The sequence below is a fragment of the Micromonospora cynarisoli genome (assembly GCF_030518815.1).
Taxonomy (GTDB): Bacteria; Actinomycetota; Actinomycetes; order Mycobacteriales; family Micromonosporaceae; genus Micromonospora; species Micromonospora wenchangensis.
Genome location: NZ_CP130426.1, coordinates 518,597 through 743,892, shown reverse-complemented (window position 1 = coordinate 743,892; position 225,296 = coordinate 518,597). Strand labels below are relative to the sequence as shown.

The following is a 225,296-nucleotide window of genomic DNA, read 5'->3' as shown; positions in this document are numbered from 1 at the left end:
CCAGCGCGGCAGGCGAGAGCACCAGGTGCACGGCGACGTCGAACGGCAGTCCCCCGCCGAGCAGCAGCGCCCCGCTGACCAGCAGCACCGTGCCGGGTGACAGTTCCTGGTAGGCCGCCCGGCTGGCCCGGTCGGTCCGGGCGTCCCAGAGTGAGGGCAGCACCCGGCCGGTGCCGCCGGGGCCGGCCGGGTCGAGCACCTCCCGGCGCAGGCCGGCCTCGTCGATCCAGCCCTCGTAGTAGGCGTCGGGGTTGGTCCGGCCGAACTCGAAGCGGACGGAGGCGGGGCGTAGGAAGTCCCCGGCGCGCAGGTGCAGCGCCGGACGGCCTCCGGCACGCAGCGGGTCGATCAGCGCGTCGGCGAGTTGCTCCGGGGCGGCGGCGGGGGGACCGTCCACCGCGACCCGGAGGTGGGCCGGCGGCGTGGACCCGTCGACGGTCGGCCCGGACGCCGCCGTGAGGAGCCGTTCGGTCAGCTCGGCGACGAGCCGGTCGGGTGAGATCGGACGGACACGCATCGGACCATCGTGCCCCGTGGACCGGCGACCGGTCCGGCGGCCCGCGCACCGGCAGCGGTGTCCGGCCCCGGACACGCCTGTCGGGTCACGGCGCCGGGCCCGCCGTCGGCCCGACCACGGGGCCGCCGTCGGCCTGTCCACCAGTCCGGTCGACGGGACTTGGGGCGACGAAATTTTGCCGCCGGCGTCGCCGGGATCGGGAGGGCCGGGACGTTCGCCGGGCGCGGCCGACGGCACGCGACGGTGGAAGCGGTCCGGTGGGGCTGCGCGCGACGGTGGCCGCCGGGCGGTGGCGGTGGTCCGGGGGGACGGTTCAGCCGGTGCGGTCGACGGTGACCCGGGCGTCGTCGGCGAGCCGGTAGCCCACCCCGTAGACCGTGGTGACGAGCGGGACGTCGACGCCGACCTTGCCGCGCAGCCGACGTACGTGCACGTCCACGGTGCGCACACCGGCGTGCTCGTAGCCCCAGACGGCGTTGAGAAGTTGCAGCCGGGTGAACACCCGGCGGGGGTGGGCGACCAGGTGCAGCAGCAGGTCGAACTCCAGCCGGGTCAGCGGCAGCGGCTCACCGTCGCGCAGCACCGACCGGGAGGAGGCCAGGATGTGCAGCATCGGGATGGTGGCGGCGACAGAACGTCCCGCCGACCGGCCGGCCGGGACCTGGTCGGGTCGCCGTTCGGCGGGAACGCCTGTGGTGGCGATGGTGCCCTCGCCGCGTTCCAGCATCTCGCGGGCCGCCTCCAGCAGCCGGCGGGCCGGCGCGGTGAGCGACTCCTCGCTGGCCAGCGGAATGGACAGGGTCACGGTGAGCACGGGGGTGGCGGCGTTGGCCGGACGTCGCTGGCCGCCGGGAGGCCGACCGGGGACCGCGGGCTGGGACGTATGCCATCCGGCGCGCGACGATGCAGGGCTGACCGACATGGTCCTCCTTGGGCTGGTCCGGGTATCTCCCCACGGCCCGGGACGCCGCTGCATCGATGCTTCCCGGCCCCTGGACGAGGGTCAAGGGGCGACCGCGTTGCATGAATGTGACAATTGACGAACAGTTCGCAGCCGATCCCTCGCTCTGCGTACGAGCCAGATGATTACAGCAGAAGCGTCGACGTGCCCGGGTACGGGGGTGCCCGCCGGTCGGGGCACGGCCGGCACGCCGCGACGCACCCGGCTCGGGGGCGGGCCGGGTGCGTCGGGGAATGGTCGGAAGGTCAGCGGAACCTGTCGATCTGTACCCTCGCCTCGTCGGCGAGCCGGTAACCCACCCCGTACACGGTGGTGACCAGGGGGGTGTCCGCGCCGAGCTTGGCGCGCAGCCGCCGGATGTGCACGTCCACGGTGCGGGCGACGGCGTGCTCGTAGCCCCAGACGTTGGCGAGCAGTTGCAGCCGGGTGAAGACCTGGTGCGGGTGCTCGGCCAGGAACAGCAGCAGATCGAACTCGATGCGGGTGAGCGGGATCTCCCGGCCACCCTGACGCACCACCCGGGTGCCGGCGAAGATCCGCAGGGTCTCCGGGTGGTCGTCGGTCGGCGCGGGCTCCCCGGCCACCGGCATCGGGCGTGGGGCCGGCAGCGACGACAGCAGGCGCGGCACGGTCGGCTCGCTCAGCCGGACCGCCCCCTCCCCCGCCTCGACCAACTCGCCGAGCAGGTCGACCAGGCGGGCCAGCCGGGGCGTCAACGGCCCGGCGGTCAGGTCGAGGGTGATGGTCAGCGAGGGCGTGGAGCGGGGCCGGCCCGGAATCACCCGGTCGGGACGGCCCGGCGGGTGCGGACGCGCGGTGAGGGTGACGAGGGACATGGGAGCCTCCTGTGTGGCGGTGCGTCCGCCACGCCCGGTGGGGCGCGACGGTCAGTGCGGCGTCCGGCCGGCGGTCACCGGCGGCGCGAAGGACGGGGTACGGTGCGACGGCGTCGGACCCAGGGTCGGCAGCCCGGCGATCCGCCAGGCGACGAAGCCGCCCACCACGTCGGTGGCCCGGTGCAGGCCGAGGTCCTGCAACGCGGCGGCGGCCAGCGACGAGGTGTAGCCCTCCTGGCAGATCACCAGCACCGGCAGGTCGTAGTCGACCGCCTCGGGCAGCCGGGCCGGGCAACGCGGGTCGAGCCGCCACTCCAGGACGTTGCGCTCGATCACCAGCGCCCCCGGCACGGTGCCGTGGGCGGCCCGCTGGGCGGCCGGCCGGATGTCGACCATGATCGCCCCGCCCCGGCAGGCCAGGTGCGCCTGCTCGGGGTCGAGCCGACGCAGTCGGGTGCGGGCCTCGGCGAGGATCTCGTCGATGCCGCGCGAACCCGGTGGTGGGGCCGGACAGCTCTCGGTGAGGGTGGCGTGTTGCGGCATCGTCGCGGTCCTTCCATGGGCGAGCCGACGGGTGGGGGAAACGGGGACGGGCGGCGTCACCAGGAGACGCCGGCCCGGGCGATCTCGGCGACCTGGAGTCGCCCGTCGACGAGGTGGTACCGGGTCATGTGACGCAGCGCGGGCAGGTAGACGTGCACGCTCACCGCCGGTTGGTCGCCGCGGTTGGTCACCACGTGCACGTGCCGGGGGCCGAACCGGCGGCCGGACCCGGCGGCGAGGCGGTGCGGGCGCAACCGCCCACCGGAGACCGTCTGCTCGGTCAGTTCGCCGGCGACGACCAGGAAGGCGCCCGAGGAGCCCCCGTGGTCGTGCAGGTCGGTGCCCTGGCCGGGCAGCCAGCTCAACGCCCAGACCTCGTGGTCGTCGGCCGAGGCGAGCCGGGCGTACCACCGCTCGGTGCGGTCGAAACGCAGCGGCACCGCCCAGGTGGTCGGGTCGGCGTACCGGCCGGCGACGGTGAGCAGATCGGTGGCGTGGATGCTGGTCATGGCTTCTCCCGTGTGATGCGTCCCCCGACACTCTAGACTGTAAAGCCTATAGGTTTAGTAGGTAATACCGGATGCTGGGACACGGAAGGCGGGCACGCCCCCGGCACCGGCGGTCACCCGGGCGCGGACCTCTAGGCTGAGCGGATGACCGAGGAGTTCGACGCCGAGACGCTGGCCTTCGCCCACCGGATGTTCGACCTGGCCCGCGCGGGCGAGGCCACGGAACTCGGTGGCCACGTCGACGCCGGGCTGCCGGTGAACATGACCAACGACAAGGGCGACACGCTGCTGATCCTGGCCGCCTACCACGCCCGCCCGGAGACCGTGGCGGCCCTGCTGGCCCGGGGCGCCGACCACTCGCGGGTCAACGACCGGGGGCAGACCGCACTCGCCGCGGCGGTGTTCCGGCGCACCGCCGAGACGGTACGCGCCCTGCTCGACGCCGGGGCCGACCCGGACCACGGGACCCCCTCGGCGGTGGAGACGGCCCGCTTCTTCGACCTGCCGGAGATGCTCACCCTGCTCACCACCCACCGGGCGTGATCAACCCGCCGCAGCCGGTGTCGCGCTGTCCCCGCACCGGAAGGCGCACCGTCGCCCCTCGCGATCGGTCCTTCAGACGGGCCCGTCGGCCGGCTTGACGGCCTCGATCAGGAAGCGTCGGGAGTGGGCCACGAAACCGCCCTCGGCACGGATGCGCGCGTGCAGCCGTTCGAGCTGCGGGCGGTACCTGTCGACGTCGAAGTCCGGCACGGTCCACACCACCTTGCGCAGAAACCAGACCACCGCGCCGATGTCGTGGAACACCGCCCGCAGGGTGGCCCGCTCCAGCCGCAGCACGTCCAGGCCGGCGGCCCGGGCGGCGGCCACCGCCTGGGCGGTGTGCCGGGTGGCCGGCGGCGGCAACGAGCCCAGCACCGCCTCGCTCAGCTCCCGCATGGTGCCGGCCCCGATCTGCTGGGACAGGTAGCGCCCGCCGGGGCGCAGCACCCGGGCGATCTCCGCCCACGGGGTGTCCACCGGGTGCCGGCTGGTCACCAGGTCGAAGGCGGCCACCCGGAACGGCAGCCGGGACGCGGGAGCAACCTGCACCACCCGGGCGTCGACCCGTCGCAACGTACGCCGGGCGACCGCCACGTTGGGTGGCCACGCCTCGGTGGCGACCAGCAGCGGCGGCGGTTGGGGCAGCCCGGCGAGCACCTCGCCCCCACCGGTGTCGATGTCCAGCGCGGCCGTGACCGTCGCCATCCGCGCGGCCACCTGGCGGGCGTAGCCCCACGGTGGACGCTCCTCGGTGGCCCGCCCGTCCAGCCAGTCGAAACCCCAGCCGTCGACGGGGGCGGCAGCGGCCTCGGCGATCAACTCCGCACAGCTCGGCTCGACCATCCGCCCACCCTGCGGCAGGCACACCCGGCCGGCAACCCGATTACCGCAGGCAGCACGGACCGGCCGGGCGCCACGACGGGGGTCAGGGGGCGGGACGGAGGATCTCCACGGTGGAGCCGGCGGGGACACCGTCGAGGGTGTCGAAGCCGGTGGGCTCGCGGCGGCCGGACTCGAACTGGCGCATCAGCCGGGCACCCAGCCCGACGCCCACCGCACCGACGAGCAGCGCGACCAACTCGGTCGCCAGCAGCACCCCGGTCGCACCGCGCTGCGGGGCGTCCGCCCGGACCAGGCAGGACAGCAGGAAGAGCGCGGCCATGCCCGCGTTGACCAGGTTGAAGGTGACCATGGTGCGGCGGTGCGGCCCCGGCCGTACGTCCCACAGGTCGATCATGCCGGCCACCCCGGCGAGCCCGGCGGCCACCAGCGCGGCGACCGCCGTCCAGTAGCCGACCTCGCCGAGGAACGCCGGGCCGCCCGCCACGTCGGCGAGGTCGAAGACGGTGGCACTGACGAAGAGCCCGAACGGGAACGTCACCAGCATCGGTTGGATGGGATGCCCCTGCACCCTCAGGCGGCTCTCCATCGCTTCCTCCCCAGGATCGGCTCGGCTCACCGGTCCAGGGTGCTACCCGGGGGTCGCTGCCACGAAACGGTCGGGCCGGGATTCGCGGGTCCGGAGAGAAACGACACCACCGGCCACCCGGGCCGTCCCCGTGGACGGTCCGTGTCGGGGCGGTCGCGGCGGGTCAGGACTCGCGGGGGCGGGTGACGGTGGTGACCAACCGTTCGGCCACCTCGCGCAGCGGGATGTCCAGCGAGGAGGCGGCGCTGCGCAGCACGTCGAGGGCCTCCGGGGCCGGGCAGCCCCGCTGGGTCATGATCACCCCGACGGCCTGACCGACGACGTTCTCCCCGAGCAGCGCGCCGTCGCGTTCGCTGTCCCGCTCGGCCCGCCTGGCCCGGTCCCGGACGGCGGCCAGCAGCAGTCCCGCGTGTTCGGCGAGCAGCATCGCGGTGAGCTGGTGCCTCGTGCCCAGCGTGCCGGTCGGGCCGGCGTACAGATTGATGGAGCCGATCGCCCGTTCGTCGACGTCCACCGGGGCGGAGATCACCCCGCGCACGCCGAGCCGGCGGGCGCGGTCGGTCCAGGCCGGCCACCGGCCCTCGACGGTGAGGTCCGCCGCGATGATCATCTCGCGGCGGCGGATGGCGTCCATCGCGGGTGACTCCGCGCCGTGCCCCAGGTCGTCCAGCTCGGCCAGCCGGGGGTCCGAGGCGGCCACCCCGGCGGGCTCACCGGCCCGTAGCGCGGTGAAACCGCACCAGAGCACCCCCGGGACGGCGTCCGCGGCGATCCGGACCAGCTCGGTCAGCGCCTCGTCGAAGTCGTCGACCGCGATCAGTCCCGCGGTCAGCTCCCGCAGCAGGGCGGCCGTCTCCAGTACCCCGAGCGTGTCGATGGTCAGCTCCCGCATGTCCAGGTTCACCGGTCCGCGCGCTCCGTCGTACACCTGCCGCCCGGCACGGGCGTCGTTGCCTGTGTCATCGTGGTGATCTCTCTTCCGAGTCGTGGGCCCCGGGCTACTACCCTCGCAAAACAGGATCGAAACCGCGTAAGGAACCCCTCCGACGCGGGATGCGCCGGAGGGGTTCCCGGGCCGCTCAGCGGGCGGCGGCGAGCCGACGGCCGACGGAGGCGATCAGCCGGTCCAGTTCCGAGCCGAACGGGTTGTCGTGCACCAGGTACGTCCAGGTGGCGCTGGGCCGCACCAGCTTGGCGGCGTCCGGCTCCCAGTCCTCGGCGAACTCGGTCTCCTCGAAGGTCGCCAGGGTCCGCGTCTCGATCTCGGGGATGAGGTTGGTGAACGCCGGCACCGCCGCCCGGTGGAACTCGTCGAGCGGGTCGAGCCGGCCCAGCGCCCGCAGGTGCACGCCCTCGCGGACCTCGGACAACTCGGCCAGATGCTCCGCCCAGAGCCGGTCGGTGTGGTAGAGCGCGATGGAGCGGGCCACCCGGGCCAGCAGGTCCTCGTCCATCTCGCCGGCCTTCTCCGGCATCCGGTCGAGCAGCATCAACGCGGCCACGTCGGAGGTGAGCAGCCGCTCCCGGCGCTCGGCCAGGGCGATCCGCTGCTGCTCGATGACCACGCTGTAGCGCCAGGTGTTGCGGTGGATCTCGTGGTTGACGCCCTCGGCGACCCGCTGGGCGTGCTCCACCGCGTAGTCGACCTGCTCGTCGGTGACGAGGCCGTCGGCGTTCATCCGGGGCGAGGCCGGGACGGTGTCGCCGGCGTGCCGCACGACCAGGTCGTCCTCCAGGCTGACGAAGAAGACCGAGCCGCCCGGGTCGCCCTGTCGGCCGGCCCGGCCACGCAACTGGTCGTCGACCCGGCGGCTGTCGTGCCGGCCGCTGCCGATGACGTAGAGCCCGCCGAGCTCGGCCACCCGTTCCTGGTCGACCTGCTCGCTGCCGCCGAGCCGGATGTCCACGCCCCGGCCGGCCATCTGGGTGGAGACGGTCACCGCGCCGTACGCGCCGGCCTCGGCGATGATCGCCGCCTCCTCGTCGTCGTTCTTGGCGTTGAGCACCACGCAGGGCACCCCGGCGGCGTGCAGGCCGGCGGCGAGCCCCTCGGACTCCCGCACGTCGAGCGTGCCGACGAGCACCGGGCGGCCCGCCTCGTGGCAGCGCCGGATCTCGTCGATCAGCGCCTCCTCCTTCTCGGCCCGGGTCGCGTAGATCCGGTCCGGCTCGTCCTCACGGACGCAGGGGGTGTTCGGCGGGATCACCGCCACCTCCAGGCCGAAGAACTCGCGGAGCTGGTCACCGACCAGCACCGCGGTCGCCGTCATGCCGCACAGCTTGGGGTAGAGGGCGATGTACGCCTGCACGGCGATGGTGCCCAGCACCTCCCCCTCGGCGGTGGCGTCCAGCCCCTCCTTCGCCTCCACGGCGGCCTGGAGGCCGTCGGGCCAGCGGCGGCGCTGGGCGACCCGGCCACGCATCTCGTCGATCAGCTCCACCGAGCCGTCGCGGACGATGTAGTCGACGTCGCGGTGCAGCAGGGCGTGCGCGTGCAGCGCCACGTTCACCGCGGAGAGCTGGCCGACGTGCTCGGTGTCGTACAGGTCGATGCCGCCCAGCTTGGCCTCGACGGCGGCCAGGCCCTCGGTGGTGAAGGCGACGCTGCGCCCGTCCTCGGCCACCGTGTAGTGCCGGCCCTTGCGCAGACCGCGCACCAGCGCGGCGGCGGCGTGCACCGGGTCCTGCTCGCCGGTGGTCGAGCCGGCCAGCACCATCGGCACCCGGGCCTCGTCGATCAGGATCGAGTCGGCCTCGTCGACGATGGCGGTGGCCAGCGGCGGCTGGACCCGGTCGGCGATGTCGGTGACGAGCTGGTCGCGCAGGAAGTCGAAGCCGGCCTCGCTGACCGAGACGTAGGTGACGTCGCAGCCGTACGCGGCCCGCCGCTCGGCCGGGGTGGACGCCTCGTTGACCCAGCCCACGGTCAGCCCGAGCAGCCGGTAGACCGGCGTCATCCACTCGGCGTCCCGGCGGGCCAGGTAGTCGTTGACGGTGAGCACGTGCACCGGCCCGTTGCCCAGCCGGACGTGCCCGTAGGCGGCGACGGTGGCGGTGAGCGTCTTGCCCTCACCGGTGGCCATCTCGGCGACCTTGCCCGACAGCAGCGCCATCGCGCCCAGCAGCTGCACGTCGTACGGCCGCTGGTCGAGGCCCCGGCGGGCGGCCTCGCGGCCGACGGCGCAGATGTCCACGTACTCCGTGGCGGCACCGGCGGCCTCGGTCAGCGCCTCGTCGTCGAGCGCCGACAGCTCGTCCTCGCGCGCGGCGATCCGCGGCAGCAGCTTCTCCAGCGGAGCCAGGTCGACAGTCGTCCCCGGGCGTTGGAGGAACCGGCGGAACCTGCTCTTCAACCGTTGCGACACACCCATGAGCGGCAACGGTACGCGAATCCGGCCGGAAACGGCTGCCCGGTCTGTCCGACACGGCCCCGGTGTCCGGTAGCCGGCCCGTCCGGGCAGTTCAGCGCGGGGGTGCCGGTTCGCCCGGCGGACGACGGCGGGCGAACCGCCGGCCGGGGCGGCGGCTGACCGCCGTCGATGACCACCGGGTCGTCAGGGGGTGAGGACGACCTGGAGTTCGTGGCGGCGGCGGTGCGCCAGGTCGGTGAAGAGCGCCGGGGCGTCCGCGAACGGGACCACGGCCGAGATCAGGTGCGCGCGGACCAGGTCGCCGTGGCGGCGTAGCAGGTCGATCGTCTCGGCGGAGAGGCGTTCCCGGTCCCAGGTGGGGGCGAGACCGCGCGGCACCCGGCCGATCTGGGCGCAGCGCACCGTCAGCCCGTTGTGGTGGAACTCCTCGCCGAGCCGGACGGCGTCCGCGCCGCCCGGGTAGAAGGCCAGGTCGATCACGGTGCCCTGGGGACGCAGCAGGCGCAGCGCCAGGTGCAGCGCGTGGTCCTGCCCCCGGCACTGGAAGACCACGTCGGCCCCCCGGTCCCCGACGCCGTGGTTCCACCGGGTCTTGAGCACCACCGCCGGGTCGTCGGCGGTCGGGTCCAGGGTCTCCAGCCCGAGGGCCTCGGCGACCTGCCGGCGCTGCGGCGTCGGGTCGACCACCACCACCGAGGCGGCGTCGTGCCGGCGGGCGAACAGGGCGGTGAGCAGGGCGACCACGCCGCCACCGACGACCGCCACCCGTCGCCCGCGCACCCCGTCGCCGAGGGTGCGCACGCCGCCGCCGTACAGGTCGGCGGCGGCGTGCAGGAGACCGTTGGCGCAGATCGGGCCCATGTGGGCCACGTAGACGCCGAGCAGCGGGTCGAGGTCGTCGGCGGGCAGCGGCACGAACCGTTCGGTGAGCGGGTCGGCGACGTGTCCGGTGCGGTGGCCGTACGTCATCGCCCCGAGCGTGCCGACGGCGATCGCCGGGGTGCGGCTCTGCACCACCTCGGCGACCTGCATGTAGCCGAGCCGGGTGACCGGGTACGGGGTGCCGGCCGCGCCGGGCCGGAACAGGCCGAGGCCGGGGTCGAAGGTGACGGTGAGGTGGGGGTTGGTGCCCTTGACGAAGCTCAGCTCCGTCCCGGCGGAGACCCCGCTGTAGCGGGTCCGCACCCGGACCATGCCCTCGCGCAGCTCACCGGCGTCCTGCTCGACCAGCGCGACGCGCCCCGGGCCGTCGACCACCAGCACCGTGTCACGCATCGACGGTCGCTCCCGTGACCGGGCCGGGCCGGGCGTCGGTGGTCGGCGCGAGCGCGGCCGGGCCGGTGGGCAGGCTGACGCCGCGGCCGGTCCGGGCGCTCTGGGCGAGCGCGACCGCCAGTCGTTGGGTGCGCAGCGCCTCCGCGTACGGCACCCGGATGTCGTCGCCGGCCCCGGTGACCGCGTCGACGAAGGCCCGGTCGACGGCGACCCGGGCGGCGTCGGGGTCGGCCGGGAGGTGACGTTCCCCGTCGGCGTCGCGGACGGTCAGTCCGTCCTCGGCCAGCGACAGGGCCAGCCCGTCGGCGAGGATCTCCAGCCCGGCCCGGTGCTTCCAGCCGAGCACGCAGGCGGCGGCGAGGGTGCCCACCGCGCCGGAGGCGAAGCGCAGCGTGGCGGCGGTCACCGAGTCGATGTCGGCGTCGTCGACGGGGGGTGGGCTGCCGTCGCCGTAGGCGGTCACCTCGACGGCCTCGCCGACCAGCACCCGGGTCAGGTCCAGGAGGTGGGCGGCCTGCTCGACGACCGGCCCGCCGGAGCGGTCCCGCACCGGCCACCAGGCCACCGGGGGCACCCGGTCCAGCCAGGCCCCGTTGACCATCCGCACCGGACGGTCGGCGAGCAGTTCGCGCGCCTGCGCCACCACGTGCAGGTAGCGCCAGTGGTGCCCCACGGCGGTGAGCAGTCGCCGCTGCTCGACCAGGGCGGCGATCCGTTCGGCGGTGTCCAGGTCGACCGCGACCGGCTTCTCCACGAACATCGGCACCCCGGCCGCGATGACGGCCTCCTCCACCGGCCCGTGGGCGAACGGCGGCACGCAGACGTAGACCGCGTCGGGGCCGGCGGCCAGCAGGTCGTCGACGTCGGCGAAGGCCCGGGTCGAGTGCGTGTCGGCCAGCCGGGCGGCGGCGGACCGGGTCACGTCGGTGACCCCTACCAGTTCGACGTCGGCGAAACTCCCCAGCACACGGGCGTGGCGTTGCGCCACCCCGCCGGCCCCGACCAGCCCCACCCGGCACGTACGCATACCCTCGGCCCTCTCGACGCGGTCACGACCACCGCGGACAGCACTGCCCCGGCAGGGCGTGGCGAAACCCCGGCGGGGCCCGCAACACAGCGTTCATCTGCCGGGAACCGGCCGGTGGAGCAGCCGTGATCAAGCTGTTAGGGAATATCCAGTTAACGAATGTGCCGAGATGGGAAAACCAAGTCTGCGTTTTCCGCCACGGATCTGGGGGTTTGCCAGTGCGGGACACAGAACCGATCGTCTCCCCTGTCGTGGAGGCATGGGCCACCTACCGGACGACGTCGGCGCAGGACTGGCCCACGCGACGGCTGGTCAGGGCCAAGGGAGAGAACCGGGTCAGCGTGGTGCTGCCCGCCCGCAACGAGGAAGCCACCGTCGGGGCGATCGTCTCGACGATCCGGGAACACCTGATGGACCGGGTACCCCTGGTCGACGAGCTGATCGTGGTCGACTCGCGGTCGACCGACCGGACCGCGCAGGTGGCCCGGGCCGCCGGCGCGGAGGTGGTCGGCCAGGACGAGATGACCCGGGGCCTGCCCCGGCTGACCGGCAAGGGCGACGCGCTCTGGGCCGGCCTGGCCGCCGCCGAGGGCGATGTCGTCGCGTTCGTCGACGCCGACCTGCGGGAGTTCCGGCCACACTTCGTGACCGGCCTGATCGGCCCGCTGCTGGTCGACCCGTCGGTGGAGTTCGTGAAGGGCTTCTACCACCGGCCGCTGGTCGGCACGGCCAGCGTGGAGACCGACGGCGGCGGGCGGGTGACGGAGCTGATGGCCCGGCCGCTGCTGAACCTGTTCTGGCCGGAGCTGGCCGGTTTCGTGCAGCCCCTCGCGGGCGAGTACGCCGGTCGGCGCGAGGTGCTGGAGCGGGTGCCGTTCGTCACCGGTTACGGGGTCGAGACGGCCATGCTGATCGACCTGCTGGAACTGGTCGGCCTGGACGCGTTGGCCCAGGTCGACCTGGGTGAGCGCAAGCACCGGCACCAGGACACCGCGGCCCTGGGCCGGATGTCCGCGCAGATCATGCACACCGCCTGGACACGGTTGCAGCGGCGGGGCTGGGCCGCCCCGGGCACCAACCCGGGCGCCCTGCTGACCCAGTTCCGTCGGGGCGGCTCGGAGGCGCTGCCGAATCTCGACCGGGAGGTCGTCGTCAACGACGTCTCAGTGCAGGAACGCCCGCCCCTGGCCGAACTGCGGCCCCGGCTGCCGCGTCGACGGGTCGCCGCGTGACGAGGCGTCGCGCCTGCGGTCGCGACCCCGGCGGTGCCACCCGACGCGCGGGGTCGAGACCCGCCCGGGACCCCGTCCGTCCCGAGAGGAAGTCCCGCCCATGAGCCTCACCGTGCTGATGAACGCCGGCCCGTGGCTGTCCGTGCCGCCACCCGGCTACGGCGGCATCGAGAACGTCGTCGCCACCCTGGTGCCGGAGCTGCGCCGGCTCGGCGTGAAGGTCGTGCTGGCCTCGGTGGGGTCGAGCACCCTGCCGGTGGACGAGAAGTTCTCGGTCTACGCCGACGGGCAGTTCGCGGCGCTGCAACGGCCGTACAACCAGGTGTGCGGGGTGTCCCAGGCGCACCTGGCCGGGGTGGTCCGGCAGCTGCACGGCCGGGACGACGTCGACCTGGTGCACGACCACGTGGAGGCGGTCGGGCTGGCCACCCTGGCGGCGATGGGACCGGCCGCCCCACCGGTGCTGCACACCCTGCACTGGGACCTGGCCAAGCACCCCGAGCTGTACGGCACCCTCGACGGCGGGGCGCGGGTACGGGTCAACGGCGTCTCCGCCGCCCAGTTGGCCCGCGCGCCCCGGGCGCTGCGGGAGCACGCCGTCGGGCACGTGCACCTGGCCACCCCGCTGGCCGTGCACGCCGACCGGGCCCCCCGGCCGGTGAAGGGCGACCACGCAGTCATCCTGGGCCGGATCAACCCGGGCAAGGGGCAGGACGTCGGCGCCCGGCTGGCCCGGCGCACCGGGGTGCCGCTGGTGCTCGCCGGCCCGGTCGGGCCGTACCACCGTCCGGCCGACCTGGCGGCGGCGGGCGACGAGGCCCGGCAGAACCCGGACGTACGGTTCTTCTACGACCAGGTCGCCCCGCACGTCGACGGCGACCTGGTCCGCTGGGTCGGCACGGTGGCCGGTCGGGAGCGCGACGACCTGCTGGCCGGGGCGCGGGCGGCGCTGTTCCCGCTGCGCTGGGAGGAGCCCGGTGGGACGGCCGTGGTGGAGTCGCTGGCGTTGGGCACGCCGGTGGTGGCGACCGCCCGGGGCTGCCTGCCCGAGCTGGTCGCGCACGGGCGTACCGGGCTGCTCACCGACGACGAGGACGAGCTGGGTGAGCTGCTGCTGGCGGCGCGGCGGCTCGACCCGGACGAGTGCCGCCGGGAGGCCGCCGAGCGGTTCACCCCGGCGGTGATGGCGCAGCGGTACGTCACCCTCTACGAGACGGTCCGCGCCGCCGCCCGGGTGCCCGAGCTGCGGGCCGCCTGAGCCGGCCGTACCGGTGGCGGGCACGGCACCGGGCCTGCGGGCGTCGACGCCCGCAGGCCCGGTTTCGTCCCGCCGGGCCCCGGGTACCTGGCGGTTCTCCCCAGCACCACGAGCGGAATCGAGGGGCCGATGGTCAGCCGGATCACCTGCGAGGTCAGCGACGAGTCGCCGGTGACCGTCGTACGCCTCGCCGGCGCGCTCGACCTGGGCACCATGCGCGCCGTGCACACCGCGTTGGACCGTTGCCTGACCACGCTGCCGGACGCGCTGGTGGTCGACCTGGGCGGGGTGACCGTCGCCGACCGGCTGGCGCTGTCGGTGTTCGCCGCCACCGCCCGGCAGGCCGCCGACTGGCCGGCCGTGCCGATGGTGCTCTGCTCTCCCCCGCCGGACGCCGCGGCCTGGCTGGCGACCTCCACCACCTGCCGGGTGGTGGAGGTGCGGCAGGACTGCGCGGAGGCGACCCGGTGGGCCGGGGCGACCGTCAGACCCCGGCTGCGGGCCCGGTTGGAGCCGGTGGCGGGGGCCTGCCGGCGGGCCCGGGAGCTGGTCGGCGACGCGTGTTCCCGGTGGAACGTGCCGCACCTGGTGGAGCCGGCGTCGCTGGTGCTCAGCGAGCTGGTCGGCAACGTGGTGCGGCACGCCCACACCCCGATGCGGATCACGTTGACCCTGCACCAGCCGTACCTGCGGGTGGCCGTGGCCGACGGCAGCCGGACGGCGGCCCGGGCGGTCAGCCCGGACCTGTCCGCCGAGGGCGGTCGGGGGCTGCTGCTGATCCGGGAGATGGCGCAGCGCTGGGGTAGTTCCCCGCTGGTCGACGGCAAGGTGGTGTGGGCACTCCTGCCGGCGAATTGACCGAAATTCCCCCTGTCGCCTGGTTACATGGGCGGAGGGCGGGTAGTCGCGCCCGTCCTTTCTGTCGTCACGACGGGGTGAGAGAGCCATGCCCAGACGGGTAACCACGGAGCCCGCACGAGACCGGGGGCCGGCCATCCTCGCCCCGGCCCGGTTCGGCGGTTTTCCCGGCCCGGTCCGCCCGGCGCTGCCCGGCAACAAGCTGCTGCGGCTGCTCGGCACCACCGACGCCAAGCAGATCGGCCTGCTCTACCTGGCCACGTCGTTCGTGTTCTTCCTGATCGGCGGGGTGCTGGCCCTGCTCATCCGGGCCGAGCTGGCCCGGCCGGGAATGCAGTTCCTCTCCCCCGAGCAGTACAACCAGGCGTTCACCATGCACGGCACGATCATGCTGCTGCTCTTCGCCACCCCGCTGGTGTTCGCCTTCGGCAACTACATCGTCCCGTTGCAGATCGGCGCACCGGACGTGGCGTTCCCCCGGCTCAACGCGTTCGCGTACTGGCTGTACCTGTTCGGCGGGACGATGGTCGTCGGCGGCTACCTCACCCCCGGCGGCGCCGCCGACTTCGGCTGGACGGCGTACAACCCGCTCAGCGACGCGACGCACTCCCCAGGCATCGGGGCGAACCTGTGGGTGGTCGGCCTGGTCGTCTCCGGGCTGGGCACCATCCTGGGCGCGGTCAACCTGATCACCACCACGCTGACCCTGCGCGCACCCGGCATGACCATGTTCCGGATGCCGATCTTCACGTGGAACATGCTGCTCACCGCCGTCCTGGTGATCCTGGTCTTCCCGCTGCTGGCGGCGGCGCTGCTGGCGCTGGGGGCGGACCGGCTGCTCGACGCGCACGTCTACGACGCGGGCACCGGCGGGCCGATGCTGTGGCAGCACCTGTTCTGGTTCTTCGGCCATCCCGAGGTCTACATCGTGGCGCTGCCGTTCTTCGGCATCATCACCGAGATCATCCCGGTGTTCAGCCGCAAACCGATCTTCGGATACACCGGGCTGGTGCTGGCCACGGTCGCGATCACCGTGCTGTCGATGACCGTCTGGGCGCACCACATGTTCGCCACCGGCCAGGTGCTGCTGCCGTTCTTCAGCTTCCTCAGCTACCTGATCGCGGTGCCCACCGGGGTGAAGTTCTTCAACTGGATCGGCACCATGTGGAAGGGGCAGCTCACCTTCGAGACGCCGATGCTGTTCGCCATCGGCTTCCTGGTGACCTTCCTGCTCGGCGGCCTCACCGGGGTGCTGCTGGCCAGCCCGCCGGTGGACTTCCACGTCACCGACTCGTACTTCGTGGTGGCGCACTTCCACTACGTGCTGTTCGGCACGATCGTGTTCGCCGCGTTCGGCGGGGTCTACTTCTGGTTTCCCAAGATGACCGGCCGGCTGCTCGACGAACGCCTCGGCAAGCTGCACTTCTGGACCATGTTCGTCGGCTTCCACGCCACCTTCCTCGTCCAGCACTGGCTGGGCGACGAGGGCATGCCCCGGCGGTACGCCGACTACCTGCCCAGCGACGGCTTCACCACGCTCAACATGATCTCCACGGTCGGCTCGTTCGTGCTCGGCGCGTCCACCCTGTTCTTCCTCTACAACGTCTGGAAGTCCTGGCGGTACGGCGCGCTGGTGACAGTCGACGACCCGTGGGGGTTCGGCAACTCCCTCGAGTGGGCCACCACCTGCCCGCCACCGCTGCGCAACTTCGACCGGATGCCCCGGATCCGCTCCGAACGTCCCGCCTTCGACGCCAAGTACGGCCCGCTCGTCGCCGACCTCGGCCGGGACCTGCCGCAACGCACCACCCGCCCGCCGCAGGAACTGCACGACGAGCTGCGCCACGAACGGCACGTCCCCGAGTCACCGGCGGCCGAGGGCGCGCACGGGGCCCGGGAGGCGGTCGAGTACCAGCCCGCGCCGCAGTCCGGCGCCCGCCCGGTGGTGGTGCCCGAACCGGAGCAGGTCCGCCGCCCCGGCTTCGCGCACTCCGACGCCCCGCAGGACGACGGCCCCGGCGGCGGGAACCCCGACACCCCCGAGCGGTGGCGTCACCCGCACGGCACGGACGACGACCCCGAACGGCGCTGAGCGACGGACGTCTTCGGGCCGGCGCCCCGTACGGGGTGCCGGCCCGAGGTTCGTCCTCCCGCCGACCGAGCCGGGAACTGTCAGGCGTCCACGGTGGCGGGCAGGCCGGCGGCGGCCAGCGAGCGGCGCACCGCCGGCTGGACCCGGGTCAGCCGCAACGGCACCCCGGTACGGACGGCGGCGTCCCGGCCGGCCACCAGCGCGGCGATGCCACCGGCGTCCACCCCGCCCGCGCCGTCCAGGTCCACCACCAGCTCGCGGGGCTGCCCGGCGACCGCCTCCAGCATCATCCGGCGCAACTGGTCCGCGCCGTCGCGGTCGATCTCACCGGCGACCTCGACCACCGTCCGCTCCGGGGTGCGTCTGACCGCGATCCGGTTCCGGCCGGTGTCCGCCTCGGCGGTGCCGTTCTGCCACGGCGGCGGGGTGTCGGCGAGCATCGCCTGACGCAGCCAGGTCAACGCCCGCGACAGCAGCCGGGACACGTGCATCTGGGAGATGCCGAACCGGGCGGCGATCTCCGCCTGGGTCTGGTTGCCGTAGAAGCGCATCGCCAGGATGCGCCGCTCCCGCCAGGGCAGCCGGTGCAGCAGCCCGCTGACCGTCACCCGGTCGTCCACCGACTCCAACGCGTTGTCCGACTCACCGACCAGGTCACCGAACTCGGCGGAACTCTCCCCGCCGACCGGCGCGTTGAGCGAGGCGGGACTGTAGCCGGCCGCCGACTCCAGGGCGGCGAGGATCTCCTCCTCGGGCGTCTCCAGCCGGGCCGCCAGCTCGGCCACGCTCGGCGCGCGGGACAGCTCACTGGTCAACGCCGAGGTGGCCTGCCCGACCTCCAGGATCAGGTCCCGCAGCCGGCGGGGCACGTGCACCCCCCAGGTGCGGTCCCGGAAGTGCCGCTTGATCTCCCCGACGATGGTGATCGCCGCGTACGCGGTGAACGAACCCCGCTCGGGGTCGTACCTGTCGACGGCGTTGACCAGGCCGAGGCGGGCCACCTGCTCCAGGTCCTCCAACGGTTCGCCCCGCCCCCGGTAGCGGCGGGCCAGCCGGCCGGCGAACGGCAGGGCGAACCGGACCAGGTCCTCGCGGGCCTCCCCCCGGCGCTCCGGTGGCAGGCCGGCGATCCGCGCGGCGTACGCCAGCGCGGCGGCGTCCAGGTCCTCCAGCCCCCGGTCGGTCGGAGGTGGTGTGGTCGTGGTGGTCTGTCCGAACATCCGCGCCTCCCTCAGGAAGGTCCCCCGCCCGGATCGGGCCGGTTCGGCGCGTGGCGGCACCACGCACCGGGTCGGAAGTGGGGTTTCACGTGCCGCGCCGGGATCACCGGACGCGCGGGCGACGACCGGCCGCCACGCGGCGGACCGTCGCGGCGAGCGGTCTTCCCGCTCCCCAGGTACTCAATCACGCGTCCCCGGGTTCGCGAGGATGTTTCGGCGTGCCGGGTCCGGCCGGGCGGCACGGACACCCCCGGCGTCCCCTTTCCGGGCGACCCGCGGGTGCCGGAGCCGGTGTCGGCTCCGTCACGCGGGGGCGGTCAGGACACGGCCAGCCCCAACGGCGCGCCCGCCTCGCGGAGCCCGGCCAGCGCGTCACCGACGCTCAGCGGCGGCGGCGTCGGCAGGTCGTACGGCTGCCCGCGCAACACCTCGGTGGCCCGCCGGGTGGCCACCGACGCCACCGGGTACCCCCGGGCGGCGGTACGGTCCAGGGCCCGACGACGACTGCCGAACGCCGCCACCGCGAGCCACTGCGGCAGCCCCGCCACGGCCGGTGAGCGCAGCCCCGGCGACTCGGGCAGCACGTCCACCGAACTGAACGGCTCGCTGCCGGCGAGCCACCACTCCACCTCCTCGACGCTGCGCCGTGTCGCGTTCTCGCACCAGTACGGCACCAGCCCCGCCCGCACCACCTGCCACGGATCGAACACCCGGCCGCACTCGACCACCAGCCGGTCGCCCGTCTTGCCGGCCCGGCGCAGCCACCGCCGGTACAGGTCGGCGGTGGCCGCGCTGAGCGCCCCCGGGTGCGGCACCCGCACCTGCCGCAGTTCGTGGCCCCGACCGTCGGCCCAGCGCCCCAGCGCGCGGACGAACCCCGGCTCCACCCCGTGTTCGGCGGACTCCCCGGCGGCGGTGACCGCCGGCGGCTCCCACCCGTCCCCGGTCGCGCCGGCGGCCCGCAGGACCTGACGCAGGGCGGGCGAGTCCGGGTGGAAGTCCACAGGTCGCAGGCCGCTGGCCGGGCAGCCGAGCTGGAAGCTGTGCCCCTGCCCGGAGTCCGACACCGGCCACCGGCGGGCGTCGTCGACCAGCACCACCGCCGCCCGGTGGGTCAACCGGTCGGCCAGGAACCGGGCGTACGCCACCGGCAGCGCCCGCCAGCGGGCCACCAGGCTGATCGTGGCGCCGGACAGCGCGCCCCGGCTCGCCGGGCAGTGCACCTGACGCAGGTGCAGGCCGGCGTTGCCGGCGAGGACCCGGGCGGCGAACGCGGCCCCCTGGTCGAGCGCGGCGGCGGGGCGGTCCACCGCGCCGCGCGTCCAGTGAGCGGTCATCTCGAAGCCGGTGGGCAGCCAGGGCACCCCGAGCGCCACGGCGAGGTGCACGGCGGCGGCGTGCGGCGCGCCCAGCACCACCGCCGGGTACCGCTTCCGGGGGTACTGGTCGACGATCCAGCCGGCCACCTGTTCCCCGTCCACCTCGCCGGCCTGGGCGGCGGTGAGCGCCACCCGGCCGGCGTTGCGCGCGACGGCGAACCGGGACGGGGCCGTCGGGTGTCCCAGGTCGGCGCAGTCCACCCCGCGCAGCGCGCGGGCGGCGGCGGCCACCAGCACCCGTGCGGTGCTGCCGGCCGTGACGACCCGGTCGCCGGCCAGTCCGGCGCCCTGGGCCGTCGGCCCGGCCGGTGCCGTCCGCACCGGCTCCACCCCGCCTCGTTCGCTCACCACGCGGCCCGGCTTCCCGCCCCTTCGGGGTCTAAACGGGGCATCGCGTCCCGACGGGCGCAATCCCCGACCCACCCGCCGGGACGCCCTACCGGTGCGCCCCGGTCGGCGACCGCCCAGCCCGGTCCGGGCAGGCCGGGGTGGGTTTCGGGGTGACCGGGCGGGGCACATCCCGACGATGAGCGCCCAGCCTGAGCGGACCGCCGACGCGGCGGCCACCATCACCTGCTACCCGGACGGCCCGCTGCTGGTGAGGGGTGACTTCGCGGTGCTGACCCCCGAGGGGCGGGTCGTCGAGACCCGGCACGGCACGGTGGCGCTATGCCGCTGCGGGCGTTCGGGTCGTCCGCCGTTCTGCGACGGCACCCACCGGGCCGTCGGCTTCCGCTGCGGGCCGTAGCGAGGACGTGCCGGCGGCCCAGCTGTCCAGCAGGTGGGCGGCGAAGAGCCGGTCGGTGGCCAGCGCCGCGGCGGCACCGAGGAGCACGTCACCGGCGAGCGCCGGTTCGGTGCGGACCAGACCGCCGCACAGGTCGTGCGCGGCGATCTGCTCGTGCACCGCGTCGGCCTCCACGTGCTCGTCGTAGAAGCGGGCCGCCGTCTCGTCCAGGCCCAGCCGGCGCAGCCCGTTGCCGTAGCGGCGGTTGGGCAGCGACGAGGTCATCTCGTACGCGGCCAGGTGGCCCAGCAGCGCGCCGCGCAGCCGGCGGTGCAGGCCGAACAGCGAGATCAGGTTGTTGACGGCCAGGGTGACGGCCGGCACCCGGTCCAGGTGGGCGGCGTAGTCGGTGTCCAGGCCGAGCCGGCCCATGGTCACCCGGAACAGTTCGGCGTGCATCAGGTCGCACCGGCCGTTGCCGTACTCGTCCATCTGGATCTCGACCAGGGCGGCCTTGGCCGGGCCGCCGAGGCGGGGCAGCGCCCAGCTGTGCGGGTCGGCCTCGCGCAGGTGGTAGATCGAACGGTGGGTGACGAACTCGCGGAACTGGGCCAGGGTGGCCCGCCGGTGCAGGGCCTCGGCCAGCGCCGGTCCGTCGTCTGCGACGACCAGGGCGGCCAGCGCGGCGGGCACGCCGGCCGGCAGCACCGCAGGCAGCGGGCCGACCAGTCGGCGCACCGCCGCCTCGAACGGCCGCTCGGCCGCCCCGCGCAGCGCCAGCAGCGACGGCTGCCACTCCCAGTCCTCGTCGACCCCGGCCCACCCACGGTAGTGCAGTTCATAGCAGAGGAAGAGGGTGAGCTGCCGGTCCTCGTCGGTCAGCGGGTCCGGGTGGCCCGGCCCGTCACCGACGTCACCGGCCAGCGCCCCGGCGAGCCCGGACGGCAGGTCGTGCGGCGGCCGGCGCAGCGCGGCCAGCACCGCGCCGGAGACCGGCCCGCGTGGCGTCGGCAACGCCGCCGGACCGTAACGGCGGTCGGTGGGTACGGACATCGCGCCTCCCCCGGTGGCTGGTGGGGTCAGGGATGCCCGGGGGCCGGGCGGCTAAACGAGATCCTCCGCCTCGACGACCTGCCGCTCGGCCGCCATCATCCGGTCCCGGATGCGTCGGGTGGCGTCGCCGTCGGCGAAGAGACCCCGCAGGTCGGCCAGGGACGGCTCCGGGGCGCCGGGCGACACCGTCGGGTCCACCACCGCCTCCAGCACGCACGGCCGGTCGGCGGCGAGCGCCTCGTCCCAGGCGGCGCCGACCAGTTCCGGCCGGTCCACCCGGACGCCGTGCAGGCCCAACAGCCGGGCCCAGCCGGCGTACGGCACGTCGGCCCGGCGGCCGGGCACGCCCGGCTGCCAGCGGCCGTCGCCGAGGCCGGAGTGGTCCCGGTTGTTGAGCACCAGCACCACCAGCCGGGGGTCGGCCCAGTCCTGCCACCGGTGGGCCACGGTGATCAGCTCGGCGAGGCCGTTGAGCTGCATCGCCGCGTCGCCGAGCAGGGCGAGCACCGGGACGTCCGGGCGGGCGAGCTTCGCGGCGAGCGCGTAGGGCAGGGCGCAGCCGAGCGAGCCGAGGGCACCGCAGAGCTGCGCGTCGACCCCGGGCGGCAGTTGCAGGTGGCGGGCGTACCAGGAGAGCACCGAACCGACGTCGACGGCGACCGAACCGACGTGCGGCAGCCGGGCGGACAGTTCCCGCAGGACCAGTTGCGGGTTGACCGGTTCGGCCGGCGCGGCGGCGTGCGCGGCGGCCTCCGTGCGCCACCTGTCGACGGCACCCTCGACGGTGGCCCGCCACTGCCGGTCGGGGCGGTCGGCGACCTGGCCCAGCAGCGCGCGCAGGGTCTCGGTGGCGTCGCCGACCAGGGGCACGTCCACCGGGTACCGGGTGCCGATGCGCCGCCCGTCGATGTCGATCTGGATGGTGCGGGTCTGGCCGGGCATCGGGAAGTAGTCGGTCCACGGATCGTTGGTGCCCACCAGCAGCAGGGTGTCCGCGCCGCCCATGAGCTGCGCGGCGGCCGTGGTGCCGACCTCGCCGAGCACCCCGGTGTGGAACGGCAGCCGTTCGTCGAGCACCGGCTTGCCCAGCAGCGAGGCGGCCACCCCGGCACCCAGCCGGTCGGCCAGCGCCACGATCTGTTCCGCCGCGCCCCGGCCGCCCTGCCCGACCAGGATCGCCACCCGGTGACCGACGGTGAGCAGGGCCGCGGCGGCGTCCAGGTCCGCCTGGTGCGGCAGCACCCGGGCCAGCGGTTCACCGGGGGTCGCGGTGAGCACCCCGGCCGTGTGCGGTTGCAGCTGCGGCACGGCGGTCTCCTGCAACGCCCGGGGCAGCACCACGCAGGTGGGGCTGCGGGTCGCCGCGGCGGTCCGGAACGCCTGGTCGAGCAGTGCCGGCACCTGCTGCGGGGTACGCCCGTAGCGGACGAACTGGTGGCACACGTCGCCGAAGAGCCGGCTCAGCCCGATCTCCTCGTGCACCTCGCCGAGCGGCCCGGTGACGTCCTCGCCGACGATCGCCACCACCGGTTTGCTGTCCAGCTTCGCGTCGTACAGGCCGTTGAGCAGGTGCACCGCACTGGGGCCCTGGGTGGCCAGGCAGACCCCGATGCCGCCGGTGAACTTGGCGTGCCCGGTCGCCATGAAGGCGGCGCTCTCCTCGTGCCGGGCGGGGACGAACTCCGGGTCCCCGCCCGCGGCGTCCAGCGCCCCGACCACCGGGGCGATCGCCTCCCCCGGGCAGCCGAAGGCGCGGGGCACCCGCCAGGCCCGCAACCGGTCCACCACCAGGTGCGCGACGGTGCGGTCAGCCATGGTCGCGTCCCGGGGTGGCCGGGTCGACGTAGCGCAGCACCGCGCCGACGCCGTCGGCCAGCTCGGGGGCCTCGTCCGGCCCGAGGACGGTCAGGTCGGCGTCGGTGCCGACCAGCGCCCGGACCAGGGCCGCGTCGGCCCGGACCCGTTGCGGGTCGGCCACGGCGGCGAGTTGGTCGGGCGCGGTGGCGATGTCGGTGGCCCGGGGGCCGATCCACAGTTCGCCGACGGCCGACGGGTCGTCGACCAGCAGCATGGTGTCGACCTGGTTGCGTTGCAGGGCGGCCACCACGGCGTCCAGCCCGGCGCCCACGTCCTCCTGGGTGCCGAACCGGTCCAGTGCGGCGGTGACGTGCTGGTCGGCGGCCTCGGCGATGGTCTGCACGGTGATGTCGTCCATCGCCGCCGGGTCGGCGCCGCCGGCCCGGGAGCCGGCGTCGGTGCGGACCACCACGTCCTGCCAGCGGCGCGGCAGTTGGGCGGCGATCATCCCGGTGGCCCGGACGTCCCCGGCGACCACCACCACGTCGGCGCCGACCCGGTCGGCCAGTTCGGCGGTGGCCGCGGCGGCGTCCCCGGCGTTGTGGTGCCAGGCCTCCATCGCGGCCCGCTGGTAGCGGGACTGGGACCAGCCGCCGGGCTGCACCCGGCGCAGCGGGTAGCTCTGCCGGCCGGTGACGTGCGCCCGTCGGGGCACCCCACCGGCGCTGACCGCGACGGCGTCCGCGCCGGTCCGGTCGGCGAGCACCCGGACCCAGGCGACCTGTTCCCCGCGCTGCGCGAGCAACGGCATGACGTGCGGCAGCGGGGCGTACGCGGCCAGGTCACGCAGGGGCGGCGCGGCGAGGTACTCGGAGAGCACCACCCGGCCCCGGTTGGCGAACGCGGCGAGTCCGTAGTCGCCAGGCAGCGGGTCGTGGCCGCGGACCACCCGGTCCAGCGCCGCGATGGTCGGCTCGTCCGCGCCGTCGGCGGCGAGCTGCCCGGCCAGGGCCCGCCAGCGCAGGTCCAGCGCCGGGCGCGCGTCCTGGGTGTCCCGGGAGGCGTCCAGGTAGACCGAGCACCACGGCCCGGGACGGTCGTAGAGCGGGTGCAGGAAGGACAGCTGCATGCTCGACCCCTTTCCGGCTCGGCCGCCCGCTTACCCGCGCCGCCCGGGATGTCACCTCGACCGGGCCGGGTGACGTGACCCCCGTTCATTCATGTCATTCGACCCGCAAGACGGATACCATCAGTGAACGGAACCGGACTCTCGGTGGTGAACATGGACAGCGATCTCCGTAACCGGGTGATACGCCCGACGCAGCGGATATTCACCGGACGGGTGGTCCGGTTCATGGACGGCTACACCCGCGAGCTCAGGATCGGCCAGCCGGTGCTGGTGGCGGTGCTGACCGCGGCGAGCGTGGCGGGCCTGCTGGTGATGCTGGTGCGCACGGCGCTCTCGCAGGCCGGCGGCGGCAGCCGCCGTAAGTGGAAGGACCTCAAGAAGGGGCCGGAGTTCCTGGTCACCCCGGTCCGGCTGCGCGACGACAAGGGCCAGCTCTACGAGGTGGAGCTGCACGGGCACCTGGCACAGAGCGCGGTGCACCCGTCCGACTGGGTGCAGCTCACGCTGAGCCCGCAGGACGTCGACCTGCCGCCGCGCATCGAGCGGATCGTCAACCTGACCACCGGGCAGTTGCTCACCCCGCGTACCGCCACGGTGTGGAGCCACCTCGGTCCGCCGCTGCTGATCCAGGCGGTGCTGGGCGCGGTGCTGGTGCTGCTGGTCGCCGCCGCCGTGGTCCTCATCTGACGCCACCCGGCCGGCCCCCGCCCGACCGACGGTCCGGGGCCGGGCCGGCGGTCGGCCGCAGGTCGCCCGGGGCGGTCAGCCGACCGGGGTCAGCGGGCGCTGCGGCGCGGTGGTCCGCAGCAGACCCCGGCGGGCGGCCCAGCGTTCGAAGAGCAGGGTGGCGAACGGCGGCACCGCGCAGACCAGCGCCACGAAGGTGACCCCGAGCGACCACCGGTGCAGCCGGGCCACGGCGAGCACCAGCAGGCCGTACGCGACGAAGAGCGCCCCGTGGACCGGCCCGAAGATCTGCACGCCGATCTCGTTGCCCGGCGGGCCGTACTTGACCGCCATGCCGACCAGCAGGGCAAGCCATGAGCAGGCCTCGGCGATCGCCGCCGCCACGAACAGCCGGGTCGTCTTCTCGCGCATCGCGCCATGCTATCCAGCCGCCTTCCTCTTCCGGCCCGCGACGGGCGGCGGGCGACGGGGATCACCCGGGTCGCCTGTGGGTACGTAAGGGGTCCTTCGGGTCTTCCCGGTTCGCCCGGGACGTGCGAGGTTTGTCGGGACCAACGGTGACAGGACGGTGACCATGGGCGAGGAAGTCGGAGCGCGCACGTTCAGTCGGGAGGACCGGGCCCGCTACCGGGAGAAGGTCCGCCGGTGTCTGGACGTCTTCGCCGAGATGCTGCGGGAGTCCCGGTTCGACGTGGAGCGGCCGATGACCGGCCTGGAGATCGAGTTGAACCTGGTCGACGACGACTCCCGGCCGACGATGCGCAACGCCGACGTGCTCGCCGCCGTCGCCGATCCCAGTTTCCAGACCGAGCTGGGCCAGTTCAACGTGGAGATCAACGTCGCGCCCCGGCGGCTGGTCGGCACCGGCACGGCCGAGTTCGAGTCTCACGTACGGGCCAGCCTGAACGCCGCGGAGGACAAGGCCCGCACGGTCGACGCCCACATGGTGATGATCGGCATCCTGCCCACCCTGGAGCCGGGGCACCTGACCGCCGGGGCGCTGTCGTCGAATCCGCGCTACGCGCCGCTCAACGAGCAGATCTTCGCCGCCCGGGGCGAGGATCTGCGGATCGCGATCAGCGGGGTGGAGCGGCTGGCGACCACGGCCGACACGATCACCCCGGAGGCGGCCTGCACCAGCACCCAGTTCCACCTCCAGGTCAGCCCGGCCGACTTCGCCGGCTACTGGAACGCCGCCCAGGCCATCGCCGGGGTCCAGGTGGCACTGGGCGCGAACTCGCCGCTGTTCTTCGGTCGGGAGCTGTGGCGCGAGACCCGGGTGCCGCTGTTCCAGCAGGCCACCGACACCCGCTCCGAGGAGATCAAGGCCCAGGGGGTACGCCCGCGGGTCTGGTTCGGGGAGCGTTGGATCACCAGCGTGTTCGACCTGTTCGAGGAGAACGTTCGCTACTTTCCGGCGCTGCTGCCGGTGTGCGACCCGGAGGACCCGGCCGAGACGCTGGCCGCAGGTGGCGTGCCGAGGCTGGCCGAGCTGCGGTTGCACAACGGCACCATCTACCGCTGGAACCGGCCGGTGTACGACGTGTGGAAGGGCCGCCCGCACCTGCGGGTGGAGAACCGGGTGCTGCCGGCCGGGCCGACGGTGGTGGACACGATCGCCAACGGCGCGTTCTATTTCGGGCTGGTCCGGGCGCTTGCCGAGGCGGACCGGCCACTGTGGTCGCAGATGTCGTTCAGCGCGGCGGAGGAGAACTTCACCAGCGGTGCCCGGCACGGCATCGACGCGCAGGTGTACTGGCCGGGGCTGGGTTACCTGCCGGCGACGGAGCTGGTGCTGCGCCGGTTGCTGCCGTTGGCCCACCAGGGGTTGGACCGCTGGGGGGTGGACCCGGCCGAACGTGACCGGCTGCTGGGCATCATCGAGCGGCGCTGCCTGACCGGGCGCAACGGCGCGAGCTGGCAGGTGGCGACGTTGCACCGGCTGGAGTCGGCCGACCACCTCGACCGGCCGGAGGCGTTGCGCGAGGTGGTCCGCCAGTACGTCGAGCTGATGCACAGCAACCTACCGGTCCACGAGTGGCCGATGACCGATTGACTTTCGATAGGTTACGAGTGATAGTCGATACATGACGACGGCACGTTGGGCGGTCACCGCCCTCAGAGTCTTTCTCGTGGTCCTGTTCGCGGTGCTGGTGCTGTTCCAGACCATGTCGCTGCCCGGCCAGTTCGCCCACCTGGCCCGCGAGTCGCCCGAGCAGGCGTACCTGCGCTGGCCGGCCACCGCCGTGACGGTGTTCTGGGTGCTCTGCGTCCAGGTGGTGATCGTCGCCACCTGGCGGCTGCTCACCCTGGTCCGCAACGACCGGATCTTCAGCGAGCCCGCGCTGGTCTGGGTGGACGCCATCGTCTGGGCGATCGCCGCCGGGTGGCTGACGCTGGTGGGCGTCTTCCTCTACGTCGGGTTCCACGCCGACGACCCCGGCCTGCCGATGCTGCTGTTCCTGCTGTCCGTCGGGGCCACCGTGCTCGGGCTGCTGATGGTGGTGATGCGGGCGCTGCTGCGCCAGGCCACCACGCTGCGCTCCGACATGGAAGCGGTGATCTGATGCCCATCGTCGTACGCATCGACGTCGAGCTGGCCAAACGCAAGATGAGTGTCGGCGAGTTCGCCGAGCGGGTCGGGCTGACCCCGGCGAACGTGGCCGTGCTGAAGAACGGCCGGGCCAAGGCGGTGCGGTTCAGCACCCTGGAGGCGATCTGCCGGGTGCTCGACTGCCAGCCGGGCGACCTGCTCGAATTCGTCGACGACGGGGAGCCGACGCCGTGAGGTACCTGCTCACCCTCGCCGCCGCCGTGCTCCTGGCCGCCGGGGTGGTCGGCGTCGTGCTCGGCGAGTCCGACGACTCCCCCGGGCTCCAACTGCTGGGCGGCCTGCTGGTCATCGGCGCGATCGGCATCGGCGTACGGGTCTTCCGGGTGCTGCGGTAGCGCCCGTCGGGGCCGTTCAGGGTGCCGGCCAGTGGCGCAGCAGGGCGTCGAGGGCGTCGAGGACCCGGGTCCAGGTCTGCCCGGTGTCGGGGGCGCTGTGGTCGAAGCTGCCGCCCAGTTCGAGGTTGACGTAGCCGTTGAAGACGCCGCCGAGCAGCCGGACCGCGTGGGTCTGGTCGGGTTCGCGCAGGTCGTAGCCGCGCAGGATGGCCCGGGTCAGCTCGGCGTGCCGCCTGCCGGCGCTGGCGGCGGCCGTGGCCGGGTCGAGCCTGAGCTGGGCGGCGGCCCACCGGCCCGGGTGCTCGCGGGCATAGTCGCGGTAGACGCCGCCGAGGGCGGCCAGCGCGTCCCGGCCGGCCCGACCGGCGAGGGCGTCGGCGGCCCGGACGGCCAGCTCGTCGAGGGCGAGCAGGGCGATCCGGGTGCGCAGGTCCCCGGAGTTGCGCACGTGCGCGTAGAGGCTCGCGACCTGCACGTCGAAGCGCCGGGCGAGCGCGGAGAGGGTCACCTGGTCGAATCCGACCTCGTCGGCCAGCTCAGCGCCGGCCCGGGTGAGACGGTCGGTGGTCAAGCCCGCACGTGCCATAACTTATTATGCGTTTGCCTAAAGATTTTAGGCAAATTACCGTGGCCGTCATGGAGCCACTGACCGAGCAGGAGATCCGTTCCGCCTTCGTCAACTGCACCAAGGGCGAGAGCAAGCGGCTGTACGTCCCCCGTGACCTGGCCGCCCGCCCCTGGCCCGACCTGGACTACCTCGGCTGGCGGGACCCCCGCGCCCCCGACCGCGCCTACCTCGTCACCGAGGTGGACGGCCGGCGGACCGCCCTGGTGCTGCGCTGCCCCACCCCGACCACCAGGCAGCCACCGCGCGGCATGTGCGCCATCTGCCTGACCACCCCCGCCGCCGGCGTCAGCCTGATGGTCGCGCCGAGGGCCGGCAAGGCCGGGCAGCAGGGCAACACGGTGGGCACCTACCTCTGCACCGACCTCGCCTGCCCGCTCTACGTACGCGGACGCAAGGACGCCGGCCCCGGCACCCGGATGCAGGAATCGCTCACCACGGAGGAGAAGGTCCAGCGGATGACGGCGAACGTCGCCGCGTTCGTCGCCCGGGTGACCGGCTGACCGTGCCCGGCCGGGACGACGCGGCCGGTGGCGGGACCGCGCGACACCCGCCCCAAGCGCACCGGGCCGCGCGGCGGCGCTCACCCCGGGGGTGACGCCGCCTCGTCGATCACCACCCCGGCGTGACCCGCCACCTCGCCGAGGACCTCGCGCACACCGCGTCGACGGTCGAGCCGTGCCCCGGCGAAACTGACCGGACCGTGGAACGACGCCCGCCCGTCGCCGCCGCCGAGCCGGAAGGTCGCCCCGGTGAAGACGCTCCCCGCGAACCCGGTGTCGCCGTGGAACTGGGCTCCGGTGAAATCGGCGTGGCCGACGTGGCAACCGCCGAGGTCGAGGTCGACCAGGGTGGCCCCGCAGAGCATGAGGTCCGTTCCCGGCCAGTGCGGCGGCCCGCCCGGGGTGTGCGTCGCCGGACGCAGCCGCGCCGCGAGCATCCGTTGCGCGGTGCGCCGCAGCTCCAGCTCGGCGGCCTGCCCGTCGGTGCGGGGCCCGGCCAGGTCGAACGACAGCGGCGTACGCAGGTAGCCGCAGACCGCGTCCACCACCCGCTGCCGCAGCTCCGGGCGGGCGTCGCCGAGGTCGGCGAGGACGGCCAGCCCGGCCCGGCGCACGTCCGGGTCGGCGTCGGCGAGCTGACCCGCGTACGGGCGGACGGCATCGTCGGGCACCAGTTGCGCCCCGTCCGGCCCGGCCGGTGCCGGCGTCCAGCCGAGCGGCCAGCACACCGGCCCGTCGTCGGCCGTACCGCCCCAGGTCGCGCCGGTGAGGTCCACGGTGGGCTGGTCGAGATGGACCGGCCCGGCGAACCGGGCCTGTCGGAACGTCGCGGCGGCGGCGAACCGCGCCTTGAAGAACCAGGCCGGACCGGCGAAGCGGGCCTGCCGGAACGACACCGGCCCGACGAACCGGGCACCGTCGCCGCCCTCGCTCCACTCCTGGTAGTCACCCATCAGCACCGCGACGGGCCAGTGCGGATCGTCCTCGTTCGGCTCGTCCCAGGGGGCCGGGGAGATCTCCTCGATGGTCTCCCAGGCCGGGTCGTCCTCCCACAGCTCGTCCTCGCCCCGGCCGAACCAGGCGAACGCGGTGAAGCGGGCCCCGGTGAAGTCGGCGTCGGCGCGGAACCGGGCCCGACCGAACGCGGCATGGCCGAGGAACCGGGCCCCGGCGAACCGGGCCGGCCCGTGCCAGACGGTGCGGGCGAAGTCGGCGTCGCCGGTGAACCGGACGTCGTCGAACGAGGTGGTCCCGAGGAACCGGGCGTCGGCGAACCGGGCCGCGCCCAGCACCGCGCAGGAGAGGTCGAGGTCCACCAGGGTGGCCGCCCGCAGGTCGAGGTCGACGGCGGGTCGCGGTTCCGGATCGCCGGTCGGGTCCGCCGGCCCGGCCGGGGCCTCCGCCGCCGGGCGCAGCAGCGTGGCCAGCACCAGGCCCGCCTCTCGCCGGGCGTCGGCGTCCCACCCGTCGGCCCCCACCGGGGCCCGCAGCCCGTCGGCGAGCGCCGCGACCGCCCGGGGCCGCAGCCCGGGGCGGCCGGCCACCAGCTCACCGAGGCCACGCAGGGCGGCGATCCGGCCCGCGCCCGTCTCCTGCGCCACCGCGCGGACGGCTACCTGAAACGCCACCGGGTCCGACTCCCCGACCATCACCCGACCTCCCACCCGTACCCCGCCGGGCACGCCCCGGCGTCGCGCAGGATAGCCGGGCCGACCGACACCGCCCCGGGCGGGCGGCGCGGTCGGCCCTCGCGGGTACGCGGTCAGCCGCCCCTGGCGAACAGCGCCAGGCGTACCCGGTTCGGGCTGTCCGTCTTGGTCATCAGGCTGGTGATGTGGGTCTTGACCGTGGTGACACCGATGTGCAGCCGGTCGGCGATCTCGGTGTTCGACAGCCCCTCGGCCACCAGGGCCAGCACGTCCTGCTCGCGGGCGGTCAGCCCGGCCACCGGCCGGGGCGGCTCGGCGCGGGCGTGCACCGCCCGCCGGACCAGCCGTTGCAACACCTCCTCGCTGAACGGGCTGCCGCCGGCGGCGGCCCGACGTACGCCGTCGACCAGGTCGCCGGGTGGGGCGTCCTTGAGCAGGAATCCGCAGGCCCCGGCGGTGAGCGCGGGATAGAGGTGGTCGTCGTCGCCGAACGTGGTCAGCACCAGCACCCGCGTCGCCGGCCGGTCGGCGAGGATGCGGCCGGTCGCGGTGATCCCGTCGACGCCGGGCATCCGCAGGTCCATCACCACCACGTCGGGGACGAGCCGGGCGGCCAGGGTGACCGCGTCGCGGCCGTTGTCGGCCTCCCCGACCACCGCGATGTCCGGCTGCGCGTCACAGAGCATGCGCAGGCCCGCGCGGATGAGGTGCTGGTCGTCGACCAGCAGCACCCGGATCACGACCGCTGCGCCGGGTACGGGCCGGCGGCGGCGGACGCCACGGCGGGCAGCACCGTGCGGACCCGCCACCCGGTGCCGGCGGGGCCGGCGTCCAGCCGCCCGCCGAGCACCTCGACCCGTTCCCGCATACCGGTGAGGCCGTGCCCGCCGCCGGGTGGCACCGCTGCCGGCGCCCAGCCCCGCCCGTCGTCGACCACCTCCCAGTGGACCGCGTCGTCGACCACCGACACGGTCAGCCGCGCCCGCGCGGACGTTCCGGCGTGCTTCACCACGTTGGTCAGCGCCTCCTGGGTCAACCGCAGCACCGCCAGCCCGCGTACCGCGTCGAGGGTGCCCACCGCCGGGGCGACGTCCGCCTCCACCGTCACCCCGGCCTGCCGGGCCCGGTCGACGGCCGCCCCGAGCGCGGCCGGCAGCGCGGACGGCTCGATCGCGGTCGACGTCGCGTCGCCGTGCGCCACGTCGGGGTCGCGCAGCACCGCGACCAGCCCGCGCAGGTCCGCCAGCGCCGCCGTCCCGGTGGCGTGCACGTCGTCGAAGACGGCACCCACCCGGGGGTCGAGGTCGGTGAGGACGTGCCGGGCGACGCCGACGCGCAGCACCATCGAGGCCACGTGGTGGGCGACCACGTCGTGCAGCTCGCGGGCGATGGCGCTGCGTTCGTCGGCGCGCGCCGCCCGCTGCTCCGACTCGCGGTGCAGGTGCTCGGCCCGGGACCGTTCGTCGGCCTGCCTGCCGAGTTCGCGGTTGGTCCGCACCACCGTGCCGATCAGCAGCGGCAGGCCGACGTCCACCAGCAGCCCGAACACCGTGCCGGTGACCCCCCGGCCGGTGTGCCCGGACGGGTCGAACGCCGCGACCACGGTCAACCCCACGGCCGCCCACCACCCGGTGCGGGGACGCCGCGACCGCATGGTCAGTTCGAGCAGCGCCCAGCTCGCCCCGACCTGGTTGATCGTCGTGTCGTCGAGGACGACGATCGCGGCGACCAGCAGCGCGGTCTGCGCCGTCAGGTTGAGCAGCGGCCGGCGGTGGGCCAGCAACGCGACGGCGAAGGCGGCCACCGCGAGCGCCCACTGCCGGCCCGTCGGCGGCTGCCCGGTCCTGGTGCCGAACAGGAGGTAGCACAGGCCGCTGAGATCGAGCAGGACCATCCGCACCAGCGTGTCCCGCGTGTCGAACAGCCGTCCCAGCCAACCCACGTCGGTCAGCCTACGGACCGCAGGGCCGGCGCAGGACCCGCCGGGTGGGTGGTGGTCACGCGGCCAGCGCCAGTTCCGGGCGACGCCGCCGGGACACCACCACCGCCGTCCCGGCGAGCGCGGTCGCGGCCACCAGGGCGGCCAGCGCGACGAGCGTGGTCAGGTCCGGCCGCAGCAGCGGCTGCCCGCGCAGCGCCTGCCAGGTCAACAGCAGCGTGAGTACGCCGTACCCGGTGCCCGCGACGGCCAGCAGCCGGACCCGGTCCCGCTCGTCGAGCCAGCGGCCCAGGTAGCGGCGCAGCAGGAAGGCGAGGATCGGCAGCGCCTGCATGGCGTGCAGCCCGACGAAGTGCCCGATCCGCAGGTCGCCCCCGGTGGTGCTCCAGCCGAGGATCGGCAGCCCCGGCCCGCCGTCGGGCACCCCCACGCTGTGCGCCCCGGTGATCCCCTCGGATTCGGCCGGCGCCTGCCCGGGCTGGGTCATCGGCACCGCCACCAGCATGCCCAGGGCGGACCCGCCGAGCCCGAACCCCATCGCCCACCGGGTGGCCCGGTCCCCGGCCCGCCGCACCAGCAGGGTGACCGCGACGACGACGTGCGCGACGAACAGCGCCATGACGGCCGCGCCCATCACCTGCCAGAGCGCGGCGTTGAGCGGGCTGGTCTCGTTGTAGTGGCTGGTCGTGCCGCGCACCACCTGCCCGACGATCACCACCATCTCGACCAGGGCCGTGGCCACCACCACGCTGGCCGCCCACTCCCCGACCCGGCTGCGGCGGGGCAGCTGGGCCAGCATCCAGGCGAGGGTGGCCGCGTAGAGCACGAAGGACACCGAGAACTTGAACGGCTTGAGCCAGATCGGCACGCCGGTGAGCACCCGTGGATCGGCGAGCGTGCCGACGGCCGCGACCACGGCGAGCACCGCCATCGCGGCGGTGAGCAGAACCAGGGGGCGGTGCCGTCCGGCCGCCCGGGACATCAGGTCAGTCATGCCTGTAGACGTTCGCCGGCCGGCGGCCCGACCGCGTCCGACCGGAAGCCCCGGTCGCGGCCACCGGTCGGAGGTCGTCTCCTCCCCAGGGTGGAGGCGGGCCGCCGCCCGCGAGCGCCCGCAGGAAGCTGTTCGCCTACTGCCTCGTGGGGGTACTGCACGGGAGATACGAGGTCGGGCCCGGGGAGTACCTGTGTGCACTCAGGCTCATGACACACGGGCATGAACATGACGGACAGGCATACCGCTGCCGCCCGCATCACGGTCCGCCGCACCCGCGACACAGCGTGACGACCGGTCGCGGGACAGGTACGGTCGCGATCCCCGACGCCGCCGCAGCCGGCACCGACCACCGCCGGGCCGCGAAACGCCGTCGCGTTCAGAGCGCCACGATCGCCGCCGTCTCCGCCGGCAACTCCACCCGGTCGCGCATCACGGTGACGCCCTCGCCGGTGGTGAGCAGCACCCGGCGGGCCACCCCGGGCAGGGTGACCCGCTGCGGCCGGCCGGCGAGGTTCGCCACCACCAGACACCCGCCCCGGCGGACCACCAGGAACTGGTCGCCGTGGCGTACCTCCACCCGGTGCAGCCGGGGGTCGGACAGGTCGGCCCGGTTCTTACGCAGCGCGATCAGCCGCCGGTAGAACTCGTACATCTCGCGGTGTTCGGGCTTGTCCAGCTCGGCCCAGTCGAGCCGGGAGCGTCGGAAGGTCTGCGGGTCCTGCGGGTCGGGCACGTCGCCGGGCGGCCAGCCGTGCGCGGCGAACTCGCGCCGTCGGCCGGTGGCCACCGCCGCCGCCAGCTCCGGCTCCGGATGGCTGGTGAAGAACTGCCACGGGGTGCTGGCCGCCCACTCCTCCCCCATGAACAGCATCGGGGTGAACGGCGCGGTCAGCAGCAGCATCGCCCCGACCCGCAGCAGCGCGGGCGACAGCCCGGCGGAGATCCGGTCGCCGGTGGCGCGGTTGCCGACCTGGTCGTGGTTCTGCAGGTACGCCACGAACCGGTGCCCGGGGACGGTGTGCCGGTCCACCGGGCGGCCGTGGGTGCGGTTGCGGAAGCTGGACCAGGTGCCGGCGTGGAAGAACGCCCCGGTCAGCACGTCGGTCAGGCACTCCAGCGAGCCGAAGTCGCCGTAGTAGCCCTGCCGTTCCCCGGTGAGCAGGGTGTGCAGGGCGTGGTGGGCGTCGTCGTTCCACTGCGCGTGCAGGCCGTAGCCGCCGGCCTCCCGGGCGGTGATCAGCCGGGGGTCGTTGAGGTCGGACTCGGCGATCAGCGACAGCGGGCGGCCCAGATGGGTGGCGAGCGACTCCACCTCGACCGCCACCTGCTCCAACACGTGGGTGGCCCGGGTGTCGGGCATCGCGTGCACGGCGTCGAGCCGCAGGCCGTCGACGTGGTAGTCGCGCAGCCACATCAGCACCGAGTCGATGATGTAGCGGCGCACCCCGTCGGAGTGCGGGCCGTCCAGGTTGACCGTGCGGCCCCACGGGTTGCTCTGCTCGCTCAGGTACGGCGCGAAGCTCGGCGCGTAGGCCCCGGAGGGCCCGAAATGGTTGTAGACGACGTCGAGGATCACCCCCAGGCCCTTGGCGTGGGCGGCGTCGACAAGCCGTTTCAGCCCGTCCGGCCCGCCGTAGGGTTCGTGCGGGGCGTACCAGCAGACCCCGTCGTAGCCCCAGTTGTGCTCGCCGTTGAACGCGTTGACCGGGAGCAGCTCGATCAGGTCGACGCCGAGGTCCACCAGGTGGTCGAGGCGGTCGATCGCCGCGTCGAAGGTGCCCTCCGGGGTGAACGTGCCGATGTGCAGCTCGTAGAGGATGCTGCCGGGCAGTTGCCGGCCGGTCCAGCCCTGGTCGGTCCAGTCGAAGGCGGCGTGGTCGTAGCGTCGGCTCGGCCCGTGCACCCCGGCCGGCTGCCACGTCGAGCGCGGGTCGGGCAGCGGGGTGTCCTCGTCGTCCAGCAGGAACGCGTAGTCGGTGCCGGGGCCGGCGTCGGGCACCTCGACCCGCCACCACCCGTCCGGCCCGGCCCGCATGTCGTAATCGGCGACGCCGGGCAGGCGCAGCCGGAGCCGGGCGACGTCGGGCGCCCAGACGGTGAACTCGGTCATGCGGCAGCCTCCGCGGGGTCGGTGGGAGCCAGCAGGGCGGTGGGCGCGAGCACGGCGGTGGGCGCGAGCAGAGCCACCGGATAGGTGTTCAGCAGATCATGAAGGAGCAGCTCAGAACCACTGTAGACCTGTCCGGTGAACACGTCGGTAACACTGTCGCCGGGCATCGACAGGCGGGTGTCGCGCCAGCCGCCGTCGCGGGCCAGCCCCACCGGCAGCCGGGTGGCCACCGCGACCGCCCCACCCCGGTCGAAGGCGACCACGTGCGCGGCGGCCGACCCGTGCGCGGCCACCGGCCGGTAGCCGTCGAACAGTTCCGGGTGATCGCGGCGCAGCCGCAGCGTGCGGGAGACCACCAGCAGCTTGGCCGCGCCGTCGGCGGCCACCGCCGGCTGCCAGCCGGCATCGAGCCGGGCCAGCAGCTCCCGGCGTACGGCGAAGTCGACCGGGCAGCGGTTGTCCGGGTCGACCAGGGAGTTCTCCCACAGTTCGGTGCCCTGGTAGGTGTCGGGCACCCCGGGCATGGCGAGCTGCACCAGCTTCTGCCCGAGCGCGTTGGACCAGCCGGCCGGGGTGATCCGGTCGGCGAACGCGGTGATCTCGGCGTGCAGTTGCGGGTCGTCGTACATCCGGTCGACCAGGGCGTGCATCGCGTGTTCGAAGGTCGGGTCGGGGTCGGCCCAGCTCGTCGCGACCGACGCCTCCCGGGCCGCCTTCTCCACGTACGCGTGCAGCCGCTCCCGGTCGATCGGCCAGGCGCCCACGGCGGTCTGCCACACCAGGTGGGCGAAGGCCGGATCGGCCAGCGGCGCGCGCGCCGTCCAGTCGCCGACCTGCTCCGCCCAGCGGGCCGGCAGCTCGGCGAGCACGGCGAGCCGGGCCCGGACGTCCTCGCCGCGCTTGGTGTCGTGGGTCGACAGCGTGGTCATGCCCGCCGGCCAGCGGACCTGCCGGGCGGCGGCGAACCGGTGGAACTCCGCCGGGGGCACGCCGAAGTGGGCGGGTGAGCCGCCGACCTCGTTCAACGCCACGAACCGGCTCCACCGGTAGTAGGCGGTGTCCTCCACCCCCTTGGCCATCACCGCGCCGGTGAGCTGCGGGAACCGGGCGGCCAGCTCGTGCTCGGGACGCCGCAGCAGGGCGGTCACCGCGTCGAGGGTGGCGGTGAGGTCGGGTCGGCGGCGACCCGCCTCGGCGCGGGCGGCGGCCAGGTGCCGGGCCCCGTGCGGCGGGTAGCCCCGGTAGACCGGGAAGCAGGCGGCCAGCTCCGCCAGGGCCGCCCGGGTGGCGTCGGGGTCGAGGTCGGGGGCGAGGGCGGCGAGCCGGCCCAGCTCGGCGGCGAGCAGCCGGGTGGCGGCCGCCAGCTTGGTGGCGTGGGTGAGGTCCTGCCAGGACGTGTGGTGACCGGTGAGCCGGGCGTCGAGGGCGGTGAAGTCGCCCTCCGCGCGCCCGTCGACGAACAGCCCGCACACCGCGGCCAGCGCGTCGTAGCCGGTGGTGCCGTCGACCGGCCAGTCCGGCAGCTCCTCGCCGTACTCCAGGATCTTCTCCACCACCAGCCAGGCGTGCGGGGCGGCGGCGCGCAACCGGGCCAGGTAGCCGGCCGGGTCGCGCAGGCCGTCGGGGTGGTCGACGCGGATGCCGTCGACCTCACCGGCGGCCACCCAGCGCAGCACCTCGGCGTGGGTGGCGTCGAAGACCGCCGGGTCCTCCACCCGCAGCCCGGCCAGGTCGGACACGGCGAAGAACCGGCGGTACGTCAGCTCGGTGTCGCCGCGCCGCCAGGAGACCAACTCGTAGTGCTGCCGGTCGTGCACCTCACGGGGGCTGCCGTCGGCGGTGCCGTCGGCGACCGGGAACCGGTGCTCGTGGTAGCGCAGTTCCCCGTCGACCAGCTTGAGGTCGTCGACGGCGTCGGGGCTGTCGGCGAGCACCGGCAGCAGCAGCCGGCCCCGCTCCCAGTCGATGTCGAACCAGTCGGCGTACGCCGACGCCCGGCCCCGGCGCAGCACGTCCCACCAGGCCGGGTTTGCCGCCGGCTGGGCGACCCCGGCGTGGTTGGGCACGATGTCGACGACCAGGCCCAGCCCGGCCGCCCGCAACGCCCGGACCAGCCGCTGCCGGCCGGCCTCCCCGCCCAGCTCCGGGTTGGTGGCGCGGTGGTCGACCACGTCGTAGCCGTGCGCGGAGCCGGGAGCGGCGGTGAGCAGGGGCGCGGTGTAGAGGTGGGTGACGCCCAGCGCGGCGAGCCAGTCGGCCAGCGCGGCGGTGGTGTCGAGGTCGAACCCGGGTCGGACCTGGACGCGGTAGGTCGACCCGACAGTCGCCGTCGAGTCGGGTCGGGGCTGTGCGGGCATGTCAGACCGTCCTCTCCAGGACCACCAGGGAGCGGTCCGGCACGCAGACCGCGCCGCCCGCCTCGACCACCGTCGGCTTCTCCGGTTCCGGTTCCGCGGTGCTGATCACCAGCTCCCACCGCTGGCCGAACTCCGCCCCGGGCAGGGTGAAGTCCAGCGGCGCGTCGTGGGCGTTGAAGCAGAGCAGGAACGAGGAGTCCCGGTGCCGCTGACCGTACTGGCCGCGTTCGGGGATGCCGTCGCCGTTGACGAACAGGGCCACCGAACGGCCGAAGTCGTTGCCCCAGTCCTCGCCGGTCATCTCCCGGCCGTCGGGGGTGTACCAGGCCAGGTCCGGCAGCCCCGCCTCGGCGTTGCGGCCGCCCACCGGCAGGCCGGTGAAGAACCGGCGGCGGCGGAACACCTGGTGCCGGTTGCGGAAGTCGGTGAGCCGCCGGACGAAGTCGAGCAGCTCGTCGTCGGCGTGCTCCCAGTCCACCCAGGCCAGCTCGCTGTCCTGGCAGTAGGCGTTGTTGTTGCCGCGTTGGGTGCGGCCCAGTTCGTCGCCGTGGCCGATCATCGGCACGCCCTGGGAGAGCATCAGGGTGGCCAGGAAGTTGCGTCGTTGCCGGGCCCGCAGGGCGGTGACGCCGGGGTCGTCGGTCTCCCCCTCGACGCCGCAGTTCCACGACCTGTTGTGCCCCTCGCCGTCGCGGTTGGACTCGCCGTTGGCCTCGTTGTGCTTGTCGTTGTACGACACCAGGTCGTTGAGGGTGAACCCGTCGTGGCAGGTGACGAAGTTGATGCTGTGGAAGGGGCGGCGACCGTCGTCCTGGTAGAGGTCGGCGGAGCCGGAGATGCGGGAGGCGAACTCGGCCAGGGTGGCCGGCTCACCGCGCCAGAAGTCGCGCACCGTGTCGCGGTACTTGCCGTTCCACTCCGTCCACAGGGGCGGGAAGTTGCCGACCTGGTAGCCGCCGGGGCCGACGTCCCACGGTTCGGCGATCAGCTTCACCTGGCTGACCACCGGGTCCTGCTGCACCACCTCGAAGAAGGTGGACAGCCGGTCGACCTCGTAGAACTCGCGGGCCAGGGTGGCGGCGAGGTCGAAGCGGAACCCGTCGACGTGCATCTCGGTCACCCAGTACCGCAGCGAATCCATGATCAGCTGGAGGGAGTGCGGGCTGCGCACGTTGAGGCTGTTGCCGGTGCCGGTGTAGTCGACGAAGTAGCGTCGGTCCTCCTCGGACAGCCGGTAGTAGCTGGGGGCGTCGACGCCCTTGAAGCTCAGCGTGGGGCCCAGGTGGTTGCCCTCGGCGGTGTGGTTGTAGACCACGTCGAGGATGACCTCGATGCCGGCGGCGTGCAGCGCCTTGACCATGCCCCGGAACTCCTGCACCTGCTGGCCGAGCCGGCCCAACGCCGAGTAGCCGTGGTGCGGGGCGAAGAAGCCGATGCTGTTGTAGCCCCAGTAGTTGCGCAGGCCCAGGTCGGCCAGCCGGTGGTCGTGCACGAACTCGTGCACCGGCATCAGCTCGACGGCGGTCACCCCGAGCTGCCGGAAGTAGTCGATCATCACCGGGGAGGCGATCGCCGCGTAGGTGCCGCGTAGCTCCTCCGGGATGCCGGGGTGGCGCATGGTCAGCCCACGCACGTGCGCCTCGTAGATCACCGAGTGGTGGTACGGGGTGCGCGGCGGCCGGTCGTTGCCCCAGTCGAAGTACGGGTTCACCACCACCGACTTGGGCATGAACGGGGCCGAGTCGGTCTGCGACATCCGGTCCGGGTCGCCGCCCAACTCGTAGTCGTAGACCGCCGGGTCCCAGGTGACCTCCCCGTCGACCGCCTTGGCGTACGGGTCGAGCAGCAGCTTGTGCGGGTTGCACCGGACCCCGTTGGCCGGGTCGTACGGGCCGTGCACCCGGTAGCCGTACCGCTGGCCCGGCTCGATCCCGGGGATGTACGCGTGCCAGACGTACGCGTCGACCTCACGCAGCTCGACCCGGCGCTCGGCGCCGGTGTCCCACTCGTCGAAGAGGCACAACTCGATCTTCTCGGCGACCTCCGAGAAGATCGCGAAGTTGGTGCCCATCCCGTCATAGGTGGCGCCCAGGGGATAACGCTCACCCGGCCAGACCTGCATGTCGCTCCTTAGGCCATGATCATGAGCACACCGGCCGGGTCGGAGACCTCCGGTGCGCACGCCACTGATGCCCCGCGCCCGGTCCGGCCAATCCACCCGTTCGGACGGCGCCCGACATCCACCCGTCCGAGGGGTCACGCACCGTCGGGTGTCGTCCGTCACGATAGGCCCTTTCGAGATGCGCCGGGCCGCGTGATGCCCTTTGCTTGACGCGGACCCGCCCGCGCGGGTGGGTCCGCCCTCGGCCCCGGCCATCCCCACCATCCCTTCCGCCGCCATCGTTGCCGGCGCGACCCCGTGTGCACGGACGGAGATCGATGTGACCACCCTGCGGGTCGGCGACCAGCTCGCGACCGCTGTGGACCGGACCTGCCGGCCCACCCCCACCTCCCGGCCCTCGATCCCCCAGCAGGGCGGCGGCTCCGGTGTGCCCCCACGCACCCGGCGCATCCTGATGCTCTCCTGGGAGTACCCGCCGGTGCTGGTGGGCGGGCTCGGCCGGCACGTGCACGCCCTGTCGGTGGCGCTGGCCGCCGCCGGGCACGAGGTCACCGTGGTCACCCGGCACACCGACGGCGCGCCGCTGGAGGAGTACGCCGACGGCGTGCGGATCGTCCGGGCGGCCGAGGACCCGGTGACCTTCCCGCTGGCCACCGACTCGTTGCTGGCCTGGACGATGGCGTTCAACCACACCCTGACCCGGGCCGCGCTGCGGGCCGCCGAGTCCGGCGCGTACGACGTGATCCACGCCCACGACTGGCTGGTCGCGCACACCGCCATGACGCTGCGCGCGCACTTGGACGTGCCGCTGGTCAGCACCATCCACGCCACCGAGGCCGGTCGGCACCAGGGCTGGCTGCCGGGCGAGATGAACCGCACCATCCACGGGGTGGAGCAGTGGCTGGCCGCCGAGTCCGGCCGGGTGATCGTCTGCTCCGGGTACATGCGCGACGAGGTCAACGCGCTGTTCGACGTGCCGATCGGCCGGGTCGACGTGGTGCCCAACGGGGTCGAGCCGCACCGGTGGAAGGTGCCGGCCTCGGCGGTCACCTCGGCCCGCGCCCGGTTCGCCGGGGACGGGCCGCTGGTCACCTTCGCCGGGCGGCTGGTCTACGAGAAGGGCGTCCAGCATCTGCTCGCCGGCCTGCCCCGGCTGCGCGAGCGGCACCCCGGCCTACGCGCGGTGATCGTCGGCGACGGGCCGTACAGGGCCGAGCTGGAGGCCGAGGTGCACCGGCTCGGGCTGGGCGGCACGGTCGCCATGCCGGGCTTCCTCGGCGGCACCGACCTGCCGGCCGTGATGGCCGCCTCGGACTGCTTCGCGGTGCCCAGCATCTACGAGCCGTTCGGGATGGTCGCCCTGGAGGGGGCCGCGGCCGGCGCGCCGCTCGCGGTCGCCGAGACCGGTGGGCTGGCCGAGATCGTCGAGCCGGGGGTGACCGGGGTGACCTTCGCCCCGGAGGACCCGGCCGACCTCACCGAGGCCGTGCACGCGCTGCTGTCCGACCGGGAACGCGCCCGGGTGCTCGCCCGCCGGGCCCGCGCCATGGTCCACGAGCAGTACGGCTGGTCGGCGATCGCCCAGCGCACCGCGACGGCGTACGCCTCGGCGATCGCCGGGGACGCCGCGTTCACCGCGCAGCGTGCCGAGCAGCGGATGGCCACCGGCCGGGTCACCGCCCCGATCCCGGGGGGCAACCTGCTCGTCGCCGCCGGTCTGCGCTGAGCCCGCAGCATCCACGACGGAGGCCGCCGACCCGTGACGGGTCGGCGGCCTCCGTGCGTGGCCGGGAGGGTCAGCGCTGCCCGATCGCGGTGAACTCCCGCTCCGGGGCGCCGGTGTAGATCTGCCGGGGGCGGCCGATCTTCGTCTCCGGGTCGCTGATCATCTCACGCCACTGGGCGATCCAGCCGGGCAGCCGGCCCAGCGCGAACAGCACCGTGAACATCTTCGTGGGGAAGCCCATGGCCTTGTAGATCAGGCCGGTGTAGAAGTCCACGTTCGGGTAGAGCCGGCGGGACACGAAGAAGTCGTCGGCGAGCGCGATCTCCTCCAGCTGCATGGCCAGGTCCAGCAGCGGGTCCGGCTTGGCCATCCGGTTGAGGACGTCCTGGGCGGCCTTCTTGACGATGGCGGCGCGCGGGTCGTAGTTCTTGTAGACCCGGTGGCCGAAGCCCATCAGCTTCACGCCGTCCTGTTTGTCCTTGACCTTGCGGACGAAGGACGCGACATCGCCGCCGTCGGCCTCGATCTTCTCCAGCATCTCCAGCACTGCCTGGTTCGCCCCGCCGTGCAGCGGGCCGAACAGGGCGTTCACCCCGGCCGAGACCGAGGCGAAGAGGTTGGCGTTGCTGGAGCCGACCAGCCGGACGGTGGAGGTGGAGCAGTTCTGCTCGTGGTCGGCGTGCAGGACGAACAGCATGTCCAGCACCCGGGCCACCACCGGGTCGACCTCGTACGGCTCGGCGGGCACGCCGAAGGTCATCCGCAGGAAGTTGTCCACGTAGCCCAGCGAGTTGTCCGGGTACAGCAGCGGCTGACCGATGGACTTCTTGTAGGCGTACGAGGCGATGGTGGGGACCTTCGCCATCAGCCGGACCGTCGACATCTCCACGTGCTCGGAGTCGAACGGGTCCAGGCTGTCCTGGTAGAAGGTGGAGATGGCGCTGACCGCCGAGGACAGCACGGCCATCGGGTGGGCGTCCCGGGGGAAGCCGTCGAAGAACCGGCGCATCTCCTCGTGCAGCAGGGAGTGCCGCCGGATCCGCTCGCTGAACTCGGTCAGTTGCTGCTGTGTTGGCAGCTCACCGTAGATGAGCAGGTACGAGACCTCCAGGAAGGAGGACTTCTCGGCCAGCTGATCGATCGGGTAGCCGCGGTACCGCAGGATGCCCGCGTCACCGTCGATGTAGGTGATCGCGGAAGAACAGGATGCGGTGTTCACGAAACCAGGGTCGTATGTTGTCATCCCGGTTTCCTTGAGCAACTTACTGACCCCGATGCCCGCAGGGCCCTCGACCGCGCCCTGCACCGGCATCGAAAGCTGCCCACCGGGGTGGTCGAGCTTGACTTCCGTCATGTGGTTCCTCGCTTCGCCGGCGAATCTTCGTTGAATTGCCTTCGCTTTTACCGTAATCGCGGTCGCGGGGATACCGCCCGCCGTGGTTCTGCGGTGAGGTATGCGTCACCCGTTTCCCGACCCGGCGGCGCGGAAACCCGTCCCGGCGCGGGCGGGTCACCCGCGACCGGACGCCGGGAACGGCACGGTGGAAAGCGGCGAAAGCCGACGAAAGCTCAGGAGAGGGTCAGCCGGCGCAACGCGCCGTCGGCCCCCACCCGGTAGATGTCCAACCGGTTCGCCCCGGCCCGGAACAGATGGTCGTCGGGGAGGAACGCGGCGAACCGGCGACCTCCCTGGTCCCTGGGCACCACCGGGACGACCGCCCCGATCCGGCCGTTGACCGCGACCGCGAGCAGCGTGCCGTCCGGCACCTGTCGGGGCACGGTGCCCCACAGCAGGGCCGGCAACTCCCCCGACCCCGGATCGACGTGGTCGAACGCGCCCAGGTGCGCCACCGAGGCGGTGCCGCCCGACGGTTTCTCCCCCACCGTCGTGCCCACCAGCGGATGCGGGGCGGGTGGCGCCTGGCGGGCCGGCACCCCGCCGGGAAGGACCACCCGCTCACCGGGCCGGTCGTAGAAGTACTTCTCGGTCCGCTCCCGGGGCGGCTGCTTCGCCGAGCGCCCGTCGAGCCGCCACGGGACCCGCACGTGCACCTCGTCGGCGATGGTGGGCAGCAGGTCGACGTGCTCCCAGTTGCGGTCGTCGACCCGGCCGGCGCGCTGGCCGGGCTCCTTGACCAACAGCGGCACCCAGGCCACCTCGCCGGGCGCGTGGGTGATCGCGTCCAACCCCCGGCCCTGCCAGTCCCGGGTGAAACTCACCCCGTGGTCGGCGGTGAGCACGACCAGCGACTTGTCGTACAGGCCGGTGGCGCGCAGCGTGCGCAGCGTCTCGCCGAGCAGCCGGTCGGTGTACCGCAGCTGGGCCAGGTGCCGGGCCCGCGCCAGCTCCACCCACCCCGCCCCGTCGTTGGGCAGGTCGTCCGGCGCGTCGTAGCGCGCCCCGGAGGGCAGGTACGCCCACGGCGGGTGCGGCATCAGCAGGTGCAGGAAGTGCAGGGTCGGCCGGGCGGCCGGGCGCAGCCCGGCCAGGAAACTGGTGAACCGGGCCGGCTGGTTGTCGTTCAGGCTGTCCCAGCGGAACTTGGGGTCGGCCGGGACCGGTTCGGCGGCGTCCAGGCCCACCTCGGCGGCGGTCTGCTCCCGGTACGACTCCTGCGGGTCGATGCGGCTGTCCACCGGGGCGGCGATCCGGCCCAGCAGCGCGCCGCTCTCCCGCACCAGCACGCCGAGCCCCTGCTCGGGGGCGACCGGCTGGTCACAGCGGCTGGGCGGGCAGAGCCGGGTGATGCTCTCCTGCGCGCGGATGTCGTACAGCCCGCCGAGGGCGGTGAAGAGGTTGTCCGGGTACTGCGAGTAGTGCGGGGCGGCCGGGGTCGACGGGTAGCGACCGGTCAACATCGCCGGCAGCGCGTACGGCGTCCACCCGCTGACCCCGGTGGCGTTGCGGTACCAGGTCGACCCGCCGGCCAGCTCGGCGAAGTTCGGGTAGCGGGCCGCGTCGATCCGCCCGTCCGGGCCGAGCAGCGACACCAGCGGCAACTCGTCCAGGACGATCATGACGACCGGCGGGTGCGAGCCCGGCCCGGCCACCCCGGCGGCACCCTCGTGCGCGCGCGGCAGCACCACCGCCGAGGCCGGCGAGGCGAACAGGAACAACCCGACGAAGACCAGCGGCCCGAGGGCGGCCACCCGCAGCACCCGGCCGAGCACCGACCAGCGTCGGTGCGCCACCGCCCCGCCCGCTGCGACCAGCGCCGCCACCACCAGCAGCGGTACGCCCCGCAGCGGCGTCACCTGCCGGCCCACCTGCACCGCCAACGCGGCCAGCAGCAGCCCGACGACCACCGTGTGGGCACCCGCCCGGACCCGGACCCCGGCCAGCCGGGTCGACGCCCCGAGCAGCACCACGGCGGCACCGGGCACCAGCGCGACAAGCGCCACCAGCGCGAGAACGTCCCCGCTGGTGGCCCGGTGGAACAGGAAGAAGTCGGGGCTGCGCCCGAGCACGTCGAGCAGGGGCTGGGTGACCACCAGGCCGACCAGGGCCACCACCTCACCCGCCCGGCGCAGCTCCACCCGCCAGCCGGCCGGGGCGGGCGTTCCGTCCGGGACCGGCGGCGCGGCGGGTGCCGACCGCCGGACCGCAGTGCCGGTCGGGGCCGGCTCAGCCACCCACCACCGCCTGGTAGAGCGTCCGGGTGCCGCAGGGCAGTTCCTGCTGCCGCTCCACCCGGCAGCGGGCGGCGAGCAGCCTGGCGAACTCGTCGCGGTGGTAGTCGGGGAAAAGACCTGCCGGTTTGTTCGCCAACAGCCGCCGTGCCATCGGGTCCTGCGGGTGGACGAACTCCACCACCAGCCGCCCACCGGGCCGGACGTAGCCGACCAACTGCCCGACCACCTCGGCCAACGGCACGTTGCGGCCGATCGCCAGGTGGTGCACCACCGCGAGGGCGAGCACCACGTCGGCGTGGGCGCGGTCGGCGAACCCGGCCCGTTCCACCCCCCGCCAGCCGCCGCCCGGCGACGGGTCGGCGAGGTCCATCACCAGCGGCAGGATGCGCTGGTCGCCCTCGGCGCGCAGCGCCCGGTAGAGGGCGTCCAGCACTGCCGGGTCCTGCTCGACGGCGACCACCTGGGCGGCGTGCCGGGCGGCGATCCGCGCGTACCGGCCGTCGTTGGCGCCGAGGTCGAGCACCAGCCCGGCGTCGACACCCGCCACCGCCGCCTCGACGAAACCCTCCTTGGCCGCCCGGTCCGCCGTGGTGTAGCCGCAGGTGCGCTGGTAGTCGACCCAGTGGCCGCCGTCGACCCGACAGTCCAGCCGGCGGACCAACCGCGCCAACCTGCGTACGGTGGCCAACGCCAGGTCCCGGGAGTAGCCGGCGTCACGCAGTTGGGCGGCGACGGCGCTGCTGCTGGCCCCGGCGTTGCGGGCCTGCATCGCGCCGTGCAGGTGCACGTGCGTGGGCACCCCGGGCAGCAGCCGGCGGATGCCCCGGAACAGCGGGCGCATCTGGTCCGCCTCGATGCCGTCGACCCGGGAGCGCAGCCAGGGCTGGAAGTCCACGCCGAGGTGGGCCTGGAGCAGCAGCGGGTAGAGCAGGGTCTGGCAGAACTGCCGGTAGCCGGCCCACGGCTCGCCCTCGGTCAGCGGCGTGAACGAGCCGACGTCGATGAAGACCGGGGTGGCGCCGCGCCACTGGAGGTTGTAGGCCGATCCGTCCTTGGTGGTGAAACCCGCCTCAAGGGCCCGGCGCAGGATCTCCAGGTGCAGCAGGGCGGCGTCCCGCAACATGCCGAACGACCACTCGTAGGGGTGCGACACGAACGGGATGCGCTCGTGCCGCAGCACGGTCGTCCACCCGGTGTGCGGCAGCGTCGCCGGGTCGACCGGGGCGGTGCCGCAGACCTTGCCCTCGGCGAGCAGCGCGGCGAAGAACTCGCTGCCGGCGAGCGCCTGCCAGTCGGCGGCGCCCTGCGGGCCGAGGCCGCGCAGCACCTGGTCGCCCAGGTGGAAGACCCGGTTGGCCGGGTCGCGGAAGGAACCGGGTTCCGGCCGGATGCGCAGGTCGGCGGTGGTCATCGGTACGCCCACCGGTCAGTTGCCGGCGGTCTGGCGCGGCTGCCGCCCGGTCACGGCTTGCCGCCCGGTCACGGCGGGCCCGGTGGTGGGGGCGTCGGCCTGCCCGACGGGCCGGACGGACGGGGGGACCTCGGCGGGTTCCGTGGGCTGGCGGCGGAACCGGGCCGCCACCCGCCGCCAGTAGAGCTTCGCGGCGACCGCTGCGCCCGCCGCTCCGCCGACCACCGCCTGCACGATCAGACTGCCGGACCCCGCGTCCAGGTAGGCCAGGTACCTCATCGGCCCGCTCCCTTCCCTCGCCGTCATGGACCGCCGACAGGCGCACCCGATGGGGCATCTGCACCTGAAAGACGGATTGCTCCCCTGACACCGTACTTCGTCCGGTCCGGCCGCGAGGTGCACATGGTGTCCTCGGCCCGGTCCGTTCCGTTCAAGACCCCGGGGCGGACACCGCCCTACCCTGGCCACATGACGCCCCGCTTCGACCTCATCGGCACCGCGGTCAACGACATGGCCCGCACCCTGGACTTCTACCGCCGGCTCGGGCTGGACATCCCCGCCGGGGCCGACCACGAGGACCACGTCGAGGTCACCCTCCCCGGTGGGCTGCGACTGGCCTGGGACACCGTGACGATGCTGCGCGGCTTCCACCCCGGGTGGACGCCACCCAGCGGCAGCCCGCGCGCCAGCCTCGCCTTCCTGTGCGCCGACCCGGCCGAGGTGGACCGGTACTGGACCGCGCTCACCGGGGCGGGTTTCCACGGCGAGGTCGCCCCGTGGGACGCGTTCTGGGGCCAGCGGTACGCCATCCTGCACGACCCGGACGGCAACGGCGTGGACCTCTTCGCCCCCCTCGACGCGTCCCCCGCCAGTACGCCCGACATCGCGTCCCCCGAACCGAGCTGACCCGTCGGCCGCCCTTCCGGCCCCGTGGTGCCCGCCGCTGTGGGCACCCGCAGGCACCCACCGGAACACCCCCGGCATCCGGCCACGAAAACCCGGCCACGGGAGGCCACGGGAACCCGGCCGCTGCGGGTGGTCAGCGGGCGAGCAGGGTGGTCGGTGGGACGCCGGCCAGGTCCCGGACGTCGCGGGTGAGGTGGGCCTGGTCGGCGTAGCCGGCGCGGGCGGCCACCTCGGCCAGTCCGACGCCGCGACGGGCCAGCGCCAGGGCCCGGTGCAGCCGCAGGATGCGGGCGAGGGTCTTGGGGCCGTACCCGAAGAGGGTCCGGCTGCGCCGGTGCAGGGCGCGCGGGCCGAGGCCGACCTCGGCGGCGGTCGCGGTGACGGAGGCGCCGGCGGCGAGCAGCGCGGCCACCCGGGGGCCGAGCGGGTCGACGCCGCCTCCCCGGGCGAGCCGGTCGGCCGCGATCACGGCCAGGGCGGCGGCGGTGGGCGCGCCGCCGAGCTGCTCGGCGAGCCGGACGGCGGCACGCCCCCAGAGGGCGTCGAGGGGTACCCGGCGGTCCCGTAGCTCGGCGGCGGGGACACCGAAGACGGCCGGGCCCACCCCGGGCGGTAGCCGGACGCCGCGCCACCGTTCCCCGGGTGTCGACACGCTGAGCTGCGCCGTGCGGTCCGGGCCGGCGACCAGCAGGCCCGCCCGGCTGGACCAGAGCAGGTCGAGACAGCCGTCGGGCAGCACCCGGGTCGGCGGGGCGTCCGGGCGGCTCTCGCTCGCCCAGAGCACCGCGCCGTCGATCACCCCGGCGGGCCGTTCCCGGTACACGGTCCCAGCCTGCCACGCCGCCGCCCGCCGCCGGGACGCGACACCGGCGGCCCGGGAACGGGACGACGACGGACACCGCAACAGGCGCGACATCCGCGTGTCATCGACCCGGCCACCAATCCATAACTTCTACGGGTTCACATTCCCGCAGCTCTTGTGCAGGGCGAACGTTTGTGCAACGGTCATCACCTCAATTGAGCAATCGTTTGCGCAAAGGGGGTGTGGCCGGTGCGGATCGCGGTTCTGGCAACCGGTGGGACGATCGCGTCGCGGTGGGACCCCGACGAGGGCCTGGCCGTGACCGACTCCGTCACGGACCTGCTGAAGATCGTCACGGGCACGACCGACGCCGAGATCCACGGCTTCGACCTGTCCTGCCGGCCGAGCTTCACGCTCTCCCTGGACGACATGCTGGCCACCGTCCGGGCCGTGCGGGCCAAACTCGCCGACGGGTTCGCCGGGGTGGTCGTCACCCACGGCACCGACACCCTGGAGGAGGCCGCCTACCTGACCGGGCAGTTCACCGGCCCCGACGCCCGGGTCGTGCTGACCGGAGCCCAGCGCGGCGCCGACGAGCCCGACTCCGACGCCGGACGCAACCTCGCCGACGCGATCCGGGTGGTCACCGCACCCCGGCCGCTCGGCGCGGCGACCGTCATGGGGGGCGTCGCGTACGCCGCGGTGGAGAGCCGCAAGGTGCACACCTCGGCCGTGTCGGCGTTCTCCGGCGGCACGGCCGGGGTGCTGGCCCTGGTCGACCCGGACGGCGTGCTGCGGGTGTCGACCGCCGCCCGGGGCGGGCACTACGCGCACCTGCCGATCCCCGCCCGGCTGCCCCGGGTGGACCTGGTCAAGCTCGTCGCCGGTGCGGACGGCACCCACCTGCGCGCGTCGCTGCACGCCGGGGCCGCCGGGATCGTGGTCGAGGCGTTCGGTGCCGGCAACGCCCCACCCGCGGTCGCCGAGGCCGTCGCGGAGGCCCGCCGGCACGGCGTACCCGTGGTGATCACCAGCCGGACCGGCGCGGGCCGGGTCCGCCCGGTCTACGCCGGCGGCGGGGCGACCCTCGCCCGCGCCGGCGCGCTCTTCGCCGGTGACCTCACCGGCACCCAGGCCCGGGTCGCGTTGACCCTCGCCCTGGCCGTCGAAGAACCCGGCGCCGTGCCGGAAGCCCTGCGCTCCATGGTGGAAGGACGTCGCGCGTGAAGACCGAAGCAGTGACCATGAACGGGTACGGCGGCACCGAGACGCTCACCCTCACCGAGGTCGACCTGCCCGAACCCGGCCCCGACGAGGTTCTGCTGCGGGTGCTCGCGGTCGCCGTCAACCACCTCGACGCCGACCTGCGCAGCGGGGTGTCCCGGATGCCGCTGCGGCTGCCGCACGTGCTCGGCCGCGAGGTCGTCGGCGTGGTGGAACGGCTCGGCTCCCGGGTCACCGGCCGGGCCCCGGGCGACCGCGTGCTGGTGCTGCCCAACACGCCCTGCGGCACCTGCCCCCGCTGCCTGACCGGGCGGGCCAACCTCTGCCCCGACGCCGACATGCCAGGCATCACCAGGTGGGGCGGTTACGCCCGGCACGCGGTGGCCCCGGCACGCGGCCTGCTGGACATCGGCGACCTCGACCCGGTGGTCGCCGCCGCCACCCCGATCTCCTTCGGCACCGCCTGGCGCACCCTGTACTCCATCGGCCGGCTCGCCCCCGGCGAGTGGGTCCTCGCCCCGGGCGCGGCCGGTGGGCTCGGGCACGCGGTGGTCCAGCTCGCCAAGCTCGGCGGTGCCCGGGTCGTCGGCCTGATCGGCGACCCGGCGAAGGCCGGCTTCGTCTCCTCGCTCGGCGCGGACGCGGTGCTGAGCACCCGCGATCCCGACTGGGCGGCCGAGGCCCGCCGGATCACCTCCGGCGCGGGCTTCGACGTGATCGTCGAACACATCGGCGGTGACGTCTTCGAGGCCGCGTTGGGCACCCTCGCCCCCACCGGCCGGCTGATCGTCGGCGGGGGCCACGCCGGGGAGCACCCGCACCTCGACCTCATCGAGACTTTCCGCAACGAGTACGAGCTGCGCGGGTCGCGCAGCCAGCGTCCCGACGAGATCGCCCGGGTGCTGGGCCTGGTCGCGGCCGGACAGCTCACCCCACGGGTCGACGCGGTCCTGTCGTTGGCCGACGCCGGCCGGGCCCACCAGGCGCTCGCCGACCGGCGGGTGCTCGGCAAGCAGGTGATCACACCGTGACGGGGCACCGGCGGGGGGACGCCCGCGGCGACGTGCTGGCCACGCTCGTCGCCGGTGCCGTCGAGGCCGCCGACACGCTGCTGGCCACCGGCACCGGACAGGTGCTGGTGCGGCAGGTGGCGGCCCGGCTGACCGCCAACGCCGTCGCGGCCCGCGGGCACCTGCCCGCCGGCCTCGACACCGCCGGCGACCCGGACGGCCGGTGCACCCTGCTGGCCGCGCCGGGCGGGACGGACCAGCCGGCGCGGGCCGCCGCGGTGACGGCGGCGGCGATCACCGTCAGCCAGTGCGACGAGGGCCTGCGCGAATCCCGGGGACACCCGGGGCTGCACGCGTACGCCGCCGCCCTGGCCGCCGCCGAGCTGGACGACCACAGCCTGCGGGTGTTCCTGCGGGCGCTGGTGGTCGGCTGGGAGGTGGGCGCCCGGCTCGGCCTGCTGCTGGGCGCGCCCCGCCCCGGGGTGCACCCGCACGGTGGGTGGGGCACCGGCGCGGCGGCGGCCGCAGCCGGGACCGTCGCCGGGCAGGACGCCGCCGGGTTGGCCGCGACGGTGGACCTGGCGCTGACCGTGGCGCTGGCCGGGCCCGAGGCCGACACCCGGCGGGGCCACGCCGCCCACTACCTGCTGCCCGCCCTCGGCACCGCCAACGGGCTGACCGTCGCCCGGCTCGCCGCGGTCGGGTTCCCGGCCACCGGGCCGGTGCTGCCCCACCTGGGCCGGACCGTCCACCAGGGCCTCACCGACCGCCCGGTGGACGCCGCGCTGCTGCCCCGACCGCTGCTGCCCGACGCGTACTTCAAGCCGGTCGGGGTGTGCGCGCACACCCTGACCGCCTGGACGGTGGCCCGCGCGATGGCTCGGGACCTGCCGGCCGACGAGGTGGCGGCGGTGACCGTGCACACCTACGCGGGGGCGGCCCTGCTCGCCGGGCGTCGTCCGGTCGGCCGGCTGGCCCGCCAGTTCAGCATCCCGTGGGTGGTGGCCTGCGGGCTGCTCGGCACCGACCCGGGCGCCCCGGACGGGCCTGACGAGCGGCGGGCCCGCGCCGCCCGGCTCGCCGAGCGGGTGACCGTACGCCACGACCCCGGGCTGGACCAGGGATATCCGGCGGGCCGACCGGCGGTGGTGGAGGTGACGACCCACGGCGGGGCCCGGCTGACCGGGCGGGCCCGGTTCCACCACGGCGACCGGGAGGACCCGATGACCGCCGACGACCTGGCCGCCGTCGACGCCGCGCTGCTGCGTACCCCGGGGGTGCCGGCCGGGGCGACCGACCTGCTGCACGGGCTGGCCCGCGCGCCCGGGGCGACCCGACTGCGAGACCTCACCGCGCTGGTGCGCGGCGGGGCACCGAATCCGGACGGCGGCCCGCCGCCGGTTCCCGCTGGGCCCGGTCCATCCGGCAGAAAGGACACGACGACATGGTGATCAGAGTCGAACCCGGCACCGAGCGGGACTTCATCGGCTACGGCGGGGACCTGCCCCGCGTCGAGTGGCCCGGTGCCGCCCGGGTCGCGGTGAGCCTGTGCCTCAACTACGAGGAGGGCGCCGAACACAGCCTCCTCGACGGCGACAGCGTCAACGAATGGGTCGGCGAGATCTCGTACACGCCGACCAGCGCCGAGCACCGGGACCTGTCCCAGGAGTCGGTCTACGAGTACGGCAGCCGGGCCGGGGCGTGGCGGCTGCTGCGGCTGTTCGACCGGACGCAGACCCCGGTGACCGTGTACGGCTGCGCCGAGGCGCTCGCCCGTAACCGGCCGCTGACCAGGGCGTTCGTCGACGCAGGGCACGAGATCTGCTCGCACGGCCTGCGCTGGCGGGAGCCGTCGGGGATGACCGAGGACGAGGAACGCGCCGAGATCCGCCAGGCGGTGGCGACGATCACCGAGCTGTGCGGGGAACGCCCGGTCGGCTGGTACTCCCGGTACGCCCCGTCGGAGCGCACCCGGCGGCTGCTGGTCGAGGAGGGCGGCTTCCGGTACGACTCCAACGCCTACAACGACGACCTGCCGTACTGGGTGCAGGTGGCGGGGCAGCGGCACCTGGTGGTGCCGTACACCCACACCTACAACGACGGCCGGTTCGCCTTCAGCCCCGGCTACGGCAACCCGACCGACTTCTTCGAGAACTGCCGGCGGGGCATCGAGTACCTGTGGGAGGAGGGCGATACCTCCCCCAAGATGATCTCGATCGGGCTGCACGCCCGGCTGATCGGCCAGGCCGGTCGGGCCTCCGCGCTGCGGGACCTCATCGCCTGGGCGCAGGACCTGCCCGGCGTCTGGTTCGCCAGGCGGCGCGACATCGCCGACTGGTGGCACCACAACTACTCCGACCTGCCGGCCCACGGAGGGCAGTGACCATGCGCATCGAGATCGACAACGTGGCCAAGGGGTATCCCCGGGCCGACGGGAGCCGGCTGTCGGTGGTCGGCAGCCTCAGCACCACGATCGAGGCGCAGGAGTTCATCTGCGTGATCGGTCCGAGCGGATGCGGCAAGTCGACCCTGCTCGGCCTGCTCGGCGGGCTGCGCCGGCCGGACGACGGGGAGATCCGGTTCGTCGGGGAGCGCACCGCCGCCGGCCCGCTCACCTCGATCGTCTGGCAGGACTACGCGCTGATCCCGTGGCGCTCCATCGCCGACAACGTGGCGTTCGGCCTGGAACTGCGCGGGGTGCCCGCCGCCCGGCGGCGGGAGGTGGCCCGGGAGCACCTGACGATGATGGGTATCGAGGCGTTCGCCGACAACAAGCCGCACGAGCTGTCCGGCGGGATGCGCCAGCGGGCCGGAATCGCCCGGGCCCTGGCCAGCGACCCCGAGGTCCTGCTGATGGACGAGCCGTTCGCGGCGGTGGACGCCCAGACCCGGACCCTGTTGCAGGACGAGCTGCTCCAGGTCTGGTCGAGGCACCGCAAGACGGTCCTGTTCATCACGCACAGCATCGAGGAGGCGCTGCTGCTGGCGGACCGGATCATCGTGCTCGGCCCCCGGCCGACCCGGGTGGTCGAGGAGATCCGGGTGCCGTTCCCCCGGCCGCGTACCCGCGACGTCGAGTTGGACCCGCGGTTCACCGAGTTGAAGCGCCACCTGTGGGCGCAGTTGCGGGACGCCACCCTGGCGGCCGAGTGGGCGGAAGCGAAGGGGGACCGATGAGCGAGCAGACCGTGCCGACCCGGGAACGGGCGACCGACGAGCCCGTGGTCCGTTACGCGGTGGACCCCCGCGCGGAACGCCCACCGGGTCGCGGGTTCAAGCTGCTCAGCAGCGGGCTGGGCAGCATGGTGCCGGTGGTCGTGGTGCTGGCGCTGTGGCAGGGCGGCAGCATGGCCGGGCTGATCGACAAGACGTTCTTCCCGGCCCCGTCGGAGTGCGTGCAGGCGCTGGTCGACCTGTTCTCCTCCGGGGAGCTGCTGCCGAACATCGGGATCACCGCCCAGCGCATCCTGCTCGGTTTCCTGCTCGGGGTGATCCCGGCGACGCTGCTGGGCATCGCGATGGGACGGTCCCGGTGGGTGCGGGTGCTTGTCGACCCGCTGATCGCCATCACGTACCCGATCCCGGTGGTGGCGATCCTGCCGCTGCTGCTGGTCATCTTCGGCACCGGCGGACGGCCGATCGTGGTGCTCGCCGGCATCATCTCGTTCTTCCCGGCGGTGGTGAACGCGATGTCGGGGGTGCTCCAGGTCGACGAGCGGCTGATCCTGATGGCCCGCAACCTGGGCGCCAGCCGGCAGCAGATCCTGTGGAAGATCGTCCTGCCGGGCGCCCTGCCGTCCATCTTCGCCGGTATCCGGCTCGCCGCGGGGCTCGCCCTGCTGGGCACCATCGCCGGTGAGTTCCTCGCCGCCAGTGACGGCGTCGGGTCGATGACCTGGCGGTACTGGCAGATCTATCAGATCGACAACATGTACGCCACGCTCGCGGTGATCGCGGCGATGGGCTTTTTCCTCACCACGGTGACGCTGCGGGTGCAGCGGCGCTTCTTCAGCTGGACGGAGGGCCAATCATGACAATCAAGCGGATCACGACGATCAAGAAAAAGGGTGTGATCGCCGCGCTGTTGGGAGCGAGCCTGCTGCTCGGCACCGCGGCCTGCGGTGACGACGCGGAGTCGACGGGCTCCGGCGGCACCGACAAGGTGACTGTCAACTCGCTGGAGATCCTCTCGCTGGCCCCGATGATGGTGGCCGACGCAAAGGGCTTCTTCGGCAAGCACCAGGTCGAGGTGGAGTTCAGCAACGCCGACATCTACTCCCGGCTCGCGGTGCAGGGTCAGGGCAAGCTGGACGTGAACATCCCGGGCACCGGTGGCGCGTTGTTCAACGCGGTCAACCAGGGGCTGCGGGTGCGGGCGGTGGCCGACCGGCAGCAGTACCGGTGCGCGTCGGACAACCTCCTGCTGGCCCGGACCCAGGCCTTCGACGGCGGGCTGAAGAGCGTGGCCGACCTCAAGGGCAAGAAGGTCGCCATCCTGGCCAAGGGTTCGACCACCGAGTACTGGCTGGACCGGGCGCTGGGTGAGGTCGGGCTCAAGCAGTCCGACCTGGGGCAGATCGTGACCCTGAGCTACCCGGACACGGCCAACGCGCTCAAGAGCGGTGCGGTGGACGCCGGCTTCGTGGTGCAGCCGCTGGCGTACCAGCTCATCACCGACGGGCAGGCCAAGCGGGTGCTGGCGATGAACGAGGTGGCCCCGAACCAGGAGCAGGGCCTGATCACCATGTCGCAGGACTTCATCAGCAAGCGGCCCGAGGTCGCGGCGCGGTGGATGGCCGGCTGGCTGGAGGGTGTGCGCTACTACCAGGACCCGGCCAACAAGGACGACGTGATCAAGATCGTGGCCGAGCGGACCAAGGTCCCGGCGGAGACGATCACCAAGCTGTACGGCACCGACCAGTGGCCGTACATGGACCCGAACGGTCGGGTGGACACCGCCACCGTGGTCGCCGAGGACGGCAGGTGGCTGCTCGACAACAAGATCATCGAGAAGCTGCCGGAGGTCGGTGAGTGGCACGACGGTTCCGTCGTCGACGCCGCCCTGAAGATCGTCGGTGAGGTGCCTGCCAACCGCGACTGCGGCAGCGTCCAGAAGCTGGAGTCCTGATGTTTCCCCGTCCGAGCCGGCTGGCCGAGGTGCTGCGTGACGGTGGCGTCGCCCTCGGCAGCCTGACCCTGCTCCAGGAGCCGGCGATCGGCGAGATCCTCGGCGCCCTCGGCTACGACTTCCTCGTCGTCGACACCGAGCACGCCGCCGCCGACGAGCAGAGCGTGCTGGCGATGGTCCGGGCGGCCGGCTCGGCGGGGACCACCCCGCTGGTCCGGCTACGCCGGATCGAGGAGAAGGACCTGCTCTGGTCCCTGGACAGCGGTGCCGGCGGGGTGGTGCTGCCGCTGGTGGAGACCGGGGCGCAGGCCGTCGAGGCGGCCCGGCTGACCCACTACCCGCCGGTCGGTGACCGGACGCTGTGCTCGGCGGCGCGGGCCGCCGGGCACGGCACCGCCCGGAGCGACTTCGACCGCTACCTGACCTGGGCCGGGCGGAACACCACGGTCGTCGCCCTGGTCGAGACCCCCGCCGGGCTGGCCAACCTGGACGACATCCTCGCCGCCGACCTCGACGTGCTGATGCTCGGCCGGGCCGACCTGTCGGTCAAGCTGGGCCTGGGCTACCAGCCCACCCATCCGGAGGTGGAGAAGCACGCGGTCGCGTTCGTCGAGCGGGTGGTCGCCGCCGGCCGGGTCGCCGGCATGCTGGCCTACTCCGCCGAGGAGGCCCGCCGCTGGATCGACCGGGGGGTCCGCTTCGTCGTCTACTCCCAGCCGGAGATGCTGCTCTCCGACGCCTACCGGCGGGCCCGCGACGAGATCCTCGGCGGCACGTCGTGAGCCTGCTGGTGACCGGCGGGGCCAGCGGCATCGGCGCGGCCGTGGTCGCCGCCGCCCGCGCCCGGGGCGAGACGGTGCACGTGCTGGACGTCTCCACCGGCGTGGACGCCGCCGACCCGGTCGCGGTGGGCGAGTTCGTCGACGCGACCGGCACCCCGCGCCGGGTGGCGCACCTGGCCGGGGTGGTCAGCGCCGGTGGCATCGAACAGACCAGCCTCGCCGAGTGGGAACGCACCCTGCGTAACAACCTCACCGCCGCGTTCGTCGTCGCGCAGGCCGTGGTGCCCCGGATGGCGGCGGCCGGCGGCGGGTCGCTGGTGCTGATGAGCAGCCTCAACGCCCGCGACGGCGGCACCCGGCTGTCGGGCACGGCGTACGCGGCGGCGAAAGCGGGGGTGCTGGGCCTGATGCGGCACCTGGCCGTCGACTTCGGACCGCAGGCGGTACGGGTCAACGCCGTCGCGCCCGGCCCGGTGGCCACCCCGATGCACGACCGGCTCACCGCCGAACAGAAGGCGGCGCTGCGGTCCCGGATGCCGCTGGGCCGGGTCTCCTCGGCGCAGGAGATCGCCGACATCGTGCTGTTCCTGCTCTCCGACTCCTGCGCCACGGTCACCGGCATGACCTTCGACGTGAACGGGGGCAGTCATCTCAGCTAGGTTGCCGGGTACGGATACCGGTCCGGCACGGGAGGCACAGTGAACAAGCGGGTGACCCTGCGCGACGTCGCCAGCCACACCGGTGTGCACGTCTCCACGGTCTCCCGGGTGCTGCGCGGCGACGACGTGCGGGTCGCGCCGGCGACCGCGGCCCGGATCGTGGCCGCCGCCCGGGAACTGGGCTTCCACCGGGACCGCTGGGCGGCCAGCCTGCGCAGCGGCAAGACCGGGGTGATCGGCGTGCTGGTCCCCCGGATCACCGACATCGTGCTGGCCACCGTCTTCGAGGGCATCGACGCCGCCGCTGCCGCCGCCGGTTACCAGGCGGTGGTCAGCAGCAGCTGGGACGACGACGAGGCGCGGGCGCTGCGCATCCAGCGGTTGATCGGGGAACGGGTGGACGGGCTGATCATCGGTGACGCCCGCCGCAACGATCCGATGCTGGCCCGGCTGGCCGCCGACGGGGTTCCGTTCGTGCTGGTCAGCCGGGCCTCCCGGGGTTTCCCGTCGGTGACCGGCCGGGACCGCCTCGGTGGCCGGCTCGCCGCCGAGCACCTGATCGACGTGGGCTGCCGGCGGCTGGCGGTGATCGCCGGTCCCGGGCACGCCAGCACCGCCGCCGACCGGGTCGCAGGCTTCCTCGCCGCGGCGAGGGCCCGGGGTGTGCCGGTCGACCCCCGGTGGGTCGCGCCGTCCACCTTCGACGTCGCCGGTGGGGCCTCGGCGATGGCCGGGCTGCTGGACACCGGTCGTCCCGACGGGGTCTTCGCGGTCAACGACTTCGCCGCGATCGGGGCGATGGGCACCCTGCGCGACCACGGCCTGCGGGTCGGTCGGGAGGTGGCGGTGGTCGGCTACAACGACATCGACGTGGACGCCCAGCTCCTGGTGCCGCTCACCTCGATCCGTACCCCGCTGCGGGACATGGGCTCGCAGGCCCTGCACGCCCTGCTCACCCTGCTCGGCTCGGGCAGCACCACGTCGGCGCGGCTGGACCCGGAACTGGTCGTCCGGGCGACCACCGCCGACTTCTCCCCCGGGACGACGGAGGCGGTGGCGCGTACCGTCGCGCTGCCGGAGGTGTCCCGGGTGGTCACGCCGGTGAACTGACGCCGGACCGGCCACCGGCGTCAGGCCCGGCGGTGGTGCATCGCCAGGCGTAGCAGCAGGAACCGCAGCGCCGTCGCGGCCAGGTTCGCGACCACCAGCACGGCCAGTTCGACCGGCCGGGACGGGGTGCTGACCGCGTGCAGGGCGGCGAGCGCGCCGCTGGTCAACGCCAGGCCGAGGGCGAAGGCGAGCAACCCCTGGAGGTGGTGCCGGGCGGCGGCCCGCCGCCCGGTGATACCGAAGGTGAGCCGGCGGTTCGCCGCCGTGTTGCCCACCGCCGTCACCAGCAGCGCCAGCAGGTTCGCCGGTTGCGCGCCGAGCATCCCCCGGGTCGCCACGAACAGCACCAGGTACGCCACCGTGCTGACCACGCCGACCAGGGCGAACCGGGCCAACTGTGCGGGCAGCCCGGCCGGCACCCGCGCCGGTGCGGCGGCCAGCGGCGCCCGGCCCCACTGTGCGCGCAGCGCGGCCAGTGGCAACGTGCCGGTGACCAGCGCCCGCCCCAACCGGCCGATGCCGCGCAGGTCGGCCAGGGCGGTGGCCACGATGTCGACCCGGCTGTCCGGGTCGTCGACCCAGTCCACCGGCACCTCGTGGATGCGCAGTCCGGCGCGCTGGGCGAGCACCAGCAGTTCGGTGTCGAAGAACCAGCCCGTGTCCTGCACCAGCGGCAGCAGTTCCCGGGCCACGTCGGCGCGGATCGCCTTGAAGCCGCACTGCGCGTCGGAGAACCGGGCGGCGAGGGTGCCCCGCAGCAGCAGGTTGTAGGCCCGGGAGATCACCTCTCGCTTGGCGCCCCGCACCACCCGGGAGGTCCGGGCCAGCCGGGTGCCGATGGCGAGGTCCGAGTGGCCGGAGATGAGCGGGGCGACCAGGGGCAGCAACGCGGCCAGGTCGGTCGACAGGTCCACGTCCATGTACGCCAGCACCGGGGCGTCCGAGGCCGACCAGGCGACCCGCAGCGCCCGACCGCGTCCCTTGGCGCTCAGGTGGCGTACCTGGACGTGCGGGAGTTCGGCGGCGAGCGCCTCGGCCACGGCGAGGGTGCCGTCGACGCTGGCGTTGTCCGCCACGGTGATCCGGAACGGGTACGGGAAGTGCGCGCTGAGGTGCTCGTGCAGCCGGCGTACGCAGGGGCCGAGGTCGGCCTCTTCGTTGTGGACCGGCACCACCACGTCGAGCACGGCGGTGGGGGTGCCGGCCCGGGTCTCGACGGCGGGCCGGGGACTGCCGATCGTGGTCATCCCTGTGCCTCCTGTCCGGCGCTGGTCAGGTCGTAGACGGTGACCCCGTCGACGGTCCGCGCGGTGAAGTTCTCGGCGACCCAGGCGGCGATCTCCTGGGAGGCGGAGCTGCCGCCGTTGGCCCGGAAGCCGCCCCCGCCGACGAAGTAGTGGATCTTCCCGGCGGCCACGTACTCCTGGAACCGGGCCAGGGTGGGCGCCGGGTCGCTGCCGTTGAAGCCGCCGACGGCCATCACCGGCCGGCCGGTGGCGAGCTGGTAGCCGGAGGCGTTGTTGGAGCCGACGGTCGCCGCCATCCAGGTGTAGTCGTCGGCGTCGGCCGTCAGCAGCGACTTCAGCGCCGCGCTCGGCTCCCGGGAGTCGAGCAGGCCGCCCATCCCGCCGGTGCGACCCTGGCCACCCCTGGTACGCCCACCGTCCTGGCCGGTACCGCCGTCCTGACCGGTACCGCCGGGGAAGCCGGGGAACCGGGCCGGGCCGCCGTTGGCGGTACCGCCGGGGAAGCCGGGAGGCTGACCGTTCTGACCGGTGCCGCCGTCCCGGTTGCCACCCGGGAAGCCGCCACCACCCGGGAAGCCGCCACCACCGGGGAACTCCATGCCGTCGCCCATCCGGCCGCCGGGCCCACCACGCCCCGGACCGAAGCCGCCCTGCACGTTCGGGCCGGCGCTCGGGATGGACCCGGTGTGCGGGGTGGCGGCGGTCTGCGCCGCGTACGCCGCCGGGCCGGCCAGCGCGGCCGACGCGCCCAGCGCCAGCACCACCGGCACCAGTCGCCGGGGCAGCCGCCGGTCGAGCAGGATCAGCACCGCCACGGCGAGCCCGGCGACCAGCACGGCCGGCCGTAGCCAGGGCTGGAAGTCCGTGCTGCGGCCCAGCAGCCGCCAGGACCACCACGCGGTGACCGCCAGGGTGACGGCCAGGGTGACGGTGGCGAACCACCCCCGCCACCGGAGGGACCGGCGACCACCGGTCGACGGCGCGGTCGCGGGGTCGACACCGGGGGCCGTCCCGGCTTCGACACCCAGGGCGGCGGTCGGCCCGGCGGGCACCGCGGAACCGGTGACCGGGGTGACGGGTCCAGCGGTGGCCCGGCGTTCCCGCCAGAGCAGGACGGTGCCGATGCCGACCAACGCACCGACCGCCGGTGCCAGGGCCACCGTGTAGTAGGCGTGGAAGATGCCGGACATGAAGCTGAAGATCAGCCCGGTGACCAGCAGCCAGCCGCCCCACAGCAGCAGCCCGGCGCGACGGCGGTCGGTGCGCGCCGCCCGGCCCGCCAGCACCAGGCCGGCGACGAGCAGGATCAGCGCGGCCGGCAGCAGCCAGGAGATCTGGCCGCCGACCTCGGTGTCGAACATCCGCAGCCAGCCGGTCCGCCCGGAGAACGGCCCACCGCCGCCGCCCGTCCGGGCACCACCACCGACGCTGCCCTCCTCCTCACCGGTGATCCGGCCGAGACCGTTGTAGCCGAGGGTCAGCTCCAGGATGCTGTTCTGCTGCGAACCGCCGATGTAGGGCCGGGCGCTGGCCGGGACCAACTCCACGGTGGCCACCCACCAGCCCGCAGCGACGACCAGGCCCAGGCCGGCCAGCAACACCTGACGGATCCGTCGCCAGAAGCCGGTCGGCGCGGCCAGCAGGTAGACCCCGGCGAAGACCGGGACCACCAGGAACGCCTGGAGCATCTTGGTGAGGAAGCCGACGCCGACCAGCACCCCGACCAGCACGATCCACCGGGTGCTGGCCGTCTCCACCGCCCGCACGGTGGCGTACGCACCGCCCACCAGCAGCAGGACCAGCAGCGCGTCCGGGTTGTTGAACCGGAACATCAGGGTGGCGACCGGGGTGAGCGCCAGGACCGTCCCGGCGATCAGGCCCGCGGCCGGGCCGTACCAGCGGCGCACGGTGGCGAACAGGACGCCGACCGAGGCGACGCCGAGCAGCGCCTGCGGCACCAGGATCGCCCAACTGTTCAGCCCGAAGATCCGTACCGACAGGGCCATCAGCCACAGCGCGGCCGGTGTCTTGTCGACGGTGATCGAGTTGGCCGCGTCGGAGGAGCCGTAGAAGAACGCCTTCCAGCTCTCGGAGCCGGCCTGCACCGCCGCCGAGTAGAACGAGTTCGCCCAGCCGGACTCCCCCAGCCCCCACAGGTAGAGCAGGCCGGTGCCGAGCAGCAGCACGGCCAGCGCGGGTCTGACCCAGCGCGGGTCGCGCCGGGCCGGGTCGCCGTCGTCCGGGTGGGACGACGCCGAGCTGGCCGGCGGTGCGGTCGCGGTGTCGTCCGGCGGGCCGGCCGGCGTCGTCAGCAGGCTCTCGGTTCTGTCCATGCGGCCAGCCTCGACCACCCGGTTGGGGCGGCCCCGTGACCGAGCTATGCGTGGGCTGTGGAATCCGGCGGCGCGGGCGTGGCGCGGTCCGGGGGTGTCGGGGAGGTCGGCAGCCGGACGGTGAAGACCGTGCGGCCCGGTCGGCTCTCCAGCGTGACGCCGCCGTGGTGGGCCTCCACCACGGCGGCCACGATGGCCAGGCCGAGGCCGGTGCTGCCGTGCTGCCGGGACCGGGAGCTGTCGCCCCGGGCGAACCGTTCGAAGACCTCGTCGCGCAGTTCCGGGGGCACCCCGGGGCCGTCGTCGGTGACGCTGAGTTCCACCGCGCCGGGCACCGGGGCGATGCGGGTGGTGACGGTGGTGCCGGGCGGGGTGTGCACCCGCGCGTTGGCGAGCAGGTTCGCCACCACCTGGTGCAGCCGGACGGCGTCGCCTGGCACCTCCACCGCCTCGTCGGGCAGGTCGAGCTGCCACCGGTGTTCGCCGCCGGCCACGTGCGCGTCGCTGACCGCGTCGACCACCAGGGCGGTCAGGTCGACAGGTCCGGTGGCCAGCGGCCGGCCGGAGTCCAGGCGGGCCAGCAGCAGCAGGTCGTCGACGAGGCTGGTCATCCGGGTGCTGGCGGATTCGACCCGGCGCAGCGCGTGGGCCACATCCGGGGGCACCCGGTCCCGGCCCCGGCGGGCCACCTCGGCGTAGCCCCGGATCGCGGCCAGCGGGGTGCGCAGCTCGTGCGAGGCGTCGGCGACGAACTGGCGTACCCGGGTCTCGCTGGCCTGGCGGGCGGCGAGCGCGGCGGCGACGTGGCCCAGCATCCGGTTCAACGCCGCGCCCACCTGCCCCACCTCGGTGCGCGGGTCGGTGTCGACGGCGGGCACCCGCACCGACAGCGCCACCTCGCCCCGGTCCAGGGGCAGTTCGGCGACCCGCCCGGCGGTGGCCGCGACCCGGTGCAGCGGGCGCAGCGTGGCCCGGACGATCAGCGCGCCCAGGCTGCCGGCGACGAGCAGGCCGGCGGTGGCGACGCCCGCCTGGGCGACGACCATCCACCAGACGATCTCCTGCACGGGACGCAGCGGGATGGCGAAGACCAGGGTGTCGCCGCCGGGAACCCGGCGGGCCACCGCCCGGTAGTCGCCCCGCTCGCCGAGGTCGACGGTGTGCGGCCCGCTGTCGGCGGGCAACGCGGTCAGCGGGGCGACGTCGGCGGCGGTGAGCGCCTCGGTCGCGCCGGAGGCGCCGCGGATGCGGGCCGACGGCTGCTCGTGCGGGATGATCCGCATCCCGATCGAGCCGATCGGGAACGTCGGCGGCGGGTCGGGTTGCCCCTGCCGGCCGGTGACCTGGTCGAGGGGGCGGGGCTGGCCCATGGTCCGGTCCCAGGGCAGCCGGCTGTCGAAGCGACGGTTGTCCCCGGCGAGCTGGGTGTCGACCTGGTAGATCAGGAAGTGCCGCAGCGCGACAGTGGTCAGCCCGCCGATGCCGACGCTGACCAGCGCCAGCAGCGCCACCACGGTGAGCACCAGCCGGCGGCGCAGCGACCAGCCCGCCAACCGGCGGCGGAGGCGACCGGCCCGGTCACGGCGCGGGCTTGAGGACATAACCGGCGCCACGCAGGGTGTGGATCATCGGCGCGCGTCCCACGTCGATCTTCTTGCGCAGGTACGAGATGTACAGCTCGACCACGTTGGCCTGCCCGCCGAAGTCGTAGTTCCACACCCGGTCCAGGATCTGCGCCTTGCTGAGCACCCGACGCGGGTTGCGCATCAGGTAGCGCAGCAGTTCGAACTCGGTGGCGGTTAGGGTGATCAGGTCGTCGCCCCGGCGTACCTCGTGGCTGTCCTCGTCGAGGGTGAGGTCGCCGACGGTGAGCACGGCCTCCTCCCGGGCGGTCACCGCGAAGCCGGTACGTCGCAGCAGGGCGCGCAGCCGGGCGATGACCTCCTCCAGGCTGAACGGCTTGGTGACGTAGTCGTCGCCGCCGACGGTGAGCCCGGCGATCCGCTCCTCGACCGCGTCGCGGGCGGTCAGGAAGAGCACCGGCACGGTCGGGGTCTGCTCGCGCAGCCGGCGCAGCACCTGGAAGCCGTCCAGGTCGGGGAGCATCACGTCGAGCACCACCGCGTCGGGCTGGAACTGCCGGGCCGCGCTCAGCGCCGCCATCCCGTTGCCCGCGCTGCGCACCTGCCACCCCTCGTAGCGCAGCGCCATCGACAGCAGGTCGGTCAGGGTGGGTTCGTCGTCGACCACCAGCACCCGGACGGGTTCGCCGTCGGGGCGGCGCAACTCGATCCGGTGTGGTGCGGTCTGCCCGTCGGTCACCATGCCCCCATCGTGGGACCGGTTACTGGCGCTGACCTATGCGCATCCTGTGCGCCCGCTGTGGCGCGCGGCCCCGCTCGACCGTACCGGGCCGGGTGGCGTCGGGGGGCGGTTCCGGGAGCGCCGCCCCCGCGGGTCGCCGGGTGGCTACTGGCCCACCCCGGTCGGATAGGTGTGCACGAAGGACATCGTCCAGTGGCCGTCGCCGGCCGGCCGGTCCCGCTGGTAGAGGTGGTCGGGGCCACCCCCGCCGGGGGCCGGTGGGGCGTCCGGGTGACGCAGCACCCAACGGGCGGGCGGCGCCCCCTCCGGGTCGGCCGGCAGGGTACGGACCAGATCGTGGGCCGGCCCGCCGACGAAGCGCACGGTCACCTCGCCCATCGGGGCCTCCCTCCGGTGGCCGACGGTCGCGCGGGCCACTGACGGCAAGCTACCGCACCCGGGGCCGGGCCGGGGTCGCTCGACCGGGTCCACCCGGTGGGACCGGGTCCGGGGCGGGGCGGGCAACGGTTTGCCCAGCGCAGCGGCCGGGTACCGGCTCGACAGCGCCATCGCCACCCCGGCGACGGGGTCGGCATGGACAGGAGCGGGTCGATGAGGACGCTGGCCGGGCGGTACCAGCTCGAACAGCGCATCGGCATGGGTGGGATGTCGGAGGTCTGGCGGGCTCACGACATCGTCCTGGACCGGCCGGTCGCGGTGAAGCTGATGGCCCCCGCCCACCGGGGCGAGCAGACCTCGGTCGAGCGGATCAGGGCCGAGGCCCGGTCCGCCGCCCGGTTGGTGCACCCCAACGTCGCCAGCGTCCACGACTTCGGCACCTCGACGACCCTGCCCGGCCGGGAGATGCCGTACATCGTGATGGAGCTGGTGGAGGGCGAGACCCTCGCCGCGCACCTGCGGGCCGGCCCGCTGGACTGGCGCATCGCGGTCCGGGTCTGCGCCGAGGTGACCGCCGCGCTCGCCGCTGCGCACGCCCACGGGATCGTGCACCGCGACGTCAAACCGGCCAACGTGATGCTCACCCCGTCGGGGGCGAAGGTGCTCGACTTCGGTATCGCCACCCCGGCCGGGGCACCCGACCACAGCCCGGACGGCATGCTGGTGGGGACTCCGGCGTACCTGGCCCCGGAGCAGTTCGACAGGCAGCCGGCCACCCCCGCCGCCGACATGTACGCCGTCGGCGTGCTGCTCTACTACTGCCTCACCGGGAAGCTGCCGTACGCGGCGGGGACCACCGCCACCCAGCTGGTCGGGTCCCGCCGGAAGATCACGCCGGAGCCGTTGCCGCCGGTCGCGGGGCTGCCGTCCGAGGTGGCCGACCTGTGTCGGCGTTGCCTCGCCGACGACCCGCGCGAGCGGCCCAGCAGTCTGGTGGCGGCCCTGGAGCTGGCGGAGGTGGTCGACGCCCGGGTCTACGTGCCGATGCTGGCCTCGGTGCCCCGGCCCCGTACCGCGCCGGTGTCACCGTGGACCGAGCGGGCGGCCGCCGAGGCGACGGAGGCGGTGGCGGTGCACGACTGGTCCCGGACCGGGCCGGTCTGATCCCGGCCGTCGGCGCACCCCGGGCGTTTCACCCGTTCGTGGCCGGGAACCCGGCCGACGGATGAGGGGGGAACGCGATGCCGGATCCGAGTTCCTGGCTGCACGAGGCCAGCGCGACCGCCACGGGCGGGCACGTACGCACCGACGACGGTGAGCTCTCCACCGCGCTGGCGTCGCCGCTCGCGCCGCACTGCACCGGGTTGACCCCGGAGCAGCTGCTCGCCGCCGCCTTCGCCTCCTGCCTGCACCACGCGGCGGTCGAGGCGGCCGGGGAGATCACCGACGAGGCGCACACGGTGCAGGTGACCGCCGAGGCGAAGCTGGGGCGCGACGACGACGGCCGGTACCGGGCCGACGTGCACGCCAGCATCTCCTCGGCCGGGTTGAGCCGGGAGCAGTTGGCCGAACTGGTCACGTATGCCGACCGGCTGTGGCCGTTCTCCAGCGACGACAGCAGCCGGCACCGGCTGACGGTGAGCGCGGCCGAGAACGGCAGGCACTGAGCCGGCGGCCCCCGCCACGTCCGGGTGAGGCGGCCCCGCCGGGACGGCCGGTCGCCACCTCCGTCGTTTGGCCGACTCCCGGCCCGACACCCCGGCGACCGCGATTCCCGCCTGCTTCATCCCGGTCTGAGCCTGATAACCGATAGGAGCGGCATACGCCTTCCACCGCTTTGACATGGTTATGCGGCTAGTATCCGGGCGGATTCCAGCCGATTGTGGCGCAGGCCACCCATACCACCGCCGGTCTGCGGCTGAAACCTCTCTAACCTCGTCGGGTGCACCCCGACGAGACCGCCGCGCAACTGCCGCCCCGGAACCGCCCGGCCACCCCTTCGGCCCGGGTGGGCTCGGACGAACGGAGGATCGGCCGGCACCGCGCGCCGGAGCCGCCCCGACGGGGCGCCCGGGCCGTGCTCGCCTCGACCCCCGCCCGGATCGCCCTCGCCGGGGGTGTGACCTGCTGCCTGGGGCTCGTCGCGCTGGCCGGGACCGACCGGCTCGACAGGCAGCCCCGGCCGGTGCAGGAGGTGCTGGCCGACCGGGCCGCCGAGGAGCAGCGGGCGTCCCGGGCCCGGGAGCGGACCGCGCTGCCGTCGGACGCCCCGACCTCCGCCAGCCCCGGCCCGTCGGCAACCCGCAGCACCGCGCCGAAGCCGACGAAGCCGGCCCGGCCCCGCCCGGTCGCCGGGCTCACCCCGCTCCAGATGGCCAACGCCCAGGTGATCGTCGAGGTCGGCGTCGAGCTGGGGGTGCCGCGCCGGGGCCTGGTGGTCGCCGTCGCCACCGCCATGCAGGAGAGCGACCTGCACAACCTCGCCAGCGACGTGCTGCCCGAGTCGTACGACCACCCGCACCAGGGCAGCGGCTCGGACCACGACTCGGTGGGCCTGTTCCAGCAGCGCCCGAGCAGCGGCTGGGGCACGGTCGCCCAGCTGATGCGCCCCGCCTACGCCGCGCGGGCGTTCTACTCAGCGCTGGCCGAGATCCCCGGTTGGCGGCAGCTCAGCATCACCGCCGCCGCGCAGGCCGTGCAGATCTCCGCCTACCCCGGCGCGTACGCGCGGCACGAGGACCGGGCCACCACCGTGGTCGACGCGCTGACCTGAACCGGCCTCTGCCGCCACCGCGCGTCGGGCGGCGGCGGACACCGGGGCCGGGCCCGGCAGGACGGCCTGATGCCGGTCAGCCGACCCGGGTGCCCGGCTCGGGCTGGTCGACAGCCACCTCGTCGGTGCCGGTGGCGACCCGGGTGGCCGGGACACCACCGGCGGCGGCGGTCGGGGTGTCGACCGGCACCGTCTCGACGCTCAGCCCGGTGAGGAGCTGATCGACCCGGGCCGCCCGGTGCCGCCGTTCGTGCAGCGACGCCTCGAACTCGCGACGGGCCTGCACCGCCTCGGCGTACACCCGCTCGCGCAACTGCCGGGCCTCCTCCCGGGCGGCGTCCAGCTCGGCGCGGGCCCGGGCCAGCAGCTCGTCGGCCGTACGCAGGACCGCCGGCCGGGCCGCGCCCCGGTCGGCGTCGGCCCGCCGCCTGTCGACCATCGCCAGGAGCAGGGTGGTCTCCTGGCGGATCTGGTCCCAGTCCCGCCCCGCGCCGGCGATCACCTCCGCCCGCGCGGCGAGCCGGGTCAACCGGACTCCGAGCTCGTCCAGGCAGGAATCGACCTGTCGCCGGTCGTAGCCGGACTCAACGACGGAGAACCTCATACGTGTCGCCCCCCAGGAAGCTGGTACGTCTGTCCCAGCTCGATCCTCGCGGCAGCGGACGACCACCGGGGCGGTTCGAGAAAAATGTTCAGCAATTGCGGGGCGGCTTGCCGGGCCGGCCGACCGTCGGGGCGGACCCGGCGCGTCGGGACGCACCGGGACGCCCCGGGCGGTCAGGAGCGCTTGGGCAGCACCACGACCCGACCGAAGAACTCGTCGATCCGGCGCACCACGTCGTTGAAGTCGTCCAGGTCGATCGGCTTGGTGACGTAGGCGTTGGCCTGGAGGCTGTAGCTGCCCACGATGTCGGTGTCCGCGTTGGAGGTGGTCAGCACCACGATCGGGATGGTGCGCAGGTCGTCGTCCTGCTTCACCTCGCCGAGCACCTGCCGCCCGTCCATCCGCGGCATGTTCAGGTCGAGCAGGATCACGTCGGGTCGCCGGGCGTCGACGTGCCGGCCCTCCTGCCGCAGGAACTCCATCGCCTCCTGACCGTCACCGACCACGTCGATGACCTTGGCGATGCCGGAGTCCGCCAGGGCTTCCTCGATCATCAGCACGTCACCCGGGTCGTCGTCGACCACCAGGATGCGGACGGGGTTCGTGGCGCCTCGGTCCATGGGTCCAACCTGTCTGTGTCGGCGAGCGGGGGACGACGGTCTCGGTACCCCGTTGGCGGCCTGACCGAACGCGGTCACCCGCCGAGCGGGAACTGCGCGGTCACCCGCTGGCGGGGAAATTTAGCCCATCACCGGGCGGACGGCGACCGCGGGTCGGCGGTGTCGGGCTGATAGCGCAGCACGTCGGCCAGGCCGGTGATCTGAAGGACCCGGTCCACCCGGCCGGTCGCCCCGCACAGCCGCAGCCAGCCACCCTGCTCGGCGGCGAGGTTGTCGCCGCGGACGAAGGCGGCGATGCCGGTGGAGTCACAGAAGGTCAGTTCGGTGAGGTCGAGCAGCAGGTGCCGCTCGCCGCCCGCGGCGAGCCGGTCGATCTCGGTGTTGAGTGCCCCGGCCGAGCTGAGATCCAGCTCGCCGGCGAGCCGCAGACACACGCCGCCACCGTCCCGCCCGGCGTGCGTCACGGTGAAGGTCAACGTCGTCCCTCTCGCTCCCACCGCAGGTAGACCCTTGCAGTGCAGCAAGTATACGCAGCGCTCCCCCCGGGGCCCGCAAGGCGCGTCAGTGCCGTACCCCGTCGGACGCGACAGTCGCCGCCGCGCCGAGCGCCAGGAACCGCCCCGCCCGGGGGAAGTCACGCAGGACGCGCGCGTAGTGACCCAGGGTGGAGGCGACCGACCCGGCCGGCACCCCCCGGCTGGTCAGGATCGCCACCAGCCACGTCACGAAGTCGATGAACAGCTCCGCGTCGTCGACGTAGACGGCGGCGGCCAGGAAGTCCACGATGTACCCCAGGTCGCCCGTCGTCGCGTCCCACTGCGCCGGGGTGTAGCCCCCGACCGACGGCACCCGGGCCCGCAGGTCCGCCACCGCCGAGTCGATCAGCTCGCCGCGCCGCTTCACCAGGCTGGCGTACTCGTCGTCGGCGAGGTGGGACAGGTCCGCCGGGGACACCCGGCGCAGGGCCCGCTCGTCGGCGACCAGATCGGCCGCGCCCGGGGCGTCCGGGGCCCAGGCGACCCCGAGCAGCCGGGCCCACCGGCCGTCCGCGCCGAACCCACGACCACCGACCACCACCGGTACGTCCGAACGCCGGCACGCCTCGATCATCCGGTGCGCCTGCGGCAACCGCATCGGCAGGGCGCAGGCCAACGCGACCGCGTGCGCGTCGTGCCGGTGCAGGTACGACACCAGGTGGGCGGCCGGCACACTCGCGCCCAGGAAGGTCACCTGCCAGCCACGCAGCCGCAGCACCTCGGCGACCAGCCGGGGCGGCAGGGCGTGCCACTCACCGTCCATACAGGCCACCACGATCCGCCCCCGGGTCGGCCGGGGGTCGGCGTACCCGGCGACCGCCGCCACCGCCCGCTCGCTGATGTGCGTCGCGGCGTGCTCCTGCGCCACGCTCCACTCGTTACGGGCCCACCGCTCGCCCACCTCGGTCTGCGCCGGGGCGACGAGATCGAGCAGTACCCGCTCCGCCGGGACGCCGGCGTCGAGCAACCCGGTGACCACCTCGATCGCGCCGTACTCGTCCGCCTCCTCCAGACAGGCGAGGAAGTCGCCGAAGGCCCGGTACGGGTCGGCAGGGACGGTCACGGCCGGGGCGTCCTCTCCTCGGCCGGGTCTGGCACGGCCGGCACGGAGTGCAGGTGCCGCCGGGGACGGCCGCCCGGTCCGGTGGCCCGCAGGGCGAGCACCGCGATGTCGTCGTGGTCGCCGTGCGCCAGCCAGTCGCAGGTGACCTGCTCGACCCGCTCGGCGAGCGCCGGAGCGGGCATCCGGTGGCAGCCGGTGACGGCGTGGACCAGGCGGTCCTGGCCGAACTGTTCGTCGCCGCGCCGACCGCCCCGGGCCTCGGTCACCCCGTCGCTGTAGAGCAGGCAGGTCTCCCCCACGGCCAGCCGGACGGTGACCTCGCCGACGCGGGGGTCGGGCACCACCCCGATCAGCATGCCGCTCAGCGGCACCGTCTCCACCTCGCCGCCGTGGCGCAGCACCAGCGGCGGCAGGTGCCCGCCACCGGCCAGGGTCAGCGACAGGCCGCCGTCGCGGTGCGGGCGCACCACCCCGAGCACCATCGTGGCGAAACGGCCCTGCCCGTGCGCCTGGGTGGTCTCCAGCAGGGCGTCGTTGAGCAGCTTCAGCAACCGGCCGGGCCGCGACTCGACCCGGTAGAGCGCCTGGAGGCACTGGCGGAGCTGGCCGGTGAAGACCGCCGCCTCCACCCCCTTGCCGGAGACGTCACCGAGGAAGAACACCGCGCCGCCGTCGGCCAGCTGGTGCGCGCCGTAGAAGTCGCCACCGATGCGCAGGCTCGCCTGGGAGGGTCGGTACGCCGTGCCCCACTGCACCCCGGCCACGCCTGCCGGTTCCACAGGCACCAGGCTGGCCTGGAGGGTGTCGGCCACCTCGGCCTGGTTGCGGTAGAGGACCGCGGTGGTGAGCGCCGCGCCGGCCCGCGCGGCGAAGGCCCGGACCAGGTCCACGTCGGCGTCGTCGTACCAGCGGGTACGCCGGGCCACCAGCAGCACTCCCGCCGGGGCGTCCCGGCCGGGCAGCGGGACCACCCGGACGGTCACCTCGCGGGCGCTCAGCCCCGGCAGCCAACCGGCCTCGACCGCCTGGTCGACCAGCCAGTCCACCGTGTGCGGCTCCACACCGGACAGCCCTTCGACAATCGCCGGGGGCAGCGCGGCGGCGGGCAGCACGCCGCTGTCCACCGTGGGCGACTCGTCGTCGGCCCGGGCCGCCCGCCACCACCGGGCCCGCCCGGAGCGGGGGGCCGGCACCAGCACCGCCACCTCGGCCAGGGTGGGCACGGTGAGCCGGACCACGGCGGCGGCGGCCCGGTCCGGGTGCAGCGGATTGCCCAGCTTCTCGCCGACCACGGCGAGGAAGGCCGACCGGGCCCGTTCGGCGAGCAGCGCGTCGGCCCGGGAGACGCTCTCGGTGACGTCCTCGACGTACAGACAGCTGCGGGACCCGGACAGCGGCACCCGGCGGATGCGCAGCCGTCGGCCGTGGTGACCGAACCCGTCGGGCTCGGCGGCGGCCGTGGTCAGCACGGTGAGACCGGCGGCGGCCAGGGTGCGGCCGGGCGACACCTCGGGCAGCAGCCGCTCGGCGACCGGACTGACGTGCCGGACCAGCCCGTCGGCGTCGCAGACGACCAGGCCCTCCCGGAAGTGTTCGACGACCTCGGACCAGGCCGGGTCGACGCGGTCCGGGTGGGGCCGGGCGGGGTCGGGGCCGAGCCGGTCGGGGGCCGACGGCGGCAGCCCGGTGGACGGGCCGGCGGACCGCGCCGCAGCCCGACCGGCACTCGGCGTGGAGATCCGTCCGTCGCCCGGGTCGAAGCCCCTGACGTCGGCAGCACTCACCAGCTGAGCCCCACTCCCCTTGTCGTCATCCGGCACATCCCGGATGTAGGCCGTATGTTCCAATCTGTTCCGCTCAGCCTACGCCGGAACGCGGACACCGCCACCGCACGGCGTCCTCCACGCGGATGCGCACCCCTGCGGGCGCACCGGCAGGTTGTTACGATCCGGCCTAGTCCGGCCCGACCGTCGGCCCTCGCGGAAAGGCGTGCTGTGGTGCCCCCTGGAAGGAAGCCAGAGGCTGCCCCGTTGACCATGTCGGTGGACCGCTCCGACCCCGGAGCGCCCGTCCTGTCGGTCGGTGGCGAACTGGCCTACGCCACCTCCCGCCCGTTGCGGGTGGAGGTCGACCGGGTGCTGGTGGAGCACCCTGCGGTGATCGTCTTCGACTTCTCCGGGCTGACCTTCATCGACAGCACCGGCCTGTCGGTCATCGTGCACGCCTGGCGGGAGGGGCAACGGGTCGGGACGCTGGTCCGGCTGCGGGCCGTCCCCCGTTTCCTGACCACCATCCTGGACATGACCGGGGTCACCGGCCTGCTGGCCCGTCAGGTGCCGCAGCAGTCCACCCCCGCGCCGCAGCGCCCGGCCGCGTCCGCCTGAATCCGGTCACCGTAACGCGCGGACCACCCGGACCGGGCGTGCGGGAAACCCGTCGGCCGAACCCCGGCGTTTCCCGATCACCTGTTGCTGGGAACATGGGGGCATGAGTCCGCAGCTGTTGACCATCGAGGTGACCCGGCTCGACGCCGGCACCGCCCGGCTGCGGCTCACCGGCGACCTCGACTTCGACACCGCGCCAGAGCTGATCGACGCGGCGGCCGAGGTCCGCGCGGACGGCCACGGCGCACTGATCATCGACCTCGGCGGGGTCGGCCTGTGCGACTCGTCGGGGCTGAGCGCGTTCGTGGTGCTCAGCCGGCGCGGGTCCGGTCCGGTCCGGTTGACCGGGGTCAGCGCCCGGCTCCAGCAGCTGCTCGACCGCACCGGCCTGGCCGAGTTACTGGCGGTGGAGGAAGAGCCGGCCGGAGCCGTCGACGACGTCCGCGAGGTGGGCTGAGGCGTCCGGCCGGGGTGGCCCCCGACCCTGGGACCAGGGGCCGGGGGCCGGGAGGAGGGTCTGGGCGGGTCACCGTCACGCGCCGACGACGGCCTCCCGGGCCTCGACGGCCGGTTGCCGACGTGGCCCGGTAGACCGGGGCACGGCGGACGACGGGGGTTCGACGTCCTCCGGAGGACCGGAATCGGGCAGCTGGAACAGGTACCGGACGAATCCCCCACCCGACTCGTTGTCCTCCGCGCCGGGCCACTGCCCGGCACAGTCCATCCCCACCACCTCGCGGCCCGAGCCGTCGGCCTCCTCCACCAGCGCCCAGAGGCTCACCGGGTAGCACCGGGTCACCTCGGGGCCGACCTGCCAGCGGGAGTACCAGCCGGGACGGGCCGGGACGATCTCCACGATCCTCTTCATGACGACCTACCCTTCCGCGTGCCTCGGAAGAACTCCGGTCGTCCCGATACTCCGACCCACCCGGGTGAGCACCCCTCACCCCGCCGGAGTGAAGCGGGGCCGAGGTCGTCGCCGAGGCACGCAGGCGTCCCGTGTCCGGACGGCCCCAGCGGCTCAGCGGGTACGCACCGGAACCTCGGGCGAGGAACTCTCCAGCGGCACTGCGTGGGCCGGCACCAGACCGAGCTGCGTCGCCGGGCGGGGCAGCGCGGCGTCGAGCACCCAGTCGGCGCTCACCCGCGCCCGGTTACCGGGCATCGCCAGCAGGTGGTAGCCCCGGGTGACCGCCTTGGCGGCCAGCCCCGACAGCGACAGCTTCAGCGGGTTCGCCGCCGCGTCCCTGCCGCCCAGGTCGACCACCCAGCCCAGGTCGTGGTGCTTGTACGGGCGACGCCTGCCGTGCCCGTAGGAGGCGGCGATGTTGTGCGCGGCGAGCTTGCCCTGCCGTTGCGCGTGCTGGGCGGTCATCGTGCAGACCTGCCCGGGGTGGGTCAGGTCCGGCACGGCGGCGGCGTCGCCGCACGCGTACACCTCGGGGAAACCGGGGACGTTGAGATACTCGTCGACCACCAGCCGGCCCTTCTCGGTACGCAGGCCCAACTCGGCCACGAACGGGTCCGGGCGGACCCCGACGCACCAGGCCAGCGTGCAGGTCGGGACGTACTCGCCGTCGGTGAGGTGCACCCCGTCGGCGGTGGCCTCGGCGACCGAGGTGCCCATCCGGACGTCGACCCCCCGGCGGCGCAGCACCCGGTCGGCGGTCTGCGACATCCGCTCGTCCAGTTCCGGCAGCACCCGGGGGGCGACGTCCAGCAGCATCCACCGGGGCCGGACCGTCAACCGGGGGCGTTGCGCGTGCAGCGCGTCGGTGAAGAGTTGCCCGTGCGCGGCGACCTCGGTGCCGGTGTAGCCCGCACCCACCACCACGAAGGTGGCGCGGGCCCGCTGCTCGGCCGGGTCCTGCGCCTGCTCGGCCAGCTCGATCTGGCGGACCACGTGGTCGTGCAGGTAGACCGCCTCGGGCAGGCCCCGGAACCCGTGGGCGTACTCGGTCACACCGGGGATGGGCAGCAGCTTGTTGACGCTGCCGACGCAGAGCACCAGCCGGTCGTAGGCGAGCTGCCCCCGCTCCCCCTCCGGGTTGGTGAAACCGACCCAGCGGTGGCGCAGGTCGACCCGGTCGGCCTCGCCGACGACCACCCGGACGCCGGGCAGGGTGCCGGTCAGCGGGACCGAGATCCGGGTGGGTTCGACCACCCCGGCGGCCACCTCGGGCAACAGCGGCAGGTAGAGGAAGTAGTCGGTCGAGTTCAGCAGCACGATCTCGGCCCGTCCGCCGGCCAGCCGACGCAACGTCTTCGCCGCGTGGTAACCGGCGAAACCGGCGCCCACGATCACCACCCGAGGTTTCGTCATGTCCGTTCCCTTCCCGGCGGTCAGCACGACAAACGTGTCGGATCGCCCCGGCAGGGTCGCGCCGGAGCGGGGCGGCGGATGACGCGGGGGTCACCTCCCCGCCGCCCGTAGGGACTCCCGCGGTGGGGCGAGGCCGTCGTGGGCCATTTGATACATCAGTGACGGGCTCCCGACTGTCGTCACACCGAGTAGACGAGACCGTTGCTTTGGGCGTGCCTTCCGCTCACGCTGAGTTCCGTTCGACCACCACCGATCGGAGGAGAGATGAGAGTTCGCCGTGTCGTCGCCGTCGCACTGGCCGCCCTGGTGGCGGCCGTGGGGCTCGCGCCGACCGCACCCGCCGCGGCGGCCACCGCGGACCGCTGGGGTTTCGCCTACGTCGACAACCCCGCGTCACCAGCTGGACCGTGCTGGACACCAGCCGGCAGTGGGGCACCTGGAAGACCGCCTTCCCGGCCGCCTGGGCCGACGGCGTCAAGCTCGCCCCGGGCCGGTTCCAGGTGCGCTTCCCGCAGATCGGCGCCGGTGCGCGCGGGGTGCCGCACGTGACCCCGGTCGACCGCGCCGGACACTACTGCACGGTGGTGCGCTGGTTCCAGTCGGGCGCCGACGAGATCGTCGACGTGCAGTGCTTCGCCCCCGGCGGCACCCGCGACGACAGCCGGTTCACGGTGCTGTGGACCGCCAGCTCCGGGGTGCTGCCGGCCGGCACCGCCCACGCCTACGTCCAGGGCGGGGTCAGCGGCCTGGTCCAGTCGTACGTATCGACCGGGGCCCCCGCCGCACTGGCCCCGCTCGGGGTCGGGCAGTGGTCGGTGAAGCTGCCCGGGGTCGGGCTGGCCGGGGTCCTGGCCGGCAACGTGCAGGCCACCGCGATCCAGCCGAACGCCGGTCCGCGCCGGTGCACCGTCGCCCGCTGGGGCGCCTCCGGCACCGACGTGCTGGTCTACGTGTTCTGCTTCGACCAGGCCGGCGCGCCGGTCGACACCGACTTCACCCTCTCCTACCACCGGGGACGGTCGGTGGTCGGGTCGCTGGCACCACCGACGTTCTTCGGTCACCTGGCCAGCGCGGCGGGCGGCCCCACCAACGACAACTCCCAGCTCGGGGTCGGCGTCAACACCATCGCGCCGCTCGCGCCGGCCGGCCGCTACCTGGTCACCTTCATGCAGCTCGGGCAGAAGGAGACGCACGCCCAGGTCACCGCGCAGGGCACCGGTCCGAACTACTGCAACCTGACCCAGCCGTGGTCGTACGCGGTGGACGCCCCGGTGGACGTGATCTGCTTCGACAACACCGGCACTCCCGCGCCGTACCAGGTGCTTGTCGCCTTCACCTCACGGATCTGAGCCGGGCGGCACCGCCGGGCGACCATCCCGTGGGCGGGGCCCCTGGGGCTCTCCACCGGCGGGTCCGTTCGGCTAGCGTTGTCGGACGTCGTGCCCGACGGCCGAGCCACGAGCGACACGAAGGTGGACCGATGGGACCGAAGGCGAGCATCCGGGACGTCGCGGCCGCCGCAGGTGTCTCGGTGACCACCGTGTCCCACGTGCTGAACAACAAGTCCGGCACCCGGGTCAGCGCCCAGACCCGGGAACGGGTCGAGACGGTGGCCCACCAGCTCGGCTACGCGGCGAACGGGCTGGCCCGGGGGCTGCGGCTGCAACGGTCGTACGCCCTGGGGCTGCTCGGTGACGTCGTCGCCGCCACCGGTCAGGCCGGGCGGCTCGTCCTCGGCGCGCAGGAGACCGCGTCGGCACGCGGGTGGGTGCTGCTGCTCACCACCGGCCGTGACCCCGAGGTCGAACGGCGGGAGATCCGCGCCCTGGCCCGGCACCGGGTCGACGGTGTGCTCTACGCGACCATGGAGCACCGGGTGGTGCGGGTCCCCGACGAGCTGCGCCCGATGCCTGTGGTGCTGCTCAACGCCCGCAGTGCCGACGCCACGCTCCCCTCGGTGGTGCCGGACGAGCGCGGTGGCGCTGCCACGGCGGTGCGGGAGCTGCTGGCCCACGGGCACCGGCGGATCGGTTTCGTCACCACCGTCGACGACATCCCCGCCGCCCGGGGCCGGCTGCTCGGCTACCGGGAGGCGCTGTGGGCGGCCGGGGTGCCGTACCGGCCGGAGCTGGTGTACGCCGACGTCGGCGACCCCGCAGGGGGCCACCGGGCGGCCCGCGCCCTGCTCGACGCGGCCGACCGGCCGACGGCGCTGTTCTGTTTCACCGACGCGATGGCGATGGGCGTCTACCGGGCGGCGGCCGAACTCGGCCTGCGGGTTCCGCAGGAACTCTCGGTGGTCGGCTGCGCCAACCAGGAGGTCATCGCCGCCGGCCTGTTCCCCGCCCTGACCAGCGTGGCGTTGCCGCACCACGGGATGGGCGCGTGGGCGGTCGAGACCATGGTGGAGCTGCTCGACCGGCCGAAGGGCGCCCGCCGTCGGGTGGCCCGGCACGTCGCCCTGCCGTGCCCGCTGGTGCGCCGGGCGTCGGTCGCCGCCGCACCGCGCTGATCAGCGCAGGAACGGCGGCGTGGTCGCCGGCATCGGCACCTGGAGGTAGGTGGCGCCGCGCAGGTCCAGCCAGGCCCGGTCGGGGGCCCGGACCAGCCGGAGCATCACCTCGGCGCAGGCCGGGCAGCGACCCACCAGCCCGGGGGCGTGGGCGTAGACGCGCAGGCCGGCCATCGGCCCGACCATGCCGCAGGACGCGCACCGCCCGGTCGCCGCGCTCAGGTCCACGGCGAGCAGCTCGCGCAGCGGCCCGTCGAGCATGTTGCCGTCCAGGTAGGACATCTCGGTCATCGGTTCTCCTCGCCGGTCAGCCGGTGGGCCCGAACCGTTCGGTGCGGACCCGGCGGGTCGGGTGGCCCAGCCCCACCAGCAGGTCCGCGACGGTCTCCACGAAGCCGGTCGGGCCGCAGACGTAGCAGAGCGGCTCCAGGTCCGCCGGCCAGCCGTGGGTGTTCACGTCGGCCAGGCCGATCCGGTGCGGTTCGCCCCGCCATCCGTCGGGGGCCTCGCGGGTGTAGACGTAGGTGACGTCCAGACCGAGGTCGTCGCGCGCCCGGGTGCGCAGTTCGTCGGCGTAGATCACGTCCGCCGGGGTGCGTACCGAGTAGATCAGCCGGAACGGCGCGCGGTTGCCGGCGGCCCGGCGGGCCCGCACCATCGCCATCAGCGGCACCACCCCGGAGCCACCGGCGACCAGCAGCACCGGCGGGGTCTGCTCGGGCCGCCAGACGAACCAGCCGCCGACCGGGCCCCGGACCTCCACCGGGTCGCCCTCGGCCCAGGTGTCGGTCAGGTACGGCGACACCTCGCCGTCGGGCACCCGCTGCACGGTCAGCGCGATCCGCTCGCCGTCGGCCGGCCCGGCCAACGAGTACGACCGGGCCGCCTGGTAGCCGTCGGGGGCGGTGAGCCGGACGTCGACGTGCTGGCCCGGCAGGTGCCCCGGCCAGCCGGGCACCGACAGCACGAGGGTCTGCGCGGTGGGCGTCTCGACGTGGCGCTGCGCCAGCCGGGCCACCCGCCAGCCCAGCGGCCTCGCCAGCCGGCCACCGGCTGCGGTCACCTCAGTCGCCCTGGTAGCGCTGCTCGCGCCACGGGTCGCCGTAGTCGTGGTAGCCGGCGGTCTCCCAGAAACCCGGTTCGTCCTCGACGGTCAGCCGCAGGCCGCGTACCCACTTGGCGGATTTCCAGAAGTAGAGGTGCGGCACCAGCAGCCGGGCCGGGCCGCCGTGTTCGGCGGGCAGCGGTTCGCCGTCGTAACCGTGCACCACCCAGGCCCGCCCGTCGCGCAGGTCGTCCAGCGGCAGGTTGGTGGTGTAGCCGCCGTACGAGTGGGCCTGGGCGTAGTCGGCGGCGGTGTCCACGCCGTCGAGCAGCACGTCCAGTGAGACGCCCTGCCAGCTGGTGCCGAACTTCGACCACCGGGTGACGCAGTGGATGTCCACCGTGGGGGTCTCCTGGGGCAGCTCCATCAGCTCCGCCCAGGACCAGCGGACCTCGTCGCCGGTCTCGGTGGTGAGGACGAACTCCCACCGGTCCAGCGGGACCCGGGGGGTCGGCCCGGCGGACAGCACCGGGAAGTCCTCGGTCAGGTACTGCCCCGGCGGCAGGGCCGGGTCGGTCGTCCGGCGGCGGCCCTGGAAGCCCGGTGACACGATGCCCACCCGTCAGTCGTACCATCCGGCGGGCGTGGGCGGGAGGGTTCCGGCGGACCGGCCCACGACCGGCGGCGGACCCGTCGCGGGCAGCCGCCGGTCGCGACGGTCAGTGCTTGTCGACGACGACCTCGGCCTCGCCGGGTTCGCGGTCGCGGGTGGCCCGCAGGCTGGTGAGGGTGACCACGACCAGGACGCCGATGATGACCCCGAGCGAGGCCAGCGTGGGGATCTCCGGCACGCCCGGCCAGCTGCCGTGCGCCCAGTGCAGGCCGAGCTTGACGCCGATGAAGGCCAGGATGACCGCCAGGCCGTAGCTGAGGTGCACCAGGCGGCTCAGCGCGGCGTGCAGCACGAAGTAGAGGGCCCGCAGCCCGAGCAGCGCGAAGGCGTTGGTGGCGAAGACCAGGTAGGGGTCCTCGGTGATGCCGTAGACGGCGGGCACCGAGTCGACCGCGAAGACGATGTCGGTGGCGAGCACCGCGACCACCACCAGGGCGAACAGGGTGAGCGCCCGCCGGCCGTGCTGCCGGATCGTCATCCGGGTGCCGTGGTACTCGTCGACCACCGGCATGAACCGGCGCAGCAGCCGCACCGACCGCATCCTGTTGATGTCGATCTCCTGCTCGTGCCCGGAGAGGGCGTCGCGCAGCAGCTTGACGGCGGTGGCGATGAGGATGACGGCGAAGATCAGGAACGCGAAGTCGAGGGTCTGCAACGCCGCCGCGCCGATGGCGATGAAGACCGCGCGCAGCACCAGCGCCCCGGCGATGCCGTAGAGCAGCACCCGCTGGGCGAGCACGGCGGGCACCGCGAAGGCGGCCAGCAGCAGCATGAACACGAAGAGGTTGTCGACCGACAGCGACTTCTCGACCAGGTAGCCGGTGAGGTACTCGACGCCCTGCTGTGAGCCGAAGCGGTACCAGACCCAGCCGCCGAAGGCCAACGGCAGCGCGATGTAGAACGCCGACCAGCCCAGCGCCTCCCGGATCGACACCTCGTGCGGCCGTCGGGTGACCAGGAAGTCGAGGACCAGCAGGACGAGTACGCCGACGATGGTCACCGCCCACAGGGTGGGGGTGCCTACCGACGACAGACCACCGGCAGCAAAGTACGACAGATCGGTCATGGAGCCTCCTCGAACACCGTGCCATGTTCGAGGTCTCCTTCACCCACGTTCGTCGTGGGCAACCACCCGAGGCGTGCCCGGGGCACGCCGTACTGACCGGAATGGTTCGTGGGAAGTACTCCCCTCGTGCCGACCAGGTTAGGCCAGGTCCGGACGACTCGCCAAGTCGGGGCGGACTCCCGTTCCGGCGTGGTTGCCCTGGTCAACGGCTGTGTGCCCCGGCCCGCCGTCGGGGCACGCCGGTGGGTCAGCCCCGGCGCGGGGTGGCCATGCCGGGGGCGAGCGCCGGCTCCACCAGATCGCGGTAGTCGCGGGGCAGCCGGGTCACCAGATCGTCGAACTCGCCACCGCTGACCGCCTCGTGGACGGTGCCGAAGACCACCCGCACCACGTCCCGGGCGGCCGGCTCGTCCACCTCCGCCCGCCGCGCCACCCGGGCGACGAACTCGGCCGCGCCGAACTGCTCGGCCGCCTCCGTACCGGGGCCGGGCCGCAGCGCCAGCCGCAACGGCGCGGGCAGCTGCATCGCCAGGTCGAGCACCTCACCCCCGGTCAACCGTTCGGCGAGGGTCGCCAGCGTCGCGTGGACCAGCACCACCGCCCGCTCCGGGTCGGTACGGACCCGCCGGGCCACCTGGTCGACGAAGGTGTCGTAGTTCATGCGGGGCTCCCTTCGACATGGGGCGGCTCGGTTACCCGCCGGGACGGCCCGGAAACGACGCACCCGACCCGGCCCGCCCGGGTTTTCCGCCCGTCGGCGCGTGACCGGCCACCGGACGGGTAACCGCCGCGGATCGTGACCGGATCGAGGCGGCGAGGAGGCCCCGATGGCCAGTCGGACCGAAGTCCTGCGGTACCTGTCCGGCCTGGACTACCCCGCGGCGAAGGACGCCGTGGTAGGCCAGGCCGAACGGGAGGGCGCACCACCGGACGTGCTGCGGGCGTTGCGGGCGCTGCCGCCGGTGGACTACGCCAACGACGCGGAGGTGGCCCGCTCCGCCGGGATCGACCCGGCCCCGGAGGTCGGCCCCGCCCAGCGGGCGCAGCAGGCGAGGGAGAGGCAGCACCAGCGGGTCGCGCAGCACCTGCGGAGCATCTGACCCCGAACAGGCGGGCGCCCCGGGTCGCGAACCGCGACCTGGGGCGCACGCGTGCCTGTTCACCGGCGAACCGCCGGGTGGCCACCCGAACCGGGTGGGCATCGCTGCCACGATCATCATAGGCCACGCCATCACCCGTACGGCTGATTTTGGAAATACTGTGGTCGAGCACACCACCGGGCCGGGTCAGCCGTGCAGGTTCCCCCGCCGGCCCCGGGCCTTCAACCGGACGGTCGGCAGCTCCGGGGCGGGCAGCGGCGGGGCCGCGTCGTCGGTGACCCGCCCGAACCGGTCCCGACCGGCCATCCAGTCCGCCCGGGCGGCGGCCACCTCCTCGTGCGAGCGGCCGACGAAGTTCCACCACATGACCAGGGGATCGTCGAACGGCTCGCCGCCGAGCAGCATCAGCCGGCTGCCCGGCTCGGCGGTCAGCTCCAACCCGTCCCGCCCGGTGCCGAGGTAGAGCAGCGCGCCGGGCTCCAGCGACACGCCGTCCACCCGGGCCCGACCGGACATCGCCAGCAGGGCGTACTCGAAGCGGGGTCGCAGTCGCGGCGTCGCCGGGGCGGGGCCGTGCGCGGACAGTTGCACGCCGAGCAGCGGGGTGTGCACCACCGCCGGGGACGCCTCGCCCGCCAGCTCGCCGACGAGCAGGGTGTGCTCCCAGTCGCCGGACCGCCAGCGGGGCAGGTCGGCGTGGTGGGCGAAGCCGGCGGCACCGGCGCGCGCCGGGTCGGGCAGCGCCACCCACAGCTGCACGCCGTGCATCAGCGGCGGACGGGTGGCCGGGGACCGCTCGGAGTGGGCGATGCCGTGCCCCGAGGTCATCACGTTGAGCTGGCCGGGACGGATCGGCTGGACGTTGCCGAGGCTGTCCCGGTGCACGATCTCGCCGTCGAGCAGCCAGGTGACCGTCTGCAACCCGGTGTGCGGGTGCGGCGGCACCTCCATGCCGGGACGCTGCGCCACGTCGTCCGGGCCGAAGTGGTCGACGAAGCACCACGCGCCGACCATCCGGCGGGCCCGCTGCGGCAGCAGCCGGCGCACGGTGGTGTACCGGCCCAGCGGCACATCGTGGCCGGGCAGCAGCACGCTGCCCGGGTCCTCGGGGGCGACGCCGGGTGGTCGGGTCTGCGCCGGCAACGATTCGGTACGGTCCACCGCCCGACTCTATGCCGGCCGGCCCGCGCCGGGTCCGCCCCCGGGCGGTTCAGTCCTCGACGACGGTGACGGTGTTCGCCCCGGCCACCAGGTCGAGGTAGAGCCGGTCGGGTGACCGGTCCCAGTTCGGCGAGCCGACCGTCGCGCCCCGGGCCAACCCGTCACGCCGGTCGCCGTACCAGACGACGCTGCCCGCGCCGGAGGCGGCGCGGACCCGGACCGGGGGGCCGCCGGGGGCGTGGACGACGAACTGGTTGACGCCGCCGGTCATCCGTACGGTGCTGGTGCCGGTGGTCGGCGGCAGCCGCAGGTCGATCCGGGCCGCGCCGCCGATCAGCTCCACCCCGGACAGCCGCGCGCCGGTGAGGTCGAGCACGTGGTCGCTGACGCCGCCGACCAGCCGCAACCGCCAGGTCAGCCGCGCGTTGAGCGTCACGTCGACGACGCCCCGGCCGGGCCGGTCCCGGCGGGTCACCCGCAGTTGCACCAGGTCGCCGGAGACCACGGGCCGGGGGGTGAGTCCGGCGTCGGCGGGGCTGCTGACCCGGTACAGGTCGGCACCGAGGTCGTCGGTGCGCAGCCGGAACGAGGTCACCCCGTCCAGGAGTTCGAAGGTGGCCCGGCGCAAGCCGTCGACAGGCGCGGTCAGGGTCCGCCCGGCGGCCTCGGCGGCACCCGCGCCTCCGGGGTCGACGGTCGCCGGTGACGGGGGCGCGGCGGCGCGGTCACCGGAGGAAACGATCCCCAGCCGGTCGGGGTTCGCCATGGTCGCCACCACCGCGATCGCACCGAGCGCGACCACCAGCACCGCGGCGGCGGCCAGCAGCCGTGCGCCCCGGGGCCAGGCGGGGCGGTACGCCGGTTCCCCCGTCGCCTCGACCGGTTCCCCGGTCACCTCGATCACCGGCTCGAAGAGCGGTCGTCGTTCCCCCGTCGTCGGACGGTGCTCCTGCCCCGGCTCCGCCATCGTGCCTCCCCTGTCCCGGTCCCCGCACAGCAGTACGGCCCGGCCGCCGCAACGGATCATTCCGTCAGTCGGTGTCCCGCCCCCAGAGGCCACCCCGGTAGACGGTCCCGCGGTAGGGCGTACCGTCGGCGACGCCGGGCCGCCCTGCGACGTCACCCCCGGACGCGTCGGCGGCCGGGACGTCGGCGGGCCAGGCATCGGTGCTCGGGGCGGCGGCGCGGGCGGCCCGCGCCCGGCGGACCCGGTTCACCACGAACCAGCCGGCGGCGGCGACGCAGACCACGATGACGACCTTCTGGAACGACCCGACGTACTCCTCGACGACGTGCCAGTTGTCGCCGAGCAGGAACCCGGCCATCACGAAGGTGGTGTTCCAGATCAGGCTGCCCAGCGTGGTGTAGAGCAGGAAGGTCGTGATCGGCATCCGCTCCACCCCCGCCGGGATGGAGATCAGGCTGCGGAAGATCGGGATCATCCGCCCGAAGAACACCGCCTTGACCCCGTGCTTGAGGAACCACGCCTCGGTACGGTCCACGTCGCCCAGCTTCACCAGCGGCAGTCGGGCCGCGATGGCCCGCATCCGGTCGCGTCCCAGCGCCGCGCCGATGCCGTAGAGCACCCACGCGCCGACCACGGACCCGAGGGTCGTCCAGAGGATCGCCGAGACCAGGCTGATCCGCCCCTGGGCGGCGGCGAAGCCGGCCAGCGGCAGGATCACCTCGCTGGGGATCGGCGGGAAGAGGTTCTCCAGCGCCACCGCCAGCCCCGCGCCGGGCCCGCCGAGCCGCTCCACCAGACCGGTGACGAACCCGACCGGCCCGTCCGAGGGGGGCTCGGCGGCGGAGACGACCGTACGGGGGCTGAGCGCCAGGGAGCGTGGGATCATCCGACAAAGTTACGAGCCGGTCGACGAATCGACCACGCGTACCGGTGACACCCCACCGGTACGCTGGCCCGGTGCCGGGACGACTGACCGAGCTGTGGCGGTATCCGGTCAAGTCGATGCTGGGGGAGGCGTTGCGCGACGCCACGGTGGACGGTCGGGGCGTGGCCGGGGACCGCCGGCTCGCCGTGCTCGACCACGACACCGGGCGGGTGGGCAGCGCGAAGCGTCCCCGGCGGTGGTCGGCCCTGCTCGGCGTCCGCGCGACCGGCGACGCCCCCGACCGGGTACGCCTCACCCTCCCCGACGGCACCGTCCTCGACCATCCCGACGCCGGCCTGGACGCCGCGCTGTCCCGGCTGCTCGGCCGGGAGGTCACGCTGACCGGCGCGGTGCCCGCCGATGCCCTGCTGGACCGGGCCGATCCGGACGCGGTCCTGGCCGAGGGGGCCGACGTGGAGGTGCCGGTGACCGGCAACCCGCTCGGTGACGCCGCCCCGCCGGGCAGTCTGGTCGACTTCGCGCCGGTGCACCTGGTCACCACGGCCAGCCTGGACGCGCTCGACCTGCCCCGGGAGGCGGTGCCGCGCTACCGGCCCAACCTGGTCGTCGCGACCGACGCCCGGGGATTCGTGGAGAACGACTGGGTGGGCCGGGACCTGCGGATCGGTGCCGAGGTGGTGCTGCGGGTGCTCGCGCCGACCCCCCGCTGCGCGGTGCCCACCCTGGCCCACGGCCCGCTTCCCCGCGCCCCGCAGGCGCTGCGCTGGCCGGCGGAACGCAACCGGGTGGCCCCGGTGCCGGGCCTGGGCCCGCAGCCCTGCGTCGGGGCGTACGCGGTGGTGGTACGGGGCGGCCGGGTGGCCGTCGGGGACCGGGTCGAGCCGACCTGACCGGCCACGTCCCGCGCGAGGACGCCGGCCCGTCGACACGTGCACGACGACGGCCGGGGACGGGTGCGCACGGGCCGGTGGCGGGGTCCGGTCAGGGCTTGCGGCCGACCGCGCCGTACACGCTGACCTCGTCGACCGTGGGCCGGGGCTGCGGTTCGGCCTCGGCCCGCCACTCGGCCACCGAGACGAGGCCGGGTGCGACCAGGTCGAGGCCGTCGAAGAAGCGGGCGAACTCGTCCCGACTGCGCAGGTTGATCATCCCGGGTGGGGTGCCGTTACGGTTGCCCGCCCGGGCCTCCTCGGCCACGGCGGTCGGCAGGTAGTCGTAGGTGGCGTGCGACGCGGCCAGGTAGCTGCCCGGCGGCAGCGCGGCGAGCAACCGGCCGACCACCCCGTACGGGTCCTCGGTCTCCGTCACGAAGTGCAGGATGGCCACCAGCATCAGGGCGACCGGCTGGTCCAGGTCGAGGGTGCGGCGCAGTTCGGGGTGGTGCAGGATCTTCTCGGGTTCACGCAGGTCGGCGTCGATGTAGGCGGTGGCGCCCTGGGGCGAGCTGGTCAGCAGCGCCCGGGCGTGGGCCAGCACGATCGGGTCGTTGTCGACGTAGACCACCCGGGCCTGCGGGGTGATCGCCTGGGCCACGTCGTGGGTGTTGTTGGCCGTGGGGATGCCGGTGCCGATGTCCAGGAACTGCCGTACGCCGGCCTCGCGGGCCAGGTGCGCGACCGCGCGTTGCAGGAACCGGCGGTTCTCCAGCGCGGCGGTGCGCACGGTCGGGAAGGCCGCCGCCATCGCGTCGCCGGAGTCCCGGTCGGCCTGGAAGTTGTCCTTGCCACCCAACCAGTAGTTGTAGCGGCGGGCCGGATGGGCGACCGAGGTGTCGATCCGGTCGCTGGGGTGCGGGGCGGCGCCCGTCGGGGCATCGGCGGTCACAGGATCCTCCATGACTCCGCGCCATCCGGTCGTCGATGGCGTCCGTCCACTGTCTCCGGTCGATCATCGTAGAGGCCGCCCCGGTGGGGCCGGCGGCCCGGTGGAGCCGTCACTGCGGGTACAGCTCGTCCCGCAGTCGGGTGAGCACCTCGGGCGTGCGTTCCGGCGGGGTGGCCTCGACGCAGAGCCGTTCCATCGCGGCGGCGTAGTAGTCCAGGTCCTCCCGCTTGTCGAGGTAGAGCGCGCTGGTCAACTGCTCGATGTAGACGATGTCGGGCAGGTCGTCGTCGCCGAAGCGCAGGATGGTGAAGGCCCCGCCGGCGGCGGCGTGTCCACCGGCGTCGAACGGGATGATCTGTAGTCGGATGTGCGACGAGCGGGTCGCCTCGATCAGCGCGGTCAACTGGCCGTGCATCACCTGCGGCCCGCCGATCGGCCGGCGCAGGGCGGCCTCGTCGATCACCGCCCACAGCTGCGGCGGATTCTCCCGGTGCAGCACCTGCTGGCGCTGGATGCGCAGCTCCACCCGCCGGTCGACCTCCTCGACCGCGGCACCCCGGTGTCCGAGCAGGACCACCGACCGGGCGTACTCCGGGGTCTGGAGCAGGCCGGGGACGAACTGCACCTCGTAGCTGCGGATCAGCGCGGCGGCGGCCTCCAGGCCCAGGTAGGACTGGAACCAGCTGGGCAGGACGTCGCCGTAGCGGTGCCACCAGCCGGGGCTGTTGGCGTCGCGGGCCAGCTTGAGCAACGCGTCGCGTTCCTCGGCGGCGGTCACCCCGTAGAGGGTGAGCAGGTCGGCGACGTCGCGTTCCTTGAAGCCGACCCGCCCCAGCTCCATCCGGCTGATCTTCGACTCCGAGGAGCGGATCTCCCAGCCCGCGCCCTCACGCGTGACACCGCTGGCCTCCCGCAGCCGGCGCAACTGCGCGCCGAGCAGCATCCGCAACACCGTGGGGCCGGTGGCCGGTCCCCCCTCGGCGGCAACCATCGTCACGTGCCCCGCCCCTCCGCGCTTGCCCACACCAACCGATCGCGGTCCCTGGCCCCCGCCCGACCGACGAGTAAGCATGCCATGGACCGACGGTGAGGTGAACATCCTCCGGAGGGATACGGTCCCGTGGGCAGGACCGTCGGGCGTCAGCCGATCAGATGGTCGAAGTCACCGTCGCGGGCGCCGAGGACGAACGCCGTTATCTCGTCCACCGTGTAGATCAGGGCCGGGCCCTCGGGATGGCGCGAGTTGCGCACGGCGATGCCGGCCCCGCCGGGCAGTTCGGCCAACTCGACGCAGTTGCCGCTGGGATTGCTGCGCCGACTCTTCTCCCACCTCAGCGGGGGCAACTGGGTGGTGGGGACGCCGTTCTCTGGCTGCTGCATGGATGTCTCTCTGTCGGGGTGCGGAACCACTGTCGCGAGGGGACGTTGCGGGGTCGAAGGGGCGGTGCGACATCAGATCCGGCCGTGCTGCACGTGCATCTGCTATTGCATCTGCATCGGACAGCGAGCATGATAACGCACGTGGGCGGTACTTATCCGTTCACTTTGGGTTACCAGGCTCAGGGCTTCCACCTGGGCAAACAGACCCGGCGGGGCACGACGGCCGCCGTCGCCCGGGTCGTGCGCCGACACTGCGAGGGAGGACCCGTGCCGGATCCGTTGACCGTCGCGTCCGGCGTTTCCGCAGCCGGGGCCCTGGTCTCGGTGTGGCAGCTACGCCGCCGGGCCCTCCAGGCCGAGGCGGAACTGGAGCACCTGCAGGCCGAACTGGCCGCGGAACGGCACGCCGCCAGCCATGACGCGCTCACCGGGCTGCCCAACCGGCGGGCCTTCTACCGGCTGGCCGCCGCGTTGCTCACCGACGCCGGTGGGCAGCCCCTCATCGCGGTGGTCCTCGACCTCAACGACTTCAAGCAGGTCAACGACCGCTACGGGCACGCCGCCGGTGACAAGGTGCTGATCAGCGTCGCCCAGCGGCTGGCCGCCTTCGCCGGCGACAACCTGGTCGCCCGGCTCGGCGGCGACGAGTTCGCCGGCCTGCTGGCCAGCCCCTCGGTCGACCGACGCTGGATCGACCACGCCACCCGGCGGCTCTGCGAGGCCATGGCCGCCCCCATCCCGCTGGGCGCGTGCAGCGTCCGGGTCACCGCCTCGGTCGGGCTCGCCCCGGTCACCGGCCCCACCCAGCTCGCCGACGCGCTCTGCCGGGCCGACGCCGCGATGTACCGGGCGAAGGGCGTCACCAGCCGGCACTCACCCCGGCAACTGCTCGACGCCGCCCGCCTCGCCGAGTGCTGAGCCGACCGCCCGGTCGACACCACCCGGCGGCGGTGCCGACGGGTCAGCGCCAGCCGTAACCGGACCGCAGCGCCTGCCCGACCCGGTCGAAGCGACCCCGGTCCAGCACCGCGCCCTCCCGGCGGATGCCGTCCTCACGCATGGTGAGCACCCGGTCCAGCCGTACCCAGCTCGGGCGGGCGTCGCGGTCCCACTCCCCCGGGCCCAGCGCCAGCCAGTGCCGCTGGCCGTCCCGCTCGCTCTGGCTGGACAGCATCAGCCCGAACAGCGTGCGGCTGGACCGGCCGACCACCAGCACCGGGCGGTCCTTGCCCTGCTTCGGGTCGTCCTCGTAGGGGACCCAGGTCCAGACGATCTCCCCCGGGTCGGCCTGCCCGTCCGGCTCCGGCGCGTACGACAGCTCCCGCCGTTGCAGGGCGCTGACCTGCCGCCGCCGGGCCAGCTGCGCCGGGATCGGACCGGGGGTGGCGCGCTGCGCGCCGGTCACCCGGCCGAGTCGGGACGCCACGTTCCTCAACAGACCTGCCACGGCGGGCAGCCTACCGCCAGCCGGGCCGGATCACCCGTCGAGGTCGTCGACCCGGCGCAGCAGCACCGCCCGTTCCCGCACGTTGCGGCACAGCCGGGCGGCGGTCTCCAGCTCGGCGCGCGCCTCGGCGGTCCGGCCGAGCCGGGCGAGCAGCTCGCCACGGACACCGGGCAGCAGATGCGACCCGGCGAGGCGGCCGGTGGCGGCGACCTCGTCCACCACGGCCAGGGCCGGCTGCGGCCCGTCGGCCATCGCCACGGCCACGGCCCGGTTCAGCTCGACGACAGGCGACGGCGCCACCCGGCCGAGCGCCTCGTAGAGCAGCACCACCCGGGCCCAGTCGGTCTCCGCCACCGAGGGGGCGGCGGCGTGGCAGGCGGCGATCGACGCCTGCAACCCGTACGGCCCGAGGCCCCGCCCTGACGCCACGGCCCGGCCGAGCGCCGCCATCCCCCGGCGGACCGCCGACCGGTCCCACCGCCGCCGGTCCTGGTCCGCCAGCAGCACCGCCTCGCCGTCGGCGTCGACCCGGGCCGGAAACCGCGCGGCGGTCAGCTCGCACAGGGCGAGCAGGCCGTGCACCTCCGGCTCGGCGGGCAGCAGTGCGGCCAGTGTCCGGGCCAGCCGGATCGCCTCGTACGCCAGGTCGGGGCGGAGCAGGTCGACGCCGGCCGTCGCCGTCGACCCCTCGGTGAAGATCACATAGAGCACACCCAGGACCGCGCCGAGGCGTTCCCGCCGCTGCGGCGGCTCCGGCAGGGCGAACGGCACCCGCGCGGCGGCGATCGTCTTCTTCGCCCGGGTGATCCGTGCCTGGACGGTGGGCACCGGCACCAGCAGCGCCCGCGCGATCTCCTCGCTGGACAGGCCGCCGACCACCCGCAGCGTCAACGCCAGCCGGGCCGGCGGCGCGAGCACCGGATGACAGGCCACGAACATCAGCGCCAACACGTCGTCGTCGACCCGGTCCGGGTCCCACGGCAGGTCCCCGTCCCCGGACCCGCCGGCCGGCTCGGCGAGCCGGCCGGCGAGCACCGCGTACCGGTCGTCGAGCGCCGCCCGGCGGCGGAACGCGTCGACCGCGCGCCGCCGGGCGGTGGTGAGCAGCCAGCCCACCGGGTTCGCCGGCACCCCGTCGCGCGCCCAGCCGACCAGGGCCTGCGCCACCGCCTCCTGGGCGACGTCCTCGGCGAGCGCGAAGTCGCCGGTGTACCGGGCCAACGCGCCGACGATCCGGGCCGACTCGATGCGCCAGAGCGCCTCGACGGCCCGCCGGGCCGACTCGGCGCCCGGCGGGCCGTCGGCGGGCACCGTGCTCAGAGCTGGCCGGTCCGCTCGCGCCACTCCCGCTCCCTGACGATGAACTCGTTGTCCTGCGGGAACTCGTCGATGCCGGGCACCCGGCGCACCTCGCACTTGCTGCCGGGCAGCGCCGGCATCCGCCGGGCCCACTCGACGGCCTCCTCCTTCGACGCCACGTCGAGCAGGTAGAAGCCGCCGAACAGCTCCTTCGTCTCGCCGTACGGGCCGTCGGTGACGACCGGGGTCTCCCCGCTGTAGTCGACCACCACGCCCTGCGCCGGGTCCTCCAGACCCTCGGCGGCGACCAGCACGCCCGCGCGGATCAACTCGTCGTTGAACCGCCCCATCGTCTCCAGCATCTCCTCGAAGGGGATCTTCATCATCGTCGCCAGGGAATCGTCCGTGTTCCGCATGATCAGCATGTACTTCGCCATCGTCGCTCCTCGTCGTCGGGTCGCCGTTCGACCCGCTCACCCTCTGGTCGAACGGGAACCCGGCCGGATCGACACGACCGTGCGGTGAATTGTCGTCAGGCCGGCCGCCGGGCCAGCACCAGGGTGGTCCGCAGCGCGGTGGCCAGGCCGGTGCCCGCGCCGACCTCGACCAGCCGGGTGGGGGGCCCACCGTGATAGGCGAGGATGGTGGCGGCGAGGGCGGCCGGACACCCCGGCCGGATCTCGTCGTAGTCGTCCGCCACCTCACCGAAGAACTCCACCGTGATCGCCATCGTCGCACCGCCACCGCCCGGACGGTGCCCCGTCGAGGGAGGGCCCATGACCGAACTGCCCCGGGACCTGCCGGTGATCGAACGCACCGCCGTCCGGCTGGTGGTCCGCGACCGGGACGGCCTGATCCTGCTGTTCCACACCCGTGACCCGGAACACCCCCGGCTGGGCACCTGGTGGGAGCTGCCCGGTGGGGGCGTCGACCCCGGTGAGACGTACCCGCAGACCGCCCTGCGTGAACTGCGGGAGGAGACCGGCTTCGTGGTCACCGCCGGGCAGCTCGGCCCGCCGACCTGGCGGCGGCGGGCCAGCTTCATCCACCGCCGGTTGCGCCACGTCCAGGACGAGGTGGTGCTGACGGTACGCCTCGACGCCGCCGCGCCGGACGTCGACGGTGCCGACCGGCTCGACTACGAGGTGGAGGACTACTTCGGGTTCCGCTGGTGGCCGGCCGAGGAGATCGTGACCAGCACCGCCCGGTTCTACCCGGGTCGGCTGCCCGCCCTGCTCACCGCGTTCCTGGCCGGCGAGCGGATCGACGAACCGTTCGAACTCTGGTCCTGACCGGCGTGCCACCGGCCCGCACGGTGGGCACAGTGGGGGCATGACGACGCTCCCGTACGACCCGCTGGCCCGGTACGCCGCCCGACTGCACGCCGGCCTCGGCGACCGGCACCACGTCGCCTCCCCGCTCGGGGCCTGGCTGCTGCTGGCGCTCGCCGCACCGGCCGCCACCGGCGCACAGCGGGCCGAACTGGCCGAGGTGCTCGGTGTCGACGGGGCGGTCGCCACGCAGGCGGCCGCCGCGCTGCTGGACCGGCCGCACCCGCTGGTGCCGTCGGCCACCGCCGTCTGGCACCGGCCCGGCACGGACCCCGCCCGGTTGGCCGGCTGGTGGGACGGGCTGCCCCGGAGCACCGCCACCGGTCCGCTGCCCGACCGGGCTGGTCTGGACGCCTGGGCCCGTGAGCACACCCTCGGGCTGGTCGACCGGTTCCCGCTGACCGTCTCCCCCCGGGTGCTGCTGGCGCTGGCCGGTGCCCTGGCCACCCGGATCTCCTGGGCCACCCCGTTCGACCTGGTGCCCGGCGCGGCGCTCGGCCCCGACGACCCGCGCGACGCGGCCCGGCCGGACGACGGACCCGCGCACGGGCCGGACGCAGGGCACGGGCCGGACCAGGGGCACGGGCCGGTCGGCGGCTGGGCGGGGCGGTTGACCCGGGCGTTACGCAGCCCGGAGCACGGGCACCGGGCCTGGATCGCGGCGACCGGGCCGGCCGGTGACGTCGCCGTGCACGCCGCCGGGGCGGTGGAGTGCGACGGGGCCGGGCTGGTGGTGATCTCGGTGCTGGCCGACCCGGCGGTCCCGCCGGCCGACGTGCTCGCCGCCGGCTACGCGCTGGCCGGCGCGGCGGTGGACGGCGAACCGGCCCGCCGGTCGCTGTTCGACCTGCCGCTGGGTACGGGTCCCCTCGGCACGCTCCGCGAGGAGCCGGTGCGCACCGCCGCCCGTGACGGCCGGGAGGAACGCCACCGCGCGGTGCTGCCCTGCTGGTCGGCCCGGGACGAGCACGACCTGACCGCCCCCGGGCTGGGGTTCGCGACGGTGGGGCGGGCGCTGGGTGGGCTGCTCGGCGTCGACGTAGGCGTCGAGGCCCGGCAGGCGACGGTGGCCCACTACGGCCGGTACGGCTTCGAGGCCGCCGCCGTGACCGGGGCGTTCGCCCTGACCAGCCTCCCGCCACCGGGCGTACGCCGCAGCGCCGAGTTGCGTTTCGGGCACCCGTACGCGGTGCTGGCGGTGGCCACCGACCACCGCGACGGCGAAACCGGACCGTGGCACGGGCTGCCGGTCTTCTCCGCCTGGGTGGCCGAGCCCCGGGAGCCGGTGGACACCGACCTCACCGACCCGGTCGAGTCCTGGTGACCGGAGCCGACCGGCCCTGACCCGGCCGGCGCTCGGAGCCGCTGCGACCAGGCCGGACCGCGACGTACGCCCCCGGGGCGGCACCGTCCCCGGGGGACCCGCCGCAGTCGGGGGACCCGCTGCCGCGCGGGCACGACCGGCGTCGTCGTGCCCGCGCGGGTGGTCAGCCGGCCACCGACGCCGGTTCCGGGCGGGCCTTCGCCCGCTCGGCGAGCCGCCGCTGCCGCTCCTGCGCCCCGATCAGGTCGTCGGGGAGCGAGTCGGGCACCTCGATGTCGAACCGGCGCAGCATCCGGATCGCGAACCCGCCGAGCGTGATCAGCACCAGGGCCAGCCCGAAGCAGACGTACGCGAAGCCGATGCCCCGGCCCGGACCGGTGCCGATCACCGCGCCCACCGAACCGGCGAGCGCCCCGCCGTCGGCGAGCATCGGCTCGAACAGCGCCGTCGCGCCCGGGGCGAGCAGCGCGAAACCGATCGGCAGGGTCGACCAGGAGATCGTCTGGTTCAGGCTGAACACCCGGCCGTGGAACCGCTGCGGCACCTTCACCTGGACGATCGTGGCGTAGATCGACTGGGCGGTGGTCATCGCCATCGCCAGCCAGAACGCCCCGAAGGCGATCATGATGACGGAGGCGTCCAGGCCGATGAGCACACAGCCGACGGCCGTGCCCAGGTTGCCGATCAGCACCCCGATCATCCGGCGGTGCCGGGGCCCGCCCCACAGGGACATCAGCACTCCGCCGGCCACCGCGCCGATCGCCTCGGCGAGCGCCACCTGCGCCACCTGGGTGGCGTTGCCGAACGACAGCACCAGCGGGGTGGTGAGCACCAGCGCCGGGGCGAGGAAGACGTTGCCCAGCGCGAAGTAGCCGAGCATCAGCCGGAAGCCCCGGTGCCGCCACGAGTAGCGCAGGCCGTTGGCGATCGCCACCAGCAGCCGTTCCCGGGGCCGCCAGCCGAGCAGGTCGGGGAACCGGACCACGGCCAGCGTCAGCACCGCCACCAGATAGCTCGCCACGTCGATCAGCAGGATGCCCTTGAGGCCGATCGCGGCGAGCAGACCGGCCGCGAAGACCGGCATCAGCAGCATCGCGAAACCACTGGAGAGCTGGGTGATGCCCATCGCGTGCCCGAGGTAGCGCTTCGGCACCAGCTGCGGCACCGCCGACTGGAAGGCGATCCGCTGGAACGACCCGGCCACCTGGCTCAGCGCCACCAGCCCGTAGATGTGCCACAGGGCGAGGTTGTCGGTCCAGAGCAGGGCGGCGAGGACGAGCTGGATGGAGCCCGACACGCAGCTCGCGATCATCATGATCCGTCGCCTGCTGACCCGGTCGGTGAGCGCGCCGGCCACCGGCAGCATCAGCACCCCGCAGATCAGCGCCAACGCCCACAGCAGGCCCAGGTCGGCCACCGACCCGGTGCGGGTGAACAGCCAGATCGGCAGGGCGAACGCGGTCAACGCCGAGCCGGTGGTGGAGACGAGCTGCCCGGCGGTGACCGCGACGAACCGGGCCATGCTCGGCTTCACCACCGTCGGGGCCGGCCGGTCGGCGTCACCGATGCGCTGGTGGTCGGCGACCACCCAGCCGGCGTCCTCGCCCCGGGCCGCCGGACCGAGCGCCGCGACGTCCCCGGCCCGCACCGCCGGGTGCACCTGGGTGACGATCTCGGCCAGTTCGTCGGCCCGGTACTTGAGGAAGAAGTGGCCGGCCTGGTCGAGCACCACCAGGCCGAGGGTGTCGCTGAGGAACTGCCACTCCGCGTACCGCTCGGTGTGGTAGTCGGTCACCGGGTCCTCGGAGCCGACCACCGACACGATCGGCGCACGCAGCTTCGCCGCGCCCCGGTCGAGCAGCCCGGTGAAGTACTCCTCCGACGCGCGGGAGTCGGCCCGCATGTTGCTGATGATCCGGTCGGCCTGCTCCGGCTCCAGCTCGTCGGTGTCCACCCCCATGCTCTTGAGCCAGCTCGCGTAGTGCCGGTTGCTGCTGAGCTGCTCCAGCCGGTTGCGCAACGCCGCGAAGGCGCCCTTCGGCCGGGCGAACGGGAACATCGCCCCGATGTAGACGACCTCCAGCTCCCGCCCGGCGGCCTCCACCTTGCGGGCCACCTCGGCGATGATCGCGCTGCCCACCCCGCAGTGGCCGTAGAGGGCCAGCGGGCCCTCGATCCGCTCCACGATCTCGGCGGCCACCCGGCTGGTCAACTCGTCGAACGGCAGGGCGTCCTCGGTCAGCCCGACGTCGTGACCGGGGATGGCCAGCGACCACAGCGCGTGCCCGGCGGGCAGCGCGTCGGCCAGCGGCTGGTAGACGATGGCGCTGCCGCCGCCGTACGGGACGCAGACGTAGCTGAGCACCCGCCTGCCGGCCGGAATCGGCTTGGTCAGCTCGTAGAGGAGCCGACGCGGACCGGCCGCCTCGGCGTCACCGGTCATGAACGCGGCCAGCTCCCGGATGGTGCGCTGCTGGAACAGGTCCATCACGCCGACCGCCCGGCCACCGTGCTCGGCCCGGCGGATCTTCGCCACCACCTGGGTGGCGAGCATCGAGTGCCCGCCCAGGTCGAAGAAGTCGTCGTCGATGCCGAGCGTCGGCACGCCCAGCACCTCCGACCAGATCCCGGCGAGCAGCCGCTCGGTGTCGTCACGCGGCTCGACCAGGGCCACCGACGCCTCGCGGGTGACCACCGGCGCGGGCAGCGCCCGACGGTCGAGCTTGCCGTTCGGGGTCAGCGGCAACGCGTCCAGGGTGACGAACGCGGCCGGCACCATGTACTCCGGCAGGGTCTCCTTCAGCGCCGCCTTCAACGCGGCGTGCTCGGCCGCGCCCACCAGGTACGCGGTGAGCCGCTTGTCGCCGGGGCTGTCCTCGCGGACGATCACCGCCGTCTCGGCCACCCCGGGCTGCTCGCGCAGGGCACTCTCGATCTCGCCCAGCTCGATACGCAGGCCACGCAGCTTGACCTGGTGGTCGATCCGGCCCAGGAACTCGATCACCCCGGCCGGATCGGCCCCGGTCGTCGACCCCGCCGGGTCGGGCACCCAGCGGGCCAGGTCACCGGTGCGGTACAGCCGTGCCCCCGGCTCGCCGGAGAACGGGTCCGGGACGAACCGCTCGGCGGTCAGCGCCGGCCGCAGGTGGTAGCCACGGGCCAACCCCACCCCGCCGATGTGCAGCTCACCTGCCACCCCGACCGGGCACTCCCGGCCGGCCGGGTCGAGCACGTGCAGCCGCAGGTTGGCGATCGGCCCACCGATCGGCACGCCGGTCAGCCCGGCCAGCAGTGCCGGGTCGCAGTGCCAGGCGCTGACGTCGATCGCCGCCTCGGTCGGGCCGTACAGGTTGTGCAGTTCGCAGTGCGGCAGCCGGGCGGTGAAGTCGACAGCCGAGGCCAGCGGCAGCTCCTCGCCGGAGCAGATCACCCGCCGCAGCGCGGTGGCCGCCTCCACCCCCTCCTCGGCCAGGAACACCGTCAGCATCGACGGGACGAAGTGGGCGGTGGTGACCCGCTCGGCCACCAGCACGTCGCGCAGGTAGCCGGCGTCCTTGTGGCCGCCGGGCTTGGCCAGCACCAGCCGGCCGCCGGTACGCAGCGGCCAGAAGAACTCCCACACCGACACGTCGAAGCTGGCCGGCGTCTTCTGCAACACCGCGTCGTCGGCGTCGAGCCGGTAGGTCTTCTGCATCCAGTCGAGCCGGTTGACGATGCCCCGGTGGGTGTTCGGCACCCCCTTCGGGCGACCCGTCGACCCCGACGTGTAGATCACGTACGCCAGGTGTTCCGGGCCGGCCAGCGGGGTCGGGTCGGTCTGCGGCTGGTCGGCCCAGACCGTCGGGTCGTCCAGGGCCAGCACCGTCGCGTCGACAGTGGGCAGCACGTCGCGCAGCTGTTCCTGCACCAGCACCACAGGCGCGGCGGCGTCGGTCAGCATGAAGGCCAACCGGTCGGCCGGGTACTCCGGGTCCAGCGGCAGGTACGCCCCGCCGGCCTTGAGCACCCCGAGCAGGCCGGCGACCAGCTCCACGGAGCGTTCCGCGCACACCCCGACCAGGGTCTCCGGGCCGACGCCGGCCGCCCGCAGCCGGTGCGCCACCCGGTTCGCCGCGGCGTTGAGCTGCGCGTACGTCGTCGAGACGCCCTCGATGGTGACCGCCACCGCGTCCGGGGTGGCCGCCGCTGCCGCCTCGATCGGGCCGTGCAGCGTCTCGGCGGTCGGGAAGTCGGCGGTGGTGTCGTTCCAGGACGCCAGCAGCTCCCGCTCCCCGGCGGGGAGCAGGTCCAGCGCCGACACCGCCACCTCCGGGGTGGCCGCGACCGCGCGCAGCAGGGCGCACCAGCGGTCGGCCATCCGCTCCACGGTGGTCCGGTCGAACAGGTCGGTGTTGAAGACCAGCTTGCCCCAGAGCCCGTCGACGGTCTCCACGGCGTGCAGCTCGAAGTCGAAGCGGGTGGCCCGCAGCTCCATCGGGGTCCAGTCGAACGTCACGTCGGTGGCGTCGGAGACCCCGGTGAACCGGCCCATCTCGTAGTTCTGCAACACGAACATCGCCTGGAACACCGGCGAGCGGCTGACGTCGCGGGGCAGGCCCAGCTCGTGGACCACCTTCGCGAACGGCACCTCGGCGTGCTCGAAGCCGTCCAGCACGCTGCGCCTGGTGCGTTCCAGCAGCTCGGTGAAGGTCGGGTCACCGGCCAGCTCGGCGCGCAGCGGCAGCATGTTGATGAACATGCCGACGACGTTCTCCAGCTCCGGGGCGGACCGGCCGGCCACCGACGCGCCGACCGCGAAGTCCTCCTGGCCGGCGTGCCGGGCCAGGAACACCTGGTAGGCGGCGAGCAGCGTCATGAACAGGGTGCCGCCGGACTCCCGGGTCAGCGCCGTCAACCGTCCCGTCTCCGCCGGGTCGAGCCGGAACTCGACGAAGTCGCCCCGGTAGGTCTGGGTGGCCGGGCGGGGCCGGTCCAGCGGCAGCTCCAGCGGGGTGATCCCGGCCAGCCGGGACTTCCACCAGTCCAGGTGCGACCGGGCCGCCGGGCCGCCCAGCTCCCGGGCCTCCCAGACGGCGAAGTCGCCGTACTGCACCGGCAGGGTGGGCAGTTCGCCACCCCGGTAGGCGGTGATCAGGTCGCGCAGCAGCACGTCGACCGACCAGCCGTCGCCGACGATGTGGTGCTTGCTGAGGAACAGCACGTGGTCGTCGGCGGCCAGCCGGATCAGCAGGGCCCGCAGCAGCGGCCCGGCCGCCAGGTCGAACGGCGCGAGCGAGGCCGCCTCCACCAGTTCCTGCGCGGCCCGCTCGTCCGGGGCGTCGACGACGGTCAGCGGCACCTCGACCGCGTCGGCGATCACCACGGTCGGCTTGCCGTCGGCGTCGGCGGGGAACCGGCTGCGCAGCGACTCGTGCCGGGCGGTCAGCGCGGCCAGGGCGGCGCGCAGCGCCGTGACGTCGAGCGGGCCACGCACCCGCAGCGGCACCGCGATGTGGTATGCCGCCTCGCCCGGGGCGAGCTGGTCCATGAACCAGACCCGCTCCTGGGCGTACGACAGCGGCACCTCGGCGTCGTCGGGCCGCGGCGTGATGCGGGCGGCGGGGGTGGCCTGCCGTCGGCGCAACCGTTGGGCGATCAACGCCGCCCGGGCGGCCTCCCGGGAATCCTTCAGGTCCGTCATGCGGGGGTGTCCTTCTCCGCCGCCAGCAACGCGGCGACCTCGGTCTCGGAAAGGTCGTCCAGTTCGGCGGCGATCTGCGCCTCGATCTGGGCGGCCAGGTCGGCCACCACGGGGCTGCCGAACAGCGCCCGCATCGGCAGGTCGACGTCCACCTCGGCGCGGATCCGGGCCATCGCCCGCATGCCGCGCAGCGAGTTGCCGCCGAGGGCGAAGAAGTCGTCGAGCGCGCCGACCTTCTCCACCTGGAGGATGTCGGCGTACACCTCGGCGACCAGGGTCTCGGCGTCGGTGCGGGGCGGGACGTAGCCGTCGCCGGCCACGGACTCCGGTGGGGCGGGCAGCGCGGCCCGGTCCAGCTTGCCGTTCGGGGTCAACGGCAACGCGTCGAGCCGGACGAACGCGGCCGGCACCAGGTGCGCCGGCAGCTCCCGGGCCAGCTCGGCGGCGAGGTGCGCCTCCTCGGCGGTGCCGACGTGGTAGCCGACCAGGGTCGGCTCCCCCGAGTCGGTGCGGACGGCCACCGCCGCCTGGTGCACCTCGGGGTGCTCCCGCATCGCCGCCTCGATCTCGCCCAGCTCGATCCGCATCCCCCGCACCTTGACCTGGTCGTCGCGGCGACCCAGGTAGTCGAGGGTGCCGTCGGCCCGCCACCGGGCCAGGTCGCCGGTGCGGTACATCCGCTGCCCCGGCGGGCCGTACGGGCAGGGCAGGAACCGCTCGGCGGTCAGGCCGGGCCGGCCCAGGTAGCCCCGGGCGAGCTGGGCACCGGCGACGTACAGCTCGCCGACCACCCCCGGCGGGACCGGCTGCCGGTCGGCGTCGAGCAGGTACACCCGGCTGGGGGCGGTGGGCCGGCCGATCGACACCGGGCCGGCGGGCACCGGCTGCCCGGGGGCGAGCCGGGCGGCGACACAGCCGACGGTGGCCTCGGTCGGGCCGTACTCGTTGATCACCGCCACGTCCGGGTGCGCGGCCCGCCAGTCGGCGAGCTGCTCCCCGGTGAGCGCCTCGCCGCCGATCACCAGGTCGGTGGTGGGCGACAGCGCCTCCTCCAGCAGCGGCAGGTGGCTCGGGGTGACCTTGAGGAAGGCCGGCCGTCCACCCACCCGGGCCGCCGGGGAGTCGATCCCGGCCAGCCGGACGGTGCCCCCGGCGGTGAGGGGGCCGAGCAGCCCGGTCACCGTCAGGTCGAACGAGACAGGCGAGTGCAGCAGGGCGGTGCCGGCCAGCCCCGGGTAGGTGTCCCGGGCCCAGGCCAGGTAGGCGACGATCGCCCGGTGCTCCACCACCACGCCCTTGGGTCGGCCTGTCGAACCGGAGGTGTAGAGCACGTAGCCGGGGTGTTCCGGGCGCAACGGCGCGACCCGGTCGGCGTCGGTGAGGTCCGCCCCGGCCCCGTCGGCGTCGTCGGCGGGCCGGGCGGCACCGTCGACCAGCAGCGCGTCGGCCGGCACCAGGGCGGCGGTCTCCGGCACGGCCAGCACCAGCGCCGGCGCGGCGTCGGTGAGCAGGTAGCCGATCCGGCCCGCCGGGTAGCCGGTGTCCACCGGCACGTACGCGGCCCCCGCCTTGAGCACGGCCAGGATCGCCACCAGCAGCTCCGGGCCGCGCGGCAGGGCCAGCGCCACCCGGGTCTCCGGGCCGGCGCCCCGCCCCACCAGCACCCGGGCCAGCCGGTTCGCGGCGGCGTTGAGCTGCGCGTACGTCAACGTGACGTCCTCGCATGCCAGGGCGGTGGCATCCGGGGTGGCCGCCGCCTGCCGCTGCACCTCGTCGACCACGGTGGCCGACGGGCCGGCCGTGGCCGCCCCGGCCCACCCGCCCAGCACCAGGTCCCGTTCGGCGTCGGCGAGCAGCGGCAGCGCGGAGACCGGCTGCCGCGGGTCGGCCACGGCCGCGTCGAGCAGCCGGACGTAGCGGGCCACGACCGCCTCGGCGGTGGCCCGGTCGAACAGCGCGGTGCGGTAGACCAGCCGGCTCTCGCCGGTGGTGATGTCGAACGCCAGGTCGTCCTTGGTGGTGCCCAGCTCCACCGGGTCCAGCCCCGAGTCGGGGATGAAGTTCAGCGCGGTCTGGAAGATCGGCTGCACCGACGGGTCCCGTTCCGGGGCGACCGCCTCGACGATCGCCTGGAACGGGGTCTGCCCGTGTTCCAGGGCGTCGACCAGCCCGTCGCGGACCCGGCCGAGCAGGTCGGTGAAGCGCGGGTCGCCGCCGACGTCGCAGCGCAGCGCCACCGGGTTGACGAACATGCCGATCAGCGGGGTCAGCTCGGCGGTCTCCCGGCCCGCGGTGGAGACCCCGACCACCACGTCGGTGTCGCCGGAGATCCGCGACAGCAGCGCCGCGAAACCGGCAAGCAGCACCATGTACGGGGTCGCCGCCGACCCGGCGGCCAGCCGGGTGATCCGGTCCAGCAGCCCGGCGGGCAGGTCGAAGCGCACCTCGTCACCGGCGAAGCCGAGCTGCGCGGGGCGGGGCCGGTCCAGCGGCAGGCCGGTGGCCTTCGGGGCACCGGCCAGGTGACCGGTCCAGAAGGCGAGTTGCCGCTCCCGTTCCGGGCCGGTGAGCTGGTCGCGCTGCCACACCGCGAAGTCGGCGTACTGGATGGGCAGCTCCGGCACGCCGGTCGACGCGGTCCGCGCGAACGCGGCGATCTCGGCGCCGAACAGCACCGCCGAGTGGCTGTCGAAGACGGCGTGGTGCACCACCAGCAGCAGCGTCCACCCCTCGTCGAAGCGGATCAGCCGGGCCCGCCACAGCGGTGGCGCGTCCAACGGGATCGGGGTCCGGGCCAGCTCGGCGCGCAGCGCGTTGGACCGCCGCACGCGCTCCGGCTCGGGCAGCCCACGCAGGTCGTCGACGGGCAGCCGGGGCGGCTCGTGCTCCCGGACCACCTGCACCAGGGTGCCGTCGTCGACCCGCAGGTGGGTGCGCAGCGCCTCGTGCCGGGCGACGACCTGGCCGAACACCTCGGTCGCCGCCTCGGCGTCCAGGTCGGCGGGCAGCCGGCACGGCACCGACACGTTGTAGACCGGGGAGGACGGGTCGAGCTGGTTGGCGATCCAGACCCGTTCCTGGGCGAACGAGGCGGGGAAGGTCCACTCGCGGGTCATGCCGTCTGCTCCCGTACCGAACGCGGGCGCATGTCGGTCCAGACCTCGTCCACGTGGGCCAGGCACTCCTCGCGGCTGCCGGTGAAGCCCGCGTCGTGCCAGCCGGCGGGCAGGTCGCGGTCGGCCGCCCAGATCGAGTACTGCTCCTCGTCGTTGCGCACGACCAGGAATCGGGTGTCGGCCATCAGTTCGCTCCAGCGGTGTCGGGGGTGTGCGGTTCGGCCATCGCGACGGCGATCTTGCGGGGGCCGGTGAACGGCTCCCGCCCGTGCGCGGCGGTCATGTTGTCGACCACCAGCACGTCGTCGCGCCGGTAGTCGAAGCGGACGCTGGCGGCCCGGTACGCGGCCCGCAGGTGGTCCATCACGTCGGCGGGGATCTCACCGCCGTCGCCGTAGTAGGTGTTCGCCGGCAGACCCTCAGGGCCGAACATCGCCAGCAGCCCCTCCTGGTAGTCCTTCGGCAGGGTGCTCAGGTGGAAGAAGGTGGCGTGGTTGAACCAGCGCGGGGTGTCCGAGCCGGGCCGCTGGTGCACCACGTCGCGCACCGCCCGGGTGCGCAGCCCGTCCTTGCCCACCCACTCCAGCTCGATCCGGTTCGCCGCCGCGTACGCCTGCACCTGCGCCCGGTCGTCGGTGCCGAAGACGTCCTGCCAGCGGGTGCCGAAGTCGGCGTGGAAGTTGCGCACCAGCAGCCAGCGCCGCCTGACGAACTCCTCGCGCACCGCCGGGTCGATCTCGGCGTACACCCGGCGCACGTCGGCCAGCGGGGTCGCGCCGAGGGTCTGCGGCGCGGTGAGGCAGTAGAAGAACAGCGTCAGCGGCCAGCGCGCCTGGTACGAGTTCTCGTTGTGCAGGAAGATCTCCTCATCCGGCGGGTAGTCGGTCGAGGTGTAGACCTTCCCCTTGATGGCGTGCCGGGGCGAGGACCGCTCGGTGTAGGTCAGCGGCTCGCCGGAGAACGCCCGCACCACCGCGTCGAAGCCGTCCACCCCGCCCACGTCGAAGCCGCGGAACAGCAGCCCGCCGTGCGCGACGAGGGTGGCGCGCAGTTCGGCCCGGCGGCGGTCGATCAGCTCGGTCAGGGCGGTGCCGTCGTTCTCGACGACGACCGGCAGCGTGGCGATCGTGTCGCTCATTGCGTGGTCTCCTGTTTTCTCGACGTCAGGCGCGGGGTAGCCGCGGGATGGCGGGGATGGTGGCCGGCGCGGCCGGTTCGTCGGCGGCGGCGGCCCGCAGCTGGGTGATGCGTTCGGCCAGGCCGGCCACGGTCGGGGTCTCGAACAGGCTGCGCATCGGCAGCCGGACCCCGGTCGCCTTGCGCATCGCGGCGATCAGCTGCACCGCGACCAGCGAGTTGCCGCCGAGGGTGAAGAAGTCGTCGTCCACCCCGACCTCGGCCACCCCCAGCCCGTCCCGCCACACCCCGGCGATGGTGATCTCCAGCTCGGTACGCGGAGCCGCCGAGCCGCCGCCGGTCGCCGTCGCGGCGGCGGTCGACGGCTCCGGGTCCTGCTCCAGGCTGTCGGTGGTGACCCGGGAGGCCCGCCGCCGGATGTCCGCCACCGTCCGGGTTGCGATCACCACCTGCGGGCCGAGGCCGGCGGTGAGGCTACGCCGGAACGCCTCCGCGCCGTCGACCGGGCGGATGTCCTCGGTGAGGGCCCCGGCCGCCGGTTCGGCCGGGGTCGCGTCGGCGGTGCCGGTCAGCCCGCCGGTGACCGCGCCCTGGTCGACCCGGCGCAGCACGAAGTCGCCGATCGCGACGAGTTCCCGCCCCTGCGGGTCGGTCAGCGACAGGTCGGCGGCGACCACCTCGTCGGTGGCGCTGGCCCGGTGCCGCAGGTGGCTGTGGAACACCGCCGGCAGCGGCCCGCGCACCACGATCCGCCCGTACGACAGCGGCAGGTAGGTGCCGTCGCCCTGGCCCCGGCCGAACGCGGTGGCCACGTCGAGCAGCGCCGGATGCAGCCCCCACGCGGGCAGGTCGGCCCGGACCGGCTCCGGAGCCTCGATCCGGGCGAGTTCCTCGCCGTCGCCGAGCCGGTGCTCGGCCAGTGAGGCCCAGCGCGGGCCGAAGGTGAGCATGCTGGTGCGTCCCCGACCGAACGAGGCGTCGTCGTCGACCCGCCGGCCGTCGACCACCGGCACCCGGGCCGGCGGGGCGGCCTCCACGGTCCAGCCGGCCGATCCGCGCACGTGGGTGCGGAGCTGGCCGGCGGAAAGGCTGCGGACGGCGAAGTCGACGCCGTCCTCGGCGGCGGTCAGCTCGACCCGGTACTGGGCGACGGTGCCCTGCGGCACCGCGAACGGCTCCAGGAACACCACGTCGCGCAGCTCCACCACGGCCTGCGGCGCGGGGGCGGGCAGCCCGGCGGCCACCGCGGCCCGCGCCGACTCCAGGTGGGCGGTGCCGGGCACCACCGGCACCCCGCCGATGCGGTGCTCGTCGAGCAGCCAGTGGGTGTCGGCGGACACCAGGCCGTGCAGCACCGTCGAGTCCGGGCCGACCACCTTCGTGGTGAGCACCGGGTGCTCCACCGGCGTGGTGACGGTGTCCCGGCCGGCGGCCCGGAACGCGGCCGGCGCGGCGGTCTCCACCGCCATGCCGACCTCCGCCCAGCCACCCCAGTTCTGCGACAGCACCGGGGCCCGGAAACCCGCGCCGGAGCGGGCGAACGCGTCGAGGAAGGCGTTCGCCGCGCAGTAGTCGACCTGACCGAAACCACCGATCACCGACGTGATCGAGGAGCACAGCGCCACGAAGTCCAGCGGCAGGTCACCGAAGACCTCGGCCAGGGCGAGGGTGCCGGTGAGCTTCGGGGCGAGCACCCGTTCGGCCTCGGCCCGCTCCTTCACCTCGGCCATCCCGCCGCCGGGCAGGCCGGCGGCGTGCACGATGCCGTCCAGCCCGCCGAACTCGGCCTCCACGGTGGCCCGGACCCGGCGCAGGTCGGCCGGGTCGGTGACGTCGGCGGCGAGCACCAGCACCGTCGCGCCGGCCGCCTCCATCCGGCGGATCGCCGCGATGGCCCGGCCGGCCCGGTCCGCGCCGCCGTGCACCGCCAGGTGGTCGTCCCACCGCTCGCGCGGCGGCAGCCCGGAGCGGGCCAGCAGCACCAGCTTCGCCCCGGCCCGCCGGGCGAAGTCCTCGGCGAGGGTGACGCCGATGCCGCCGAGGCCACCGGTGACCAGGTACCGGCCGCCGTCGCGCAGCGCCCCCGACCCGGTCTCGGCGGCGACGGTGACCTGCTCGTAGCCGGTCACCCAGCGGCGGGTGCCGCGCAGCGTCACCTCCGCCCGCTCCGGGTCGACCGGGCGGCGCAGTTCGGCGGCGAGCGCGTCGACCCCGTCGCCGGCCGGGTCGGCGTCGACCAGCCGTACGGCCAGGCCTGGCAGTTCGGCCGGCAGCACCCGGGCCAGGCCGGCGAGGGTGGCGTGCTCGGGGCGGACCAGGTCGACGCCGGTGACGTCGCCGACGCCTGCGGTGACCAGGTCGAGGGTGAGCGGCCGCTCCTCGGCGGTCGCCCCCGCCCCGGCGAGCGCCTGCACCAGGTGCAGGGCGTCGAAGAAGCCGCGCTGCTGGGCGTCCCAGGCGGCGGTCGCGTCGAGGCCGGCCGGTGCGCCGTCCAGGGCGAAGGCGTGCACCAGCCGGGTCGGCACGCCGCCTGCGGTCAACGCCGCGACCAGCGCGTCGTGGTCCTCCCGGTGGCCGGGGCGCAGCCGGTACCCGTCGTCGGTCGCCGCGAACGCCGCGCCGGGGCGTACCACGACCGGGTCGTCGCCGGCGGCCCGCAGCGCGTCGACCAGGGCGTCGCCGCGCGGACCGGCGGCGAGGACCAGGCAGCGGCCGCCGGGCACGGTCGCCGGGTCGGCGGCGGCCTGCCGCCACACCGGCACCGCGAACCACCGCTGAAGCGGCTGCGGGCCGGCGTCGGCCGGGGCGTCGGGCACCGCCGCCACCGGGTCCGGGTCGGCCCAGTAGCGCAGCCGCTCGAACGGGTACGTCGGCAGCGGCACCCGCCGGGCGGCCGGGTCGGCGTCGAGCCGCACCCCGGTCCCGGCGCACCACAGGGCGGCGGCGCTGGTGAGCAGGGTGGCCAGGTCGCCGGTGGACTCGCCGGGGCCGGGCAGGCTGCCCAGCGGGGTCAGCGCCCGCTGCGCCGGGGAGCCCTTGGCGACCTGCATCCGGGCCAGGTTGGCCAGTTGCCGGCCCGGACCGCACTCCAGCAACACCCAGGTGCCCGCGCCGAGCAGGGTCGCCACGCAGTCACCGAAACGCACCGGTTGGCGCAGGTGCGCCGCCCAGTACGCCGGGTCGGTGGCCTGTTCGGCGGTGATCCAGGTGCCCGTCACGTTGGACAGGAACGGGACGGCCGGCGCGTGCAGCGGCACCGTCGCCATCAGCGCGGTGAACTCGGCCAGGATCGGGTCCATCATCGGCGAGTGGAACGCGTGCGAGGTGCGCAGCGGCTTGCTCTTGTTCTTGCCGCCAAGGCTGTCGGCGAACGCGGCGACGGCCTCGCTCTCGCCGGCCACCACGCAGGTGCCGGGCCCGTTGACGGTGGCGATGGACAGCCCCTCGGGCAGCCGGGCGGCGACCTGCGTCTCGTCGAGCGACACGGCCAGCATCGCCCCCGCCGGCAGCGACTGCATCAACCGGCCCCGGGCGGCGACCACCCGCAGCGCGTCGGGCAGGGTCAGCACCCCGGCGACGGTCGCGGCGACGTACTCGCCGATCGAGTGGCCGATCATCGCCGCCGGGCGTACGCCGGCCCGCTGCCAGTGCAGCGCCAGGGCGTACTCGACGACGAACAGGGCCGGCTGGGTGTAGCGGGTCTCGGTGAGCTTCTCCGCCGCCTGCGGGTCCCGACCGAGGATCAGGTCCCGCAGGTCCAGGCCCAGCTCGGGCCGGAGCAGCGCCGCGCACTCGTCGACGGTGGCGGCGAAGGCCGGCTCCTCGGCGTAGAGCTGCGCGCCCATCCCGGCGTACTGGGCCCCCTGGCCGGAGAAGAGGAACGCGGTACGCGGCGCCGCGCCGTCGACCACCCCGGACTGGCGGCGGCGCGGGGTGCGCAGCGCGGTCACCGCCTCGGCCAGGTCGGTGGCGACCACGGCCACCCGGTGCGGGTACTCCTGGCGGCCCACCCGCAGCGTGTGCGCCACGTCGGCGAGCAGTTCCGGCCCGCCGTCGGTGGTGGCCGCCAGGTGGTCGGCGAGCCGGGTGACGGCGCTGTCCAGCGCCGACGCGGTCTTCGCCGACACCGTCAGCAGGTGCGCGGGGCGGACCCGCCGGTCAGCCCGGTGGGCGGTCGGGGCCTCCTCCAGGACGACGTGGGCGTTGGTGCCGCCGATGCCGAACGAGCTGACCCCGGCCCGGCGCGGCCCGCCGTCGGTGTCCCACTTGGTCAGGGTGTTCGCCACGTAGAACGGGGTGTCGGCGAAGTCGATGCCCGGGTTGGGGGTCTCGTAGTTGATCGTCGGGGGGATCAGCCCGTGCTCCATCGCCAGCACCGTCTTGATCACGCTGACGATGCCGGACGGCTGGCTCAGGTGCCCGATGTTGGACTTCACCGAGCCGATGCCGCACCAGCCCCGCTCGTCGGTGTCCCGGGTGAACACCGCCGACAGGGCGGCCACCTCGATCGGGTCGCCCAGCGCGGTGCCGGTGCCGTGCGCCTCGACGTAGCTGATGCTGCGCGGGTCGACCCCGGCCATCCCGACCGCCTGGGCGATCGCCTCGACCTGCCCGTCGACGCTGGGGGCGGTGAAGCCGACCTTCCCGGCGCCGTCGTTGTTGATCGCGTTGCCCAGCACCACCGCGCGGATCGTGTCGCCGTCGGCGACCGCGTCGGAGAGCCGCTTGAGCAGGGTCACCCCGACGCCGCTGCCCCAGACCGTGCCGTTGGCCCCGGCGTCGAACGGCCGGCACCTGCCGTCGGGCGAGGTGAAGCCGTCCATGCCCAGGTAGCCGACGTGCGGCAGCTCCACGTTGACCCCGCCGGCCAGCGCCATGTCGCACTCGTGGTTGCGCAACGCCTCGCAGGCCAGGTGGAAGGCGACGAGCGAGGTGGAGCAGGCGGTGTGCACGGTCAGGCTCGGCCCGCGCAGGTCCAGCCGGTAGGACACGTTGGTCGCCACGTAGTTGGGCGAGTTGCCGGTGGCCAGCGAGACCGCGCCGTGCGGGTTGCCGCCGACGCGCTTGTTGCGCAGCACGTACCGGTGCAGGTAGGTGTTGCCGCCGGTGCCGGCGTACACGCCGACCGCCCCGGGGTAGCGGGCCGGGTCGTAGCCGGCGTCCTGCAACGCGGTGTAGCAGCTCTCCAGGAACAGCCGGTGCTGCGGGTCGGTCATCTCCGCCTCGCGGCTGGTCATCCCGAACAGCCCGGCGTCGAAGGTGTCGTACCCGTCGATCAGCGGCGCCCGGTTCACCCAGCCCGGGTCGTCGACCTCCTCGACGGTCGCGCCCCGGGCGAGCTGCTCGTCGCGGCTCAGCTCGGTGACCGACTCGACGCCGTCGACCAGGTTGCGCCAGAACTCGTCGACGTCGGCGGCACCGGGCAGCCGGGCGGCGAGCCCGACGATGGCGATGGGTTCGATGCCGTCGTCGGTGGGCGGCGCGGTGGCGATCTCGTTCTGCATCGGGGTTGTCCTTTGTCGCAAGGTGCCGCCCGCGGGCGGTGGGGAGGGAGGCGTCGTCACTGGTGGTGCGGTCGGCGGGGTGGCGGGGTACGACGGGTCCGGCCGCGCCGGGCGGCGGCGCGCAACGCGGCGCGGGCCAGCTCGGGTCGGTCGGCGGCCCCGTCGAGGCTGGCGGCGAGCGCCCGGACGGTGGGGTGCCGGAACAGGTCGAGCATGGTGATCGACCTGCCGGTGGCGGCGGTGAGCCGGGCGTGCACCGCCGCCAGGGCCAGCGAGTGCCCGCCGATGTCGAAGAAGTTGTCGGCGACCCCGACCCGGTCGCGTTCCAGCACCTGCCGCCAGATGCCGGCGATCAGCTCCTCGGTCTCGGTCAGCTCGTCCGGCCCGGTCGGCACCGGCGCGACCGGGGCCGGGGCGGTGGCGGCCACGGTCATCGCGCCCAGCGCCGCGACCCGGACGGTCGGCCGGGGCAGCGCCACGGCGACCGTGCCGGCCGGGGTGTCCGGGTCGGCGGCGAGCGCGCCGACCAGGTCGGCGAGGTCGGCCAGGAGCGCGTCGATCCGGTCGGCGTCGAACAGGTCCGGGTTGTAGACCGCGTCCACCCCGCACCGGCCGTCGCGCTGCACCACGTAGACGGTGACGTCGAACGGGGAGCCGGGCTTGGGCACCGGCAGCGCCTCGGCGGTCAGCCCGGTCAGCGTCAGCCGGGGCGCGGTGAAGTTGAGCACGTTGAACAGCACCTGCACCAGGGGCGCCCGGGAGGTTTCCCGGCCGACGCCGAGGGTCTCGACGAGCTTCTCCAGCGGCGCGCCCGGGTGGGCGGTCGCCTCGTGCAGTTCGGCGGCGCACCTGTCGACCAGTTCGGCGAAGCCGGCCCCGCCGGCCGTGCCGTCGGGGCCGGTGCGCAGCCGCACCGGGACGGTGTCGATGAAGAAGCCGACCACGTCGTCGAAGGCGGCCAGGCGGCGGTCGGCGACGATCGCCCCGACCACATGGTCGTCGCCGCCGGTGAGCCGGCGCAGCAGTTCGGCGAACCCGGCCAGCAGCACCGCCGCGACGGTGCTGCCGCGCCGCTCGGCTAGGTCCCGCACCGCCCGGTCGGCGGTGGCGGTCAGGGTCACCGCCGCCTCCGCGCCCGCGTACGTCTGCACGGCCGGGCGGGGGCGGTCGCGGGGCAGGTCCAGCACGGTCGGCACGCCCCGCAGGTGCTCCGCCCACCAGGTGAGGTCGGCGGGGCCCTGCCTGCGGTCCCGCGCGTCGCGCCACACCGCGTAGTCGGCGTATGAGGCGGTGAGCGGCGGCAGGGCCGGCGAGGTGCCGGCGACGGCGTGCGCGTACCCGGTGGCCAGGTCGGCGTAGAGGACCGCCTCGGACCAGCCGTCGAAGACCGCGTGGTGCATGGTCATCGCCAGCACGTGCTCGTCGGGGCCGAGCCGGTAGACGGTCACCTGCCAGGGCGGGCCGGTGGCCAGGTCGAACGCGTGCGCGGCACCGGCGGCGAGCATCCGGGCCAGTTCGGCCTCGGCGTCGGCGCGGCCGGTCAGGTCGACCACCGGCACGGCCACGTCGGTCGGTTCCTCGCACACCGCGTAGGGCACCCCGGCGGTCTGCGGGATGCGCCAGCGCAGCACGTCGTGCCGGGTGGCCACGGCCCGCAGCGCCGCGCCGAGCGCCCCGGTGTCCAGTGGGCCGCGCAGCCGGTGCGCGACCGCGATGTTGTAGGGGGCGCTGGAGGGGGCGAGTTGGTCGACGAACCACAACCGACGCTGCGGCGGGGACAGCGTCGGCGGGTTGCCGGTGGTCAGGCCGTCGGCGGCGGCGGGCGCGGCGGCCCGCAGCCGGGCGGCCAGCGCGGCCGGGGTGCGCCCGGCCAGCACGTCCCGGGTGTCGACGTGCCGGCCCAGTTCGGCGCGGAGCGCGGCGACCAGCCGCATCGCGGCGATGGAGTTGCCGCCGGCGGCGAGGAAGTCGGTGTCCGGGGCGGGTGCCGTGCCGAGCAGCCGGGTCCAGGCGCGCCGGACGGCCCGCTCGACCGGGTCGGTCGGCTCGTCGGTCGGTTCGCCGGCGGGGGCGGCGGTCAGGGCGGCGTCGGCCAGGGCACGCAGCGCCGGCCGGTCCAGCTTGCCGGTGGTGGCGCTGACCGGCAGGTCGTCGCGGCGCAGCAGCCGCGCCGGCAGCATCGCGGCGGTCAACCGCCCTCCGGCGTACGCCCGGACGGCGTCGTCGTCGGGCGCGGTGGCCGGGGTGAGGAAGGCGACCAGTTCGGTTCCGGCCGGGCCGGGCACCGCCTCGACGGCCACCCGGTCGACGCCGGGCACGGCGGCCAGCCCGGCCTCCACCTCGCCCAGTTCGATCCGCTGGCCCCGGATCTTGACCTGCCGGTCGGCCCGGCCGAGGTAGACGATCCGCCCGTCGTCGGCCTGCCGGACGAGGTCGCCGGTGCGGTAGAGCCGCTCGCCGGGCAGCCCGGAGAACGGGTCGGGGACGAACCGGTCGGCGGTCAGGCCGGGCCGGTTGAGGTAGCCGTCGGCCAGCCCCGGCCCGCCGATCAGCAGCTCCCCGGTCTGCCCCGGCGGTACCGCCCGCAGCGCGTCGTCCACCACGTACGCCCGGTGGTTGGGCAGCGGCAGCCCGATCGGCACCGGGTCGGTGTCGGCGGCGGTCAGGTCGCCGCTGACCGCCAGCACGGTGGTCTCGGTGGGGCCGTAGCCGTTGAGCAGCCGTCGTCCCGGCGCCCAGCGGGCGGCCAGGTCGGCGGGGACGGCCTCGCCGCCGCAGAGCACCGTCCGCCAGCCGGGCACCCGCGCCGGGTCCAGCATGGACAGCACGGTCGGGGTGATGAAGCCCCAGTTCACGTCGTGGGCGGCGATGAACCGGGCCAGCCGGTCCGGGTCGGACCGGTCGTCGCCGCCGAGCAGTTGCACGCTGCCGCCGAGCAGCAGTGGGACGAACAGGTCGATGCTGGCCGCGTCGAAGCCGAGGGAGGCGATGCCGAGGCTGCGCACCCCGGCGTCGGCGGCGGCGAGCGCGGCGCAGCCGGTGACGAACTCCACCACGTTGCGGTGGGTGGTCAGCACCCCCTTGGGCCGGCCGGTGGAGCCGGAGGTGAACAGCACGTACGCCGGGTCGCCGGCCCGCGCCGGGCAGGGTGCCAGCGGGGCCGGACCGGTGGCGGTGACCACCTCGATTCCGGGGGTGTCGGCGAACTCGACAGCCGCCGCGTCGCCGACCACCAGCGTCACCCCGGCGTCGGCGGCGATCTCCCGTAGCCGCTGCCGGGGGCCACCGGGCTCCAGCGGCACGTAGCAGCCGCCGGCGAGCAGCACGCCGAGGACGTCGACCACGAGGTCGGGGCGGCGGTGGGCGCAGATGCCCACCCGGGTCTGCCGGCCCACCCCCCGGGCCCGCAGGGCGGCGGCGAGGCCGGCCGCCCGGCCTACCAGTTCCCGGTAGGTGAGCCGGTCGTCCCACTGGCGCACCGCCACCGCGTCCGGGCAGCGGGCCGCCCGCTCGACGATCAGGTCGGCAAGCGTGCCGTCCGGCCAGGGCAGGGCCTGCCCGGCGAGGGCGCTGACGGTCAGGATGTCGGTCACTGCACTCCCCGTACGGTGGCGGGGTCGGCTCCCCGGTGGCTGGCGGGTTCGACGCCCGGGTAGGTGGCCGGGTCGGTGATCAGCAGACGCAGTTCGCTGACGTGGCCCCGGCCCGCCGCGTCGGGCACCCAGCTGTCGGCCGGGGTGGGCAGCAGCTCGGTGACGACCAGCGGGACGTCCGGGCCGGTCCGGGCGGCGGCATCGACCATGGCGCACAGCGACTGGGCGTACAGCGGGCCGGTCAGGTCGACGTAGCAGGGTTTGACCTCGGTGCCGACCTTGACGAACACCCGCTCGGGCAGGTCGGCGGCGGCCCGGAAGCGGCGTACCGCGAGGTAGCGGGCCGTCTCGTCGGGGTGCCCGGCCAGGCCGCTGGACCCCACCGTGGTCCGCCAGGTGCGGCGGGCCACCACCAGCCGGTCGATGACGATCCGGGGCGTGTGCGGGGCCGGGTCGAGCAGCTTGAACGCGTCCAGCATCAGCGCGCCGAGGACCTGGGCGAAGACCTCCACCAGCGGCCAGCGGGCACCGTCGGGGAAGACCGCGACCAGTTCGTCGCCGTCGTAGGCGACGGTGACGGCGGTGGACGCCACCAGCCGGTCGACGTCGGCCCCCTGCGCGGTGTCGATGCCCAGCTCACGGTCGGTGGGCCCGGGCAGGCCGTAGGTGGTGCGGGTGGCCCGCCGGGGGAAGCTCTCCGGCCACAGCACCCGCAGCCGGGTCGGGCCGAGGTCGGTGTCGAAGTCCGCCCGCAGCGCCGCCGGGTCGGGGTGGAACATGCTGAGCACCGCGCTGTCGAAGGCGATCGCGGCCGGATGCAGCTCGCCGAGGACCAGCAGGAACTCTCCCCGCGCAAACGCCTGCGGGGAGGCGGCGGCGATCTGCACGTCGGGGTTGTGCAGCCGGGCCGACGGCCAGCCGGGCCGGTCGGCGGGAAAGACGGTGGGCACCTGCCCGGCCAGGTCGGCGGCGGACAGCCGCAGCTCGACGCAGTCCGCCGGCAGGTCCCGCAGGCCGAACAGCCGGGCCCACCGCTCGGTGAGTTCGGCCCCCGCGGTGGCGACCGGCCCATGCGGGGCGACAAGCGTGCCCTGGGCCAGCGACCAGATGTCGGCCAGCCGGACCGGCCCGTCGGCGGCCAGCTCGTCGTGGAGTTCGGCCAGCAGGGCGCTGACCCCGACGCCGATCTCGGCGGTCAGCCAGCGGGCGGCCTGCAACACCACTGCCAGCGGGGCGGCCAGCGCGTCGAGGACCGGCGCGCCGAGGCGGAACTCCAGGTCCCGGGCGGAGTCCTCGTAGCAGACGGTGCGGCCGGCGTACATCTGGCCACGGTGGCGGGTGGCGGGCCGGCCGGTGACGGCGGTGAACTCGGCGTTGAGGCGGGCCAGCGCGGCGGCGAGCCGGTCCGGGTCACCGGCGGCGGCGGCGACCTCGTCCCGGGCCGTCCGCAGCCTGTCGAACCCGGCGGCGGCCGCGGCGCGGGCCGTGTCGTCGCCGATCGCGGCGATCCGGTCGGCGAGCACCCGTTCGGCGTCCGGGCTGACCGGCAGGTTGGCCCCCCAGGAGAGGTGTCCCCGCTCGACCCAGCGGTCCAGCAGCAGGTAGCCGTCGTCGACGCGGTGCACGAGCCCGTCGGCGTGCAGCCGCCGGACCAGCTCGACGGCGGGGGTCCGGCCGTCGCAGTCGGCCAACAGCCGGGCCTCGGTGGCGGTCAGCGTGATCGGCGGGTGCAGCGGCCGGCGCAGCCGGCGGTCCTCGACGGTCAGGTGCGGTTGCCGCATCGGGGCCCACCACCGGCGTACGGCGAGGTCGTCGGCGAGCCGGTCGGCGTACTCGGTCAGCGCCCACGCCTCGAAGAACACCTGTCGGCGGGTGACCAGGGTCGGGCCGGGGCGCAGCTCGACGCCCGGGTGGGCGGGGTCGAACACGCCCCAGCAGACCGGGCCGAAGAAGCCGATCGTCTCGGCCTTTCCGCAGTACCGCTGCCAGTAGCGCAGCAGGCGGGCCTCGCGTTTGCGGCGGGGGGAGTTGCGCACCGCCGGATCGGTGCGCAGCAGCCCGTCCAGCGCCGCCAGCATGTCCGGGTTCTGCCAGGTGATCGCCTCCCGCAGCAGCGGGTCGGCGGCGATCTCCCCGGCGGCGGTCGAGGACTCCAGGAGGGCCGCGCCGAGGAGCTTGCCGAAGACCTCCGGCGGGACCTCACCGGCGAGCACACCGTCGGCGGCGGCGGCCGTGTCGGGGGCGGCGAACCGGTCGAGCCCGGCGGCGGGGAAGCCGGCGCTGCGCAGCACCACGTCCCGCCACACCGACCAGCCGGTGCCGCCCAGGGGTATCAGGTGGCTCATCGGGTGGCCTCCCCGGCGGGGGCGTCGACGATCTGCAACCGCAGCTCGCTGAAGTAGCGCCGGCCGGCGGCGTCGGGCACCCACGCCTGGTCGGGGGTGGGCAGCATCTCGCTGACCACCAGGGAGACCCCGTCGCCGCCGTCGACCCGGGCGGCCCGGACCATGGCGCAGAGCATGTTGGCGAAGGCGGGGCTGCTCAGGTCGACGAAGCAGGGCTTGGTCTCGGTGCCGAGCTTGACGTAGACCTGCTCCGGCAGGCCCAGCTGCCGCCGCCAGGCCCGGACGGCGAGGTAGCGGTCGCGTTCCCCACGCGCGTCGGCGAATCCGCACTCCCCGACGGTGGTCCGCCACGTCGCACGCGCCACCACCAGGTTGTCCAGCACGATCCGGGGCGTACGGGGCGCGGCGGCGACCAGCTTGAACCCGTCGACGGCGTGGGCGCTGAGCAACTCGGCGAAGATCTCCACCAGCGGCCACCGCTGCCCGTCGCCGGCGGTCGCGACCAGTTCGCCCCGCTCGTCGGTGACGGTGAGGTCCACCGTGGGCAGCAGCCGGGCCGGGTCGCCACCGGGCGCGGGCAGGAACGCCAGGTGCCTGTCGGTCGGGCCGGTCAGCGCCTCGGCGGTACGACTGGTCCGGCGCGGCCAGTCGGTCGGGAACAGCAGCCGGACCCGTCGCGCGCCGAGGTCCTCGGCGAGCGCGGCGCGCAGCCGCTCCACGTCCGGGTGCGCGGGGGTGAACACCGAGCAGTCGAACGACGACCAGCCGGCGTGCAGTTCGCCCAGCACGACGGTGTACTCCCCGCGCCGCAGGGCGTCCACGTCGGTGGCGCAGATCTGCAGGTCGGGGCTGTGCAGCAGAGCGTTGGACCAGGCGGGTCGGGCGGCGGGGAAGGTCGCGTCGACCCGGTCGGCGAGGTCGGTGACCCGCAGCCGGACGACCCCGGCGTCGGCGGGCCGGGTGTCCAGCCCGAACAGTCCGGCCCAGCGGGCGGCGAACTCGGCGGCCACCGCGTCGACCGGCCGTTCCCCCTCGCCCCAGAACAGGCCCTGGACCAGGAACCACAGGTCGGACAGGGCGACCGGGCCGTCACCGGCCTCGGCGCGCAACTCCTCGTAGAGCGAGCGGAACACCGCGTCGTACGCCTGCGCCAGCGCCTGCACCAGCCAGCGCGCGGCACGCAGCAGCACGTCGAGCGGGGCGGCGAGGTCGGCCAGCAGGGGTGCGCCGAAGACCGCGTCGAGGTCCCGGCTGGTGTCCTCGTAACAGATGGTGCGGCCGGCGTACATCTGGCCCTCGCGGCGGCGGGGGGCGGCCCCGGTCAGCGCGGTGAAGGTGTCGTCCAGTTCGTCGAGGGCGACCCGCAGCCGGTCGGGGTCGCCGGCCGCGGCGGCGACGGCGTCGCGGGCCGCCCGCAGCCGGTCCCAGCCGGCCTGTGCGGCCAGCCGGGCCGGTTCGTCGCCGATCGCGGCGATCCGGGCGGAGAGCACCGGCTCGGCGTCGGGGCTGACCGGCAGGGCGGCGTCCCAGGTGAGCAGTTCCCGGGCCACCAGCCGGTCCAGCAGGGCGTAGCCGTCCTCGGGCCGGCGCAGCCCGACGGTCGGGTCGGCCACCAGGTCGTACGCCGGCCGGTGGCCGTCGACGGCGGCGAGCAGCGCGGCCTCCACCGGGGACAGCGGGACCGGTGGCCGGCCGGGCCGCCACACCTCCCGGCCCCGGACGCTGAGCTGGGCGCAGAGCCGGGGCGGCCACCAGCGGCGGACCGCCGGGTCGGTGCCGATCCGGTCGGCGTACGCCGACAGCGCCCACGACTCGAACCAGACCCACCGGCGGCGGGTCAGCGCCGCGCCGTGCTCGACGCGGGCCACCTCCGGCTGCTGCGGGTCGACGGTGACCCAGCAGCTCGGGCCGAAGAAGCCGACCGTCTCGTTCTTGCCGGCGTAGCGCTGCCAGTACTTGAGCAGCGCCCGCTCGCGGTCGCGGCGGCGCACGTTGCGGGCCGCGTCGCCGCCGCTGCGGGCCAGCCCGTCCAGGGCGACCAGCGCGCCCCGGTTCTGCCAGGTGACCGCCTCCCGCAGCAGCGGGTCGGCGGCCAGTTCGCTGCACCGGTGCGCGGCGGCGCGGACCGCCTCGGCGAACTCCTTGTCGAACCGGTCCGGTGTGGGGTCGCCGTCGAGCAGGTCGTCGGCGGCTGCGGCGACCTGCGGGGCGGCGAAGCGGGTGAGCCCGTCGGCGGGGAAGCCGGTGCCGCGCAGGATCGCGTCGCGCCACACCGACCAGCCGGTGTCGCCCAGCGGCACCCGGTGGCCGCCGATCCCGCCCCGAGCCGGGGCCGCAGCCGCGCCGACGGCCGGGGTCGCGTCGGGGTGGGCGGGTGCTGCGACGGCGTGGGCGGGTGCTGCGTCAGCGGTGGTCAGGTCGGCGCGGATCAGCCGCAGCAGTTCGGGCAGCCGGTCGTGCAGGAAGAAGTGGCCGCCGTCGAGTTCGTGCAGGGTGAAGCCGGCGGCGGTGTGCTCGGCCCAGGCGGCGCTCTGTTCCCGGCTGACCGCCAGGTCGTGCCGCCCGGCGAACGCCACCACCGGCACCGGCAGCGGCGCTTCGGGCAGGTAGCGGTAGCTGTCGACCCGGCCGAAGTCGGCGCGCAGCAACGGCAGCAGCAGTTCCACCAGCTCCGGGTGGTCCAGCAGGCCGTCGGGCAGGCCACCGCCGGCGGCGAGTCGGCGCAGCAGTTCGTCGTCGTCCACCCGGGACAGTCCGTCGAAGAAACTCACGGCGGTGACGTGCGGGGCGCGGGCACCGCCGACGTACAGCCGCACGGGCAGCTCCCGGCCGGCCCGGCGCAGTTCCCGGACCACCTCGAAGCCGAGCCGCCCGCCCATCGAGTGCCCGTAGATCGCGTACGGGCGGTCGGCCCGGTCGGCGATGGCGGTGGCCAGCTCCGCGACGGTGAAGTCCGGGTCGTCGCCGATCCGGTTCTCCCGGCCGGGCAGCTGCACCGGCAGCACCTCCACGTCGGGGCCGGCCTCCTGCTGCCAGCGGCGGAACGCGCTGGCTCCGCCCCCGGCGTACGGCAGGCAGAACAACTGCGCCGGTGCCTGGGGTCGGCTTCCGGGCGAGACGTACCAGTTCACCGTGCGCCTCTCTGCGGTGGGTCGATCCAGTGCCGCCGGCGCTGGAAGGGGTAGCCGGGCAGTCCGGTGCGCCGGACGGCGCCCTCGGGGTGCAGCGCGGCCCAGTCGACGTCGCGGCCGGCCACCCAGCCGGCGGCCAGGTCACGCAGCGCCCCCGGCGCACCGGCCACGGTGGCGTCGGTGGCGAGCAGTTCGTCCAGTCCGGCGACCGCCTCGGCCAGGTCGGCGGCCACCACGGCGGCCCGCCTGGCGAAGGACCGCCGGCCCAGCGCCAGGGTGGCGGCCACCTCGGGCAGCGCCGGTCCGACGCCGGCGAGGTGGTGCCGCAGCCGGGTCAGCGCCGCCCGCAACGCCTGCGGGGTACGTGCCGACACCGGCAGCAGCCAGGCCCGTGGGGGCGACGGCTCGGCCGGTACGGCAGGTGGCGGCTGTTCCACGACCACGTGCGCGTTGGTGCCGCCGAGCCCGAACGCGCTGACCCCGGCCACCCGGCGCGGCGCGTCCGGCCAGTCCCGCGCCTTGGTCGGCACGTAGAACGGGCCGCCGGCCAGGTCGATCTCGGGGTGCGGGCGGGTGAAGTGCAGGTTGGGCGGGATCACCCCGTGCTGGACGGCGAGCACCGTCTTGATCAGCCCGGCGATGCCGGCCCCGGCGTCGAGGTGACCGATGTTGGTCTTCACCGCGCCGAGCGCGCAGGACTCGGCGGGGGCGGCTCCGCCGTACACCTCGTGCAGGGCGGCGACCTCGATGGCGTCGCCCAGCGGCGTACCGCTGCCGTGGGCCTCGATGAAGCGGACCTCGCCGGGGGCGACCTCGGCGGCGGCCAGGGCGTTCGCGACGGCGGCGGCCTGGCCGGCGGGTCCGGGCACCGCGAAGCCGGCCCGGTCGGGGCCGTCGTTGGTGACCGCCCAGCCGGGCAGGACGGCGTAGATCCGGTCCCCGTCGGCCTGGGCGTCGGCGAGCCGGCGCAGCGCGACCACGCCGACCCCGGAACCGAAACCGGAGCCCGCGGCGGCCTCGTCGAAGGCGCGGCAGCGGCCGTCCGGGGAGGCCAGCCCGCCGGGGGTGGCCCGGTAGCGGGGCCAGGTGACGTTGACCCCGCCGGCGAGGGCGATGTCGCACTGGTAGTCGGCGAGGCTCTGGGCGGCGACGCAGACCGCGACCAGGGAGCTGGAGCAGGCGCTCTGCACGGCCACCGCCGGCCCGGTCAACCCGAGCCGGTACGCCACCTGGCCGGGCAGGTGGTCGGTGGCCTGCCGGCCGATGAGCCGGGCTTCCCAGTCGTCCGGGTCGACGTCGCCGACCACGGCCGGGTTGTCCATCAGGTGGAACAGGAAGTAGCGGTTGGCGGAGGTGGCCGCGTAGACGCCGACCAGTCCGGGGAAGCGGGTCGGGTCGTGCCCGGCGTCCTCCAGCGCCTCCCACGCGGTCTCCAGGAAGAGCCGGTGCTGGGGGTCGGTGCGGGCGGCTTCCTCGTCGCCCATGGCGAAGAACTCGGCGTCGAAGTCGGTGACCCCGTCGAGCCGGCCGGTGGCCCGTACGTGCCGGGGGTCGGCGCGCAGCCGCGGCCCGATGCCGAGGGCGGCCAGCTCGGCGTCGGAGTGGTCGTGCACCGAGTCGACCCCGGCGCAGACGTTCCACCAGAAGGTGGCGGCGTCGGGTGCGCCGGGGAACCGGCCGGCGAGGCCCACCACCACGATCTCGTCGCCGGTGTAGTCGCGGGCGGCGACCGGCGGCGCGGTCGGGGTGGGCAGGGTCGGCGCGGGGACGGGGACGGTGCGTTCCGCCCGGGCCGGCGGCCCGTCGACGCCCGGGTCGAGCAGCCGGGCCTGGGCGGCGATCGTCGGGTGGGCGAACAGCCGCACCATGGGCAGCGTCGTGCCGAACCGGGCGGCGATGCGCTGCTGCACCTGGCCGAGCAGCAGGGACTGTCCGCCGGCGTCGAAGAAGCTCTCCTGCCGGCCGACGGCGTCGCGGCCGAGCACCGTGCACCAGATGTCGTGCACGGCCCGCTCGGTGTCGGTGGCCGGCTCCTGTCCGGCGGGGACCGTCCGGGGCGGGTCGGGCAGCGCCAGCTCGTCGATCTTGCCGGTGACGGTGAGCGGGAACGCGTCGAGGACCAGCACAGCGCGGGGCAGCGCGTAGTCGGGCAGCCGTCGGGCGAGGGCGGCGCGCAGCGCCGCCGGGTCGAGATGGCCGCCGGCCGGCACGGCGTACGCCAGCAGTGTCCCGTCGCGGGCGATGGCGCGGACGGCGGCGACGCCGGGCTGCGCGGCGAGGGCCGCCTCGACCTCGGTCAGCTCGACCCGGAACCCACGGACCTTGACCTGGCGGTCGAGCCGGCCGAGGCAGAGCAGCTCCCCGCCGGGCAGCAACGCGCCCAGGTCGCCTGTGGCGTAGGTGGGCGTCCCGTCGGGGTCGACGCCGAACCGGTCGCTGTGCTGGCCGAGGTAGCCGGGGGCGAGGTGCGGGCTGTGCACCACGATCTCGCCGGAGTCGGCCAGCCGCAGCGTGTAGCCGGGCAGCGCCGTGCCGATCGGCAGCGGGCCGGTGCCGGTCGGGTCGGCTTCGGCCAGCGGCAGCGCGTGCCGGGCCGCGAACGTCATCTCGGTGGCGCCGTAGCCGTTGACCAGCACGCATCCCGGGGCGAACCGGTCGCGGCCCCGGGCGGCGTCGGCGGCGGTGGCCTGCTCGCCGCCGAGCAGCACCACCCGGATGCTGTCCAGCCGCCGCTCGCCGAGGGTGTCGAGCAGGAACCGGTAGACCGTCGGGGTGGAGTGGTAGACGGTGACCCGGTGCCGGGCGAGCTGCCCGACGGCGTACGAGAGGCCGTGCCGCCGCAGGTCGACCGGGACGACGGCGGCCCCGGTGAGCAGGGCCGGGTAGAGGTCGGGGATGGCCGCGTCGAAGCTGAACGAGGCGAGCAGGCTGAGCCGGTCGGTCGGGCCGATCGCCAGGGTGCGGATCTGGTTGTCGACGACGTGCCGCAGGTTGCGGTGGGTCTGCGCGACGGCTTTGGGGGTGCCGGTGGAGCCGGAGGTGAACAGCACGTAGGCCGGGCTGTCGGGGTCGACCGGGAGGGGGTGCAGCCCGGCGGTGGCGGTCGGGTCGAGGACCAGCACGGCGGTGCCGGGTCGGGTGGCGCAGAGGGCCTCGGCGAGGTCGCGGTGGTCGGGGGCGCAGGCGATGACGCGTACGTCGGCGGCGGCAAGCATGTGCCGGAGCCGGTCGACCGGGAACCCGGGGTCCAGTGGCACGTACACGCCACCGGCGGCGAGGGTGCCGAGGACGGCGGCGATGGTGGCGGCGCCGTGCCCGGTGAGCAGAGCGACCCGGTCGCCGGGGCGGACGCCGGCTGCGGTGAGCGCGACGGCGTGCCCGCCGACGGTGGCGGCCAGGGCGGCGTAGCTGACCTCGTGGGTCTCGCCGAGGATCGCCGGGTGGTCGGTACGGGTGGCCGAGACCTCGGCGAACTGTTGGATGATCGTCGGTTGCGCCATGTCAGCGGATCGGCTCGGCTCCACTGTGGGCAGCCGCGCGGGAACAGCCAATTGTGATCATGATCCCCCCCAGGACTTCACAATGGAAGCAGAATAGGACGACATCCAGCCGAGGAAAGATCATCGATCGGAGTCGGACCGAAGGGCCCACCACCCCCTGAAGATCGGACGGCGAAAATCGGCCGATCATCCCCCTAGCGCGAAAAGGAGTTTCAGCCTAAGTATCTACCGACAAGTAATTTTGCGGTGAAAGAGCCTGCAAACCGGCTATTTTCCATCGTGGACAGCACCTTAACGCCAGGTCAGGTGGGTTGCCGCAGCCGTGGGCCCCCGCCATCCTAGGGTCGCCCGACCACCCGGGACCTCCGGCCCGCCCCGATCCGGTCCTGCCCCCGGCCACCGCCACCCTGGCCGGGGACCTGATGACCGCACCGGCGGTCACCGTCTCCCCCGGCGCGCCCCTGGCACAGGCCGCCCGGACCATGGACCGGCGGGGCGTCAAGCGGCTACCCGTCGTCGACGACCTGGGCCGTCTCGTCGGCATCGTCACCCGGGGCGACCTGCTGCGGGTCCACCTCCGGCCGGACGCCGACATCCGCCGCGACATCGTCACCGACGTGCTGCGCCGGGTGATCGGGGTGCCCGACGGCACGGTCGAGGTGACCGTGCACGGCGGTGTGGTCACCCTCACCGGCCAGCTGGACCGGTGGTCCGCCGTGCACCTGGCGTTGCGCCTCAGCGCGCAGGTCAGCGGCGTGGTCGAGGTGGTCGACGCGCTCGGCTACGCCGTCGACGACGCCCCGCTGGCCGCGCTGCGGGCCGGCGGCGTCACCCCGGCCGGCGTCGCCTGACTCCCGGGCACGGCGTCACCCCGGCCGGCACCCAGGGTCGAACCCCATACCACCCTGCGTCACCAGGGTCGACCCGCCGCCGGTGGGGGCTGACGATGGCCGCCCGGGTCCGTAGCATCTGTCGGGTGTCCGCGTCGGCGCGGGCACCCGACGGCCGGTGGTGTGCCTCCGCACGCGCGCCGGGTGGCGACGTTTCCGCGACGGGCAGAGAGGCCGGCGATGAGTCGAGCAGAGCAGGACACCGCGGCGGGCACCGAGGGTGAGGAGTACACCCAGCGGTTGCAACGCCTCGGTGGCGCGCGCTGGAAGCAGGTGCTCGACGTGCAGGCGCCCTACCGGTGGAACCTCCAGCGGCTCGACCTGGGGCGTACCCTCGACGTCGGCTGCGGCCTCGGCCGCAACCTGGCCAACCTGGGCGAGGGCGCGGTCGGGGTGGACCACAACCCCACCTCGGTGGCGCACGCGCGGGCCGCCGGGCTGGAGGCGTACACGATCGAGGAGTTCCACCAGTCCCCGCACGCCCGGCCCGGCGCCTTCGACGCGCTGCTCGCCGCCCACCTGCTGGAGCACCTGCCCGCCGAGGCGGCCCTGGAGGTCATCTCCAGCTACCTGCCGTTCCTGCGCTCCGGCGGCACGGCGGTCTTCATCACCCCGCAGGAGCGGGGTTACGCCAGCGACGCGACCCACGTCCGGTTCGTCGGGTTCGACGAGGCCGCGCAGGCCGCCCGGGATCTCGGCATGACGGTGGTGAAGCAGTACTCCTTCCCCTTCCCCCGGTCGATGGGCAAGGTCTTCACCTACAACGAGTTCGTCACGGTGGCCCAGCTGCCCTGAGCCCGCCGCGACCGGCCCGGGTCCCGCTCCGGGTCCCCGGGCACGGCGGGAGTGCCGTGGCCCGCCCGGCACGCCGGGCCTGCCGGTTACCGTGGCGGCATGACCAACCCGACCCGGTGGGCGACCGAGACCGGCCCCGAACACTCCCAGTGGTACATCGACCGCTTCCGGCGGCTCGCCGCCGAGGGGGCCGACCTGGCCGGTGAGGCCCGCCTGGTCGACGCGGTCGTGGCCCCCGGCTCGCGCATCCTCGACGCCGGCTGCGGCACCGGACGCGTCGGTGCCGCGCTCGCCGCGCGGGGGCACCGGGTGGTCGGGGTCGACGCCGATCCCGCCCTGGTCGAGGCGGCCCGCACCGACCATCCCGGGCCCCGCTGGCTGGTCGCCGACCTCGCCACGCTGGACCTCGCCGGCGACGGCGAGCCGGAGCCGTTCGACGCCGCCGTGGTCGCCGGCAACGTGATGGCCTTCGTCGCCGCCGGCACCGAACCCGCCGTGCTGACCCGGATCGCCGCCCACCTGCGCCCGGACGGGGTGGTGCTGGTCGGCTTCGGCCTCGACCGGGGCTACCGGCTCGACCACTTCGACAGCGACCTGGCCGCCGCCGGCCTGCGGCTCGAACAGCGCTTCGCCACCTGGGACCTGCGCCCCTGGCGGGACGAGGCGGACTTCGCCGTCAGCCTGCTACGCCGCCCCACCGACTGACCCACCTCCCCGGGAGCGCGCCGGACGCCGCAGGTCAGGACGGGGCGGCGACCGCCCGGGCGGCGACCGGATCGAGGGTGCTGCCGGCGGGAACGAGGCTGACCAGGCCGGCGGGGAGCCGGATCGGGGTGACCCCCCGGTAGCCGAGCATGCCGAGCACCCCCTCGTCGGCGAGCACGTAGCGGCGGCCCAGGTCGGTGACCACCGACACGGTCCCGCCGTCGGCGCCCGGCGCGGCCACCGACTCGACCACCGCGCCGCGCCCCGGCTCGACCAGCACCTGGTCGGCGCGCACGCCAGCCGGGGCGTCGGTGCTGCGGGCGGCGGTGAGATCCGGCACGACCGGGTCGATCCGCACCTCGCCGACCGTGCCGTCGTCGCCGATCCGGGCGCAGAGTGCGCCGCCGTCGACGCCGGCCAGGCGGGGCGGTGCCGGTGGTGGCGCGGTCGGCCCGGTCGGCACCAGATCGGGCAGCTTGGGCGACGCGGCGAACCGGCCCAGGCTGATCGGGGCCGGCTCGTCCTGACCGGTGCGGGCCATCAGCAGCGCCGCCTGGAGTTCGGTGATGCCGGCCAGGCCGTCGCGCCCGGCGACCGCGTACTGCCGGCCACCGCCGGAGTTGCGGACCAGGAAGACGTCCCCGACCGTGGCGTCGGTGACCCCGGACGAGGGCTCGCCGAGCCCGGCCAGCGACGGCGGAGCCAGGTCGACGCCCGCCGGCAAGGCGTTGAGCAGCGCCGGAGCGGCGGGGACCGCGCGTTCCCGGGTGGTCGCCAGCGCGGCGAGCACCCGGGCGGTGTCGCGCAGCAGGTGCCGGCGCTGGTGCCAGATCAGGTGCAGCCCGCCGTCGGGGTGCCGGACCAGCACCGCCTCCTCGGTGAGCGGTCGCCCACCGGTCGCCTCCCAGCCGATCAGCAATGCCGAACGGGGTACGGCGCGCGCCGGGTCGGCCGGCTCCCGCGAGCAGACCGTCCACGGCGCGGTGGACAGCCGCCCGGCGGCCGGCAGCGAGTCCGGGGCGTCGGCGATGCCCAGCGGCAGCCCGCGCGGCACCCCCTCGATGGACCGGCGGGACACCAGGACCGTCCGGGACCGGTCCGCCCCGACGATCAGCAGCGCGGAGGCGTAGTTGAGCACCGGGTGCAGCAGGCCGTCGCGGTAGACGAACCGGGCCCCGGACTCCTTCTCGACGATCACCGCGCCGGTGTCGCGCCACGTCGACCCGCCCCCGACGAACAGGCCGTAGAGGGCGCAGCCGCCCAGCCCGATCGCCGCCACCAGGACGCTGGCCAGCCCGGCGCCGGCCAGCCGGCGAAACGGTGACCGCGCCGGGTCGGTCTCCCGCATGACCAGGGCGGCGACGGCCCGCTGCACGGTGAACTGGTAGGAGTGGAGCTGGTCCTGCCGCGACGGCATGGCGTCCCTTCCGCGAGTCCTCGGCGGACAGGATATGCGCTGCGTCGATGTCCTGGGGACCCTGCGTGGTGGCCCGGCGGGGGCCGCCACCGCCCCGCGACGCCTCCCCGGCCCGGCGGACGGGTGCCACCGCGCGCCGATGCCACTGGCGAACCGGTCGTCCCGGTAGCATCCCGGCACGACGACGGTGGAGGGACGGCCCGGTGGGCGTGCGATTCGAGGAACTGGCCTGGCGGGAGACCCCGATCGGCGCCATCAGCCTGCGCCGGCGGCGGGAACCCGCGCTCGACGTGGACGTCTACGAGGTGAAGCTCGACGACGAGTACCTGATGTCCAGCCTCTTCCCGGTCGCCGAGATCGAACTGGCCCGCCTGGGGCTGGCCCCGTTGGGCGACGGGCCGCTCGACGTGGTGGTCGGCGGTCTCGGCCTCGGCTACACCGCCCGGACCGCGCTGGAGGACGCCCGGGTACGCACGGTGCTGGTGGTGGAGACGATCGAGGACGTCATCGACTGGCACCGCCGGCAGTTGCTCCCCTTCGCCGCCGGTCTCGCCCCGGACCCACGGACCCGCTTCGTCCGGGCGGACTTCTTCGCCGCGGTCGCCGACGGCACCGGTCTCGACCCGGACCAGCCGGGCCGCCGGTTCCACGCGGTGCTGCTCGACGTCGACCACTCCCCACGCAACGTGCTGCACCCCAGCCACGCCGCCTTCTACACCCCCGAGGGACTGCGCCGGCTCGCCGACCTGCTGCTGCCCGACGGGGTGTTCGCGCTCTGGTCGGACGATCCGCCGGACGACGCGTTCGGCCGGGTCCTGGCCGAGGTGTTCACCACCTGGCAGGCGCACGTCGTCCCGTTCGCCAACCCGCTGACCGGCGGGGAGTCCGCCAACACCGTCTACGTCGCCCACCGGCGGCCCGACCCGCACTGACCCCCTGTGCCCGTGCGGGGCATAGGGCGGCCCGGAACGGGAAGGCTGCCCGGTCAGTGAGTCACGGGAGGTGGACATGCGGGCCATGCTCTGGGTCGTCGGTGTCGTCGGCGGCGCGCTCATCCTGCTCGGGCTGCTGCTGGAGGCGGTCCGTTGGCTGGCCATCATCGGCCTCGTCGCGCTGCTGGTGGTGATCGTGCTGGCGTTCGTGCGGGGGCGGCAGGTGATGCACAGGCATTCCGCGGGCCGCCGCTAGCAGTCGCGCCGCGGCCGGCCGACCCCGCACCGGGGCGGCCGGCTCAGTGCGCCCCACCGAGGTTGAGGACGACCACTCCCCCGATGATCAGACCCACTCCGACCACCTTCGTCAGGCTCAGCGGCTCGCCGAGGAAGGCCGCGCCGATGGCGACGATCGCGGCGGTGCCGAGCCCGGACCACATCGCGTACGCCACCCCGACCGGGATGTCCCGGACCGCCAGCGCGAGCATGCCGAAGGCCGTCAGGTAGGCCACGGCCAGCCCGACCGTGGGCCAGAGCCGGGTGAACCCCTGCGTCGCCTTGAGCAGGCTGGTGCCGGCCACTTCGGCACCGATCGCGATCAGCAGGAACAGGTAGGCCATCGCACTCCCTCCGCCGGTCCCCCCATGATCCCGCACGGGCGGGCCACCCGCCGCCGTCCCGTCCGGCGTGCGGTGCGCCCGGTCGGGACACCGCGCGGGCCGCCGGGGCGCGGGCGGTACGGGATGGGGGCGGTCGCGTTCCGGACAGCCCGTAACCCGGTGCCCGGCTCGACCGTCATACAGGCGTCACCGACGCCCGGTCCGCCGGGTCGGCCACACCGCACGACCTGCCCGCGCCCACCCATCGGCGGGCCGGACACGACGGGCCGGGGCGCGGTCCCGCACCACGTCCGATGGGAGCCACCATGATCCGTCACCGCCTGCTCGCCGTAGCCGCCGTCGGCCTGCTGACCGCCGTACTGGGCCTGCCCGGCACCGCCCCCGCCGGACCACGCCGGGACGGCCTGCGTTTGTGCGCGCTGCATCCGCTGCCCCTGCCCGCCGGGGTGACCCACGGCCGGGCCACGGCCGTCGACCCGACCGGACGGTACGTCGCCGGCATCGGCACCCGGATCACCGACGGGGTGTGGGAGCCGGTGCTGCTGCTCTGGCAGGGTGCCCGGGGCACCGCCGTGGACACCGCGCTGGCCGAGGACGTGGTGGGCGTCAACAGCGCCGGCGTGGTGATCGGCAACGCCTACGTCACCGCCGTGCAGCGGCCGTGGCGCTACCAGAACGGCCGGCTGACCGACCTGCCCGTCCCGGGGAGCGTCTCGGGTGCCTGGGCCACCGGCATCAACGGGCGCGGGGACGTCGTGGGGTACGGCGCGGTGGAGGCGACCGAGCGCACGATCGCGTTGCGCTGGCCGGCGGACCGGCCGGGCACGGTCGAGACGATCGACACCCCGCCCGACGGGGCCGCCGTCACGGTGCTGGACGACGGCACCGTGGTCGGCAACGCCCGGGTGTCGGCGGGCTCGTCGTCCTACGCCGGCTGGGTGCGCCGCCCCGACGGGCACCTCGTCCGGCTCACCGTGCCCGGTCGGCCGAACGCCTGGGTGCTCGCGGCCCGGGGCGGGTGGGCGGCCGGCACCACCGGCGACGACCCCGACGGGGACCGGAGCCCGGTGCGGTGGGAGCTGAGCACCGGGAAGGCCACCGTCGTCGATCCGGCGGTGGGACCGGTGCAGGACGTGACCGCCGGTGGGGTGCTGCTCGGCCTGCGGGCGGTGTGGCACGCCGACGGGGTGACGCCGCTGCCGGGGGCGGTCGCCGGGTTCCCCGACGTGCAGGCGCGGGCGGTCACCGACACCGGCACGGCGGTCGGCTGGACCACCACCGACCGGCTCACCCCGGTGCGCTGGACCGGCTGCTGACGGGCCACCGGCGGCGCCGCGCCGCCCGGCGGCCGAGGTGATCCGGGTCGACGGGGACGGCTGACCGTTCGACGCCGGCCGGGCGCTGTGCCCGGCCGGCGTCGGACGGTGCTCAGACGCCGGAGGTGGCGAGGACCCGGGCCGGGGGTTCGTCGGCGGCCGGCGGGGCGGTCTCCCGGTTGGGCAGGGAGAGCCGGATGACCTTCCACCAGGCGGAGGCGACCTGCTTGGGCAGCGGGCCCGTGGTGTAGGTCAGCCCGTACCTGTCGAACAGCGCCCGTACCTGCGGGGCGATCTCCTGGTAGCGCTTGCTGGGCAGGTCGGGGAAGAGATGGTGCTCGATCTGGAAGGACAGGTTGCCGGTCATGATGTGCAGCAGCCGGCTGCCGCTGATGTTGGCCGAGCCGAGCATCTGCCGCAGGTACCACTCGCCCCGGGTCTCGCCCTCGATCGAGGTCTTGGAGAACGTCTCCACCCCGCTGGGGAAGTGGCCGCACATGATCACCGAGTGGCTCCACAGGTTGCGGATCAGGTTGGCGGTGAAGGTCGCGGCCAGGGTGGTGAGGAAGGACGGGCCGGACAGCAGCGGGTGGATGACGTAGTCCTTGAGCACCTGGCGGCGGATCTTGCGGCCGACGGCGCGCAGCCGGGCCCGGAACTCGGGGGTCCGGTGCCGGCCCTTGCGCAGGTTGCGGCCCAGCTCCAGGTCGTACGCGGCGATGCCGTACTCGAAGAAGCAGGCGTTGACGAAGTTCCACAGCGGCTGGCCGAGGTGCATCGGGTACCACTTCTGGTCCTCGTCGACGCGCATGATGCCGTACCCGAGGTCGTTGTCCTTGCCCAGCACGTTGGTGTACGTGTGGTGCAGCTGGTTGTGCGAGTGCTTCCACTGGTCGGCCGGGGAGACGTGGTCCCACTCCCAGGTGGTGGAGTGGATCTTCGGGTCGCGCATGAAGTCGTACTGGCCGTGCAGGATGTTGTGGCCGATCTCCATGTTCTCCAGGATCTTGGCCACCGCCAGGCCGGCGGTGCCCACCACCCAGGCCGGCGGGAAGAGCGAGAAGAGCAGCACCGCGCGGCTGCCCATCTCCAGGGTCCGCTGGGTCTTGATCACCTTGCGGATGTAGGCCGCGTCGCTCGCGCCACGCTCGGCGAGCACCCGGTCCCGGATGGCGTCGAGTTCCCTGCCGAGCGTCTCGATGTCCTCGGCGCTCAGGTGGGCGATCGGGTTGACGGGCTTGTGCTGGATGACGGTCACGTCCGGCCTCCGGTCAGAGATCGATGTCGCAGGTACCGGCCGCCGCCGACACGCAGGTCTGGATGAGCACGCCGTCACCGGGGACGGCGGTGGTGAGTTCCCCGGTGCGCAGGTCCCGCACCGCGCCCTGGCGCAGCGGCAGGACGCAGCCGTAGCAGATGCCCATCCGGCAGCCGGACGGCATCAGCGCGCCGGCGGCCTCACCGGCGTCGAGGATCGGGGTGCCGCCGTCGGCGGCGAGGGTGAGGCCGGTGCGGGTGAAGGTGACGGTGCCGCCCTCACCGGGCGCGAGGACCGTCGGCCGGAACCGTTCGGTGTGCAGCCGGTCGGCGACGCCGGCCGCCGTCCAGTGCTGCTGCACGGCGTCGAGCAGGCCGACCGGGCCGCACGCCCAGGTCTCCCGGTCGAGGTGGTCGGGGACCAGGGTGGCCAGTTCGTCGACGCCGAGCAGGCCGTGCCGGTCGGTGTGCCGCTCGACCAGGCGGATGCCGCCCTGCGCGGCCAGCGCGCGCAGCTGCGGGCCGAACACGACGTCGTCGGGGGTCGGCGCGGAGTGCAGCACGACCACGTCGGCACGATCGTGCACGCCGGCGCGGAGCATGCCCATCACGGGGGTGATGCCGCTGCCGGCGGTGAGGAACAGCACCCGGGCGGGGGCCGGGTCGGGCAGGACGAAGTCACCGAGCGCCTGGTCGAGCTGGACGACGGTGCCGACCGGGGTCCGCCGGACCAGGTGGTTGCTGACCCTGCCGTCGGGGATGGCCTTGACGGTGACGCTGATCAGGCGGTCGGGGCGGTCGGGGGCGGAGGTCAACGAGTAGGCCCGCCACTGGCGCACCCCGTCGACGTCGACGCCGAGCCTGACGTACTGGCCGGGGGTGTGGCCGTGCCAGTCGCGGCCGGGCCGGATGGTGAGGGTCGCCGCGTCCCGGGTCTCGGGTTCGACGGCGACGATCCGCCCGCGCAGGGCGGCCCCGGCGCGCAGCGGCGCGACCAGGTCGAGGTAGTCCTCCGGCAGCAGCGGGGTGGTGACCGTCTCGGCCAACCGCAGGAGCCGGTCCCGGACGGTGGTCTTCGCCGCAGGGGGCGGGACGGTGGTGGTCATGAACCCAGGGTCCTCGCACTTTCGCATAACATCTTGACCGGGGAAGGTGAATCGGAGGCGGTAACTTGTTCGAAGGGAACAACATGTCGGAATCGGGGGCGACCAGCCACCTGGGCGGCCGACTGGAACTCGACGCGCCGGTGGCCGCCCGGTTACGCGGCCGGCTGCCGATGGTCGCCGCGCACACCGTCACCACCATCACCGCCGAGGTGCCCGCCTACTCCGGCACCCTCACCGGCCAGATGCGCGAGAAGATCGAGAACGCGGTACGGATCGCGTTGGGCACCTTCCTCCAGCTCATCGAGCGGGCCGGCGCGGCGGCCGACCCGAGCACGCCGCTGGCTCGGGCGCTGGAGGCCGCGTACGCGCTGGGCGCCGGGGAGGCCCGGGCGGGGCGGAGCATGGACGCGTTGCTGGCCGCCTACCGGGTGGGGGCCCGGGTGGCCTGGCGGGAGGTCTCCACCACCACCGTGCGCAGCGGGCTGTCCGCCGAGACGGTCGCCGAGTTCGCCGAACTGATGTTCGCCTACATCGACGAACTCTCCGCCGCCAGCGTCGCGGGCCACTCCGACGAACTGGCCAACGTCGGCCGGGCCCGGCGGCGCGACCTGGACCGGCTCACCCACCAACTGCTCGCCGGGGAACCGGAGGAGGTGCTGCGGCGCAGCGCCGAACGGGCCGAGTGGTCCCCGCCGCAGACCCTGACCGTGGTGGTGCTGCCCCGCAGCAGCCTGCGCGGAGTGCTCGCGGTGCTCCCGGCGCACACCCTGGAGAGCGGCGAGGAACTGCCCGGGGCGCAGTGGGCCGAGGAGGGGGCGCTGCTGCTCGTACCGGACATGCACGGCGGGCGGCGTCGGCAGCTCGCCACGGCGCTGCACGGGCACCACGCGGTGCTCGGGCCGGCCCGGCCCTGGGTCGCGGTGGCCCGGTCGTACGAGCGGGTGCTGAAGGCGCTAGCCCTCGGCCTGCCGTCACCGGCGGACGCCGCCGCGTGGGACACCGAGCAGCACCTCGCCCGGCTGGTGCTGCACACCGACCCGGAGGCGCTGGCCGACCTGCGCGCCCAGGCGCTCGCGCCACTGGCCACGCTCCCGGCGGCGACCGCCGCGCGGCTGGCCGAGACGATGCGTTCCTGGCTGCTGCACCAGGGCCGCCGCGACGACGTCGCCGCCGACCTGTTCGTGCACCCGCAGACGGTCCGCTACCGGATGGGCCGGCTGCGCGAGCTGTACGGCGACCGGCTGAACGAGCCCGGCACGGTGCTCGACCTGACCGTGGCGCTGGCGTTCCCGCCCGCCGACGACACCGGGCCCGCCGGCTCCTGAGCCGGCGCTCCGCCGCCGCCCACGCCCGCACCACAGGCGTCCCGCGCACCCGGGAGCCACATCGGACCGTCCGCCCGCTGCGCAATTCCCACCGGACTCGGTCGGGGCGGTGGTCCGACATGGACGGTCGGCGGGACTGTGTCGACAGGACGACAGGACAGCGTCCGGCGGCTGACATCGCGTGACGGCATGGGCCATGATGGCGGCATGCGTCTGATCTTCTCGGTCTCGGACTCCGACGAGTCGCCGGTGCACGAGCTTCGCGACGAGTTGGTGGCCGATCCGGAGCTGCGCGACGCCCGGGTCCGGCTGGTCCACCGGGCACCCGAGCCGGGCACCCTCGGGGCCGCCGAGGTGCTGGAGTTCGTCGGCCAGGACGTGCTGCTGCCCGTGGTGATCCAGGCGGTGTACGACTGGTTCCAGGCCCGGCGCAGCGCCCGGCGGGGTGGCGACACCACCGTCACGGTCACCCTCACCGACAGCCCGGACGGCACCCGGGAGGTGAAGATCGAGGCCAGCGGCTCGGCCGAGGACGTGATCGCGGTGCTCCAACAGGGCCTGCGGTGACCGCTGCGTACCAACCACGGTTCGATCCGACGAAGTCCCGTGCCGTCCTGCTGGGGGTCAGCCGCTACGACCACCTGCCCCTGACCGTTCCCGCCGCCAGGGACAACATCGAGGCGCTGGCCACGGCGTTCGCCGACCCCGCCGTCTGGGGGCTGCCGAGGCGACGGATCGCCGTGGTGCCCGACCCCACGGCCGACGACCTGGCCGGCTACGTCGAGGACGCGGCCCAACTCGTCGGCGAGGACGGCATGCTGGTGGTCTACTACGCCGGCCACGCCGTCCGGGTGGGCCGGTCGATGCGCCTGCTGCCCCGGGAGGCCACCGACAACCCCGGCACCGAGTTCCCGGTGGAGGGTTTCGTGGCCGCCGCACAGGGCGCCGGCGCGCGGCACCGGCTGCTGATCCTCGACTGCTGTCACGCGGGCAACGCCAGCGCGGCCCTGCCGGCGGAGCAGTTCCGGGTGGACGAGGAGCTCAGCGGCTGGCAGTTGCTGGCGGCCGTGCGCAGCGGGCCGGCGCTCGACGCCGGCCCGGACGAGCTGCACACCCCGTTCACCCGGGCCCTGCTGGAGGTCTTCACGCGCGGCCGGGCCGACGCGCCCGAGTGGCTGAGCCCGACGGAGGTGCTGCGGGAGGCCGGGGAACTGCTGGCCGGCGAAGGCTATCCCGCGCCGGCCCGCAGCCCTGTCGAGTTCGACCGGGGCTGGGTGCGTAATCCGGCGTGGCGTCCGCCACAGCGGCGTCCGGTGCCGTTCCCCCGCCGGCCGGCCGGCTCCCCCGCCGACCAGGGTGAACGGTCCGGCTTCGAGAGCGCCTGGCCGGCCCGGCAGGTGCCGTTCGCCGGCCGGGTCCCGGAGCTGGCCCGGGGCGGGGCCAGCCTGCGTCTGCCGCAGGGGGCGGTGCTGCCGGTCGTCGGGCCCCGGCACGCCGGCAAGCGGTACTTCGTCGACGAGGTGCTGGCCCGCTTCGCCGAGGAGGCCGGGCAGCTCGACGAGGTGGCGCTGCTGCGGCTGGACATTCCCAACAGCAGCGCGCCCGAGCCGGTGCTCGGGGTGCTCGCCCGGGAACTCGACGTCACCATCGACGACGTCACCGACTACGGCATGGACTACGCCGAGGCGGTCCGGACCACCCTGGTCGAGGAGTTGCAGCGGCAGCTGCACCGGCGGCGGCTGATCCTGTTCGTCGAGGGTTCCCGGTTGGGCACCCGGCCGGAGGCGGTCCGGGCGCAGCTGGAGCGGCTGCTGGAGCTGTCGGTGTTCGACCGGGCACTGGTCATCATCGCCACCCGGGCGGAGGTCCACGTCAGCGGCGACAACCGGCTGCGCTACCTGCCGGTGATCCAGCTGCGGGAACTCAGCGAGGGCGAGGCCACCGCGCTGGTCGACCAGGTGCTCTCCGACCCGCTGTACGGCGGCGGCCTGACCATCACCGGCCTCGCCGAGGGTCGGCTCTGGACGGAGCTGGACGACAAGCTGGTCCGGCTGCCCGGGGTACTGCACAACGGGGTCGACGAACTCGCCAACGACGTGCTGAACAAGCGGATCGAGCAGCCGGGCGTCGAACACCTCATCGACGCGCTGCTGCGCCGCTCGGCCGCCACGGTCGGCGCCGGACTGCGGGACGTGGACTGCTTCGCGCTGTGGACGGGCGGCGACGGGGAGCGGGGCCGACCCGGCGCGCTGGCCGTGCTGACCGCCTGGGCGATCACCGACGGGTTGTGGCTCTCCACCGAGCTGCTCGAATCGATGGGCTGCGGGCTCACCCCACAGGCCACCCACCATCTGGTCGAGGCGCGCATCCTCACCCAGCAGGAACACGACGGCACCCTCTGGCACGACCTGGGCCGGTCGACCCGGCACGCGCTGAGCAACGCGTTGACCGCCACCCTGCGTGGCAGCGGTGGCGGCAACGTCTACGGGCGGGCGCTCGTCGACGGTGCCGAACTCACCCCCGACCAGCTCGACGAGCCGGTGGCCGAGGCGATGTTCGCCCTGGTCATGGCGATGCTGCGGCAGCGGCAACGGCACCCCGCCAACTCCGACCGGCACGTCCTGCTGGGCGTCGACCGGGCGATCGGCTGCCTCGACGAGGCGGTGGTCGCCGGATATCCCCGGCTGCGGGAGACGCTGACCAAGCTCGCCGCCGCGTTCTCCGGCGACGCGGCGTTCAGCCCGGTGCGGCTGGAGGCCACGACCACGCCGTCGGACGCCGACCCGGTCACGACGCCGGGCGAGGCCGGGCCACCTGTCGTCGACGTCCCCGCCGACCGGCCGGTCCGGGCCACCGACTACCCGGTGGTCGCCGGTGCCGCCCGGCTCAACCAGGCGATGCGGGCCACCGGGCAGAGCCAGCAGGTGCGCGAGGCGTTCGTGGCCGCCGCCGACGCCGTGGCGGAGGCGATCGGGCAGGCCGACCGGGACGCGCTGTCGCACCGGCTGCTGAAGTCGATCGACACCGCGCTGTTCATCGGTGGCCGCCGGCTGCGCGCGGGGACGAGTCTGCTGCCGGCACGGGAGCGGGCCGCCCCGGTGCTGGCCGGCTGCGCCCGGGTGGCCGGCGGCAGCCGACCGGAGCTGACCACGGTGGCCATCTCCTGGCTGCTGAACACCGTCGACCTCCAGCTCACCTCGGGACGGGTCCCCGCCGCGCGGGAGGCGCTCGGCACCGCGTTCGAGCTGTTCGACCTGATGCCCGAACCGGTCACCCTGCGGGACCGGTTCGCCTTCCTGCAGATGCGCCACCGGCTGCTGTGCGGTCGCGCCCGGGGGCAGCGCACCCTGGCGGAACGGGTGGCGACGCTGGCCGAGGCGACGGCGGCGGTCAGCGAGGGGTTGGCCCTGTCCGGGTCGGACAGCGACCGGGGCCTGTGGAGCATGCGGCTGTGCGGGGTGGCGACGCTGCTCGTCGCCGAGCAGCCGACCTTCGCCGACCAGGCGGCGACGGGCCGGCGGGTGGTCGAGGAACTGACGGCGGCGTGGGGTTCGCCGGCCCGGTGGCCGGGCGACACCCGGATGTACGTGTGGCGGCTGCTGCACGCCGTCCACCGGGGCGACCCGGACGTGGTCAGCCAACTGGACGCCGCCCGACGGACGATGGCCCTGGTGCTGACCGACGGCGAGTTCCCGCTGTTCCCGGGGATCGAGGCGGAGGTGCACCTGTTCGTCGCGCACTGCCTGCGCCGCAACAACCAGTTCGCCGAGGCGACGACCGAGGCCGAGGTCGCGCTGGAGTGCGCGAAACGGGCGCACGAGGACCGTCCGGGCGCCCAGTCGCTGCTGCGTGAGCTGCGCATCCAGCGGGAGCTGGGCGGCTGGCGGGCCGAGGTCGACGCGCCCCCGCGAAGCGGCGACGCGCCCCGGAGCCGGCCACGGGACCAGAAACTGCTGCGCCGGATCAGGGAGGTGCAGAACTGGCTGGCCGAACAGGAGCACACCACCTGGCACCACGCGGTGCTCGACCTGTGGTGCCACCGGGCCCGGTGGAGCAGCGAGGGCAACCTGCTGGCCGCGTCCACCCCCGAGGGGCGGGAGAGCAGCAGCGTGCCGCCGCCGGAGCGGCTGGTCAACATCCGTCGGCTCTACCGGGTGCGCCGGGACAAGCTCGACGGGCACCTGCGCCGGTTCAGCCACTCGATCGAGCTGCTCCAGCTGGAGGTGGGGCTGGAGCGGCAGTACCGGCGCTGGCTGGGGGTGCTGGAGACGTACCGGGACGAGCAAGGGGTGAACCGTCGTAACGACGTCGACAACAGCACGGTCTGGGAGCTGATCCGGGCCGCCGAGCAGCGCTGGCCGGACCATCCGGGTGTGCTGGAGGTCAGGGCGGAGTTCCACCGCTACATCTGGGAGTACCGGCAGGCGATCGAGACGTACCGGCGGCTGATCGGGACCGCGTCGGACGGTCGGGGACGGTTGCGGCACGGGCTGGCCATGGTCGAGGCCGTCGTCGGGTACGCCCAGTTCGCCTGGCCGCGCAACGACCCCGACCCGCGTCCGCTGCTGCTGGAGGCGGGCGAGTTGCTCGCCGCCGAGGAGCGGGAGGGTCCGCTGCTGGAGCAGTCGGTGATCCTGCGGACCCGGGTCGACCTGGAGTTGAACCGGGAGATCGCCTGGAGCGACGTCGAGAAGGTCGCCACCGAGATCATGAGTGACGGCGGCTACACCGAGGGTGTCGCGGCGATGCTCAACCGGCGGTGGAGCGGCGACTCCGTGGTCACCAGCCTGGCCGACCCGGGGGTGTGGCGGATCACCGCGGACAGCGCGTTCGCCGACCAGCTCAACCGGCTCTTCGGCAGCTCGCCCCGGGTGCGTCCGCCAGCCGACCGGGAGGTGACCGACGAGTCCCACTCGACGATCGCCGACTTCCTCCGGGAGAACTTCACCGAGGTGCAGCTCCTGCGCGGCCTCGGTGCGGTCTACCTGCGGATGGCGGAGCTGCGCCGGGACCCCGCCCAGGCGGTGCGGGCGTTCCACTTCTTCGACGGGTGCCGGGTGTTCCAGCAGGTCCACCTGGGTGGCCGGGTCACCCCGATCACCAACTTCCTGATGGCCCGGGCGATCCTGCTGGCCGCCGAGCTGACCTTCTCGGCCGATCCGATCACCGAGCCGTGCCCGTGGGAGGGCCGCAGCTGGCTGGAGTACGCCGAACGGCTCCTCCAGTCGAGCAAGGACGAGTCGGTGGGCGAGTTCGGCAAGCAGTGCAGCCACTTCCGCAAGGAGACCAGCAACCTCCTGCGTGCGGTCCGGGTCCGGCAGGGCATGGAGAAGATGCGTAACCTGCGCCGCCCCCGGTGACCGGCGTCCCGCAACGGCCGCGTCGGCCCGCCCCGGGGAGAGGGCGGGCCGACGCGAGGGGGTGCGGGTCAGTGCCGGCGTCGGCCGTACGTGCCGGCGAGGAGGGCGACGCCGATGGCCGCGAAGGCCACCTGGATGAACAGCTCGATCCAGTCGATGCCTGGGGTGTCGTCGACACCGAGCACGCCGGCGAGCAGGGTGCCGAGGATCGCGGCCACCACGCCGATGGCCAGGGTGAGCAGGATGGAGATCTTCTGCTTCCCGGGCACCACGAGGCGACCCAGGGCACCGATGATCAGACCGATGATGATGGCGGTGAAGAAGCCCTGTACTTCCACGTGTGTCGTCCCTCCACGAGTCGCTGTCGATCTGGACTCTGCCCCGGGTGGGCGGGCGGGGAAACCACGGCGGGACGCTGCGGGCCAAATGTCACGCGACTGTCATGTGCTCGCGTGGGGACCGTCATCCGACCGCCGCGTCCCGCTCAGCGCAGGGTCCGCTCCAACAGGTCGAACAGGGCCGTCCAGTGCCGCTCGGCGGCACCCTCGTCGTACATGGCGGTGTCGGCCATCGTGAAGCCGTGCGGGGCGCCGGCGTACACCTCGGAGCGGTAGGCGACCCCGGCCGCGTCGAGCGCCGCCTCCAACGCCGCGATCTGGTCGGCAGTCATCGAATCGTCCCGGTCGGCGTGGGCGAAGTACAGCTCACCGGTGACCGCCCCGACGCCGCGGTGCGGGCTGTCCGGCTCGTCGGTGACGATCCGGCCGGCGTGGAAGCTGGCCAGCGCCGCGATCCGGTCCGGATGTGCCTCGATCGCGCGCAACGCGTTGGTGCCACCCATGCAGTAGCCCACGATCGCCACCGGTCCGTCGGCGACGTCGTCGCGGGCGGCGAGGAAGTCCAGGTAGGACCCGGCGTCCCGGGCCACCACTTCCGGGGTGAGCGCGGCGATCAGCGGCACGATCCGGCCGAACAGCTCCCCGCGCCGCTGCGGGTCGGCCAGGTCGGCGAGGTCGACGCGCGGCATCGGGCCGGCGCGGTGGAACAGGTTCGGCACCAGCACCAGGTAGCCCTGCGCGGCGATCCGCTCGGCCATCTCGGCGAGCCGGGGACGCAGCCCGAAGGCGTCCATGAAGAACAGCACCGCCGGGAACGGCCCGTCCCCGTCCGGCCGGGCCAGGTACGCGTCCGCCGCGCCGTCGCTGGTCGGAACCTCCACCGTCGTCGTGCCCGCCATGGTGTCTCCTCACCCGGGTGCCGGCGCACCCACCGCGGGAACGCTACCCGCTGCCGCAGCCGCCGGTGGACCGTGGCACGGCCGCCCCACCGCGCACCGCCGCCCGCTCCCGGCCCGGCCGGCGGCGGCCCGGGACGACGCCTGTCACGGATCGCGGGTCCCGTCGGTCGTCTGGGTGCAGGGCGGTACGACCGCCAGGGACGGACAGGGAGTGGAACGACCATGAAGATCGTCGTCATCGGGGGCAGCGGACTCATCGGCAGCAGGCTGGTCACCCTGCTCGGGCGGCAGGGCCACGACGCGGTGGCCGCCTCGCCACGCACCGGGGTCGACGCGCTCACCGGCGCGGGGGTGGCCGAGGCGCTCGACGGCGCCGACGTCGTGGTGGACGTGTCGAACTCCCCGTCGTTCGAGGCGGACGCCGTGCTGGCGTTCTTCGAGACGGCCACCCGTACCCTGCTCGACGCGGAGGCGAAGGCCGGCGTACGGCACCACGTGGCGCTGTCGATCGTCGGCGCCGACCGCATTCCGGACAGCGGGTACATGCGGGCCAAGGTGGCCCAGGAGGCGCTGGTCGCCGCGGCGGACGTCCCGTGGACGGTGCTGCGCGCCACCCAGTTCTTCGAGTTCGTGCCGGCCATCGTCGAGTCGTCCGTGGTGGGCGACGAGGTGCGGCTGCCGCCGGCGCTGATCCAGCCGGTCGCCGCCGACGACGTGGTGACGGTGCTGGCCGAGATCGCCCTCGGCGCGCCGGTCGACGGGATCGTGGAGCTGGCCGGGCCCGAACGGTTCCGCCTGGACGAGTTGGGCCGTGCGACGCTGACCGCCGCCGGTGACCCCCGGCCGGTGGTCAGCGACCCCCGGGGGCGTTACTTCGGGGCGCTGCTGGCCGAACAGGCGCTGGTCCCGCTCGGCGACGCCCGTACCGGCGGGGTGCGGCTGGCGCAGTGGCGCGGACGCTGACCCGGCGCGGGGAGCCGGCGGGTGCCGCCGGTTCCCCGCGACGCACCCCCTACGGTAGGCGTATGACGACCGGGTCCGGGGCCACCGCCGACGCGCCGGCGGCCGTCGCGCCGGCCGACCTGACCGCGTTCCTCGACGTTCGGCCGCGGCTGTTCGGGCTGGCCTACCGGATGCTGGGCAGCGTCGTCGAGGCCGAGGACGTGGTGCAGGAGGCGTGGCTGCGCTGGCAGGGCGCCGACCGCAGCGGGGTACGCAACCCGGCGGCCTTCCTCACCACCACGACCACCCGGCTGGCGGTGAACGCGGCCACCTCCGCCCGCGCCACCCGGGAGACGTACGTGGGGCCGTGGCTGCCCGAACCGGTCGACACGGGCGCCGACCCGACCCTCGGCGCGGAACGGGCGGCGGCGCTGGACGTCGCGGTCCTGCTGCTGCTGGAGCGGCTGACCCCCGCCGAGCGGGCCGCGTACGTGCTGCGGGAGGCGTTCGACTACCCGTACCGGGAGATCGCCGGGGTGCTCGGCACGTCGGAGCCGAACGCGCGGCAGTTGGCCAGCCGGGCCCGGCGGCACCTCGCCGTGGAGGGCCCCGCGCCCGCCGCGCCGCAGCACCGCCGGCGGTTGACGCAGGCGTTCCTCGACGCGGCCCGCGACGGCGACCTGGCCACCCTGGAGCGGCTGCTCACCGCCGACGTGGTGGCCCGCTCCGACGGCGGTGGGCGGGTGTACGCGGCCCGCCGGGACGTGTGCGGGCCGGCCCGGGTGACGAACTTCCTGGACAACGTGCGGCGCAAGTACTGGCGGGCGACGACTGTCGACCTGGTCGAGGTCAACGGCGGCCCGGGGGTGCTGGTCGCCGCCGACCGGCCGGTCACCCTGATCACGCTGGACACCTCGGTACGGGGCGTCGAACGGCTGCTGCTGGTGGTCAACCCGGACAAGCTGGGTCGGCTGCCGGCCCGCCGCTGACCGGACGGAGCACCGATGAACCGACGATCGCGCGCCGCCGCGGCCATCCCCGCCGCCACGCTCGGCCTCGCCCACCCCGCCGCGGCCGGGTCAGCCGGGCGGGGTGGCGACCGGCCGACCCAGCAGACGCAGCGTGTTCACCCCGGCGACCAGTCGGGTCTGTGCCTCGTCCAGCCCGGCCGCCGCCAACGCCGTCCCGACCCGGTCCCGGGTGGTGGTGCGCGACCCGATCGGCCAGTCGCCACCGACCAGGACGTGGTCCGCGCCGAGCAGGTCGACGGCGCACCTGATCGCGGCCGGCGCGTATCCCATGGTGTCCAGGTAGACGTGCGCACGGGCGACATCCGAGGTACGGGCAGTCAGCAACTCCCCTTCGTCGTGCGCGGCGGCCAACGTCAGGCCGGCCACGCCCAGCATCGGAAAGACCACGTGCAACCCCGGCAGCTCGGTCAGGACGCCGTCGTGCAGCAGCGACAGCAGCGCCGCCGCGTTGATCGTGCCCCGCGCCAGCGAGGTGCCGAACCGGCCCAGACCGGCGAAGGCCGTCGTCAACAGCTGCGGGCTGACCGGGTGCGCGAAGACCGGCACCCCCAGCTCGGCCGCCACCGTCAGGGTGGGCCGGGCGGCTGCCGAGCCGAGCAGCTGTCCCTCGGTGGCGCAGTCGACGACCAGCCCCGACAACCCCAGCTCCCGGACCGCCCGGACCGCCTCCTCGGCCGCCGCGTCACCGCCGAACGCGTCGATGGTGGCCAGCCCGCTGAGCCGGTCCGGGACCGCCGACACCGTCGCGGCGAGGCTGTCGTTGAGTCGCCGCAGCTCCGCCGGGCGGGTGCGTTCGCCGTGTGGTGTCACCAGTGCCGGTGGGGCGCTGAGCACCCGCAGGTCGACGCCGTGACGGTCGGACTCGGCCAGCAGGTCGTCCAGGTCGGCGATCCGCCTCGCCAGCGCCGGCCAGCGCTCGGCCAGTTCCCCGGCGCTGTGGTGCGGCGGCAGCGCCGGGTGCCGCGGCGAGGCGTGGTGGGTGTGGAAGTCGGCGACGTACAGCGGCCCGGCACACTCCGCGCCCATCAGACCTCGATGAAGGTGTAGGTGAAGCCGCGCTCGGCCCGGTGCACGTGGCCTGCGGCCGGGAACGGGAAGTGGGCCGGCACCAGCAGGTCGCCGGTGTCCGCGGCCCGCTCCAGCAGTCGACGTCGCTGGTCGGCCGATTCGTCCGGCACGACGCAGTATCGGATGCTCCACTCCGGACGCTCCAACTGGACGCCGTGGTGCAGCATGTCCCCGGCGAACAGCGCCCGCTGGCCGGCCGACTCGACGACCAGGTAGACGTTGCCGGGGGTGTGACCGAACGCCGGGACGAGGTGGATCTCCGGGGTGAGCACGTGGTCGGCCGCGACCAGGTCGAGCACCCCGGCGTCGCGCAGCGGCAGGATGCTGTCGGCAAGGTAGTCCCCGGTCCGCTCCAGCGCGGCCGCGCCCTCGGGGCTGGTCCACCACTCGAACTCCTCCCGGACCACCAGGTAGCGGGCGTTGGGGAAGGTCGGCACCCAGCCGCCGGCCCCGTCCGCGCTGGTCGCGAAGCCGACGTGGTCGACGTGCAGGTGGGTGAAGACCACCGTGTCGATGTCGGCCAGGCTGACCCCGGCCCTGGCGAACTGTTCCAGGAACGGCCGGTCCGCCCGGTCGAACACGCCGCCCCGACGCGGTTTGCCGTTGCCGCCACCGGCGTCGACCAGGATGAGCCGGTCCGGGGTCCGGAGCAGGTGGGCCTCCTGGTTGAGCCGCAGCCGCCCCTCGTGGGTGAACGGCTCCCGGGTGTAGAAGGCCCCCTCGGTCCAGGGCTCGGACTCCACCTGCGGAAAGAAGTCCGTCGGTACGGGGAAGTAGTCGACCTCCCGGATCGGAAAGACCTCGACCTCGCCGACGTGGAACGACCACAGCGGGCCCGCTCCCCCGCCGGTGTCGACCCACCGGGGTTCCGTCGACGCGTCGGTGTGCCCATGCTGGTCGGCTGCGGGTGTGCTCACGGTGCCACGTTCTCCAGTCGGTCGGATGGTTGCTTGTCGGGGTGCTGCGGCACGCCGCGCACCTGGGCATGGACCCGGGCGCGCAGTTCGCCGAACCGGGGCAGCGAACGGGTGCCGAGCTGGTCGCGTTCGGCCGGCAGGTCGATCGGGATGTCCGCCCGCAGTCCGGCCGGGGCCGCGCCGAGGACGACGACCCGCTGGCCGAGGTAGACCGCCTCGTCGATGTCGTGGGTGACGAACAGGACGGTCATCCCGTACCGCCGCCACAGCCCGGCCAGCAGGTCCTCGAGGTCGCCCCGGGTCTGGGCGTCGACCGCCGAGAAGGGCTCGTCCATGAGCAGCAGCCGGGGCCGGTAGGCGATCGCCCGGGCGATCGCGACCCGCTGCTGCATGCCGCCGGAGAGCTGCCACGGGTACGCGTCGGCGGCTCGGGCCAACCCCACCGCGTCGAGGGCCTCCGCGACGAGCCCCCGACGCTCGGCACGGGTGTAGCCGCGGTGCCGCAGTGGCAGCTCGACGTTCTGCCTGACGGTCTTCCAGGCGAACAGGCTGCGGCCGTACTCCTGGAAGACCACGGCGAGGTCGGCCGGCGGCTCGGTGACCCGTCGCCCGCCCAGGTGGACGGCGCCGGTCGAGGCGGGCAGCAGCCCGGCGACGATCTTCAGCAGGGTGGTCTTGCCGCAACCGGACGGTCCGACGACCGCGACGAACTCGCCGTCGCGGATCGACAGGGTGATCCCGGTCAGCGCGTCGACGTTGCGTTCCCGGGAACGGTACGACCTGCCGAGGTCGACGATGCTCAGCAGGGTGTCGCTGACTGGTGTGGTCATGATGCTCCCTCTCGTCCGGTGACGCCGCGATGCCAGCGCAGGGCCCGGCGCTCGACCAGTTCGAGCAGCTTCGCCAGGGCGAACCCGAGCGCGCCGAGCAGCAGCACGCCACTCCACATCTCCGGGATCGCGAAGCTGCGCTGGAACCGGATCACGGTGAAGCCCAGCCCGTCGGTGCTCATCAGCATCTCGCTGACCACCATCACGATGATCGAGATGCCGAGCGCCTGGCGGGCGCCGGCGAAGACCTGCGGCAGGGCCGCGTGCAGGAGCAGCCGGTGCCGGGTCCACCTCGGCAGGCCGAACACGGCGGCGGTCTCCCGCCCGACGTCGTCCACGGCCCGGACCCCGTCGGCGGTGTTGAGCAGGATGGGCCAGAGCGCGCCCAACGCGATGACTATCAGTTTGGTGCCGTCGCCGATCCCGACCGCAACCAGCAGCACCGGGATCAGCACCGGTGACGGCAGCACCCGGAAGTACGCCAGCAGCGGGCTGGTCAGGTCGCGCACGACCGTCCACCGTCCGATCACGTACCCGGCGGCGACGCCGAGCAGCAGCGCCGCGCCGTAGCCGACGGCGAGCCGCCACAGGCTCGGTACGACGTCCCGGAGGAAGACCTCGGAGAGCCACACCTCACGGAACGCCGCGACGATGACGCGCAGCGGCGGCAGGAAGATGTTCGTGCTGTCCGCGCTGGCCACCCACCAGAGCACCAGCAGGACGACGGGCAGGCCGAGCGCCCGGCCCACGGCGCTGACGGCCCGACCGGGGCCGCCCGGGAACCGTCGACCCTCGGCGCTCACCGGGCCCACTCCCGCCGGGTGGCGACGTGCCAGTGCAGCAGCCGCCGCTCGGCCAGCCGGGCGAGCAGGTCGAGCAGCACCCCGATCCCGCCGGTGAGCAGCACCAGCGCGTACATGCCGGTGGACTCGCCGGACTCCTGGCTGCTCCAGATCAGCTCACCGAGGCCGGCGGCGCCCATCACCAGCCCGCCGGTGAGCGCCAACGCCAGCGCCACCGACACGATCAGCCGCAGCGCCGTGCCGAGGTACGGCAGCACCGTCGGCCAGGTGACGTGGACGACCCGCCGCAGCCGGCCCAGCCGGAAGCTGCGGGCCGTGTCCACGGCCACCTGGTCGACCTCCCGCAGGCCGTACAGCACCTGGAACAGCACGACCCAGAAGCAGGAGACGGCGACCAGCAGCACGGTGATCTGCCCGACGTCGAGCACCAGGATCAGCACCGGGATCAGCACGATCGACGGCACCGGGCGGAGGAAGTCCAGGGTGGAGGAGGTCACCCTGAGCAGCCACGGCACCGAGCCGACCGCGAACCCGACCAGGATGCCCGCGACCACCGCGATCAGCAGGCCCTGGACGGCGGCCAGCAGGGTACGCCCGGTCGCCGTCCAGAACCTCGCCCCGGTGAGCAGCTCGACGGCCTCCGGGACGACGGCGGTCAGCGGCGGCACGTGCAACGGTGAGAAGAACGCCCGGCTCAGCACCTCGTACGTCACCGCCGCCCCGGCCAGCCCCACCGCGCCCAGCAACTGTCGGTGACCCCACCTGTCGCCGACCGGCCGGCGGGCCGGCGGATCGCCGTGGCCGGGGGTGGTCACGGCAGGATCAGCTCGTCGAGGTTCGGCGCGTCGGTGATCAGGCCGTCGCGTTGCGCGTACCCGACGAGCTTCTCGGCCGCCTGGCGGCTGACCTGGTCCCGCCATCCGGTGATGGTGATCCGGTTGGCGACCTCGGGGGTGATCTGGGTGAACGTCGGGATCTTCGCCCGGACCTCGTCCTCGTGCTCGCGGGCGTAGGCGTACGCCTCCCGGACCGCGTCCCGGAACGCCGTGGTGACCTTCGACTGCTCCCGGGTGTACGCGCCGGAGGCGTACCAGGCCGACACCGTGAGGTCCTCGGCCAGGTCGGTGAAGCCCCAGCCGATGGGGACCGCGCCCTGGGCCTTGGCCGCCGACAGGAACGGTTCGACCACCCACGCGCCGTCGACGCGCCCCTCGCTGAGGGCGGCCGGCACCTGCGGGAACGGGATCTCGACGAGCTTCACCTTCGCCGGGTCGCCGCCGTCGGCCCGAATCGACTCGCGGGCCGCCGCCGCGGCGATGTTGGTGAGGATGTTGACCGCGACGGTCTTGCCCTCAAGCTGCTTCGGGCTAGTGATGCCGGACTTGCCGGCCACGACCAGGGCGCCGTAGTCGGCCCCCGGCCTGCCGGTCGAGGCGGAGGCCGGCAGCAACGCCTTGACGTCAAGCCCCTTGGACCGGGCCACGATCAGCGTGGTGAGGTCACCGGTGGCGAAGTTGACCTTGCCGGCGAGCACGGACGGCACCGACGTCAGGTCGGAGGTCTCGGTGTCCACCTCGACGCGCAGGCCGTGCTTGGCGAAGGTGCCCCTGTCCTGGGCGAGGTAGATCGGGGCGAGGTGGGCCAGCGGGGCCGAGGCCAGGGTGACGGTGGTCAGGCCGTCGGCGTCGGCCCCGGACGCCGCCTCCTCCTCGCCGCAGGCGACGAGGCTGACGACGAGCAGCGCGGCGGCCAGCAGGCCGGCCGGGCCACGCCGGGAGCGGCGTCGGGAACCGGTGGAGAGCAACGGAATCGGTGACACGGTCGGACTCACTTTCGGCAGGTGCAGCGGGGTGGGGAGGTCGGGACGCGGTTCTCCGCTTAGGAGTGCGGCAGGGTCAGAAGCGCAGGCGCAGGTCCAGGTCCCGGACGTGGTCGGGGAAGGGGGTCGGCCCGCCCAGGGCGAGCGCGCCGAGGCTGGACACGGCCGCCTCCTCGATCGCCACCACCAGGCTCGCGGCGTGGGTGGCCGAGTCTCCGGCGACGAGCAGGCCGTGGTTGCCGAGCAGCACCCCGTACGTCTGCGGGTGGGCCCGGTAGGTCTCGGCGATGGAGCGGACGGCCTCGGCCGTGCCGCGCGGTGCCCACGGCACGACCGGCACGTCCACGGCCTGGCCGTGGACCAGCAGCGCCTCGTACCGGGCGGGCAGGCTGACCGAGGCCAACGCGTAGCTGGTGGCGTACGGGGAGTGGGTGTGGATGACCGCGTTGACGTCCGGCCGGGTCCGGTAGACGCCGACGTGCATCGCGAGGATCGCGGCCACCGACGGGCTCGGCGTGCCGTGGCGGACCTCGCCGTCGAGGTCGACGACGACGACCTCGTCGCTGACGGACCGCAGGCCCGGCAGCCCGACCCGCAGGTCGTCGGCCGGCCAGGGGCGCAGCAGTTCACCGGCGTTGACCGCGAGGAGGTCGTCGTGTCCGGGCAGCCGGACGCTGATGTTGCCGTGGCCGCTGGCGGACATCGCCGAGGCGGCGAAGATCCGGTTGATTCCGGTGGTCAGGCCGGTTTTCGCGGCGGCCAGTTCGGCGGCGTCGAACGTCCGGTGAACGGTCGGGAGGGCGGATGGAGGGGAATCGGTCATGGCAGGGCGACCCTGTTCGTCGAGGCGGCCGTGGGAACGCCGGAGCGCGTGCCCGCACGGAGGAAGAAGGAGGTCACGCTCCTGACGTCCGGTCGGGAGCGCGCGGACCACACGCGGTGGCGTGGGGAAGGTGACGCGGGAGGAGCCGGGGTCGACGGCGACGTGGCGGCTCGTTCATCCGGCCAGGGGTGGCGGCCGGGTCAGCGGCTACAACAGAGCGCGCTGCCGGTACGGCCGTGGTCGACCACCCGGCAGGCGGTCAGCAGCGTCGACATAACCCCAGTATGCCCCTAGGATTTGTAGGCAATCAAGATGCCGCCCCCAGTGATCTGCGCCCCACCCACCGCACCGCCGTCGACCCCCCATGACAGGATCAGCACGTGCCGAAGATCAACGTCTATCTGCCGGACGCCCTCGCCGACCGGGTACGGCAGGCACGACTGCCGATCTCCCGGATCTGCCAGGTCGCGTTGACCCAGACACTTGACGGCAGCGGCAACGCCGGGTACGATGCGCCCGCCGAACTCGTACTCCCCGAACCGGTCGACCTGACGCCCCCGCCCAACCACCACGTCGCGGCGATCCTGCGCCAGTCCTACGACGTCGCCGCAGCCCACGGGTCGGCCACCGTACGGACCATCGACGTCCTGCAGGCGTTCCTCGACGAGGGGGAGAGCCTGGTCCTGAACACCGTCGAGCTACTGGGCTTCCCGGTCCCGGCGATCCAGGCCGCCATCCGCGACGCGACCGACACCAGGACCACCACGGCTGGACCCGACCACGCGCCGACCGGCGGGAACACGCCCACCATGGCGACCGGGACCCGTACGGCCCTCGCCGTCGCCGCCACCCAGGCCCACGCCCACGGATCGGCCGTCACCACCGGCAGCCACCTGCTGCTCGGGCTGATCGAGGACCCGGGCGGCGCGGGTCAGGTGCTGCGCGGGGTGGGCGTCACCGAGGCGATCACCCCGGCCGTCCTGTCCGCCCTGTTCCACGGGTTCACCTTCGGTCGGATGCACCTCGGCCGGGACGCCGACAGCGCCGCCCTGCGTTCGATGATGCTCACCCTCATCGAACGCATCGACCAGTTGCAGCGGCAACTCGCCACGGCCGGCCGCTGACCACGACGGAAGGCCCTCCGGGCCGGGGCCACGGTGCGGTCGCCAGGCGTCGGCCGACGAGGCCCGGGCCGGTTGTTCAGCGGGGTGCCATCCGCAGGGCACCGTCGAGGCGGATCACCTCGCCGTTGAGGTAGTCGTTGCCCACGATGGCGAGCACCAGGGCGGCGTACTCGCCGGCGTCGCCGAGGCGGGCCGGGAACGGCACCCCGGCGGCGAGCCCGGCCCGGTACTCCGCCGACACGGTCTGCATCATCGGCGTCAGCATGATGCCGGGCGCGATCGTCATCACCCGGATGCCGTACGCGGCGAGGTCGCGGGCGGCGGGCAGGGTGAGGCCGACGACGCCACCCTTGGACGACGCGTACGCCGCCTGGCCGATCTGCCCCTCGAAGGCGGCCACCGAGGCGGTGTTGACGATCACGCCCCGTTGGCCGTGCCCGTCCGGGGTGGTCTGCGCGATCCGTTCGGCGGCCAGGGTCAGCACGGTGAACGTGCCGACCAGGTTGACCCGCACGACCCGGGCGTACAGGTCGAGGTCGTGCGCGCCGCGCCGACCGAGGATGCGCTGCGACGGGGCGATCCCGGCACAGTTCACCACCGTCCGCAGGGGCGCGTCGCCGTCGGCCGCCCGGTCGACCGCCGCCCGCACCGACTCCGGTTCGCACACGTCGACGTCGACGAGCCGCACCCCGGCCGGGACGTCGCCGGCCGCCGCGACCGCCGGCCCGAGATCGAAGCCGTACACGGTGGCACCCGCGGCGGCCAGCGCGGCGGCGGTCGCCGCACCCAGCCCGGACGCGGCGCCGGTGACGATGGCGGTGGTACGGGACAGCTCCATGCCGGATGCTCCTTCTGCCGGGGCGGGATCAGACGTCCTGCGCCTCAGACGTCGGTGACGCGCAGGCCCGCGTGGGCCCGGTAGCGCCGGTTGACCGAGATCAGGTTGGCGGTGAACGCCTCGACCTGGTGGGCGTTGCGCAGCCGGCCGCCGTAGACGCCCCGTACGCCGGGGATGGCGGCGGCGAGTTCCCGGACCAGGTCGGTGGCCCCGCGGTCGTCGCCGAGCACCAGCACGTCGGTGTCGACCCGGTCGAGGTCCGGGTCCTCCAGGTGTACGGCCGAGACGTGGTGGAACGCGGCGACGACCCGCGACCCGGTGAGGATCGCGGCGGCCTGCTGGGCGGCGGAGCCCTCCGCGACGGGCAGGGCGTAGGCGCCCTGCTTGTCGAAGCCCAGCGGGTTCACGCAGTCCACGACGATCTTCCCGGCCAGGGCCGGGGCGAGCGTGGTGAGCAGCTCGGCGTGCCCGTCCCAGGGCACCGCGACCACCACGATGTCGGCCTGCGCGGCGGCGTCGGCGTTCGACCCGCCCCGCACCCGACCGGGCAGCCCGGCGGCCGTCCGGGCGGCCCGCTCGGCATCCCGCGACCCGAGTACGACGTCCAGCCCGGCCGCCCCGAACCGCCGGGCCAACCCCCGCCCCTGCGGCCCCGTCCCGCCGAGCACACCGACGGTCAGGCCACGCAGTTCGTCACTCACACTCACATCGATCTCCTTCTCGTCCCCACGGCCCGCCCCATGCAGTCCCCTCCCGTCCCGCGCCCCGCCCCGCACTCGGGTGACCAAGAGATGTGCGTCAGGTGATCAAGAGGTTTGCGTCATCGTGAAGATCACCCCTGACGCTTTTCTCTTGATCACGGGGGCGGGGTGGGGCGGGTGGGTAGGTGGGGGGTCAGGGGTGGGGTTGGTAGAGGGTCAGGGGGTTGCCGGTGGGGTCGGTGACCAGGGCGCGGCGTTCGTGGGGGCCGGTGACCGGGGTGGAGACGGTGGCGCCTGCGGCGGCCAGGTGGGCGAGGCAGGCGTCGAGGTCGTCGACCTGGATGCTGAGCACGGTGCGGCCGGCGACGGGTTGCTGGCCGGCGTCGGCCAGGCCGATGGTCACCGCGCCGTCGGTGACGGCGGCGTAGCGGTCGCCGTCGCGGAACTTCACGGTCAACCCGAGGGAGGTGTAGAAGGCGAGTTGGGCGTCCAGATCGTCGGCGGGGACGATCACGTGGCCGATCCTCATGAGCGGAACCTCGGCATCACCTCGCGGGCGAACCGCTCGACGATCTCGATGGACCGTTCGATCGGCAGGCCGAGCCACTGGGCCCGGAACACGAAGTGGTTGTAGCCGGCGTCGGCGAAATCCTGGATCTTGGCGGCGATGTCGTCGGGCGAGCCGAAGAACAGCGCCTTCTCCTTGATCGCGTCCCACTGCGACTCGAAGAAGTCCATGCCGTACTGGACGTACTCGCCGTAGGAGCGTTTCACCTGTTCACCGGCGACGGCGAACGCGGCCTCGGCGGAGTCGGCCACGCACAGGTCCCGGTGGATCGGGAAGACCGCGTCCCGCTCGTCGAAACCGGCGGCCCGCCGCTGCTCCCGGTAGTCGGCCAGGTTGCCCACGGCCCAGTTGCGGCGCACGTTGGACGGGGCCAGCCAGGGCAGCCCCTGCCGGGCGATCCGGGCGATCCCGGTCGGCCCGTTGGCACCCACCCAGACCGGCGGATGCGGACGCTGCACCGGCAGGACGCTGCACCGCACCCCGTCCAGGCTGAAGTGCCTGCCCTGGTGGTGCACCGGCTCCCCGGTCCACAGCTGCTGCATCACCGCCAGTGCCTCGTTCATCCGGGACACCCGGGTACGCCGTTCGATGCCGAACGCGGCGAACTCGACGTCCCGGTAGCCCGAGCCGATGCCGAGGACGAACCGGCCGCCGGACATCTGGTCGATGGTGGCGATCTCCTCGGCCCAGTGCACCGGGTGGCCCAGCGGCAGGATGAGGATGCCGGTACCGAGCTGCATCGTCCCGGAGTGGTCGACGAGCCGGCTCAGCAGCGGCAGCGGCTGCGGGGTGCTCAGCGACGACAGGTAGTGGTGGATGCCGAAGACCGAGTCGTAGCCCAGGTCGCGGATGTGCTGGACGTACTCGACTGTCTCACCGACCCGGCGGCCCAGGTCGTCGCCCGGGGCGTACTGGTGGTCGAGCAGGATGCCGAACCTCACGCCGTCGCCTACTCTTCCCGCGACCGGCTGTCGCTGAGCCGGAAGTAGGGCGCGACCAGCCGGTCCCGGTCGGCCAGCGCCTGCGCGATGCCCTTCTCCCGGCGTTCCTTGAGGAAGTTCCAGTCACCGTCGGCGAAGCTGACGTTGGTGGCCCAACCGTGCCCGACCCAGCCGGTCATCGCCCCGAGGCCCTTGCCCCGCGCCTCCATCACCACCTGCATCATCGACTTGCCCATCATCAGCGAGTCCAGCGGCATCACCGCGATCGCGTCGGCGTAGTCGTCGACCCACCGCTGGAGTTCCTCGCGCGGGACGACCTTGGTGACCAGGCCCTTGCGTTCGCCCTCCTCGGCGCCGATCGCCCGCATGGTGAGCATGACGTCCTTCATCGTGGTCAGGCCGACCTTCTCGATCCAGTGGTACATGTCCTGCGGCGCGGGCCCCAGGTAGCGGAACGCCGGGTGGGTGAACCGGGCGTCCGGGGAGGCGATGACGATGTCGGCCGACAGCGCGATCTGGAAGTGCCCGCCGTAGCAGTAGCCCTGCACCTGGCAGATGGTCGCCTTGAGCGACTCGATGATCGGCCGGGTGAAGCCGGAGCTGAGCACGTTACGGTCGGGCAGGATGCGCTGCCGCTGCGCCGGGCGACGCCGGGACGCCTTGTCGGTGCCGGTCCGGTAGCCGATGTAGTGCCCGAGTTCGGCGGCGTCGGCCCCGGTGCCGAAGTGCTCCCCCTTCCCCGTGAACACGATGACCTTGACCCGGTCGTCGGTCTCCGCCTCCCGGACCAGGTCACCGACCCGTTCGAAGGCGGCCACCGGGATGGCGTTGAGCCGCTCGGGACGGTCGAAGGTGATGGTGGCGACGGCCCGTTCCTCGTCCACGTGGTAGCGGACGTACTTCGCCAGGACCTCGGGGTCGACCTCCATGTTCTCGACGTCCCACTGGTTTTCCAGCAGTTCGGCTTCGGTCTTCTTCACGGCGGATTCCTTAGGTCAGGTGGTGGTACGGAAGGCGGGGATCACTTCGGTGGCGAACAGCCGCAGCGAGGCGCGCAGCTTCTCGGTGGGCATGCCCAGCCACCCGGGCCGGAAGATGAGATGGTCGAACCCCAGGTCCCGCAGGGCGGAGATCCGCTCGACGAGGAAGTCGGGCGAGCCCAGCAGCAGCGTGTTGCGGACCAGTTCGTCGAACCGGTCCCGCTGCCAGCGCAGCGCCGGGTACTCGGCGTACGTCGAGTACTCGACCCGGGCGTGCGGCAACGCCTCCGCGACGGCCTGTTCGGTGCTCGGCGCGCAGTACAGCTCCACGCCGACGGGCCGCTGCACCGTCGCCGGGTCCCGCCCGTACTCGGCAAGCGCCTCGTTGTAGACGGCCAGGTGCTCGGGCAGGAAGCGGCGGCTCGGGGAGTTGCCCGGCGCGTACCAGGCGTCGCCGAGCCGGGCGGCCCGGCGGACGGCCTTCTTACCGCCGGCGCCGATCCAGATCGGTGGGCCGCCCGGGGTCAGCGGCGGGATGCCGATGGTGGCGTCGACCTGCGGGTAGAACTCGCCGTCGTGGGTGACCGGCGTGCCGCTCCACAGCGCCCGGATCAGCCGCAGGCTCTCGTCGAAGCGGCGGAACCGGGTCTCCGGGTCGACCCCGAAGGCGGCGAACTCGTTCTCCCGGTAGCCCGCCCCGACGCCGAGGATCACCCGCCCGCCGGAGAGGTGGTCCAGGGTGGCGAACTCCTCGGCGACGTGCACCGGGTGGAACATCGGCAGCAGCAGGATGCCGGTGCCGAGCAGCATGTCCCCGGAGCGCGGGATGAGGCTCGCCAGCATCGAGATCGGCTGCGGGGTGGCCAGGTTGGACTGGAAGTGGTTGATCGTCCACACCGAGTCGTAGCCCAGTTCGGCGGCGAGTTCGACGGTGCCGAACAGGTCGTCGAGGTGCCTGCGGAGGTCGTCGCCGGGCGGGTACTGGTGCGACGCCATGATGCCGAACCTCATCGGCTCTCGCCTCCCTGCGACGGGGCCGCTGCACGGCTGATCTTGCCCGCCTCCGGCAGGGAGGCCGCTGCGCGGCTGATCTTGCCGGTGGCACTGCGTTCCAGTGCGGGCACGAACTCGATCCGCCGGGGGGCCTTGAAGTGGGCCAGCCGCTCCCGGGCGTACGCGACGAGGCGCGCGGCGAGGTCGGTGTCGTCGACCGTGTCGTCGGCCGCCCGGACCACCAGCGCCACCGGGATCTCGCCCAGCCGGTCGTCCGGCCGGCCGAGCACCCGGACGTCGCGCACGAGCGGATGCCCGCGCAGTTCGTCCTCGATCTCCTCGGGCCAGACCTGGAAACCGCCGCACTTGATCATGTCCCGCTTGCGGCCGACCAGGAAGAGCACCCCGTCGGGGTCGACGTAGCCCATGTCGCCGGTGTGCACCCAGCCGTCGCGGACCAGCTCGGCCGAGGCGGCGGCGTCGTCGACGTACCCCCGGGTCAGCGCGGAGCGGACCACCACCTCGCCCTCCGCGCCGGTCGGCAGCGCGGCCCCGGCGTCGTCGCGGATCTCCAGCTCGACGCCCGGGTAGACCCGGCCGGCCGAGCCGGGCTTCCAGCGGCCGGCCTTCATGTCCCGGCCGGTCCAGCCGGCGATGTGCCCGGCCTCGGTCGAGCCGTAGTTGACCAGGATGGGCACCCGGTAGCGCTCCTCGAAGGCGCGCCGCACCGGCCAGGAGATCGCCTGCCCGGCGACCAGCACCGACCTGACCCCGTCGAACGGCAGGTCCCGTTCGGCGTGCACGATGTCGAAGACCATGGTGGGCAGCAGGAACAGGTTGTCGAACCCGAACCGGGGCATCAGGTCGGCGAGCCTGTCGACGCCGAAGCGTTCCCAGACCACCGCCGGGCGCCCCACGAAGTAGGCGAACAGCAGCGCGTGCTGGCCGCCGCTGTGGAACAGCGGCAGCGCGATCAGGTTGGGGCGGGCGTCGCGGGTGGCGCTGCCCTCGGCCTCGGTGCCGGTGGTGACCCGGGCGAGCCGCATCAGCGACTCCCGCGTCCCGCCGTGGGTGACGCTCACCGCCTTGGGTCGTCCGGTGGTGCCGCCGGTGAACAGGATGCACGCCTCGGCCTGCGGGCCGACGTCGACGCCGGTGACCCGGGTCTCCTGCCGCCACGGCAGTTCGGGCACACCGGTCAACGGCGTCGCGACCGAGCGGACCGGGACCCGGGCGGCGTCGCCGTCGGCGGCGAGGAACGTGGCGACCACGTCGGGCCGCCGGTCGTCGACCAGCAGCAGCCGGGGCGCGGTCTTCGCCACCGACTCGGCCAGCTCGGCGGCGTTGTAGAGGCTGCTGACGGTGACCGGCACCGCGCCGATCTTCCAGGCGCCGAAGAGCAGGAAGACGATCTCGGGTCCGTTGGTCAGGTAGCAGGCGACCCGGTCGCCGGGGCCGACGCCCTCGGCGCGCAGCGCGGCGGCGACGCCCCCGGCGAGCAGGTCGATCTGGTCGAAGGTCCACCAGCGGCCGTCCTCGCCGTACAGGCCGGGCAGGTCGCCCCGGTCGGCGCACCGGCCCTCCAGGACGCCCACCAGGTTGCCGGCGCTCACCGGGTCACCCCGGGCGCGGTCGCGGCGACCCTGGGGATGACCTCCGCGCCGAAGCGGGCGAGCTGTTCCATCGCCTCGTCCTGGCTCGCGCCGACGAACTGGTGGCGCAGCGAGACCTCGGTGATGCCCAGTTGGGTCTCCCAGCGGCGCAGCTTGGCCACGATCTCGTCGGCCGAGCCGACCAGGCAGTCCTCGGCCAGGTACCGGTCGAGGTCGAGGGACTGCGCGTCGTCCCAGGACCGGTAGCCGGCGTACTGGCGTTGCAGGTGCGGCCGGACGGCCGCGACCGCCGCCGGGTAGCTGTCGCCGAGGTACGCCTCGCGGCTCATCGGGTACTCCCGGTCCAGGGAGAAGCCGCGCTCCCCCAGGTCGGCCCGGTAGATCCCGAGCAGCCGGGCCAGCTCGGCGTCGTCGCCCTTGGGGCCGATCAGCCAGGGGGCGTCCAGCCGGGCGGCGCGGCGGACGGCCGGCTCGGCGAACGCGCCGATCCACAGCGGCGGGCCGCCGGGCTGGGCCGGGCGTAGCGCCAGGGACGCGCCGGGGACCTCGCCCCAGCTGCCGGCGACGTCGATCGTCTCGCCGTTCCACAGGGCGCGCAGGATCGGCACGTACTCCCGCAGCCGGCGCAGCCGGTCCTCCCAGGCGACGCCGAAGGCGGTGGTCTCGCGCTTGCGGTAGCCGGCGCCGATGCCGACGGTCAGCCGGCCGCCGCAGAGCACGTCGAGCGAGGCCAGGTCCTCGGCGAGGGCGACCGGGTTCAGCAGCGGGGCGAGCAGCACGCCGAACCCGATGCGGACCCGGGAGGTGGCGTGGGCGAGGTAGCCGGCCAGCGGGACGGGTTGGACGAACGCCGACCGGGCCAGGTAGTGGTGGCCGAGGTAGACGGCGTGGAAGCCGGCCGCCTCGGCGGCAGCCGCCTGGGCCAGTACGCCGTCGATGCCCTCGGCGGCGGACGCCGACGGAGCGAACTGGGCACTGAGGAAGCAGCTGATCTTCACCCGAGGACCGCCTCGGCGGTGGGCACCCGCTCGGCGGCGCGGTCCTGGGCCCGGAAGTGCGGGATGACCTTGTCGGCGAACTCCTCCATGGAGCGCAGCGCGGCGGCACGGTCCAGCGACGGGATCCGCAGCCAGCCGATGTAGTGGTTGATGCCGAGCTGTTCGCGCAGCATCTCGATGGTCTCGATGACGCGCTGGGCCGAGCCGAAGTTCCCGCCGTGGGTCAGCGTCTGTTCCAGGGTGAGCAGCTCGATGTTCTTGGCGACCGCCGCGTAGTAGGCGCGTTCCTTGGCGATGGCGTCCTCCGAGCCGGGGATGACCTTGCCGACGGACTTGTAGTAGTTCATCGCCGCCTGGGCCGCCGCGCGCAGGCCCTCGTCGCCGTCGCCGCACCAGACCTGCTGCATGAACGGCAGGTCGTAGGTGGACAGGTCGAAGCCGTTCTCCCGCATGCTCTGCCGGTAGAGGTCGAAGTTCTTCTGCATGATGCCCAACGGCGTGAAGTTCGGCGAGGTGATGATCGACTCGCCGACCGCGCCGCGTTCCCGGAAGCTCTCCGGGGAGACCGTGCCCTGCAGGATGGGCGGCCCGCCGGGGGTGAACGGCCGGGGGTAGGTGGTGACGTTGTCGTAGTGGAAGATCTCGCCGTGGTAGGAGAAGTTCTCCTGCGACAGCGCGAGCCGCAGGATCTCCAGGGTCTCCTGGTAGCGCTGCTTCGACTCCGCCAGGGGCACGCCGAAGCCGGCGAACTCGGCGGGCTGGTAGCCGCGGCCGACGCCGATGGAGACCCGGCCGCCGCTGAGCACGTCGAGGGCGGCGATGTCCTCGGCCAGGCGCAGCGGGTGGTGCAGCGGGAGGACCAGCACGGCCGTGCCGATGGTGATCCGGCGGGTCCGCTCGGCGACGGCCATGCCGAAGTTCACCGGGCTGCCGAGGATGCCGTACTTCGAGAAGTGGTGCTCGGCGAGCCAGACCGAGTCGAAGCCCAGCTCGTCGGCCAGCTGGATCTCCTCGAGGGTTTCTCGGAGCACCTGATGGTCCGATGCGCCGTCGGCCACCGGGAACAGGTTCATGATTCCGAACTTCACGGCCTTCTCCTCATTTATTCCGACCAGCCGGTATGTTACTGCTCCGGGCTGGCGCCCGGCAAGACTTCCGCAGGTCAGCCCCGCACTGCCCGACGTGCCCCGACGCGCAACTCCCCGGCCCGCCGCCGGTGCCACGCCCCCCGCCCGCAGCGGGCGTCGAGCACGAACGCGCGGCGCAGGAACAGGTGCGGGTCCGCCTCCATGGTGATGCCCATTCCGCCGTGCACCTGGACGCACCGCTCGGCCGCGAACACCGCCGCCTGCCCGGCCGCCGCCTTCGCCGCGTGCACCTGGACCCCGGCGTCCGGATGTCCGGTGTCGACCGCCCACCCCGCGTACAGGGTGAGGTCCCACGCCGCCTTGCGCGCCGTGGCCGCCTCGGCCAGCGGGAACGCGACCCCCTGGAACGACCCGATCACCCGACCGAACTGGCGGCGGGTGCGGGCCTGCTCGGCGGCCAGGTCGATCGCCCCCTGCGCCACCCCGCACAGCTCGGCCGCCACCACCAGCGCCGCCCGCAGCGGCCCGGCCCCGGCCGGCCGGGGCCGCTCGGGCGCGGCCAGCGTCAGGTCCGCCAGCGGCACCGACGGGTCCAGCGACTGCCGCGCGGCGATCCGGACCGGGTCGGCGAACCAGACCCCGGCCGGGCCGAGCGCGACCACGCCGTCGGCCTGCGCCGCGTACGGCACCAGGGTGCGGACCAGCGGGTCCACCGGCACCCCGTCGGCCCAGCCGGAGCCGCCCGGCACGTCGACCGCCGCGGTGAGCACCCGGCGACCGTCGAGCAGTTCCTCGGGCAGCGGCCCCCGCTGCCCGTCGCCGCAGAGCAGCTGCACGGCCGCCGCGTGCGCCGGGAACCGGCTGGGCACCAACCGCGCGCCGAGCGCCTCGACGGCGACCAGCAGGTCGATCAGGCCCGACCCGATGCCACCGGCCGACTCGGGCACCCCGAGCAGCCCGAAGTCACGCAGCAGCGGCCCGTCCCCCGCCGGGGCCCGCCAGCCGCCCGACCACGCCGCGCGGGCCGTGCCCCGGTCGGCGTCCGCGAGCGCGCCCACGGTCCGGCCGATGTCCTGCTGTTCCTGGGTGAATGTCGCGCGCACCGGACCACCTCGCTCAGCGGGAGCGGGGCAGGCGCAGCACCCGCTCCGCGAGAATCGACTTCTGGACTTCCTCCGTGCCGCCCTCGATGGTGTGGGCGCGGGCCCGCAGGTAACGGCGCATCCGGGCGGCGGCGCCGTCGCCGTCGACCAGCACCCCGCCGGCCTCGTCGAGCTGCACGGCGAGCCGGTTGGCGTTCTGCACCACCCGGGCCCACAGGCTCTTGAGCGCCGAGGTCTCCGGCCCCGGCACCCCGCCGGCCCGGCTCTCGCCGAGCATCCGCATCGACCCGATCCGGACCGCCTCGGCGTCGCACTGCAACGCGCCCACCGCGTCGACGAAGGCGCTGTCGTCGGCCACGCCCCGCTCAAGGGCGACGTCGATCAGCCGGTCGACCGCCTGCCGGGCCCAGACCCACAGGTTCAGCGCCATGCTGCCGCGCTCGAACGCGAGCGTGGTGAGCGCGACCGGCCAGCCGTTGCCGACCCCGCCGAGCACGTCGTCGTCGGCGACGAACACGTCGTCGAGGAACATCTCGTTGAACTCGGTGTCCCCGTTGATCATCACCAGCGACCGGACGGTGAACCCGTCCATCGGGGCGAGGAAGTAGGTGATCCCCTCGTGCTTCGGCGCGGCGGCGTCGGTACGGGCCAGCAGCAGGCAGCGCGAGGCGTTGTGCGCGTTGGACGTCCAGATCTTGGCCCCGTTGATCCGCCAGCCCCCGTCGACCCGGGTCGCCGCCGTGGTCAGGCTCGCCAGGTCCGACCCGGAGCCGGGCTCGCTGAACCCCTGGCACCAGTACTCGTCGCCGCGCAGGATGCCGGGCAGGTGCCGGGCCTGCTGGGCGTCGGTGCCGTGCGCGATGATCGTCGGCCCGGCCAGCATCATGCCCACCCCGTTGAGCGGGTACGGCGCGCCGCGTACCGCGGCCTCCTCGTTGAAGACGGCCTGGGCCAGCGCGTCCATCCCCCGGCCGCCGTGCGCCGTCGGCCAGGACAGCCCGGCCCAGTTGCCGGCGCAGAGCCGGTCCTGCCACACCCGCGACCAGTGCTCCCGCTCGTCCTGGGTCAGCTCCTCCTGGTCGGGCACGTCGGCCAGCGCCCCGTCGAGCCACCTGCCGACCTCGTGCCGGAACGCCAGGTCGGTGTCGCTGTCAGCGAAGTCCATGCCCACCCCCCTGTGGGTCGTCGGTGTCGCCGGTCATGCGCTGGCCTCCTCGGCGGGCACGAGCCGGGCCTTGTAGAGCTTGCCGTTCGGGTCGCGGGGCAGCGCGTCGCGCACGACGTAGGACTGCGGGCGCTTCGGCTTGGCCAGCCGCTCGGCGAGGTAGCGGCGCAGCTGCGCGACGGCCGTGTCCGGGTCCGGCGCGGTGTCGGTGAGCACGACGTGCGCCTGGGGCACCTCGCCGAACTCCGGGTCGGGCACCCCGACGACGCCCACGTCGGCGACCCAGTCGTGGCCGATCAGCGCCGCCTCGATCTCGGCCGGGTAGACGTTGACCCCGCCGACCAGGATCAGCTCGGCCGCGCGGCCGGTGATGTAGAGGAACCCGTCGGCGTCGACGTGTCCGACGTCCCAGACGGTCATCAGGCCGTCGCGGCGCGCGCCGTCGGTCTTGCCGGGGTCGTTGTGGTATTCGACCCGGTCGTCGCCCTGGCGCATGTAGACGATGCCGGTCTGCCCGACGGGCACCTCGTTGCCCAGTTCGTCGAGGATGCGCAGGGTGGAGATGGAGGCGGGCCGGCCGACCGTGCCGGGGTGGGCCAGCCACTCGTGGGGGCGGGCGACGGTGGTGCCGACCTCGGTCGAGCCGTAGTACTCGTAGACCACCGGGCCGAACCAGTCGAGGATGCGCTGCTTGACCTCGCGCGGGCAGGGCGCCGCACCGTGCAGGACGTAGCGCAGCGAGGACAGGTCGTAGCGGTCGCGGACCGCCTCGGGCAGTTGCAGCAGCCGGTAGAAGTGGGTCGGCACCATGCTGGTGCCGGTGACCCGCCGGGCCTGGACCCGGTGCAGGAAGCCCTCCGGCGTCCAGCCGTCCATCAGCACCATCGTGCCGCCGGCGTGCAGCGCGCCCATCGCCGGGGTGATGTTGGCCGAGTGGTACATCGGGGCCGAGACCAGCCAGGACGCGAACGCCTCCCGCTCCATCCCGAACTCCCGGAACAGCCAGACGTAGGTCAGCGCGCCGGTGTCGGCGTCGACGCCGCTGAGCGGGCGCTTGACCCCCTTGGGCCGGCCGGTGGTGCCGGAGGTGTACATCATCAGCGAGCCGGCCGGGGTGTCCGCCGGGCTGGTGGCGGGCATGTCGGCGGTGAGCGCCGCGAGCGGTCGGGCCCGGTCGGTGCGGGGCGTGCCGTCGACGAAGACCTGGATGCCGGGCACGTCGGCGGCGGCGTCCAGCACCACGTCCTCGACCCGGGCGGAGCCGACCACCACCCGGGCCTCGCTGTCGGCGAGGATGTAGCCGACCTCGGGGGCGGTCAGGTGGTAGTTCAGGGTCACCAGGTAGAGCCCGGACTGCATCGCCGCGAGATAGAGCGCGACCAGGCCGGGGCTGTTGGTCATCACCGCCGCGACGGTGTCGCCGGGCCGTAGGCCCGCGTGCGTACGCAGCCCGTGCGAGATCCGGTTCACCTCGGCGAACAGGTCACCGTAGGAGATCCGCCGGTCGTCGGCGGTCACGATCGCGCACAGCTCCGGTTCCGCGGCTGCCCACAGCCGGAACCCGGTCCGCTCCTGGCTCATCGGACTCCTTGAGCTAGATTCCGACCATCCGGTATGTTGGTGTCCCACAGTAAGGGAGCCTCCCGACGATGTCCATACCCGTGAGCGACGCCCACGCCGCCAGTTGGCGGGCCCGTCAGGTGCCGGTCCCCGCGCAGGTCGTCGACGGTGTCTGGGCGATCCCGGTCCCCCTGCACGGCAGCGCCCTGCGGTCCATCACCGTCTTTCTGATCGAGACCGGCGACGGGCCGGTCCTCGTCGACGCCGGCTACGACCACCCGAGCTGCTGGACGTCGTTCCAACGCTCGGTGGCGTCCGTCGGCCAGCGGGTCGACACCATCGCGGCGGTCCTGCTCACCCACAACCACCCCGACCACGTCGGCTTCGCCGACCGGGTACGCGCCGCCTCCGGCGCGCAGGTGGTGATGGGCGCGGCCGACGACTTCGCCACCATGCACCGGCGGCGCGGCACCTTCCTCCGGCAGGTACGCACCGCGCTCGACCTGACCGGCGCCCCGCCCGACGTCGTCACCGCCATGTACGCCGACGCCGTTGCCGTCGCCGTACACCGGGAGGACCTGCGGCTCGACGTGGCCGTGGAGCACGAGACCGAGTTCCGCTTCGGCGACGTGACCGTCCGCGCCCTGCCCGCCCCCGGGCACACCTACGGCCACACCGTCTACGTCGACACCCGGGGGCTGGTCTTCACCGGCGACACGATGATGGCCGAGGGGCCCACCCAGCTCGCCATCGTCAGCCGCCCCGACGACGACCCGGCCGCCGACCTGTTCGGCACGCTGGCCCGCATCCGTGACCTCGGGGTCGCCATCGCCTGCCCCGCCCACCAGTTCCCCTACCGCGACGTCGCCGCCCGCGCGCAGGCGCTCGCCGCGTTCCACCGCGACGAGGTCGAAACGGTCCGGGGCCTGGCCCGCGACGGCGACACCGCGTGGGACGTCGCCCGGCGGATGACCTGGAAGAAGCCGTGGGACGAGCTGGGCCGGGGCACCAGGCGGTTCGCCCTCGTGCACACCCTCGCCCTGCTCCGCCACGCCGCCGCCGGTCGGTGACCCGGGGGCGACCCCACCCGGCACGGCCTCAGTCGCGCCGGGCGTCGTCGTACGTCCAGTCCGGGCGCAGGGTCGAACGCAGCTCCCGCAGGGTCCGCTTGAGCACCTTGCCGGACGGGTTGGTGGGGAACTCCGGCACCAGGTAGACCTCCCGGGGCACCTTGAACCGGCCCAGCCGCTGCCGGGCGTGCGCGATCAACGCCTCGGGCGTCAACCCGGGCCGGGCCACCACGAACGCGGCCGGCACCTCCTGCCACGTCGGGTGCGGGGCGGCCACCACCGACGCCGCCAGCACCAGCGGATGGTCGGCCAGCACGTTCTCGATCTCGGCGCTGGACATGTTCTCCCCGCCGCTGCGGATCATGTCCTTGAGCCGGTCCCGGATGTAGAGGTAGCCGTCGGCGTCGAAGCAGCCGATGTCGCCGGTGTGGAACCAGCCGTCCCGGAACGCGGCGGCGGTCGCCACCGGGTCGTCGAGGTAGCCGGGGCTCACCTTCGGCCCGCGTGCGACCACCTCGCCGCACGCGCCGACCGGCACGTCCGCGCCGTCCGGGTCGACCACCCGGACCTGGACCCACGGCACCGGCAGCCCCACCGACCCCTGTTTGGACTCCTGGTGGGCGGCGTCGAGGTAGGTCAGCCCGCTGCACGTCTCGGTCAGGCCGTACCCCTCGATCAGTCGGGCGTTCGGGAACAGCCCCCGGGCCACCCCGAACAACGCCGAGGTGACCTGCGAGAAGATCAACCAGCGGACCGAGGACAGGTCGGTGCCGGCGGCGGTGGGCTCGCGGCGGACCATGTCCAGCATGGTCGCCGCGACCACCATGCCGGTGATCCGTTCCGTCTCGATCGCCCGCAGCACGGCCGCCGGCACGAACCGGCGGTGCAGCACCATGGCGCCCCCGACGTGCCAGATGCCGAAGCCCGGCAGGTCGGTGCCGCCGACGTGGTAGAGCGGCGCGACGTTGAGGATCCGGTCGGTCGGCCGCAGCCCCAGCTCGACGATCTGGGCGTGCATGTTCCGGTTCACGTTGCCGTGGGTGAGCAGCACCCCCTTGGGCAGGCTGGTGGTGCCGGAGGTGTAGACGATCCGTTGCAGGGCCGCGTCGTCGAGGTCGGCGTCGGCGACCCGCTCCCCCCGGTGCGCCGCGACGAGCGCCCGCACGTCGGTCCAGCCGTCGTCGATCGGCTCCAGCGCGAACCGGCGTACCTGCGGCAGGTCGGCGAGGGCGGCGGTGGTGAGCGCGGCGAACTCCGGGACGGTGGCGACCGCCCCGACCCGCGCGTGCGCCAGCAGCCGGGCCAGCTCCCCCGCCGTCAACCGGTAGTTCAGCGGGACGACGACCGCGCCGAGTTTCGCCAGCGCCAGACAGAGCAGGAGGAACTCGGGGACGTTGTCCGCGACGACCGCCACCCGGCCGTCCCGGCGTACCCCCTCGGCGGTGAGACCGGCGGCCAGCGCGTTGACGTCGTCGTCGAGCTGCCGGTGGGTCCACCGGCGGTCGGCGAAGACCAGCGCGTCGGCGTCGGCGAAGCGGCGGGCGTTGCCGGCCAGCATGGCGGCGAGGTTCGCGGTGCTCACCCGGACACCGCCGCCTCGCGCAGGGCCTTCTTCAGCACCTTGCCGGAGTCGTTGCGCGGCAACGAGGTGACGAGTTGCACGTACCGGGGGACCTTGTAGCGGGCCAGTTCGGCCCGACAGTGCGCGCGCAGATCCTCGGCGGAGCCGGTCGCGCCGTCGCGGAGGATGACGAACGCCTTCGGCACCTCGTCCCACTGCGGGTCCGGCACCCCGATCACGGCGACCTCGGCGACGTCGGGGTGCTGGGCGAGGACCCGTTCGATCTCGGCGCTGGCGATGTTCTCCCCACCGGACTTGATCAGGTCGGCCCGGCGGTCGACGAACCACAGGTAGCCGTCGGCGTCGATCCGGCCCACGTCGCCGGTGCGGAACCAGCCGTCGCGCCGGCTGCGCCGGTTGGCCTCGTCGTCGTTCCAGTAGCCGGGCGACACCTTTTCCCCCCGGACGACGATCTCCCCCTCGACGTCCGGGCCGACCGGCCGGAAGTGCTCGTCGACGATCCGGATCTGCACCCCGGGGAACGGCGCGCCGAGCGCGCCGAGCTTGCTCTGCTCGTGGGCGGCGTCGAGGTAGCAGACGCCGTTGCACAGCTCGGTCATGCCGAAGGTGTCGATCAGGCGGACGTGCGGCAGCCGGCGCTTCACCTCCTGCCGCACGCTCGGCGCCACCCCGGCGAAGAGCAGGTAGCGTAGCGGTGCGAGGTCCGGCGGGTCGTCCAGGTCGAGCAGGCCGAACAGGATCTGGGCGGCCAGCACCATGCCGGTGATCCGCTCGTCGGCGGCGATCCGGGCGATGTCGGTCGGCTTGAACGTCGGCGTGAGCACCATCGTCGCGCCGGCCACGAACGTCGCCAGGCCCGGCGCCTCCAGCCCGCTGACGTGGAACAGCGGGGCGGAGACGAGGATCCGGTCGGCGGCGGTCAGCTCCAGTTCGAGGACCTGCGCGAAGTGGTTCGCGGTGAGGTTCCCGCAGGTGTGCACCACCCCCTTGGGGCGGGCCGTGGTGCCCGAGGTGTAGAGCAGCCGGTGCACGTCGGCGGGACCCTTGTCGGCGTCGGTGACCCGTACCCCCGGCGGCTGCCCGGCGAGCAGGTCGGCCAGCCGTCGGGCGTCGCCGACGACCGTGTCGCCGTTGGCGACCAGCGTCCGCAGCCCGGTCGTGGCCGCCAGCCGGGCGGCGTCGGCGGCGAAGTCGTCGTCGTAGAGCAGGCCGGTGACGCCGGCCTGGTCGAGGACGTACGCCTGCTCGTTGGCGTGCAGCCGCCAGTTCAGCGGCACCGAGACCGCGCCGAGCCGGCTCAGCGCCAGCAGCTCGACGACGTAGGTGGCGGTGTTGCGCCCGAGCACCCCGACCAGGTCGCCGTCGGCGATGCCGGCGTCGCGCAGGGCCGCGGCGTGCCGGTCCACGTCGGCGTCCAGTTCCGCGTACGTCCAGCGGGCCGCCCCGTCGACCAGGGCCTCGGCGTCGGCGCGGCGCAACGCCTGCCGGCGCAGCGTCTCGGTGAAGTTGCTGCCGCCCATCAGTCGCCACTCCCCCGCCGCCGGGCCAGGATCTCCTCCCGGGACGGCAACGACACGAACTCCAGCAGGTTGCCGTCGAGGTCGCGGGCGGCGAACGCGGTGATGTACCCGTAGTTGTCCAGCAGCACCCGGTTCGGCGCGGACAGGCACTGCGCGCCCAGCTCGGTCAGCCGCCGGTGCAGCTCGTCCAGCTCGTCCAGCGGCACCTCGAAGCTGAGCAGGAAGGTGCCCAGCTCCAGGTGACCGGCAGTGGCGGTGCGGGTCTTCACGCCGTTCCACTCGATGAGTTCGAGCTGGCCGACCCGGCTGGGGCCCTGGAGGTACTGGACCCGGCCGGTGGTGCCGGCGGGCAGTCCCAGCGACACCTCGATCCCCGGCCCGCCGACCTCGGTCCGCAGCGTCCGGCGGTAGCCCAGGGCCCGCTCGTAGAAGTCCGCGGCGCGGTCGACGTCCGAGACGGTCATCGCCACGTGGTGCACTTCGCTGACCGGCATGATGCCTGCCTTCCTGTGGGTTCGCGCCGGATCAGGCGGACGGTCCGGACGGCCCGCCGAGGACCCGTTGGATCAGGGTGACCTCGTCCGCGCCGCTGTCCGGCACGATGAAGTCGTCGAGCCGGCAGATGTCGTCCACCGCGCCGAGGATGTCGTCGGGCGAGGCCGGGGTGGGCCCGCCGTACCAGCCGGGGGTGACGCCCAGGAAGATCCGCCCGACCCGGCCGCCGCCGACGGTGAGGATGTGCCGGTTGAGCTGGCACTGCTCGGAGGCGAGGAAGGTCGCCACCGCCGCCACGTGCTGCGGGTCGAACCGGTCGGTCAACTCGCCGAGCAGGTTCTCGGTCATCCGGGTCGCCGCGGTGGGCGCGATCGCGTTGACCAGGATGCCCCGGCGGGCCCCCTCCAGCGCGAGCACGTTCATCAGCCCGATCAGGCCGGCCTTGGCCGCGCCGTAGTTGGCCTGGCCGAAGTTGCCGAACAGCCCGGACGACGAACTGGTCAGCACGATCCGGCCGTAGCCCTGGGCGACCAGGTGCGGCCAGGCCGGGCGCAGCACGTGGAACGCCCCGGCCAGGTGCACGTCGAGCACCGCGCGGACGTCCTCGTCGGACATCTTGGCCAGCGTCCGGTCCCGCAGGATGCCGGCGTTGTGGATGACGGCGTCGAGCCGCCCGTACGTGTCGATCGCCCGGCCGACCAGGTCCGCGCCCCCTTCGGCGGTGGCCACCGAGTCGGTGGAGGCGACGGCGGTGCCGCCGGCCGCGCGGATCTCGGCGACGACCTGTTCGGCCGCGCCTGAGGAACCGGAGCCGTCGACCGTCCCGCCGAGGTCGTTGACGACCACCGACGCGCCGCGCGCGGCGAGGGTCAGCGCGTGCGCCCGGCCGATGCCGTTGCCCGCGCCGGTGACCACGACGACCCGGCCGTCGAGGGTGACCCGGGCGCTCATCGCTCGTTCCCCAGGACCGCCACGAACGCGACGCACGAGCCCGGCTGCCCGCCGAGGTTCTGGGCCACCGCCAACCGCGCGTCGGGCACCTGCCGGGGGCCGGCCTCCCCGCGCAGCTGGGTAAAGCACTCGAACATCATCCGCAGTCCGGTCGCGCCGATCGGGTGGCCGAACGACTTGAGCCCGCCGTCGGTGTTGACAGGCAACGCCCCGTCGAGGTCGTAGCGGCCGTCGAGGATGTCCCGCCACGCCGTGCCGCGGGCGGAGAAGCCCAGGTCCTCCATCAGCACCACCTCCGTGGGAGTGAAGCAGTCGTGCACCTCGGCCAGCGAGATCTGCGCCGCCGGGTCGGTCACGCCGGCCTGCTCGTACGCCTCGCGGGCGGCGGTGACCACCTCGGGGAAGGTGGTGAAGTCGTAGCCGTCGGCGGCCAGGCCGGCCCCGGAGCCGGCGACGAAGCTCATCCCGCGCAGGTAGACCGGTCTGTCGGTGTACCGGTGGGCGTCCTCGGCGCGGACCAGGATCGCCGCCGCCGCGCCGTCGGAGACGCCGGAGCAGTCCATGACGCCGAGTTGCCCGGCGATGCGCGGGGACCGCTCCACCGTCTCGGCGGTGACCGCCCGACGGAACTGGGCGCGGTCGTTGCGGGCCCCGTTGGCGTGGTTCTTCACCGCGACCCGGGTCATCGCGGCGCGCATCTCCCGCTCGTCGATCCCGTACGCCGCCTGGTAGGCGGGGGCGAGCAGGGAGAACCCCGCCGGCGCGGTCCAGTCGACGTCGGTGCCGTCGGCGGGTGGGAAGACCGCCGACAGCCCGGAGTACGAGGAGTCCTTGAGCTTCTCCACCCCGGTCGCCATGACCATGTCGTACGCCCCGGAGGCGACGGCGAAGGCGGCGTTGCGGAACGCCTCCGAGCCGGTGGCGCAGTAGTTCTCGACCCGGGTGACCGGCTTGCCGGTCAGCCGTAGCGGGCGGGCCAGGGTCTGCCCGGACAGCCCGGAGCCCTGGGTGCCGACCCAGAACGCGTCGACGTCGTCGAGGGTGACGTCGGGCAGCGACCCGACGCACTCCTGCACGGCGTCGACGAGCAGGTCGTCGGCGGAGGAGTTCCAGTGGTCCCGGAACGGGGTGCAGCCCATCGCGACGATCGCGACGTCGTGGGTGGTGCGCCTACTGGCCATCGGCGGTGTCCTTCCCTGGCGCGGCGTCCGCGGGTGCGGGGCGGAGCTTCCAGAAGTAGTTGTGGATCGAGTCGGTGGTCCAGAGCCGCCGGAAGACCGGGGTCATCGGCATGCCCACCCGTACGTCGCCGGGTGCCACGTCGGTGGCGTACGTGCTGAGCCGGCCGCCGCCGTCGACGTCGGCGACGACGATCGCGACCTCCGGTTCCGGCATGGTGGTCAGGTGGTCGCGGGTCACCGAGACCACCCGGGCGGTGCGGTCGCGCAGCGACACGGTGGCGGTGCCCGACCCGGCGGTGCCGCAGGAGGCGCAGACCCGGCCGGGGGGTGTGGTGACCCGTCCGCAGGCGTCGCAGCGGCTGCCCTCCAGCCGGTACTTCCAGCCGGCCCGGCGGTGCATGGGCGGGGCGGCCGGGGCCGGGGCGGCCGGCCGGGCCGGGCCCTGCACGTCGAGCAGTCCCCGCCAGCGCAGGTAGCGGCCGTAGCCGAGGCGCTGCCGGGCGGCGAGCTGGGCGCGGACGGTCGGCCCGCCCCGGGCGGCACGGACGCCGTCGCCGACCCGCAGCACGAACGCGTCGGCGCCCTCGGTGGCCGACAGCAGCAGGATGGTCTGCCCGGGTTCGGCCTCGTCGAGGGCGGCGGCGAGCAGCAGCCCGGGGTGGGCGACGCCGGTGAAGCCGGTGGCCCGTTCGACGCTCGCGTCCCCTCCGGTGCCGCCGAGCGCCTTGCGCAGCGCCGCCGCCGCGCGCGGGTTCGACGACGACACGACGACCTGGTCGACGGTGTCGAGGGACGCCTCCGCCAGGGCACGGCGGGCGGTGTCGAGGCCGGCGGCGACGAGGATCTCGGCGGTGAACCGTTCGTCCCAGACCCGGTCGTGCCGCTCCCCGGGCAGCCGCCAGCGGTCGAGCACCTCGCTGGTGTGGCCGGCGCGGGCGAGGAGCAGGGCGGCCCGCCCGCCCCCGACGAACGCCGCGGCGGCGTCGCCCTGGGCCAGTTCGTCGGGGGCGCCGGGGCGGGTGGTGCGCACGTCGGCCAGGGCAGCGGCGGCGACGCCCCGCAGGACCAGGTCGAGGGCGGACGCGCCGGCCCGGTGGCCGCGCAGGTCGAGGGCGGTGACCCCGGGGTCGAGGCCCAGCGCCTCGTGGACCACCCCGGCGGAGGTCTTCGTCTCGTACGGTGCGCTGGTGGTGGCCAGCAGCAGGTGCCGCCCGGCCGGGGTGTCGGCGGCGACGTGCCGCAGCGCCTCGACGGCCATGGTGACGGCGTCCTCGTCGTAGCCGGCGACGCCGCGGGTGGGGCCGCCGGCGCGGGCCGGCGCGGTCGGGTCGAGCCTGGTGTCGTCGAGCGCGTACGCCGGGAGGTAGGCCGCGTAGGCGTCGATGCCGGGTTGCTCGGGCATGGGTCGCGGGTTCTCCTTCAGCTCCACGAGGGGATGGCGGCGAGCAGGCGTCGGGTGTACTCCTGCTGCGGTCGGTCCAGCACGGTCAGCGCGTCGCCCTGTTCGACGACCCGCCCGCCGCTCATCACCGCGATCCGGTCGCACAGGTCGCTGGCGAGCATCAGGTCGTGGGTGACGAAGAGCAGGCCGATGCCGAGTTCGTCGACGAGGGTGCGGAACAGGTCGACGACCTTGGTCTGGGTGGTGACGTCCAGGGCGGTGGTGCACTCGTCGGCGATCACCAAGGCGGGGCGGGTGACGACGGCGAGGCCGATGGCGACGCGCTGGCGCAGGCCGCCGGAGAGCTGGTGCGGGTAGCTGGCCAGGACCCGGCCGGGGTCGTCGATGCGCATCTGGGCCAGTACCTCCACCGAGCGGCGTTCCACCTCGGCGCGGGTGATGTCCCGGACGTGGCGGCGGAGCACCTCGGCGAGCTGGGTGCGGACCTTCAGCAGCGGGTTCAGTGACCGGGACGCGTCCTGGAAGACCATGCCGACGGCGCTGCCCCGGACCCGCGCGGTGCGGTCGACGCCGGCGGCCACCACCTGTTCGTCGCCGACGGTGACGGTGCCCCGGTCGACCCGGACGTTGCGGTCGAGCAGCCCGACGACGGCGCGGGCGAGGGTGGTCTTGCCGCTGCCGGACTCGCCGACGACGCCGACGATCTGGCCCCGGCGGATCTCCAGGTCGACGTCGTCGAGCAGGGTCAGGTCGCCGTCGGCGAGCCGGGCGGTGATGGACAGTCCGGAGAGTTTCAGCAGTGTGCTCATCGCCGCCTCTTCCGTGGGTCGTGGTGGGTGAGCAGCGCGTCGCCGAGCAGGTTCACCAGCAGCACCAGCACGGTGATGGCGAGGCCGGGGAAGAAGGCGATCCACCAGGCCTGGCTCAGTTCGTCCTGGCCGGAGGCGAGCATCGAGCCCCAGCTGTTCATCGGCGGCACCACGCCCAGGCCGAGGAAGCTCAGCGCGCTCTCGACCAGGATCGCGGTGCCGACCTGGAGGGTGCCGAGCGCGACGATGGTGCCGGCGAGGTTGGGCAGGATGTGCCGGAAGACGATCCGGGGTTCGGACGCGCCGGCGGCGCGCAGGCCGACGACGAACTGGCGTTCCCGGATGGCCAGCGTCGCCGCGCGGGTGACCCGGGCGCACACCGCCCAGCCGGTGAGCGCCAGCACCAGGAACAGCACCGGCAGGGAGCTGCCCCGGTTGGCGATGATGGCGAGAGCGACCAGGATGAACGGTAGGGCGAGCTGGGCGTCGATGAGGATCGAGATGACCCGGTCGACCCAGCCCCGGAAGTAGCCGGCCAGCAGGCCGAGCAGCGTGCCGGGGCCGATCGCGACGAGCGCGCCGACCAGGCCGATCACGATGGTCAGCCGGCCGGCCGAGACGAACTGGGTGAGCAGGTCCTGGCCGAGTTTGTCGGTGCCGAGGGGGTGGGCCCAGCTGCCGCCGGCCAGGAACGCGGGCGGCCTGCGGGTGGCGTCGAGGTTCTGGCCGCCATCGGGCAGCAGGCCGGTCAGCGGCAGCACGAACACCGCGACGGCGGCCACCGCCAGCGGCACGGCCAGCCAGAACGCCGAGGTACGCGCCCGGCGGCCGGCCCGGCGCGGTGGCGACGCCGGGGCGGTGACCGGGTCGAGTTCGAGTTGGCTCATGCTCACCGCACCCTCGGGTCGACGATCGAGTGCAGGACGTCGACGAGCAGGTTCAGCAGCACGAACACCAGCGCGCCGAACACCACGATCGCCTGCACCAGCGGGAAGTCGCGGAACTGGATGGCCTGCAACGCGAGCTGGCCGAGACCGGGCCAGGAGTAGACGTACTCGACGGCGACCGCGCCGGAGAGCAGGATGCCGGTCTGGAGCACGACGATGGTGAGGATCGGCATCATCGCGTTGGTGAAGGCGTGCCGCCACACCACCCGGCGGGTGCTGATGCCCCGGGCGCGGGCGGAGTCGATGTAGGGCTCGGCCAGCGCGTCGCTCATCGAGGCGCGGGTGAGCCGGGCGATGTGCGCCATCGGGTAGACCGACATGGTCAGCGCGGGCAGGATCAGGTGTCTCGGGCTGCCGGACTGGCCGGCGGGCAGCCAGCCGAGTTTCACGGCGAACAGCACCACCAGCATCATGCCGAACCAGAAGACCGGCACGGACTGGCCGAGCAGGGCGAGGGTGGAGGCCCCCCGGTCCCACCAGGTGCCCTCCCGGGTGGCCGCGAGCACCCCGAGCGGCACGCCGACCAGCAGGGCGAGGGCCATGCCCGCGCCGACCAGTTGCAGGGTGTACGGCAGCCGGTCGGCGATCATCGAGGTGTTGGACTGGTAGAACTGCAACGACTGGCCGAGGTCGCCGGTGAAGACGCCCTTGAGGTAGTCGAGGTACTGCACGACGACGGGCAGGTCCAGGCCGAGCTGGTGGCGCAGCGCCTCGCGTTGTTCGGGCGGGGCCATCGGGCCGAGGATGGTGGCGGTCGGGTCGCCGGAGAGCCGGCCGAGCAGGAACGCCAGGCTGAGCGCGATGAGCAGCGAGGCGAACAGCGACGCGAGCCGGCCGCCGACGCGGCGTACGGTGCTGGCCTTCATCGGCGGGACCTCCAGCGCGCGCCGGGCATCGCGGCGAGCAGTTCGCGGGTGTAGTCGTTCTCGGGGGTGCCGAAGACCCGGTCGCAGGGTCCCGCCTCGACGACCCGGCCCCGGTACATCACGTGCACGACGTCGCAGAGCGAGCGGACCACGGCCAGGTCGTGACTGATCATCAGCAGCGCCGCGCCGGTGGTGGCCCGGATCTGCCGTAGCAGGGCCAGCACGTCGGCCTGTACGGAGACGTCGAGGCCGGAGGTCGGTTCGTCGGCGACGATGAGGCGGGGACGCATGAGCAGCGCGCGGGCGATGCAGACCCGCTGCGCCTGTCCCCCGGAGAGCTGGTGGGGGTAGCGGTCGAGCAGGTCCGGGGCGAGCCGGACCCGGCCGAGCAGGTCGGCGTCGTCGATCCAGGAGGTCCGTTCGGGTTGCAGCGCCCGCAGTTCCCGCAGCCCGGAGCGGACCGACTGGCGGGGGTCGAGCGAGCCGTGCGGGTCCTGGAAGACCACCTGGACCTCGGGGCGCAGCCGACGCAGTTGGGTGCGGCTGACCGCCGAGAGCGAGTGGCCGAGCAGCCGGATGTCGCCCCGGCCGCGCGGGCCCAGCCCGGTGGCGGCCATCGCGAGGGTGGTCTTGCCGGAGCCGGACTCGCCGACGACGGCGACGCTCTCGCCGGCCGCGATGCGCAGCGACACCTGGTCGACCGCGCGGAAGAGCGAGCCGGTGCCGCCGTCGCGGTGCTCGACGACGAGGTCGTCGACCTCCAGCACGGGGGTGTCCGACTCCGGGGTGCGGGGGTGCCGGGCGAGGTCGCCCGGCGCCCCCGTCTCCGCTACCTCGGACATCGTCAGCGGGTCGTCTTCGTGAAGTCCACGGTGTTCAGCGGGCCGAACACCACGCCGGACACGCCGGGGCCGCTCGCATAGTTGAACACCTGCCGGTACAGCGGCACGTAGCAGTGCTTCTGGACCACGCCGATCGTGTTGAGCTGCTCGTAGAGCGGGGCGGCCTGCTGGGCGTCGTTCTGTTCCAGCGCCTGCTGGGCCAGGGTGTCGATCTGTGGGTCGGGGCAGTTGCCGGTGATCGACTTCGTCTTCATGAAGCCGCTGACGAAGTAGTCGGGCACGGCGACGTTCGGCACCCCGGCGAAGATCGAGAGGCCTGGCACCTGACGGCCGACGATCCGCTTGACCAGCGTGCCGTAGTCCAGCGGCACGTAGCTGACCTTGAAGCCGGCCTTCTCCAGGCTGCCACCGACGGCCTGGGACACCTCTTCGATGTTGGTGTACTGGGCCGCCGGGTAGGTGATCTGCACGGTCGGGTTCGCCCCGCCGAGGAGTTCCTTGGCCTTGGCGGCGTCGGCGGTCACGCTCTGCGTCGGCTGCTGACCGGGTTTGACGTTGAGCAGGCCGGCGTCGGCGACCGCCTGACCGTCGAAGATGCCCTTGACGATGGCGTCGCGGTCGATGGCCAGGGCCGCCGCCTCGCGCAGCTTCGGGTCGTCGAACGGGGCCTTCGTGGAGTCGAGGAAGGCGATGATCTTCATGGCGGTCTCGGTGCTGACCACCTCGACCCCGGCGGCCTTGGCGGCGCTGGCCTGGGCCGGCGGCAGGTCGAAGGAGACGTCCACGCTCTTGCTCTGGATCAGCGCGAGCCGCTGGGCGGCCTCGTTGGCCCAGGTGAAGGTGACGCCCTCGTTGGTCGCCTTGGTGCCCCAGTAGTCGGGGTTGCGCTTGACCGAGATGTCGCGGCCGGCGTTCGCGCCCGACCAGACGTACGGGCCGGTGCCGACGGGTGCGGCGGCGAAGCCCTCCGAGCCCTTCTCCTGGTAGTACTTCGGCGGCACCAGGTAGACGGTGGTGAGCAGGTCGGGGATGTCGTACTGCGGGGTCTTGGTCTTGACCACGACGGTGGTGGCGTCGGGCGCCTCGATCGCGGTGACGTTGCCGAAGTACGACTTGAGCTGCGAGGCCGCGCTGTCGCGGGTGAGCGTGATGGTGTTGGCGACCGCCGCCGCGTCGGCCTTCTCGCCGTTGCTGAAGCTGATGTCGGGACGGACCTTGAACGTCCAGGTCGTGGCGTCGGTACGGGTCCAGTTGGTGACCAGGCCGGTGTCGGTCGGCGCGAGGTCGCTACCGGTGTTGATCAGGGGTTCGAGCATCGTCGCCCAGACGATCTGGGCGGAGCGCGCGCCGACGATCGGGTCGAGGGTCGCCGGTTGGGCGGCGAGCAGCGCCCGGATGGGCGCGGTGCGGGACGAGCCGGTGTCGTCGGAGTCGGAGCCGCCGCAGCCGGTGAGGCCGGCGCCCACGACGGCCAGGGCCGCGGCCAGTGCCAGGGAGCGCCGGGAGCGCAGGGATTTCATGATCATCATGGGTGTCCTTCACTGCGATGGACCCGTTCTGTCTCCGCGTGAGGCGGCGGTGACGTTCGCCACAAAGTACCGACCAGCCGGTATCAAGTCAACGGGTCGGCCGGGTATCTCGCTCGTGACATTCGCGTGACAAAGGCCCGCCGGCCAGCGCCGTTGTGTTCATACCGACCGGTTTGTATGATACCGCGGTGACCATCACCCTCACCCATGGGCACGACGGCCGCCTCGCCCGGGTCCGCTACGACAACGCGGCGCGCGGCAACTGTTTCGACACCACGACGCTGCACCGGCTCGTCGACACCCTGGAGACCGCCGCCGCCGACGGCACCTGCGCGGTCATCCGCCTGGACATGGCCGGGCGACACTTCTGCGCCGGCTGGGACACCTCCTCCTTCACCGCGCTGGCCGGGGCCACCCGGGAGGAGGTCGCCGCCGACCTGCGCGCCAGCGACACCGCGTTGCAGCGCATCCGCCGGCTCCCGGTGCCCGTCGTCGCCGCCGTCCGGGGACGGATCATCGGGTTCGGCGTCGGCCTGCTCAGCGCCGTGCACCTGCCGGTCGCCGCCGCCGACGCCCGGCTGTCCCTGCCGGAGGCGCGCTACGGCTTCGCCCCCGCCGGGGTCGGCCACACCATCGCCCGGTCGGTGCCCCGGCCGCACGCCTACCACCTGCTCACCGGGGTGGCGGAGGCGACCGCCGGGCAACTGCGCGACTGGGGCCTGGTGGCCCGGGTGGTCCCCGACGACGAGCTGGACGGGGCGGTCGACGACCTCGTCGACGCCCTGCTGGCCGTGCCCGGGGCGACCCTGCGGGCGGTGGTCGGGGTCGTCGAGTCGAGCCTGACCACCGGGACCGCCGACCAGGCGTACGACATCTCGGCCCGCACGATCGTCGCGGGCCCGGCCACCAGGGGGGCAACCGGATGAGACCACGATTCCAGCCCGGCGAGGCGGTCTGGGTGGAGCTGTGCACGCCCGACCCGGCGCAGGCCGAGACCTTCTACGCCGCGCTGCTCGGCTGGACGGTGCGCGCCGAACGCCTCGGCGGCACCACCTATCGGATGTGCAGCATCGACGGGCGGGACGTCGCCGGGATCTCCGACGCCGCCGCCCTGCACGGCGACCGCCCCCGGGGCTGGCTCACCTACTTCGCCGTCGACGACATCGCCGCGTCCGCCCGGCAGGCGGTGGCGCTCGGCGGCGAGCTGGTCGCGCCGCCGCGCTACCTGCCGGCGGCGGGTACCGGCGCGGCGGTGATCGACCCGTTCGGTGCGGCCTTCGGCCTCTACCAGGGTGAGTCGCGCGTCGGCGTCCAGGCGGTCAACTCCGCCGGGGCGCTGTGCTGGAACGAGCTGGACACCGGCGAGCCGGCCGAGGCGGTGGCCTACTACCGCACGCTGTTCGGCTACACCACCCAGCAGCGCGACGACTCGCCGACGGCCCGGCCCTACACGGTGCTGATGCTCGGCGACGTGCCGGTCGCCGGGGTCCTCGAACTCGACAACGCCTGGCCGAACCCCATCCCGTCGACGTGGGTCACCTACTTCGCCGTCGCCTCGCTCGACGACGCGCTGGCCCGGGTGACCGCCCTGGGCGGCAAGCCCACCGTCGGGCCGGTCGACACCCCGCACGGGCGGCTGCACCTGGTGAAGGACCCGGGTGGGCACACCCTGTGCCTGATCCAGCTCGACACCGGGCTGCGGCCCGACCACGACTCCTGCGACCCGGCGGTGACCCGATGATGGCCGAGCCCCTGTTCGACTCCGCCGAGTTCCGTCAGGTGTGCGGGCACTTCCCCACCGGTGTGACCGCGGTGACCGCGGTGACCGCCGGGGGCGCGGTCGCCGCGCTGACCGTGAACTCGTTCACCTCGGTCTCGCTGCAGCCGGCGAAGGTGCTGTTCTGCGTCACCAGTTTCTCGTCGAGCTTCCCGGTGCTGATGGACGCCGACCGGATCGCCGTCCACATCCTCAGCCAGGACCAGGAGGACGTGGCCCGCCGGTTCGCCACCTCCGGGCTGTCCGGGGAGCAACGGCTCGACGGGGTGTCCTGGGTGCCCGGCCCCGACGGCGTCCCGCTGCTGCCCGACACCCCGGCGATCCTGGCCGGCCGACGCGACGAGGTGATCACCAGCGGCGACCACGTGATCGTCCTGATCGACGTCGACCAGGTCCGCCTGAAGCCGACCGACGTGCCGGCGCTGTCGTTCTACCGGGGCCGGTTCGTCGCACCGTCGCGGACGACGACCGAGTGAACGCCGACGCCGGGCCGGGTGACCGCCGGCCCGGCGTCGGGCGGGTCACGACCGACGCCGGGCGACCGTCCCCCTGCTCAGGCGTAGTAGCGGAACAGGATCTCCGCCACGCAGCAGGGCTGCGACGTGTCGACGAACTCCACCGCCACCGACGCCTTGGCCTGCACCCCGGGGGTGGCCTCCGGGCCCGGCGCGGTGATCGCGGTGGCCGCGACGAGCGACGCGCTGCCCTGGATCTCGACCCCCGGCGGCAGCGGCCTGACGAACCGGACCCGGTCGAGGCCGTAGTTGACCCCCATCGAGAAGGTCCGCACCTCCAGGATGTCGGCGAGCAGGCACGGGACGAGGGCCAGGGTCAGGAACCCGTGCACGACGGTGCCGCCGAACGGCCCGGACCGGGCCCGTTCGACGTCGACGTGGATCCACTGGTGGTCCCCGGTGACGTCGGCGAACTGGTCGACCTGCCGCTGCGTCACCACCTGCGGCGCGCTGACGCCCAGCTCCGTGCCGACCAGCCCCAGCAGGTCGGTCGGGGTGTCGACGGTCGTCCGTCTCATGGTGCGCATCGGGGGTGCTCCGTTCCGGGTGGTCGGTCCAGGGTGTCGGGTCGGGTCGGCGTCCCGGGGGTACGCCGGACGGGCGGGGACGTGGCTGCGGCACGGGCCGCCGCCTGGGCCGTGACGTGCGCGGTGAGGGTCTCCCACTCCCGGTCCCAGTCCGCCTCGGCGTCCGGCGGACGGGCGACGGTGAGCATCCGGCGGACCGCCGCCGGGTCGCGGGCCGCGACCGCCCCGGCCAGCGCGTCGACGTGTCCGACGAGCAGGTCGTCGGCGACGGCGGCACTGACCAGTCCCCGGCGTACGGACTCCTCGGCCGACCAGGTCTCCCCCGTGAGCAGCAGGCGTCGGGCGAGCGCCGGGCCGACGGCGAGGGGCAGCAGGACGCTTGACCCCCACCCGGGGACCTGACCGACGGCGAGGTGCCGGTCGCCGAGCCGGGCGCTGTCGGCGGCGACCGCGATGTCGCAGGCGAGCAGCAGTTCGAGGCCGCCACCGAAGGCCGCCCCGTTGACCGCGGCGACGGTGGGCACCCGGGCCGCCCGGATGGCGCGGACCAGGCGGCGGCCCCGGTCGAGGTGGGCCAGCAGCGCGGGCAGGTCGCCGAGCAGACCGGTGGCCTCGGCGAGGTCGGCCCCGGCGCAGAAGCTGCGGCCGGTGCCGGTGAGCACGAGCACCCGTACGCCCGGGTCGGTCGCGGCGGCGAGCCACCGTTCGAGACCGGCCAGCACCGTGCTGTCGCATGCGTTGCCGACGCCGGGCCGGTCAATGCGCGCCCAGAGGGCGGCCCCGCGCCGGGTCAGCACCACGGAGGTCACGTCAGGCTCACGCAGAGCTTGCCGAACGCGGTGCCGGCCAGCATCCGGCCCGCCTGCGTACGGATGTCGGCGAGGTCGACGACGCTGTCGACGACGGGCCGAACACGGTGGGTGTCGACGAACCCGACCAGCGCCACGAACTCGTCGAGGGTGCCCATGGTCGCGCCGTGCACGCTGATCTCCCGGGCGAACAGCCGCGGCAGGTCCAGCTCGGCGGTGAAGCCGCTGGTGCCGCCGCACACCACGATGGTGCCGCCGGCCCGGGTCGCGCGGGTCGAGTGGGCGAAGGTTGCCGCTCCGACGGTCTCCACCACGATGTCGGCCAGCTCCGGGGTCCGCGCGCCGCCGTCCAGGGCGACGGCCGCGCCAAGGGCGAGCGCCCGTTCCCGTTTGGCCGCCGAGCGGGAGGTGACCATGACGGTCGCGCCGGCGGCCACGGCGAGGCTGATCGCGGCGGTCGCCACCCCGCCACCCGCGCCCTGCACCAGCACGATCCGTCCGGGGCCGACCGCCGCCCGGGTGAACAGCATCCGGTACGCGGTGAGCCAGGCGGTCGGGAGGCTGGCGGCCTCGGCCCAGCTCAACCCGGCGGGCTTGGCGACGAGATGCGCCGCCGGGACGACGATCCGCTCGGCGAGCACGCCGTGGCCGGCGTCGGGCAGCAGGGTGGCGTGCGGGACGGTCCGACCGGTGGGCGCGGTGGGCAGAACCGGGTAGACGATCACCTCGCGGCCTGCTGCGACGCCTGCCGCGTCGCTGCCGATGACCCGGGGCCCGTCGTGCCCGCTGGTGCCGATGCCGCGCAGCGTCCACAGGTCGTGCATGTTCAGCGCGCCGGCCCGGACGTCGACCTCCACCCAGCCCGGTGACGCCGCCGGGGGGTCCAGGTCGCCGACGAGCAGCGCGCCGACCGGGTCGGCGGCGCTGGGGGTGCGGACGTGGGCGGCTCTCACCGGCCCGCCGATCCGGCCGGTTCGGTGGGCCCGTTCCAGAACGCCACGTCGGCGAGGTCGGCACGGGCCGCGGGGCGGAAGTCCAGGCCCCGGGTGTAGGCGACCGGGACGAGGGTGACCGGTCGCCAGTCGTCGGGCAGGCCGAGCACCTCGCGTACCCGGGTGGCCCGGTGGGCCAGGGCGGTGGCCAGCACCGAGCCGAGGCCACGCGAGCGCAGGGCGAGCTGGAACGACCAGGCGAACGGGAAGATCGACCCGTAGTAGCCGGAGGCGGTGCCGCCGACGGGCCGTTCGGGGACCGGTTTGGTGCTGCACAGCACGACCAGGACGGGCACCTGCGCCAGGTGGTCGACGAGATGCTTGACGGCGGCGAGGACCCGCTGCTGCCGGGCCTGGGCCTGCGGGTCGGCCCGCACGCCGGGCGACAGCCGGGTGGTGGTGGCCGCCTCGCCGTCGGCCAGCGGACGGGCGACGGTGGCGTCCCAGATCTCGGTGTACAGGGTGGACAGTTCCCGTTTGAGTGCCGGGTCGTCGACCGCGACGATCCGCCAGTCCTCCAGGTTGGAGCCCATCGGCGCCTGCTGCGCGAGGCGCAGGCACTCCTCGACGACGGCGCGGCCGACGGGCCGGTCGAAGTCCAGCCGGTGGCGCACCGCGCGGGTGGTGGTCAGCACCTCGTCGATGTCGGTGATCACTGCGCCGGTCATCGGTGGTCCTCTCCGGTGAGTCGGTCGACGGGCTTGTCCCGGTAGGGCAACGGCGTCCCCCACCGGTCGAGGTAGCTGACGCGGTGCACGGGTCGGCGGGCCGCGACCCTGAAGTCGGTGCCGATGGTGTAGGCGACCGGCAGCATGGTGATCTGCACCGCGCCGTCGGGGATGCCGAGCAGCGTGGCGACGGCGGCGGCGTGGTGCAGGTGCAGGGTGGTGATGACGGTGCCCAGGCCGCGTGCCCGCAGCGCCAGGTTGAACTGCCAGATCGCCGGATAGAGCGACCCGTAGAGGGCGGAGTTGGTGCCGGGGCCGCCGGTGGCCGGATCGGGCCGGGTCGCGCACGGGATGACCAGGTACGGGGCCCGTCCGATGTGCTGCGCGAGGTGTTCGGCCCCGGCGAGGATGCGGGCGGTGCGGGCGCTGACCGTGCCGTCCGGGTCGACGCCGCCGAGGCGGCCCCGGACCAGGTCGTTGCCGGTGCCCGCCGCGCTGTGCAGCGGCTCGTGCACGTAGGTGCGGTAGGCGGCGTGGTAGAGCGTCGCCAGTTCGGCCTTGAGCGCCGGGTCGCCGACGACGAGCCAGCGCCAGTCCTCGGCGCCGCCGCCGGTGGGTGCCTGCACGGCGAGTTGGAGGCACTCGCCGACGAGGTCGAGGGGCACCGGGCGGTCGTAGTCGAGGCGGAGCCGGACCGACCGGGTGGTGGTCAGCACGTGGTTGAGGTCGGTGAACGGCAGGGTCATCGGTCGGCCTCCGGGGCGACGCCCAGCAGGTCGGTGACGTGCAGGGTGTCGCAGTACTCGCGGACCTCGGCGATGCCGCCGGGTCGGACGTCGACGATCCAGAGGTAGCGGTTCTGGTAGCGGGTGCCGTCGCCGAGGAGGGCGTGTCCGTGGGCCTCGACAGCGACGAGGGTGTCGTCGACGATCCACCGGTCGGGGGTCACCGCGATCCCGGGGGACGCGTAGGTTCCGCCGGCCAGTCGGTCTCGCATCGCGGCGAGTTTTCCGCTCATCGCGACCCGGCCGTGCAACGGGCCGTCGAGGTCGCCCCGGCCGTGGTGCCGGCCGAGGTCGCGGCGGCGGCCGGAGTCGGTCCACCAGGTGGCGTCGGGGGTGAAGAGCGCGCCGAACGTGTCGAGGTCGCCCCGGGCGAGGGCCGGCCACATCGCCAGCGCGGTCGCCAGCGCCGGGGGCGCGTCGACCGGGTCGGGCGGGTCGTGGTGCGGCTGGTCGTCGAGGCTGCTGCGGGGTACGGGGGCATCGTCGCCCACGACGTGCTGTGCGTGGGCGGTGTCGAGGTACTCCCGTACCGCGACGATCACCCCCGCCCGGTCCACGTCGACGACGAAGCCGTAGCGGTTGGCGTACTCCCGTCCGCTGGCGTGGACGCCGTACCCTTCGACCTCGATGACGCAGGTGTCGTCCCCGGCGACGATCCGGCGGGGGATCTGCCGGCAGCCGGTGGGGAACTCGTGCGGGCCGAGGGACCGCATCAGCGCCAGTTTGTCGTCCATCCGCATGAGGCCGTGCAGGGGGAAGCGTCCGCTGCCGTGCGGGGCGAGCGCCGGGTCCCCGCCGCGACGGTCCGGGCCGGTGTCCACCCACCAGGTCGCGTCGGGGGCGCACAACCGGGCGAGGCCGCCGAGGCTGCCCCGGTCGAGCGCGGAGACGAAGTCCATGCCTGCCCGGACCGCGCGGGTCATCCGACCTCCCACATTCCGACTGGTGGGTATCTAACACGTCGGGCCCGGACAACTCAAGGGGTGCCCAACATACCGACCGGATGGTATTTTGCTGGCCGGCGGTTCCGACGAGGGGGTTTGTGGTGTTCGAGGCGTACCGGTTGCCCGAGGAGCACGACGCGGTCCGTGAGGCGGTCCGTGAGGTCTGTGCCGCCAAGGTGGCCCCGTACGCGGCCGAGGCCGACGAGACGGGGGAGTTTCCCAGGTCGTCGTACGAGGCGTTGCGTGCCGCCGATTTCCACGCCCCGCACGTCCCCGTGGAGTACGGCGGCGCGGGTGCGGACGCTCTGGCCACCGCGATCGTCATCGAGGAGGTGGCCCGCGCCTGCGCCTCGTCGTCGCTGATCCCGGCGGTGAACAAGCTGGGCACGATGCCGTTGCTGCTGGCCGGGTCGGAGGAGTTGAAGCGGCGGTACCTGACGCCGGTGGCGGCGGGGGAGGCGATGTTCTCGTACTGCCTGTCCGAGCCCGAGGCCGGCAGTGACGCGGCGTCGATGACCACCCGGGCCGTCCGCGACGGGGACCACTGGGTCCTCAACGGCGTGAAACGGTGGATCACCAACGCCGGAGTCTCGGAGTTCTACACCGTGTTCGCCGTCACCGACCCGGCGGCCCGCTCCCGGGGCATCTCCGCGTTCGTGGTGGAGAAGTCCGACCCCGGGGTCAGCTTCGGCGCCCCGGAGAAGAAACTCGGGATCAAGGGCTCCCCCACCCGCGAGGTCTACCTCGACAACGTGCGCATCCCGGCCGACCGGATCATCGGCGACCCCGGCACCGGCTTCGGCACCGCCATGCGCACCCTCGACCACACCCGGGTCACCATCGCCGCCCAGGCCGTCGGGATCGCTCAGGGCGCCCTCGACTACGCCAAGGGCTACGTCCAGGAACGCCAACAGTTCGGCAAACCGGTCGCCGAGTTCCAGGGCGTGCAGTTCATGCTCGCCGACATGGGCATGAAACTCGAAGCCGCCCGACAGTTGACGTACACGGCGGCCGGGAAGTCCGAACGCGGTGACGCCGACCTGACCTACTTCGGCGCCGCGGCCAAGTGCTTCGCCTCCGACGCCGCCATGGAGATCACCACCGACGCGGTGCAGTTGCTCGGCGGCTACGGCTACACCCGCGACTACCCCGTCGAACGCATGATGCGCGACGCCAAGATCACCCAAATCTACGAAGGCACCAACCAGGTCCAACGCATCGTCATGGCCCGCCAACTCCTCAAGAACTGACCGCCGGAGAGGGGGCCCCGGCGCGGCCCGGCGGGAATCAGGCGGTCAGACCCTCCAGCACCATCGCGCTGAACTGGCGGGCCACCTCGTCGACGCTGAGCGGTCCGCCGACGTTGAGCCACTGGTACGCCCAGGCGCACATGCCGACCAGCCCGAAGGTGGCGATGCGCGGGTCGACGTCCGCGCGGAACGCCCCCCGGGCCACCCCGTCGGCGATCATCCCGGCGAACGCCGCCTCCACCAGGCCCCGCTTGCGGGTCACCTCGGCGAACAGGTCACCGGAGAGGTAGCGCCGCTCCTGGTAGAAGATCGTCACGTGGGCCCGGTACTCGGCCACGCTGGTGAGGCTGAAGCGGATCAGCTCGCGTACCCGCACGGTCGGGTCGTCGCTGTCGGCCTCGATCTTCTGGATCGCGGCGAGCTGCGCCTCCAGGTACTCCTCCTGGATGTGCCGCAGCAGGTCGTCCTTGCTGGCGAAGTGGTGGTAGAAGGCACCCTTGGTGAGCTGCGCCTGGTCGGCGATCTCCTGCACCGAGGTGCGGTCGAAGCCCCGTTGCTCGATCAACCCCAACGCGCTCGTGATCAACGAGTTGCGGGTGTTCTCCGGGTCGTACCCGTCGGGCCAGCGTTGCCGGCGTCGGGTCGACTCCGGTCGGGACGTCGCACGCGCCATGAATGGCCTCCCTGTCCGCGATACAGCCAGACAATGCTACCGTCCGGTCGGAAGGAAGCGAAGGGAGCCACCCCGATCGATCCGCCCGAGAAGTGTCGCGCACCCTCGGGCCGGGCGGAAGCCCCGCGGCGACACCTGCCGTACGTGGGCGGACTCAGCGTCGGGGGTCGTTCGACCGGGCCCGGTCCGGCCCGGCGGTGCGGTGGCCGACGCGCGGGGCGCGTACCACCGGGGACGTCGTGGCACCGGGGCGGAACTCGCGGGCCGCGGCGGCGACCAGCTCGTCCGGGTCGTCGGTAAGCACGCGCCGCAGGTGCGCCGGGACGAGTTCCGACGTCGCCACCGCCATCCGCACCTGCGCCGACCGGTCGTCGACCAGGGGACGCAGGTCGGTCTCGTCGAGCGCGACGGCGGCCACCAGCGCGGCGCGGACGTCAGGCACCGGGTCCTGGGCGAGGGCGCGACGGTGCTCGGCGGTGGTCCGCGGATTGCGCGCCAACCCCCTGCGCACCCGGGCCGTGCGGTCGGCCAGCAGCGTGGTCATCACGTCCGGGTCGTGGGTGTGGGTGGCGAGGCGTTCCCGCACCTCGGGTGAGACGTCGTCGACCAGCCGCACCGCCAGCTCCGGCTCCAGGTCGCGTGACTCGGCGAGCAGGCCCCGCAGCTCCTTGTCGGCGGTCTGTGCCATCGCCCGGCGCACCGACGCGTCGCAGGCCGGGTTGCCGGCGACCGCCCAGCGGACCCACCGGTCGGCATCCCTGACCAGGCGCAGCAGGTTGGCGATCGAGGTGGCGGGGTTGCGCGCCACCGCCTCCCGGACGTCCCGGTCACGGTCGCGGGTGAGCGGGCGCAACGCCTGGGCGGGCGCATCGGCCCGGGTGGCGACCGCCCGGCGGACCACAGGCGACGGGTCGGCGGCCAGGTCGATCAGGGTCAGGTGGGTGGCGCCCGGGTCCTGCGCGAGGCGGAGCCGGGCGTCGACGTCGCCGTCCATCGCCGTGGGCGGGCGGGTACCCGCCCCGCCCTGCCGGTCGGGCCGGTCGACGTCCTGCTGCTTCGCCATGACGTCATCATGTCACGGGCCGGACGGGCCGCTGCGAGGCCGACCGACGCACGGTCGGTGAGCCGGGCGGGGGTGGCCGCGCGGGGCCGGCCCGCCCACCACGGCCGGCCGCCGGATGCCTGCCGGCCGTGGTGGGCGGCGGGGTCACCGGGCCAGCGCGACCGCGCGGGGCACGATGCCCCCGGCGTCGAAGGCCGGCGGCAGGCCGAGGTCACGGTCGATGACCAGCCACAGCCGGATCAGGTCCCGCTTGCGTTCCGGCTCCGGATAGTCCTGGTAGTCGGTGCGCGCGTGCATGATGGTGTAGTTGTTGAGGAACTGGATGTCGCCGGGGGCGAAGTTCATGTTGAGCACGAACTCGTCGGAGTTGTCGAGTTCGTCGAGCAGGTCCATCGCCTCGATCTGGGCGGGGGTGAGGTCGGGCACGCCCTCGCCCCGGGGAGCCGACTCGATGTACGCGCGGCCGTAGTGCGCGAACAGTTTGCCGTCGTCGTTGCGGCCGAAGATCGGGCACTGGAAGAAGCTCTCCGGGCCGTTGCCCGAGCGGCGGTCGTGCCACCAGTCGGCGTACAGCACCTCGGCCAGGTCGGGGCGGCGGCGGACGATCTCGTCGTGGACCGCGACCGCGCTGACGATCGTGCTGACCCCACCGGACATGGCGGGGCGGATGCACAGCAGCCCCACCACGTCGGAGGAGTCGGCGTGGTAGTCGAGCCGGGCGCTGGTCTGGAAGCCGCGCACCAGCGGGTCGTTACGGTCGACGCCCTGGTCCCGGATGTGGATGAGCAGGTCGTCCTCGGTCTTCTGGTGGATCGGGATGCCGACGTGCAGCCCGATGCCCCAGTACATCAGCTCGGCCTGCCGTTCGGTCAGCCGCTCGACCGGCACCCCGCGCACCAGGACGAAGCCGCGACCATCGACCAGTTCGTCGACCACGCCCGACAGCACCGGGGCGAGCGTGGGCAGCACGAAGTTCTCCTTCGTGACGTCCCGCAGCCCGACGTCGGGCCGGTCCACGGCGGCCAGGGCCGCCATGAGTTCGGCGACGTGCGCGTCGGTCAGTTCGATCTTCCATTCCGGACTGTCCACGATCTCCGGTCCCCGCCATGCCGCGGGGCCACCCACGATCTCGACCACTTCGGATCCTTTCCTCGATGACTGTTCACGACATCCGTGCGTAGGCGGGCAGGGTGAGGAACTCGACGAACTCGTCGGCCAGGCTCACCTCGACGAAGAGGTCCCGGGCGGCGGCGTAGCCGGCGGCGTCGAACGCCGGGCCTCGGGCGGCGGCGATCGTGTCGATCTCCTCGGTGATCACCTGCTCGACCAGGTCCCGGGTGATCGGACGCCCGTCGGCGAGCGGCACGTCGTTGTGCACCCACTGCCACACCTGGGAGCGGGCGATCTCGGCGGTGGCGGCGTCCTCCATCAGGTTGAAGATCGCGACCGCGCCCAGGCCGCCGAGCCAGGCCGCGAGGTACTGGAGCGCGGCGCTGACGTTGTTGCGCAGTCCGGCCTCGGTGACCTGCCCGCCGGCCGACCGCACGTCGAGCAGCGCGGCGGCGTCGACCTTGACGTCGTCGCGGGTGCGGTCGAGCTGGTGCGGCGCGTCGGCCAGGAAGCCGTCGAAGACCTCCCGGCACAGCGGGACGAGGTCGGGGTGCGCCACCCACGACCCGTCGAACCCGATCGTCGCCTCACGGGTCTTGTCCTCCCGGACCTTGGCCAGGGCAGTGGCGTTCACCTGGTCGTCGCGGCGGCTGGGGATGAAGGCCGCCATGCCGCCGATGGCGTGGGCGCCGCGCCGGTGGCAGGTCCGCACCAGCAGTTCGCAGTACGCCTGCATGAACGGCGCGGTCATGGTGACCGAGTTGCGGTCGGGCAGGACGAAGTCGGCCCCCCGGTTGCGGTGCTTCTTGATGATGCTGAACAGGTAGTCCCACCGGCCGGCGTTCAGTCCGGCCGAGTGCTCCCGCAGCTCGTAGAGGATCTCGTCCATCTCGAACGCCGCCGGGATGGTCTCGATCAGCACGGTGGCCCGGACGGTGCCCTGCGGGATGCCGAGTTCCTGCTGGGCCCAGACGAAGATGTCGTTCCACAGTCGGGCTTCCCGGTGGCTCTCCAGCTTCGGCAGGTAGAAGTAGGGACCCCGGCCGGCGTCGAGCTGCCGCCTGGCGCAGTGGAAGAAGTAGAGCCCGAAGTCGACGAGCGCGCCGGCCACCGGGCGCCCGTCGACGCGCAGGTGCTTCTCGTCCAGGTGCCACCCCCGGGGCCGGACGACGATGGTCGCGGGGTCGTCGCCGAGGGTGTAGGACCTGCCGTCGGGGGTGCTGAAGTCGATGGTGCGGTCCAGCGCGTCGACGAGGTTGAGCTGGCCTGAGATGACGTTGTCCCAGGTGGGGGTGATGGCGTCCTCGAAGTCGGCGAGCCAGACCTTGGCGCCGGAGTTCAGCGCGTTGATCGTCATCTTGCGGTCGGTGGGACCGGTGATCTCGACCCGGCGGTCCACCAGGCCGGGGGCCGGGGGCGCGACCCGCCAGTCCGCGTCGCGCACGTGCGCGGTCTCGGGGAGGAAGTCGAGTACGGCCCCGGCGTCCAGCTCGGCCTGCCGGGCGGCGCGCAGCGCCATGAGGTCGTCGCGTCGGGCCCCGAAGCGGCGGTGCAGTCCGGCGAGGAAGGCCACCGCCTCCGGGGTCAGTATCCGGTCGGATCCCGGCACGGCCCGGCCGGTGATCGTCACGTCCACGTCCTGCTGGTTGGTCACGGCTGAACCTCGCTGTTCGTTCGCCAGTTTTCCTGCGCCCGGGTCGCGGTGATGCTCGTGCGGGTCGTCGGCCGGGGCAGTCTGTATCAAAAAGAGAGACGCCATCTCGGATAGCGATAGATTTACCCATCATGCAGGTGCTGTCAACCCCACAGCACCGCCGTCGTGACGACACGACACCGGCCGCGAGGTGCGCGAACGCGGACCAGGAACCAATCTGAATCACTTGACAAGATGACATCTCGCATAGAGGATTCCGGTCACCCGTCAACGCAGCTCCACCGTCGGCACGGTCGCCACCCTTCCTCGTGCCCGTGACCGAGGCGCCGGTCATCCCGCTGCCTGTCGTGAACTCCTGGCGACACCGGCCCGCGTCACCCACCGCGTCCGATCGGCGACACCGGTCAGGCGTCGCCGCACCCTCCTCATCCCCCATCAGGTCCCGTCAGCGACCACGGCGCACCGCACCGGCCCTCCGTCGGCGGCCTCCGTGGCGTCGGCGTCCGTGCGGGCTGGTCCGGCCACCCGTTCGGGATGCCTGTCAACTCACTGGAGGACATCCCCATGGTTTTCTTCTTTGTGGACTCGAAGGCGCGCACCCCGGGAGATCGGGCCGCCGAAGGACCCCGTCGCGGGCCCGACCGCAGCCCGGACCGTCGACACCACGGTGGACCGACCCGGCGCGGACGGCTGGCCGTCGCGCTGGCCACCGTCAGCGCGCTCGCCCTGTCCGGCTGCTTCTCCGACGGCGGGTCGGACGCCCCCGCCGACGCCTCGCTGGGGGAACCGCTGAAGGTCACCCAGATCGGCTTCCCCAACGAGATCACCCTGGTCTGGGCGTTGAAGAAGGGCCTCTTCGCCAAGCACGGCATCGCCGTGGAGCCGGTCACCCTCGCCTCCGCGTCGTCCGCCGTCGCCGCCGCCGACTCCGGCCAGGTCGACCTGGCCTTCTCCGGCGGCTGGGGAGCCATCGTGGCCGCCTCGCAGGGGGTGAAGGTCAAGATCGTCATGGGTGCGTACTTCAACCCCACCCCGCCGGACCCGACCCGCAGCCGGGGCGTCTTCGCCAGTACGAAGAGCGGCGCGAAGACCTACTGCGACCTGGTCGGCAAGACCGTCGGGGTCACCGAACTCAACGGCCCCGGCCAGGTCTACACCAGCGCCGCCGTCCGCAAGGCCGGCTGCGACGACAAGAAGATCAAGTATGTGAACATCCCGAGCGCGCAGATGGCCACCTCGTTGAAGGGTGGCGCGGTCGACGCGATCAACGCCAGCGGGGCGATCGGCCAGACCCTGGTCCGCGAGGGCGGCGCGGTCTGGCTCGGCGAGCCGTACGCCGACGTGCAGGGGCGGATCAACTACGCCGACTACGTCGCCTCGGAGAAGTTCGTCGCCGGCAACGCCGACCGGATCGCGAAGTTCCGGGCCGCCATGGACGAGTCGCTGCGCCAGATCAAGGACCCGGCCAACGAGGCGGAGTGGCAGCAGATGGCCGCCGACTTCGGCAAGACGACAGTCGAGGCGATCCGGGCCAGCCAGTTCGAGGAACTGTCCAGCGAGGTGGACCGGGCGGCGTTGCAGAAGATGGCCGACCTCGCCCACGAGTTCGGCGCGATCAGCACGAAGGTCGACACCTCCGGCCTCGTCCACGAGTCGGCTTGATGGGCGCCGTCCGCACCGCGCTGCGGCGCGGCCAACCGGTGATCTGGGGGGCGGCGGGCCTCGGCCTGCTGGTCGCCGGCTGGGCCGCCGTCGCCGCCGCCGGGGTGGTGCCCGCCTCCGGGCTGCCCGGCCCGGTCGCCGTCGGGCGGGCGTTCGGCAACCTGCTCGGGGACGCCGACTTCGTCCGGGAGTACCTCGACACGCTCGCCACCTGGGCGGTCAGCCTCGGCCTCGCGGTGGTCATCAGCATCCCGCTGGGCCTGCTGATCGGCTACCTCGAACCGCTGGCCCGGGCGAGTTCCCTGGTGATCGACATCGGGCGGGCGATGCCGGTGGTGACGCTGATCCCGGCGGCGATCGTCCTGATCGGGCTGGGCCCGCAGATGAAGATCTCGGTGGTGACCTTCTCGGTCTTCTGGATCGTCCTGGTCAACACCATCTACGGGGTACGTAGCGTCGAACCGCTGGCGCTGCGGGTGGCCCAGGCGCTGAAGTTCGGCCGGGTCGAGACGATGCGCCGGGTGCTGCTGCCGACCACCCTGCCGTACGTCGTGACCGGCATCCGCATCGCCACCGGTATCGCCTTCGTGGTGACCCTGAGCGCGGAGCTGCTCGGGGCCACCACCGGCGTCGGCACCGTGCTCGTCAGCTACCAGGAGGCGCAACGGGCCGACGCGGTCTACGCCGGGGTGCTCGCGGTCAGCATCACCGGCATGGTGCTCAACATCGCCGCCCAGCTCACCGAGCGACGCGTCATCCGCTGGCGTCCGTCCGGGCAGGAGTAGACAGTGCGCAGGTTCCTCATCCGAGTGTTGTCCTACACGTGGCTCGTGCTCGCCCTGGTGCTCGTGGCCGAGGTGCTGCTGCGCTGGCGGGACTCGTCGTTCACCCCGCCGCCGAGCCGGGTGGCCGGCGCGTTCGTCGACCTGTGGTGGAGCGGGCCGGCGCACCGGCTGTTCGCCTCCGACGCGTTCGTCGCGGACGTCGGCGCGAGCATGTTCCGGCTGCTCGTCGGCTACGCCCTGGCGGTGTCGGTGGGCACCCTGGTCGGGGTGGCGCTGGGCCGCAGCCAACGCCTGGAGTGGCTGTGCGCGCCTGTGGTGCGCCTCGGCGTCGCCACCCCCGCGGTGGTGCTCATCCCGATCGCGATCGTGCTGCTCGGGATCAACGACCGGATGCCCATCTTCGTCATCGCGTTCGGCTCGATCTGGCCGGTCGTGTTCAACACGATGGACGGGGTGGCCAACGTCGACCGGCTGGCCCTCAACAGCGCCCGGGCGATCGGGTTGCGGCGGGTGGACCGCTTCCGGTTCGTCGTGCTCCCGGCGGCGCTGCCGCGCATCCTGGCCGGCGCACGGGTCAGCCTGGGCATCGCGGTGGTCCTGATGGTCAGCTCCGAGCTGTACGCCTCCACCTCGGGGGTCGGCTACCAGATCCTGCTCCAGCAGCAGAAGTTCGACACCCCCCGGATGTTCGCCGGGGTGGTGATGGCGTGCGCGATCGGCATCCTGTTCAACGCACTCTTCGGCCTGTACGAGCGGTGGGCGCTCCGCGGGCGACCGACGGTAGGGAGATCGGCATGAGCGACCCGGAGAACACCTCGGCCGCGCTGGTCGTGGCGGGACTGTCCAAGACGTACACCACGAACGGGGTCGACCACCTGGCGATCGAACAGGTCGACCTGGAGGTGCACGCGGGCGAGTTCGTCTCCATCGTCGGGCCCTCCGGCAGCGGCAAGACCACGTTGCTGAACTGCATCTCGGGGCTGATGCGGCCCAGCACCGGCGAGGTCCGGTCGTTCGGCGAGACCATCGGCGACGGCCCGTCCGAGGACATGGCGATCGTGTTCCAGGACTACAGCCGCTCGCTGTTCCCGTGGCTGACCGTCGAACGCAACATCGGGCTGCCGCTGCGCCGCACCGGGGCGAGCCGGGCCACCGTGGCCAGCGCGGTGGACAGCCTGCTGGAGGCCGTCGGGCTGCCCCGTTCGGTGATCGGCAAGTACCCGTGGCAGCTCTCCGGCGGCATGCAGCAGCGGGTCGCGATCGCCCGCGCGCTGATCAACAAACCGAAGATCCTGCTGATGGACGAGCCGTTCGCCTCGGTCGACGCGCAGACCCGAATCAGCCTGGAGGACCTCACCCTGCGGGTGTGGCGGGAGTGGAACAAGTCCGTCCTGTTCATCACCCACGACATCGACGAGGCCGTCTACCTCTCCGACCGGGTGGTGGTGCTCAGCAAGGGCCCGTCGACGGTGAAGGCGACCGTGGACGTGCCGCTGCCCCGCGACCGCGACCAGATCCTCACCAAGCAGGAACCCCTGTTCGGCAAGCTGCGCAGCGAGGTGATGGACCTGGTCATGGGCCACTGACCGCCCCACCGTGGGCCACCGGGACCGTCGCGCCGGCGGGCGGCCCGGCGGCCTCACGGGTGGGCCGGTCGGCGGCGTCGACCGTACGGTGGTGCGACAATCTGTCGGGGTGAGCGCCGAACATCCCGTCCCCGACGTCCGCGCCCCCCGGGCCCCGCTCGGGTCGAGCCCGCAGCACCTGCTGGCCACCCTGCTCGGCGAGTACCTCGACCCGGCGGCTGCCGACCTGCCGTCGGCGGCGGTGATCGCGATGCTGCGGGAGTTCGGGATCACCGGAGCCACCGCCACCTGCACCGGAAGCTGACCGTCGCGCCCGCCGCACGGGCGGGTCGCCCGGTGCGGCGGGCCGATACCGGGTACCGGCCCGCCGCGCCGTGCTCTAGGGTGCCGGCATGACCAGCGCACCCCGGGAGGCGGAGACCCGCATCGGGCCGGTCGGTGCGCTGCTCTGCCGGCTGCTCTTCGTGGCCATCTGCCTGCCCGGACCGGTCCTGCTCGCCGCCGACGTGACAGGCGACCTGCCGGTGTCACCCGGGGAGCGCTGGGGGCTCGTCGCCGGCGGGGTGTTCACCACGATCGTCGGGGTCGGCTTCGGTGTCTTCGGCTGGCGGGTGGTCGACCGGTCCCGCAGCGACGCCCGCCGGCTCGACGCCACCGGGGTCGCCGCCACCGCCGAGATCCTCACCGTGGCGCACCACCTCGGCGGGGAGAGCCCGGAGCTCGACCTGCACCTGCGGATCAGCGGGCCCGGCTTCGCCCCCTTCGAGGCGGACACGGTCCGGCCCGACGACCCGGGACTCGTGCCCGGCCGGCTGCTGACCGCCGTCGTGGACCCGGCGAGCCGGCTCTACCGGGTCCAGTGAGGAGGCCCGGGGCTCATGCCCCGCGCAGATCCTCCTCGATCCGCCTGGCGGTGGCCAGCAGCGGCGGGAGCAACTCGCGCCGGATCAGCTCGAACGACCCCCGCGAGGCGTGCGCGGACAGGTTCACCGCCGCCACCACCGACCCGTGCGGGCCGTGGATCGGCGCGGCCAGCGACCGCAAGCCCTCCTCCAGTTCCTGGTCCACGATCGCGTACCCCTGGGCGGCGATCTTCGTCAGGACGGCCCGCAACTTCACCGGGTCGGTGATCGTACGTCGGGTCATGGGGTGCAGCCGCGCGGTGGCGAGGTAGTCGGTCAGCCGGTCAGCCGGTTGGGCGGCGAGCAGCACCCGCCCCATCGACGTGGCGTACGCCGGGAACCGGGTGCCGACGCTGATCCCCACCGTCATGATCCGTCGGGTGGGCACCCGGGCGACGTAGACCACCTCGTCGCCGTCGAGCACCGACACCGAGCAGGACTCGTGCACCTGCGCGACCAGCGCCTCCATGTGCGGTTGGGCGATCTCGGGCAGGCCCAGGCCGGACAGGTAGGCGTAGCCGAGGGCGAGGATCCGCGCCCGCAGCGAGAACAGCCGGCCGTCGGTGTGCACGTAGCCCAGCTCGACCAGGGTGAGCAGGAACCGCCGGGCCGCGGCCCGGGTCAGCCCGGTGCGGCGGGCCACGTCGCTCAGGGTGAGCTGCGGATGCTCGGCGTCGAACGCCCGGATCACCGCGAGCCCACGCTCCAGCGACTGCACGAACTCCGGTGACCGTGCCGTCTGACCGCCCACCTCACCCAGCCTCCCGCCGCAGGGCCTCCCGGGCCACCGTGAACGCCCGGTTCGCCGCCGGTACGCCAGCGTAGACGCCCACCTGGAGCAGGACCTCCGCCACCTCCTGCTCGGTCAGCCCGTTGCCCAGCGCGGCCCGCACGTGCATCGCCAACTCCTCCTCGTGGCGCAGGGCGGCGAGCACCGCGAGGGTGATGCAGCTGCGGGTACGCCGGTCGAGGCCGGGCCGGGTCCACACCTCCCCCCAGGCGTAGCGGGTGATGAAGTCCTGGAAGTCGGCGGTGAAGGCGTCGGTGCCGGCGACCGCGCGGTCGACGTGCGCGTCACCGAGCACCTGCCGGCGTACGGTCATGCCGGCCTCGTGCCGTTCGCGGTCGTCCATCATCCGCCCGTCTGCTCGAAGTGTCCCCGCAGGAGTCGGCCCACCTGCCCGGGTCGCTCGACGTTGGCCAGGTGGGCCGCCGCGTCGAGGACGACCAGCCGCGCCCCGGGGACCCGGTCGACGATCTCCCGGGCGTGCCCGACGGGGATCGCCGGGTCGTCCGCGCCCGCGACGACAAGCGTCGGCACACCGATCCGGCCCAGGTCGGGGCGCAGATCCAGGGCGGCGATCGCCTCGCAGCAGGCCGCGTAGCCGGCCGGGGAGGTCGCGGTCAGCATCGCGCGGTAGCCGGCCACCAGGTCCGGGCGGGCGGCGGCGAACGTCGGGGTGAACCAGCGGGCCACCACCGCGTCGGCGACCGGCGGCAGGCCACCGGAGCGGACCGTGGCCGCCCGCTCCCGCCACGGCCCGGGCGGGCCGAGCCACGCCGCCGTGCAGAGCAGGGCGAGCCGACGCACCCGGTCGGGCGCGTGGACGGCGAGCCACATGCCGACCATGCCGCCGAGGGACAGCCCCGCGTAGTGGACCCACGGCACGTCGAGGTGGTCCAGCGTCCGCAGCACCTCCCGGCCCAGCAGGTCGACGGTGTACGGCCCGGCCGGTGTCGCCGAGCGGCCGTGGCCCAGGTGGTCGTACCGGATCACCCGGAACCGTTCGGCGAGCGCCGTGACCTGGGGTTCCCACATCGCGCCGGTGGTGCCGAGGGAACTGCCGAGCAGCAGCACCGGCGCGGTGGGCGGGCCGTCGACGGTGAGGTGCAGCCGGGAGGTCACGACCCGGCGCCCCGGGCGGCGGTCAGCGCGGCGTCGACGAACCGGCCGGCCGACCCGAGCCACCGGTCCGGGTCGAGCGCCTCGTCGATCTCCGTCCCGGACAGGTGGGCACGGATCTGCGGATCGGCGAGCAGCGCGGCGCGGAACGCGGGTGCGGCGGCGGCCCGGGCGACCAGGTCGTGCGCGACGTCGCGGCCGACGGCGGGGGCCAGCCGGGCGGCGACGGCCTCGGCGAGCACCCGCCCGCCGGTGGCGTCGAGGTTCGCCCGCATCCGTACGGGATCGACCCGCAGCCCGGTCAGCAGCCGGGCGCACCGGGCGGTGCCGCCGCCGGCCAGGTGCAGCAGGTCGCGCAGCGGCTCCCACTCGGCGTGCCAGCCGCCGACGGCCCGTTCGTGCTCCTGCACGGCCGCGGCGAACAGGGTGGCGACGAGGCCGGGGCCGCGGCGTGCGGCGGCCCCGATCAGGATCGCGTCGACCGGGTTGCGCTTGTGCGGCAGGGCCGAGGATCCGCCCCGGCCGACGCCGCCCTCGGCCACCTCACCGACCTCGGTCTGGGCGAGCAGCCCGACGTCGAGTGCGATCTTGCCGGTGGCCGCGAGCAGGCCACCGAGGGCGGCGGCCAGATCGAGGCGGGGCTGCCGCTGGGTGTGCCAGGGCAGCGCGCTCGCGGGCAGCCCCAGGTGCGCGGCGAACCGGGCGGCGACGTCGGTGGCGGCCGGGCCGAGCACGGCGAGGGTGCCGACCGCGCCGCCGAGTTGCGCCGGCTGCCCGTCGCCGGCCTGCCGGAGCCGGTCGCGGGCCTGCGCCAGACCGGTCAGCCAGCCGGCGGCCTTGAGCCCGAAGGTGGTGGGTGCCGCCTGCTGGCCGAGGGTCCGGGCGGCCAGCACGGTGTCACGGTGGGTGTCGGCGAGCCGGGCGGCGACGGCGACGGCGTCGTCGAGGTGCCGGCGCAGCGCACCGAGCGCCCGGACGGCCAGCAGGCTCAGTGCGGTGTCCAGGATGTCCTGGCTGGTCGCCCCGAGGTGCACCCAGGGGCGGGCCGGGGCGGGCACGGCGGCGGTCAACTCCCGCACGAGGGGGACGACCGGGTTCCCGGCGGCGTCGGCGGCCCGGCCCAGCGCCGCCGGGTCGTACCGGTCGGGGTGGCACGCGGTGACGATCGCGTCGGCCGCCGGGGCGGGCAGGACTCCGGCGTCCGTCCCGGCCCGGGCCAGCGCGGCCTCCGCGTCGAGCAGCGCCCGCAGCAGAGCCGGATCGTCGAGTTCCGCGTCCACCTCCGGGCTGCCGGACAGGCCGGTGAGCAGGCCGTCAGACGGCGAAGAAGACGGTCTCACGGTCGCCCTGGAGGTGGATGTCGAAGCGGAAGCCGTCCGGTGCGGCGCTGGCCAGCAGCGTGCCCCGGCGGTCGGCCTCCACGCTGTTCAGCACCGGGTCGACGGCGTTGGCCGTCGGCTCGTCGGGGAAGTAGAGCCGGGTCACCAGGCGGTGCAGCAGCCCCCGGCCGAGCACCGAGAGGGTCAGGTGCGGGGCCTCGGTGCCGCCGTCCGGGTCGGGCAGCGGCCCCGGCCGGACCGTCAGCAACCGGTAGCACCCCTGGTCGTCGGTCTCGCTGCGCCCGAACCCCCGGAACCCCGCGAGCCGCGGCGGCCGGGCCCCGCGCGGGTCGTCGGGATGGTCGAACCGGCCGTCCGGGTCGGCCTGCCAGCTCTCCACCAGCGCGTCGACCACGGGTTCCCCGGTGCCGTCGACGATCCGGCCCCGGATCCAGAACGCGCCGGGGGTGCCCTCGGGGACGACGTACGGGCCGTCGGGCCAGTGCAGGCCGATGCTCAGGTACGGCCCGACGGTCTGCGCCGGGGTGACGCCCAGCCGGTCACTCATCGTCGTCCCCGTCCTCGAAGGGGGTGCCCTCCCGGCCCCGCAGCACGATGTCGAAGGCGTAGGCCAGTGCCCACTCGGGCTGCGTGGCGGCGTGGTCGTACCTGGCGACCAGGCGTTGCCGGGCCATCGGGTCGCGCACCGAGTGCAGCACCGGATCCTGGAAGAACAGCGGGTCGCCGGGGAAGTACATCTGCGTCACCAGCCGCTGGGTGAACGCCCGGCCGAACAGGGAGAAGTGGATGTGCGCCGGCCGCCAGGCGTTGTCGTGGTTGCGCCAGGGGTAGGCACCCGGTTGGACGGTGACGAACCGGTACCGCCCCTGGTCGTCGGTGAGCGCCCGGCCCACCCCGTCGAAGTGCGGGTCGATCGGGGCCGGCCAGGTGTCGCGGGCGTGGCGGTAGCGCCCTGCGGCGTTGGCCTGCCAGATCTCGACCAACGTACGCGGCACCGGCCGGCCGTCGCCGTCGCGGACCCGGCCGTGCACGATGATCCGCTGCCCCTGTGGTGGCCCGTCGTGCTGGCGGGTCAGGTCGTGGTCGAGGTCGCCGAGGCGTCCCTCGCCCAGCAGCGGCCCGGTGATCTCGGTCAGCCGCTGCGGCAGGTGGGCCAGCGGTTGCCGGGGAGCGCGCGTCACTGTCGACCGGTAGCCGGGGCTGAACAGCGGCGGGTGGGCGTCGACGTCGTCGCGCCGGTACGCCGGTAGCGGCAGTCCGCGGCCGGCGGTGTCCTCGGTCATGGTCGGCTCCCCTCGGCCGTCGCCTGCAACGCGCGCAGCACCGCCAGCTCGTGTGCCGTGGGCGGGTCGTTCGTGGTCAGCGGCTCGGCGACGGCGAGGTCCCAGCCGGTGGCGGCCCGCGCCTGCTCCCGGGTGACCCCGGGGTGCAGCCGGGTCAGCGTCAGCTCGCAGCTGACCGGGTCGGGTTCCAGGACGCCGAGGTCGGTGATGACCAGTCGGGGGCCGCCGCCGCGTAGCCCGAGCCGTTCCCGGTCCCCCGGGCCCGTGCCGTAGCCGACCGAGGTGACGAAGTCGACGCGGCTGGTGAAGGTGCGCGGGTTCTGTCGGACGATCACCACGACCTCGCGGCAGGAGGCGGCGATCTCCGGTGCCCCGCCCGCGCCGGGCAGCCGGACGGCCGGGGTCGCGTAGTCGTCGCCGACGACCGTGGTGTTGAGGTTGCCGTACCTGTCGAGCTGCGCCGCGCCGAGGAAGCCGACGTCGATGCGGCCGGGCTGGAGCCAGTAGTTGAACACCTCGGGCACCGACACGACCGCGTCGGCGGTGTCGGCGAGGACGCCGTCGCCGATGGACAGCGGCAGCCGGTCCGGTTTCGCGCCGAGGCAGCCGGACTCGTAGACGAGCACCAGGTTCGGGGCGTGGGTGGCACGGGCGAGGTTCGCCGCGGTGCTGGGCAGTCCGATCCCGACGAAGCAGGCGGCGCCGTCGCGGAGCTGCCGGGCGGCGGCGACGGTCATCATCTCGTCGGCGGTCCATCCGGCCGGCGGGGGCGGACCGTTCACGTCGGCCTCCCGGGGCGGGGGGCGGGCCGCGCGGTCACGCCGCCGCCCCGGCCCGGTGCACGTGGCGGTCGAGCCAGGCGCGGAAGGTGTCACGGTCCCGGCTGACGGCGTCCCAGGCGCGGTAGAAGTCGTTGTCCCGGACCGAGTAGCCCTGGGCGTAGGAGGGGTGGGCGCCGCCGGGCACCTCGGCCACGGCGGTGACGGCCCAGCCGGGCAGCACGACCTGCCCGGGGACGGGGGTCAGTTCGGGCACGATCTCCTCGACGGTGACCAGCGACCGGCGGGCGGCGAGCACCGCCTCCTTCTGCACGCCGGTGATGCCCCACAGCTGCACGTTGCCGGCCCGGTCGGCGCGTTGGGCGTGCACCACTGTCACGTCGGGGCACAGGGCCGCCACGGCGGTGAGGGTCTCGCCGGTGAAGGGGCAGTCGACCGAGCTGACGTTGGCGGTGTGCCGGGGCAGGTCGGTGCCGGTGTAGCCGCGCAGCACGGCGAACGGCAGACCGGACGCGCCGGCCACGTAGCGGTTGGCCATCCCGGCGTGGCTGTGTTCCTCCAGCTCCAGCGGGCGCGGCCAGGAGTGCTGCACGGCGTCGCGGAACCGGTGCAGCGATCCCACGCCGGGGTTGCCGCCCCAGGAGAAGACCAGCCGGCGGGCGCACCCGGCACCGATGAGCTGGTCGTAGATGACGTCGGGGGTCATCCGGACCAGGGTCAGCTCCTGCCGTCGCTGGCGGATGATCTCGTGACCGGCGGCGAACGGGATGAGGTGGGTGAAGCCTTCCAGGGCCACCACGTCGCCGTCGCGGACCAGTTCCGCCACGGCCTGCGCCAGCGGGACGAGCGTCGCCATGGGCCTCCCGCCTCACCTCGGACCGGTGTTCGCCATGCGGACCATCGTGCTCATGTCGAACGTACGGCCGGCGGCGGCGTCCGTCAACGTCCGCATCGGACCCGGCGCGGAGCGACCACCGTCCGGGCAGGACGTTGACGGGAGCCGGGCCACGTGCCAACGTTCAATACGAGAACACCCGTTCGCTCAGCGAACGCTTTCGGTGGCCCGCCGCCGGGCCCCGGTGTCGGGCCGGCGTCCAGGAAGGACGGACCGGGATGCGTACCCAGGTCGGCATCGTCGGCGCCGGGCCGGCGGGCCTCATGCTGTCGCACCTGCTGCACCGGCAGGGCATCGCCTCGGTGGTGCTGGAGAGCCGCAGCCGCGAGCACGTCGAGCACCGGCTGCGCGCCGGGGTGCTCGAACAGGGCTCGGTCGACCTGCTCTGCCGCACCGGCCTTGGCGAGCGGCTGCGCCGCGAGGGGCTGCGGCACGAGGGTATCGAGCTGCGCTTCGCCGGGGAGTCGCACCGGGTGCCGATGACCGAGCTGACCGGGCGGGCGATCACCGTCTACGGGCAGCAGGAGGTGGTCAAGGACCTGATCGCCGCGCGCCTCGCGGCCGGCGGCACGGTCCTGTTCGACGCCGAGGTGACCCGGCTGGACGGGCTCGACTCCCCCGACCCGGTGGTCCACTACCGACGCGACGGCCGGCAGGAGGAGCTGCGCTGCGACTTCGTGGCCGGCTGCGACGGGTTTCACGGGGTGAGCCGGGGCGCGGTGCCCGACGGGGTGCTGACCAGCTACGAGCGGGCGTACCCGTTCGCCTGGCTGGGGGTGCTCGCCGCCGCCGCGCCGGCCGTGGAGGAACTCGTCTACGCCCACCACGAACGGGGTTTCGCCCTCTACAGCATGCGCTCGCCGGAGATCTCCCGGCTCTACCTCCAGGTCGCCCCCGACGAGGACATCGCCGCGTGGCCGGACGAGCGGATCTGGGCGGAGCTGCGGGTCCGGCTGGAGACGGTGCCGGGCTGGTCGCTCACCGAGGGTCCGGTGCTGGAGAAGTCGATCACGCCGATGCGCAGTTTCGTGGTGGAGCCGATGCAGTGGGAGCGGCTGTACCTGGCCGGGGACGCCGTGCACATCGTCCCGCCCACCGGGGCCAAGGGCATGAACCTGGCGCTGGCCGACGTCGCGCTGCTCGGCGAGGCGTTCGCCGCCTGGTACTCCCACGGCCGCACCGACCTGCTGGCAGGCTACTCGACCACCGCGCTGCGCCGGGTCTGGCGGGCCCAGCACTTCTCGTGGTGGATGACGTCGATGCTGCACCGGCTGGCGCACGACGACCCGTACGAGGCGAGGTTGCAGACCGCGACGCTGCGGTACGCCGCCACCTCGCGGGCGTACGCGACGAGCCTGGCCGAGAACTACGTGGGCCTGCCGGAGGTCTGAGCGACACCACCATGACGCAGCGTCGTTCAACTTATTCATGACGGGCGTCAGAAATTCTTGACTTTCGATGCCGGGGTGGCTGACCATGGCCAACACAGCGGCGTGCGCCCCCACGCAGCGGTTGGTTCTCCCCGCAGGTCCGAGGCATCCCGCCGACTTCCGACGCACCCCACCACCCCCGCCCAGGAAGGGCCTCGTCAATGAAGAAGGTCATGGCTCTCGGGTTGATCGCCGCCGCGGTCGCCCTCACCGGATGTACCGACTCCGACGCGTCCACCCCGTCCGCACCGGCCTCCGGCGACCTGCGCACGGTGCGGGTCGCGGCGTTGCCGATCACCGAGACCGCCGCGCTGTGGGGCGGCATCAAGGCGGGCCTCTTCGCCGAGCGTGGGCTCCAGGTCGAGGTGCTGCCCGCCCAGGGCGGTGCGCAGGCCATCCCGGCACTGATGAACGGCGACATCGACTTCGCCATCGGCCAACCGTTCGGCCCGTTCCGCGCCGACCTGCAGAATCTGGGCGTCGTCATCATCGGCAACTACGCCTCCTCGTACGCCCAGGGTGACGACATCAACGCCGTGGTGGCCTCGGCGAAGTCCGGTGTGACCCGGCCGGCCGACCTCGCCGGCAAGCGGGTCGCGGTCAACAGCCTGGGCGCGGCCGGTGACGTCACGATCATGGCGGCGGTGGAGAAGGACGGCGGCGACCCCAAGAAGATCAAGTTCGTCGAGGTGGCCTTCCCCGACGCCCCGGCCCAGCTCGCGGCGGGCAACATCGACGCCGCCTGGGTGCCCGAACCGTTCGTCACCCAACTGCGGAGCCGGGGTGACACGTTCGTCGTGGCGCCCTACCAGGCGGTGGTGCCGGGCCTGGCCACCCTGACCACCATCACCACCACCGCCCGCCTCGACAAGGACGCCAAGCTGGTCGAGGACTTCTCCGCGGCGATGAAGAACACCCTCCGGTGGGCGCAGGACCCGGCCAACGCGCCGGCCGTGCGGCAGGCCATCAAGGACAACCTCCAACTGCCGCCACCGGTGGCGGAGTCGGTCAGGCTGCCGGCGTTCGGCTGGGACGTCGACCGGGCCAGCCTCCAGACGCTCGCCGAACTCGCCGGCAGGTACCGGGTGCTCGACCGGCAGCCCGACCTCGACCGGCTCATCCGCCAGCAGTAGCCGACCGGCGTCGCCCGGCGGCCGGGCCGCCGGGCGACCCCGACCACGCCACCTTCGGAGGTGACCCGCCCGTGCCCACCACCCGACGGCCACCCGCGTTGCGCAGGGCGCTGCTGGGCGTCACCGGCCTCGCCGGCTTCCTCGTCGGCTGGCAGGCGATCCCGACGCTGGGCCTGATCGACCCGCAGTACCTGCCATACGTGACGGACGTGCTGGCCCGGCTCGCCGAACAGCTCGTCGACCTGGCGTTCTGGCGGCGACTCGGCAGCACCATGACCTCCTGGGCGATCGGGCTGACCGTGGCGACCCTCGCCGCCGTCGCCCTCGGCACCGTCGTCGGCCTGGTGCCGTTCCTGCGCCGCGCGACCCACACGATGGTCGAGTTCCTGCGCCCCATCCCCTCGGTCGCGCTCATCCCGCTCGCCGTGCTGATGTTCGGCATCCAGCGGCAGGCCGCCCTGGTCATCATCGTCTACGCGTCGTTCTGGCAGGTGTTCGTGCAGGTGATCTACGGGGTCGCCGACGTCGACGCGGTCGCCCGGGACACCGCGCGCAGCTTCGGTCTGCGCCGCCGCGAGCAGTGGACGCACCTCGTCCTGCCGACCACCCTGCCGTACCTGATGACGGGTCTGCGGCTGGCCGCGGCGGTGGCGCTCATCCTGGCCATCACCGCCGAGATGGTGATCGGCAACCCCGGCCTCGGCCGCATGATCGAGCTGTCCCGCTCCGGCGGCGACGCGGTCGGCCTGTACGCCCTCGTCGTGGTCACCGGCCTGCTCGGGCTGGCGGTGAACCTCGTCTTCCGGTTCGTCGAACGGCGGACGCTGTCCTGGCACGAGTCCGTCCGTGGGGAGCGGGCACGGTGACCGCGTACCCGGGCCGGATCGTCGCCGCGCCCCGCCGTCGCCGGGCCGGCACGCGGGCCGTGGCGGGTCTGCTGCACGCGCTCGGGCTGCCCATGCTGCTGCTGGTGCTCTGGGGCCTGGTGGCGACCAGGGCGACGAACCGGTTCTTCCCCGACCCGGTGACGATCGCCGACGCCTTCGTCGACACCTGGATCGGGCCGGCGTTCGTCCAGGACGTGCTGCCGAGCCTCTACCGGCTCGGTCTCGGGGTCGCCGCGTCGATCGTGCTCGGCGTCGCCGCCGGCACCGTCATCGGCCTCACCCCGTGGCTGCGCGAGCTGCTCGAACCGTTGCTGGAGTTCCTCCGGGCCGTCCCGCCGCCGGTGCTGATCCCGGTGGCGATGCTCCTGCTCGGCATCACCGACACCATGAAGGTCGTGGTGATCGTCTCCGGCGCGGTCTGGCCGATCCTGCTCAACACGGTCGAGGGGGTCCGGGGCACCGACAGCGTGCTGACGCAGACCGCGCTGTCGTTCCGGGTCACCTGGTGGGAGCGGCTGTGGTTCCTGGTGCTCCCCGCCGCCAGTCCCCGGATCATGGCCGGGGTGCGGCAGGCCCTCTCGGTCGCGCTCATCCTGATGGTCATCTCCGAGATGTTCGCCTCGTCGGCCGGGCTGGGCTACCGGATCGCCTACTTCCAACGCAACTACCTCATCGCCGAGATGTGGAGCGGCATCCTGCTGCTCGGCGGGGTCGGCGTGCTGCTCGCCGTCGTCTTCGGGGTCGTCGAACGGCGCGTGCTGCGCTGGTACCACGGAATCAGGGAGGTCAACCGTGTCTGACCGGGGCACCCTGCTGCGGGTGGCGCAGCTGAACAAGGTCTACCAGGCCCGCACCGGCGACGTCGAGGCGATCGGGGACCTCAGCTTCACGATGGACGCCGGTGAGCTAGTCTGCATCGTCGGCCCGTCCGGGTGCGGCAAGACCACCCTGCTGAAGTGCCTCGCCGGACTGCTGCGCCCGACCGGCGGCACCGTCGAGATGCACGGCGCGCCGGTGACCGGCCCCAGCCCCGCCATGGCGGTGGTGTTCCAGGAGTACGGCCGCAGCCTCTACCCGTGGCTGACCGTACGCGGCAACGTCGAGCTGCCGCTGCGGCACAAGCGGCTCTCCCGCGCGCAGCGGCACACCCTGGTCGCCGACGCGCTCGACGCGGTGGGCCTGGCGCACGCCGCCCGCAGCCACCCGTGGCAGCTCTCCGGCGGGATGCAGCAGCGGGTGGCTATCGCGCGGGCCATCGCGTACCAGCCGGAAGTCCTGATCATGGACGAGCCGTTCGCGGCGGTGGACGCGCAGACCCGGGCCGACCTGGAGGACCTGGTGCGGGAGCTGCACGCCCGACGCGGGATATCGGTGCTGTTCGTCACCCACGACATCGACGAGTCGGTCTACCTCGGGCAGCGGGTACTGGTGCTGTCCCACGCGCCGACCCGGATACGCGAGGATCTGGTGATCGACCTGCCGGCCGAGCGGGACCAGATCACCACCCGCGCCCTGCCCCGGTTCACCGAACTGCGCACGCACGTCTACGGCGAGATCCAGCGGGCCAGACGCGGGCAGAACATGCCCCCGCGACCCGCGCCGTGAGCGTGCCGGCCGACGGAGGCGTCGGAGGGGATGACTGTGGCTAGGCGACAGCCGAAGCAACTGGTGCTCGCCTTCTTCGGCGAACACGTCGTCGATGGCGACACCGGGCCGATCCGGGCCAGCGTCCTGATCACCGTGCTGGAGGGGGCAGGCGTCGCCGCGCCGGCGACCCGGGCCACCCTCGACCGGCTGGTGCGCAGCGGCATCCTCGCCCGGGGCCGCAGCGGCCGGGAGACGCTGTTCTCGCTGACCGAGCACGGGGCGGCGGTGCTGCGCGAGGCGACGTACCGGGTACGCGGGCCACGGCCGTTCGACCCGCAGGGCAGCGGCTGGACGCTCGTCACCTTCTCGATCCCGGAGGAGCAGCGGACGCTGCGGCACCGGCTGCGCTCCACGCTCACCTGGGAGGGCTTCGCACCGATCCGCGACGGGCTGTGGCTGGCCCCCGGCGAGGTCGACCTCGCCGGGTCGTTGGAGCCGCTGCGCCAGGATCTCGCCCCGCACCCCGTGGTCGCCTTCCACGCCCGCGAACTCGCCGGCTTCCCGATCGGTGACAGCGTCCGCGCCGCCTGGGACATCGAGGCGATCCGGCGGGAGCACCTGGCGTTCATCGACAGGTGGGCCGATCCGGCCGCGACCACGGCGACGGCGGGCGCGCTGACCCTGCGCACGATGCTGGTGGCGGACTGGCTGGCGCTGCTGCGGGCCGACCCGAGGCTGCCGGCCGAGTTCATGGACGCGCAGTGGCCGGCCGCCCGGTCGGCGCAGACCTACCGCCTGGCGCACCGGGCGCTGGCCGAGGCGTCCACGGCGGAGTTCGCCGCCCTGGTCACCCACCGGCCCACCGTCAGCCGGCGAACCGCGCCCGCAGTTCGGCCTTCCGCACCTTCCCCGACGCGGTCCGCGGCAACTCGTCCACGATGACCACGTTCTTCGGCAGCTTGTAGCGGGCGAGCCTGCCGTCGAGGTGGGCCCGGACGGTGCCGGTGTCCACCGACGCCCCCGCCCGGACGGTCAGGACGGCCCACGGCACCTCCCCCCAGCGGTCGTCCGGCACCCCGATGACGGCCGCCGACACCACCCCGTCGATCTCGCCGAGCAGCAGTTCGAGTTCGGCCGGGTAGATGTTCTCGCCACCCGAGATGATCATGTCCTTGAGCCGGCCGGAGACGTAGAGGTAGCCGTCGTCGTCGAGGCGGCCCAGGTCGCCGGAGCGGAACCAGCCGTCGGGGGTGAACGCCTCGGCGGTCGCCTCCGGCAGGCCGTGGTAGCCGGCGAAGACGTTGGGCCCGGCCACCTCGATCTGACCGACCGCACCGGCGGGCAGCACGGCCCCGCCCGGGTCGGTGACCCGGACGTCGGTGAAGAAGTGCGGCAGGCCGACGCTGCCCTGCTTGGCCCGGGTCATCGCCGGCGGCAGCGCGGTCGCGCCCGGCGACGCCTCGGTCATCCCGTACCCCTGGGAGAACGACAGGCCCCGCGCCTCGTACGCGTCGAGGATGCGGGTCGGCACGGCGGACCCGCCGCAGGTGAGCTTCGTCAGCGTGGACAGGTCGGTCGCGGCCCAGTCCGGGTGGTCGGCCAGCAGTTGGTAGGTGGTCGGCACGCCGCTGAGCATGGTGACCCGGTGCCGGGCGATCTGCGCGAGCGCCCGGCCCGGTTCGAAACCCCGCTCGATGACCATCGTGGCCCCCTTGAGGATGACGGGCAGGGCACCCATCCCCAGCGAGGCGACGTGGAACAGCGGCGAGATCATCAGCGCCACGTCGGTGGAGACGACGTCGTAGTCGATCACGCAGTTGAGCGCCACCCAGGTCAGGTTGCCGTGGGTCAGCACCGCGCCCTTGGCCCGGCCGGTGGTGCCCGAGGTGTAGACGATCGCCGCCGGGTCGGTGGGGCAGGTGTCGGCGTGCCCGGCCCGTCCCGGGTCGGCGTCGCGGGTCAGCGCCGCCAGGCCCGGCCGGTCCGGGGTGCCCGCGCCGGTGACCAGGACCCGTGGGGGCCGGACGGTCGGCAGCACGGCGGCCACCGGTGCCGCGAAGTCCGGGTCGTGGATCAGCACCCGGGCCGCGCAGTCGGTCAGCACGTGGCCGATCTCGGGGGGTGCGAGCCGGGTGTTGACCGGCACGAACACGGCGCCGAGCCGCACCGTCCCGAACATCACCTGGAGGAACTCCGGACTGTTCTCGCCCAGGTAGGCGACGGTGTCGCCGGTGCCGACGCCGTGCTCCCGCAGCACCGCCGCGACCCGGTCCACGGCGTCGGCGAACTGCGCGTAGGTGACTGTCGCGCCCGCGCCGTGCACGAGAGCGACCTTGTCCGGGGACCTGAGCCGACGCCGGGTGACCCAGGCGTCGATTCCGTGCTGGTGCATCAGCAGTCTCCTGGTGGTGGAGGTGGAATGATCACCTGGCCGGACGCCGGGGCCTCAGGCGTGGAAGCGGTACAACCCGCGGGCGACCACCGCCGGCTTGGTGCCGCCCTCGATCTCGATGGTCTGGTCGACGGTGAGCTGGTAGCCGCCCCGCACCTCGGCCACCTCGACGACGGTGGCCCGCATCCGCACCCGCGCGCCGACCACGACCGGTGCGGGGAAGCGCACCCGGTCGAGGCCGTAGTTGACCTTGGTGGACACGCCCTTGACCTCCAGCAGCTCGGTCCAGAACGGCACGGCCAGCGACAGGGTGAGGAAACCGTGGGCGATCGGTGCGCCGAACGGGCCGGCCGCCGCCCGCTGCGGGTCGACGTGGATCCACTGGTGGTCGTCGGTGGCGTCGGCGAACAGGTTCACCTGGTCCTGGGTGACCGTCCGGTAGCCGGTGTGCCCCAGGTCGGTGCCGGCGAGGTCGGCGAGCTGGTCGTAGGTGATGGTCGTCGTCATGGCGACTCCTCTCGTCGGTGCGGGGCGAGGCCCAGCAGCCGGGCCGCATTGTCCTTGAGGATGCCCGGGAGCACCTCCGGCCTCAGGTCGGTGGCCGCCACGTCGCGCAGCCACCGGTCGGGGGTCAGCAACGGGTAGTCGGTGCCGAACAGCACCCGGTGCCTCAGCACCGAGTTGGCGTGCCGCACCAGCGCGGCCGGGAAGTACTTCGGGCTCCAGCCGGACAGGTCGATCCAGGTGTTGGGTTTGTGGGTGGCCACCGACAGCGCCTCGTCCTGCCAGGGCACCGACGGGTGGGCCATGACGATCTGCAGGTCGGGGAAGTCGGCGGCGACCGGGTCGAGCAGCATCGGGTTGGACAGTCCGAGCCGCAGGCCGTACCCGCCCGGCAGGCCCGCGCCGATGCCGGTCTGTCCGGTGTGGAAGATCGCCGGCAGGCCGGCGCGCTCGATCAGGGCCCACAGCGGGGCGTACGCCGCGTCGCCGGGGTCGAAGCCCTGCACGGTGGGGTGGAACTTGAACCCGCGTACCCCCTCCTGCTCGATCAGCCGGGCGGCGAGGTCGAGGGCCGCCGCGCCGGTACGCGGGTCGACCGACCCGAAGGGGATGAGCACGTCGGCGTGGTCGGCGGCGGCGCGGGCGATCTCGGCGCTGGACAGCGGCGGGTGCCGCAGTTGGGTGCCCGCGTCGACGGTGAAGACGACGGCGGCCATGTTCCGCTCGCGGTAGTACCGGGCCACCGCGTCGACGGCAGGCCGGGGCCCGTCGGTGCGGAAGTACTTCGACACGGCGGCCACCAGCGGTTCGGGCAGCGAGGCGTGGCCGTGGTCGTCGACCTCGATGTGCACGTGCATGTCGATCGCGGTGACGGCGTCGAGGTCGATCGCGGACTGGTACATGGGGCGGCCTCCGTCGGCGGTCCGGTCCGGCGGTTCGGGCGGTCTCGTCGGTCGGCCGGGTCAGGGGGTCGCCGGCTGGAACTGGGCGGGCAGTTCGGGGAAGCGTTCGCCGACGCTCTGCGTGGCCCCGTCGAACGTCGTCGGCCAGGCGTCCACCAGCGCGTCGTAGGTCCAGCCGCCCTCGCGGTAGGCGGTGAGGGCCGCCTCCGGGTGGGTCCAGATCTGGAGGCGGTCGCCGCCGACCCCGATCACCTGCCCGGTGACCTGGGCGGATGCGTCGGAGGCGAGGAAGGCGACCAGGCCGGCCACGTCGGCGACGGTGCCGAAGCCGAGGTCGTGCCGGAAGAACGCGGGCATCGGCTCGCCGTCGGCCTCGGCGCGTACGGCGGCGGCGAAGTAGGGGACGGTGGCGGTCATCGCCGTCGCGGCGACCGGGACGACGGTGTTGGCGGTGATGCCGGCCCGCTTCAGCTCCAGCGCCCAGGTGCGGACCATGCCGACGATGCCCGCCTTGGCCGCCGCGTAGTTGGTCTGGCCGAAGGTGCCCCGCTGGCCGGTGGGCGAGCCGATGCAGATGATCCGGCCGCCCTCGCCGGCCTGCCGCATGTGCCGCACCGCCTCGCGCACGGTGGTGAAGGTGCCGCGCAGGTGCACGGTGACGACGGTGTCGAAGTCGTCGTCGCTCATCTTCCACAGCACGGTGTCGCGCAGGAGTCCGGCGTTGGTGACCAGGGCGTCGAGCCGGCCGAACGCGGCGAGGGCGGTGTCGACCAGTTCCTTGGCGGTCTCGGTCGGGCCCACCGGCGCGGTCACCCCGACGGCCCGGCCGCCGGACGCCTCGATCGTGGCCACCGCGCCGGCCGTGGCGTCGGCGTCGATGTCGTTGACCACGACGCGGGCACCCCGCCGCGCCAGCTCCTGGGCGTAGGCGAGGCCGAGGCCGCGCCCGGAGCCGGTGACGATGGCGACTTTGCCGTCCAGTGACATGGGCACTCCCTTTCGTCGATGCGATCTGAGCACGAACCGTTGAGAATGTCAATTATTCAGGAACCTTGCTACCATCGTCGCCATGCCCGCCGAACGGACCCGGTCGACCGGCAGCGACCGGCTACGGGACAGCGCGCTCGCCGGTGACCTGAGCTTCCTGCTGGCCCGCGCCAACGCGCTCGCCCTCGCCGCGGCGAACACCGCCCTGGCCACGCACGGCCTGAAGGCCCGCTCCTACTCGGTGCTCGCCCTGGCCGCCGACGACGCCCGCCCGACCCAGCGGGAACTCGCCGAGTTCCTGCGGCTCGACCCGAGCCAGGTCGTCGCCCTCGTCGACGGGCTGGAACAGCGGCACCTCGTCGAGCGGCACGCCGACCCCGCCGACCGGCGGGCCAACGTCCTCGTCGCCACCGACGCCGGCCGCGACCTGTTCGCCCGCGCCCGCGACGCCGTCCGCGCCGTCGGGATCGACTCGCTGTCCGTCGTGCCGGCGCAGGACCAGGCCCGGCTGGCCCGGCTGCTGCGACTGCTGGCCTTCCCCGACTGATCACCCTCACCGGGGCGTGCTGCTGCCCAACGCCCGGGACAGCACCCGGCCCGCCGCCTGGACCAGCGGGGCCAACGCCACCGGGTCCGCCCGGTCGTGGGCGACCACCAGCGACAGCGCCGCCACCACCCCCTCCGGGGCCCGGACCGGCGCGGCCACCGACAGGGCGTCCATGGTGACCTGACGGTCGCTGACCGCGTACCCAGCCCGGCGCACCTCGGCCAGGCAGCGGCGCAGCCGCCCCGGATCGGTGACGGTCAGCGCGGTGTAGCGCTCCAGCGGCGCGGCCAGCACCCGTTCCTGCACCTCGACCGGGGCGTGGGCGAGCAGCACCAGCCCGACCCCGGTGGCGTGCAGCGCGAACCGGCCACCCACCCGGGTGAGCACCGGCACCGCCTGCCGGCCGGCGATCCGTTCGACGAAGACCAGTTCGAGCCCCTGCCGGACGGCGAGCTGCACGTTCTCGTGCGTCACCTCGTACAGGTCCTCCATCACCGGCAGGGCCACCTCGCGCAGCCCCAGACCCCGGGGCGCGAGCGAAGCCACCTCCCACAGCCGCAGGCCGATCCGGTACCGCCCGTCGTCGCCCCGCTCCAACGCACCCCAGGCGAGCAGTTCCGCCACCCGGCGGTGCACGGTGGACAGCGGCAGCCCGGCCCGGCGGGCCAACTCGCTGAGCGTCAGGGCCGGGCTGGCCGGGGTGAACGCGTCGAGCAGCGCCAGCACCCGACTGGTCACCGTCCGGCCCGGCTGCCCGCGCATCCCACCATCCTCCCCGCCCGCGCCGGCCGGTCACAGTTCCAGGACGAGCCGGGGGGTACGGGCCCGCGAGACACAGATCAGCATGGTGTCCCCGGCGGCGCGGTCCTGGGCGGACAGCAGGCTGTCGCGGTGCTCGGGCACCCCGGCCAGCACCGGTGTCTCGCAGGTGCCGCAGGTGCCCTCCCGGCAGGACGACAGGACCGGCACCCCGGCCTCCTCCACCGCCCGCAGGATCGGCACCCCCGGCGGCACGGTCACCGTCCGCCCGGACAGCGCGAGTTCCACCTCGATCGCCGTGTCCGGGCCGGCGGTCCCATCCCGGGGGGCGAACCGCTCGACGTGCAGGCGGCCGGGCGGCAGGTCCCGGCAGTGTTCCTCCACCGCCCGCACCAGCGACTCCGGGCCACAGCAGTAGACCAGCCCGTCGTCGGCCCCGGCCAGCAGCCGGGGCAGGTCGAGCAGACCGGTCTCGTCCTGCGGGTACAGGCCGACCCGGTCGCCGTACCGGTCGCGCAGGGCGGTGGCGTAGGCCATCGTGGAACGGGTCCGTCCGCCGTACGCCAGTCGCCAGTCCCCGCCCGCGGCGTCGGCGGCGGCGAGCATCGGGACGATCGGGGTGATCCCGACGCCACCGGCGACGAAGCGGTAACGGCTGGCCGCGACCAGCGGGAACGTGTTGCGGGGGCCGTGCATCCGGACGGTTGCGCCGACGGTGAGCCGCTCGTGCGCCGCCCGGGAGCCGCCGCGCCCCGCCGCCTCCCGCTGCACCGCGATCCGCAGGACGGTCCGGTCGACGGGATCACCGCACAGCGAGTACTGCCGCAGCAGACCGGGGCCCAGTTCCAGGTCGACGTGCGCGCCCGGCTCCCAGCCGGGCAGCGGTCCGCCGTCCGCGCGGGCCAGGCCGAACTCGACGACCTCGGCGGCCACCTGCTGCCGGGCGACCACGACGAGGTCCGTTCCGGTCACGCCGGCACCGCCTGTCGACCGGTCGGGACGGTCGCCGGCACGACCGGGACGTGGTGGCCCTGCGGGTGACCGAGCAGCCACTGCCACAACTCGACGGGCTCCTCGGCGAGCCGCTGCGCGCCGCAGTGGCAGGTGCCCCGCAGGGTGTCCGTGCCCGGCACCCAGTGGACCCGGTAGACCCGGTCCCCGCCGGCCCCGGGCGTCACCGGGGCGCTCCCACCGTCCCCGGGGCGACCAGCCGGGCCAGCAGCCGTCGGGCGGCCAGCCCACCGGTGTCGATGTTGATGCTCAGCTCCTGGTACCGCTCCGGTTCGGCGGCGATCACCCGCTCCAGCACGTTCAGCGCCGCCACGTCCTGCATCACCACCGTGTGGTTGCTCTGGTGCAGGTACGCGCTGACCGACTCGTCGTCGACCGCGAAGTCCCGGGCCACCGCCCAGAAGTCGTACGTGCTGTGCGCGGTCGACGGGGTGATGGCGTAGACGATCTCGGCGTGGAAGGCGGCGCTGTCCTCCCCCTCGGCGGGTGGATAGACGCCCTGCGGGGCGATCCGGCTGTGCAGCAGGTAGAGGCACGGCGGGTGGTACTCGATGTCCTGCCAGCGGGTGATCCGACCCTGGATGCCTGTCGAGCGGGCGTAGAACGGCGGGCACTCGGCGTCGTCCATGTGCCGGCTGACGCGCACCACACCCCGGTCCTCGTCGACCTCGGTGGTGATCGGGGTGTCCGCCACCTCGGGGGTGCCGATGTAGCCGCCGTGCAGGTAGGTCTCGTGGGACAGGTCCATCAGGTTGTCCACCAGCAGGCCGTAGCGGGCGTCCAGCGGGGCCATGCCACGGACCACCGCGTACCGGGGGTCGGCCAGCCACGGCGCGCGGGGGATCGTGGCCGGGTCGGCCCGCTCCCGGTCGCCGATCCACACCCAGACGAAGGAGTCCTGCTCGACCACCGGGTACGCCGCGACCCGGGCGGTGCGCGGAATCCGCCGCTGACCGGGGACGAAGACGCAGGTTCCGGTGGGGTCGTAGGTGAAGCCGTGGTAGCCACAGACGACGGTGTCGCCGTCGAGGCGGCTCTGCGACAGCGGGTAGCGCCGGTGCACGCACCGGTCGGCGAGCGCCACCGCCTCCCCCGCCCCGGTGCGGTACAGCACCAGCGGTTCACCGAGCACGGTACGGGCGAGCAGGTCCCGGCCGACCTCGACGCCGTGGGCCGCCACGTACCACTGGTCCCGGGCGAACTCCATCCGCACGACCTCCTAGCGGGCTGACCATCGATGGAGACGAATCATCGCGTCCGGGGCCGCCGCTCGGGGACCATGCCTTCCGTTGGGTGGAAGACGGGGTGGAGGCACCGCCGCCGGGGGCTCACGTCGGCGTCGCCCGGCCGGGGCACCACCGCTCCGGGCCGTCCGGCACGATGGTCGGGTGGACACTCAGGGCTACGCCTTCGACAACGCCAGCGACCAGGCCACCGCCCACCACGACGCGCTGTCGGGCCTGTTGGACGAACCGACCCGGGCCGCGCTCACCGAACTGGGCGAGCTGACCGGCCGGCGCTGCCTGGAGGTGGCCGCCGGAGCCGGCAGCATCGCGCTCTGGCTCGCCGGACAGGCCGCCGAGGTGGTCGCCACGGACATCGCCCCGCAGCACATCCCGGCCCGGCCCCGCCTCGTCGTGCGCCGGCAGGACATCGTCACCGACCAACCACCCGGCACCTTCGACCTGGTGCACGCCCGGCTGGTCCTCGGGCACCTGCCCCGACGGGAGGAGGCCCTGCGGCGGATGGTCGCCGCGCTGCGGCCCGGTGGTGCGCTGCTCATCGGCGAGTTCGCCCACCCGCCCGTCGACTTCGTCGCCGACGCGCCCGACGCGGCCACCGCCGATCTGCTGATCCGCTACCTGGCCGCGCACGTGGCGGCGCTGACCGCCCGGGGTCTCGACCCGGGGTGGGCACAGCGGGCCCCCGCCGTCTTCGCCGCCGCGGGGCTGACCGACGTGCGGTCCCGCACCACGGCGCCGCGCTGGCGTGGCGGCGGCCCGGGCTGCCGGTTGCTGCGGGCCGGCATTCCGCAGCTGCGGGCCGCCCTGCTGGCCCACGGGCTGACCGACGCCGACCTCACCGCGATGACGGCCGCCCTCGACGACCCCCGGGTGGTCGTCAACGGCTTCCCCTTCGTGCAGGTCAGCGGTCGCGCCCCGCACCGCCCCGGCCCGGTCTGACGCCGTCGGGCCCGCCGTCCCGTCACCCGCCCGTCAGAGCGGGCTGCGGACGAAGGTCTGTTCGCTGCGGGAACCGTCGGCGTCCGTCCTGATCACGAGCCGGTCGGCGGTGCAGCGGTAGGTGCCGCCGAAGTCCTCCGGCGGCCCGGTCAGCGGCAGTTCCCGGTCGTCGACCCGCAGCACCCGGTCGCTGGCGGCGACCTGGTCACGTTGGGCGTACCGGCCGGCCCCGGCCGACCAGCGGTAGGTGACGGTGCCCCGCTCCACGCTGCGGACGGTATGCCCGTTGAGGGTCCCCTCGGCGACGAACAGGTCGTACAGGTCGGTCGCGGTGCCGTCCGCCCGGTAGGCGGTGGCGTGGCCGCCCGCCGCCCCGGTGGACAACTCGACGGCGGTGTCGGCGGTGAGGCCGGCCAGCCTGCCCAGCGGTGAATCGGCCGCGACGGGCAGGTGGGCCCGACCGGCCGCGAGTCGCCACACCCCCACCAGGCAGGGGTCGTGCTCCCGGGTCGGCGGTGGCCGGCGGCCGACGGCCACGGCCGCCCCGCCGGTCACCAGCAGCAGCGCCACCACAGCCGTCGACCACCAGCGCCGCCGGGCCGCCACCGCGAGCCCGGCGGTCACGGCGGACCCGACGGCGGCGCCGAGCGCCGCCACCACCGGTGCGACGACCAGGGCGTGGGTGAGGACCCGACCGGCGGTGTCGGGATCGACGGCGGGGGCGCAGCTGGGCGCACCGGCCACACACGACAGCAGCACGTCGGCGACCAGTACGGCCGGCGTCAGCAGCGCCCCCGCCGTGAGGGCGGCCAGGAGGCCGTGCGGCGGCGACAGCCGCCGGGTGGCGACCGCCGCCACGGCGACGGCCAGCTCGACGAACGTGACCGGCAGCAGGGTGTGGCTGGTGACCAGGGTAGCCGCGGTGGCCGTCGCCAGCCCGGGATCATGCACCGCCGCCCCGACACCGAGGGGCACCAGCGGCAGCACCAGCGCGCCGACCACCCCGGCGGTCGCGCCCAGCCGCAGCGCCCGCCGGGTGGCGCCCCGGCCGGCCAGGACCGGGAACAGCATCGCGAGCAGCGGCAAGGCGAGCAGGTACGGGGCCGAGGCGGCGATGATCCGCACGTAGAAGGCGATCATGTCCAGCAGGGTCAGCGGGGTCGCCGCCCCGGTGCCCTCGCGGGCGGCGACCAGGCGCAGCATGCTCCACCCGTCGTCGACGGCCCCGGCGTCGAGGATCAGCAGCATCGCCACGTACGCGGCGGTGAGCACCGACGTGGCCAGGGTCGCGCCGGCCCAAGCCCACCGGGTCCGGCGTACCGCCGACGGGGCGAGCCGCCGCAGGTGGGCCCGCGCGCCGACGGCCACCCACCGCCCCAGCAGCGCGCCACCGGCGATCCACAGCGCGGCGAGCAGCGCCTCGACCCACCAGGCCCGCAGGTCGTCGCCGTACGCCACCCGCCAGGCCAGGCGACGGCCGATGAGCAGGCCACAGGCCAGCGCCACGCCGAACATCACGCCGGAGGTGGCCCGGCCGCCGGTGTGCCGGGCCCACCAGGCGGCGCGCCACAGCGCCCCGGTGACGACCAGGGCGAGCGGCACCCCGAGCAGGACGCCGGCGACGAAGGCGCTGCCGGTGACCGGGTCGGCGCCCGGCAGAACGGCGGGCAGGCTGGTCGTCAGGTCCCGCAGCGACGGTGCGGCGATACCGGCGGCGAGGCCGGCGCCGAGCGCCTCGACCGGGCGGGCGGTGAACCGGCGGCCCGGATCGTCGAGGGTGTCGACGCGGGCCCGGGCCAGGGGATGGAACCGGAACACCGCGCCGAGGCGGGCCCACCGCCCGGTCCGCCGGTGGTCGGCGGCGAGCAGCGACCGGACGGTCGCGGCGTCGGCGGCGGTGAGCCGGGCGTCGGCGGTGAACTCCCGGGCCCGCAGCACCGACCACGCCGACACCTGCACGATCAGCGCGAACGCGGCGAGCCGCCAGGAGTCGGCGAGCAGGTGCCGGCCGGCACCGGAGCGCAGGTAGGTGACCGTGACGGGGACGAGCACCCCGAGGGGAAACGCCCACGCCTGGGCGATGGTCAGCCGGGTGAGGTGGATGTCGGCGTTGCGGACGTGGGCCAGTTCGTGCAGGACGACGGCGCGGAACACCCCGGGCGCGACCCGGTGGGTGTGCACCAGGCCCAGGTCCAGCCGGACGTACCGCCACGGGCCGGCACCGAAGGTGTTGCCGCTGATCCGCGCCGACCGGGACACCACGAACGTCGGCGGGCGGCGCAGCCCGGCCGCACGGACCAGGCCGGCCAGGTCGGCCCGCAGCGCCTCGGTGCCGGGAATGCGGTCGAGACGGCGCAGGCCGCGTAGTCGGCACTCGCACCAGGGTGCGACGAGATAGGCCAGCGCGGTGACCGCCGCGAGCACGGCGAGCCCGACGAGCATCTGGCGGACCACGTCCGGGCCGAGGCCGGCGGTGCAGCGCCGGATGGCCGCCAGACCTGTCTCGTCGACGGTGCCGGCCCGCACGTCGATCGGGAACGGCCGGGTCCGCAGCACGTCGCTCATGCACTGCGCGCGGGCCCGGGTCGCGTCGCTGTCGACGAGGACCGTCGACCAGCCGAACATGCTCGTGCCGACGACCGCGGTCACCGCGGCCACGAACCGGCCGAGCGTCGTCGAGGGCAGCGCGGGCGTCGGCGCGGCGGCCGGGGCGGTGGGTGCGCGGGTGCCCTCAGCCACCGTCGACATCGGTTCCGGGGGCGTCGTCGCCGGTGGTGCCGAACCGCTTGGCGAACGCGTCGCGTACGGCGTCGCGCAGCAGGGCGACCTGGTCCTCGGTCAGGGCCCAGCGGGGGTCGCGGGCGGCGGCGGTGACCGCCTCCTCGATCCGCAGCAGTTGTCCCGGCCGCAGCCGCACCGCGGGCGGCGGTGCGGGCAGTGCCCGGTCGCCGCGGCCACGCCACCGCCGGCCGAGCCCGCGCAGGCCGCCGCGGACCGCCTCGGTGGCCTGGTCGCGGACGCCGTCGCGCAGCGCCTCCACCGCGATCCCGGTGAGCACCAGCAGGTACGGCAGGAGCGGTTGCACCACCGTCTCGAAGCCGCCGCCGCCGGCCTCGCCGCCGCCGACCCGGGTCAGCCCGGCCGGGTCACGCCGCCAGTGGTCGGGGCGGCGGTGGTACTCGGGGGTGAGGAGGGCCAGCAGCGGCTCCTCGTCGGGGGCGACCGCCCGCACGGCCGACCGGACCAGGTCGTCGACGATCGTGTCCCGGCCGGTCGGCGGCGACGTGCTGCGGGTCATCGGGCCTCCGGCGGTGCTCGACGCGGTCTGCGCGGTCACCGTACGCGGGCCGGCCACCGGTCGCGGTCGGCAACCGGACAGTCCGCCCCGGCCCGGGGACGTCGGCCGTGGGTTCGCTGGTCAGGTCCGGACCCGGCGGGCCGAGCGGGGTGCGGGGCGGGTGGGCCGGCCGACCCGGGTGACGTGCAGCAGTCGGTGCGGCGCGACGTCGAGCAGCGCACCGAGCGCCGTCCGGGTGTCGGGGACGTCGATGAGCTGGTTGAGCGGGTGGGCGGCCAGACCCGCCGTGTGCAGGGTCAGCCAGGCCCGCAGCAGCACCCGTCCGAACTCGACCTGGCCGGGCGGGTCGAGGTGGTCCGGGGCGATCAGGACCAGCACGGTGCCGCCCTGGGCGAGGGGGTCGCCAGCGGCGGCGGTGAGCAGTCGCGGCAGGCCGAGCGGGCGCAGCACCGGGTACCCGGCCAGTGCCGCGCGCAGCCCGAGGGCGGCGGGACGCGACAGGACGAGGCACCTGTCGGTCAGCCCGTCGGCGTGGTAGCCCGGGTGTGCCGGGTCCAGCCGCAGCCAGTGCCGCAGTTCGGCGACGACCGCCGGGTCGGCGTACTGCCGGCGGTCGGCGGTGCGCAGCAGGGTGCCGAGCCGGCCGGCCTCCGGCACGGCCCGTACGCCGCCGCCGGCCGGGCGGGCGACCGCGTCCAGCGCGGTCAGGGTGTCCGGGTCGACCGCCCCGGCGAGGGTGCCTCGGTGGGTCTGGCGTTCCCACACGTCGCTGGTGCGGAACGGCGTCGGGTAGCGGTCCGGGGCGGGGCGCAGCAGCCCCACCCACCTGTGGTGTTCGTCGTGGTCGGCGACGTACTCCAGCCGCAGGCCGGCGTCGGCGGCGACGATCAGGCAGGTTTCGACGAACGCCCCGAGGGACAGCCGCAGGTCCCGGCCGGTGGGGTCGCCGACGGGCAGGGTGTGGGCGGGGTCCCAGCCGATCCGGATCGCGTCGGGTTCGTAGCCCAGCCGCCACGGCTGGGTGTTGTGCGCGCTCGGTGCCCGCCAGCACCACGGTTCGAGGGCGCGGAACGCGTCGTGGTCCATCAGCGCTCCCTGGCGTAGAAGGTGTACCCGTGCAGCGGGCGACCGCCGAGGCGACGGTACTGGGCGGCCGAGGCGGCGTTGTCCCGCTCGACGTAGGTGCTGCGCAGTGTGGTGTAGCCCCCGTTATACAGGTTGCGGTGCAGGTGGGTGGAGAGCAGCCGTTGGTAGCCGCGTCCCTGGTGCTGCGGGAGCACCCCTTTGACGATCAGCACGGCCTCCCGGCGGTAGCGGCGGCGGGAGGCCAGCAACCGGGCCTGGTTGAGCAGGTGCAGGTCGCCCCGGACGGCGATCAGGAACTCGCTGATGTCGGGTACGCAGAGCACGAACGCGACCGGCTCGCCGTCGCGGGTCAGGTAGAGCAGCAGCGACTCGTCCAGCAGGTACGCCAGCCCGTCGGTCTGCCGCCGTAGCTGTGTTGCGGAGATCGGCGTGTAGTAGCCGAGCTGGGCGAAGGAGGCGTTGAGCATTCCGCGCAGCAGGTCGAGCTGTTCGTCGAGGCGGCGGACGTCGCCCCGGTGCAGCGCGATCCGGGCCCCGTCCGGGTCGACGTGCACCGGCGGGACCGGCTCCGGTGGGGCCGGCACGGGGCAGATCCAGGTGTCGGCCTCGAACCGGCGGACGAACCCGTACGCCTCGTAGGCGGTCGGGTACCACGGCGGGTTCCAGGCGCTGTCGACGAATCCCCGCTCGGCGTGCCCGGAGGTGATCACGCCGCCGGCCTGGTTGGGTAGCAGTGCCACCGGGCCGAACAGCAGGTCCCGGTCGGTGCCGGCGTGCGCGGCGATCGCGTCGAACAGCGGCTGCGCCGCCGGCTCGGTGAACTCGGTGAGCCCGAAGAGCTGGCAGCGGCGGCCGAGCTTGGCGTCGAAGTCCGCGTCGGTGTGCAGGGTGGTCCGGCCGACGACCGTGCCGGCGGCGTCGCGCAGCAGGTACAGCGGTACGCCGTCGCGCCACCAGCGGCGGATCTGCTGGCGGGGGGTGGGCACGTGGCGGGGTTCGCCGGCGTAGAGGCGGTCACCGAAGGCCAGGAACTGCCGCAGGCCGCGCCGGTCGGTGACCCGGGTGAACCGGTGCCGGGCCTGGCTCATCGGCGTACCGCCGGCCCGGTCGTCTCCGCGCCCAGCGGGGTGAAGGTGTCGATGTGCCCCATCTCGGGGCCCTCGGCCCGCCAGGTGCCGTTGGAGTAGCCGTCGGGGGTGGCGGTGTAGAGCCGGATGAAGCCGGCGGTGGCGTTGCGGGTGCCGTCGGTCAGCCAGACCATCAGCCGACGGTGGTGCCGGGTGCGGGCGAAACGCAGCATCGCGTCGCGGTCGGTGAAGAACGCGATGGTGCCGAGGGTCAGCGGGAACTGCCAGTAGACGGTGTGCCAGCAGTAGCCGTTCATCCGGCGCATGTCGCGCAGCATCCGGAACCAGGAGGGGGCGAGCCGCAGCAGCACGAGCGGGTTGGTGTAGCGGGTGCCGCCGATGAACATGGCGCCGGCGCGGGCCTGCGCGGGGGCACGGGAGAAGTCACGGGTACGCATGGTCACCTCACCAGGTAGCTGTTCTTGATCTTCTGTTGGCCGGCGAACGGGCCGGTGCCGGGCTCGTGCAGTTCGACCCGCAGGTCACCGGCGGTGGAGTCCTCCACCAGGGACTGCGCGAAGTCGCGGGAGACGGAGGTCAGGTGGCGACGGACGCCGAGGCGGCACGCGTCGGCGAGCGCGGCGCGTTGCGGGGCGGTCAGCGGGCGGCGCAGTTCGAGGTGGATCACCGGTCGGCTCTCCAGCGTCGCGTCCTCGACCAGGGCCAGGCAGAACCGGCTGATCTCGGCGGCGTACGGGTTGCCGACGTAGAGGCCGTACTCGACGTCCTGCGGGTAGAGGTTCGCGCCGAGGTAGGAGATGGTGGCGTCGCTGCGGCCGAAGAGCAGCAGCAGCGGCAGGGTCATCCGCTCGGCGGCGAGCGCGGTGCGCAGTTCGGCCCGGCGTACCGGGTCGACGCAGACCAGCTCGACGGCCCGCCGGTACGACACGAGCAGCGCCTCGTCCCCGACGTTGTACCGCAGCCGGGGCTGGAGCACGTCCCCGGTGACCGTGCAGAGCAGTTCCCGTCGCTCGTTGGTCTCCAGGTAGGTGGCGAACGGGTTGTACTGGAACACCATCGGCAGCCGTTGCTCGTCCGCGCCGAGCAGGGCGTCGCGCAGTCCCCGGTCGGTCTGCAGGCGGCGGCGCAGCCACACGGTGAACCGGGTCTCCGCGCCGATGCCGATGCTCAGGTCCGACGCCCCGTACGCCGACCGGACGAGGGTGAAGCGTTGCTCCAGGTAGTCGCGCAGCGCCTCGGTCATCGCCTCCCCGCCGCAACTGGCCGCGACGCGGTACCGCGACCAGGGGAAACCTTCGGCGTCGAGCCTGTCGCGCAGGTGCTTGAGAAACGGCGGGTAGGCGGTCACCAGGTAGTCGAAGTCGGGGCCGAACTCCCGCAGGGTGTCGATGATCTTTCCGAGGTCGGGGCCGGTGTTCTTCACCACCGCGATCCGGGCCATCGCCGCGCCGGTGGTCGTCCCGGTCGCCCAGGCCCCCATCGAGTAGGCGTTGATGACGAACGGCCGGCGCATCGGGAAGACCAGTCCGGTGTAGCCGGCGATGTCCCGGTGCACGGCGTGCAGTTCCCGTGCGCCGCGTGGCCAGTTGAACGGCTGTCCGGCCGAGCCGGCCGACTCGTCGACGACCACGCCCCGGGTGGGCAGCCGTCCGTGCCGGCAGCGCGCGGCGGCGTCGTGCGCCAGCACGTAGCTGCGCTTGTCGGTTTCGGGGAAGTCGGTGAGTCGGCGGCGTACGCCCGCCGGGCGGGCTTGCAGGAAGGCGCGGTAGGCGGGGACCTGCCGGGCGGCCCGCGCGCACACCGCCCGGGCGTGCGCGGCGGCCAGCGCGTCCAGCGCCGGGTGGTGCCGCCGGGCCGTCCAGCGCCAGCCGGCGGGGTGCCGGGCGGCGAGCCGGCCCAGCGCGGCCACCGCGCGGCCGAGGGCACCCAGGCCGACCTGCCGGCCGTGCGCCACCACGGCCGGCAACGGCGATTCGACGGTACGCAGGGCGACGGGTCGGTGCGGTAGCTCGGCCATGCCGACCACTCTGTCCGGGCTGGCGCGCCGAGTCCTGAGGCCGGGTGCGGTGGGTACCTGAGTATCCCTACTCGGTCGGCCCCCGGCACGACCGGGCCGGCCGGCCGCGTGGGTCAGCCGGTGGGCCTGCCGAACCAGCGGGTCAGGTGCTCGTCCAGGTCGGTCTGGTCGTCGCCGAGCCAGGCGACGTGACCGTCGGGGCGCAGCAGGACGCAGGGGGCGTCCAGGGCCGCCGTCGGGTCGGTGAGGTGGTCGACCCGGTCGGCCCAACCGGCGACGCCGAGCCGGCCCGTGCGGTCCAGCAGCAGGCCCCGGCCGTGGCGCAGCCGGTCGTAGAGGCGGCCCTGGCGCAGGTCGAGGTCGCGCAGCCGCCGGCCGAGCAGGTCGGGTCCCGGGCCGAGGTCGTAGCGGACGCCGATCGCGGTGATCTTCTCGATCAGATGGCGGTTCACCGCGTCGAAGGCCAGCAGTTCGGTGAGCAGCCGTCGGACGGCCTGCGGGCCCGGTTCGTCGGAGAGCAGTTCCGTCTGGGCGCGGGTGTTGTCCAACACGTCCGCGGCGACCGGGCGGCGTTCGTCCTGGTAGGTGTCCAGCAGGGTGGCCGGCGCCCCGCCACGGACCTGGGCGGCCAGTTTCCAGCCGAGGTTGACCGCGTCCTGCACGCCGAGGTTGAGGCCCTGCCCGCCGATGGGTGGGTGGATGTGCGCCGCGTCGCCGGCCAGCAGCACCCGTCCCACCCGGTAGGCGTCGGCGAGCCGGGTGGCGTCGCCGAAGCGGGACAGCCAGCGCGGGGAGTGCACCCCGAAGTCGGTGCCGGCGACGGCGTGCAACCGCTGCCGGACGTCGGCGATGGTGGGTGGCACCGTACGGTCGGCGACCCCGGCGGCGGGGACCACGACGCGACAGGCCCCGTCGCCGAAGGGGGTGAGGCTGAAGCGTCTGTCGACCTTCCCGAGCCCGGCCAGCGTGGCGGCGATCTCCTCCGGCGGCATGCCGACCGCCATCTCCCCCATCAGCGTCTCGGTCCGGGTGGGCTCGCCGGGGAAGCCGACGCCGAGCAGCTTGCGCACGGTGCTGCGTCCACCGTCGCAGCCGACGAGGTAGCGGGCCCGCAGCCGGTGCCCGTCGGCGAGCGTGACACGCACCCCCGCGTCGTCCTGGTCGAGGCCCACCACCGGCGTGCCGTGGCGGACCTGCGCTCCGAGGCCTGTCGCGTGCTCTTCGAGCAGCCGCACGACGACCGGCTGCGGGATGCCCAGCAGGTAGGGGTGGGCGGTGTCCAGTCCGGTGGGCGGGGGCGCGGCGATGGCGGCGAAGAAGCCGGCGGCCGGTCGTCTCCGGCCGTGTTCGTGCAGGCGGTCGAGCAGCCCCCGCATCGCCATCAGCTCGATGGTGCGCACGTGCAGGCCGACGATCCGCACCATCGACGGGGGTTCGGTCTCCCGTTCCAGGACGAGCACCCGGACGTCGTGCAGGCGTAGTTCGGCGGCGAGCATCGCGCCGGTCGGGCCGCAGCCGACGATGATCACGTCGGCGTCCCGGGGCAGCGGACCGGTGCCGGCCGGGGGCGGAAGGTCGGGGCCGGTGTGGCCGAACGGCGTGGGCACGGTCGGGTCGGCGGGTGAGGGGGTGGCGAACTGCGACTGGGACACGGATGGCGCCTTCCGGGAGAGCCTGGCGGGTGGGGCGCTCCCGGGCGACGGCTACGTCGGTCGCCCGACCGCGACGGGACGGGGGAGCACCCACATCGGTACGGCGTTCACGGGGTCTCACCTCCTCGGGCGGCGCGGACGGGACAGCGGCAAGGTACGCGCCCGATCGGCAGCCTGTCCAGCGCTTTTCCCGCCGACCGCGGGCCCCGTCGGGGTTTCGAATGTTTCGGCATCCGCCCGGCCGGCGGCGGGCCCGTCCGCGCGCCAGCCTCCGGCCGGCCCCGACCCGTCTCGCGCCCACCTGCGCGAACCCGCTCCCCCGCCGGGTCGCCGACCCCTAAGAGGTTTCCGGAACATTTCCGAAAGTTGTTGACAGTGTGGTCGGCCGGTATCGATACTGACCCTTCGATAGGCATACACATGCATCAATTATTGACGTCGTGTACCGAGGAGGGTCCGTGGGCAGCAGCCTGAGGCGACGCAGGATAGTGAGCAGAACAGCCTTGCCGGCGGCGGTGTTGCTGCTGGTCGGCGGCGCGGTGGCGGTCCAGTCCGGCACCCCGGCCGCCGCCGCCGAGACCACGCTGCGGGCCGCGGCGGCCAAGGCCGGTCTGTTCTTCGGCACCGCGTCCTCACCGAACCGGCTCTACCCGATCCTCGCTCAGGAATTCGGCCAGCTGACCCCCGAGAACGACATGAAGCCCGACCGGATCGCCACGTCGAGCGGTGGGCTGCAGAACACCAGCGGCGCGGACCAGCTGGTCAACCACGCGCAGAGCAACGGCATGCTGGTCAGGGGGCACACGCTGGTGTGGCACTCGCAGGCCGGCGCGTTGCAGGGGGCCAGCCAGGCCACGCTGAACACCTTCATCGGCAACGCCATCAACCGCTGGGGCAGCAAGATCGCCTACTGGGACGTGGTCAACGAGGCGCTGGAGGACAACAACACCGGTCGCCGCCGCAACCAGTGGCCGCACACCATGAACCGGGACGCCAACGGCGACGGCGACTTCTTCGACGCCGGGGACACCGACGTCATCCGGGACTCGTTCATCCGGGCCAAGCAGGTCGTGCAGGCCGGCGGATACTCCACCAAGCTCTGCATCAACGACTACGACGTCGAGGGGCTGACCGTCCAGGGCGGTGGCCCGAACCGCAAGGCCAACGCGCTGTACGACATCGTGCGGACCTACCGCCAGTACATCGACTGCGTCGGGTTCCAGTCGCACTTCAACGACAACCCGAACAGCATCATCAGCAACGACCTCCAGGCCAACATCCAGCGCTTCGCCGACCTCGGCGTCGAGGTGCACCTGTCCGAGGTGGACATCGACGACGACCTGAGCAACAACGACATCGGCACCGGCCAGGCGGAGAACTACCGCAAGGTCGTCCGGGCCTGCCTGAACGTCGCGAAGTGCACAGGCATCACCGTCTGGGGCATCTCCGACAGCGAGTCGTGGCGCTCCTCCGAGCGGGGCCTGCTGTTCACCGGCGGCAACGGCAGCTACCAGAAGAAGGCGGCGTACCACGCCGTCCTCGACGAGCTGAACAAGGGCCGGGGCACCACCCCGCCGACCACCACGCCGCCCCCCACCACGCCACCGCCGACCACGCCGCCCCCCACCACCCCGCCGCCGACCACCCCGCCGCCGACCACGCCGCCCCCCACCACCCCGCCGCCGACGACTCCCCCGCCGACCACGCCGCCGGCGACGACCGGCTGCACGGCCACGGTGTCGTTGAACTCCTGGACCGGCGGCTTCGTCGCCACCGTCCGGGTGACCGCCGGCAGCGCGCCGATCCAGGGCTGGAACGTCCAGCTCACCCTGCCGTCCGGTGCCGCGATCACCAACGTGTGGAACGCCAACCGCACCGGCACCGGCGGCAGCGTGCAGTTCAGCAACGTCAACTACAACGGCTCGGTCGCCGCCGGCCAGTACACCGAGTTCGGCTTCCAGGGCACCGGGTCCGCCTCCGGCCTGGCCCCGGTCTGCACCGCCTCCTGAACACCGCCTGTCCCGGGTGGGCGCGGACCGTCCGCCCGGGACGGGCACAGGGGGGCGGCACCGAGTCGGAAGAAGCTCCTGACGGCGCGAGGACGACCCGGCGGGCGACCGCCCCGTCGTCCTCGCGTCCCGGTGGTCCGCCTGCCGCTCCGGTCCCCCGGGGCGGCAGGCTAGGTTGCCCGGATGAGTCTCCTCGATGACGTCGCCCAGCGGGACGGTTGGCGATGCTGGGTGTGCGACGAGCCGGTCGACGCCGACATGTCGGTGAACCACGCGCGTGGTCCCAGTGTCGACAGCCGCACCGCCGACCGGAAGGCCAAGGTCGTGGAGCGGCTCGCGCACCGCGCCTGCAACAGCCGCAAGGGGGCGGTCAAGATCGTCATCGCCTGGCCGGATCACCTGCACGTGGTGGAGCCCGCGCCGCTGATCACCGTCGCCGAGCGGCTCTCCCGCAGGGCGGGCCGTGAGGTGGTCGCCCGCTGTCCGCGCCGCAGGGACGCTCAGGAGGCGGCGGACTGGCTGGTCGACCGGTTCTCCCGGCTGGTGCCCGGCACTCCGGTGACCGCGAGCGTCGAGGAGGGCGGCGGGCAGTACCTCGTCGCCCTGACCAGCGGCCGTCGCTGACGGCGGAGGTCCCGCCACTCCCCCGTACGTCGGGCTCAGCTCGGCAGGGTGTCGCCGTCCACCGGTCCCGGGGCCGTCGCCATGCTCGTCGGCCAGCGCAGGTCGACCCCCCGCCGGGCCAGCTCGGACTGGAAGTCATCGAGCAGTTTCGGGCTGGCGCGGACCCCGTGCGGCGACGTCTGCCGGTCCAGGCAGTAGGCGGCCAGCGCGCCGGCGGCCTCCCCGATCGACCACTCGGCCGGGTGCACCCGGTAGCAGCCGTTGGTGATGTGGGTGGTGCCCACGGCCTTGCCGGCGGCGATCACGTTGGTGACCCGCTCGGGCAGCAGCGCCCCGAGCGGGATCTCGAACGGGTGCGCCGCCACGTCGAGGTAGCCGTCGCCGCCGGTCGTCGGGTGCAGGTCGATCCGGTAGTGACCGGTGCCGACCGTGTCGGCATAGTGGACCGCGCCGGCGGCCCCGCGCACCGCGACCGACAGGTCCTGCTCGGTCGGCGTGGTCACCGCCACCAGCCGGCGGGCCTCCCGGATGTACGGCGCCTGCGCGAAGCCGTCGGCGGTGCCGGTCACGTCGGGGCGCAGCCGCAGGCCGGGGAAACCGGTGCCGCCGTCCGGGCGGGGTGCCTCGGTCTGCAACCAGTACAGGAACGCCTGACTGGCCTCCCTGGCCCGCCGGACGTGCCGCCCGGCGTCCGGCACGTCGAACAGCGGCCCGTCCAGGTAGTCGTTCATCGGCCAGTTGACGAGCGTCACGTCGCTGGCGAGGAGGCCGGGTCGGAACGCCTGCCGGTCGAGGACCCGCCGGTACGTCCACAGCTCCGGCGCGATCAGCCCCTCCTCCATCGAGGTCGCCGTCGAGCGGGGGTTGGGGGTGAACCGGCCGGTGACCGGGCGACCGGTGCGCGGATCGGGGTAGGTCCAGCTGAACAGGGGGCCCGGCCAGCCGGGTGCCGTCCGGGTCCGCCAGTGGTCGTAGTCGGCCGGCCTGTCCACCGTGTGGTCGCCGTCGACGTGTTCGAGGGCGAAGCAGACGGTGGCCGCCTGCATGTTCAGCGGAGCGGGCCGGGCCGGGGCGCTCGGTTCGCCGGTCTGCGCCTGCGACTCGGTGCCGGTGCGGTGCTCGATGCCGGCCAGGGCCAGCAGCTCACCGGTCTCGCTCGCCTCCAGGACGAGGCTCGCGCCGAGGTGGCGCAGCGTGCCGTCGGCGAGCCGGACGGTCAGCGCGGTCACCGTGTCCCCGTCGGTGTGGGCCCGCTCGACCTGCGCCCGGGTGTGCACGGTCAGCCGCCCCGCCGCCCGCCAGGGGGCGATCATGGCCTGCAGGACGGCCAGCGCCACCCGGGGCTCGTGACACAGCGGGCTGACCCAGCCGTTGCCCGGGTTCAGTGGCCGGTCGGACCCGTCGGAGGCCAGCGGATACCAGGTCCGGTAGTGGTCGCGTACCGCCTGCCGGAACCGGCGGTAGCTGGCCGTCGAGCCGTGCGTCTCGATCCAGGGGTGTTCGTCAGGCGGCACCGCCTGCGAGGTGAGCTGTCCCCCGATCCACCCGTACGGCTCGATCACGACGACCCGGGCGCCGCCCTCGCAGGCGGCCAGCGCGGCGGCGATCCCGCCCACGCCCCCGCCGACCACCAGGACGTCGGTGTGGTGCTCGGCCGTGGTGGTACGCATCAGTCTGCCTCGCCTCGTCGAGCCGTCAGGGAGAAGTGGTAGCGGTCGCCCCGGTAGAGCGACACCGCGCGTTCGACGGCCCGGCCGCGTCCGTCGTAGCCGATCCGGCGGACCTCGAGCAGCGCCGCCGATGGCGGGATCTCCAACAGGTCGCACTGCCGCCGGGTCGGCACGACGGCGGCGATCATCTGCTGGGCCACGGTGACCTGGACGTGGTAACGGTCCTTCATGATCCCGTAGAGGCCGGTGTCAAGGTTCTCCACCAGCAGCCCGGGGAACAGGTCGGCCGGCAGGTGCACCTCTTCGAGGCACATCGGTGCGCCGTCGGCGAGCCGGAGCCGCTCCACCCGGTAGAGCAGTGACCCCTCGGGCAGGCCGAGGTCCGAGGCGTCCGCGTCGCGGGCGACCATCGCGTCCGCGACGATCAGTTTGCTGCTCGGCAGCAGGCCCCGGGCCAGCATGTCCTCGGTGAACCCGCTGAGGCTGGTGCCCTTGGCGATGCGGGTGTCGGAGACGAAGGTGCCCTGCCCCCGGATGGTGTAGACCAGGCCGGCGTCGAGCAGCTCACGCAGCGCCTGGCGCAGTGTCGTCCGGCTCACGCCGAGTTCCTCGGCGAGGTCCCGCTCGCGGGGCAGGGCCGAGTGCGCCGGCAGGCCCGCGACGCGGTGCCGGAGTTCGGTACGGATCTGGCTCAGTTTGGTGGTCATCAGGAGTCCAACCGGGGATGCGGGCAGGCCTGCGCGAACCTGCGCGTGGTGTTGACCGGGTCCGAGATGGCGGTGCCGACGACGACTGCCCATGCGCCCTCGTCGAACGCCGCCGCGACCTGGGTACGGGTACGGTATCGCCCCTCGGCGATGACCGGAACCGGACAATG

General features: G+C 74.0%; 207 protein-coding genes (2 of these 207 running past the window's edge). 69 read left to right on the top strand and 138 right to left on the bottom strand.

The features are described from left to right. The 5 genes from Q2K16_RS02880 to Q2K16_RS02860 form a co-directional block, all read right to left on the bottom strand. Window positions 1–517, bottom strand: the 5' portion of a protein-coding gene (locus tag Q2K16_RS02880; protein WP_302743398.1) for a nucleoside/nucleotide kinase family protein. It extends 152 nt beyond the left edge of the window; 517 of the gene's 669 nt are visible here — the first part of the coding sequence; the start codon lies at window positions 515–517; its stop codon lies beyond the left edge, outside the window. Window positions 518–830: 313 nt separating this feature from the next. Beyond that, window positions 831–1,439, bottom strand: a complete 609-nt coding sequence (locus Q2K16_RS02875) for a winged helix-turn-helix domain-containing protein (protein ID WP_302743397.1) — start codon at window positions 1,437–1,439, stop codon at window positions 831–833. Window positions 1,440–1,723: 284 nt separating this feature from the next. Then, a complete protein-coding gene (locus tag Q2K16_RS02870; RefSeq protein ID WP_302743396.1) occupies window positions 1,724–2,314 on the bottom strand; it encodes a winged helix-turn-helix domain-containing protein in 591 nt (196 codons plus the stop codon). A 51-nt stretch (window positions 2,315–2,365) separates the two neighbouring features. Beyond that, complete coding sequence (locus Q2K16_RS02865; RefSeq protein ID WP_302743395.1) at window positions 2,366–2,857, bottom strand: rhodanese-like domain-containing protein; 492 nt, start codon at window positions 2,855–2,857, stop codon at window positions 2,366–2,368. A 56-nt stretch (window positions 2,858–2,913) separates the two neighbouring features. Beyond that, a complete protein-coding gene (locus Q2K16_RS02860) occupies window positions 2,914–3,366 on the bottom strand; it encodes a cysteine dioxygenase (RefSeq protein ID WP_302743394.1) in 453 nt (150 codons plus the stop codon). Window positions 3,367–3,510: 144 nt separating this feature from the next. Between Q2K16_RS02860 and Q2K16_RS02855 the strand changes: the two genes are divergently transcribed. Beyond that, a complete protein-coding gene (locus Q2K16_RS02855; protein WP_302743393.1) occupies window positions 3,511–3,909 on the top strand; it encodes an ankyrin repeat domain-containing protein in 399 nt (132 codons plus the stop codon). Window positions 3,910–3,981: 72 nt separating this feature from the next. Here Q2K16_RS02855 and Q2K16_RS02850 read toward each other — a convergent pair whose 3' ends face one another. From Q2K16_RS02850 to Q2K16_RS02825, 6 genes are all read right to left on the bottom strand, one after another. Then, entirely contained in the window at window positions 3,982–4,752 is a 771-nt protein-coding gene (locus Q2K16_RS02850; RefSeq protein ID WP_302743392.1) for a class I SAM-dependent methyltransferase, read from the bottom strand. A gap of 82 nt (window positions 4,753–4,834) precedes the next feature. Continuing rightward, on the bottom strand, window positions 4,835–5,338 hold the full coding sequence (locus Q2K16_RS02845) for a DUF2231 domain-containing protein (protein ID WP_302743391.1): 504 nt from the start codon (window positions 5,336–5,338) through the stop codon (window positions 4,835–4,837). A 163-nt stretch (window positions 5,339–5,501) separates the two neighbouring features. Further along, window positions 5,502–6,242, bottom strand: a complete 741-nt coding sequence (locus Q2K16_RS02840) for a GAF and ANTAR domain-containing protein (protein WP_302743390.1) — start codon at window positions 6,240–6,242, stop codon at window positions 5,502–5,504. A 175-nt stretch (window positions 6,243–6,417) separates the two neighbouring features. Further along, a complete protein-coding gene (gene secA2 / locus Q2K16_RS02835) occupies window positions 6,418–8,709 on the bottom strand; it encodes an accessory Sec system translocase SecA2 (RefSeq protein ID WP_302743389.1) in 2,292 nt (763 codons plus the stop codon). Window positions 8,710–8,892: 183 nt separating this feature from the next. After that, on the bottom strand, window positions 8,893–9,984 hold the full coding sequence (locus Q2K16_RS02830) for a zinc-binding dehydrogenase (protein WP_302743388.1): 1,092 nt from the start codon (window positions 9,982–9,984) through the stop codon (window positions 8,893–8,895). Beyond that, window positions 9,977–11,011 (bottom strand): Gfo/Idh/MocA family protein, encoded by a 1,035-nt coding sequence (locus Q2K16_RS02825; RefSeq protein ID WP_302743387.1) that lies wholly within the window; start codon window positions 11,009–11,011, stop codon window positions 9,977–9,979. The genes Q2K16_RS02830 and Q2K16_RS02825 overlap by 8 nt, the downstream gene beginning before the upstream one ends. A gap of 251 nt (window positions 11,012–11,262) precedes the next feature. Here Q2K16_RS02825 and Q2K16_RS02820 point away from each other — a divergent pair, with 251 nt between their 5' ends. From Q2K16_RS02820 to ctaD, 4 genes are all read left to right on the top strand, one after another. Beyond that, window positions 11,263–12,243, top strand: a complete 981-nt coding sequence (locus Q2K16_RS02820) for a glucosyl-3-phosphoglycerate synthase (protein ID WP_302746348.1) — start codon at window positions 11,263–11,265, stop codon at window positions 12,241–12,243. Window positions 12,244–12,343: 100 nt separating this feature from the next. Continuing rightward, a complete protein-coding gene (locus Q2K16_RS02815; RefSeq protein WP_302743386.1) occupies window positions 12,344–13,501 on the top strand; it encodes a glycosyltransferase in 1,158 nt (385 codons plus the stop codon). Window positions 13,502–13,630: 129 nt separating this feature from the next. Next, window positions 13,631–14,359: an ATP-binding protein gene (locus tag Q2K16_RS02810; protein ID WP_302743385.1), complete on the top strand. Its 729-nt coding sequence runs from the start codon at window positions 13,631–13,633 to the stop codon at window positions 14,357–14,359. Window positions 14,360–14,447: 88 nt separating this feature from the next. Continuing rightward, on the top strand, window positions 14,448–16,451 hold the full coding sequence (gene ctaD, locus Q2K16_RS02805; protein ID WP_302743384.1) for an aa3-type cytochrome oxidase subunit I: 2,004 nt from the start codon (window positions 14,448–14,450) through the stop codon (window positions 16,449–16,451). Window positions 16,452–16,531: 80 nt separating this feature from the next. On the opposite strand, the gene Q2K16_RS02800 is transcribed toward ctaD, so the two are convergent. Further along, on the bottom strand, window positions 16,532–17,671 hold the full coding sequence (locus Q2K16_RS02800) for a SigB/SigF/SigG family RNA polymerase sigma factor (protein WP_302743383.1): 1,140 nt from the start codon (window positions 17,669–17,671) through the stop codon (window positions 16,532–16,534). 317 nt (window positions 17,672–17,988) lie between these two features. Further along, on the bottom strand, window positions 17,989–19,371 hold the full coding sequence (locus Q2K16_RS02795; RefSeq protein WP_302746347.1) for a hypothetical protein: 1,383 nt from the start codon (window positions 19,369–19,371) through the stop codon (window positions 17,989–17,991). A gap of 205 nt (window positions 19,372–19,576) precedes the next feature. Here Q2K16_RS02795 and Q2K16_RS02790 point away from each other — a divergent pair, with 205 nt between their 5' ends. After that, window positions 19,577–19,798 carry a CDGSH iron-sulfur domain-containing protein gene (locus Q2K16_RS02790; protein WP_302743382.1) on the top strand — a complete coding sequence of 74 codons (222 nt, stop codon included), beginning with the start codon at window positions 19,577–19,579 and terminating at the stop codon, window positions 19,796–19,798. Here Q2K16_RS02790 and Q2K16_RS02785 read toward each other — a convergent pair. From Q2K16_RS02785 to Q2K16_RS02775, 3 genes are read right to left on the bottom strand one after another with little or no spacing between them, the layout of a single operon-like run. Further along, complete coding sequence (locus Q2K16_RS02785) at window positions 19,718–20,830, bottom strand: iron-containing redox enzyme family protein (RefSeq protein WP_302743381.1); 1,113 nt, start codon at window positions 20,828–20,830, stop codon at window positions 19,718–19,720. The two genes, Q2K16_RS02790 and Q2K16_RS02785, sit on opposite strands and share 81 nt — an antisense overlap. Window positions 20,831–20,881: 51 nt before the next feature. Next, complete coding sequence (locus Q2K16_RS02780; RefSeq protein WP_302743380.1) at window positions 20,882–22,645, bottom strand: thiamine pyrophosphate-binding protein; 1,764 nt, start codon at window positions 22,643–22,645, stop codon at window positions 20,882–20,884. Continuing rightward, the gene (locus Q2K16_RS02775) at window positions 22,638–23,756 is read right to left on the bottom strand and encodes a baeRF2 domain-containing protein (protein ID WP_302743379.1); all 1,119 of its coding nucleotides are present in this window, start codon (window positions 23,754–23,756) and stop codon (window positions 22,638–22,640) included. Before Q2K16_RS02775 ends, Q2K16_RS02780 begins: the two co-directional genes overlap by 8 nt. A gap of 144 nt (window positions 23,757–23,900) precedes the next feature. On the opposite strand from Q2K16_RS02775, the gene Q2K16_RS02770 reads away from it, so the two are divergent. After that, on the top strand, window positions 23,901–24,443 hold the full coding sequence (locus Q2K16_RS02770) for a hypothetical protein (protein ID WP_302746346.1): 543 nt from the start codon (window positions 23,901–23,903) through the stop codon (window positions 24,441–24,443). A gap of 75 nt (window positions 24,444–24,518) precedes the next feature. Here Q2K16_RS02770 and Q2K16_RS02765 read toward each other — a convergent pair whose 3' ends face one another. Continuing rightward, on the bottom strand, window positions 24,519–24,854 hold the full coding sequence (locus tag Q2K16_RS02765; protein ID WP_302743378.1) for a DUF3817 domain-containing protein: 336 nt from the start codon (window positions 24,852–24,854) through the stop codon (window positions 24,519–24,521). A 163-nt stretch (window positions 24,855–25,017) separates the two neighbouring features. Here Q2K16_RS02765 and Q2K16_RS02760 point away from each other — a divergent pair, with 163 nt between their 5' ends. The 4 genes from Q2K16_RS02760 to Q2K16_RS02745 are packed head-to-tail and all read left to right on the top strand — an operon-like array spanning window position 25,018 to window position 27,392. Beyond that, the gene (locus Q2K16_RS02760; protein ID WP_302743377.1) at window positions 25,018–26,499 is read left to right on the top strand and encodes a glutamate-cysteine ligase family protein; all 1,482 of its coding nucleotides are present in this window, start codon (window positions 25,018–25,020) and stop codon (window positions 26,497–26,499) included. Between the two features lie 31 nt (window positions 26,500–26,530). Continuing rightward, complete coding sequence (locus Q2K16_RS02755; protein ID WP_302743376.1) at window positions 26,531–27,010, top strand: DUF2975 domain-containing protein; 480 nt, start codon at window positions 26,531–26,533, stop codon at window positions 27,008–27,010. Then, window positions 27,010–27,231, top strand: coding sequence for a helix-turn-helix domain-containing protein (locus tag Q2K16_RS02750; RefSeq protein WP_088645242.1), 222 nt, complete (start codon window positions 27,010–27,012; stop codon window positions 27,229–27,231). Before Q2K16_RS02755 ends, Q2K16_RS02750 begins: the two co-directional genes overlap by 1 nt. Then, window positions 27,228–27,392, top strand: a complete 165-nt coding sequence (locus Q2K16_RS02745; RefSeq protein ID WP_302743375.1) for a hypothetical protein — start codon at window positions 27,228–27,230, stop codon at window positions 27,390–27,392. Before Q2K16_RS02750 ends, Q2K16_RS02745 begins: the two co-directional genes overlap by 4 nt. 16 nt (window positions 27,393–27,408) lie before the next feature. Here the strand turns inward: Q2K16_RS02745 and Q2K16_RS02740 are convergent, their stop codons facing one another. Beyond that, window positions 27,409–27,963 carry a TetR/AcrR family transcriptional regulator gene (locus Q2K16_RS02740; RefSeq protein WP_302743374.1) on the bottom strand — a complete coding sequence of 185 codons (555 nt, stop codon included), beginning with the start codon at window positions 27,961–27,963 and terminating at the stop codon, window positions 27,409–27,411. 65 nt (window positions 27,964–28,028) lie between these two features. Between Q2K16_RS02740 and Q2K16_RS02735 the strand changes: the two genes are divergently transcribed. Then, window positions 28,029–28,520 carry an FBP domain-containing protein gene (locus Q2K16_RS02735; RefSeq protein WP_302743373.1) on the top strand — a complete coding sequence of 164 codons (492 nt, stop codon included), beginning with the start codon at window positions 28,029–28,031 and terminating at the stop codon, window positions 28,518–28,520. A gap of 80 nt (window positions 28,521–28,600) precedes the next feature. Here Q2K16_RS02735 and Q2K16_RS02730 read toward each other — a convergent pair whose 3' ends face one another. The 7 genes from Q2K16_RS02730 to glgX form a co-directional block, all read right to left on the bottom strand. Next, complete coding sequence (locus Q2K16_RS02730) at window positions 28,601–30,148, bottom strand: pentapeptide repeat-containing protein (RefSeq protein ID WP_302743372.1); 1,548 nt, start codon at window positions 30,146–30,148, stop codon at window positions 28,601–28,603. Between the two features lie 134 nt (window positions 30,149–30,282). Beyond that, window positions 30,283–30,909 carry a response regulator gene (locus Q2K16_RS02725; protein WP_302743371.1) on the bottom strand — a complete coding sequence of 209 codons (627 nt, stop codon included), beginning with the start codon at window positions 30,907–30,909 and terminating at the stop codon, window positions 30,283–30,285. Further along, window positions 30,906–32,111, bottom strand: a complete 1,206-nt coding sequence (locus Q2K16_RS02720) for a sensor histidine kinase (RefSeq protein WP_302743370.1) — start codon at window positions 32,109–32,111, stop codon at window positions 30,906–30,908. The genes Q2K16_RS02725 and Q2K16_RS02720 overlap by 4 nt, the downstream gene beginning before the upstream one ends. A gap of 55 nt (window positions 32,112–32,166) precedes the next feature. Then, complete coding sequence (locus tag Q2K16_RS02715) at window positions 32,167–33,102, bottom strand: hypothetical protein (RefSeq protein ID WP_302743369.1); 936 nt, start codon at window positions 33,100–33,102, stop codon at window positions 32,167–32,169. A 379-nt stretch (window positions 33,103–33,481) separates the two neighbouring features. Continuing rightward, complete coding sequence (gene treZ, locus Q2K16_RS02710; protein ID WP_302743368.1) at window positions 33,482–35,215, bottom strand: malto-oligosyltrehalose trehalohydrolase; 1,734 nt, start codon at window positions 35,213–35,215, stop codon at window positions 33,482–33,484. Then, window positions 35,212–37,572: a malto-oligosyltrehalose synthase gene (gene treY / locus Q2K16_RS02705; protein ID WP_302743367.1), complete on the bottom strand. Its 2,361-nt coding sequence runs from the start codon at window positions 37,570–37,572 to the stop codon at window positions 35,212–35,214. The genes treZ and treY overlap by 4 nt, the downstream gene beginning before the upstream one ends. A gap of 1 nt (window position 37,573) precedes the next feature. Further along, window positions 37,574–39,694, bottom strand: a complete 2,121-nt coding sequence (gene glgX / locus Q2K16_RS02700) for a glycogen debranching protein GlgX (RefSeq protein ID WP_302743366.1) — start codon at window positions 39,692–39,694, stop codon at window positions 37,574–37,576. A 319-nt stretch (window positions 39,695–40,013) separates the two neighbouring features. On the opposite strand from glgX, the gene Q2K16_RS02695 reads away from it, so the two are divergent. Beyond that, window positions 40,014–41,420: a glycosyltransferase family 4 protein gene (locus Q2K16_RS02695; RefSeq protein WP_302743365.1), complete on the top strand. Its 1,407-nt coding sequence runs from the start codon at window positions 40,014–40,016 to the stop codon at window positions 41,418–41,420. 70 nt (window positions 41,421–41,490) lie between these two features. On the opposite strand, the gene Q2K16_RS02690 is transcribed toward Q2K16_RS02695, so the two are convergent. From Q2K16_RS02690 to Q2K16_RS02675, 4 genes are all read right to left on the bottom strand, one after another. Further along, window positions 41,491–42,774 (bottom strand): citrate synthase, encoded by a 1,284-nt coding sequence (locus Q2K16_RS02690; protein ID WP_145920362.1) that lies wholly within the window; start codon window positions 42,772–42,774, stop codon window positions 41,491–41,493. A gap of 215 nt (window positions 42,775–42,989) precedes the next feature. Next, entirely contained in the window at window positions 42,990–45,053 is a 2,064-nt protein-coding gene (locus Q2K16_RS02685) for a sulfatase-like hydrolase/transferase (RefSeq protein WP_302743364.1), read from the bottom strand. Further along, the gene (locus Q2K16_RS02680) at window positions 45,046–46,464 is read right to left on the bottom strand and encodes a class I SAM-dependent methyltransferase (protein WP_302743363.1); all 1,419 of its coding nucleotides are present in this window, start codon (window positions 46,462–46,464) and stop codon (window positions 45,046–45,048) included. The genes Q2K16_RS02685 and Q2K16_RS02680 overlap by 8 nt, the downstream gene beginning before the upstream one ends. A gap of 15 nt (window positions 46,465–46,479) precedes the next feature. Further along, window positions 46,480–46,743 (bottom strand): hypothetical protein, encoded by a 264-nt coding sequence (locus Q2K16_RS02675; RefSeq protein ID WP_302746706.1) that lies wholly within the window; start codon window positions 46,741–46,743, stop codon window positions 46,480–46,482. A 189-nt stretch (window positions 46,744–46,932) separates the two neighbouring features. On the opposite strand from Q2K16_RS02675, the gene Q2K16_RS02670 reads away from it, so the two are divergent. Further along, window positions 46,933–47,370: a VOC family protein gene (locus Q2K16_RS02670; protein ID WP_302743362.1), complete on the top strand. Its 438-nt coding sequence runs from the start codon at window positions 46,933–46,935 to the stop codon at window positions 47,368–47,370. A 133-nt stretch (window positions 47,371–47,503) separates the two neighbouring features. Here the strand turns inward: Q2K16_RS02670 and Q2K16_RS02665 are convergent, their stop codons facing one another. Continuing rightward, complete coding sequence (locus Q2K16_RS02665) at window positions 47,504–48,193, bottom strand: helix-turn-helix domain-containing protein (RefSeq protein WP_302743361.1); 690 nt, start codon at window positions 48,191–48,193, stop codon at window positions 47,504–47,506. A gap of 228 nt (window positions 48,194–48,421) precedes the next feature. Here Q2K16_RS02665 and Q2K16_RS02660 point away from each other — a divergent pair, with 228 nt between their 5' ends. The 10 genes from Q2K16_RS02660 to Q2K16_RS02615 are packed head-to-tail and all read left to right on the top strand — an operon-like array spanning window position 48,422 to window position 58,085. Beyond that, window positions 48,422–49,399 carry an asparaginase gene (locus Q2K16_RS02660; RefSeq protein WP_302743360.1) on the top strand — a complete coding sequence of 326 codons (978 nt, stop codon included), beginning with the start codon at window positions 48,422–48,424 and terminating at the stop codon, window positions 49,397–49,399. Beyond that, on the top strand, window positions 49,396–50,427 hold the full coding sequence (locus tag Q2K16_RS02655; protein WP_302743359.1) for an alcohol dehydrogenase catalytic domain-containing protein: 1,032 nt from the start codon (window positions 49,396–49,398) through the stop codon (window positions 50,425–50,427). The genes Q2K16_RS02660 and Q2K16_RS02655 overlap by 4 nt, the downstream gene beginning before the upstream one ends. Further along, complete coding sequence (locus tag Q2K16_RS02650) at window positions 50,424–51,857, top strand: MmgE/PrpD family protein (RefSeq protein WP_302743358.1); 1,434 nt, start codon at window positions 50,424–50,426, stop codon at window positions 51,855–51,857. The genes Q2K16_RS02655 and Q2K16_RS02650 overlap by 4 nt, the downstream gene beginning before the upstream one ends. Continuing rightward, on the top strand, window positions 51,851–52,789 hold the full coding sequence (locus Q2K16_RS02645) for a polysaccharide deacetylase family protein (protein ID WP_302743357.1): 939 nt from the start codon (window positions 51,851–51,853) through the stop codon (window positions 52,787–52,789). Before Q2K16_RS02650 ends, Q2K16_RS02645 begins: the two co-directional genes overlap by 7 nt. Window positions 52,790–52,791: 2 nt before the next feature. Continuing rightward, the gene (locus Q2K16_RS02640) at window positions 52,792–53,583 is read left to right on the top strand and encodes an ABC transporter ATP-binding protein (RefSeq protein WP_228544614.1); all 792 of its coding nucleotides are present in this window, start codon (window positions 52,792–52,794) and stop codon (window positions 53,581–53,583) included. Then, window positions 53,580–54,440, top strand: a complete 861-nt coding sequence (locus Q2K16_RS02635; RefSeq protein ID WP_302743356.1) for an ABC transporter permease — start codon at window positions 53,580–53,582, stop codon at window positions 54,438–54,440. Before Q2K16_RS02640 ends, Q2K16_RS02635 begins: the two co-directional genes overlap by 4 nt. Beyond that, window positions 54,437–55,534, top strand: coding sequence for an ABC transporter substrate-binding protein (locus tag Q2K16_RS02630; RefSeq protein ID WP_302743355.1), 1,098 nt, complete (start codon window positions 54,437–54,439; stop codon window positions 55,532–55,534). Before Q2K16_RS02635 ends, Q2K16_RS02630 begins: the two co-directional genes overlap by 4 nt. Continuing rightward, complete coding sequence (locus Q2K16_RS02625) at window positions 55,534–56,316, top strand: HpcH/HpaI aldolase family protein (protein WP_302743354.1); 783 nt, start codon at window positions 55,534–55,536, stop codon at window positions 56,314–56,316. Before Q2K16_RS02630 ends, Q2K16_RS02625 begins: the two co-directional genes overlap by 1 nt. After that, a complete protein-coding gene (locus Q2K16_RS02620) occupies window positions 56,313–56,975 on the top strand; it encodes an SDR family NAD(P)-dependent oxidoreductase (protein WP_302743353.1) in 663 nt (220 codons plus the stop codon). The genes Q2K16_RS02625 and Q2K16_RS02620 overlap by 4 nt, the downstream gene beginning before the upstream one ends. Window positions 56,976–57,014: 39 nt before the next feature. Beyond that, the gene (locus Q2K16_RS02615) at window positions 57,015–58,085 is read left to right on the top strand and encodes a LacI family DNA-binding transcriptional regulator (RefSeq protein ID WP_302743352.1); all 1,071 of its coding nucleotides are present in this window, start codon (window positions 57,015–57,017) and stop codon (window positions 58,083–58,085) included. A gap of 20 nt (window positions 58,086–58,105) precedes the next feature. On the opposite strand, the gene Q2K16_RS02610 is transcribed toward Q2K16_RS02615, so the two are convergent. From Q2K16_RS02610 to Q2K16_RS02590, 5 genes are all read right to left on the bottom strand, one after another. Further along, entirely contained in the window at window positions 58,106–59,332 is a 1,227-nt protein-coding gene (locus Q2K16_RS02610; protein WP_302743351.1) for a bifunctional glycosyltransferase family 2/GtrA family protein, read from the bottom strand. Then, complete coding sequence (locus tag Q2K16_RS02605; RefSeq protein WP_302743350.1) at window positions 59,329–61,665, bottom strand: mannosyltransferase YkcB-related protein; 2,337 nt, start codon at window positions 61,663–61,665, stop codon at window positions 59,329–59,331. Before Q2K16_RS02605 ends, Q2K16_RS02610 begins: the two co-directional genes overlap by 4 nt. Window positions 61,666–61,709: 44 nt before the next feature. Then, window positions 61,710–63,266 carry a sensor histidine kinase gene (locus Q2K16_RS02600; protein ID WP_302743349.1) on the bottom strand — a complete coding sequence of 519 codons (1,557 nt, stop codon included), beginning with the start codon at window positions 63,264–63,266 and terminating at the stop codon, window positions 61,710–61,712. Further along, window positions 63,244–63,990, bottom strand: coding sequence for a response regulator transcription factor (locus Q2K16_RS02595; protein ID WP_088645272.1), 747 nt, complete (start codon window positions 63,988–63,990; stop codon window positions 63,244–63,246). The genes Q2K16_RS02600 and Q2K16_RS02595 overlap by 23 nt, the downstream gene beginning before the upstream one ends. A gap of 144 nt (window positions 63,991–64,134) precedes the next feature. Further along, window positions 64,135–64,368 (bottom strand): hypothetical protein, encoded by a 234-nt coding sequence (locus Q2K16_RS02590; protein ID WP_302743348.1) that lies wholly within the window; start codon window positions 64,366–64,368, stop codon window positions 64,135–64,137. Window positions 64,369–64,581: 213 nt separating this feature from the next. On the opposite strand from Q2K16_RS02590, the gene Q2K16_RS02585 reads away from it, so the two are divergent. The 3 genes from Q2K16_RS02585 (at window position 64,582) to Q2K16_RS02575 (ending at window position 67,141) form a co-directional block, all read left to right on the top strand. Then, complete coding sequence (locus Q2K16_RS02585; RefSeq protein WP_302743347.1) at window positions 64,582–65,532, top strand: serine/threonine-protein kinase; 951 nt, start codon at window positions 64,582–64,584, stop codon at window positions 65,530–65,532. 77 nt (window positions 65,533–65,609) lie between these two features. Next, window positions 65,610–66,035, top strand: a complete 426-nt coding sequence (locus Q2K16_RS02580; RefSeq protein WP_302743346.1) for an OsmC family protein — start codon at window positions 65,610–65,612, stop codon at window positions 66,033–66,035. A 275-nt stretch (window positions 66,036–66,310) separates the two neighbouring features. After that, a complete protein-coding gene (locus Q2K16_RS02575) occupies window positions 66,311–67,141 on the top strand; it encodes a hypothetical protein (RefSeq protein WP_302743345.1) in 831 nt (276 codons plus the stop codon). Window positions 67,142–67,217: 76 nt separating this feature from the next. Here Q2K16_RS02575 and Q2K16_RS02570 read toward each other — a convergent pair whose 3' ends face one another. The 5 genes from Q2K16_RS02570 to Q2K16_RS02550 all read right to left on the bottom strand — a co-directional run bounded on the left by Q2K16_RS02570 (window position 67,218) and on the right by Q2K16_RS02550 (window position 71,748). Continuing rightward, window positions 67,218–67,745, bottom strand: coding sequence for an ATPase (locus tag Q2K16_RS02570; RefSeq protein ID WP_302743344.1), 528 nt, complete (start codon window positions 67,743–67,745; stop codon window positions 67,218–67,220). Between the two features lie 173 nt (window positions 67,746–67,918). Then, complete coding sequence (locus Q2K16_RS02565) at window positions 67,919–68,365, bottom strand: response regulator (RefSeq protein ID WP_088645276.1); 447 nt, start codon at window positions 68,363–68,365, stop codon at window positions 67,919–67,921. A gap of 128 nt (window positions 68,366–68,493) precedes the next feature. Next, window positions 68,494–68,841, bottom strand: a complete 348-nt coding sequence (locus tag Q2K16_RS02560) for an STAS domain-containing protein (protein ID WP_302743343.1) — start codon at window positions 68,839–68,841, stop codon at window positions 68,494–68,496. A gap of 85 nt (window positions 68,842–68,926) precedes the next feature. After that, window positions 68,927–69,964 (bottom strand): cobalamin B12-binding domain-containing protein, encoded by a 1,038-nt coding sequence (locus Q2K16_RS02555; protein WP_302743342.1) that lies wholly within the window; start codon window positions 69,962–69,964, stop codon window positions 68,927–68,929. After that, entirely contained in the window at window positions 69,961–71,748 is a 1,788-nt protein-coding gene (locus Q2K16_RS02550; RefSeq protein ID WP_302743341.1) for a PP2C family protein-serine/threonine phosphatase, read from the bottom strand. The genes Q2K16_RS02555 and Q2K16_RS02550 overlap by 4 nt, the downstream gene beginning before the upstream one ends. 252 nt (window positions 71,749–72,000) lie before the next feature. Here Q2K16_RS02550 and Q2K16_RS02545 point away from each other — a divergent pair, with 252 nt between their 5' ends. Together Q2K16_RS02545 and Q2K16_RS02540 are read left to right on the top strand one after the other, a co-directional pair. Next, complete coding sequence (locus tag Q2K16_RS02545) at window positions 72,001–72,348, top strand: STAS domain-containing protein (protein ID WP_302746345.1); 348 nt, start codon at window positions 72,001–72,003, stop codon at window positions 72,346–72,348. 103 nt (window positions 72,349–72,451) lie between these two features. Then, window positions 72,452–72,805 (top strand): STAS domain-containing protein, encoded by a 354-nt coding sequence (locus Q2K16_RS02540; protein ID WP_302743340.1) that lies wholly within the window; start codon window positions 72,452–72,454, stop codon window positions 72,803–72,805. Between the two features lie 75 nt (window positions 72,806–72,880). On the opposite strand, the gene Q2K16_RS02535 is transcribed toward Q2K16_RS02540, so the two are convergent. Together Q2K16_RS02535 and Q2K16_RS02530 are read right to left on the bottom strand one after the other, a co-directional pair. Beyond that, complete coding sequence (locus Q2K16_RS02535; protein ID WP_302743339.1) at window positions 72,881–73,216, bottom strand: hypothetical protein; 336 nt, start codon at window positions 73,214–73,216, stop codon at window positions 72,881–72,883. Between the two features lie 153 nt (window positions 73,217–73,369). Then, the gene (locus tag Q2K16_RS02530; protein WP_302743338.1) at window positions 73,370–74,671 is read right to left on the bottom strand and encodes an NAD(P)/FAD-dependent oxidoreductase; all 1,302 of its coding nucleotides are present in this window, start codon (window positions 74,669–74,671) and stop codon (window positions 73,370–73,372) included. Between the two features lie 407 nt (window positions 74,672–75,078). On the opposite strand from Q2K16_RS02530, the gene Q2K16_RS02525 reads away from it, so the two are divergent. After that, the gene (locus Q2K16_RS02525; RefSeq protein WP_302743337.1) at window positions 75,079–76,020 is read left to right on the top strand and encodes a hypothetical protein; all 942 of its coding nucleotides are present in this window, start codon (window positions 75,079–75,081) and stop codon (window positions 76,018–76,020) included. Between the two features lie 131 nt (window positions 76,021–76,151). Beyond that, window positions 76,152–77,183 carry a LacI family DNA-binding transcriptional regulator gene (locus tag Q2K16_RS02520; protein ID WP_302743336.1) on the top strand — a complete coding sequence of 344 codons (1,032 nt, stop codon included), beginning with the start codon at window positions 76,152–76,154 and terminating at the stop codon, window positions 77,181–77,183. Here the strand turns inward: Q2K16_RS02520 and Q2K16_RS02515 are convergent, their stop codons facing one another. The 5 genes from Q2K16_RS02515 to Q2K16_RS02495 form a co-directional block, all read right to left on the bottom strand. Further along, window positions 77,184–77,474, bottom strand: coding sequence for a DUF6510 family protein (locus Q2K16_RS02515; protein WP_302743335.1), 291 nt, complete (start codon window positions 77,472–77,474; stop codon window positions 77,184–77,186). It lies immediately after the preceding gene. 16 nt (window positions 77,475–77,490) lie between these two features. Next, entirely contained in the window at window positions 77,491–78,246 is a 756-nt protein-coding gene (locus Q2K16_RS02510) for a ferredoxin reductase (protein WP_302743334.1), read from the bottom strand. 1 nt (window position 78,247) lies between these two features. After that, a complete protein-coding gene (locus Q2K16_RS02505; protein WP_489671894.1) occupies window positions 78,248–78,838 on the bottom strand; it encodes a sulfite oxidase-like oxidoreductase in 591 nt (196 codons plus the stop codon). A 109-nt stretch (window positions 78,839–78,947) separates the two neighbouring features. Continuing rightward, window positions 78,948–79,967 (bottom strand): TerC/Alx family metal homeostasis membrane protein, encoded by a 1,020-nt coding sequence (locus tag Q2K16_RS02500; RefSeq protein WP_302743332.1) that lies wholly within the window; start codon window positions 79,965–79,967, stop codon window positions 78,948–78,950. Window positions 79,968–80,214: 247 nt separating this feature from the next. Continuing rightward, window positions 80,215–80,628, bottom strand: coding sequence for a DUF2267 domain-containing protein (locus tag Q2K16_RS02495; RefSeq protein WP_302743331.1), 414 nt, complete (start codon window positions 80,626–80,628; stop codon window positions 80,215–80,217). Between the two features lie 166 nt (window positions 80,629–80,794). Here Q2K16_RS02495 and Q2K16_RS02490 point away from each other — a divergent pair, with 166 nt between their 5' ends. Then, window positions 80,795–81,067 carry a DUF2795 domain-containing protein gene (locus Q2K16_RS02490; RefSeq protein ID WP_302743330.1) on the top strand — a complete coding sequence of 91 codons (273 nt, stop codon included), beginning with the start codon at window positions 80,795–80,797 and terminating at the stop codon, window positions 81,065–81,067. A 186-nt stretch (window positions 81,068–81,253) separates the two neighbouring features. Here the strand turns inward: Q2K16_RS02490 and Q2K16_RS02485 are convergent, their stop codons facing one another. From Q2K16_RS02485 to Q2K16_RS02475, 3 genes are all read right to left on the bottom strand, one after another. Next, window positions 81,254–82,228, bottom strand: coding sequence for a pirin family protein (locus Q2K16_RS02485; protein WP_302743329.1), 975 nt, complete (start codon window positions 82,226–82,228; stop codon window positions 81,254–81,256). Between the two features lie 49 nt (window positions 82,229–82,277). Next, window positions 82,278–83,195, bottom strand: coding sequence for a hypothetical protein (locus Q2K16_RS02480; protein ID WP_302743328.1), 918 nt, complete (start codon window positions 83,193–83,195; stop codon window positions 82,278–82,280). A 64-nt stretch (window positions 83,196–83,259) separates the two neighbouring features. Beyond that, window positions 83,260–84,081, bottom strand: coding sequence for a DedA family protein (locus Q2K16_RS02475; RefSeq protein ID WP_302743327.1), 822 nt, complete (start codon window positions 84,079–84,081; stop codon window positions 83,260–83,262). A gap of 71 nt (window positions 84,082–84,152) precedes the next feature. Here Q2K16_RS02475 and Q2K16_RS02470 point away from each other — a divergent pair, with 71 nt between their 5' ends. Next, window positions 84,153–84,971, top strand: a complete 819-nt coding sequence (locus Q2K16_RS02470; RefSeq protein WP_302743326.1) for an MOSC domain-containing protein — start codon at window positions 84,153–84,155, stop codon at window positions 84,969–84,971. A 91-nt stretch (window positions 84,972–85,062) separates the two neighbouring features. On the opposite strand, the gene Q2K16_RS02465 is transcribed toward Q2K16_RS02470, so the two are convergent. From Q2K16_RS02465 to Q2K16_RS02455, 3 genes are all read right to left on the bottom strand, one after another. Further along, window positions 85,063–85,917, bottom strand: coding sequence for an SAM-dependent methyltransferase (locus Q2K16_RS02465; protein WP_302743325.1), 855 nt, complete (start codon window positions 85,915–85,917; stop codon window positions 85,063–85,065). A gap of 97 nt (window positions 85,918–86,014) precedes the next feature. Then, window positions 86,015–86,896 carry a helix-turn-helix domain-containing protein gene (locus tag Q2K16_RS02460; protein WP_489671893.1) on the bottom strand — a complete coding sequence of 294 codons (882 nt, stop codon included), beginning with the start codon at window positions 86,894–86,896 and terminating at the stop codon, window positions 86,015–86,017. 149 nt (window positions 86,897–87,045) lie between these two features. Next, window positions 87,046–87,285: a DUF397 domain-containing protein gene (locus Q2K16_RS02455; protein WP_088645293.1), complete on the bottom strand. Its 240-nt coding sequence runs from the start codon at window positions 87,283–87,285 to the stop codon at window positions 87,046–87,048. A 267-nt stretch (window positions 87,286–87,552) separates the two neighbouring features. On the opposite strand from Q2K16_RS02455, the gene Q2K16_RS02450 reads away from it, so the two are divergent. After that, window positions 87,553–88,203: a GGDEF domain-containing protein gene (locus Q2K16_RS02450; RefSeq protein WP_302743323.1), complete on the top strand. Its 651-nt coding sequence runs from the start codon at window positions 87,553–87,555 to the stop codon at window positions 88,201–88,203. Between the two features lie 43 nt (window positions 88,204–88,246). Here the strand turns inward: Q2K16_RS02450 and Q2K16_RS02445 are convergent, their stop codons facing one another. The 4 genes from Q2K16_RS02445 to Q2K16_RS02430 form a co-directional block, all read right to left on the bottom strand. Next, window positions 88,247–88,732, bottom strand: a complete 486-nt coding sequence (locus Q2K16_RS02445) for a type II toxin-antitoxin system PemK/MazF family toxin (protein ID WP_302743322.1) — start codon at window positions 88,730–88,732, stop codon at window positions 88,247–88,249. A 30-nt stretch (window positions 88,733–88,762) separates the two neighbouring features. Then, window positions 88,763–90,043 (bottom strand): RNA polymerase sigma factor, encoded by a 1,281-nt coding sequence (locus Q2K16_RS02440; protein ID WP_302746344.1) that lies wholly within the window; start codon window positions 90,041–90,043, stop codon window positions 88,763–88,765. Between the two features lie 5 nt (window positions 90,044–90,048). After that, window positions 90,049–90,468, bottom strand: a complete 420-nt coding sequence (locus Q2K16_RS02435) for a YciI family protein (RefSeq protein ID WP_302743321.1) — start codon at window positions 90,466–90,468, stop codon at window positions 90,049–90,051. 95 nt (window positions 90,469–90,563) lie between these two features. Further along, complete coding sequence (locus Q2K16_RS02430; protein ID WP_302743320.1) at window positions 90,564–90,761, bottom strand: hypothetical protein; 198 nt, start codon at window positions 90,759–90,761, stop codon at window positions 90,564–90,566. 46 nt (window positions 90,762–90,807) lie between these two features. Here Q2K16_RS02430 and Q2K16_RS02425 point away from each other — a divergent pair, with 46 nt between their 5' ends. Further along, entirely contained in the window at window positions 90,808–91,323 is a 516-nt protein-coding gene (locus tag Q2K16_RS02425) for an NUDIX hydrolase (protein WP_302743319.1), read from the top strand. 40 nt (window positions 91,324–91,363) lie between these two features. Then, complete coding sequence (locus Q2K16_RS02420) at window positions 91,364–92,686, top strand: hypothetical protein (protein ID WP_302743318.1); 1,323 nt, start codon at window positions 91,364–91,366, stop codon at window positions 92,684–92,686. 163 nt (window positions 92,687–92,849) lie between these two features. Here Q2K16_RS02420 and Q2K16_RS02415 read toward each other — a convergent pair whose 3' ends face one another. The 9 genes from Q2K16_RS02415 to Q2K16_RS02375 are packed head-to-tail and all read right to left on the bottom strand — an operon-like array spanning window position 92,850 to window position 120,692. Next, window positions 92,850–98,366: a non-ribosomal peptide synthetase/MFS transporter gene (locus tag Q2K16_RS02415; RefSeq protein WP_302743317.1), complete on the bottom strand. Its 5,517-nt coding sequence runs from the start codon at window positions 98,364–98,366 to the stop codon at window positions 92,850–92,852. Continuing rightward, window positions 98,363–101,482, bottom strand: a complete 3,120-nt coding sequence (locus tag Q2K16_RS02410; RefSeq protein ID WP_302743316.1) for a non-ribosomal peptide synthetase — start codon at window positions 101,480–101,482, stop codon at window positions 98,363–98,365. The genes Q2K16_RS02415 and Q2K16_RS02410 overlap by 4 nt, the downstream gene beginning before the upstream one ends. Then, window positions 101,479–101,667 carry an MbtH family protein gene (locus Q2K16_RS02405; RefSeq protein WP_088646413.1) on the bottom strand — a complete coding sequence of 63 codons (189 nt, stop codon included), beginning with the start codon at window positions 101,665–101,667 and terminating at the stop codon, window positions 101,479–101,481. The genes Q2K16_RS02410 and Q2K16_RS02405 overlap by 4 nt, the downstream gene beginning before the upstream one ends. After that, window positions 101,667–102,620: a TauD/TfdA family dioxygenase gene (locus Q2K16_RS02400; protein ID WP_302743315.1), complete on the bottom strand. Its 954-nt coding sequence runs from the start codon at window positions 102,618–102,620 to the stop codon at window positions 101,667–101,669. Before Q2K16_RS02400 ends, Q2K16_RS02405 begins: the two co-directional genes overlap by 1 nt. Window positions 102,621–102,645: 25 nt before the next feature. Continuing rightward, entirely contained in the window at window positions 102,646–108,123 is a 5,478-nt protein-coding gene (locus tag Q2K16_RS02395; protein ID WP_302743314.1) for a type I polyketide synthase, read from the bottom strand. A gap of 56 nt (window positions 108,124–108,179) precedes the next feature. Next, window positions 108,180–111,716, bottom strand: coding sequence for an amino acid adenylation domain-containing protein (locus Q2K16_RS02390; RefSeq protein ID WP_302743313.1), 3,537 nt, complete (start codon window positions 111,714–111,716; stop codon window positions 108,180–108,182). Next, window positions 111,713–114,061: a lantibiotic dehydratase gene (locus Q2K16_RS02385; protein WP_302743312.1), complete on the bottom strand. Its 2,349-nt coding sequence runs from the start codon at window positions 114,059–114,061 to the stop codon at window positions 111,713–111,715. Before Q2K16_RS02385 ends, Q2K16_RS02390 begins: the two co-directional genes overlap by 4 nt. After that, a complete protein-coding gene (locus Q2K16_RS02380; protein ID WP_302743311.1) occupies window positions 114,058–117,192 on the bottom strand; it encodes a thioesterase domain-containing protein in 3,135 nt (1,044 codons plus the stop codon). Before Q2K16_RS02380 ends, Q2K16_RS02385 begins: the two co-directional genes overlap by 4 nt. Beyond that, window positions 117,189–120,692, bottom strand: coding sequence for an AMP-binding protein (locus Q2K16_RS02375; protein WP_302743310.1), 3,504 nt, complete (start codon window positions 120,690–120,692; stop codon window positions 117,189–117,191). The genes Q2K16_RS02380 and Q2K16_RS02375 overlap by 4 nt, the downstream gene beginning before the upstream one ends. Before the next feature lie 422 nt (window positions 120,693–121,114). On the opposite strand from Q2K16_RS02375, the gene Q2K16_RS02370 reads away from it, so the two are divergent. The 3 genes from Q2K16_RS02370 (at window position 121,115) to Q2K16_RS02360 (ending at window position 123,082) form a co-directional block, all read left to right on the top strand. Next, the gene (locus Q2K16_RS02370) at window positions 121,115–121,543 is read left to right on the top strand and encodes a CBS domain-containing protein (protein WP_302743309.1); all 429 of its coding nucleotides are present in this window, start codon (window positions 121,115–121,117) and stop codon (window positions 121,541–121,543) included. Window positions 121,544–121,762: 219 nt separating this feature from the next. Continuing rightward, complete coding sequence (locus Q2K16_RS02365) at window positions 121,763–122,377, top strand: methyltransferase domain-containing protein (RefSeq protein ID WP_302743308.1); 615 nt, start codon at window positions 121,763–121,765, stop codon at window positions 122,375–122,377. A 99-nt stretch (window positions 122,378–122,476) separates the two neighbouring features. Beyond that, the gene (locus Q2K16_RS02360) at window positions 122,477–123,082 is read left to right on the top strand and encodes a class I SAM-dependent methyltransferase (RefSeq protein ID WP_302743307.1); all 606 of its coding nucleotides are present in this window, start codon (window positions 122,477–122,479) and stop codon (window positions 123,080–123,082) included. Window positions 123,083–123,116: 34 nt separating this feature from the next. Here the strand turns inward: Q2K16_RS02360 and eccB are convergent, their stop codons facing one another. Beyond that, window positions 123,117–124,499, bottom strand: a complete 1,383-nt coding sequence (gene eccB / locus Q2K16_RS02355) for a type VII secretion protein EccB (RefSeq protein WP_302743306.1) — start codon at window positions 124,497–124,499, stop codon at window positions 123,117–123,119. A gap of 203 nt (window positions 124,500–124,702) precedes the next feature. Between eccB and Q2K16_RS02350 the strand changes: the two genes are divergently transcribed. Beyond that, window positions 124,703–125,431: a polyamine aminopropyltransferase gene (locus Q2K16_RS02350; protein ID WP_302743305.1), complete on the top strand. Its 729-nt coding sequence runs from the start codon at window positions 124,703–124,705 to the stop codon at window positions 125,429–125,431. A gap of 76 nt (window positions 125,432–125,507) precedes the next feature. After that, entirely contained in the window at window positions 125,508–125,687 is a 180-nt protein-coding gene (locus tag Q2K16_RS02345; RefSeq protein WP_145920419.1) for a hypothetical protein, read from the top strand. Between the two features lie 43 nt (window positions 125,688–125,730). Here Q2K16_RS02345 and Q2K16_RS02340 read toward each other — a convergent pair whose 3' ends face one another. Then, on the bottom strand, window positions 125,731–126,051 hold the full coding sequence (locus Q2K16_RS02340; RefSeq protein WP_302743304.1) for a DMT family transporter: 321 nt from the start codon (window positions 126,049–126,051) through the stop codon (window positions 125,731–125,733). Window positions 126,052–126,356: 305 nt separating this feature from the next. Here Q2K16_RS02340 and Q2K16_RS02335 point away from each other — a divergent pair, with 305 nt between their 5' ends. Next, window positions 126,357–127,367 carry a hypothetical protein gene (locus Q2K16_RS02335; RefSeq protein WP_302743303.1) on the top strand — a complete coding sequence of 337 codons (1,011 nt, stop codon included), beginning with the start codon at window positions 126,357–126,359 and terminating at the stop codon, window positions 127,365–127,367. A 112-nt stretch (window positions 127,368–127,479) separates the two neighbouring features. On the opposite strand, the gene Q2K16_RS02330 is transcribed toward Q2K16_RS02335, so the two are convergent. Together Q2K16_RS02330 and Q2K16_RS02325 are read right to left on the bottom strand one after the other, a co-directional pair. After that, on the bottom strand, window positions 127,480–128,625 hold the full coding sequence (locus Q2K16_RS02330) for a fatty acid desaturase family protein (RefSeq protein WP_302743302.1): 1,146 nt from the start codon (window positions 128,623–128,625) through the stop codon (window positions 127,480–127,482). Window positions 128,626–128,638: 13 nt separating this feature from the next. After that, entirely contained in the window at window positions 128,639–129,730 is a 1,092-nt protein-coding gene (locus Q2K16_RS02325) for a ferredoxin reductase (protein ID WP_302743301.1), read from the bottom strand. A gap of 83 nt (window positions 129,731–129,813) precedes the next feature. Between Q2K16_RS02325 and Q2K16_RS02320 the strand changes: the two genes are divergently transcribed. From Q2K16_RS02320 to Q2K16_RS02310, 3 genes are all read left to right on the top strand, one after another. After that, window positions 129,814–131,055: a PucR family transcriptional regulator gene (locus Q2K16_RS02320; protein ID WP_302743300.1), complete on the top strand. Its 1,242-nt coding sequence runs from the start codon at window positions 129,814–129,816 to the stop codon at window positions 131,053–131,055. Window positions 131,056–131,262: 207 nt separating this feature from the next. After that, entirely contained in the window at window positions 131,263–131,622 is a 360-nt protein-coding gene (locus Q2K16_RS02315) for an effector-associated constant component EACC1 (protein ID WP_302743299.1), read from the top strand. Next, complete coding sequence (locus Q2K16_RS02310; RefSeq protein ID WP_302743298.1) at window positions 131,619–136,415, top strand: caspase family protein; 4,797 nt, start codon at window positions 131,619–131,621, stop codon at window positions 136,413–136,415. Before Q2K16_RS02315 ends, Q2K16_RS02310 begins: the two co-directional genes overlap by 4 nt. A gap of 68 nt (window positions 136,416–136,483) precedes the next feature. Here Q2K16_RS02310 and Q2K16_RS02305 read toward each other — a convergent pair whose 3' ends face one another. Together Q2K16_RS02305 and Q2K16_RS02300 are read right to left on the bottom strand one after the other, a co-directional pair. Next, on the bottom strand, window positions 136,484–136,753 hold the full coding sequence (locus Q2K16_RS02305) for a GlsB/YeaQ/YmgE family stress response membrane protein (protein WP_302743297.1): 270 nt from the start codon (window positions 136,751–136,753) through the stop codon (window positions 136,484–136,486). 146 nt (window positions 136,754–136,899) lie between these two features. Next, a complete protein-coding gene (locus Q2K16_RS02300) occupies window positions 136,900–137,652 on the bottom strand; it encodes a dienelactone hydrolase family protein (RefSeq protein WP_302743296.1) in 753 nt (250 codons plus the stop codon). 222 nt (window positions 137,653–137,874) lie between these two features. Between Q2K16_RS02300 and Q2K16_RS02295 the strand changes: the two genes are divergently transcribed. Together Q2K16_RS02295 and sigJ are read left to right on the top strand one after the other, a co-directional pair. Continuing rightward, the gene (locus tag Q2K16_RS02295) at window positions 137,875–138,615 is read left to right on the top strand and encodes an SDR family oxidoreductase (RefSeq protein ID WP_302743295.1); all 741 of its coding nucleotides are present in this window, start codon (window positions 137,875–137,877) and stop codon (window positions 138,613–138,615) included. Window positions 138,616–138,677: 62 nt separating this feature from the next. Beyond that, entirely contained in the window at window positions 138,678–139,583 is a 906-nt protein-coding gene (gene sigJ / locus Q2K16_RS02290; RefSeq protein ID WP_302743294.1) for an RNA polymerase sigma factor SigJ, read from the top strand. 90 nt (window positions 139,584–139,673) lie between these two features. Here sigJ and Q2K16_RS02285 read toward each other — a convergent pair whose 3' ends face one another. From Q2K16_RS02285 to Q2K16_RS02255, 7 genes are all read right to left on the bottom strand, one after another. Then, complete coding sequence (locus tag Q2K16_RS02285) at window positions 139,674–140,651, bottom strand: amidohydrolase family protein (protein ID WP_302743293.1); 978 nt, start codon at window positions 140,649–140,651, stop codon at window positions 139,674–139,676. Further along, window positions 140,651–141,610, bottom strand: a complete 960-nt coding sequence (locus tag Q2K16_RS02280) for an MBL fold metallo-hydrolase (protein WP_302743292.1) — start codon at window positions 141,608–141,610, stop codon at window positions 140,651–140,653. The genes Q2K16_RS02285 and Q2K16_RS02280 overlap by 1 nt, the downstream gene beginning before the upstream one ends. Continuing rightward, window positions 141,607–142,440, bottom strand: a complete 834-nt coding sequence (locus Q2K16_RS02275) for an ABC transporter ATP-binding protein (protein WP_302743291.1) — start codon at window positions 142,438–142,440, stop codon at window positions 141,607–141,609. The genes Q2K16_RS02280 and Q2K16_RS02275 overlap by 4 nt, the downstream gene beginning before the upstream one ends. Continuing rightward, window positions 142,437–143,243: an ABC transporter permease gene (locus Q2K16_RS02270; RefSeq protein WP_302743290.1), complete on the bottom strand. Its 807-nt coding sequence runs from the start codon at window positions 143,241–143,243 to the stop codon at window positions 142,437–142,439. Before Q2K16_RS02270 ends, Q2K16_RS02275 begins: the two co-directional genes overlap by 4 nt. Continuing rightward, entirely contained in the window at window positions 143,240–144,058 is an 819-nt protein-coding gene (locus tag Q2K16_RS02265; protein ID WP_302743289.1) for an ABC transporter permease, read from the bottom strand. Before Q2K16_RS02265 ends, Q2K16_RS02270 begins: the two co-directional genes overlap by 4 nt. Beyond that, the gene (locus Q2K16_RS02260; protein ID WP_302743288.1) at window positions 144,055–145,062 is read right to left on the bottom strand and encodes an ABC transporter substrate-binding protein; all 1,008 of its coding nucleotides are present in this window, start codon (window positions 145,060–145,062) and stop codon (window positions 144,055–144,057) included. Before Q2K16_RS02260 ends, Q2K16_RS02265 begins: the two co-directional genes overlap by 4 nt. Before the next feature lie 76 nt (window positions 145,063–145,138). After that, entirely contained in the window at window positions 145,139–145,885 is a 747-nt protein-coding gene (locus Q2K16_RS02255) for a class II aldolase/adducin family protein (RefSeq protein WP_302743287.1), read from the bottom strand. Window positions 145,886–146,265: 380 nt separating this feature from the next. Here Q2K16_RS02255 and Q2K16_RS02250 point away from each other — a divergent pair, with 380 nt between their 5' ends. Further along, window positions 146,266–147,009, top strand: coding sequence for a Clp protease N-terminal domain-containing protein (locus tag Q2K16_RS02250; RefSeq protein ID WP_302743286.1), 744 nt, complete (start codon window positions 146,266–146,268; stop codon window positions 147,007–147,009). A gap of 76 nt (window positions 147,010–147,085) precedes the next feature. Here the strand turns inward: Q2K16_RS02250 and Q2K16_RS02245 are convergent, their stop codons facing one another. From Q2K16_RS02245 to Q2K16_RS02190, 12 genes are all read right to left on the bottom strand, one after another. Further along, window positions 147,086–147,847, bottom strand: coding sequence for an SDR family NAD(P)-dependent oxidoreductase (locus tag Q2K16_RS02245; RefSeq protein ID WP_302743285.1), 762 nt, complete (start codon window positions 147,845–147,847; stop codon window positions 147,086–147,088). A 44-nt stretch (window positions 147,848–147,891) separates the two neighbouring features. Further along, entirely contained in the window at window positions 147,892–148,560 is a 669-nt protein-coding gene (gene npdG / locus Q2K16_RS02240) for an NADPH-dependent F420 reductase (protein WP_489671892.1), read from the bottom strand. Between the two features lie 181 nt (window positions 148,561–148,741). Continuing rightward, window positions 148,742–149,077, bottom strand: coding sequence for a VOC family protein (locus Q2K16_RS02235; protein WP_302743283.1), 336 nt, complete (start codon window positions 149,075–149,077; stop codon window positions 148,742–148,744). Further along, entirely contained in the window at window positions 149,074–150,057 is a 984-nt protein-coding gene (locus Q2K16_RS02230; RefSeq protein ID WP_302743282.1) for an LLM class flavin-dependent oxidoreductase, read from the bottom strand. Before Q2K16_RS02230 ends, Q2K16_RS02235 begins: the two co-directional genes overlap by 4 nt. An 8-nt stretch (window positions 150,058–150,065) precedes the next feature. Further along, the gene (locus tag Q2K16_RS02225) at window positions 150,066–151,037 is read right to left on the bottom strand and encodes an enoyl-CoA hydratase/isomerase family protein (protein WP_302743281.1); all 972 of its coding nucleotides are present in this window, start codon (window positions 151,035–151,037) and stop codon (window positions 150,066–150,068) included. Window positions 151,038–151,052: 15 nt separating this feature from the next. Then, a complete protein-coding gene (locus Q2K16_RS02220) occupies window positions 151,053–152,048 on the bottom strand; it encodes an LLM class flavin-dependent oxidoreductase (RefSeq protein ID WP_302743280.1) in 996 nt (331 codons plus the stop codon). Then, the gene (locus Q2K16_RS02215) at window positions 152,045–153,643 is read right to left on the bottom strand and encodes a class I adenylate-forming enzyme family protein (protein WP_302743279.1); all 1,599 of its coding nucleotides are present in this window, start codon (window positions 153,641–153,643) and stop codon (window positions 152,045–152,047) included. The genes Q2K16_RS02220 and Q2K16_RS02215 overlap by 4 nt, the downstream gene beginning before the upstream one ends. Further along, a complete protein-coding gene (locus Q2K16_RS02210; RefSeq protein WP_302743278.1) occupies window positions 153,640–154,641 on the bottom strand; it encodes an LLM class flavin-dependent oxidoreductase in 1,002 nt (333 codons plus the stop codon). The genes Q2K16_RS02215 and Q2K16_RS02210 overlap by 4 nt, the downstream gene beginning before the upstream one ends. Beyond that, entirely contained in the window at window positions 154,638–155,729 is a 1,092-nt protein-coding gene (locus Q2K16_RS02205; protein ID WP_302743277.1) for an LLM class flavin-dependent oxidoreductase, read from the bottom strand. Before Q2K16_RS02205 ends, Q2K16_RS02210 begins: the two co-directional genes overlap by 4 nt. Before the next feature lie 74 nt (window positions 155,730–155,803). Beyond that, window positions 155,804–156,832 (bottom strand): acyl-CoA dehydrogenase family protein, encoded by a 1,029-nt coding sequence (locus Q2K16_RS02200; RefSeq protein WP_302743276.1) that lies wholly within the window; start codon window positions 156,830–156,832, stop codon window positions 155,804–155,806. A 13-nt stretch (window positions 156,833–156,845) separates the two neighbouring features. After that, window positions 156,846–157,997: an acyl-CoA dehydrogenase family protein gene (locus Q2K16_RS02195; protein ID WP_302743275.1), complete on the bottom strand. Its 1,152-nt coding sequence runs from the start codon at window positions 157,995–157,997 to the stop codon at window positions 156,846–156,848. A gap of 33 nt (window positions 157,998–158,030) precedes the next feature. After that, window positions 158,031–159,578: an AMP-binding protein gene (locus Q2K16_RS02190; protein ID WP_302743274.1), complete on the bottom strand. Its 1,548-nt coding sequence runs from the start codon at window positions 159,576–159,578 to the stop codon at window positions 158,031–158,033. A gap of 68 nt (window positions 159,579–159,646) precedes the next feature. Between Q2K16_RS02190 and Q2K16_RS02185 the strand changes: the two genes are divergently transcribed. Beyond that, entirely contained in the window at window positions 159,647–160,627 is a 981-nt protein-coding gene (locus tag Q2K16_RS02185) for an MBL fold metallo-hydrolase (RefSeq protein WP_302743273.1), read from the top strand. Window positions 160,628–160,655: 28 nt separating this feature from the next. Here the strand turns inward: Q2K16_RS02185 and Q2K16_RS02180 are convergent, their stop codons facing one another. Genes Q2K16_RS02180 through Q2K16_RS02130 form a run of 11 tightly spaced genes read right to left on the bottom strand, consistent with a single transcriptional unit; the run spans window position 160,656 to window position 172,751 of the window. Further along, window positions 160,656–162,209: a class I adenylate-forming enzyme family protein gene (locus Q2K16_RS02180; RefSeq protein ID WP_302743272.1), complete on the bottom strand. Its 1,554-nt coding sequence runs from the start codon at window positions 162,207–162,209 to the stop codon at window positions 160,656–160,658. Then, window positions 162,206–163,729 (bottom strand): class I adenylate-forming enzyme family protein, encoded by a 1,524-nt coding sequence (locus Q2K16_RS02175; protein WP_302743271.1) that lies wholly within the window; start codon window positions 163,727–163,729, stop codon window positions 162,206–162,208. Before Q2K16_RS02175 ends, Q2K16_RS02180 begins: the two co-directional genes overlap by 4 nt. After that, entirely contained in the window at window positions 163,729–164,223 is a 495-nt protein-coding gene (locus tag Q2K16_RS02170) for a VOC family protein (RefSeq protein ID WP_302743270.1), read from the bottom strand. Before Q2K16_RS02170 ends, Q2K16_RS02175 begins: the two co-directional genes overlap by 1 nt. A 31-nt stretch (window positions 164,224–164,254) precedes the next feature. Then, window positions 164,255–165,175, bottom strand: coding sequence for an SDR family NAD(P)-dependent oxidoreductase (locus tag Q2K16_RS02165; protein WP_302743269.1), 921 nt, complete (start codon window positions 165,173–165,175; stop codon window positions 164,255–164,257). Next, window positions 165,172–166,356 (bottom strand): acetyl-CoA acetyltransferase, encoded by a 1,185-nt coding sequence (locus tag Q2K16_RS02160; protein ID WP_302743268.1) that lies wholly within the window; start codon window positions 166,354–166,356, stop codon window positions 165,172–165,174. Before Q2K16_RS02160 ends, Q2K16_RS02165 begins: the two co-directional genes overlap by 4 nt. After that, window positions 166,346–167,758 (bottom strand): zinc ribbon domain-containing protein, encoded by a 1,413-nt coding sequence (locus Q2K16_RS02155; protein ID WP_302743267.1) that lies wholly within the window; start codon window positions 167,756–167,758, stop codon window positions 166,346–166,348. The genes Q2K16_RS02160 and Q2K16_RS02155 overlap by 11 nt, the downstream gene beginning before the upstream one ends. Window positions 167,759–167,775: 17 nt before the next feature. Beyond that, a complete protein-coding gene (locus Q2K16_RS02150) occupies window positions 167,776–168,567 on the bottom strand; it encodes an ABC transporter ATP-binding protein (RefSeq protein WP_302743266.1) in 792 nt (263 codons plus the stop codon). Beyond that, window positions 168,564–169,454 carry an ABC transporter permease gene (locus tag Q2K16_RS02145; protein WP_302743265.1) on the bottom strand — a complete coding sequence of 297 codons (891 nt, stop codon included), beginning with the start codon at window positions 169,452–169,454 and terminating at the stop codon, window positions 168,564–168,566. The genes Q2K16_RS02150 and Q2K16_RS02145 overlap by 4 nt, the downstream gene beginning before the upstream one ends. A gap of 2 nt (window positions 169,455–169,456) precedes the next feature. Then, window positions 169,457–170,380, bottom strand: coding sequence for an ABC transporter permease (locus tag Q2K16_RS02140; RefSeq protein WP_088642656.1), 924 nt, complete (start codon window positions 170,378–170,380; stop codon window positions 169,457–169,459). Next, window positions 170,377–171,222 carry an ABC transporter ATP-binding protein gene (locus Q2K16_RS02135; protein ID WP_302743264.1) on the bottom strand — a complete coding sequence of 282 codons (846 nt, stop codon included), beginning with the start codon at window positions 171,220–171,222 and terminating at the stop codon, window positions 170,377–170,379. The genes Q2K16_RS02140 and Q2K16_RS02135 overlap by 4 nt, the downstream gene beginning before the upstream one ends. A 2-nt stretch (window positions 171,223–171,224) precedes the next feature. Next, on the bottom strand, window positions 171,225–172,751 hold the full coding sequence (locus Q2K16_RS02130) for an ABC transporter substrate-binding protein (protein ID WP_302743263.1): 1,527 nt from the start codon (window positions 172,749–172,751) through the stop codon (window positions 171,225–171,227). 188 nt (window positions 172,752–172,939) lie between these two features. Between Q2K16_RS02130 and Q2K16_RS02125 the strand changes: the two genes are divergently transcribed. The 3 genes from Q2K16_RS02125 to Q2K16_RS02115 are packed head-to-tail and all read left to right on the top strand — an operon-like array spanning window position 172,940 to window position 175,004. Next, window positions 172,940–173,677 (top strand): enoyl-CoA hydratase/isomerase family protein, encoded by a 738-nt coding sequence (locus tag Q2K16_RS02125; RefSeq protein WP_302743262.1) that lies wholly within the window; start codon window positions 172,940–172,942, stop codon window positions 173,675–173,677. Next, a complete protein-coding gene (locus Q2K16_RS02120) occupies window positions 173,674–174,492 on the top strand; it encodes a VOC family protein (RefSeq protein WP_302743261.1) in 819 nt (272 codons plus the stop codon). Before Q2K16_RS02125 ends, Q2K16_RS02120 begins: the two co-directional genes overlap by 4 nt. Next, a complete protein-coding gene (locus tag Q2K16_RS02115) occupies window positions 174,489–175,004 on the top strand; it encodes a flavin reductase family protein (RefSeq protein ID WP_302743260.1) in 516 nt (171 codons plus the stop codon). Before Q2K16_RS02120 ends, Q2K16_RS02115 begins: the two co-directional genes overlap by 4 nt. A gap of 77 nt (window positions 175,005–175,081) precedes the next feature. Here Q2K16_RS02115 and Q2K16_RS02110 read toward each other — a convergent pair whose 3' ends face one another. The 6 genes from Q2K16_RS02110 to Q2K16_RS02085 are packed head-to-tail and all read right to left on the bottom strand — an operon-like array spanning window position 175,082 to window position 179,747. Further along, entirely contained in the window at window positions 175,082–175,570 is a 489-nt protein-coding gene (locus Q2K16_RS02110) for a MaoC family dehydratase (protein WP_302743259.1), read from the bottom strand. Then, a complete protein-coding gene (locus Q2K16_RS02105; RefSeq protein ID WP_302743258.1) occupies window positions 175,558–176,379 on the bottom strand; it encodes an enoyl-CoA hydratase/isomerase family protein in 822 nt (273 codons plus the stop codon). The genes Q2K16_RS02110 and Q2K16_RS02105 overlap by 13 nt, the downstream gene beginning before the upstream one ends. Further along, a complete protein-coding gene (locus Q2K16_RS02100; RefSeq protein WP_302743257.1) occupies window positions 176,376–177,332 on the bottom strand; it encodes a zinc-binding dehydrogenase in 957 nt (318 codons plus the stop codon). The genes Q2K16_RS02105 and Q2K16_RS02100 overlap by 4 nt, the downstream gene beginning before the upstream one ends. Then, window positions 177,329–178,039, bottom strand: a complete 711-nt coding sequence (locus Q2K16_RS02095; protein ID WP_302743256.1) for a nitroreductase family protein — start codon at window positions 178,037–178,039, stop codon at window positions 177,329–177,331. The genes Q2K16_RS02100 and Q2K16_RS02095 overlap by 4 nt, the downstream gene beginning before the upstream one ends. Beyond that, window positions 178,036–178,785: a nitroreductase family protein gene (locus Q2K16_RS02090; protein WP_302743255.1), complete on the bottom strand. Its 750-nt coding sequence runs from the start codon at window positions 178,783–178,785 to the stop codon at window positions 178,036–178,038. Before Q2K16_RS02090 ends, Q2K16_RS02095 begins: the two co-directional genes overlap by 4 nt. Beyond that, window positions 178,782–179,747 (bottom strand): nuclear transport factor 2 family protein, encoded by a 966-nt coding sequence (locus Q2K16_RS02085; protein ID WP_302743254.1) that lies wholly within the window; start codon window positions 179,745–179,747, stop codon window positions 178,782–178,784. Before Q2K16_RS02085 ends, Q2K16_RS02090 begins: the two co-directional genes overlap by 4 nt. A 122-nt stretch (window positions 179,748–179,869) precedes the next feature. On the opposite strand from Q2K16_RS02085, the gene Q2K16_RS02080 reads away from it, so the two are divergent. Next, window positions 179,870–181,018: an acyl-CoA dehydrogenase family protein gene (locus Q2K16_RS02080; RefSeq protein ID WP_302746343.1), complete on the top strand. Its 1,149-nt coding sequence runs from the start codon at window positions 179,870–179,872 to the stop codon at window positions 181,016–181,018. Window positions 181,019–181,055: 37 nt separating this feature from the next. Here Q2K16_RS02080 and Q2K16_RS02075 read toward each other — a convergent pair whose 3' ends face one another. The 4 genes from Q2K16_RS02075 to aceB form a co-directional block, all read right to left on the bottom strand. After that, window positions 181,056–181,691: a TetR/AcrR family transcriptional regulator gene (locus tag Q2K16_RS02075; RefSeq protein WP_204926564.1), complete on the bottom strand. Its 636-nt coding sequence runs from the start codon at window positions 181,689–181,691 to the stop codon at window positions 181,056–181,058. A 154-nt stretch (window positions 181,692–181,845) separates the two neighbouring features. Continuing rightward, window positions 181,846–182,754 (bottom strand): hypothetical protein, encoded by a 909-nt coding sequence (locus tag Q2K16_RS02070; RefSeq protein WP_302743253.1) that lies wholly within the window; start codon window positions 182,752–182,754, stop codon window positions 181,846–181,848. Window positions 182,755–182,898: 144 nt separating this feature from the next. Continuing rightward, a complete protein-coding gene (locus Q2K16_RS02065) occupies window positions 182,899–183,843 on the bottom strand; it encodes a TauD/TfdA family dioxygenase (RefSeq protein ID WP_302743252.1) in 945 nt (314 codons plus the stop codon). Between the two features lie 73 nt (window positions 183,844–183,916). Beyond that, window positions 183,917–185,500: a malate synthase A gene (gene aceB, locus Q2K16_RS02060; RefSeq protein ID WP_302746342.1), complete on the bottom strand. Its 1,584-nt coding sequence runs from the start codon at window positions 185,498–185,500 to the stop codon at window positions 183,917–183,919. 582 nt (window positions 185,501–186,082) lie between these two features. Between aceB and Q2K16_RS02055 the strand changes: the two genes are divergently transcribed. From Q2K16_RS02055 to Q2K16_RS02030, 6 genes are all read left to right on the top strand, one after another. After that, complete coding sequence (locus Q2K16_RS02055; RefSeq protein ID WP_302743251.1) at window positions 186,083–187,180, top strand: ABC transporter substrate-binding protein; 1,098 nt, start codon at window positions 186,083–186,085, stop codon at window positions 187,178–187,180. Continuing rightward, complete coding sequence (locus Q2K16_RS02050; RefSeq protein WP_302743250.1) at window positions 187,180–187,965, top strand: ABC transporter permease; 786 nt, start codon at window positions 187,180–187,182, stop codon at window positions 187,963–187,965. The genes Q2K16_RS02055 and Q2K16_RS02050 overlap by 1 nt, the downstream gene beginning before the upstream one ends. Before the next feature lie 3 nt (window positions 187,966–187,968). Further along, window positions 187,969–188,763 carry an ABC transporter permease gene (locus tag Q2K16_RS02045; RefSeq protein WP_302743249.1) on the top strand — a complete coding sequence of 265 codons (795 nt, stop codon included), beginning with the start codon at window positions 187,969–187,971 and terminating at the stop codon, window positions 188,761–188,763. Further along, entirely contained in the window at window positions 188,760–189,551 is a 792-nt protein-coding gene (locus Q2K16_RS02040; protein WP_302743248.1) for an ABC transporter ATP-binding protein, read from the top strand. Before Q2K16_RS02045 ends, Q2K16_RS02040 begins: the two co-directional genes overlap by 4 nt. A gap of 109 nt (window positions 189,552–189,660) precedes the next feature. Next, the gene (locus Q2K16_RS02035) at window positions 189,661–189,855 is read left to right on the top strand and encodes a hypothetical protein (RefSeq protein ID WP_302743247.1); all 195 of its coding nucleotides are present in this window, start codon (window positions 189,661–189,663) and stop codon (window positions 189,853–189,855) included. 88 nt (window positions 189,856–189,943) lie between these two features. Continuing rightward, window positions 189,944–190,414 carry a hypothetical protein gene (locus Q2K16_RS02030; RefSeq protein WP_088642635.1) on the top strand — a complete coding sequence of 157 codons (471 nt, stop codon included), beginning with the start codon at window positions 189,944–189,946 and terminating at the stop codon, window positions 190,412–190,414. 13 nt (window positions 190,415–190,427) lie between these two features. Here Q2K16_RS02030 and Q2K16_RS02025 read toward each other — a convergent pair whose 3' ends face one another. From Q2K16_RS02025 to Q2K16_RS01990, 8 genes are read right to left on the bottom strand one after another with little or no spacing between them, the layout of a single operon-like run. Continuing rightward, window positions 190,428–191,204, bottom strand: coding sequence for an IclR family transcriptional regulator (locus Q2K16_RS02025; RefSeq protein ID WP_302743246.1), 777 nt, complete (start codon window positions 191,202–191,204; stop codon window positions 190,428–190,430). A 1-nt stretch (window position 191,205) separates the two neighbouring features. Continuing rightward, window positions 191,206–191,589, bottom strand: coding sequence for a 4-carboxymuconolactone decarboxylase (gene pcaC, locus Q2K16_RS02020; RefSeq protein ID WP_240762200.1), 384 nt, complete (start codon window positions 191,587–191,589; stop codon window positions 191,206–191,208). Continuing rightward, on the bottom strand, window positions 191,586–192,359 hold the full coding sequence (pcaD, locus tag Q2K16_RS02015; RefSeq protein ID WP_302743245.1) for a 3-oxoadipate enol-lactonase: 774 nt from the start codon (window positions 192,357–192,359) through the stop codon (window positions 191,586–191,588). Before pcaD ends, pcaC begins: the two co-directional genes overlap by 4 nt. Continuing rightward, window positions 192,356–193,696, bottom strand: coding sequence for a 3-carboxy-cis,cis-muconate cycloisomerase (gene pcaB / locus Q2K16_RS02010; RefSeq protein WP_302743244.1), 1,341 nt, complete (start codon window positions 193,694–193,696; stop codon window positions 192,356–192,358). The genes pcaD and pcaB overlap by 4 nt, the downstream gene beginning before the upstream one ends. Then, window positions 193,671–194,243 carry a protocatechuate 3,4-dioxygenase subunit alpha gene (gene pcaG / locus Q2K16_RS02005; protein ID WP_302743243.1) on the bottom strand — a complete coding sequence of 191 codons (573 nt, stop codon included), beginning with the start codon at window positions 194,241–194,243 and terminating at the stop codon, window positions 193,671–193,673. Before pcaG ends, pcaB begins: the two co-directional genes overlap by 26 nt. Next, the gene (gene pcaH, locus Q2K16_RS02000) at window positions 194,236–194,979 is read right to left on the bottom strand and encodes a protocatechuate 3,4-dioxygenase subunit beta (RefSeq protein WP_302743242.1); all 744 of its coding nucleotides are present in this window, start codon (window positions 194,977–194,979) and stop codon (window positions 194,236–194,238) included. Before pcaH ends, pcaG begins: the two co-directional genes overlap by 8 nt. After that, window positions 194,976–195,761: a CoA-transferase subunit beta gene (locus Q2K16_RS01995; protein WP_302743241.1), complete on the bottom strand. Its 786-nt coding sequence runs from the start codon at window positions 195,759–195,761 to the stop codon at window positions 194,976–194,978. The genes pcaH and Q2K16_RS01995 overlap by 4 nt, the downstream gene beginning before the upstream one ends. Before the next feature lie 34 nt (window positions 195,762–195,795). Continuing rightward, entirely contained in the window at window positions 195,796–196,614 is an 819-nt protein-coding gene (locus Q2K16_RS01990) for a CoA transferase subunit A (protein WP_302743240.1), read from the bottom strand. Between the two features lie 257 nt (window positions 196,615–196,871). Between Q2K16_RS01990 and Q2K16_RS01985 the strand changes: the two genes are divergently transcribed. The 6 genes from Q2K16_RS01985 to Q2K16_RS01960 all read left to right on the top strand — a co-directional run bounded on the left by Q2K16_RS01985 (window position 196,872) and on the right by Q2K16_RS01960 (window position 202,632). Continuing rightward, window positions 196,872–198,044, top strand: coding sequence for a 4-hydroxybenzoate 3-monooxygenase (locus tag Q2K16_RS01985; protein WP_302743239.1), 1,173 nt, complete (start codon window positions 196,872–196,874; stop codon window positions 198,042–198,044). A 212-nt stretch (window positions 198,045–198,256) separates the two neighbouring features. Then, a complete protein-coding gene (locus Q2K16_RS01980) occupies window positions 198,257–199,216 on the top strand; it encodes an ABC transporter substrate-binding protein (protein ID WP_302743238.1) in 960 nt (319 codons plus the stop codon). 71 nt (window positions 199,217–199,287) lie between these two features. Continuing rightward, a complete protein-coding gene (locus tag Q2K16_RS01975; protein WP_302743237.1) occupies window positions 199,288–200,082 on the top strand; it encodes an ABC transporter permease in 795 nt (264 codons plus the stop codon). After that, entirely contained in the window at window positions 200,079–200,903 is an 825-nt protein-coding gene (locus tag Q2K16_RS01970; RefSeq protein ID WP_302743236.1) for an ABC transporter permease, read from the top strand. The genes Q2K16_RS01975 and Q2K16_RS01970 overlap by 4 nt, the downstream gene beginning before the upstream one ends. Beyond that, the gene (locus tag Q2K16_RS01965; protein ID WP_302743235.1) at window positions 200,896–201,708 is read left to right on the top strand and encodes an ABC transporter ATP-binding protein; all 813 of its coding nucleotides are present in this window, start codon (window positions 200,896–200,898) and stop codon (window positions 201,706–201,708) included. Before Q2K16_RS01970 ends, Q2K16_RS01965 begins: the two co-directional genes overlap by 8 nt. A 30-nt stretch (window positions 201,709–201,738) precedes the next feature. Beyond that, on the top strand, window positions 201,739–202,632 hold the full coding sequence (locus Q2K16_RS01960; RefSeq protein WP_302743234.1) for a PaaX family transcriptional regulator: 894 nt from the start codon (window positions 201,739–201,741) through the stop codon (window positions 202,630–202,632). On the opposite strand, the gene Q2K16_RS01955 is transcribed toward Q2K16_RS01960, so the two are convergent. The 4 genes from Q2K16_RS01955 to Q2K16_RS01940 are packed head-to-tail and all read right to left on the bottom strand — an operon-like array spanning window position 202,556 to window position 206,475. Continuing rightward, window positions 202,556–204,082 (bottom strand): acyl-CoA synthetase, encoded by a 1,527-nt coding sequence (locus Q2K16_RS01955; protein ID WP_302743233.1) that lies wholly within the window; start codon window positions 204,080–204,082, stop codon window positions 202,556–202,558. The two genes, Q2K16_RS01960 and Q2K16_RS01955, sit on opposite strands and share 77 nt — an antisense overlap. Window positions 204,083–204,136: 54 nt before the next feature. Next, window positions 204,137–204,589: a MaoC family dehydratase gene (locus Q2K16_RS01950; protein ID WP_302743232.1), complete on the bottom strand. Its 453-nt coding sequence runs from the start codon at window positions 204,587–204,589 to the stop codon at window positions 204,137–204,139. After that, window positions 204,586–205,488, bottom strand: coding sequence for an amidohydrolase family protein (locus Q2K16_RS01945; RefSeq protein WP_302743231.1), 903 nt, complete (start codon window positions 205,486–205,488; stop codon window positions 204,586–204,588). Before Q2K16_RS01945 ends, Q2K16_RS01950 begins: the two co-directional genes overlap by 4 nt. A 60-nt stretch (window positions 205,489–205,548) precedes the next feature. Continuing rightward, the gene (locus Q2K16_RS01940) at window positions 205,549–206,475 is read right to left on the bottom strand and encodes an SDR family oxidoreductase (protein WP_302743230.1); all 927 of its coding nucleotides are present in this window, start codon (window positions 206,473–206,475) and stop codon (window positions 205,549–205,551) included. An 82-nt stretch (window positions 206,476–206,557) separates the two neighbouring features. On the opposite strand from Q2K16_RS01940, the gene Q2K16_RS01935 reads away from it, so the two are divergent. Continuing rightward, on the top strand, window positions 206,558–207,022 hold the full coding sequence (locus Q2K16_RS01935) for a MarR family winged helix-turn-helix transcriptional regulator (RefSeq protein ID WP_302743229.1): 465 nt from the start codon (window positions 206,558–206,560) through the stop codon (window positions 207,020–207,022). 6 nt (window positions 207,023–207,028) lie between these two features. Here the strand turns inward: Q2K16_RS01935 and Q2K16_RS01930 are convergent, their stop codons facing one another. The 4 genes from Q2K16_RS01930 to Q2K16_RS01915 are packed head-to-tail and all read right to left on the bottom strand — an operon-like array spanning window position 207,029 to window position 209,999. After that, complete coding sequence (locus tag Q2K16_RS01930; RefSeq protein WP_302743228.1) at window positions 207,029–207,784, bottom strand: IclR family transcriptional regulator; 756 nt, start codon at window positions 207,782–207,784, stop codon at window positions 207,029–207,031. 30 nt (window positions 207,785–207,814) lie between these two features. Beyond that, window positions 207,815–208,753: a PDR/VanB family oxidoreductase gene (locus Q2K16_RS01925; RefSeq protein ID WP_302743227.1), complete on the bottom strand. Its 939-nt coding sequence runs from the start codon at window positions 208,751–208,753 to the stop codon at window positions 207,815–207,817. Then, window positions 208,750–208,959, bottom strand: coding sequence for a hypothetical protein (locus Q2K16_RS01920; protein ID WP_302743226.1), 210 nt, complete (start codon window positions 208,957–208,959; stop codon window positions 208,750–208,752). The genes Q2K16_RS01925 and Q2K16_RS01920 overlap by 4 nt, the downstream gene beginning before the upstream one ends. Further along, window positions 208,956–209,999 carry an aromatic ring-hydroxylating oxygenase subunit alpha gene (locus tag Q2K16_RS01915; RefSeq protein ID WP_302743225.1) on the bottom strand — a complete coding sequence of 348 codons (1,044 nt, stop codon included), beginning with the start codon at window positions 209,997–209,999 and terminating at the stop codon, window positions 208,956–208,958. Before Q2K16_RS01915 ends, Q2K16_RS01920 begins: the two co-directional genes overlap by 4 nt. 181 nt (window positions 210,000–210,180) lie before the next feature. Between Q2K16_RS01915 and Q2K16_RS01910 the strand changes: the two genes are divergently transcribed. Continuing rightward, on the top strand, window positions 210,181–210,975 hold the full coding sequence (locus Q2K16_RS01910; RefSeq protein WP_302743224.1) for a class I SAM-dependent methyltransferase: 795 nt from the start codon (window positions 210,181–210,183) through the stop codon (window positions 210,973–210,975). A gap of 33 nt (window positions 210,976–211,008) precedes the next feature. Here the strand turns inward: Q2K16_RS01910 and Q2K16_RS01905 are convergent, their stop codons facing one another. From Q2K16_RS01905 to Q2K16_RS01875, 7 genes are all read right to left on the bottom strand, one after another. Continuing rightward, window positions 211,009–213,714: a M48 family metalloprotease gene (locus Q2K16_RS01905; protein WP_302743223.1), complete on the bottom strand. Its 2,706-nt coding sequence runs from the start codon at window positions 213,712–213,714 to the stop codon at window positions 211,009–211,011. Continuing rightward, the gene (locus Q2K16_RS01900) at window positions 213,707–214,273 is read right to left on the bottom strand and encodes a hypothetical protein (RefSeq protein WP_302743222.1); all 567 of its coding nucleotides are present in this window, start codon (window positions 214,271–214,273) and stop codon (window positions 213,707–213,709) included. The genes Q2K16_RS01905 and Q2K16_RS01900 overlap by 8 nt, the downstream gene beginning before the upstream one ends. A 120-nt stretch (window positions 214,274–214,393) precedes the next feature. After that, the gene (locus tag Q2K16_RS01895; protein ID WP_302743221.1) at window positions 214,394–215,359 is read right to left on the bottom strand and encodes a nitroreductase family protein; all 966 of its coding nucleotides are present in this window, start codon (window positions 215,357–215,359) and stop codon (window positions 214,394–214,396) included. Further along, the gene (locus Q2K16_RS01890; protein WP_302743220.1) at window positions 215,359–216,447 is read right to left on the bottom strand and encodes a GNAT family N-acetyltransferase; all 1,089 of its coding nucleotides are present in this window, start codon (window positions 216,445–216,447) and stop codon (window positions 215,359–215,361) included. The genes Q2K16_RS01895 and Q2K16_RS01890 overlap by 1 nt, the downstream gene beginning before the upstream one ends. Continuing rightward, window positions 216,444–216,884: a DUF4188 domain-containing protein gene (locus Q2K16_RS01885; protein ID WP_302743219.1), complete on the bottom strand. Its 441-nt coding sequence runs from the start codon at window positions 216,882–216,884 to the stop codon at window positions 216,444–216,446. The genes Q2K16_RS01890 and Q2K16_RS01885 overlap by 4 nt, the downstream gene beginning before the upstream one ends. A gap of 2 nt (window positions 216,885–216,886) precedes the next feature. Next, window positions 216,887–218,464, bottom strand: a complete 1,578-nt coding sequence (locus tag Q2K16_RS01880) for a phenylacetate--CoA ligase family protein (protein WP_302743218.1) — start codon at window positions 218,462–218,464, stop codon at window positions 216,887–216,889. A gap of 113 nt (window positions 218,465–218,577) precedes the next feature. Then, window positions 218,578–219,960 carry an FAD-dependent monooxygenase gene (locus Q2K16_RS01875; protein ID WP_302746341.1) on the bottom strand — a complete coding sequence of 461 codons (1,383 nt, stop codon included), beginning with the start codon at window positions 219,958–219,960 and terminating at the stop codon, window positions 218,578–218,580. Window positions 219,961–220,604: 644 nt separating this feature from the next. On the opposite strand from Q2K16_RS01875, the gene Q2K16_RS01870 reads away from it, so the two are divergent. Together Q2K16_RS01870 and Q2K16_RS01865 are read left to right on the top strand one after the other, a co-directional pair. After that, a complete protein-coding gene (locus Q2K16_RS01870) occupies window positions 220,605–222,125 on the top strand; it encodes an endo-1,4-beta-xylanase (protein WP_302743217.1) in 1,521 nt (506 codons plus the stop codon). 183 nt (window positions 222,126–222,308) lie between these two features. Next, window positions 222,309–222,749, top strand: coding sequence for a hypothetical protein (locus tag Q2K16_RS01865; protein WP_302743216.1), 441 nt, complete (start codon window positions 222,309–222,311; stop codon window positions 222,747–222,749). 35 nt (window positions 222,750–222,784) lie between these two features. Here the strand turns inward: Q2K16_RS01865 and Q2K16_RS01860 are convergent, their stop codons facing one another. The 3 genes in view from Q2K16_RS01860 to Q2K16_RS01850 are tightly spaced (each overlapping or abutting the next) and all read right to left on the bottom strand, a layout consistent with a single transcriptional unit that may run on beyond the window. Then, window positions 222,785–224,419, bottom strand: a complete 1,635-nt coding sequence (locus Q2K16_RS01860) for an FAD-dependent oxidoreductase (protein ID WP_302743215.1) — start codon at window positions 224,417–224,419, stop codon at window positions 222,785–222,787. Further along, a complete protein-coding gene (locus tag Q2K16_RS01855; RefSeq protein ID WP_282341816.1) occupies window positions 224,419–225,126 on the bottom strand; it encodes a GntR family transcriptional regulator in 708 nt (235 codons plus the stop codon). The genes Q2K16_RS01860 and Q2K16_RS01855 overlap by 1 nt, the downstream gene beginning before the upstream one ends. Continuing rightward, window positions 225,126–225,296: the 3' portion of an N-acetylmannosamine-6-phosphate 2-epimerase gene (locus Q2K16_RS01850; protein ID WP_302743214.1), read on the bottom strand. The gene runs 513 nt beyond the window's last position; only the last 171 of its 684 coding nucleotides appear in the window; its start codon lies off the right edge, out of view; its stop codon occupies window positions 225,126–225,128. Before Q2K16_RS01850 ends, Q2K16_RS01855 begins: the two co-directional genes overlap by 1 nt.

What these genes read in the sequence shown, in the direction of transcription:
- Q2K16_RS02875 (WP_302743397.1), bottom strand. Translation starts at nt 1,439, where the DNA reads ATGTCGGTCAGCCCTGCATCGTCGCGCGCCGGATGGCATACGTCCCAG.
- Q2K16_RS02870 (WP_302743396.1), bottom strand. Translation starts at nt 2,314, where the DNA reads ATGTCCCTCGTCACCCTCACCGCGCGTCCGCACCCGCCGGGCCGTCCC.
- Q2K16_RS02865 (WP_302743395.1), bottom strand. Translation starts at nt 2,857, where the DNA reads ATGCCGCAACACGCCACCCTCACCGAGAGCTGTCCGGCCCCACCACCG.
- Q2K16_RS02860 (WP_302743394.1), bottom strand. Translation starts at nt 3,366, where the DNA reads ATGACCAGCATCCACGCCACCGATCTGCTCACCGTCGCCGGCCGGTAC.
- Q2K16_RS02855 (WP_302743393.1), top strand. Translation starts at nt 3,511, where the DNA reads ATGACCGAGGAGTTCGACGCCGAGACGCTGGCCTTCGCCCACCGGATG.
- Q2K16_RS02850 (WP_302743392.1), bottom strand. Translation starts at nt 4,752, where the DNA reads ATGGTCGAGCCGAGCTGTGCGGAGTTGATCGCCGAGGCCGCTGCCGCC.
- Q2K16_RS02845 (WP_302743391.1), bottom strand. Translation starts at nt 5,338, where the DNA reads ATGGAGAGCCGCCTGAGGGTGCAGGGGCATCCCATCCAACCGATGCTG.
- secA2 (WP_302743389.1), bottom strand. Translation starts at nt 8,709, where the DNA reads ATGGGTGTGTCGCAACGGTTGAAGAGCAGGTTCCGCCGGTTCCTCCAA.
- Q2K16_RS02830 (WP_302743388.1), bottom strand. Translation starts at nt 9,984, where the DNA reads ATGCGTGACACGGTGCTGGTGGTCGACGGCCCGGGGCGCGTCGCGCTG.
- Q2K16_RS02825 (WP_302743387.1), bottom strand. Translation starts at nt 11,011, where the DNA reads ATGCGTACGTGCCGGGTGGGGCTGGTCGGGGCCGGCGGGGTGGCGCAA.
- Q2K16_RS02815 (WP_302743386.1), top strand. Translation starts at nt 12,344, where the DNA reads ATGAGCCTCACCGTGCTGATGAACGCCGGCCCGTGGCTGTCCGTGCCG.
- Q2K16_RS02810 (WP_302743385.1), top strand. Translation starts at nt 13,631, where the DNA reads ATGGTCAGCCGGATCACCTGCGAGGTCAGCGACGAGTCGCCGGTGACC.
- ctaD (WP_302743384.1), top strand. Translation starts at nt 14,448, where the DNA reads ATGCCCAGACGGGTAACCACGGAGCCCGCACGAGACCGGGGGCCGGCC.
- Q2K16_RS02800 (WP_302743383.1), bottom strand. Translation starts at nt 17,671, where the DNA reads ATGTTCGGACAGACCACCACGACCACACCACCTCCGACCGACCGGGGG.
- Q2K16_RS02790 (WP_302743382.1), top strand. Translation starts at nt 19,577, where the DNA reads ATGAGCGCCCAGCCTGAGCGGACCGCCGACGCGGCGGCCACCATCACC.
- Q2K16_RS02785 (WP_302743381.1), bottom strand. Translation starts at nt 20,830, where the DNA reads ATGTCCGTACCCACCGACCGCCGTTACGGTCCGGCGGCGTTGCCGACG.
- Q2K16_RS02780 (WP_302743380.1), bottom strand. Translation starts at nt 22,645, where the DNA reads ATGGCTGACCGCACCGTCGCGCACCTGGTGGTGGACCGGTTGCGGGCC.
- Q2K16_RS02775 (WP_302743379.1), bottom strand. Translation starts at nt 23,756, where the DNA reads ATGCAGCTGTCCTTCCTGCACCCGCTCTACGACCGTCCCGGGCCGTGG.
- Q2K16_RS02765 (WP_302743378.1), bottom strand. Translation starts at nt 24,854, where the DNA reads ATGCGCGAGAAGACGACCCGGCTGTTCGTGGCGGCGGCGATCGCCGAG.
- Q2K16_RS02760 (WP_302743377.1), top strand. Translation starts at nt 25,018, where the DNA reads ATGGGCGAGGAAGTCGGAGCGCGCACGTTCAGTCGGGAGGACCGGGCC.
- Q2K16_RS02755 (WP_302743376.1), top strand. Translation starts at nt 26,531, where the DNA reads ATGACGACGGCACGTTGGGCGGTCACCGCCCTCAGAGTCTTTCTCGTG.
- Q2K16_RS02750 (WP_088645242.1), top strand. Translation starts at nt 27,010, where the DNA reads ATGCCCATCGTCGTACGCATCGACGTCGAGCTGGCCAAACGCAAGATG.
- Q2K16_RS02735 (WP_302743373.1), top strand. Translation starts at nt 28,029, where the DNA reads ATGGAGCCACTGACCGAGCAGGAGATCCGTTCCGCCTTCGTCAACTGC.
- Q2K16_RS02715 (WP_302743369.1), bottom strand. Translation starts at nt 33,102, where the DNA reads ATGACTGACCTGATGTCCCGGGCGGCCGGACGGCACCGCCCCCTGGTT.
- treZ (WP_302743368.1), bottom strand. Translation starts at nt 35,215, where the DNA reads ATGACCGAGTTCACCGTCTGGGCGCCCGACGTCGCCCGGCTCCGGCTG.
- treY (WP_302743367.1), bottom strand. Translation starts at nt 37,572, where the DNA reads ATGCCCGCACAGCCCCGACCCGACTCGACGGCGACTGTCGGGTCGACC.
- glgX (WP_302743366.1), bottom strand. Translation starts at nt 39,694, where the DNA reads ATGCAGGTCTGGCCGGGTGAGCGTTATCCCCTGGGCGCCACCTATGAC.
- Q2K16_RS02690 (WP_145920362.1), bottom strand. Translation starts at nt 42,774, where the DNA reads ATGACGGAAGTCAAGCTCGACCACCCCGGTGGGCAGCTTTCGATGCCG.
- Q2K16_RS02680 (WP_302743363.1), bottom strand. Translation starts at nt 46,464, where the DNA reads ATGACCACCGCCGACCTGCGCATCCGGCCGGAACCCGGTTCCTTCCGC.
- Q2K16_RS02675 (WP_302746706.1), bottom strand. Translation starts at nt 46,743, where the DNA reads ATGAGGTACCTGGCCTACCTGGACGCGGGGTCCGGCAGTCTGATCGTG.
- Q2K16_RS02670 (WP_302743362.1), top strand. Translation starts at nt 46,933, where the DNA reads ATGACGCCCCGCTTCGACCTCATCGGCACCGCGGTCAACGACATGGCC.
- Q2K16_RS02645 (WP_302743357.1), top strand. Translation starts at nt 51,851, where the DNA reads ATGGTGATCAGAGTCGAACCCGGCACCGAGCGGGACTTCATCGGCTAC.
- Q2K16_RS02640 (WP_228544614.1), top strand. Translation starts at nt 52,792, where the DNA reads ATGCGCATCGAGATCGACAACGTGGCCAAGGGGTATCCCCGGGCCGAC.
- Q2K16_RS02635 (WP_302743356.1), top strand. Translation starts at nt 53,580, where the DNA reads ATGAGCGAGCAGACCGTGCCGACCCGGGAACGGGCGACCGACGAGCCC.
- Q2K16_RS02630 (WP_302743355.1), top strand. Translation starts at nt 54,437, where the DNA reads ATGACAATCAAGCGGATCACGACGATCAAGAAAAAGGGTGTGATCGCC.
- Q2K16_RS02625 (WP_302743354.1), top strand. Translation starts at nt 55,534, where the DNA reads ATGTTTCCCCGTCCGAGCCGGCTGGCCGAGGTGCTGCGTGACGGTGGC.
- Q2K16_RS02610 (WP_302743351.1), bottom strand. Translation starts at nt 59,332, where the DNA reads ATGACCACGATCGGCAGTCCCCGGCCCGCCGTCGAGACCCGGGCCGGC.
- Q2K16_RS02605 (WP_302743350.1), bottom strand. Translation starts at nt 61,665, where the DNA reads ATGGACAGAACCGAGAGCCTGCTGACGACGCCGGCCGGCCCGCCGGAC.
- Q2K16_RS02600 (WP_302743349.1), bottom strand. Translation starts at nt 63,266, where the DNA reads ATGTCCTCAAGCCCGCGCCGTGACCGGGCCGGTCGCCTCCGCCGCCGG.
- Q2K16_RS02595 (WP_088645272.1), bottom strand. Translation starts at nt 63,990, where the DNA reads ATGGTGACCGACGGGCAGACCGCACCACACCGGATCGAGTTGCGCCGC.
- Q2K16_RS02590 (WP_302743348.1), bottom strand. Translation starts at nt 64,368, where the DNA reads ATGGGCGAGGTGACCGTGCGCTTCGTCGGCGGGCCGGCCCACGATCTG.
- Q2K16_RS02585 (WP_302743347.1), top strand. Translation starts at nt 64,582, where the DNA reads ATGAGGACGCTGGCCGGGCGGTACCAGCTCGAACAGCGCATCGGCATG.
- Q2K16_RS02580 (WP_302743346.1), top strand. Translation starts at nt 65,610, where the DNA reads ATGCCGGATCCGAGTTCCTGGCTGCACGAGGCCAGCGCGACCGCCACG.
- Q2K16_RS02570 (WP_302743344.1), bottom strand. Translation starts at nt 67,745, where the DNA reads ATGAGGTTCTCCGTCGTTGAGTCCGGCTACGACCGGCGACAGGTCGAT.
- Q2K16_RS02565 (WP_088645276.1), bottom strand. Translation starts at nt 68,365, where the DNA reads ATGGACCGAGGCGCCACGAACCCCGTCCGCATCCTGGTGGTCGACGAC.
- Q2K16_RS02545 (WP_302746345.1), top strand. Translation starts at nt 72,001, where the DNA reads ATGTCGGTGGACCGCTCCGACCCCGGAGCGCCCGTCCTGTCGGTCGGT.
- Q2K16_RS02540 (WP_302743340.1), top strand. Translation starts at nt 72,452, where the DNA reads ATGAGTCCGCAGCTGTTGACCATCGAGGTGACCCGGCTCGACGCCGGC.
- Q2K16_RS02535 (WP_302743339.1), bottom strand. Translation starts at nt 73,216, where the DNA reads ATGAAGAGGATCGTGGAGATCGTCCCGGCCCGTCCCGGCTGGTACTCC.
- Q2K16_RS02530 (WP_302743338.1), bottom strand. Translation starts at nt 74,671, where the DNA reads ATGACGAAACCTCGGGTGGTGATCGTGGGCGCCGGTTTCGCCGGTTAC.
- Q2K16_RS02520 (WP_302743336.1), top strand. Translation starts at nt 76,152, where the DNA reads ATGGGACCGAAGGCGAGCATCCGGGACGTCGCGGCCGCCGCAGGTGTC.
- Q2K16_RS02515 (WP_302743335.1), bottom strand. Translation starts at nt 77,474, where the DNA reads ATGACCGAGATGTCCTACCTGGACGGCAACATGCTCGACGGGCCGCTG.
- Q2K16_RS02500 (WP_302743332.1), bottom strand. Translation starts at nt 79,967, where the DNA reads ATGACCGATCTGTCGTACTTTGCTGCCGGTGGTCTGTCGTCGGTAGGC.
- Q2K16_RS02495 (WP_302743331.1), bottom strand. Translation starts at nt 80,628, where the DNA reads ATGAACTACGACACCTTCGTCGACCAGGTGGCCCGGCGGGTCCGTACC.
- Q2K16_RS02490 (WP_302743330.1), top strand. Translation starts at nt 80,795, where the DNA reads ATGGCCAGTCGGACCGAAGTCCTGCGGTACCTGTCCGGCCTGGACTAC.
- Q2K16_RS02480 (WP_302743328.1), bottom strand. Translation starts at nt 83,195, where the DNA reads ATGGCGGAGCCGGGGCAGGAGCACCGTCCGACGACGGGGGAACGACGA.
- Q2K16_RS02475 (WP_302743327.1), bottom strand. Translation starts at nt 84,081, where the DNA reads ATGATCCCACGCTCCCTGGCGCTCAGCCCCCGTACGGTCGTCTCCGCC.
- Q2K16_RS02465 (WP_302743325.1), bottom strand. Translation starts at nt 85,917, where the DNA reads ATGGAGGATCCTGTGACCGCCGATGCCCCGACGGGCGCCGCCCCGCAC.
- Q2K16_RS02460 (WP_489671893.1), bottom strand. Translation starts at nt 86,896, where the DNA reads ATGGTTGCCGCCGAGGGGGGACCGGCCACCGGCCCCACGGTGTTGCGG.
- Q2K16_RS02455 (WP_088645293.1), bottom strand. Translation starts at nt 87,285, where the DNA reads ATGCAGCAGCCAGAGAACGGCGTCCCCACCACCCAGTTGCCCCCGCTG.
- Q2K16_RS02435 (WP_302743321.1), bottom strand. Translation starts at nt 90,468, where the DNA reads ATGGCGAAGTACATGCTGATCATGCGGAACACGGACGATTCCCTGGCG.
- Q2K16_RS02430 (WP_302743320.1), bottom strand. Translation starts at nt 90,761, where the DNA reads ATGGCGATCACGGTGGAGTTCTTCGGTGAGGTGGCGGACGACTACGAC.
- Q2K16_RS02425 (WP_302743319.1), top strand. Translation starts at nt 90,808, where the DNA reads ATGACCGAACTGCCCCGGGACCTGCCGGTGATCGAACGCACCGCCGTC.
- Q2K16_RS02420 (WP_302743318.1), top strand. Translation starts at nt 91,364, where the DNA reads ATGACGACGCTCCCGTACGACCCGCTGGCCCGGTACGCCGCCCGACTG.
- Q2K16_RS02415 (WP_302743317.1), bottom strand. Translation starts at nt 98,366, where the DNA reads ATGACGGACCTGAAGGATTCCCGGGAGGCCGCCCGGGCGGCGTTGATC.
- Q2K16_RS02410 (WP_302743316.1), bottom strand. Translation starts at nt 101,482, where the DNA reads ATGACCCGCGAGTGGACCTTCCCCGCCTCGTTCGCCCAGGAACGGGTC.
- Q2K16_RS02405 (WP_088646413.1), bottom strand. Translation starts at nt 101,667, where the DNA reads ATGGCCGACACCCGATTCCTGGTCGTGCGCAACGACGAGGAGCAGTAC.
- Q2K16_RS02400 (WP_302743315.1), bottom strand. Translation starts at nt 102,620, where the DNA reads ATGAGCGACACGATCGCCACGCTGCCGGTCGTCGTCGAGAACGACGGC.
- Q2K16_RS02395 (WP_302743314.1), bottom strand. Translation starts at nt 108,123, where the DNA reads ATGCAGAACGAGATCGCCACCGCGCCGCCCACCGACGACGGCATCGAA.
- Q2K16_RS02385 (WP_302743312.1), bottom strand. Translation starts at nt 114,061, where the DNA reads ATGAGCCACCTGATACCCCTGGGCGGCACCGGCTGGTCGGTGTGGCGG.
- Q2K16_RS02375 (WP_302743310.1), bottom strand. Translation starts at nt 120,692, where the DNA reads ATGGCGCAACCGACGATCATCCAACAGTTCGCCGAGGTCTCGGCCACC.
- Q2K16_RS02370 (WP_302743309.1), top strand. Translation starts at nt 121,115, where the DNA reads ATGACCGCACCGGCGGTCACCGTCTCCCCCGGCGCGCCCCTGGCACAG.
- Q2K16_RS02365 (WP_302743308.1), top strand. Translation starts at nt 121,763, where the DNA reads ATGAGTCGAGCAGAGCAGGACACCGCGGCGGGCACCGAGGGTGAGGAG.
- Q2K16_RS02360 (WP_302743307.1), top strand. Translation starts at nt 122,477, where the DNA reads ATGACCAACCCGACCCGGTGGGCGACCGAGACCGGCCCCGAACACTCC.
- eccB (WP_302743306.1), bottom strand. Translation starts at nt 124,499, where the DNA reads ATGCCGTCGCGGCAGGACCAGCTCCACTCCTACCAGTTCACCGTGCAG.
- Q2K16_RS02345 (WP_145920419.1), top strand. Translation starts at nt 125,508, where the DNA reads ATGCGGGCCATGCTCTGGGTCGTCGGTGTCGTCGGCGGCGCGCTCATC.
- Q2K16_RS02340 (WP_302743304.1), bottom strand. Translation starts at nt 126,051, where the DNA reads ATGGCCTACCTGTTCCTGCTGATCGCGATCGGTGCCGAAGTGGCCGGC.
- Q2K16_RS02335 (WP_302743303.1), top strand. Translation starts at nt 126,357, where the DNA reads ATGATCCGTCACCGCCTGCTCGCCGTAGCCGCCGTCGGCCTGCTGACC.
- Q2K16_RS02325 (WP_302743301.1), bottom strand. Translation starts at nt 129,730, where the DNA reads ATGACCACCACCGTCCCGCCCCCTGCGGCGAAGACCACCGTCCGGGAC.
- Q2K16_RS02320 (WP_302743300.1), top strand. Translation starts at nt 129,814, where the DNA reads ATGTCGGAATCGGGGGCGACCAGCCACCTGGGCGGCCGACTGGAACTC.
- Q2K16_RS02315 (WP_302743299.1), top strand. Translation starts at nt 131,263, where the DNA reads ATGCGTCTGATCTTCTCGGTCTCGGACTCCGACGAGTCGCCGGTGCAC.
- Q2K16_RS02300 (WP_302743296.1), bottom strand. Translation starts at nt 137,652, where the DNA reads ATGGCGGGCACGACGACGGTGGAGGTTCCGACCAGCGACGGCGCGGCG.
- Q2K16_RS02295 (WP_302743295.1), top strand. Translation starts at nt 137,875, where the DNA reads ATGAAGATCGTCGTCATCGGGGGCAGCGGACTCATCGGCAGCAGGCTG.
- sigJ (WP_302743294.1), top strand. Translation starts at nt 138,678, where the DNA reads ATGACGACCGGGTCCGGGGCCACCGCCGACGCGCCGGCGGCCGTCGCG.
- Q2K16_RS02285 (WP_302743293.1), bottom strand. Translation starts at nt 140,651, where the DNA reads ATGGGCGCGGAGTGTGCCGGGCCGCTGTACGTCGCCGACTTCCACACC.
- Q2K16_RS02275 (WP_302743291.1), bottom strand. Translation starts at nt 142,440, where the DNA reads ATGACCACACCAGTCAGCGACACCCTGCTGAGCATCGTCGACCTCGGC.
- Q2K16_RS02255 (WP_302743287.1), bottom strand. Translation starts at nt 145,885, where the DNA reads ATGACCGATTCCCCTCCATCCGCCCTCCCGACCGTTCACCGGACGTTC.
- Q2K16_RS02245 (WP_302743285.1), bottom strand. Translation starts at nt 147,847, where the DNA reads ATGGAGCTGTCCCGTACCACCGCCATCGTCACCGGCGCCGCGTCCGGG.
- Q2K16_RS02235 (WP_302743283.1), bottom strand. Translation starts at nt 149,077, where the DNA reads ATGAGGATCGGCCACGTGATCGTCCCCGCCGACGATCTGGACGCCCAA.
- Q2K16_RS02220 (WP_302743280.1), bottom strand. Translation starts at nt 152,048, where the DNA reads ATGAGGTTCGGCATCATGGCGTCGCACCAGTACCCGCCCGGCGACGAC.
- Q2K16_RS02195 (WP_302743275.1), bottom strand. Translation starts at nt 157,997, where the DNA reads ATGGACTTCGCTGACAGCGACACCGACCTGGCGTTCCGGCACGAGGTC.
- Q2K16_RS02190 (WP_302743274.1), bottom strand. Translation starts at nt 159,578, where the DNA reads ATGAGCCAGGAGCGGACCGGGTTCCGGCTGTGGGCAGCCGCGGAACCG.
- Q2K16_RS02185 (WP_302743273.1), top strand. Translation starts at nt 159,647, where the DNA reads ATGTCCATACCCGTGAGCGACGCCCACGCCGCCAGTTGGCGGGCCCGT.
- Q2K16_RS02175 (WP_302743271.1), bottom strand. Translation starts at nt 163,729, where the DNA reads ATGGGCGGCAGCAACTTCACCGAGACGCTGCGCCGGCAGGCGTTGCGC.
- Q2K16_RS02170 (WP_302743270.1), bottom strand. Translation starts at nt 164,223, where the DNA reads ATGCCGGTCAGCGAAGTGCACCACGTGGCGATGACCGTCTCGGACGTC.
- Q2K16_RS02165 (WP_302743269.1), bottom strand. Translation starts at nt 165,175, where the DNA reads ATGAGCGCCCGGGTCACCCTCGACGGCCGGGTCGTCGTGGTCACCGGC.
- Q2K16_RS02160 (WP_302743268.1), bottom strand. Translation starts at nt 166,356, where the DNA reads ATGGCCAGTAGGCGCACCACCCACGACGTCGCGATCGTCGCGATGGGC.
- Q2K16_RS02155 (WP_302743267.1), bottom strand. Translation starts at nt 167,758, where the DNA reads ATGCCCGAGCAACCCGGCATCGACGCCTACGCGGCCTACCTCCCGGCG.
- Q2K16_RS02150 (WP_302743266.1), bottom strand. Translation starts at nt 168,567, where the DNA reads ATGAGCACACTGCTGAAACTCTCCGGACTGTCCATCACCGCCCGGCTC.
- Q2K16_RS02145 (WP_302743265.1), bottom strand. Translation starts at nt 169,454, where the DNA reads ATGAGCCAACTCGAACTCGACCCGGTCACCGCCCCGGCGTCGCCACCG.
- Q2K16_RS02140 (WP_088642656.1), bottom strand. Translation starts at nt 170,380, where the DNA reads ATGAAGGCCAGCACCGTACGCCGCGTCGGCGGCCGGCTCGCGTCGCTG.
- Q2K16_RS02135 (WP_302743264.1), bottom strand. Translation starts at nt 171,222, where the DNA reads ATGTCCGAGGTAGCGGAGACGGGGGCGCCGGGCGACCTCGCCCGGCAC.
- Q2K16_RS02130 (WP_302743263.1), bottom strand. Translation starts at nt 172,751, where the DNA reads ATGATGATCATGAAATCCCTGCGCTCCCGGCGCTCCCTGGCACTGGCC.
- Q2K16_RS02120 (WP_302743261.1), top strand. Translation starts at nt 173,674, where the DNA reads ATGAGACCACGATTCCAGCCCGGCGAGGCGGTCTGGGTGGAGCTGTGC.
- Q2K16_RS02115 (WP_302743260.1), top strand. Translation starts at nt 174,489, where the DNA reads ATGATGGCCGAGCCCCTGTTCGACTCCGCCGAGTTCCGTCAGGTGTGC.
- Q2K16_RS02110 (WP_302743259.1), bottom strand. Translation starts at nt 175,570, where the DNA reads ATGCGCACCATGAGACGGACGACCGTCGACACCCCGACCGACCTGCTG.
- Q2K16_RS02095 (WP_302743256.1), bottom strand. Translation starts at nt 178,039, where the DNA reads ATGACCGGCGCAGTGATCACCGACATCGACGAGGTGCTGACCACCACC.
- Q2K16_RS02090 (WP_302743255.1), bottom strand. Translation starts at nt 178,785, where the DNA reads ATGACCCTGCCGTTCACCGACCTCAACCACGTGCTGACCACCACCCGG.
- Q2K16_RS02085 (WP_302743254.1), bottom strand. Translation starts at nt 179,747, where the DNA reads ATGACCCGCGCGGTCCGGGCAGGCATGGACTTCGTCTCCGCGCTCGAC.
- Q2K16_RS02075 (WP_204926564.1), bottom strand. Translation starts at nt 181,691, where the DNA reads ATGGCGCGTGCGACGTCCCGACCGGAGTCGACCCGACGCCGGCAACGC.
- Q2K16_RS02070 (WP_302743253.1), bottom strand. Translation starts at nt 182,754, where the DNA reads ATGGCGAAGCAGCAGGACGTCGACCGGCCCGACCGGCAGGGCGGGGCG.
- Q2K16_RS02055 (WP_302743251.1), top strand. Translation starts at nt 186,083, where the DNA reads ATGGTTTTCTTCTTTGTGGACTCGAAGGCGCGCACCCCGGGAGATCGG.
- Q2K16_RS02050 (WP_302743250.1), top strand. Translation starts at nt 187,180, where the DNA reads ATGGGCGCCGTCCGCACCGCGCTGCGGCGCGGCCAACCGGTGATCTGG.
- Q2K16_RS02040 (WP_302743248.1), top strand. Translation starts at nt 188,760, where the DNA reads ATGAGCGACCCGGAGAACACCTCGGCCGCGCTGGTCGTGGCGGGACTG.
- Q2K16_RS02030 (WP_088642635.1), top strand. Translation starts at nt 189,944, where the DNA reads ATGACCAGCGCACCCCGGGAGGCGGAGACCCGCATCGGGCCGGTCGGT.
- pcaC (WP_240762200.1), bottom strand. Translation starts at nt 191,589, where the DNA reads ATGATGGACGACCGCGAACGGCACGAGGCCGGCATGACCGTACGCCGG.
- pcaG (WP_302743243.1), bottom strand. Translation starts at nt 194,243, where the DNA reads ATGAGTGACCGGCTGGGCGTCACCCCGGCGCAGACCGTCGGGCCGTAC.
- pcaH (WP_302743242.1), bottom strand. Translation starts at nt 194,979, where the DNA reads ATGACCGAGGACACCGCCGGCCGCGGACTGCCGCTACCGGCGTACCGG.
- Q2K16_RS01990 (WP_302743240.1), bottom strand. Translation starts at nt 196,614, where the DNA reads ATGGCGACGCTCGTCCCGCTGGCGCAGGCCGTGGCGGAACTGGTCCGC.
- Q2K16_RS01985 (WP_302743239.1), top strand. Translation starts at nt 196,872, where the DNA reads ATGCGTACCCAGGTCGGCATCGTCGGCGCCGGGCCGGCGGGCCTCATG.
- Q2K16_RS01980 (WP_302743238.1), top strand. Translation starts at nt 198,257, where the DNA reads ATGGCTCTCGGGTTGATCGCCGCCGCGGTCGCCCTCACCGGATGTACC.
- Q2K16_RS01960 (WP_302743234.1), top strand. Translation starts at nt 201,739, where the DNA reads ATGACTGTGGCTAGGCGACAGCCGAAGCAACTGGTGCTCGCCTTCTTC.
- Q2K16_RS01955 (WP_302743233.1), bottom strand. Translation starts at nt 204,082, where the DNA reads ATGCACCAGCACGGAATCGACGCCTGGGTCACCCGGCGTCGGCTCAGG.
- Q2K16_RS01950 (WP_302743232.1), bottom strand. Translation starts at nt 204,589, where the DNA reads ATGACGACGACCATCACCTACGACCAGCTCGCCGACCTCGCCGGCACC.
- Q2K16_RS01945 (WP_302743231.1), bottom strand. Translation starts at nt 205,488, where the DNA reads ATGTACCAGTCCGCGATCGACCTCGACGCCGTCACCGCGATCGACATG.
- Q2K16_RS01940 (WP_302743230.1), bottom strand. Translation starts at nt 206,475, where the DNA reads ATGTCACTGGACGGCAAAGTCGCCATCGTCACCGGCTCCGGGCGCGGC.
- Q2K16_RS01935 (WP_302743229.1), top strand. Translation starts at nt 206,558, where the DNA reads ATGCCCGCCGAACGGACCCGGTCGACCGGCAGCGACCGGCTACGGGAC.
- Q2K16_RS01930 (WP_302743228.1), bottom strand. Translation starts at nt 207,784, where the DNA reads ATGCGCGGGCAGCCGGGCCGGACGGTGACCAGTCGGGTGCTGGCGCTG.
- Q2K16_RS01915 (WP_302743225.1), bottom strand. Translation starts at nt 209,999, where the DNA reads ATGGAGTTCGCCCGGGACCAGTGGTACGTGGCGGCCCACGGCGTCGAG.
- Q2K16_RS01900 (WP_302743222.1), bottom strand. Translation starts at nt 214,273, where the DNA reads ATGACCCGCAGCACGTCGCCGCCGACCGGCCGGGACACGATCGTCGAC.
- Q2K16_RS01895 (WP_302743221.1), bottom strand. Translation starts at nt 215,359, where the DNA reads ATGGACCACGACGCGTTCCGCGCCCTCGAACCGTGGTGCTGGCGGGCA.
- Q2K16_RS01890 (WP_302743220.1), bottom strand. Translation starts at nt 216,447, where the DNA reads ATGAGCCAGGCCCGGCACCGGTTCACCCGGGTCACCGACCGGCGCGGC.
- Q2K16_RS01885 (WP_302743219.1), bottom strand. Translation starts at nt 216,884, where the DNA reads ATGCGTACCCGTGACTTCTCCCGTGCCCCCGCGCAGGCCCGCGCCGGC.
- Q2K16_RS01880 (WP_302743218.1), bottom strand. Translation starts at nt 218,464, where the DNA reads ATGGCCGAGCTACCGCACCGACCCGTCGCCCTGCGTACCGTCGAATCG.
- Q2K16_RS01875 (WP_302746341.1), bottom strand. Translation starts at nt 219,960, where the DNA reads ATGCTCGCCGCCGAACTACGCCTGCACGACGTCCGGGTGCTCGTCCTG.
- Q2K16_RS01865 (WP_302743216.1), top strand. Translation starts at nt 222,309, where the DNA reads ATGAGTCTCCTCGATGACGTCGCCCAGCGGGACGGTTGGCGATGCTGG.
- Q2K16_RS01860 (WP_302743215.1), bottom strand. Translation starts at nt 224,419, where the DNA reads ATGCGTACCACCACGGCCGAGCACCACACCGACGTCCTGGTGGTCGGC.
- Q2K16_RS01855 (WP_282341816.1), bottom strand. Translation starts at nt 225,126, where the DNA reads ATGACCACCAAACTGAGCCAGATCCGTACCGAACTCCGGCACCGCGTC.